The 230,686-nt window shown below is 39.9% G+C and carries 186 protein-coding genes, 2 tRNA genes and 1 pseudogene (2 of these 189 cut by a window edge); 78 read left to right on the plus strand and 111 right to left on the minus strand.

Annotated elements, in window-relative coordinates:
* Together IL355_RS01650 and IL355_RS01655 are read right to left on the minus strand one after the other, a co-directional pair.
* On the minus strand, window positions 1-184 hold the 5' portion of the coding sequence (locus tag IL355_RS01650) for an exodeoxyribonuclease III (protein ID WP_192460466.1). The gene continues 587 nt to the left of window position 1, outside the view; only the first 184 of its 771 coding nucleotides appear in the window; it begins with the start codon at window positions 182-184; the stop codon falls past the left edge of the window.
* A 23-nt stretch (window positions 185-207) separates the two neighbouring features.
* Entirely contained in the window at window positions 208-1,500 is a 1,293-nt protein-coding gene (locus IL355_RS01655) for an aminopeptidase P family protein (protein WP_192460467.1), read from the minus strand.
* Between the two features lie 374 nt (window positions 1,501-1,874).
* On the opposite strand from IL355_RS01655, the gene IL355_RS01660 reads away from it, so the two are divergent.
* Entirely contained in the window at window positions 1,875-4,721 is a 2,847-nt protein-coding gene (locus IL355_RS01660) for a VPS10 domain-containing protein (RefSeq protein ID WP_192460468.1), read from the plus strand.
* A 367-nt stretch (window positions 4,722-5,088) separates the two neighbouring features.
* Here the strand turns inward: IL355_RS01660 and IL355_RS01665 are convergent, their stop codons facing one another.
* The 5 genes from IL355_RS01665 to IL355_RS01685 form a co-directional block, all read right to left on the minus strand.
* A complete protein-coding gene (locus IL355_RS01665; protein WP_192460469.1) occupies window positions 5,089-5,634 on the minus strand; it encodes a type 1 glutamine amidotransferase domain-containing protein in 546 nt (181 codons plus the stop codon).
* Between the two features lie 94 nt (window positions 5,635-5,728).
* Window positions 5,729-6,199: a very short patch repair endonuclease gene (locus tag IL355_RS01670; RefSeq protein ID WP_192460470.1), complete on the minus strand. Its 471-nt coding sequence runs from the start codon at window positions 6,197-6,199 to the stop codon at window positions 5,729-5,731.
* A gap of 103 nt (window positions 6,200-6,302) precedes the next feature.
* Window positions 6,303-7,058, minus strand: coding sequence for a succinate dehydrogenase/fumarate reductase iron-sulfur subunit (locus IL355_RS01675; protein WP_187456410.1), 756 nt, complete (start codon window positions 7,056-7,058; stop codon window positions 6,303-6,305).
* A gap of 10 nt (window positions 7,059-7,068) precedes the next feature.
* Complete coding sequence (locus IL355_RS01680) at window positions 7,069-9,084, minus strand: fumarate reductase/succinate dehydrogenase flavoprotein subunit (protein ID WP_192460471.1); 2,016 nt, start codon at window positions 9,082-9,084, stop codon at window positions 7,069-7,071.
* 4 nt (window positions 9,085-9,088) lie between these two features.
* A complete protein-coding gene (locus tag IL355_RS01685; protein WP_187456412.1) occupies window positions 9,089-9,757 on the minus strand; it encodes a succinate dehydrogenase cytochrome b subunit in 669 nt (222 codons plus the stop codon).
* 319 nt (window positions 9,758-10,076) lie between these two features.
* Here IL355_RS01685 and IL355_RS01690 point away from each other — a divergent pair, with 319 nt between their 5' ends.
* Both IL355_RS01690 and IL355_RS01695 read left to right on the plus strand, forming a co-directional pair.
* Window positions 10,077-10,970, plus strand: a complete 894-nt coding sequence (locus IL355_RS01690) for an ATP-grasp domain-containing protein (RefSeq protein WP_192460472.1) — start codon at window positions 10,077-10,079, stop codon at window positions 10,968-10,970.
* Window positions 10,961-11,950 (plus strand): succinylglutamate desuccinylase/aspartoacylase family protein, encoded by a 990-nt coding sequence (locus IL355_RS01695; RefSeq protein ID WP_192460473.1) that lies wholly within the window; start codon window positions 10,961-10,963, stop codon window positions 11,948-11,950. The genes IL355_RS01690 and IL355_RS01695 overlap by 10 nt, the downstream gene beginning before the upstream one ends.
* A 146-nt stretch (window positions 11,951-12,096) precedes the next feature.
* Here the strand turns inward: IL355_RS01695 and IL355_RS01700 are convergent, their stop codons facing one another.
* A complete protein-coding gene (locus IL355_RS01700) occupies window positions 12,097-12,486 on the minus strand; it encodes a DUF2721 domain-containing protein (RefSeq protein WP_192460474.1) in 390 nt (129 codons plus the stop codon).
* The gene (locus IL355_RS01705) at window positions 12,487-13,461 is read right to left on the minus strand and encodes a ThuA domain-containing protein (RefSeq protein WP_192460475.1); all 975 of its coding nucleotides are present in this window, start codon (window positions 13,459-13,461) and stop codon (window positions 12,487-12,489) included.
* 105 nt (window positions 13,462-13,566) lie between these two features.
* On the opposite strand from IL355_RS01705, the gene IL355_RS01710 reads away from it, so the two are divergent.
* Entirely contained in the window at window positions 13,567-14,727 is a 1,161-nt protein-coding gene (locus IL355_RS01710; protein WP_192460476.1) for a methionine aminotransferase, read from the plus strand.
* Between the two features lies 1 nt (window position 14,728).
* On the opposite strand, the gene IL355_RS01715 is transcribed toward IL355_RS01710, so the two are convergent.
* The 7 genes from IL355_RS01715 to trhO all read right to left on the minus strand — a co-directional run bounded on the left by IL355_RS01715 (window position 14,729) and on the right by trhO (window position 22,546).
* Window positions 14,729-15,262, minus strand: a complete 534-nt coding sequence (locus IL355_RS01715) for a GNAT family N-acetyltransferase (RefSeq protein WP_192460477.1) — start codon at window positions 15,260-15,262, stop codon at window positions 14,729-14,731.
* Window positions 15,263-15,651: 389 nt separating this feature from the next.
* Window positions 15,652-16,305 (minus strand): CoA transferase subunit B, encoded by a 654-nt coding sequence (locus IL355_RS01720; protein WP_192460478.1) that lies wholly within the window; start codon window positions 16,303-16,305, stop codon window positions 15,652-15,654.
* A gap of 170 nt (window positions 16,306-16,475) precedes the next feature.
* A complete protein-coding gene (locus IL355_RS01725; protein WP_192460479.1) occupies window positions 16,476-17,177 on the minus strand; it encodes a CoA transferase subunit A in 702 nt (233 codons plus the stop codon).
* Window positions 17,178-17,275: 98 nt separating this feature from the next.
* On the minus strand, window positions 17,276-19,621 hold the full coding sequence (locus IL355_RS01730; RefSeq protein WP_192460480.1) for a penicillin-binding protein 1A: 2,346 nt from the start codon (window positions 19,619-19,621) through the stop codon (window positions 17,276-17,278).
* Window positions 19,622-19,624: 3 nt separating this feature from the next.
* Entirely contained in the window at window positions 19,625-20,110 is a 486-nt protein-coding gene (locus IL355_RS01735) for a gliding motility lipoprotein GldH (protein ID WP_192460481.1), read from the minus strand.
* Complete coding sequence (ricT, locus tag IL355_RS01740) at window positions 20,103-21,392, minus strand: PSP1 domain-containing protein (protein WP_192460482.1); 1,290 nt, start codon at window positions 21,390-21,392, stop codon at window positions 20,103-20,105. The genes IL355_RS01735 and ricT overlap by 8 nt, the downstream gene beginning before the upstream one ends.
* Window positions 21,393-21,514: 122 nt before the next feature.
* A complete protein-coding gene (gene trhO / locus IL355_RS01745) occupies window positions 21,515-22,546 on the minus strand; it encodes an oxygen-dependent tRNA uridine(34) hydroxylase TrhO (protein WP_192460483.1) in 1,032 nt (343 codons plus the stop codon).
* Window positions 22,547-23,020: 474 nt separating this feature from the next.
* Between trhO and recA the strand changes: the two genes are divergently transcribed.
* The 6 genes from recA (at window position 23,021) to IL355_RS01775 (ending at window position 28,777) form a co-directional block, all read left to right on the plus strand.
* The gene (gene recA, locus IL355_RS01750) at window positions 23,021-24,028 is read left to right on the plus strand and encodes a recombinase RecA (protein ID WP_187456425.1); all 1,008 of its coding nucleotides are present in this window, start codon (window positions 23,021-23,023) and stop codon (window positions 24,026-24,028) included.
* A gap of 145 nt (window positions 24,029-24,173) precedes the next feature.
* On the plus strand, window positions 24,174-24,599 hold the full coding sequence (locus IL355_RS01755; protein WP_192460484.1) for a hypothetical protein: 426 nt from the start codon (window positions 24,174-24,176) through the stop codon (window positions 24,597-24,599).
* A 33-nt stretch (window positions 24,600-24,632) separates the two neighbouring features.
* On the plus strand, window positions 24,633-25,202 hold the full coding sequence (locus IL355_RS01760) for an RNA polymerase sigma factor (protein WP_192460485.1): 570 nt from the start codon (window positions 24,633-24,635) through the stop codon (window positions 25,200-25,202).
* A gap of 52 nt (window positions 25,203-25,254) precedes the next feature.
* Entirely contained in the window at window positions 25,255-26,796 is a 1,542-nt protein-coding gene (locus IL355_RS01765; protein ID WP_192460486.1) for an outer membrane beta-barrel protein, read from the plus strand.
* Window positions 26,797-26,891: 95 nt separating this feature from the next.
* On the plus strand, window positions 26,892-27,776 hold the full coding sequence (locus IL355_RS01770) for a LysR substrate-binding domain-containing protein (RefSeq protein ID WP_192460487.1): 885 nt from the start codon (window positions 26,892-26,894) through the stop codon (window positions 27,774-27,776).
* Window positions 27,777-27,847: 71 nt separating this feature from the next.
* A complete protein-coding gene (locus IL355_RS01775) occupies window positions 27,848-28,777 on the plus strand; it encodes a YeiH family protein (RefSeq protein ID WP_192460488.1) in 930 nt (309 codons plus the stop codon).
* A 57-nt stretch (window positions 28,778-28,834) separates the two neighbouring features.
* Here IL355_RS01775 and katG read toward each other — a convergent pair whose 3' ends face one another.
* Together katG and IL355_RS01785 are read right to left on the minus strand one after the other, a co-directional pair.
* Entirely contained in the window at window positions 28,835-31,081 is a 2,247-nt protein-coding gene (gene katG, locus IL355_RS01780) for a catalase/peroxidase HPI (protein WP_192460489.1), read from the minus strand.
* A gap of 142 nt (window positions 31,082-31,223) precedes the next feature.
* Window positions 31,224-31,973 (minus strand): lysophospholipid acyltransferase family protein, encoded by a 750-nt coding sequence (locus tag IL355_RS01785; protein WP_192460490.1) that lies wholly within the window; start codon window positions 31,971-31,973, stop codon window positions 31,224-31,226.
* A 73-nt stretch (window positions 31,974-32,046) separates the two neighbouring features.
* On the opposite strand from IL355_RS01785, the gene trpS reads away from it, so the two are divergent.
* Window positions 32,047-33,015, plus strand: coding sequence for a tryptophan--tRNA ligase (trpS, locus tag IL355_RS01790; RefSeq protein WP_192460491.1), 969 nt, complete (start codon window positions 32,047-32,049; stop codon window positions 33,013-33,015).
* Window position 33,016: 1 nt separating this feature from the next.
* Complete coding sequence (locus IL355_RS01795) at window positions 33,017-33,973, plus strand: M28 family metallopeptidase (RefSeq protein ID WP_192460492.1); 957 nt, start codon at window positions 33,017-33,019, stop codon at window positions 33,971-33,973.
* Window positions 33,974-33,976: 3 nt separating this feature from the next.
* Here IL355_RS01795 and IL355_RS01800 read toward each other — a convergent pair whose 3' ends face one another.
* The 3 genes from IL355_RS01800 to dprA all read right to left on the minus strand — a co-directional run bounded on the left by IL355_RS01800 (window position 33,977) and on the right by dprA (window position 36,627).
* Entirely contained in the window at window positions 33,977-34,357 is a 381-nt protein-coding gene (locus IL355_RS01800) for a VOC family protein (RefSeq protein WP_192461320.1), read from the minus strand.
* Between the two features lie 155 nt (window positions 34,358-34,512).
* Window positions 34,513-35,328, minus strand: coding sequence for an AraC family transcriptional regulator (locus IL355_RS01805; RefSeq protein WP_192460493.1), 816 nt, complete (start codon window positions 35,326-35,328; stop codon window positions 34,513-34,515).
* A 198-nt stretch (window positions 35,329-35,526) separates the two neighbouring features.
* A complete protein-coding gene (gene dprA, locus IL355_RS01810; RefSeq protein WP_192460494.1) occupies window positions 35,527-36,627 on the minus strand; it encodes a DNA-processing protein DprA in 1,101 nt (366 codons plus the stop codon).
* 105 nt (window positions 36,628-36,732) lie between these two features.
* Between dprA and IL355_RS01815 the strand changes: the two genes are divergently transcribed.
* Complete coding sequence (locus IL355_RS01815; protein WP_192460495.1) at window positions 36,733-37,704, plus strand: HU domain-containing protein; 972 nt, start codon at window positions 36,733-36,735, stop codon at window positions 37,702-37,704.
* 74 nt (window positions 37,705-37,778) lie between these two features.
* Window positions 37,779-38,294, plus strand: coding sequence for an acyl-CoA thioesterase (locus IL355_RS01820; RefSeq protein ID WP_187456438.1), 516 nt, complete (start codon window positions 37,779-37,781; stop codon window positions 38,292-38,294).
* Window positions 38,295-38,299: 5 nt separating this feature from the next.
* On the opposite strand, the gene IL355_RS01825 is transcribed toward IL355_RS01820, so the two are convergent.
* The 20 genes from IL355_RS01825 to IL355_RS01915 form a co-directional block, all read right to left on the minus strand.
* Complete coding sequence (locus IL355_RS01825; RefSeq protein ID WP_192460496.1) at window positions 38,300-39,136, minus strand: aldo/keto reductase; 837 nt, start codon at window positions 39,134-39,136, stop codon at window positions 38,300-38,302.
* Window positions 39,137-39,156: 20 nt separating this feature from the next.
* Window positions 39,157-40,353 (minus strand): murein hydrolase activator EnvC family protein, encoded by a 1,197-nt coding sequence (locus IL355_RS01830; RefSeq protein WP_225621084.1) that lies wholly within the window; start codon window positions 40,351-40,353, stop codon window positions 39,157-39,159.
* Between the two features lie 25 nt (window positions 40,354-40,378).
* On the minus strand, window positions 40,379-41,176 hold the full coding sequence (locus tag IL355_RS01835) for a DUF4292 domain-containing protein (RefSeq protein WP_225621085.1): 798 nt from the start codon (window positions 41,174-41,176) through the stop codon (window positions 40,379-40,381).
* A 42-nt stretch (window positions 41,177-41,218) separates the two neighbouring features.
* Window positions 41,219-42,172: a tetratricopeptide repeat protein gene (locus IL355_RS01840; RefSeq protein WP_192460498.1), complete on the minus strand. Its 954-nt coding sequence runs from the start codon at window positions 42,170-42,172 to the stop codon at window positions 41,219-41,221.
* A gap of 11 nt (window positions 42,173-42,183) precedes the next feature.
* Entirely contained in the window at window positions 42,184-42,618 is a 435-nt protein-coding gene (gene dut, locus IL355_RS01845) for a dUTP diphosphatase (RefSeq protein WP_192460499.1), read from the minus strand.
* Window positions 42,619-42,660: 42 nt separating this feature from the next.
* Window positions 42,661-44,127: a lipopolysaccharide biosynthesis protein gene (locus IL355_RS01850; protein ID WP_192460500.1), complete on the minus strand. Its 1,467-nt coding sequence runs from the start codon at window positions 44,125-44,127 to the stop codon at window positions 42,661-42,663.
* Window positions 44,128-44,208: 81 nt separating this feature from the next.
* Entirely contained in the window at window positions 44,209-44,667 is a 459-nt protein-coding gene (locus IL355_RS01855) for a hypothetical protein (RefSeq protein WP_192460501.1), read from the minus strand.
* Between the two features lie 70 nt (window positions 44,668-44,737).
* On the minus strand, window positions 44,738-45,964 hold the full coding sequence (locus IL355_RS01860; protein ID WP_192460502.1) for a TCR/Tet family MFS transporter: 1,227 nt from the start codon (window positions 45,962-45,964) through the stop codon (window positions 44,738-44,740).
* 86 nt (window positions 45,965-46,050) lie between these two features.
* On the minus strand, window positions 46,051-46,911 hold the full coding sequence (gene atpG / locus IL355_RS01865) for an ATP synthase F1 subunit gamma (protein WP_192460503.1): 861 nt from the start codon (window positions 46,909-46,911) through the stop codon (window positions 46,051-46,053).
* A gap of 29 nt (window positions 46,912-46,940) precedes the next feature.
* Window positions 46,941-47,279 (minus strand): four helix bundle protein, encoded by a 339-nt coding sequence (locus tag IL355_RS01870; RefSeq protein WP_192460504.1) that lies wholly within the window; start codon window positions 47,277-47,279, stop codon window positions 46,941-46,943.
* A 19-nt stretch (window positions 47,280-47,298) separates the two neighbouring features.
* Entirely contained in the window at window positions 47,299-48,879 is a 1,581-nt protein-coding gene (atpA, locus tag IL355_RS01875; RefSeq protein WP_192460505.1) for a F0F1 ATP synthase subunit alpha, read from the minus strand.
* Window positions 48,880-48,940: 61 nt separating this feature from the next.
* On the minus strand, window positions 48,941-49,480 hold the full coding sequence (atpH, locus tag IL355_RS01880) for an ATP synthase F1 subunit delta (protein ID WP_192460506.1): 540 nt from the start codon (window positions 49,478-49,480) through the stop codon (window positions 48,941-48,943).
* 37 nt (window positions 49,481-49,517) lie between these two features.
* Complete coding sequence (locus IL355_RS01885; RefSeq protein WP_192460507.1) at window positions 49,518-50,018, minus strand: F0F1 ATP synthase subunit B; 501 nt, start codon at window positions 50,016-50,018, stop codon at window positions 49,518-49,520.
* Between the two features lie 86 nt (window positions 50,019-50,104).
* Window positions 50,105-50,293 carry an ATP synthase F0 subunit C gene (gene atpE / locus IL355_RS01890; protein WP_013993139.1) on the minus strand — a complete coding sequence of 63 codons (189 nt, stop codon included), beginning with the start codon at window positions 50,291-50,293 and terminating at the stop codon, window positions 50,105-50,107.
* 37 nt (window positions 50,294-50,330) lie between these two features.
* Window positions 50,331-51,515 (minus strand): F0F1 ATP synthase subunit A, encoded by a 1,185-nt coding sequence (atpB, locus tag IL355_RS01895; RefSeq protein WP_192460508.1) that lies wholly within the window; start codon window positions 51,513-51,515, stop codon window positions 50,331-50,333.
* 96 nt (window positions 51,516-51,611) lie between these two features.
* On the minus strand, window positions 51,612-51,998 hold the full coding sequence (locus tag IL355_RS19420) for a DUF6168 family protein (RefSeq protein WP_380081194.1): 387 nt from the start codon (window positions 51,996-51,998) through the stop codon (window positions 51,612-51,614).
* 8 nt (window positions 51,999-52,006) lie between these two features.
* Window positions 52,007-52,231 (minus strand): AtpZ/AtpI family protein, encoded by a 225-nt coding sequence (locus IL355_RS01900; RefSeq protein ID WP_192460509.1) that lies wholly within the window; start codon window positions 52,229-52,231, stop codon window positions 52,007-52,009.
* Complete coding sequence (locus IL355_RS01905; protein WP_192460510.1) at window positions 52,209-52,646, minus strand: bactofilin family protein; 438 nt, start codon at window positions 52,644-52,646, stop codon at window positions 52,209-52,211. The genes IL355_RS01900 and IL355_RS01905 overlap by 23 nt, the downstream gene beginning before the upstream one ends.
* 3 nt (window positions 52,647-52,649) lie before the next feature.
* Window positions 52,650-55,202, minus strand: a complete 2,553-nt coding sequence (gene porW, locus IL355_RS01910) for a type IX secretion system periplasmic lipoprotein PorW/SprE (RefSeq protein WP_192460511.1) — start codon at window positions 55,200-55,202, stop codon at window positions 52,650-52,652.
* 686 nt (window positions 55,203-55,888) lie between these two features.
* Window positions 55,889-57,340 (minus strand): hypothetical protein, encoded by a 1,452-nt coding sequence (locus tag IL355_RS01915; RefSeq protein ID WP_192460512.1) that lies wholly within the window; start codon window positions 57,338-57,340, stop codon window positions 55,889-55,891.
* Between the two features lie 155 nt (window positions 57,341-57,495).
* Here IL355_RS01915 and yiaA point away from each other — a divergent pair, with 155 nt between their 5' ends.
* Window positions 57,496-57,978 carry an inner membrane protein YiaA gene (gene yiaA, locus IL355_RS01920; protein WP_192460513.1) on the plus strand — a complete coding sequence of 161 codons (483 nt, stop codon included), beginning with the start codon at window positions 57,496-57,498 and terminating at the stop codon, window positions 57,976-57,978.
* Between the two features lie 89 nt (window positions 57,979-58,067).
* Here yiaA and IL355_RS01925 read toward each other — a convergent pair whose 3' ends face one another.
* Together IL355_RS01925 and IL355_RS01930 are read right to left on the minus strand one after the other, a co-directional pair.
* Window positions 58,068-58,799, minus strand: a complete 732-nt coding sequence (locus tag IL355_RS01925) for an ABC transporter ATP-binding protein (protein WP_192460514.1) — start codon at window positions 58,797-58,799, stop codon at window positions 58,068-58,070.
* Between the two features lie 21 nt (window positions 58,800-58,820).
* Window positions 58,821-60,290 (minus strand): DUF5687 family protein, encoded by a 1,470-nt coding sequence (locus IL355_RS01930; protein WP_192460515.1) that lies wholly within the window; start codon window positions 60,288-60,290, stop codon window positions 58,821-58,823.
* A 392-nt stretch (window positions 60,291-60,682) separates the two neighbouring features.
* Here IL355_RS01930 and IL355_RS01935 point away from each other — a divergent pair, with 392 nt between their 5' ends.
* Window positions 60,683-61,732, plus strand: coding sequence for a ferredoxin--NADP reductase (locus IL355_RS01935; protein WP_192460516.1), 1,050 nt, complete (start codon window positions 60,683-60,685; stop codon window positions 61,730-61,732).
* Window positions 61,733-61,834: 102 nt separating this feature from the next.
* The gene (locus IL355_RS01940) at window positions 61,835-63,673 is read left to right on the plus strand and encodes an SLC13 family permease (RefSeq protein WP_192460517.1); all 1,839 of its coding nucleotides are present in this window, start codon (window positions 61,835-61,837) and stop codon (window positions 63,671-63,673) included.
* On the opposite strand, the gene IL355_RS01945 is transcribed toward IL355_RS01940, so the two are convergent.
* The 3 genes from IL355_RS01945 to IL355_RS01955 form a co-directional block, all read right to left on the minus strand.
* On the minus strand, window positions 63,668-64,450 hold the full coding sequence (locus tag IL355_RS01945) for a patatin-like phospholipase family protein (protein ID WP_192460518.1): 783 nt from the start codon (window positions 64,448-64,450) through the stop codon (window positions 63,668-63,670). The two genes, IL355_RS01940 and IL355_RS01945, sit on opposite strands and share 6 nt — an antisense overlap.
* A gap of 75 nt (window positions 64,451-64,525) precedes the next feature.
* The gene (locus IL355_RS01950) at window positions 64,526-66,043 is read right to left on the minus strand and encodes a Do family serine endopeptidase (RefSeq protein WP_192460519.1); all 1,518 of its coding nucleotides are present in this window, start codon (window positions 66,041-66,043) and stop codon (window positions 64,526-64,528) included.
* 93 nt (window positions 66,044-66,136) lie between these two features.
* Window positions 66,137-66,289 (minus strand): hypothetical protein, encoded by a 153-nt coding sequence (locus IL355_RS01955; protein ID WP_187456465.1) that lies wholly within the window; start codon window positions 66,287-66,289, stop codon window positions 66,137-66,139.
* A 508-nt stretch (window positions 66,290-66,797) separates the two neighbouring features.
* Here IL355_RS01955 and IL355_RS01960 point away from each other — a divergent pair.
* The 8 genes and pseudogenes from IL355_RS01960 (at window position 66,798) to IL355_RS01995 (ending at window position 76,722) form a co-directional block, all read left to right on the plus strand.
* Window positions 66,798-67,475 carry a TIGR04282 family arsenosugar biosynthesis glycosyltransferase gene (locus IL355_RS01960; RefSeq protein ID WP_192460520.1) on the plus strand — a complete coding sequence of 226 codons (678 nt, stop codon included), beginning with the start codon at window positions 66,798-66,800 and terminating at the stop codon, window positions 67,473-67,475.
* 46 nt (window positions 67,476-67,521) lie between these two features.
* Window positions 67,522-70,728, plus strand: coding sequence for a SusC/RagA family TonB-linked outer membrane protein (locus tag IL355_RS01965; RefSeq protein ID WP_192460521.1), 3,207 nt, complete (start codon window positions 67,522-67,524; stop codon window positions 70,726-70,728).
* Window positions 70,729-70,740: 12 nt separating this feature from the next.
* On the plus strand, window positions 70,741-72,195 hold the full coding sequence (locus IL355_RS01970) for a SusD/RagB family nutrient-binding outer membrane lipoprotein (protein WP_192460522.1): 1,455 nt from the start codon (window positions 70,741-70,743) through the stop codon (window positions 72,193-72,195).
* 1 nt (window position 72,196) lies between these two features.
* The gene (locus IL355_RS01975) at window positions 72,197-73,576 is read left to right on the plus strand and encodes a sodium:solute symporter family transporter (RefSeq protein ID WP_192460523.1); all 1,380 of its coding nucleotides are present in this window, start codon (window positions 72,197-72,199) and stop codon (window positions 73,574-73,576) included.
* Window positions 73,576-74,181, plus strand: a pseudogene (locus IL355_RS01980) (metallophosphoesterase family protein); the annotation flags it as partial. The gene IL355_RS01975 and the pseudogene IL355_RS01980, both read left to right, overlap by 1 nt.
* Before the next feature lie 246 nt (window positions 74,182-74,427).
* A complete protein-coding gene (locus IL355_RS01985) occupies window positions 74,428-74,763 on the plus strand; it encodes an arsenosugar biosynthesis-associated peroxidase-like protein (RefSeq protein ID WP_010516278.1) in 336 nt (111 codons plus the stop codon).
* Window positions 74,763-75,860: an arsenosugar biosynthesis radical SAM (seleno)protein ArsS gene (gene arsS / locus IL355_RS01990; RefSeq protein WP_192460524.1), complete on the plus strand. Its 1,098-nt coding sequence runs from the start codon at window positions 74,763-74,765 to the stop codon at window positions 75,858-75,860. The genes IL355_RS01985 and arsS overlap by 1 nt, the downstream gene beginning before the upstream one ends.
* Before the next feature lie 211 nt (window positions 75,861-76,071).
* Window positions 76,072-76,722, plus strand: a complete 651-nt coding sequence (locus IL355_RS01995) for a TetR/AcrR family transcriptional regulator (RefSeq protein ID WP_192460525.1) — start codon at window positions 76,072-76,074, stop codon at window positions 76,720-76,722.
* Here IL355_RS01995 and IL355_RS02000 read toward each other — a convergent pair.
* The 3 genes from IL355_RS02000 to IL355_RS02010 are packed head-to-tail and all read right to left on the minus strand — an operon-like array spanning window position 76,715 to window position 79,337.
* Window positions 76,715-77,755, minus strand: a complete 1,041-nt coding sequence (locus IL355_RS02000; RefSeq protein WP_317175464.1) for a glycosyltransferase family 9 protein — start codon at window positions 77,753-77,755, stop codon at window positions 76,715-76,717. The genes IL355_RS01995 and IL355_RS02000 overlap by 8 nt on opposite strands.
* Complete coding sequence (locus tag IL355_RS02005; RefSeq protein ID WP_192460526.1) at window positions 77,742-78,344, minus strand: DUF4254 domain-containing protein; 603 nt, start codon at window positions 78,342-78,344, stop codon at window positions 77,742-77,744. The genes IL355_RS02000 and IL355_RS02005 overlap by 14 nt, the downstream gene beginning before the upstream one ends.
* Before the next feature lie 54 nt (window positions 78,345-78,398).
* Entirely contained in the window at window positions 78,399-79,337 is a 939-nt protein-coding gene (locus IL355_RS02010; RefSeq protein ID WP_192460527.1) for a hypothetical protein, read from the minus strand.
* A gap of 41 nt (window positions 79,338-79,378) precedes the next feature.
* Between IL355_RS02010 and IL355_RS02015 the strand changes: the two genes are divergently transcribed.
* Window positions 79,379-79,600 carry a DUF6341 family protein gene (locus tag IL355_RS02015; RefSeq protein ID WP_187456473.1) on the plus strand — a complete coding sequence of 74 codons (222 nt, stop codon included), beginning with the start codon at window positions 79,379-79,381 and terminating at the stop codon, window positions 79,598-79,600.
* Window positions 79,601-79,651: 51 nt separating this feature from the next.
* On the opposite strand, the gene purD is transcribed toward IL355_RS02015, so the two are convergent.
* From purD to IL355_RS02110, 19 genes are all read right to left on the minus strand, one after another.
* Window positions 79,652-80,923 carry a phosphoribosylamine--glycine ligase gene (gene purD, locus IL355_RS02020; protein WP_192460528.1) on the minus strand — a complete coding sequence of 424 codons (1,272 nt, stop codon included), beginning with the start codon at window positions 80,921-80,923 and terminating at the stop codon, window positions 79,652-79,654.
* A gap of 162 nt (window positions 80,924-81,085) precedes the next feature.
* Entirely contained in the window at window positions 81,086-82,336 is a 1,251-nt protein-coding gene (locus IL355_RS02025) for a glycosyltransferase family 4 protein (RefSeq protein ID WP_192460529.1), read from the minus strand.
* A 96-nt stretch (window positions 82,337-82,432) separates the two neighbouring features.
* Window positions 82,433-83,680, minus strand: a complete 1,248-nt coding sequence (locus IL355_RS02030; RefSeq protein ID WP_192460530.1) for a glycosyltransferase family 4 protein — start codon at window positions 83,678-83,680, stop codon at window positions 82,433-82,435.
* A 40-nt stretch (window positions 83,681-83,720) separates the two neighbouring features.
* On the minus strand, window positions 83,721-84,272 hold the full coding sequence (locus IL355_RS02035; RefSeq protein ID WP_192460531.1) for a UDP-N-acetylglucosamine 2-epimerase: 552 nt from the start codon (window positions 84,270-84,272) through the stop codon (window positions 83,721-83,723).
* A gap of 134 nt (window positions 84,273-84,406) precedes the next feature.
* Window positions 84,407-85,654: an O-antigen ligase family protein gene (locus IL355_RS02040; protein ID WP_192460532.1), complete on the minus strand. Its 1,248-nt coding sequence runs from the start codon at window positions 85,652-85,654 to the stop codon at window positions 84,407-84,409.
* Window positions 85,635-86,762 (minus strand): glycosyltransferase family 4 protein, encoded by a 1,128-nt coding sequence (locus IL355_RS02045; protein ID WP_187456479.1) that lies wholly within the window; start codon window positions 86,760-86,762, stop codon window positions 85,635-85,637. The genes IL355_RS02040 and IL355_RS02045 overlap by 20 nt, the downstream gene beginning before the upstream one ends.
* The gene (locus IL355_RS02050; protein ID WP_192460533.1) at window positions 86,752-87,903 is read right to left on the minus strand and encodes a hypothetical protein; all 1,152 of its coding nucleotides are present in this window, start codon (window positions 87,901-87,903) and stop codon (window positions 86,752-86,754) included. Before IL355_RS02050 ends, IL355_RS02045 begins: the two co-directional genes overlap by 11 nt.
* A gap of 76 nt (window positions 87,904-87,979) precedes the next feature.
* Entirely contained in the window at window positions 87,980-89,254 is a 1,275-nt protein-coding gene (locus tag IL355_RS02055; RefSeq protein ID WP_192460534.1) for a lipopolysaccharide biosynthesis protein, read from the minus strand.
* Between the two features lie 113 nt (window positions 89,255-89,367).
* Window positions 89,368-90,306: a Gfo/Idh/MocA family protein gene (locus IL355_RS02060; protein WP_192460535.1), complete on the minus strand. Its 939-nt coding sequence runs from the start codon at window positions 90,304-90,306 to the stop codon at window positions 89,368-89,370.
* Entirely contained in the window at window positions 90,303-91,400 is a 1,098-nt protein-coding gene (locus IL355_RS02065; protein ID WP_192460536.1) for a DegT/DnrJ/EryC1/StrS family aminotransferase, read from the minus strand. Before IL355_RS02065 ends, IL355_RS02060 begins: the two co-directional genes overlap by 4 nt.
* The gene (locus tag IL355_RS02070; protein ID WP_192460537.1) at window positions 91,400-91,981 is read right to left on the minus strand and encodes an acyltransferase; all 582 of its coding nucleotides are present in this window, start codon (window positions 91,979-91,981) and stop codon (window positions 91,400-91,402) included. The genes IL355_RS02065 and IL355_RS02070 overlap by 1 nt, the downstream gene beginning before the upstream one ends.
* 9 nt (window positions 91,982-91,990) lie before the next feature.
* Complete coding sequence (gene rfbD / locus IL355_RS02075; RefSeq protein ID WP_192460538.1) at window positions 91,991-92,773, minus strand: dTDP-4-dehydrorhamnose reductase; 783 nt, start codon at window positions 92,771-92,773, stop codon at window positions 91,991-91,993.
* Window positions 92,745-93,314, minus strand: coding sequence for a dTDP-4-dehydrorhamnose 3,5-epimerase (rfbC, locus tag IL355_RS02080; protein WP_192460539.1), 570 nt, complete (start codon window positions 93,312-93,314; stop codon window positions 92,745-92,747). Before rfbC ends, rfbD begins: the two co-directional genes overlap by 29 nt.
* Window positions 93,315-93,321: 7 nt before the next feature.
* Complete coding sequence (gene rfbA, locus IL355_RS02085) at window positions 93,322-94,185, minus strand: glucose-1-phosphate thymidylyltransferase RfbA (RefSeq protein WP_192460540.1); 864 nt, start codon at window positions 94,183-94,185, stop codon at window positions 93,322-93,324.
* Between the two features lie 45 nt (window positions 94,186-94,230).
* Window positions 94,231-95,235 carry a dTDP-glucose 4,6-dehydratase gene (gene rfbB / locus IL355_RS02090; RefSeq protein WP_192460541.1) on the minus strand — a complete coding sequence of 335 codons (1,005 nt, stop codon included), beginning with the start codon at window positions 95,233-95,235 and terminating at the stop codon, window positions 94,231-94,233.
* Between the two features lie 7 nt (window positions 95,236-95,242).
* Window positions 95,243-96,247, minus strand: a complete 1,005-nt coding sequence (locus IL355_RS02095; RefSeq protein ID WP_192460542.1) for a hypothetical protein — start codon at window positions 96,245-96,247, stop codon at window positions 95,243-95,245.
* Window positions 96,248-96,251: 4 nt separating this feature from the next.
* Window positions 96,252-97,937, minus strand: a complete 1,686-nt coding sequence (locus tag IL355_RS02100) for a DUF6909 family protein (protein WP_192460543.1) — start codon at window positions 97,935-97,937, stop codon at window positions 96,252-96,254.
* Between the two features lie 137 nt (window positions 97,938-98,074).
* Entirely contained in the window at window positions 98,075-99,571 is a 1,497-nt protein-coding gene (locus IL355_RS02105) for a GH3 family domain-containing protein (protein WP_192460544.1), read from the minus strand.
* 48 nt (window positions 99,572-99,619) lie between these two features.
* Complete coding sequence (locus IL355_RS02110; protein WP_192460545.1) at window positions 99,620-100,486, minus strand: M23 family metallopeptidase; 867 nt, start codon at window positions 100,484-100,486, stop codon at window positions 99,620-99,622.
* A 170-nt stretch (window positions 100,487-100,656) separates the two neighbouring features.
* On the opposite strand from IL355_RS02110, the gene tatA reads away from it, so the two are divergent.
* The 5 genes from tatA to IL355_RS19350 all read left to right on the plus strand — a co-directional run bounded on the left by tatA (window position 100,657) and on the right by IL355_RS19350 (window position 113,422).
* Complete coding sequence (gene tatA, locus IL355_RS02115) at window positions 100,657-100,839, plus strand: twin-arginine translocase TatA/TatE family subunit (protein WP_187456494.1); 183 nt, start codon at window positions 100,657-100,659, stop codon at window positions 100,837-100,839.
* A 367-nt stretch (window positions 100,840-101,206) separates the two neighbouring features.
* Window positions 101,207-109,573, plus strand: coding sequence for an Ig-like domain-containing protein (locus IL355_RS02120; RefSeq protein ID WP_192460546.1), 8,367 nt, complete (start codon window positions 101,207-101,209; stop codon window positions 109,571-109,573).
* A gap of 13 nt (window positions 109,574-109,586) precedes the next feature.
* Window positions 109,587-110,510, plus strand: coding sequence for a PorP/SprF family type IX secretion system membrane protein (locus IL355_RS02125; protein WP_192460547.1), 924 nt, complete (start codon window positions 109,587-109,589; stop codon window positions 110,508-110,510).
* An 11-nt stretch (window positions 110,511-110,521) separates the two neighbouring features.
* Window positions 110,522-112,996, plus strand: a complete 2,475-nt coding sequence (locus tag IL355_RS02130) for an OmpA family protein (RefSeq protein WP_225621086.1) — start codon at window positions 110,522-110,524, stop codon at window positions 112,994-112,996.
* 264 nt (window positions 112,997-113,260) lie between these two features.
* On the plus strand, window positions 113,261-113,422 hold the full coding sequence (locus IL355_RS19350) for a DUF6747 family protein (protein ID WP_317175474.1): 162 nt from the start codon (window positions 113,261-113,263) through the stop codon (window positions 113,420-113,422).
* A gap of 74 nt (window positions 113,423-113,496) precedes the next feature.
* On the opposite strand, the gene IL355_RS02135 is transcribed toward IL355_RS19350, so the two are convergent.
* The 3 genes from IL355_RS02135 to IL355_RS02145 all read right to left on the minus strand — a co-directional run bounded on the left by IL355_RS02135 (window position 113,497) and on the right by IL355_RS02145 (window position 117,505).
* Entirely contained in the window at window positions 113,497-114,492 is a 996-nt protein-coding gene (locus tag IL355_RS02135; protein ID WP_192460549.1) for a DUF4837 family protein, read from the minus strand.
* A 13-nt stretch (window positions 114,493-114,505) separates the two neighbouring features.
* Window positions 114,506-116,155, minus strand: a complete 1,650-nt coding sequence (locus IL355_RS02140) for a LysM peptidoglycan-binding domain-containing protein (protein WP_192460550.1) — start codon at window positions 116,153-116,155, stop codon at window positions 114,506-114,508.
* A gap of 159 nt (window positions 116,156-116,314) precedes the next feature.
* On the minus strand, window positions 116,315-117,505 hold the full coding sequence (locus IL355_RS02145; RefSeq protein WP_192460552.1) for a phosphoglycerate kinase: 1,191 nt from the start codon (window positions 117,503-117,505) through the stop codon (window positions 116,315-116,317).
* A 188-nt stretch (window positions 117,506-117,693) separates the two neighbouring features.
* Here IL355_RS02145 and holB point away from each other — a divergent pair, with 188 nt between their 5' ends.
* Both holB and IL355_RS02155 read left to right on the plus strand, forming a co-directional pair.
* On the plus strand, window positions 117,694-118,845 hold the full coding sequence (gene holB / locus IL355_RS02150; RefSeq protein ID WP_192460553.1) for a DNA polymerase III subunit delta': 1,152 nt from the start codon (window positions 117,694-117,696) through the stop codon (window positions 118,843-118,845).
* A 56-nt stretch (window positions 118,846-118,901) separates the two neighbouring features.
* Window positions 118,902-119,300 (plus strand): DoxX family membrane protein, encoded by a 399-nt coding sequence (locus tag IL355_RS02155; protein ID WP_192460554.1) that lies wholly within the window; start codon window positions 118,902-118,904, stop codon window positions 119,298-119,300.
* A gap of 59 nt (window positions 119,301-119,359) precedes the next feature.
* Here IL355_RS02155 and IL355_RS02160 read toward each other — a convergent pair whose 3' ends face one another.
* From IL355_RS02160 to IL355_RS02190, 7 genes are all read right to left on the minus strand, one after another.
* Window positions 119,360-119,866: an OmpH family outer membrane protein gene (locus IL355_RS02160; protein WP_192460556.1), complete on the minus strand. Its 507-nt coding sequence runs from the start codon at window positions 119,864-119,866 to the stop codon at window positions 119,360-119,362.
* Window positions 119,867-120,169: 303 nt separating this feature from the next.
* Window positions 120,170-121,000 carry a class I SAM-dependent methyltransferase gene (locus IL355_RS02165; RefSeq protein WP_192460558.1) on the minus strand — a complete coding sequence of 277 codons (831 nt, stop codon included), beginning with the start codon at window positions 120,998-121,000 and terminating at the stop codon, window positions 120,170-120,172.
* Window positions 120,978-121,295 carry a hypothetical protein gene (locus tag IL355_RS02170; protein WP_192460562.1) on the minus strand — a complete coding sequence of 106 codons (318 nt, stop codon included), beginning with the start codon at window positions 121,293-121,295 and terminating at the stop codon, window positions 120,978-120,980. Before IL355_RS02170 ends, IL355_RS02165 begins: the two co-directional genes overlap by 23 nt.
* Window positions 121,296-121,646: 351 nt before the next feature.
* On the minus strand, window positions 121,647-122,120 hold the full coding sequence (locus IL355_RS02175) for a hypothetical protein (RefSeq protein ID WP_192460563.1): 474 nt from the start codon (window positions 122,118-122,120) through the stop codon (window positions 121,647-121,649).
* Window positions 122,120-123,988 carry a tRNA uridine-5-carboxymethylaminomethyl(34) synthesis enzyme MnmG gene (gene mnmG / locus IL355_RS02180; RefSeq protein WP_192460564.1) on the minus strand — a complete coding sequence of 623 codons (1,869 nt, stop codon included), beginning with the start codon at window positions 123,986-123,988 and terminating at the stop codon, window positions 122,120-122,122. The genes IL355_RS02175 and mnmG overlap by 1 nt, the downstream gene beginning before the upstream one ends.
* A gap of 11 nt (window positions 123,989-123,999) precedes the next feature.
* A complete protein-coding gene (gene ybeY / locus IL355_RS02185) occupies window positions 124,000-124,422 on the minus strand; it encodes an rRNA maturation RNase YbeY (RefSeq protein ID WP_192460565.1) in 423 nt (140 codons plus the stop codon).
* Window positions 124,415-127,867 (minus strand): hypothetical protein, encoded by a 3,453-nt coding sequence (locus IL355_RS02190; protein WP_192460566.1) that lies wholly within the window; start codon window positions 127,865-127,867, stop codon window positions 124,415-124,417. Before IL355_RS02190 ends, ybeY begins: the two co-directional genes overlap by 8 nt.
* A gap of 137 nt (window positions 127,868-128,004) precedes the next feature.
* Between IL355_RS02190 and gltX the strand changes: the two genes are divergently transcribed.
* Both gltX and IL355_RS02200 read left to right on the plus strand, forming a co-directional pair.
* Window positions 128,005-129,513 carry a glutamate--tRNA ligase gene (gene gltX / locus IL355_RS02195; protein WP_192460567.1) on the plus strand — a complete coding sequence of 503 codons (1,509 nt, stop codon included), beginning with the start codon at window positions 128,005-128,007 and terminating at the stop codon, window positions 129,511-129,513.
* A gap of 121 nt (window positions 129,514-129,634) precedes the next feature.
* The gene (locus tag IL355_RS02200) at window positions 129,635-130,567 is read left to right on the plus strand and encodes an SPFH domain-containing protein (protein WP_192460568.1); all 933 of its coding nucleotides are present in this window, start codon (window positions 129,635-129,637) and stop codon (window positions 130,565-130,567) included.
* Between the two features lie 69 nt (window positions 130,568-130,636).
* Here the strand turns inward: IL355_RS02200 and IL355_RS02205 are convergent, their stop codons facing one another.
* The 4 genes from IL355_RS02205 to IL355_RS02220 form a co-directional block, all read right to left on the minus strand.
* A complete protein-coding gene (locus IL355_RS02205; RefSeq protein WP_192460569.1) occupies window positions 130,637-130,852 on the minus strand; it encodes a DUF6327 family protein in 216 nt (71 codons plus the stop codon).
* Window positions 130,849-131,199 (minus strand): hypothetical protein, encoded by a 351-nt coding sequence (locus tag IL355_RS02210; RefSeq protein ID WP_192460570.1) that lies wholly within the window; start codon window positions 131,197-131,199, stop codon window positions 130,849-130,851. Before IL355_RS02210 ends, IL355_RS02205 begins: the two co-directional genes overlap by 4 nt.
* 3 nt (window positions 131,200-131,202) lie before the next feature.
* A complete protein-coding gene (locus IL355_RS02215; protein WP_192460571.1) occupies window positions 131,203-131,532 on the minus strand; it encodes a YtxH domain-containing protein in 330 nt (109 codons plus the stop codon).
* A gap of 352 nt (window positions 131,533-131,884) precedes the next feature.
* On the minus strand, window positions 131,885-133,567 hold the full coding sequence (locus IL355_RS02220; RefSeq protein WP_192460572.1) for a glutamine--tRNA ligase/YqeY domain fusion protein: 1,683 nt from the start codon (window positions 133,565-133,567) through the stop codon (window positions 131,885-131,887).
* A gap of 217 nt (window positions 133,568-133,784) precedes the next feature.
* On the opposite strand from IL355_RS02220, the gene IL355_RS02225 reads away from it, so the two are divergent.
* The 6 genes from IL355_RS02225 to IL355_RS02250 all read left to right on the plus strand — a co-directional run bounded on the left by IL355_RS02225 (window position 133,785) and on the right by IL355_RS02250 (window position 154,283).
* Complete coding sequence (locus IL355_RS02225; RefSeq protein WP_192460573.1) at window positions 133,785-136,043, plus strand: T9SS type B sorting domain-containing protein; 2,259 nt, start codon at window positions 133,785-133,787, stop codon at window positions 136,041-136,043.
* Between the two features lie 7 nt (window positions 136,044-136,050).
* On the plus strand, window positions 136,051-138,171 hold the full coding sequence (locus IL355_RS02230) for a PorP/SprF family type IX secretion system membrane protein (protein ID WP_192460574.1): 2,121 nt from the start codon (window positions 136,051-136,053) through the stop codon (window positions 138,169-138,171).
* Window positions 138,172-152,754 carry a T9SS type B sorting domain-containing protein gene (locus IL355_RS02235; RefSeq protein ID WP_192460575.1) on the plus strand — a complete coding sequence of 4,861 codons (14,583 nt, stop codon included), beginning with the start codon at window positions 138,172-138,174 and terminating at the stop codon, window positions 152,752-152,754.
* A 21-nt stretch (window positions 152,755-152,775) separates the two neighbouring features.
* Window positions 152,776-153,729, plus strand: coding sequence for a PorP/SprF family type IX secretion system membrane protein (locus IL355_RS02240; protein WP_192460576.1), 954 nt, complete (start codon window positions 152,776-152,778; stop codon window positions 153,727-153,729).
* Window positions 153,730-153,802: 73 nt separating this feature from the next.
* Entirely contained in the window at window positions 153,803-154,165 is a 363-nt protein-coding gene (gene folB, locus IL355_RS02245) for a dihydroneopterin aldolase (RefSeq protein ID WP_192460577.1), read from the plus strand.
* A 44-nt stretch (window positions 154,166-154,209) separates the two neighbouring features.
* Window positions 154,210-154,283: transfer RNA gene (locus tag IL355_RS02250), tRNA-Cys, on the plus strand.
* 65 nt (window positions 154,284-154,348) lie between these two features.
* Here IL355_RS02250 and IL355_RS02255 read toward each other — a convergent pair.
* From IL355_RS02255 to rnr, 3 genes are all read right to left on the minus strand, one after another.
* Window positions 154,349-155,026 (minus strand): LysE family translocator, encoded by a 678-nt coding sequence (locus IL355_RS02255; RefSeq protein ID WP_192460578.1) that lies wholly within the window; start codon window positions 155,024-155,026, stop codon window positions 154,349-154,351.
* 110 nt (window positions 155,027-155,136) lie between these two features.
* Complete coding sequence (locus IL355_RS02260) at window positions 155,137-155,817, minus strand: head GIN domain-containing protein (protein WP_192460579.1); 681 nt, start codon at window positions 155,815-155,817, stop codon at window positions 155,137-155,139.
* Window positions 155,818-155,872: 55 nt separating this feature from the next.
* Entirely contained in the window at window positions 155,873-158,068 is a 2,196-nt protein-coding gene (gene rnr / locus IL355_RS02265; protein ID WP_192460580.1) for a ribonuclease R, read from the minus strand.
* A gap of 642 nt (window positions 158,069-158,710) precedes the next feature.
* Here rnr and IL355_RS02270 point away from each other — a divergent pair.
* From IL355_RS02270 to IL355_RS02280, 3 genes are all read left to right on the plus strand, one after another.
* On the plus strand, window positions 158,711-159,142 hold the full coding sequence (locus IL355_RS02270) for an RpiB/LacA/LacB family sugar-phosphate isomerase (protein WP_187458085.1): 432 nt from the start codon (window positions 158,711-158,713) through the stop codon (window positions 159,140-159,142).
* Window positions 159,143-159,238: 96 nt separating this feature from the next.
* The gene (locus IL355_RS02275; protein WP_192460581.1) at window positions 159,239-160,153 is read left to right on the plus strand and encodes a cation diffusion facilitator family transporter; all 915 of its coding nucleotides are present in this window, start codon (window positions 159,239-159,241) and stop codon (window positions 160,151-160,153) included.
* On the plus strand, window positions 160,154-160,597 hold the full coding sequence (locus IL355_RS02280) for a GNAT family N-acetyltransferase (protein ID WP_192460582.1): 444 nt from the start codon (window positions 160,154-160,156) through the stop codon (window positions 160,595-160,597).
* Window positions 160,598-160,648: 51 nt separating this feature from the next.
* On the opposite strand, the gene IL355_RS02285 is transcribed toward IL355_RS02280, so the two are convergent.
* The 3 genes from IL355_RS02285 to dcm form a co-directional block, all read right to left on the minus strand.
* The gene (locus IL355_RS02285) at window positions 160,649-161,029 is read right to left on the minus strand and encodes a hypothetical protein (RefSeq protein ID WP_192460583.1); all 381 of its coding nucleotides are present in this window, start codon (window positions 161,027-161,029) and stop codon (window positions 160,649-160,651) included.
* A 258-nt stretch (window positions 161,030-161,287) separates the two neighbouring features.
* Window positions 161,288-161,890: a hypothetical protein gene (locus tag IL355_RS02290; protein WP_192460584.1), complete on the minus strand. Its 603-nt coding sequence runs from the start codon at window positions 161,888-161,890 to the stop codon at window positions 161,288-161,290.
* Window positions 161,891-161,893: 3 nt separating this feature from the next.
* Entirely contained in the window at window positions 161,894-163,120 is a 1,227-nt protein-coding gene (gene dcm, locus IL355_RS02295) for a DNA (cytosine-5-)-methyltransferase (RefSeq protein ID WP_192460585.1), read from the minus strand.
* A 37-nt stretch (window positions 163,121-163,157) separates the two neighbouring features.
* On the opposite strand from dcm, the gene IL355_RS02300 reads away from it, so the two are divergent.
* The gene (locus tag IL355_RS02300) at window positions 163,158-164,366 is read left to right on the plus strand and encodes a C40 family peptidase (RefSeq protein WP_192460586.1); all 1,209 of its coding nucleotides are present in this window, start codon (window positions 163,158-163,160) and stop codon (window positions 164,364-164,366) included.
* On the opposite strand, the gene IL355_RS02305 is transcribed toward IL355_RS02300, so the two are convergent.
* The 3 genes from IL355_RS02305 to mce form a co-directional block, all read right to left on the minus strand.
* Window positions 164,356-165,414 (minus strand): Gfo/Idh/MocA family protein, encoded by a 1,059-nt coding sequence (locus IL355_RS02305; protein WP_192460587.1) that lies wholly within the window; start codon window positions 165,412-165,414, stop codon window positions 164,356-164,358. The genes IL355_RS02300 and IL355_RS02305 overlap by 11 nt on opposite strands.
* 143 nt (window positions 165,415-165,557) lie before the next feature.
* Window positions 165,558-165,631 (minus strand) — tRNA-Ile (locus IL355_RS02310).
* 116 nt (window positions 165,632-165,747) lie between these two features.
* Window positions 165,748-166,158, minus strand: coding sequence for a methylmalonyl-CoA epimerase (mce, locus tag IL355_RS02315; protein ID WP_192461324.1), 411 nt, complete (start codon window positions 166,156-166,158; stop codon window positions 165,748-165,750).
* A gap of 72 nt (window positions 166,159-166,230) precedes the next feature.
* On the opposite strand from mce, the gene rbfA reads away from it, so the two are divergent.
* Together rbfA and IL355_RS02325 are read left to right on the plus strand one after the other, a co-directional pair.
* Window positions 166,231-166,623, plus strand: coding sequence for a 30S ribosome-binding factor RbfA (gene rbfA / locus IL355_RS02320; RefSeq protein WP_192460588.1), 393 nt, complete (start codon window positions 166,231-166,233; stop codon window positions 166,621-166,623).
* A 2-nt stretch (window positions 166,624-166,625) separates the two neighbouring features.
* Window positions 166,626-167,816, plus strand: coding sequence for an ABC transporter permease (locus tag IL355_RS02325; RefSeq protein ID WP_192460589.1), 1,191 nt, complete (start codon window positions 166,626-166,628; stop codon window positions 167,814-167,816).
* Here IL355_RS02325 and dusB read toward each other — a convergent pair.
* Both dusB and IL355_RS02335 read right to left on the minus strand, forming a co-directional pair.
* Window positions 167,813-168,808, minus strand: coding sequence for a tRNA dihydrouridine synthase DusB (gene dusB / locus IL355_RS02330; RefSeq protein WP_192460590.1), 996 nt, complete (start codon window positions 168,806-168,808; stop codon window positions 167,813-167,815). The two genes, IL355_RS02325 and dusB, sit on opposite strands and share 4 nt — an antisense overlap.
* A 99-nt stretch (window positions 168,809-168,907) precedes the next feature.
* A complete protein-coding gene (locus tag IL355_RS02335; RefSeq protein WP_192460591.1) occupies window positions 168,908-171,307 on the minus strand; it encodes an outer membrane beta-barrel protein in 2,400 nt (799 codons plus the stop codon).
* A gap of 274 nt (window positions 171,308-171,581) precedes the next feature.
* Between IL355_RS02335 and lepA the strand changes: the two genes are divergently transcribed.
* Both lepA and IL355_RS02345 read left to right on the plus strand, forming a co-directional pair.
* The gene (gene lepA / locus IL355_RS02340) at window positions 171,582-173,378 is read left to right on the plus strand and encodes a translation elongation factor 4 (protein WP_192460592.1); all 1,797 of its coding nucleotides are present in this window, start codon (window positions 171,582-171,584) and stop codon (window positions 173,376-173,378) included.
* 238 nt (window positions 173,379-173,616) lie between these two features.
* Window positions 173,617-173,850 (plus strand): GTP-binding protein LepA, encoded by a 234-nt coding sequence (locus tag IL355_RS02345; protein WP_192460593.1) that lies wholly within the window; start codon window positions 173,617-173,619, stop codon window positions 173,848-173,850.
* On the opposite strand, the gene IL355_RS02350 is transcribed toward IL355_RS02345, so the two are convergent.
* Window positions 173,847-175,700 carry a cation:proton antiporter gene (locus tag IL355_RS02350; RefSeq protein ID WP_192460594.1) on the minus strand — a complete coding sequence of 618 codons (1,854 nt, stop codon included), beginning with the start codon at window positions 175,698-175,700 and terminating at the stop codon, window positions 173,847-173,849. The two genes, IL355_RS02345 and IL355_RS02350, sit on opposite strands and share 4 nt — an antisense overlap.
* Before the next feature lie 206 nt (window positions 175,701-175,906).
* Here IL355_RS02350 and IL355_RS02355 point away from each other — a divergent pair, with 206 nt between their 5' ends.
* The 6 genes from IL355_RS02355 to IL355_RS02380 all read left to right on the plus strand — a co-directional run bounded on the left by IL355_RS02355 (window position 175,907) and on the right by IL355_RS02380 (window position 183,388).
* Window positions 175,907-176,770, plus strand: a complete 864-nt coding sequence (locus IL355_RS02355; protein ID WP_192460595.1) for an MBL fold metallo-hydrolase — start codon at window positions 175,907-175,909, stop codon at window positions 176,768-176,770.
* Window positions 176,751-177,653 carry an SMP-30/gluconolactonase/LRE family protein gene (locus tag IL355_RS02360; protein WP_192460596.1) on the plus strand — a complete coding sequence of 301 codons (903 nt, stop codon included), beginning with the start codon at window positions 176,751-176,753 and terminating at the stop codon, window positions 177,651-177,653. Before IL355_RS02355 ends, IL355_RS02360 begins: the two co-directional genes overlap by 20 nt.
* 15 nt (window positions 177,654-177,668) lie before the next feature.
* Window positions 177,669-179,300, plus strand: a complete 1,632-nt coding sequence (locus tag IL355_RS02365; protein ID WP_192460597.1) for a S8 family peptidase — start codon at window positions 177,669-177,671, stop codon at window positions 179,298-179,300.
* A gap of 45 nt (window positions 179,301-179,345) precedes the next feature.
* The gene (locus tag IL355_RS02370; RefSeq protein WP_192460598.1) at window positions 179,346-181,205 is read left to right on the plus strand and encodes a M1 family metallopeptidase; all 1,860 of its coding nucleotides are present in this window, start codon (window positions 179,346-179,348) and stop codon (window positions 181,203-181,205) included.
* Between the two features lie 83 nt (window positions 181,206-181,288).
* A complete protein-coding gene (gene rnpA, locus IL355_RS02375) occupies window positions 181,289-181,681 on the plus strand; it encodes a ribonuclease P protein component (RefSeq protein WP_192460599.1) in 393 nt (130 codons plus the stop codon).
* 75 nt (window positions 181,682-181,756) lie between these two features.
* A complete protein-coding gene (locus IL355_RS02380) occupies window positions 181,757-183,388 on the plus strand; it encodes a S41 family peptidase (RefSeq protein ID WP_192460600.1) in 1,632 nt (543 codons plus the stop codon).
* A 75-nt stretch (window positions 183,389-183,463) separates the two neighbouring features.
* Here IL355_RS02380 and IL355_RS02385 read toward each other — a convergent pair whose 3' ends face one another.
* Window positions 183,464-186,091, minus strand: a complete 2,628-nt coding sequence (locus tag IL355_RS02385) for an MGH1-like glycoside hydrolase domain-containing protein (protein ID WP_192460601.1) — start codon at window positions 186,089-186,091, stop codon at window positions 183,464-183,466.
* A 399-nt stretch (window positions 186,092-186,490) separates the two neighbouring features.
* Here IL355_RS02385 and IL355_RS02390 point away from each other — a divergent pair, with 399 nt between their 5' ends.
* Genes IL355_RS02390 through gloA2 form a run of 4 tightly spaced genes read left to right on the plus strand, consistent with a single transcriptional unit; the run spans window position 186,491 to window position 189,982 of the window.
* Window positions 186,491-187,873 (plus strand): purple acid phosphatase family protein, encoded by a 1,383-nt coding sequence (locus tag IL355_RS02390; protein ID WP_192460602.1) that lies wholly within the window; start codon window positions 186,491-186,493, stop codon window positions 187,871-187,873.
* A gap of 42 nt (window positions 187,874-187,915) precedes the next feature.
* Window positions 187,916-188,809 carry an SMP-30/gluconolactonase/LRE family protein gene (locus IL355_RS02395; protein ID WP_192460603.1) on the plus strand — a complete coding sequence of 298 codons (894 nt, stop codon included), beginning with the start codon at window positions 187,916-187,918 and terminating at the stop codon, window positions 188,807-188,809.
* Complete coding sequence (locus IL355_RS02400) at window positions 188,809-189,591, plus strand: SDR family NAD(P)-dependent oxidoreductase (RefSeq protein WP_192460604.1); 783 nt, start codon at window positions 188,809-188,811, stop codon at window positions 189,589-189,591. The genes IL355_RS02395 and IL355_RS02400 overlap by 1 nt, the downstream gene beginning before the upstream one ends.
* 4 nt (window positions 189,592-189,595) lie before the next feature.
* Entirely contained in the window at window positions 189,596-189,982 is a 387-nt protein-coding gene (gene gloA2, locus IL355_RS02405; protein WP_192460605.1) for an SMU1112c/YaeR family gloxylase I-like metalloprotein, read from the plus strand.
* A 42-nt stretch (window positions 189,983-190,024) separates the two neighbouring features.
* Here gloA2 and IL355_RS02410 read toward each other — a convergent pair whose 3' ends face one another.
* From IL355_RS02410 to IL355_RS02435, 6 genes are all read right to left on the minus strand, one after another.
* On the minus strand, window positions 190,025-190,294 hold the full coding sequence (locus IL355_RS02410; RefSeq protein WP_192460606.1) for a type II toxin-antitoxin system RelE family toxin: 270 nt from the start codon (window positions 190,292-190,294) through the stop codon (window positions 190,025-190,027).
* Complete coding sequence (locus IL355_RS02415) at window positions 190,294-190,542, minus strand: hypothetical protein (RefSeq protein ID WP_192460607.1); 249 nt, start codon at window positions 190,540-190,542, stop codon at window positions 190,294-190,296. The genes IL355_RS02410 and IL355_RS02415 overlap by 1 nt, the downstream gene beginning before the upstream one ends.
* A gap of 259 nt (window positions 190,543-190,801) precedes the next feature.
* Entirely contained in the window at window positions 190,802-191,263 is a 462-nt protein-coding gene (locus tag IL355_RS02420; RefSeq protein ID WP_192460608.1) for an RES family NAD+ phosphorylase, read from the minus strand.
* Complete coding sequence (parS, locus tag IL355_RS02425) at window positions 191,260-191,700, minus strand: type II RES/Xre toxin-antitoxin system antitoxin (RefSeq protein WP_192460609.1); 441 nt, start codon at window positions 191,698-191,700, stop codon at window positions 191,260-191,262. Before parS ends, IL355_RS02420 begins: the two co-directional genes overlap by 4 nt.
* Window positions 191,701-191,777: 77 nt before the next feature.
* On the minus strand, window positions 191,778-192,578 hold the full coding sequence (locus tag IL355_RS02430) for a 3-keto-disaccharide hydrolase (RefSeq protein ID WP_192460610.1): 801 nt from the start codon (window positions 192,576-192,578) through the stop codon (window positions 191,778-191,780).
* A gap of 27 nt (window positions 192,579-192,605) precedes the next feature.
* Window positions 192,606-193,712, minus strand: a complete 1,107-nt coding sequence (locus IL355_RS02435) for an acyltransferase family protein (protein ID WP_192460611.1) — start codon at window positions 193,710-193,712, stop codon at window positions 192,606-192,608.
* Between the two features lie 261 nt (window positions 193,713-193,973).
* On the opposite strand from IL355_RS02435, the gene IL355_RS02440 reads away from it, so the two are divergent.
* From IL355_RS02440 to IL355_RS02460, 5 genes are all read left to right on the plus strand, one after another.
* Window positions 193,974-196,994: an Eco57I restriction-modification methylase domain-containing protein gene (locus IL355_RS02440; protein ID WP_192460612.1), complete on the plus strand. Its 3,021-nt coding sequence runs from the start codon at window positions 193,974-193,976 to the stop codon at window positions 196,992-196,994.
* Window positions 196,984-197,649 (plus strand): hypothetical protein, encoded by a 666-nt coding sequence (locus IL355_RS02445; RefSeq protein WP_192460613.1) that lies wholly within the window; start codon window positions 196,984-196,986, stop codon window positions 197,647-197,649. Before IL355_RS02440 ends, IL355_RS02445 begins: the two co-directional genes overlap by 11 nt.
* A 96-nt stretch (window positions 197,650-197,745) precedes the next feature.
* Window positions 197,746-198,642 (plus strand): fructosamine kinase family protein, encoded by an 897-nt coding sequence (locus IL355_RS02450; RefSeq protein ID WP_225621087.1) that lies wholly within the window; start codon window positions 197,746-197,748, stop codon window positions 198,640-198,642.
* A gap of 83 nt (window positions 198,643-198,725) precedes the next feature.
* Window positions 198,726-199,070 (plus strand): pyruvate kinase, encoded by a 345-nt coding sequence (locus IL355_RS02455; RefSeq protein WP_192460614.1) that lies wholly within the window; start codon window positions 198,726-198,728, stop codon window positions 199,068-199,070.
* A 58-nt stretch (window positions 199,071-199,128) separates the two neighbouring features.
* On the plus strand, window positions 199,129-201,264 hold the full coding sequence (locus IL355_RS02460; RefSeq protein ID WP_192460615.1) for an outer membrane protein assembly factor BamB family protein: 2,136 nt from the start codon (window positions 199,129-199,131) through the stop codon (window positions 201,262-201,264).
* 6 nt (window positions 201,265-201,270) lie between these two features.
* Here IL355_RS02460 and IL355_RS02465 read toward each other — a convergent pair whose 3' ends face one another.
* Window positions 201,271-202,011: an SOS response-associated peptidase gene (locus IL355_RS02465; RefSeq protein WP_192460616.1), complete on the minus strand. Its 741-nt coding sequence runs from the start codon at window positions 202,009-202,011 to the stop codon at window positions 201,271-201,273.
* Between the two features lie 79 nt (window positions 202,012-202,090).
* Here IL355_RS02465 and IL355_RS02470 point away from each other — a divergent pair, with 79 nt between their 5' ends.
* Complete coding sequence (locus tag IL355_RS02470) at window positions 202,091-203,629, plus strand: carboxylesterase/lipase family protein (RefSeq protein WP_192460617.1); 1,539 nt, start codon at window positions 202,091-202,093, stop codon at window positions 203,627-203,629.
* 648 nt (window positions 203,630-204,277) lie between these two features.
* On the opposite strand, the gene IL355_RS02475 is transcribed toward IL355_RS02470, so the two are convergent.
* The 4 genes from IL355_RS02475 to IL355_RS02490 all read right to left on the minus strand — a co-directional run bounded on the left by IL355_RS02475 (window position 204,278) and on the right by IL355_RS02490 (window position 210,848).
* On the minus strand, window positions 204,278-206,509 hold the full coding sequence (locus IL355_RS02475) for a GH92 family glycosyl hydrolase (protein WP_192460618.1): 2,232 nt from the start codon (window positions 206,507-206,509) through the stop codon (window positions 204,278-204,280).
* 250 nt (window positions 206,510-206,759) lie between these two features.
* A complete protein-coding gene (locus tag IL355_RS02480; RefSeq protein WP_192460619.1) occupies window positions 206,760-209,150 on the minus strand; it encodes a TonB-dependent receptor domain-containing protein in 2,391 nt (796 codons plus the stop codon).
* A gap of 110 nt (window positions 209,151-209,260) precedes the next feature.
* On the minus strand, window positions 209,261-209,905 hold the full coding sequence (locus tag IL355_RS02485) for a bifunctional 4-hydroxy-2-oxoglutarate aldolase/2-dehydro-3-deoxy-phosphogluconate aldolase (protein WP_192460620.1): 645 nt from the start codon (window positions 209,903-209,905) through the stop codon (window positions 209,261-209,263).
* On the minus strand, window positions 209,898-210,848 hold the full coding sequence (locus IL355_RS02490; protein ID WP_192460621.1) for a 2-dehydro-3-deoxygalactonokinase: 951 nt from the start codon (window positions 210,846-210,848) through the stop codon (window positions 209,898-209,900). The genes IL355_RS02485 and IL355_RS02490 overlap by 8 nt, the downstream gene beginning before the upstream one ends.
* A 164-nt stretch (window positions 210,849-211,012) precedes the next feature.
* Here IL355_RS02490 and IL355_RS02495 point away from each other — a divergent pair, with 164 nt between their 5' ends.
* From IL355_RS02495 to IL355_RS02510, 4 genes are all read left to right on the plus strand, one after another.
* Window positions 211,013-212,038: a Kelch repeat-containing protein gene (locus tag IL355_RS02495; protein ID WP_192460622.1), complete on the plus strand. Its 1,026-nt coding sequence runs from the start codon at window positions 211,013-211,015 to the stop codon at window positions 212,036-212,038.
* 94 nt (window positions 212,039-212,132) lie between these two features.
* Window positions 212,133-213,194 carry a pyridoxal-phosphate dependent enzyme gene (locus IL355_RS02500; protein ID WP_192460623.1) on the plus strand — a complete coding sequence of 354 codons (1,062 nt, stop codon included), beginning with the start codon at window positions 212,133-212,135 and terminating at the stop codon, window positions 213,192-213,194.
* Window positions 213,195-213,204: 10 nt separating this feature from the next.
* Window positions 213,205-214,278, plus strand: a complete 1,074-nt coding sequence (locus IL355_RS02505) for a DUF1611 domain-containing protein (protein WP_192460624.1) — start codon at window positions 213,205-213,207, stop codon at window positions 214,276-214,278.
* On the plus strand, window positions 214,275-215,336 hold the full coding sequence (locus tag IL355_RS02510) for a mandelate racemase/muconate lactonizing enzyme family protein (RefSeq protein WP_192460625.1): 1,062 nt from the start codon (window positions 214,275-214,277) through the stop codon (window positions 215,334-215,336). The genes IL355_RS02505 and IL355_RS02510 overlap by 4 nt, the downstream gene beginning before the upstream one ends.
* Before the next feature lies 1 nt (window position 215,337).
* Here the strand turns inward: IL355_RS02510 and IL355_RS02515 are convergent, their stop codons facing one another.
* The 3 genes from IL355_RS02515 to IL355_RS02525 form a co-directional block, all read right to left on the minus strand.
* Window positions 215,338-217,902 (minus strand): zinc-dependent metalloprotease, encoded by a 2,565-nt coding sequence (locus IL355_RS02515; RefSeq protein ID WP_192460626.1) that lies wholly within the window; start codon window positions 217,900-217,902, stop codon window positions 215,338-215,340.
* A gap of 302 nt (window positions 217,903-218,204) precedes the next feature.
* Window positions 218,205-219,419 carry an AGE family epimerase/isomerase gene (locus IL355_RS02520; RefSeq protein WP_192461326.1) on the minus strand — a complete coding sequence of 405 codons (1,215 nt, stop codon included), beginning with the start codon at window positions 219,417-219,419 and terminating at the stop codon, window positions 218,205-218,207.
* A gap of 220 nt (window positions 219,420-219,639) precedes the next feature.
* Window positions 219,640-220,395, minus strand: a complete 756-nt coding sequence (locus tag IL355_RS02525) for a sulfite exporter TauE/SafE family protein (protein ID WP_187458037.1) — start codon at window positions 220,393-220,395, stop codon at window positions 219,640-219,642.
* Window positions 220,396-220,479: 84 nt separating this feature from the next.
* Between IL355_RS02525 and IL355_RS02530 the strand changes: the two genes are divergently transcribed.
* A complete protein-coding gene (locus IL355_RS02530; protein WP_192460627.1) occupies window positions 220,480-222,291 on the plus strand; it encodes a sodium:solute symporter family protein in 1,812 nt (603 codons plus the stop codon).
* Between the two features lie 3 nt (window positions 222,292-222,294).
* Here the strand turns inward: IL355_RS02530 and IL355_RS02535 are convergent, their stop codons facing one another.
* Window positions 222,295-222,708: a hypothetical protein gene (locus IL355_RS02535; RefSeq protein WP_192460628.1), complete on the minus strand. Its 414-nt coding sequence runs from the start codon at window positions 222,706-222,708 to the stop codon at window positions 222,295-222,297.
* A 185-nt stretch (window positions 222,709-222,893) separates the two neighbouring features.
* Here IL355_RS02535 and IL355_RS02540 point away from each other — a divergent pair, with 185 nt between their 5' ends.
* Complete coding sequence (locus IL355_RS02540; protein ID WP_192460629.1) at window positions 222,894-223,979, plus strand: acyltransferase family protein; 1,086 nt, start codon at window positions 222,894-222,896, stop codon at window positions 223,977-223,979.
* Window positions 223,980-223,981: 2 nt separating this feature from the next.
* Here the strand turns inward: IL355_RS02540 and IL355_RS02545 are convergent, their stop codons facing one another.
* Window positions 223,982-224,572 carry a riboflavin synthase gene (locus IL355_RS02545; RefSeq protein ID WP_192460630.1) on the minus strand — a complete coding sequence of 197 codons (591 nt, stop codon included), beginning with the start codon at window positions 224,570-224,572 and terminating at the stop codon, window positions 223,982-223,984.
* A 60-nt stretch (window positions 224,573-224,632) separates the two neighbouring features.
* Between IL355_RS02545 and pdxA the strand changes: the two genes are divergently transcribed.
* From pdxA to IL355_RS02580, 7 genes are all read left to right on the plus strand, one after another.
* Window positions 224,633-225,679: a 4-hydroxythreonine-4-phosphate dehydrogenase PdxA gene (gene pdxA / locus IL355_RS02550; RefSeq protein WP_192461327.1), complete on the plus strand. Its 1,047-nt coding sequence runs from the start codon at window positions 224,633-224,635 to the stop codon at window positions 225,677-225,679.
* A 130-nt stretch (window positions 225,680-225,809) separates the two neighbouring features.
* Window positions 225,810-226,343 carry a YceD family protein gene (locus tag IL355_RS02555; RefSeq protein ID WP_192460631.1) on the plus strand — a complete coding sequence of 178 codons (534 nt, stop codon included), beginning with the start codon at window positions 225,810-225,812 and terminating at the stop codon, window positions 226,341-226,343.
* Window positions 226,344-226,349: 6 nt separating this feature from the next.
* A complete protein-coding gene (gene rpmF / locus IL355_RS02560; RefSeq protein WP_100870255.1) occupies window positions 226,350-226,547 on the plus strand; it encodes a 50S ribosomal protein L32 in 198 nt (65 codons plus the stop codon).
* A gap of 285 nt (window positions 226,548-226,832) precedes the next feature.
* Window positions 226,833-227,828: a beta-ketoacyl-ACP synthase III gene (locus IL355_RS02565; protein WP_192460632.1), complete on the plus strand. Its 996-nt coding sequence runs from the start codon at window positions 226,833-226,835 to the stop codon at window positions 227,826-227,828.
* A gap of 30 nt (window positions 227,829-227,858) precedes the next feature.
* Window positions 227,859-228,356, plus strand: a complete 498-nt coding sequence (gene accB / locus IL355_RS02570) for an acetyl-CoA carboxylase biotin carboxyl carrier protein (RefSeq protein WP_192460633.1) — start codon at window positions 227,859-227,861, stop codon at window positions 228,354-228,356.
* Between the two features lie 85 nt (window positions 228,357-228,441).
* On the plus strand, window positions 228,442-229,794 hold the full coding sequence (gene accC / locus IL355_RS02575) for an acetyl-CoA carboxylase biotin carboxylase subunit (protein WP_192460634.1): 1,353 nt from the start codon (window positions 228,442-228,444) through the stop codon (window positions 229,792-229,794).
* Between the two features lie 75 nt (window positions 229,795-229,869).
* Window positions 229,870-230,686, plus strand: the 5' portion of a protein-coding gene (locus IL355_RS02580) for an NAD(P)/FAD-dependent oxidoreductase (RefSeq protein ID WP_192460635.1). The gene runs 296 nt beyond the window's last position; the window shows 817 of its 1,113 coding nt (coding positions 1-817); its start codon is at window positions 229,870-229,872; its stop codon lies off the right edge, out of view.

Here is a 230,686-nt window from a genome sequence, read left to right on the forward strand (position 1 = left end):
TCTCCGCGCTATTGCTGAAAAGCTCATACCCCGTTACTTCCTTTAAAGCTTCGGACACCTGATCGTCCTGTGCTTTAGTCTCCTGTATACAGAAAATATCCGCATCAAATTTGGAAACCACCTCCTCAAAACCTTTCTTTACCGAAGCCCTAATCCCATTTACGTTCCAAGAAACTATCTTCATTGTAGTTGCATTTTTTTCAAAAACTATTTATTCATTAACTCTTCAATCTCCGCTACCTCGATAGGAATATTGGCCATAAGATTAAAAGGTTCCCCGTTTTCTTGAATAACTACGTCATCTTCTAAACGAACACCCATCTTTTCTTCAGGAATATAAATTCCCGGTTCAACGGTAAATACCATATTGGCTGCCATTGGCGATTTCAGTTCCCCGTAATCATGGGTGTTAAGGCCTATATGATGACTCGTACCATGCATAAAATATTTTTTATAGGCAGGCCAGTTCTTATTCTCATTTTGAACATCGGCTTTGTCCAAAAGACCAAGTCCCAATAATTCCGAAGTCATTAATTTACCACATTCAACATGGTATTCTGCCCAAACGGTACCTGGCACCAACATTTTGGTTGCTTCGTTCTTTACCCTAAGTACAGCTTCATATACCTGTTTCTGCCTAGGGGTAAATTTACCGTTTACCGGAATGGTCCTTGTAAGGTCGCTGGAATAGTTGGCATATTCGGCCGCCGTGTCCATCAAAATCATTTGACCATCAAGACAACGTTTATTGTTTTCCAAGTAGTGCAAGACATTGGCATTATTCCCCGCCGCGATTATGGGTGGGTATGCAAATCCTTTGGAGCGGTTGCGCACGAACTGATGCAACAGCTCCGCTTCTATTTCATATTCCCAAACCCCGGGCTCTACAAATTCCAGTACCCTTCTAAACCCTTTTTCGGTAATATTACAGGCCGTCTGCATCAATTCTATTTCTTCAGGCTCCTTTATCCCTCGAATTTTTTGGAGAATAGGATTGCTTTTAGCTACCTGATGGGCCGGGAACTTCTGTTTGCAATCTAAAATAAAACGGTCTTCTCTAGTTTGGGTTTCTACAGCTTGCCTATAGTGTTCATTGGTATTGAAGTAAATAGTATCTGCCTCTGTCATCAAATCAAAGAAAATCTTTTCAAAATCCTGAAGCCAATAGACCGTTTCAATTCCTGAAACTTCGGTAGCCTTTTCCTTGGTTAGTTTTTCACCTTCCCAGACTGCTATATGCGGGTTGGTCTCTCTTACAAATAGTATTTCCCTGTGATTTTTATTCATCGCATCAGGAAAAAGTAACAAACGGGTTTCCTCCTGATCCGCTCCTGAGAGATAAAATAAATCCCTATGTTGCTCAAAGGGCATTACGCTGTCTGCCCCAATTGGATAAATATCATTGGAATTAAAAACCGCAATGCTTTTTGGCTTCATTTGGGCCATGAATTTGCTTCGGTTCTTGATGAACAAGGAATTACTTATTTGCTCGTATTTCATAGAGATTTTATTTTGATTTAAAACAGCTGAAATGGCTCTCTAAAAAGTGAACCTACAGCTAATAACTGCATATTCTTTTCAGCGTATTCACATTTTTCAAAAGTAGGGATTTAAGAAAAGAACAAAGAATATAGGTATCTTAATTTACATTGTGAGGGGGAACTTTGAACCACAAAAAAAGAGGCCTATTTCTAGGCCTCTCCCTCTCAATTAAAGTTGGTTATGTTATTCTTCTAGTTTGAGGTAGTTTTTCTTTGTTAGGCCTAAATTAACAAAATATTAAGTTGTTGTACAAAACCCTTCCGTTTATTTTTAAGCTTTAAATGAATAAAGCATATGTCTCTTATCCCTAAAATTCTGAAAGACTGAACCTTATGAGGACCTTACTTCCACTCCTATTTTTTGCTTCTATTCTGGCTGCTCAAGCACAGCCTTCTCCAACTAGTTCGGAGCAGCTGAAAAACTCGTTGCAAGCCAAATTAAAGATGGAAGAACAAAGCTTGCTCAAGAATATTCCTTTGAAGAGTATTGGCCCAAGTATTATGAGCGGGAGAGTAGTAGACTTAGATGTAAACCCCAAAGACCCAACTGAATTTCTGGTTGCCTACGCTTCTGGGGGGCTATGGTATACCCAAAACAATGGCACTTCCTTTACCCCTCTCATGGATGAGACCCCTACACAAAATATGGGTGATATAGCGGTACACTGGCCTAGCAAAACCATTTGGGTCGGGACAGGAGAAAACAATGCCTCTAGATCATCTTACGCAGGTATAGGAGTTTTAAAGTCCTCGGATTTTGGCCGTACCTGGCACCATGTAGGTTTGGAAGACTCCCACCATATTGGACATATTTTAATCAACCCAGAAAACGAGAACGAGGTAATTGTAGGTGTTACCGGCCATTTATATTCCAGCAATGAGCAACGTGGCATTTATAAGACCAGCGATGGTGGAAAAACGTGGAAACAGACCTTATTCATTAATAAGGATACCGGAATTATTGACTTGGCCTCCACTCCAAACAATTTTAATGTCATTTATGCCGCAGCTTGGGAAAAGGACAGAAAGGCATGGGATTTTTTGGGCAATGGGCCCAATTCAGGAATCTATAAAAGTACGGATGGAGGTCAAAATTGGAAAAAACTTTCCGTTGAAGGAAGTGGTTTTCCTACTGGCGGCCATGTTGGTAGAATTGGTCTAGCCGTTTATGACCAACATACCATATACGCGCTTTTGGACAATCAAGGGCATAGAGAAAAAGTAACAGATAAGAAATCCAAAAAAGGTTTGGCTCCTAGGGATTTTGAGCGAATGGATTTGGAAGAATTTTTGAAGATGGATGACAAAAAATTGAATTCATTTCTTAAAAAGAATGGCTTCCAAGAAAAATATAGAGCTGAAAATGTAAAGCAAATGATCCGCAGCGGTGTTTCCAAACCAGCGGATATTACCAAATACTTGGAAAATGCAAATTCCATGCTTTTTGACACTCCAGTAATTGGCGCCGAGGTATATAAAAGTACAGATGGCGGACTTACATGGAAAAAACAGAACCAAGACTATATTGACGACTTTTATTATAGCTATGGTTATTACTTTGGGGAAATAAGAGTAGATACCAACGACAGTGACAAGATTTACATTGGCGGCGTGCCACTCCTAAAATCTTCCGATGGTGGCGCTACATTTGAGTCTATAAGCAAGGAAAACGTTCACGCCGATCATCAGGCCCTATGGGTCAACCCAAATAAACCAGGACATTTGATTAATGGAAATGATGGTGGTGTAAACATTTCGTACGATGATGGTGAACACTGGATGAAGAACAACTCTGCCAAGGTGGGCCAATTTTACGCTATCAATGTGGATAACAAAGAACCCTATCACGTCTATGGAGGGTTACAGGACAACGGAGTATGGGCAGGTCCCTATAATTCCATGGAAGATGTAGAATGGCATCAAATGGGCGAATATCCATGGAAATCACTAATGGGTGGGGATGGAATGCAGATTGAAATTGACAAAAGAAATTCTAACATTGTTTATACCGGCTATCAATTTGGCAATTACTATCGGATCGATAGAGCGGATAACTCTAGAAAATATATACAGCCAAAACATGAATTGGGCGAAGTCCCATATCGTTTTAATTGGCAAACCCCTATTTTACTTTCGGAACACAATCAAGATATTCTTTACTTAGGCAGCAATAAACTGCATAGATCCATGAACCAAGGAGATGATTGGGAGGTCATATCAATAGATTTAACACAAGGAGGCAAAAGGGGCAATGTAGCCTATGGAACTTTGACCACCATTTCTGAATCTCCTTTACTATTTGGTTTGTTATATACTGGAAGTGATGATGGATTAGTGCATATTAGTAAAGATGGCGGACATCATTGGGAACTAATATCAAATACTTTTCCCAAGAATTTATGGGTCAGTAGGATTGTGGCGTCCAAACACAAAAAGGAAAGAGTTTACTTGGCCTTGAACGGCTATCGCTGGGATGATTTTACCACCTACCTTTTTAAAAGTGAGGATTATGGGCAAACTTGGACGGATATTTCGGGAACTATTCCAAGTTCACCCGTAAATGCTTTCGTGGAGGATTTAGAGAACGAACAGCTGCTTTTTGTAGGTACCGATAACGGACTGTATGCTTCTTTAGATCAAGGTTCATCTTGGGAAGCGCTAAAAAAGGGGATACCATCAGTGGCCATTCACGATTTGGTCATTCAAACTAAGGAAAAGCATCTTTTGGTGGGGAGCCATGGACGTAGCATCTATTTGGCCGATATAAAACATCTACAAAAACTATCCAAAGAAGTTTTTGAAAAGGAGCTATTTATTTTTGAATTGGACACCATAGAACACTCCAATAATTGGGGTAAAGCATCCGGAACATGGCAAAGGGCCAACACCCCGGGCCTTGACATCACGTTTTATTCAAAGCAAGACTCCAAAATTTCCGTTGCCGTAAAAAACGAACAGAACATTACCGTTAGTTTTACTGAAACGGATGCCGATAAAGGGATAAATATTCTCTCTTACGACCTGGCTTTTTCGGAAAGTGGAAAAGCCCACTATCAAAAGAAAACAAAAGATGCTCGATCAACGAGCGAAGATGGCAAAACCTACCTGCCCAAAGGGAGCTATACGGTTCACCTTTCGAATAAAAATTATAAGACTCATGGAACATTTGAGATCAAGTAACATTGACTTAAAATAAAAAAAGCCCTTTTGCAAGGGCCATTTTTTGTTAAGTAGGTACAAGGTTAATTTGGTTCCGATTTGGGTCGGATAATCTTTTGTAGGTTCTAGTTTTAAGTTTGGGTTTAAAACTAATTAGGTTAAGTTCAAAGTGCGATTTGGGATTGCTCTATCACTTAATTACAATGTAAAACTAAGGCATCCATTTGAGCTACCTAAATTTATGTTGTGAAGTATGCCATCTCTGTGGTGAAAAAGGGGTATGATTTTTTTCTTCGATGAACGGTATCTTTTTTTATCAAAGTTGAAAGTATGAAACAAAAAAAATCCCGGCGGGGGGCCGGGATTATTAAGATTTGGAATGTTTCAATTATGCATGTTGTTCTTCATGCTTACCTTCTTTGATTTCCTCAATCAACTTATCGTTAAAAGCAGGTAAATCGTTCGGATTTCTACTGGTTACAAAGCCTTGGTCTACTACAACCTCTTGGTCTACCCAATTGGCACCGGCATTTACCAAGTCGTCTTTGATGGAACTGAAAGATGTTAATTTTCTTCCTTTTACTACGTCGGCACTGATTAAGATTTGTGGTGCGTGGCAAATGGCCGCTACAGGCTTTTCTTGTTTGAAAAAGTCTCTCACGAATACCAGAGCGTCTTCGTTTCTCCTTAACATATCAGGATTGATTACACCGCCCGGTAACATCAGGGCATTATAATCGTTCGCACTAACTTGATCCAACGTTTTATCAACTTTATAGGAATTTGACCAGTTTCCATCGGCCCATCCTTTAATTTCTCCAGCTTCCGGACTTACGATTTCTACGTTAAATCCTTCTTTTTCCATCGCTTCTTTTGGCGACTTCAATTCACTTTCTTCAAATCCATTTGTAGCTAAAATTGCTATCCTCTTCATTTGTATATTGTTTTATATGATTAATAATTAATTACATTACAAATATACCCCGCTAAGGCCGCCCGGATCAACGGTAAACAAGAGGATATTTGCTCTATTGCTGAAGCTGTAGGTGCACCAATACTTCTTTTAGGCATCGATCTAGTTCTTTCTTTATTTCCGTTTCCCAAAACCTAAAAACTTTATAGCCTTGTCTGTCTAATTCTTCATTTACCTCAGCATCCCTTTGCATGTTCCTTTCAATTTTAGCAATCCAAAATTCCCGATTGGTCTTAATCTTGGGTTTACGCTCTTCCCAATTGAAACCATGCCAATACTCCCCATCAATAAAGATGACGGTTCTATATTTTTTCAGGACGATGTCCGGCTTCCCGATCAGCTTCTTATAATCAACCCGGTATCTGTATCCCGCTGCATAAAGTGCCTTTCTAAAAGCAAGTTCAGGTTTGGTATTCTTACCGCGGATCTTACTCATTATTTTGGAACGCTTGGGTGTCGTATAAAAACCAGACTCCTCATTAAAACGTGGAACCTTAATACGTTCTTCAGGATATTTCTTTGACATGCTTTAAAATAAAAAAATCCCGCATTCCTTTCATTGGAATACGGGATTGATTTTATCCTGTTAACTAAAGAAATTGATTCATGAGAATCAACCCTTGGGTTTGCTATCCTTTTATACTAGCAGTTAAATACTCTCGGTTCATGCGTGCAATGGTCTCCAAGGAAATGCCTTTTGGGCATTCTACCTCACAGGCACCAGTATTGGTACAGTTACCAAAACCTTCCAAATCCATTTGCTTTACCATATTCTGAACCCTTTCCGTGGCCTCTACTTGCCCTTGTGGCAATAAGGCGTATTGGGAAACCTTGGCTCCAACAAATAACATCGCCGAAGCATTTTTACAGGTAGCCACACACGCACCACATCCAATACAAGTAGCGGCATCCATTGCTTTATCCGCTGCTTCCTTTGCAATGGGCAATGCGTTCGCATCTTGTGTGTTTCCGGAAGTATTCACGGAAATGTAGCCTCCCGCATGTTGTATGCGATCAAAGGAGGACCTGTCTACCACCAAATCTTTCATTACAGGAAAAGCTTTGGCCCTAAACGGTTCTATGGTGATAGTGTCTCCATCCTTGAACATACGCATGTGCAATTGGCAAGTGGTCACTCCCCTATCAGGGCCGTGTGCCTCTCCGTTAATGAACATGGAACACATACCACAGATACCTTCGCGACAGTCGTGATCGAAAGCTACCGGGTCTTCTCCTTTGTTTATAAGCTGTTCATTTAAAACATCCATCATTTCCAAGAAAGACATGTGCTCAGAAATATCGGATACTTTATAATCAACCATTTTACCCTTACTTTTTGAGTCTTTTTGCCTCCAAATTTTAAGTGTAAGATTCATGTTGCTCATATCCTTAATTTTATTTGTACGAACGTTGTTTCAGTTCGATATCGTTAAATTCTAATTCTTCTTTGTGTAAAACCGCATCGGCAGGTTCTCCTGTATATTCCCAAGCGGAAACAAAAGCAAAGTCCTCGTCATTACGCTTGGCCTCTCCTTTTTGCTCACCATCAAGCTCTACGGATTCTTCCCTAAAATGACCTCCACAAGATTCCTCCCTAACAAGTGCATCCTTGGCAAACAGTTCACCTAACTCCAAGAAATCTGCTACTCTACCGGCTTTCTCCAATTCTGGATTTAGCTCATCCATTTTCCCGGGAACGGAGACATTTTTCCAGAAGTCTTCACGCAATTCCTTTATCTCTGCTATAGCCTCTTTAAGACCTTGAGCGTTTCTGGACATACCGCATTTCTCCCACATGATATTACCCAATTTCTTGTGGTAATAGTCAACAGAATGTTCGCCCTTGTTATTCACGAAAAAGCTCAAGCGTTCTCTTACTTCCTTCTCAGCTTCTTCAAACTCCGGGCCTTCGGTTGAAATTCTACCCGTTCTAATATCACCTGACAGGTAATCCCCAATCGTATATGGCAAAACAAAATACCCATCTGCAAGTCCTTGCATCAATGCCGAAGCTCCCAACCGGTTGGCACCATGATCGGAGAAATTCGCCTCCCCAATACAATATAGGCCGGGTACGGTAGTCATTAGGTTATAATCTACCCAAACGCCACCCATGGTATAGTGCACCGCAGGATAAATCATCATTGGGGTTTCATACGGATTTTCATCGACGATTTTCTCGTACATCTGAAACAAGTTTCCATATTTTGCCTCTACGATTGCTTTACCTAAATCATATATTTTAGAGGCCGATGGATTGCTGATATTCTGAATTTTTGCCTGTTCCTTACCATAACGGGTAATTGCCGAAGCAAAATCCAAATATACCGCCTCCCCTGTAGCATTTACTCCGTAGCCGGCATCACAACGCTCCTTTGCTGCCCTAGAAGCAACATCTCTAGGTACAAGGTTACCAAAGGCAGGATAACGTCTCTCCAAGTAGTAGTCTCTTTCTTCCTCAGAAAGATCTGTTGGTTTCTTACGCCCCTCCCTAATAGCTTTTACATCTTCCATATTTTTGGGAACCCAAATACGACCATCATTCCGAAGGGACTCCGACATTAGTGTCAATTTGGACTGGTAATCCCCAGAACGAGGTATACAGGTTGGGTGTATTTGAGTATAACAAGGATTGGCAAAGAAAGCCCCCTTTTTATGAATTTTCCAACCCGCGGAAACGTTAGACCCCATCGCGTTGGTAGAAAGGAAGAAAACATTTCCATAACCACCAGAAGCTATCACTACGGCGTGAGCCGAGTGGCGCTCAATTTCACCGGTCACTAGGTTACGGGCAATAATTCCTCGTGCCTTTCCGTCAATCTTTACAACATCAAGCATTTCATGACGGTTGAACATTTCAATCTTACCACGGGCTATTTGCCTGTTCATGGCCGAATAGGCCCCTAGTAGCAATTGCTGACCTGTTTGCCCCTTGGCGTAGAAAGTTCTTGAAACCAATACCCCTCCAAAAGAACGGTTATCCAGAAGACCACCGTAGTCACGGGCGAATGGAACCCCTTGGGCCACGCATTGGTCAATTATATTCGCTGAAACTTCCGCCAAACGGTAAACATTGGCTTCCCGTGAGCGGTAGTCACCCCCTTTTACAGTATCATAAAACAATCTGTAAGTGGAGTCGCCATCTCCCTGATAGTTCTTTGCAGCGTTAATTCCCCCTTGAGCAGCAATGGAATGTGCTCTCCTTGGGGAATCTTGATAACAAAACGCCTTCACGTTATAGCCCAATTCTGCCAAAGTAGCGGAGGCAGAACCGCCAGCAAGACCTGTACCCACCACAATTACGTCTATAAGACGCTTATTGGCAGGGTTAACAAGATTAATATGATTTTTATGGTTTGTCCACTTATCTTTCAATGGACCTTTAGGTACTTTAGAATCCAATACTGCCATATATTTAATGTGTTATTGGGTTAAGATGATGGTATAAAGCGATAAATATGAATCCCAAAGGAATAACAATCGCATATACTTTTGTAAAAGTTTGTATGGCCGATTTGTATTTATTGTTCACACCCATACTTTGAAATGAGGAAGCAAATCCATGCCAAAGGTGCAATGCCAATAGGACAAAGGAAATTACATAGATAACCGTACGCCAAAAAGGTTCAAACTTTTCAACCGTTTCCTCATAATACCTTGTAGGGTCTTCTGGGTTACCCGCAATGTATTTATAGCTCATTTCATGTACCCAAAAATCATAAAAATGAAGACCCAGGAACGCCAACACTACAAGACCTGTAATGATCATGTTTCTTGACATCCAAGAGGCATTGGCACTTCCGTTGTACTTGTTGTATTTGATGGCCCTTGCATTGTTGTTTTTAATTTCCAAGGCAATTCCCATAACAAAATGAACTATCACCCCTGCAATTAATATGGGCTGAAGTACAAATTGCACCAATCCGTTGTAGCCCATAAAATGGGACCACTCGTTAAAGGTATCGGGCGCAATGACCGATGTAATGTTTATGGTAAAGTGTTGGGCCAGAAAAAAGACCAAAAAAAGACCCGATAAGGCCATAACGACTTTTCGGGCTATCGAAGATTTTATCAATCCGCTCATTATTAAGTTTCAATTAGTTTTAGACCGTCTACAAAAATAGTTCATAGACGCCGCTTTAACAAACTTTGAACGCGGTATCCAAGGTTATTTAGACCCATTATAATCAAGACGTTTTAGCTGTTTAATCTCTCTATAAAAAACACCGCTTTTTGAGGTAAAAAATTAAACAATAACACATCTAACCAAATAAAATTATAGCCTCCTAAAACCTCTCAATTATCTTAATTTCATCTATTTAAGACCTATTTTACCATTCTACGAATAACAATCCGTAACAAATTGTATTTTTAGAACGTTCAAAATCAACTAGCACATAAGCATGGATATTGCCCTGCTCTCCGTGAGCAATAACGTTTATTCAACGCAAAGAATAGCCCAAGAAGCTCAAAACCTAGGCCATTATATTGAACAGGTTGACCATACCCAATGCTCAGTAAAACTTGGTGGCGAATCTCCCGCAATTTATTTAAGGGAAGAAAATATCACCAACGAATTTGATGCTATCATTCCTAGAATTGGCGCTAAAGTAACCAAGCACGGAGTAGCCATTGTTAAACAATTTGAAATTAATGGTACGTTTAGTTCCGCACGATCACTGAGCATTGCAAGGGCGAGAAATAAGATAAGGTCCCTGCAGCTTATGTCACAAAAGGGTATTCCCATTCCTGAAACCTTATTTTCCATTGACCCTGATACTATTGAGGAACAAATAAAAATACTTGGTGGCGCACCTGTTATCATAAAAATCCAAGAAGGGACCCACGGTTTGGGCGTTATTCTTGCCGAATCCCAAAAGTCTGCAAAATCCATTATTGATACGTTCTATAAAATGGATACCAGCATTTTACTCCAGAAATATATAGCGGAAAGCAATGGTGAGGACATTCGCATTTTTGTGGTGGGCGATAAAGTGGTAGCAAGTATGAAGCGCATAAGTTCCCAAGATGAATTTAGAAGCAATGTGCACAGGGGCGGTAAAACAGAAAAAATAAAACTCACCAAAAAAGAAGAGGAAATTGCCATTAACGCGGCCAAACATATAGGGCTGGGAGTTGCAGGAGTTGACCTTATAAGATCCAATAAAGGCCCTTTATTGATAGAAGTCAACGCCTCCCCAGGACTACGAGGTATTGAGGCTGCCACAGGAATAAATGTAGCAAGGGAAATTGTTCTTTACGTAGAAAAAAATTGCAAAAAGAAACGATGGAGATAAACCACAATAAGGAGATTACCATTGGGGGCACTACCGTAAAGCCAGGTCAAAATAAGCTTGTAAACATAAGTATTGACCGACTGCCAACCGGAACACTAATCGATATACCGGTATATGTGTTCAATGCAAAAAAACCCGGTCCCGTTGTCTTGGTTCAGGCGGGATTACATGGAGATGAGGTAAACGGTGTAGAAGTGGTAAGAAGAATGCTGGCCGAAAAGCAATTGCAGGTCTCAAAAGGAGCTGTTATTGCAGTGCCCATTCTTAATATTTTTGGTTTTATACATTTTTCTAGGGACGTACCAGATGGGAAGGATGTGAATAGAAGTTTTCCGGGGACTAAATCAGGTTCTATGGCCAGTAGAATAGCTTTTCATTATACCCGTGAAATACTTCCGCATATAGATTTTGGCATTGACCTACATACTGGTGGAGGACAAAGACATAACTTTCCTCAAATAAGATTTACCCAAGAAGACAAAAATAGTAGGGAGCTAGCTAAGTTATTCAATGCCCCGTTATGTTTTCCTTCCAGTCTAATTAAAGGCTCCTTTAGAAAAACGGCATTTAACCTTAACAAACCGATCATCGTGTACGAAGCAGGTGAAAGTATGCGATTTGATGATTTTTCCATTTCAGAAGGAATCCAAGGAGTTTTAAATATCCTTAAACATTTTGGAATGACGGAAACGGAAATTAAAATAAAACCACCGAGCTCACTTTATTTAGAGGATCGAAAATGGCTACGTGCTCCCACTGCCGGAATGTTTGTACCTAAAGTTAAAAATGGCGGCCCTATAAAAAGTGGTGAATTAATGGGATTGGTTTCGGACACTTTTGCCAAACGAACCAAAAAGATAAAAGCTCCTTATGATGGAGTGGTTATTTGTATAAATCATCAGGCCGTAGTGAACCAAGGCGATGCTCTTTTTCATATTGGAAAGAAAATGCAACAGACTGATCAGTATGTTCTTAACTGAGGAACTCAGCAATTTTTCATCGTTTGTGCCGTTTACCGATTTTAAGTCTAGCTTAGTCCCGTTTTACAGGACTTTGCATCCACTTTAAGAACTGCCTACACCGACTCGTTAGTCGGTTTGAATGATTGTAGCTCACTTAGATATTTTCAACCCTCCATATCTTCCAACTGAATGGAAAGGGCCTTCGTTGATAGCTGTACTTCGATAAATGATAATACTAAACTGACCATTAAAGCCAACAGACTGATACCAAAAACCAGATTGGCCCAAAATCGCTGTTCGATATAAATTAACGACATGGTGATAACCGCCAATAAAAAACTAAAGATAGCGGTGGCCTGCATGTTTTTGATGATGGTCAGCCGTTTTCGGAGTTTTCTAACTTGTAATGCTATGGTGCCCGATTCTGTTTCTTGGTATTTTTGGTGCAATTGCCTGATCAAGGCCGCAATGGCCAAATACCTCGCATTGTAGGCCAACATAGTCAAGGAGATGGCCGGGAATAAAAGTGCCGGAATGCTAAGGGTCAATTCCATCTACTCTAGGAATTTTACAGAACTTGACTTTTCTGCCGTTGGAAAGTTATCCGGAATTTCTTGGGTCACCTTTCCTGTGGCGGCCCATTCGCTGCCCCGTAACATACTCACCATAAAACCAACGCTCTCAACAGAATAATCGGCATGGCCCATGATATTGTGGAAAATTCGGCCTTTGCCATAATTCAATACCATTAAAGCTGGTTCGTGCCTAGCCGTACCTTTATACTCTTCCGAAGAATAAGCGGTTGCCAAAACTTCCATATTTTCGGCAGGGCCTCTTAAACAATCATAGAGTTCATCTTTGGCATGCAACCATTTTTTGGGCATACCTTTTGTAATGGGGTGGTCAAAATTGCGAACCTGAATCTGGTATTCATGTTGTGGACCATGGGAACCGGCATGACCGGGAGAATTATCCCTTATCAATTTTCCTTCATCGTTGTAATATACGTACGGACCGTCTTTTTCGTTTCTGTCTCCCCATCCACCTAGTCCAATCATTTGGTTGTAGGCTTCCCATTCAGGAAAGGAGTTATCAGCGGCATGAAAAACGACAAGTCCGCCCCCTTTTTTGATAAACTTTTCAAACTCTTTTTTGGTTTCCTCTGGCCATGGTGCGGCATTCCATCCAAAATTACAGACAATCAAATCGTATTTTGAGAATTTTGGTGCGTAAGCAGGATCCGCCTTGGGTTTCTCAAAAGCTTCAGTTCCTTCCGTTCCTGCAATACTATAATCTTCTAAAAATTGTTCTCCCTGCCAGGTGTAGGCAGAACGGGCGACATCCACAGAAAACAACCCTGTTTTCTCCATTTCCGCCTTTAACATATATGTAATCTTAGGCCAATGTTCGTGATTGTTTTGCCCATCTACAATAAGCGTTTTAATTGATTTTTCTGAGGATTGGGAAATACCGAGGCTACAAATCATAGTGGCCAAAACTGTGAGAATAATACGTGGTTGAGTCTTCATATTTCATTTTTGCCCTATAAATATAATAGATTACCTAGAAGAATTTATAGTAAGAGGGAACAATCTAGGTGATTCGTTGTAAATTCACTTTCTCTTTGCCGAATTATGAACGTGAGAATTAAACCACCAAAAAGCAAACTTCCGGAAGTAAAGACAACCATTTTTTCTACTATTGGAGTATTGGCCCGAAAGTATAATGCGACCGACCTATCACAAGGTTTTCCGAATTTTGAAATAGATCCTGAACTTATTAGGCTAGTTAATGAATCGATGCACTTTGGATACAATCAATATGCGCCCATGCAGGGTCATTTGGGTTTACGGGAAGCCATATCGGAAAAAATTGAAAAGCTACATAAAACCCGCTACCATGTGGATGATGAAATTACCATCACCGTAGGTGCTACCCAAGCTATTTACACCTCCATTGCTGCCTTTGTACACCCCGGAGACGAAGTGATTATTCTTAAACCTTCTTACGATAGTTACGAACCTTCCATTTTGGCCAATGGAGGTACTCCTGTTCCTGTTCAAATGAGCAAAGGCGATTACCAAGTGGATTGGACTGAACTTAAGGAAAAAATTTCAGGGAAGACTAGAATGATGATTATCAACACGCCCCACAACCCAAGTGGCAGAGTCTTCAGTAAAGAGGAAATGCTTCAACTGCAAGAAATTTTGAGACCCACCAACATTATACTTATTAGTGACGAGGTATACGAACATATTGTTTTTAACAATTATGAGCATCAAAGTGCGTCCAGATTTGAAGATTTGGCCCAACGCAGTTTTGTTTGTGCCTCCTTTGGCAAAACCTTTCATGTTACAGGGTGGAAAGTTGGTTACTGTGTGGCCCCAAAGGACTTAATGGCGGAGTTCAGAAAAGTGCATCAATTTGCAGTTTATTCCATACATCACCCCATTCAAAATGCTTTGGCAACCTATCTAAAACAAGAAACGAACTATTTAAATCTACGAAAATTCTATCAGGATAAAAGGGATTTGTTCTTAAGTGCTTTGGCCGGTTCCAAATTTAAGTTCACACCAACCCAAGGAACTTATTTTCAGTTATTGGATTATACAAATATTACTTCTGAAGACGATGACCTTTTAGCGGAACGGCTTATAAAAGAACATCAATTGGCCAGTATACCCATTTCATCGTTTAATATAGACCGCCGGCAAGATGGCGTTCTACGATTCTGTTTTGCCAAAAAGAAAGAGACCTTGTTAAAAGCAGCGGAGATTCTATGTAGTCTAAAGTGATTTAAACTGCAAGGTCGTACCTCATCAACCAATCAGTTTGCTTATCATCTCCCACTATATATGGATGAGTGCCAAATTTATAGAAGCCGTTTTTCTCATAGAACTTGATGGCACTGTGATTTTCTTCCCAGACCCCTAACCAAATAAAATTTTTATCTCTGTTCTTGGCAATGGTCTTCACTTCTTCTATCAGGTGCGCTCCAATTCCCTTTCCTTGATAATTTTGCAGCACATATATTCTCTCCAACTCCAAGGCCTCATCAATTTTCAAATCTGATTGTGCCCCAAATTCATTGACTTTAATATAACCTGCAAGTGCATCTCCATCCCATAAAAAGTAGAAAGAAGCGTGTTTTTGATTCAGTTCCTTTTTTAACCGATCTGCCGAAAAAGCTTCGGACATATACTTTTCAAAATCGACAGGGTCATTCTGCTTTTCAAAAGCAGCACGAAAGGTCTCACTTGAAATTTTCACCAAGTTATCCAAATCACTTGATTGACATTTTATTAGACGGTACCGATGCTGTTCATCCATGGTCCAATTTAAATAAAAGGCATAAAAAAAGAGCAACCTTTGGGGAAATTGCTCTTACATTTTATTCTTTCAAAAAGTATTATAGCATAAATAACTTTTTGGTCAATAACACAATACCGCTTAGAAATTCATAGCGATATACTTGGATGTCTTCTTTAGTTTGGTTCATTTGGGCTTCCATAGGCTGTAGGTTTAGTTCAATTTTACAATTGGATTTGGGTTTATAAAGTAGTTCTTGCAATTAATTATATCCTAAAACTACAATAGAATTCAACAGTAGTAAAATACTTGTTGTGAACAGCCTAAAATTTGTTGTGAAAATGAACAAGCCCTTAGATTTTCAAAATATTCAAGATTCTACTTACAATCGTACTATAGGAATGTAGGAATTAGATGGTCATTTCGGTGATGTCACCTTCGATAATCAATGTACCCTCTGTTGCTGCTTTTATCTCCTCAACAGAGACTCCGGGAGCTCTTTCTTTCAATTCAAAACCTCTTGAGGTTACTTCAATCACGGCCAAGTTGGTCACAATTTTGGTCACACAGCCCACTCCTGTTAAGGGCAGCGAACATTTCTTCAGCAACTTGGACTCTCCAGCTCTATTGGTATGCATCATAGCAACGATGATATTTTCTGCGGAAGCTACCAAATCCATGGCACCCCCCATACCTTTCACCATTTTCCCAGGTATTTTCCAGTTGGCTATATCGCCATTTTCTGCCACCTCCATGGCACCAAGAATAGTTAAGTCTACATGTTGCCCCCTTATCATTCCAAAACTCGTGGCCGAATCAAAAAAAGAGGCTCCCGGAAGCGTGGTAATGGTTTGCTTACCGGCGTTGATTATGTCTGCATCTTCTTCCCCCTCAAAAGGAAACGGCCCCATGCCCAAGACGCCGTTCTCACTTTGAAACTCCACACTAATATCGTCCCTCACAAAATTGGCCACCAAAGTGGGAATACCTATTCCGAGGTTTACATAATAACCATCTTTTACTTCTTTAGCTATTCTTTTTGCTATTCCGTTTTTATCCAACATGATACTCTTAATTTTCTACTTTGTTAATTTGAAAATTGGGACAATTACCATTTCTCGCTCGTTGAAAAAATTTTCGAGACAAACAAAATCGTTTAGTGTAGATTTTTCAATAGGTTTTCATTTGTCTGCATCAGCCAATTATCACCTTAGAACATTTTCAAATCTATATTTTAACTACGTTTACGAACCGTTTTCTGCTCAATTCGCTTTTCGTAATCCTTCCCTTGAAATATGCGTTGCACAAATATACCGGGCACATGAATTTGATTGGGGTCCAATTCCCCTGCAGGCACTAATTCCTCAACTTCGGCAACCGTAATTTTAGCAGCTCCACACATACAGGGATTGAAGTTTCTGGCCGTACCTTTGAAAATTAGGTTCCCTGCTTCATCTCCCTTCCAAGCTTTTACAAATGAAAAGTCAGCCTTAAAGGCTTCTTCCAGTACGTACATTTTTCCATTGAATTCCCTCGTTTCCTTGCCCATAGAAACTTCTGTTCCATAACCTGCGGGAGTGTAAAATGCCGGAAAACCGGCTTGGGCGGCCCTACATTTTTCTGCCAAAGTACCTTGGGGGGTCAGCTCTACTTCCAATTCACCACTAAGCATCTGTCGCTCAAACTCATCGTTTTCACCCACATAGGAAGAAATCATTTTCTTTATCTGATGTTTTTGTAACAACAAGCCTAGACCAAAATCATCCACCCCGGCATTGTTTGAAATGCACGTAATATTCTCAATGCCTAGTTCAACCAATTGGGCAATGGCATTTTCTGGAATGCCACAGAGACCAAAACCTCCCAGCATAAAGGTCATTCCGCTCTCGACTCCTTGCAAGGCTTCTTCTACACCAGCTACTTTTTTAAGAATCATACAATTAAAATTGAGTTTGTTGAATTTACAATTTTATCCATAAAAAAACCCTTAACGCTTTATAAAGGTTAAGGGTTTTTATGAATTATTTAAAACTTTTAGAAGTCTAAATCGTCAAGGTCGTCTTCTAATTCAATGTCATCCTGTTCTTCTTCTGCAGGTTGCGTACAATCTACGCGAATGGACAGGTCTTCTGGTTTCTCAAAAGCTCCGTCCGATATACCCAAATCTTTATTTTCATAATTCTTTTTCATGTACATACCCCAGATAGGTAAAGCCATGGATGCTCCTTGACCATAAGTAATGCTTTTAAAGTGTACGGACCTTTCTTCGCCACCTACCCAAACACCTGTCACCAGATTTGGGACCATTCCCATAAACCAACCATCACTTTGGTTTTGGGTAGTTCCTGTCTTACCGGCGATCGGATTGGTAAATCCGTAGGGGTAGCCTGTAATAATCTCTTTGTATTCCGTAGCATTCTTTTTATAACTATGTCGCAATCTAGTTCCTGAACCACCTTGTGTAACCCCTTCCATAAGGTTGACCATAGCGTATGCCACATCTTTGCTAAGTACATCTTTAGTCTCAGGAACATACTCGTAAAGAACCGTACCGTTCTTATCCTCAATACGTGTGACCATCACCGGCTTTACATACACCCCTTGGTTGGCAAATGCCCCATAGGCACCTACCATTTCATACACATTAAAGTCCGGGGTTCCCAAGGCAATTGAGGGAACTTCGAGAATTTCACGGTCCAAACCTAAATTTTTTACAATGGATACCACCGATCGTGGCCCCACTCTATCTATTAATTGCGCCGTTACAGTATTAACGGAATTGGCCAACGCGTCTTTTAAGGTGTAATCCTTTCCAGAGTACCTGCCGTCTGCGTTTTTAGGGCACCAAGGCTCTAAATTCCCATGCTTATTGGCTTCAATGCAATATTGAGTGTCGGGCAATACATCACAAGGAGATAACCGCAATTGGTCAATTGCTGCCGCATATACAAAAGGTTTAAAGGTAGAGCCTGCCTGTCTAGCACCTTGAATTACATTGTCATATTGAAAATGCCTGTAATCAATACCTCCAACCCAAGCTTTTACATGCCCCGTTTGTGGTTCCATGGACATCATGGCCGCCCTTAAAAAGGTTTTATAATACCTAATGGAGTCCATAGGGGTCATAATGGTGTCTTTTTCACGTCCATCACTTCTCCAATCAAATACGGTCATTTCGGCCTTCTTGGTAAAAGATTCCCTAATCTGCTTTTCAGATTTTCCTTGATCTTTCATTTTTCTCCATCTCTCCGAGGTCCTCATAGCCCTTTCCATAATGGAATTAATTTCAGATTTGTCCAAATCCAGAAATGGGGCTGTAGGATTTCTGTCCGGAGTGTTTTGGTGAAAGAACTCAGCTTGCAGTTTGGTCATGTGCTTGCGCACGGCATCTTCGGCGTTCGCCTGCATCCTAGAATCTATAGTGGTATATATCCTTAAACCATCTAACCAAAGGCTCCATTTATCCCGGGCACCATCTATGGCTGGTTTTGGATTATTCTCGATCCATTTGTTCATGAATCCCTGTAAGTACATTCTAAAGTACGTGGCAAGACCTTCCCTGTGCGATTCCGGATTATAGTTAATATCCATTTTAAGAGCCTGCAACGAGTCCTTTTCCTTTTCTGAAATATATCCGTATTTGGCCATCTGGCCCAAAACGGTATTCCTACGGTTGGTAACCAACTCTTCCCTTCTAATGGGGTTAAAATACGAGGAGTTTTTAAGCATCCCCACCAGAACGGCAGATTCTTCCGTCTTCAATTCTTGCGGTTCCTTACCAAAGTAAATTTTGGAGGCAGAACGGATTCCATCGGCATTATTAAGAAAATCATACTGATTTAAATACATGGCGATGATTTCCTCCTTTGTATACTGTCTCTCCAACCTCGTTGCCAAGACCCACTCCATTATTTTTTGCCTAATGGCCTCTACCTTATTTTTAGAACGTACCCCAACAAATAACTGCCTGGCCAACTGTTGGGTTATGGTACTTGCACCGCCTTTACTTCCCAGATAGGCAACCGCCCTCATTACGCCATAGGCATCAATACCGGAGTGGTCATAAAAACGTGCATCTTCCGTGGCTACCAGCGCATTTACCAGGTTTTCCGGCAAACTATCATAAGGCACGGGAGTACGGTTATCATCCAAGTAGAATTTTCCCAATGTCTTTCCATCAGAGGAAATAATTTCTGTTGCTAGATTTGTTTGTGGATTCTCCAGGTATTCATATTCTGGCATATCAATACCCAACATGCCCCATGAAGCCAATAAGAAGATTAGCGTGGCCACCAAAATTCCGGAGGCAAATAAAATCCAAAACCATTTAACAAATTTGAAAAAACCGGTTGGCTTTTCCTTTTTAGCAACCTTGGCCATATTCTATTGATTACTTTTTTCTATTTCAAAACCTACATCGGTGACACCTTGAAGGCTTTCAACCCCGTTTACACTACCATTTCTGCGCATGGCATGAGACAAGCTCAAGTTATATACGCCAGAAGTAGGAAAAACGATGTTCTCCTTGTACCATAATTTGTTTTCCTTGATGCTGCCGTAGCCTTTTCCTAACCAAGTCCCGTCTGGTAAAGCCATTTCATACTCTAAAGTATCCTTCACCGTTTCCCCAGATGGAAATTCCAATTCTGCAATAAGGAACAAGTTGTTATAAGGAAAGGAAGCATCATTGCGCACCGTTATGAACATATGGTGTTTTTGTATCGTATCTATTTCTGAAAAGGAAAATTGATAGATACTGTCCTTGTTCCAAGCCCCATTTTTAGTGGCTTGAAATTCTGATTTCACCAAATTTTCATTGCAAGAAAAAAGTAAGGCTATACTAAAAAGTGCGCCCCAATATTTACCCATTTTTCTGTTGCCTTTTGTTATTGTTCCTGCGTTTCTTTTGGTTTGGCCTACCGCTATTTTGCCGGTTGTTTTTTGGCTGATTATCCTTTGATTGGTTTTTAGCATTCCCACGGGACCTTGTTTTGGAATCGCCATTTTTGCTTTTGGACTTATTGCGGTTGCGCTTCCTGTTTCTTGACTTTTTGGGCCTATCAAAACGGGTTAAGCTATCTTGCCCCACTACATTTTCAAAAACGGTCTCCTTTTCTTCATTAACGAAGTTTTCCGTGGTATATTCCTCTAAACTTGCAACTTTTTCCTTTTTCTTATTCTTCTCCAATATTTCCTGTACTTGCCCTTTGTTAAGAACATACCAATTGGAAGGGTCGTCCTTGTAGGAGAACCACAAAAGTTCTTTGAAAATATCTGTCTTTTGGCAGAATGCAAGCCCTTTTTCAGTAAACAATTTTGTATCGGAAGCGGGAAAATCCTTAAGTGCTTCCAAATACATATCAAGCTCGTAATTTAGACAGCATTTTAGCTTACCGCATTGACCGGCCAGTTTTTGGGGATTTAAGGATAATTGCTGGTAACGGGCCGCGGATGTAGAAACGGATCTAAAATCCGTTAGCCAAGTGGAGCAACAAAGCTCCCGGCCACAAGAACCAATTCCTCCTAGTCTCTGGGCTTCTTGGCGGTAACCTATTTGCCGCATCTCTATGCGAATACCAAAGGCCTTGGCCATGTCCTTGATCAACTGCCTAAAATCTACTCTTTCCTCAGCGGTGTAATAAAAGGTGGCTTTAGAACCATCGCCTTGAAATTCCACATCGGAAATTTTCATTTGCAGTTTAAGAATGATGGCTATTTCCCTGGCGCGTTTTTTAATCTCCTCTTCGCGGTCCCGGCATTTTTGCCATTTATCTATGTCATTTTGAGTCGCCTTCCGGTAGATTTTAGGAATGGCCTTATCCTTGAAATCCACTTTTTTGCGCTTCATCTGCACCTTGACCAGTTCTCCCACCAAGGTAACCATGCCAATATCATGACCAGATTGGGCCTGAGTGGCAATTACATCACCAATGGAGAGGGTTAAGTTCTCCGTATTCCTAAAAAATTCTTTTCTGCTATTCTTAAAGCGTACTTCCACACAATCAAAAGGTTTTTCACCCCCAGGAAGCGACATATTGGAAAGCCAATCAAAGACCGTTAATTTATTACAACCATCGGTACCACAAGTTCCGTTGTTCTTGCATCCACGAGGTTGTCCGTCCTTTGCGGTCGAACAACTGCTACAGCCCATATTTTATATCTTGATCCCTAAACTAGGTGATACTCACCTTATGGGATTGGGTTCATATTAATCTTAAACGTAAAGGTAATGAAATTTTGATGCGATGTAAAGCGAACAATTTTACCTGCCGCTTATTGCTTGAACTTCAATACTTCCGATCGTCCTTTTTTGAATATCTTATTACTCGCACCTTTACCCTTTCTAAGCTTTTTCTGTTCTTCATAGGGTAATGCATTTACTTTTTTGCAATCATCGCTACAGCAATTATCCATTTGGGCAGCGCATTCATCGCATTGTATAAAAAGAAGATGACAAGCTTCATTGGCACAGTTTACATGCGTATCACAAGGTTTACCACATTGATGGCAATTGGAAATTATATCTTCCGATATACGTTCGCTGCGCCTATGGTCAAACACAAAATTTTTACCCAAGAACTTGTTTTCCAACTTATTGTTCTGTACTTGGCGGGTGTAATCAATAATACCGCCCTCTAATTGATATACTTGTTTAAAGCCTTTGTGCTTGTAGTAGGCACTGGCTTTTTCACAACGAATACCTCCCGTACAGTACATAACCAGTTTTTTATCCTCCTTATGTTCCTTAAGGTCGTTTTCTATAATATCCAACGAATCTCGAAACGTATCTACATCTGGCGTAATGGCATTCTTAAAATGACCTATCTCACTTTCGTAATGATTGCGCATGTCTACCAAGATGGTATCCGGGTCTTCAATAAGTTCGTTGAATTTTTCTGCACCTACATGAATACCTTTATTGGTAACATCAAAAGTAGCGTCGTTAAGACCATCTGCCACTATTTTGTTCCTAACTTTTACCTTCAGCTTTAAAAAAGACATATTATCCTGTTCAATGGCAATGTTAAGCCTAACATTTTCCAAGAATGAAATGCTGTCCAGATGTTCTTTAAAAGCTTCAAAATTTTCTGCCGGAACGGAAAGTTGGGCGTTGATACCCTCATTGGCCACGTAAATTCTACCTAAAACATCCAATTCATTCCAAGTGATGAAAAGATGGTTCCTAAAAATCTTGGGATTACCAATATGTGCATATTTGTAGAAAGAGATGGTAAGGCGTTCTTGCCCCGCCTCTTCAATAAGGGCGGCTCTCTCTTTTGCACTTAAAGTGTTGTACAGTTGCATGCTATACCTACGTTTTAAGTTAAAAAAAGAATACTAATTTTTTTGCAAAACTACGTAAAATAGAGGGTATACCAATAAAAAAAGAGCCCTGATGGACTATCAAGGCTCTTCAATGGCCATTCCATTGACTCTTTTTCATAGCAGTCTTTAAAAAACACTAAATAGGAATGGGCCTGTGTTGCCCTCCATATATAGCTATCTGGAGGATGATGTTTGAGTTAGTTCCCGATAAATCGGATGTCGTGTTTCTAACAAGATACCGTTTCCCATAAAAGGTTGCGTCTCTAGTATAAAAAAGTCGATTCTTCTTAAACAAGATGTTTGGCGTCATTAAAGAAAGTCTATAAACAGTGACCCTTCTAAAAACTTATAAACATTTGAAGTTCAAACATCCCAAGTTAGGTCAAAATCCAATTTTAGCAACTGGTTTTGTGCAAAAGAAATGGTAATTTAGCAATCCTAATTTTGAAAAATATGAGCTCGGAAAAAGACGCCAAACTTAAGGCATTAAAATTAACGTTAGACAAACTGGATAAAACATACGGAAAAGGCGCGGTCATGAAAATGGGTGATAGCGTAGTAGAAGATGTAGATGTAATCCCTTCCGGTTCCCTAGGTCTAGACATTGCCTTAGGGGTAGGTGGTTATCCCCGTGGCCGGATCATTGAGATTTACGGTCCAGAATCCTCCGGTAAAACTACTCTTACCTTGCACGCCATGGCAGAAGCACAAAAAAAGGGAGGTATTGCCGCTTTTATTGATGCAGAACATGCTTTTGACCGTTTTTACGCGCAGAAATTAGGGGTTGATATAGATAATCTTATCATCTCCCAACCTGATAATGGGGAGCAAGCTTTGGAAATTGCGGATAACCTCATTCGTTCAGGAGCCATTGATATTGTGATTATTGACTCCGTTGCTGCCCTTACCCCAAAAAGTGAAATAGAAGGTGAAATGGGTGATTCCAAGATGGGGCTTCACGCAAGATTAATGTCCCAGGCTTTGCGTAAACTAACGGCCTCTATAAGCAAAACCCATTGTACCGTAATTTTCATTAACCAATTGAGGGAAAAAATTGGGGTGATGTTCGGAAATCCGGAGACCACCACTGGTGGTAACGCCTTGAAGTTTTACGCATCGGTTAGATTGGACATTAGAAGATCTACCCAAATAAAAAATACCGATGGGGATGTACAAGGTAACAAAACCCGTGTGAAGGTGGTTAAAAACAAGGTGGCACCACCCTTCCGTACCACAGAATTTGATATCATGTATGGAGAAGGAATATCAAAAGTAGGTGAAATCATAGACCTTGGAGTACAATATGAGATTGTAAAGAAAAGTGGTTCATGGTTTAGCTACGGAGACACCAAACTAGGCCAAGGCCGTGATGCCGTTAAATCCCTTCTATTGGATAACCCTGAATTATTTGAAGAACTGGATGGTAAAATTAGAGATGCCATTAACGTACTTTCTGAGTAAAGCGAATAAATAACCTTTGTATATCGCTTGTTTTGGTGCAAATAGTTAAATATTGCCCAAAACAAGCGATTTTCATTTCAACTCTTCCCAAAGAACGCAACCCTTACGTCTCTTTTTCATCTTATGAAAAAAAATTGACGTAGTTATGAAGCGATTGTTTTATCTAGTATCTTCGGTAGCTGTCGCATTTGCAATTGGATCATGTAGTTTGGACGATGATGGAGCCAATTTTCATTACACCCCCTTGCAAATTGTGAACGCACAAGTTCCGGATACCTTTGAATTTGGCAGAGTCTATACGATAAATGTAGACCTTTTAAGACTCAATGACTGTATGTTGGCAGATAGGTTTGAAGTTAAGCCCTCTACCACAGACTCTACCAATGTAAGAACGGTATCCCACATAGGTATTGAACTCGAAAAGGATGCATGTGCCGAAATTGCACAAGAAATAAGGGATTCTTTTCAGTTTGAAGTAATCTATACAGACCCGTATGTGTTTAAATTTTATTCAGGGGACGATACAAACGGCAATCCTGAATTCATAGAATTAATTGTGCCGGTAAAATAAATTAGCTTAAACCTTTCTTAATCTAACCAAAATTTGAGTCTGGACGAACTCATAAAAAACTGTAAAAAGGGAAATAGACAGGCACAAGAACAATTATACCGAAAATACTCCCCGGTATTATATGCCATATGCCTTAAATATTCCCGAAACAAAACCGAGGCAGAAGACAATCTGCACGACAGTTTTATGGTCATTTTTGACAAAATAGACCAGTTCAAGTCCAAAGGCTCTTTTGAAGGTTGGTTGAAGAGAATAACGGTAAATACAGTATTGCAAAAATACCGAAAGGAAGAATACATGACAGTGGTTACGGACAGTACCGAGTCCGAAACCGAAATTGATAGTGGTTATGCAGATATTAGTTTGAACACCCTTTTGGGCTACATACAAGATTTGCCCCATAAATATAGGCTAACCTTTAACCTGTACGTGCTTGACGGCCATACACATAAAGAGATTGCAGAAATGCTGGGAACATCAGCAGGCACCTCCAAATCCAACTTGGCCCGGGCAAGACAGATATTAAAAGACCGAATAGAAACAACACAGAATAAAGCCATAATTGGGCTATTGCTTTTTTTCATTTTGGAAATATGGCCTTAACCCAATTAGAAAACATCAAAAGACTAAGAACACCGTACCTAAGACATTAAAAATGAGTAAAAAAAACCTTGACAGCCTCTACCAAGAGAAGTTCAAGGGCTTTAAGGAAGTACCAGACGAAGCGGTCTGGCAAAAAATTGAAGCATCTTTGGACAAAAGAACTAAAAAGCATGTAATTCCCTTATGGTGGAAACTTGGTGGTATTGCCGCTGCCTTAATTTTAGGCTTTTTGGTATTTAGACCCTCTTCCATCCCTTCAGATACTATACCTACAGTATCCAACACAAAAGGTGAGCCCAATAATTATGATAATTCAGAAAATGAAAATCAGCTTAACACAGACAACGAAATAAATACTGCGGTAGTTGAAGCAAATACTGATAAAGAAGACGAAAGCAAAAATGCAAATGTTATTGATAGGGAGGTTACTACATCCTCTGGAACGACCAATCGCGATAAAATTCAGAAAAGCATAGTCCCTAAAAAAGAGGAAGGTATTACTGCTAGATCAAAATTTGGCAAAAGTAACAATACCAAAGAATCTGGGAATACTCTTTTTCAACCACAAGAAAAGAAAGAATCCGACGCTACTATTTCCAAGCTCGCCACTAATTTTGAGCCTGAAAATGCAAACCTAGAAAACAACGTGATTTCTAAAAATGAGAAGTCTTTAGAAAATCAAAATTCAGACAACTCGGAGTTTAGTAGGTCTAACATGGAGAACAATGCGCTTGCGGCAGAGGATACGGAGGAACTAAAACCAAGTGCGCAGGACAAAGAATCTAAAAAATCCATTCTGGACGCCATCGCGGAACAAAACAAAGAGGATGTAGAGGTTGTTGAATCTACCGAAGGACGTTGGAGTGTAGGGCCCAGTGTGGCTCCCGTTTATTTTGATGCGGTTGGTGAAGGATCACCCATACATTCCGCATTTAATCAAAATACGAAATCAGGAAATACCAACTTGAGCTACGGCGTTTCCGTAGCGTACCAAGTGAACAAAAAGTTCAAGGTGCGCTCCGGTATCCATAAAGTTAATTTTGGGTACGACACGGATAATGTTGCCTTTGCCTCTTCCTTAGATGCTTCAAGTTCCAAAAAGATATCAAACATAAATTATAGTCAATCTGCAAAGAACATCATCGTAAATAGTGAAACGGCTACTTTTTCCAGTCTTTCTTCCCCATTGGAAGAATTGGCAATGGAGGTTAGGGATGCCAATGACTTTTCCAGAACGGGCGCCATGGCTCAACAATTGGGCTATCTTGAAGTTCCTTTGGAATTGGATTATTCCCTTATTGACAAAAAGATTGGCCTTAATCTAGTAGGAGGTTTTAGTTCCTTGTTTTTACTTGACAATTCTGTTACGCTTACCTCCGGGGATTTAACTACGGAAGTGGGGGAAGCTAACAATATCAACGAGGTTAACTTTAGCACCAACGTTGGTTTTGGGGTTAACTACAAGTTTACACCCATGATTCAATTGAACGTTGAACCTGTTTTCAAATACCAATTGAACACTTTTTCTGAAGTTTCAGGTGATTTTAGGCCTTTTAGTGTTGGTGTCTATAGTGGACTCAACTTTAAGTTTTAAGTCTAGCTACTAAATGGATTTGTCTATGGTAACATAAATAAATTGGTGTATTTTGCTTCATGCAGATCATTGGCCAACCAACGTACTAATCGTTCATGAAGCATAAATACCAAATTTTTAAGGCCGTTGCACATCATGCAAGTTTTACCAAAGCCGCAGAACAACTTTTTATTTCGCAACCTGCCGTGTCCAAAGCCATCCGAAGCATTGAAGAGGAATACAAAACCACTTTTTTCCTTCGGAAACGAAACTCCATAGAACTTACCGAAAATGGCCAAGCTTTCTTAGTTTACGTTAATCGTATCCTTGAACTCCTTTCCGAAGTTGAAAATCAGTTTTTACATCAACAGGAGAGCGTTCCGAGTCTTATCAATTTTGGCGCCAGTACTACTATCGCCAATCACGTGGTTCCTGAAATAATCGCCAAGTTTAGGAAGCAACATCCGCAAACGACATTTGAAATAAAAAGTGAAAACTCAGAAGAAATTGAGCAACTCATTTTAAATCAGCAAATCGACTTTGGTATCACTGAAGGAACAAATACCCACAAGAAATTGCAGTATCATAAATTTATTAAAGACGAAATTGTATTGGTTACCGGGACAAGTAACACCCGGTATAAACAAAATTCCGTTTCCCTTGATAGGCTAGCCAAACTTCCATTGGTAGAGAGGGAAATCGGTTCGGGCACCCGTGACATTATATACGACAAACTAAAAGAAACTTCCATCAAAAGACTAAATACTCTTGTGACCCTCAGCAGCACGGAAGCTATTAAAAACTACCTCTACCATTCCAATACCTTTGCCCTCCTTTCCATTCATGCCGTTTCCAACGATTTGCTTTTAAACAAACTTAAAGTAGTAGAAATAAAGAATTTCTCTATTGACAGGTGGTTTTACTTTGTTTCCAGAACCGGTTATCAATCTGCCGTGATGGATTATTTTGAGAAATTCGCCAGAAACAACTATAACTTTTAGTTATTTCAGATATCAAAATAGATTCCGTATAAGCAATACAAATCAGCTAATTTTACCAACAAATTCAAGTTATGAAGTTGGTATTCAAAAGGTTTGCATTTATTCTGTTGGCCATTCTTATTTTAACAGGATGGGTTGGCAGTCCCATTGCCCTATTAGCAGGGTTCGGCTTCAGCCTTCTTTTTGACAACCCCTTTAAAAGATTTTGTCATAAATCCATTCAATTATTGCTAAAGGTATCGGTGGTAGGTCTTGGTTTCGGGATGTTCATTAATGAAACCATAGAAGCAGGAAAAGAAGGATTCTTATTGACATTTTTATCCATTCTACTTACGGTCAGTTTAGGTTTTTTATTGACTAAATTGCTTGGTTTAGACAAAAAACTTGGGCACCTGATTACCTCGGGCACCTCCATTTGTGGTGGCAGTGCCATTGCTGCTATTTCTCCCGTAATCAATGCCAGAAGCAAAGCCATAAGCATAGCCTTGGCCGTGGTTTTTTTACTTAACTCCATAGCCTTGTTCGTCTTTCCGGCTGTAGGTCATTTTTTTGGGTTGAATCAACATCAATTCGGTCTTTGGTGTGCAGTGGCCATTCATGATACCAGCTCGGTAGTGGGCGCAGCCTTGGAATATGGTGACGAAGCCCTGCAGGTGGCCACCACCGTAAAACTTTCAAGAATGTTATGGATTTTGCCCTTATCCGTTCTATCAATGTTTGTGTTTAAAGCGAAGGGCGAAAAGATAAAAGCGCCGTACTTTATTCTTTTTTTTATCGGTGCCATCATCATCAACAGTTACCATTTATTGCCCGAAACACTTACGAAAACCTTGGTTATCACCTCAAAACATTTGTTGTTGTTGACGCTGTTTTTAGTAGGCTCTACCATATCTATTTCAGAATTGAAGCAGACCGGCATTAGACCTTTGGTTATGGCATCAAGCCTTTGGATTTTCATCTCGGTGCTCTCCTTGGGTTTAATTATATACCAACTTGTATAAAAAAGAAAGAGTGGTGCACTGCACCACTCTTGTACCATTAGAAATCACTCTAAATGGCTATTTTAAATCGTATCGATCTAAATTCATCACTTTATGCCAAGCTGCAACAAAGTCATTCACAAACTTCTCTTGTCCGTCTTCACAGGCATACACCTCAGCAATGGCCCTCAGTTCAGAGTTGGAACCGAAAATCAAATCTACTCTGGTCCCCGTATATAGTACGTCACTAGAACCTCTTTTGGTAGCTTCAAAAACAGTCTCGTTGCCTGACGTATCCTTCCATTCCAAATCAAGGTCTAAAAGGTTTGCAAAGAAATCATTACTTAGAACGCCTGGCTTATCTGTTAATACACCATGGTTGGAACCATCGTAATTAGTTCCCAAAACACGCATTCCTCCAAGTAAAACGGTCATTTCAGGGGCTGTTAAGGTCATCAATTGTGCCTTATCAACTAACAGTTCTTCGGTAGAGACATTGAATTTGTTCCTAACATAATTTCTAAATCCATCTGCTCTAGGCTCCAAGGCCTCAAAAGCTTCCGCGTCTGTCTGTTCTTCCGTAGCATCAGTGCGACCTGCACTAAAAGGAACGGTCACTGCGTTTCCGGCTGCACCGGCCGCTTTCTCGACTGCAGCACATCCACCTAAAACAATCAAATCTGCCAAGGAAACCTTTTTATTTCCGGACTGTGCATCATTGAATTCCTTTTGAATTCTTCCCAAAGTATCCAGTACTTTTTCTAACTGCTCCGGATTATTGACTTCCCATTTATTTTGAGGTGCCAATCTTACTCTCGCTCCATTGGCGCCACCACGTTTATCCGATCCTCTAAAGGTTGAAGCGGAGGCCCAAGCGGTTGAAACAAGTTCTGATACCGATAATCCGGAGGCCAAGATATTCGCTTTCAAATTAGAGATATCGTTATCATTTATTAGGTCATGATCCACCGCAGGTACGGGATCTTGCCAAATGAGCTCTTCTTGAGGCACTTCTGGACCTAAGTAACGGTCTACAGGCCCCATATCACGGTGCGTTAATTTGAACCAAGCCCTGGAATAAGCATCAGCAAACTCATCAGGATTCTCTAAAAAGTGTCGCGATATCTTTTCATAAGCGGGATCCATTCTCAAAGACATATCGGTCACCAGCATAAATGGAGCATGTTTTTTCTCTGGATTGTGGGCATCAGGAACAGTTCCAGCTCCTGCATCGCCCTTGGGCTTGTATTGCCAAGCACCTGCAGGGCTTTTCGTCAATTCCCACTCATAACCAAACAAGTTTTCAAAGTATTTATGGCTCCATTTCGTAGGGGTATCTGTCCATGCTCCTTCCAAACCACTGGTTATGGTATGTTCTCCTTTGCCACTTTCAAAATTATTTTTCCACCCCATGCTCTGTTCCAAAATACCGGCACCGGCTGGTTCTGCTTCAACATAATCGTCTGGATTGGCTGCACCATGGGTTTTTCCAAAGGTATGGCCTCCGGCGATTAAAGCTACCGTTTCATAATCGTTCATGGCCATACGGCCGAAAGTTTCGCGAATATAATGAGCAGCTTCTACGGGATCCGGATTGGCATTATGTCCTTCAGGATTCACATAAATGAGTCCCATATGGGCGGCACCTAACGGATTTTCCAACTGATTTTCATTGGCATAACGTTCTTTGTTGCCCAACCATTCACCTTCTGAACCCCAATAAATATCCTCTTCTGGCTGCCAAATATCTTCACGTCCGCCTCCAAAGCCGAACATCTTCAAGCCCATGGACTCGTGGGCGCAGTTACCGGCCAAAATCAACAAATCTGCCCAGGAGAGTTTCTTTCCATATTTTTTCTTGATAGGCCAAAGTAACAAACGGGCCTTATCAAGATTAGCATTGTCTGGCCAACTGTTCAAAGGTGCAAAACGTTGAGATCCGGAACCTCCACCTCCTCTACCATCTGCAATACGGTAGGTTCCTGCACTATGCCAAGCCATACGAATGAAAAAGGGACCATAGTGACCGTAATCTGCAGGCCACCATTCTTTACTATCCGTCATTAAATCATATAAATCTTGCTTAACGGCGGCTAGATCTAATTTTTTAAATTCTTCAGCATAGTCAAAATCCTTATCCATAGGATCGGAAAGGGAAGAATGCTGTCTTAAAATATTTAGGTTAAGTTGATTGGGCCACCAATCTTTATTGGTGGTACCGCCTCCCGCAGCTTGATTGAAGCTTCCGTTCAAAAACGGGCATTGTGCTGCGTTCGATTCGTTTACGTCCCAAGCTTCGCCTTGAGAATTGTTGTTGCTCTCCATGCTAATCGTTTTAAGTTTCCTATAAAATTACCAAAAAACGAATTGGAAAAGACACGCAAAAATTTGAATTAAATTATTCCTGTATTGATTTTTCTTATACCAACTGTCAGCCAGAAAAGATATTTCTAATAGTTAGGCATGTTCATGAGCTTTCTGCCCTTTGTAACTCATGATAAATTATACCACGCACTTTTTCCCGCAATTCTGCTTTGTTTTCTTCCTTAAATTTTTTGGTCTTAAAAAACGAATGTACCGTAGCTCTAGTAACACCCGGTCCGCCGCTAAAAAAGGTAAACGAAAAACGTTTTTTATTATCGATAAAAGTCATGGGAACCACGGGTATTTTATGGGCAATGGCCATTTTAAATGCTCCATCTTTAAAGTGATCTAAAATGATAGATTCATCATCTGGCACGCCACCCTCCGGAAAAATACAAATACTCAACCCCTGGTTCAAGCGTCGCTGGGCACGTCTGTAGACCCCCGTTCTGCTTTTGGTATCTTCCCTATCTACCATAATGCACACCCTTTTATAAAAAAAACCGAAAATGGGAATTTTCACCAATTCCTTCTTACCGACAAACACAAAAGGATTTTTGCTAATATGAAGCATCAACATGATATCCAACATACTGGTATGATTGGCCACCAGCATATAACTCTTCCCTTTTTTTAGACGTTCTTCCCATTTTACTCGTGGTGGGCAGCCCATACCATATAAAATGGGCCTGGCCCAAAGATTCCTTGCCAACCAAAAGAATTGGGGATACCACTTTTCCGAAAGGGTGGTCACCAGCAAAAAAGGAAAAAATAGAATGATGGGAAAAGCTACCAGAATGTAAAACCAAATTCTATAAAGTGTCTGGCCTACTTTTTTGATGAGTGCAAACATGAAATCAAAAATAACAATTTACCCTAGCTTTTTTAGTACTTTCTTTATCTTTGGCCTCTTTGAAACCATTGTCATGCCAAGAATACTAACAGGAATACAAAGTACCGGAACACCACATTTAGGAAATATTTTAGGGGCGATTATGCCAGCCATAAAAATGGCCGAAAAGCCAGAGAATGATTCTTTCCTTTTTATTGCGGATATGCATTCGCTTACGCAAATTAAAGATGCTGAATTACTTAAACGAAATACGTATGCCATTGCAGCTACGTGGTTGGCATTTGGTTTGGACATAGACAAAACGGTTTTCTATAGACAAAGTGATGTTCCTCAAGTCACCGAACTATCGTGGTACCTTAGTTGTTTTTTTCCTTACCAACGGTTAACCCTAGCGCATTCTTTTAAGGATAAGGCAGACAGGTTGGAGGATGTTAATGCCGGACTCTTTACCTACCCCATGTTGATGGCCGCGGATATTTTGGCTTATGATGCCGATGTAGTCCCTGTGGGTAAGGACCAGCTGCAGCATATAGAAATGACAAGGGATGTGGCTTCCCGTTTTCACGCTAAAATGGGCGAAACTTTTGTGATGCCCGAAGGAAAAGTCCAAGAGCAGACCATGTATGTTCCAGGTACGGACGGTGAAAAAATGAGCAAAAGCCGCGGAAATCTGATTAGCCTATTTCAGCCGGACAAAAAGCTAAGGAAGCAAATCATGGGTATACAAACAGACAGTACCCCCATGGAAGAACCAAAGGACCCTACCAACGACAATGTCTTTGCGCTTTACAAGATTTTGGCCTCCCAAGAGCAAATTGAAGAAATGAGTGCCAATTACTTGGCAGGAAATTACGGTTACGGACATGCAAAGCAAGCGCTTTATGAACTTATTGTGGACAAATTTGCCGATGCCCGCGAAAAATACGAGTACTATACCCACCATTTGGAAGAGGTAGACGCTGCACTTGAAACAGGGGCTGCAAAGGCGAGAAAAGTAGCAAATGATGTTATTTCCCGGGTAAGGGCAAAAGTTGGATATTAAAATGAAGCATTTTTTTACGGGATTACTTTTAATCTTGGGCGCTTTTTATGGTTTCTCCCAAGTCGAGATTACCAAGGATGAACTATACCAGCACATTGATTTTCTCACTTCCCAAGAAAAAGAGGGGCGCTATCCCGGAGGGAAAATCAACAAAAAGGTTGTAGACTACATCACAAAAGATTTTGAGAACGCTGGAATAATGCCATTATCAAAATCTTATTTACAAAAATTTAAGGCTTCCCTAAGAATTGCCAAAGGAGAAAAAAAGAAGTCCAAGGCCAAAACTTGGAATGTAGTGGGTTTTATTGAAGGCAACCATCCGGATTTAAAAAAAGAATATATCGTACTTGGAGCGCATTATGACCATTTAGGGCACGGTGGGCCCAGTTCCAAATCGAACAAAAAAAATACGGTACATCCCGGCGCCGATGACAATGCCAGTGGAACTTCGGCCCTATTAGAAATTGCAGAACGGTTAGCGGCGTCTCAGGATAAATTGAAAAGAAGTGTCATTTTTATTGCCTTTGGAGCTGAAGAACAAGGTCTTTTGGGCAGCAAGTTCTTTGTTGAAAATTCGCCAGTGCCATTGAAGAATATCCAACTTATGATCAATATGGATATGGTTGGCCGCCTCAATAATGAAAAACAGGTATATATGGGCGGTGCGGGCACGTTCCCTAACGGACAAGAACTTATGGCCCAATTGGGCAAAGATGCCGGTCTTAATCCTGTGGTTCATGCCGGTTCCGTTGGAGGAAGCGATCATGTTTCCTTTTACAAAAAGAACATATCCGTTTTAGGAATGCACACCGGTGGACATCCGCAATACCACACCCCTGAAGATACCATCGACCTCATAAACTTTGAAGGACAAAAAATGGTATGCGATTACATCTACGCCACCATTTTCAAAATTGCCTCTACCGATTACCCTATGGAATTTATTCCACAAGATTAGAAATTAATCCTCAGGCGCTGTATACGTCACCAAATCAATGGCAATACCGTTGGGGTCTTGAATGGCAAAGTGCCGATCGCCCCAAGGTTCATCCCTCATAGGTATTTTTATTTCGACCCCTGTAGCCTTAATTTTCTCATAAAGAGCATCCACATCTTCTACCTCAATGGTGAGATACATTCCCTTTCCCTCAAACTTTTGATGAAACAAGGGTTGTTGTGACGGGTGATTGGGTAGTAGAAATCCCAATTCTGCCTCTTTATTTGGGGTGTGCATTAATATATAGAATTCATTTTCAAAGGTGACCTCAAAACCCAATATCGAGGTGTAGAATTCTTTGGTCTCCGCTAATTTTTCCGTAATAACTCCTGCATTTAATTTCATGGATAAAACGTTTTTAACCGTGTTTACTTCCTGTGCCTTTAGTTGAAAAGCAAAGAACGCTAAACACAAAAATGGAACAATGGTTCTCATATCATTAATTTATGAAACCAAATTTGCGGCATTAAATGAACTAAAGATTGTAAAAAACGGACATTCTAACGGCCAAAGGCTTTTGAGGGTGTCACTCCGTAGTGATTTTTAAACTCCTTAATAAAGTGCGGTTGGTCGTAATAGCCACTATCAAAAAACAGTTTGTTGCGCTTTAGGCTCTGTACAGAAGGTTTTGCCCTTAAAATGTTCTGAAAGCGAACCACCTTACTAAAGGTTTTTACCGAATCGCCAATGTAGTAGTTAAAAAGCCTTCGAAGTTGACGCTCACTGAGGCCCACATCCAAATCATTTTGAACACTTAGAACACCCTGTGTTTTCAAAACTTGATTGACGGCAGCGTAAAGTCTCGAATCTAAATTCCATTTCACCGTAGATAGATAGTTTAAAAAATAGTTATCAAGCCTTTCTTTAATTTCTTCAAAGGACAATTCCTGATTCATGTTCCGACTCAAGAACTGCTGTGTTCTTTTATGTACAAGCATTAAATCCTCATAACGATTGCTCAATTCAGAAGCATCGACCCTGAACAGCTGCGGAAACATGGTAGGAAGAAAACGTATTCCTACATAATGAAATTCGGGGTCCAAGGGGAACTCCGTATACTTTTTACAAAAACCCATTACCAAACTTTCCTGAGGTCTTTCCAATTCAAGAAAGATATCGATACAGCCATCTGCCACCACCCGGTAGGTAAAACTTTCATCTAATCTTGTCAAGGTTTTCAGCTGCCAATAGCAATAGATAAATGGGCAAAGTTGTTCCCTAGGCACCATCTCTCTATAGACTACCTTCTCACCGGTCTGCTTTAAGGTAGGTTGCACTGGCAAGTATAAATCTCTAATCGATTTTAGAACTTCCATAGTGATTTGACCCAAATTTTAAGAACCGACCGGCAGGTCGGTTTAGTTCCTTTTACAAAAGAAAGATACATAATCCTACACCGTTTTACGGATGTTATTCATCCATAAGCTACTTAAAACAGCCATCAAATCGACAAAAGGCTATGAGCACCAACCGGGTAGTCGGTAACAATTCCTAAAATTTAAGAGAGAAATGTATCAAATAGCCTCGAACAACTTGCCGGGCAGCGGTCTAATTACCCCTTTCATCTCCATATTAAGTAAAGTGGACGATGTTTTAAAAATAGGTAGTTTACATTCCAATGCTATGCTATCCAACAACTGTTTTCCCTCTTTTTGAAGATAATCGTATATGGTTTTTTCAATGTAGTCCAGTTCAACAAAAAGCTGTTTTTGAATCATTGGCTGCTTTTTTTCCATTTCCCAATTGAGCATGTACACCAAATCTGCCGCAGAGGTAAGCATATGCGCTTTTTGCTGTTTGATCAAATTGTTACAACCCATGGAGTACTTGTCATTGGACCTACCGGGTACGGCAAAAACATCCCTGTTATAGCTATGCGCAATATCCGCGGTTACCAAACTACCGCCCTTATCCGCAGATTCAATCACTATTGTAGCTTCGCTCATACCTGCAATTATCCGATTTCGTTTTAAGAAATTTTCCCGATCCGGATTACTGGTGCTCCAAAATTCAGTTAGGAAACCACCATTTTTTTCAACCTCGGTTTTAAACTTGGCATGTGCTTTTGGATAAAGCTGATTGAGTCCGTGGGCCAAACAACCGATAGTCTGCAAATTGTGACGTAAAGCTGCTTTTTGAATGGCTATATCAATTCCATAGGCAAAACCGCTAACAATAATAGGGTCTAAAGGCGCGATTTCTTCAATAAACTGGTCGCAAAAAGCCTGTCCGTAACTGGTGATTTTTCTCGTACCCACTACGCTAATGATTTTACGGCCATCCAACTCCATATTCCCTCGTTTAAAGAGAAGAACGGGGCTGTCTATACAGTGTTTTAAGTAAGACGGGTAGCTATCATCCATAAAATAGGACCATTCCCAATTATTGTTTTGAATGACCTGCAACTCCTCTTCAGCGGCCTCTATATGCTCACCATCATACAAACCCTGCAATGCATATGTTCCTACACCATCTATTTTTAATAAATGCTCCTTCTTGGATTTGAATATTTCGGATGGGCTTCCACAATTAGAAATCAATTTTTTGGCAGTAACATCTCCAATGAATGGTGTATGTTGAAGTCTTAAAACTGCAAGTAATTCATCCGTAGTCATTTAAAGCAAGTCTAGAGTTATCCACAAAATACACAAAAAATAATGTTAATAAAAAGTTACCCGAAGCCTGTTTTGGCGAATAAATTTTTCTAAAATTTGTGCTGTATGGGCTTAGAACACTATATTAAAGATTTACTTTACCGATATAATTGTGTAGTAATACCGGGGTTTGGCGCATTTCTTACCCAAGAAAAATCTGCCGTAATCCAAGAAACTACCAATACTTTTTATCCTCCCACCAAGACCGTATTATTCAACCAACAATTGGTCACCAATGATGGCCTTTTGGTTTCCCATGCTGCGGAAGCGCAGAAGGTAAGCTTTGAAGAGATGCTAACCCAAGTAAAGGAGGAAGTAAACCAATGGGAAGGTAGGTTGAAAAATGGTGAACACCTTAGATTGCCCGAAATTGGGAACCTTTGGCTAGGTACGGAGGGCAAAATACAATTCCTATCCGTTAGCAGCGTAAATTATCTTACCAGCTCCTTTGGAATGAGTTCCTTTGTTAACGCCCCCGTTACTAGAGAGACGCTTAAGACCGCGGTAACGGAAATGGAACAGCGAATGCCTATTGCCTTTACTCCAGAAAAAAGAGCGCAAAAATCTTCCCGCCCTTACTTAAAATATGCAGCTGCGGTACTATTGGCCCTAACGGCAGGCTTTGGAGGTTACAAGTACTATCAAACCAATCAGGCCAACGAACAATTGGCCTGGGATGATGCTCAAGTTCAGGTATCCAAACGTATTCAACAGGCTACTTTTTTTGACACTACACCTTTGGAACTTCCGGCTATTACCTTAAAAACAAGCAAAAAGGAAGAGGCGGCTGAAATTGAAAAAGTTTCCGGAGAAAAAGTTCACCATATCATTGCCGGTGCTTTTAGATATAAGACCAATGCAGATAGAAAAATAGACCAATTGAAAGAAAAGGGCTATAACCCTTCTTATATTGGCACCAATCCGTTTGGCCTGTACATGGTGGCCTATGACAGTTTTACCGATGCCAACGAGGCTTTAACAGCCCTTAGGGAAATTAAGCAGACCCAGAAAGATGCCTGGTTAAAGACCATCAAATAAAATCACTTTTTTGTCCCCTAAACATACTTCTACATATCCGTTAGAAGGATGTATCTTTGCCCAAAAAGTAAGATATGCAGGGCAAAAACCCGAAAGACTCCAGAACCACAATGACGGACATGGTTCTCCCTAGTGAGACCAACCCTCTAAATAATCTTTTTGGCGGTGAACTATTGGCTCGTATGGACCGCGCTGCCAGTATTGCGGCAAGAAGACATAGTAGAAGGATAACGGTCACGGCCTCGGTAAACCATGTAGCCTTTAACCAATCCGTGCCTGTAGGAAGTGTCTTAACGGTAGAAGCAGCCGTTTCAAGGGCTTTTAAGACCTCCATGGAGGTCTACCTTGATGTTTGGATGGAAGACCGTTTTAGTGGAGAGCGCACCAAAGCCAACGAAGCAATCTACACTTTTGTTGCCGTGGACGATACCGGTAGGCCCACAGAAGTTCCGCCCTTAGTTCCAGAGACAGACCTGGAAAAACAGAGGTTTGATGCGGCCTTAAGAAGAAAGCAGTTAAGCTTGGTTCTTGCGGGAAAAATGCAACCGAATGAAGCTACGGAACTAAAGGCTTTATTTCTGCAGGACTAACCTTATTAAAAGTCGAAATTATCCGGATCTGGACCTATTCGTTCCCCTTTATCAAAACTGTCTAGATAGTTGATTTCATCTTTAGACAGCTCAAAATCAAAAAGGTCGGAATTAGACGCCAATCGGTCTTTATGGACAGATTTTGGAATGGTCACCACGCCCTTTTGTAAGTTCCAGCGAAGTACTATCTGGGCGGCACTTTTATCATATTTGGCTTCCAATTCCTTGGTAATATCCAACTTAAATATCTTGCCTTGCATAAAAGGAGACCACGCCTCGTATTGAATTTTATGCGTTTTACAGAAATCCAACAACTCCTGCTGAACCAAATAAGGATGAAATTCCATTTGATTAACCATGGGGACAATCTCCGCAGACGTTAGTAAATCCTCTAAGTGGTGCTTTAAAAAATTACTGACTCCAATAGCTTTTACACGTCCTTGTTTGTAAAGTTGTTCCAAGGCCCTCCAGGTTTCTTTATATTTTCCGGCAACTGGCCAATGAACCAAATATAAGTCAACATAATCTACCCCTAGGCGTTGGCAACTTTCATCAAAAGCCTTAAGTGTAGTATCAAAACCTTGGTCACTGTTCCATACCTTGGTAGTCAGAAAAATATCTTTCCTGTCCACATCAGACTCTTTAATTGCCTTACCAACACCCACTTCATTTTTATAAACGGCTGCGGTATCTATATGGCGGTAGCCATGTTCCAAAGCAAATTTGACCGCTTCCACTACCTCCTCATCGTTATCTGCCAAGTAGGTGCCCAAACCAAAATAGGGCATTTTAACTCCATTATGCAATGTGAAGGTTCCTTGTATATCTGTAATCTTTCTCATCTTCTTATTTTTGTAAAGTTTTATAGTTGATACACCCACTCCTCTGGATTTAACTTTGAGGTGTTTTGATGTAAATAGAATTTTAATCGCGTCTGACCATTGGACCGATTGGTATAGATTTTACCTAATTCGGTTTTGGCTTCCACCAAATCTCCCTTTTTCACATAGAGATCGGATAAATTATAGTAAGTGCTAATATAGTTACCATGCTTGAGTTGAACGGCCTTGTTTCCACCAGGAATGGACAGTATTGCAATGACCTCTCCCCTAAATATAGCCCGTGCTTTGGCCCCCTTGTCCGTGGTTATGATTACGCCATTACTCTGATGTTTGATCCCTGGATATATGGCATCACTATACACACCAAAGCCCTGACTTTTAAACCCTTTTTCAACCGGCCAGATCAATCGGCCTTTATTTGCCGAGAAACTGTTCGCAATAATTGCCGCTTCTGGGGTCAACAGAAATTTACTTGGGTCATCATCTGCTTTCCCGGCCTCTTTATTAGCATTTGCAACCGCCTCACGTACCAAACGCTCTATTTCCCTATCTATTTGCCTCGCTTGATTTTGTTTATCCCGTATTTCAGCAGCGAATTTAGTTTCGTCCTTTCGAATGGACCTTAGGAGCTCTTGCTGGCTTTTCTTCTCCGTATCCAATTCGTTCTTAGCCTTGCGGTTGGCAGCTATTAGCCTATCTTTTTCCTTTCGCTGTGACGTAAGTTCCTTGTTCAACGCTGTAAGCTTGTTGGTCTTTATCACTATTTTCTCTCCCTGTTGCCTTCTAAAATCTGTGTATTGCTTTATATACTGAACCCGTTTGAATGCCTGAAAAAAGTTTTCGGAAGACAATAAAAACATCAACTTACTTTGCTGTATTTTACTTTGATACCCTTTCTGGATCATAGTGGCATAATCGTCCTTTAAGTCATTAAGTTCTTTCTTTAATGCCGAAATAGAATTTATATTGGTATTGATTTTTCTATTGAGAAGATTGGACTGTTCATTTGTAACCCTTATGAGCCGCTCCCTTACCTTTATCTTTTGATTCAGGGCTTCCATCCGATCCAGTACGGTACCTTTCTTCTCCTTTTGTGCAAAGAGCAGGTGGTTTATTTGCTCAATTTCTTGTTGCAAACGTTCCCTTTTCGCTTCCAGTTCTTCTTGTGTGGGACCTTGGGCCAAGGCAAATTCTGGCGCAAAAGCAATAGCGCTCAAAAAAAGAAATAAAATGAAGGAGGTATTACTTGGCCTCATTATCAATTACAATCTCTTTAAAACCACTTGGTATTTTATACGGAAAGCTCAAAGTTTTATCAAACTCGATGTTCCTGTATTCAATGTCCACCGTGTTTCTTTCATCGCCCTCTATCGCAGCCACCGCTATTTCCTTAGGCAATAACCATTTGTTTACTTGCTGATAATCCGTATAATTAATTTGCAGTAATCGTTTCTTTAAAGGTTGCGAAAGTTGTTGGGAAGCCATTTTAAAGTTTTCCGGATGAACGCTGAACAATACCTTAAAAAGCTCCATTGGCTTTCTTGGTTTAAGCTGATAATTTCCGCTTACCGTTGAAGCATCGTATTTGGAATCGTTCAAATTAAAAATAGCTTGACCCAATAATAAATTCTGTACTTGTTCAAAATCCAATTCTGTTCCCAAAAAATTACTCAAATAGGCAAAATCGCCATCAAAATACTCATTTTGAAGCTTGTTGTAGAACGAGACTCTTCCTGGAGTAATATAGGCCTTTACCATACCAAACGGCGCACTGATCCAAATGGCCTTATCCTTTTCCATTCGCAAGTTTACGGATACACCTTGTGATGATTGCCCATCAGAATAATCAATCCGCATTTTCCCGCTTAATGTTTTGAAATCGAGGGAATTTTGATAATGATTTTTGATGATGGATTTTGCAGACATTGCAGCATTGGCACTATCATCACCAACCACTTTTTTTGATTTACAGGAAAACACCAAAAATGCAAAGGAAAGTAGGCAAACAACCCGACTTGGCATAAGAGAAAATATCTTCATAACAACAGCGCTTTAAAACCCTATTGAAATCTAAACCTACTTCTAGAAACCGGGTTTTATCTTACGAAGATACATATTTGCCTTGACTGAATTGTTAATGGAATTATAAGCATTGGCCAGCTCTTGATAGAATTTATTGGCCAAAGAAATATCGCCTACCAAATAATCCAAACCTGTTTCCAGCATTTCAATGGCATCCCTGGGTTTGGATTTTCTATTCAACGCATAACCTTGGGCATAGTATAGCAAGGGCTGGGCCGGAAACATTTCCAAGGCCTCTTCGGACTTTTGATCCAGCATCAAAATATTGTCCGTTCGTAAGAACATTTCAATCTGAAATTTATAATGCTCATAGGAATTGGTATCTCTTGATCCAGCATTACCGGTAGATATAAACCCTGATGAAACGGTATGCTGTTTTCTTTCCTCTAAAGCATCGTTTATTTGTACGGACAGCGCCTTGGTGAACTCAGATGCCGTGGTTTCCTTTAGTATTGCCAATGCCGTATCAAAATCGCGCTTTTTAAAGTACGCCAGCGCCAAATTTTCGTTTAACTGAATAATTTCAGGAAGTTTATCTTTCACTATCGCAAATGACTTGCCCTGCTGTCTTAGGGTTTCTACATAGGTATTTGCAAACCAAAGATTCTCCGGGTCGTCACTTAGAGCTGCGAACGCATAATCTTCGGCTAAAGGGTATTGTTTTTCTTTTAGATATACCCTTGCCAATTCATGATCGACCACCAAATTGGCAGGATCAATTTTCTTACATTCCAACAGAAGATTAATGGCCTTGTCATAGTTCTCTATCCCTTTTTGCTTAAGGGCTTCAAAGAAATGCTCTTGAAAGTCATCAGAATAGTTTTCCAGAAAAAGTTCCGCACTTTTTTGCGCATCTATTTCTTCCTCCCCTCCTTCTTGTGCAAAAGAAATGGAAGTGACCGCCAGGACCACTATAGCCAGCATTTGCGTCTTCCAAATCCTATTCTTTTGCATACTTTCTTTATCTATTTTACCCCGGTACTGCCAAAACCTCCCTTACCGCGTACGGTATCCGAAAGGGAATCAACTTCCTTCCATTCTGCCCTTTCGTGTTTGGCAATTACCAGCTGGGCAACTCTCTCCCCATTTTCAATAGTAAAGGCTTCATTGGAAAGGTTTACCAAAATCACACCAATTTCTCCTCGATAATCCGCATCTACCGTACCGGGTGCGTTGAGTACCGTAATGCCCTTTTTGGCCGCCAGACCGCTTCTTGGCCTAACCTGTGCCTCAAAACCTATGGGCAACTCAATAAAAAGCCCGGTTTTAATTATGGTACGCTCTAAAGGTTGTAACGTTATGGCTTCTGAAATATTGGCTCTTAAATCCATACCTGCGGAGGCTATGGTCTCATAGTGAGGCAATGAATGGGCCGACTTATTAATGACTTTTATTTGCATTCGACTTAATGTTATCTATTAATTTACGATTCTCCACTACACTTAGGCAGCCTTCTTTAAAAAAATCTGTCTTAGCTTATCGTTTTCCATCTTGTATACCAACCCTAGAAATAAGACCAGTAGAAGGATACCAATAATCAAATTTCTATCAAAAACATAGAAGGAAAGCACAGAAAACAAAATGGAAACACCTAAATAAAAAGTAATTTTTCTAAAATTATAAGGCACAGGGTATCTAGACTTTCCTAAATAATAGGACAAAGCCATCATGGTCCCATAAGCCAATAAGGTGGCAATAGCTGATGCCATATAGCCTATTGATGGAATAAACAATATGTTCACCCCAATTGTTACCAATGCCCCAGCTAAAGATATAAAGGCTCCGTATCGGGTTCTATCCGTAACTTTATACCATACGGAGAGGTTATGGTAAATACCCAGAAAAAAGCTAGCCAAAATAATAGGTGGAACAATGGCCATTGCATCCCAATATTCTTCGTTCTGTACAAAAAGTTCTTTTAAAATATCTGCAAAAACTATTACCGCTAACAAAATGATGCTGCCCAAGACTACAAAATAATTGGTGATCTGTGCATAGGCCCTTTGCGGGTTTTCAGTTCCCGCATGGCTGAAGAAGAAGGGCTCAATACCCATTCTAAAGGCTGTGGCAAAAAGTGTCATAAAAAGGCCCAGCTTATAACAGGCCGAGTATTTACCTACTTCACTTTTTGCAATATCTTCAGGTAAAAGATTTTCCAATAAAATCCTATCAAATACCTCATTGATGGTAAAGGCTATCCCGGCTACCAAAACAGGCCACGCATATTTCATCATTCGTTTCCATAAATCCGTATCAAAAACATAATCCTTTCGGATATACAAATTGGCCATTAACAATAAGGTGAGACCGCTTGCAATTAAGTTGGATATAAAGATGTAGGAAACCTCAAAATTCTCCTTATACAGAGCCGCAAATGAAGAATCTGGATTGTTTTCTACCATTGATGGCAATACTAACAGGAAGAAAATGTTCAACCCCAAATTGACACCCACGTTTAATATTTTGATAATGGCATATCTCATGGGGCGTTCGTTGGCCCGCAACCATGCAAAGGGAATGATGACCAAGGCATCTAAAGCAATAATAAAAATGGTGTACCTAATATATTCCGCATCAATTCCAGTGGCGGAAGCCATAAAAACTTGTAGAGTAAGGGCCAAAACAACAAAAAGAAGGGTGCTCCCAACAATGGACAAAAGGGAAGTGGTCACTACTTTGGCTTTAGCATCCTTTCCATTATAAAATCTAAAAAAGGCGGTTTCCATCCCGTAAGCCAAGAGCACATTAAAAATAGCGAACCACGCAAAAATAATGGAGACCTCCCCATAACCAGAAGTATTCAAAACCCCGGTGTACAAGGGCAACAACAGAAATGACATCATCCGCGGAAGAACCGTAGCGAGTCCATAAATAGCTGTCTGCTTAAATAATTTTTTAAGTGGGTTCAAGCACGTAGTTTAATGCTCAAAAGTACCCATTTATAGGGATGTGGCAAAGTAAGTATAATTACCTATATGATAGTTTTAACGCTATCTGTTGTTCTTGGCTTCTAGATTACTATACGTAATCGGTAATTTTTGACCAACACCGTTCACTTTATAATACTTTACTTTTTCATTGCTCACATAGCTTATTACGGCTTGCGTATCCAATAATTCAAAAGGAAAAGGCTCAGAAGGATTTAAAGGTCCAGTCTTTGCGCTCTTTTCGCCAAACTCGGCAATGACCACATTACCCAATTCCGTCAATGTAATTTCCACCGGGGCCATCTTACCCTGAAAATATAAGTTCTTGAGTTCTGCCTCTTTGAGCTCCAAACTGGTAATAGGAATGATTAGTTCATAGCCCTCCTGACTTTCATCAGCGGTTTTCCATTCTTGGGCAAACGGTTCACCAAGGTCAAAGGGAGCAATGCCCTCCAATTTTTTAGAACTGGAGCAAGAAACTACCATTAAAGTGATAAGGAAGAAATATATATTTATTTTCATAGTGTCCTTTTAGTGGTTTGCAAGTAAATACGCAAAAACCTCGGTTGTAGACTATCAATATATATAGCAATTAGTCTTCCGCTTCTTCCAAAGACAGGCCTTTCATGGCCAATAAAGCAAAAACGAGCGCTGTAAAGAGAAATAAAGCCGCTAGTGTATATGGTGCCCCAGGAAAATAGATGGCGCCCTCAGGGCGTATAAAATAGTAGAATACCGGAGAAAAAATTAGTTGACCCAGAATAGAAGTTACACTCAACAATCCTGTAATGGCCCCTTGCAAATTCCCCTGTTCTTTTTCCGATACTTGATTGGATATAACCCCTTGAACCGTGGGCCCGGCAATTCCACCCAAGGCATAAGGAATTAAAAAGGCATAGAGCATCCAAGGTTCGGTGGCCAAGGAAAAAAGAAACATGCCAAAGGTCCAAAGAACAAAACCTACCACAATTACTCTTTTTCTTCCAAATTTTTTGACCAAAATCCCTACCAAAACCCCTTGAACCAAAGCCACCAATAAACCAACGACCATGAGCGAAACCCCAATTTCCTTTGGACTCCAATCATAGCGTTCAATACCGTAATAAGACCATGTGGCGGGTAAGGCTTGGCCTGCCAGATTAGCAAGAAAAAAAGCAAGAATTAAGGTAAGTACACCTTTGTAATGCTTCAGGTTTACCAATGAAACACCTGGTATCATTTTTACCCATTGGGCAGGTCTTCTGTTTTCTTTCTGAAGGGATTCAGGTACAAAAAGCCATCCGAAAAGGAAGTTGGCAAAGGTGAGTCCGGCTGCAATATAAAACGGCAGTCTGATGTCTATTTCACCAAAAAATCCACCAACACCCGGACCAATAATGAACCCAAGGCCAAAAGCGGCACCTATCAATCCAAAATTTTTGGCCTTTTCCTCCTTGGTACTTACATCGGCGATATAGGCCGAAGCCACCGTAAAACTAGCTCCAGTTATACCCGCTAAAAAGCGACCTAAAAACAACCATGCTATGGAAGGTACCCATGCATGTATTAAATAATCTACACTTAGCCCTAATAAGGCAATTAAAAGAATGGGGCGCCTACCGTACTGATCAGATATTTCGCCCAATACAGGAGAAAACAAAAATTGCATCCCAGCGAATGCAGTAGTAAGCCACATACCATAAATTACCGCCTGGGCAGTACCTTCACCTGTAAGTTCCATAATCAAATCTGGTATAATAGGAATGATGATTCCGATACCGATGACATCGACCAGGATGGTGATGAAAATAAATAGGAGGGCCGTTTTCTTTGATTTCATAATCGATGGTAAAAATCGACTAAAAAATAAAACCCCACATTTCTGTGAGGTTTTAATTTATCTAAATTATTATTTTAGAACTTGGACTAATTATTCAAGGCCTCGGCACCACCAACAATCTCTAGGATTTCATTGGTAATAGCCGCTTGTCTGGCCTTATTGTACGTCAATTTCAATTGATCTCTTAATTCTTTAGCATTATCGGTAGCCTTATGCATGGCCGTCATCCTTGCTCCATGCTCACTGGCAAAGGAATCTCTTATAGCCTTGTACAATTGAGTTTTTAAGGATTTTGGAATCAACTGTTCCACAATTTCCGCTTTTGATGGCTCAAATTTATAATCTGTACTTATAACCTCGCCACCTTCCGCAGGTACAATAGGTAAAAACTGCTCCGTCATTACCAGTTGGGTAGCGGCATTTTTAAATTTATTGTAGACTAACTCGATACGGTCGTACTTACCGGACACAAATAATTCCATCAATGACTCTGCGATTTCGGCAACGTTATCAAACGTAAGGTCGTCAAAAACCGGACTGTGATTCGCGATCACAGCATTTTTCTTTGTCAAGAAATCATTGGCCTTTTTTCCGATAGCTACAAAATCCACCTGCTTACCAGCATACGTTTCGTTTGAAAGCGCAGTGGTTTGCTTTAGGATATTGGAGTTAAAAGCACCTGCCAAACCTCTGTTGGAAGTAATAGCAACTACCAAAACCTTTTTAACCTCTCGGTTGTCGGCGTACCTACTACCACTATCGGCATCTAAACTGGCGCTTAAACTTTGCAAAAGCTCCGTTAGCTTATCAGAATAAGGACGCATAGCGGTAATTGCATCCTGTGCCTTCTTCAATTTTGCAGCGGATACCATTTTCATGGCACTCGTTATCTGCATGGTAGAGGACACCGATGAAATTCTATTTCGTATTTCCTTTAAATTGGCCATTTTTCAAATTATGAGTTTAAAGTTAAGAGTTAAGAGTTTTTGACTATTGAAACCAACATTCGAATCACCTCCTCACACTTCAACTTCATATCTTTAGGAATTTCTCTTCCGGTAGCCTCTAATATTTCTAACCAATACATGGTTTCATCAGCTTCCTTTAGAGCAATACCAAATTTATTTTTAAAATCCTTTTTACTAACTCCTCTCTGTGCCTCACGTGTATTCGCGCCGATACTCGTTCCGCTTCTTAACAACTGAGAAGCCAACTCAAAATCCTTTTTATCTTTTAACCTATCACAAAAGTGAACAACGTCACAAGCAAACTGAAAACTTTTTATCCTAACAGGACTTTCTCCAAGTTTACTCATAACTCATAACTCTAGACTATTAACTTGTATACTTCCTAGAAAGCTCTTTTGCAACTGTTGTAAGTGTGTCGATTACTTCATCGGTCAACTTACCGGCTTTCAGGGTATCTAAAGTACCTCTATGTTTCGCATTCAAGAACTCTAAATAGTCTCTTTCAAACTCCTTCACCTTTTCTACAGGAACATCTCTCAACAAGTTTTTAGAACCTGCATAGATAATAGCTACCTGATCTTCTACCGTGTAGGGATCATTTTGTGCCTGCTTCAAGATTTCCACGTTACGGCGACCTTTCTCGATCACGTTCAAAGTAGCAGCATCCAAATCGGAACCAAATTTGGCAAACGCTTCCAATTCACGGAACTGGGCTTGATCCAGTTTCAATGTACCGGCAACCTTTTTCATTGACTTTATCTGAGCACTACCACCCACACGAGATACGGAGATACCTACGTTAATCGCAGGACGTACCCCTTGGTTGAATAAATCCTGCTCCAAGAAAATCTGACCATCGGTAATCGAAATTACGTTGGTAGGAATATAAGCGGAAACGTCACCTGCCTGTGTTTCAATGATAGGAAGCGCCGTTAAAGAACCACCACCTTTTACCATTGGCTTCAACACCTCAGGTAAATCATTCATGTTTTGGGCGATTTTATCATCGTTGATCACTTTTGCAGCACGCTCCAATAATCTGGAGTGAAGGTAGAAAACGTCACCTGGATATGCCTCACGTCCTGGTGGTCTTCTTAAAAGAAGAGATACCTCACGGTAGGCTACCGCTTGCTTTGATAAATCATCATAGATAATCAATGCAGGACGACCTGTATCACGGAAATATTCCCCAATGGAAGCCCCGGCAAAGGGAGCATACACCTGCATTGGTGCAGGATCGGATGCATTAGCCGCTACGATAGTCGTATAGGCCAAAGCTCCTTTTTCTTCCAAAGTTTTGGCAATAGCGGCAACGGTAGAGGCTTTTTGACCTATAGCAACGTAGATACAGTAAACAGGCTCACCCGCATCAAAAAATTCTTTTTGGTTCAAGATGGTATCGATACAAACCGTAGTCTTACCCGTTTGACGGTCACCGATAACCAACTCTCTTTGTCCCCTTCCCACTGGAATCATCGCATCAACCGCCTTGATACCTGATTGCATTGGCTCGGTTACTGGTTCTCTATAAATAACTCCAGGGGCTTTACGCTCCAATGGCATTTCATAGGTATCACCGGCGATAGGACCTTTACCATCGATTGGGTTACCCAAGGTATCCACCACACGACCAACGATGCCTTCACCTACTTTAATGGAAGCAATTCTTTGGGTACGCTTTACAGTAGCACCTTCAAGAACTTCTTTTGATGGGCCTAAAAGTACCACACCTACGTTGTCTTCTTCAAGGTTAAGAACGATACCTTCCAAACCGCCTTCAAATTCTACCAACTCCCCATACTGGGCATTTGATAGACCGTAAACGCGGGCGATACCATCACCGACCTGTAATACAGTTCCCACCTCATCCAATGTGGCGGTGGCTTCAATTCCTGATAATTGCTCCTTTAAAATTGCTGATACCTCAGCGGCTTTTACTCCTGCCATTTGTTTAGACATTATTCCTAAGAAAAAAGAATCGAGACATTCTTTCTCCCGAGGTTGTTATTTATAGACTATTCGTAAATTCTCTTTTAATATTATTCAGTTTATTGGCAATACTAGCATCGTATTGTAAATCGCCAACCCTCAATACAAAACCTCCAATGATGCTCTCATCCACTTTATTTTGAATGGTTACCTCATTACCGGTTAATTGTGCTACTTGCCTTAAAACTTTCTTTTCCAGTTCTGCCGTTAATGGTACAGCAGTGGTCACATGAGCTACTCCTTCGCCTTTTAAATCTTCATTAAGGATGATATATTTTAAGGCCACCTCATTTAAAAGCGCAGTTCTTTTATTGCTTGCCAAAGTACCCAAAAGACCTAAAGTAATTTCACTGCTTCCTTTGAAAATGGCAGCCAAAGATTCCTTTTTGGTTTCTTCTTTGATAATTGGACTTTGCAGCATATTTCTAAGCTCTTTGCTTTCGGAAATGGTCGCTACAATGGAACGCATATCGGTTTCAACCGCATTGGCCGCTTTTTTCTCCACTGCAAATGCCAAAACTGCTTTTGCATATCGTAAGGCTGCTCTAGAATCGCTCATTATCGTATTGTTTCGTAGTTAAACTTAAAGAGGTTTCTTAGTTCAATTTAACATCGCCCAACATATCCTCCACAAGCTTTAATTGCTTGTCTTTGTTGGATAATTGCTCTTTAAGTACTTTCTCCGCTATCTCTACCGAAAGGGCGGCCACTTGATTTTTAATATCGGCAACAGCTGCTTTCTTTTCGCTTTCGATGGCAGCTTGTGCCTGCTTCAACAACTTATCACCTTCTATTTGCGCTTGCTCCTTAGAGTCGGCAATCATTTTTTCCTTGATTTCACGAGCTTCTTTCAACATAGCTTCACGCTCCGCACGAGCCTCTTTCAAAAGCTTGTCATTATCCGCTTGGAGATTCTGCATTTCCTTTCGTGCTTTGTCCGCAGCTTCCAACGCTCCTTGAATTCCCTCTTCCCTTTCATTAAGAGAAGTCAAGATGGGTTTCCAAGCAAACTTCACCAACAAGAAAATAAGACCCAACAAAAGAATGGTCTGAACAACAAAAAGGCCTGGTGAAAAATCGTTTATTAAAGTTTCCATATATAATATCTTAAAATGCTAGTTTTTAATGAAAGCATTTCCTGCAACCAACCGTTACAGGAAATTGCTTTTAGGTTCTTCTATTCTTATTTTCCTAAGAACAAGGCACCAAATGCCAAACCTTCTAAAAGTGCAGCGATGATAATCATCGCAGTTTGAATCTTTCCGGTCGCTTCTGGTTGACGGGCAATACCTTCCATTGCCTTACCACCAATTTGACCAAGTCCGATACCTGCTCCGATCACGATTAAACCTGCTCCAATTAAGTTGTACATAGTAAACGATTTATATATTAAATAAAAAACTCAATTCTTAAATAAAATTCTCACGAACGTCTTCTGCATCTGGCACATCGTGCCCAAGGGAATCATGCTCGTGGTCATGGTCATGCTCCGCAACGGCCATTCCGATAAACAATGCTGAAAGCATGGTGAAAATATACGCCTGCAAAAAGGCAACCAACACCTCGATCAAGGTGATGAAAAATGATAATACCAAAGACAAACCTGTCGCTCCCGCAACGCCTAAACTATCTTTTAAAGTAAACATGATGGCAATAAGGCTCATTACTACAATGTGACCCGCAGAAATGTTAGCAAACAAACGAACCAATAAAGAGAATGGCTTGATCAAAAATGCCCCTGCCAATTCGATAATGGCAAGTACCGGACGAATCAACACAGGTACTCCGGGCATCCAAAGCATGTGCATCCAATAATCTTTGTTTCCACTAAATGTATAGATAACCAAAGTAAAAATGGCCAAGGCCGCAGTAACCGCCAACTGACCTGTTACATTGAAACCAAAAGGAGTCAAACCTAAAAGGTTCAAAATCCAAATGAAAAAGAATACGGTCAATAAGTAACCCGTAAACTGTCTGTATTTTTTCTCGCCGATGTTCGGTTTGGCGATTTCATCACGCACGTAAATTACCAACGGCTCCAATACGCGGCCAAAACCGGTCGGTACTTTTTTAGACTTGTATTGTTTTGCCAAGCTAGAGAAAGCCCACAACATAAAAAGGCCTACCAACAAAATACCCATTACACTTTTAGTAATGGAGAAATCCAAAACTTTATGGGCGTTGGTCGCATGATGGGTTTCATCGAATTTTACTTCACTTGCCCCTGCTTCCAGCTCATAAATCTTACTGTGAATTTTAGTGAACTTAGCACCCCCTTTTTCAACGATTACATGACCAGCATCATCATGGTGGAACTCAGAGGACATAAAAGTCACCAAACCATTACTCGACCAAATAATAACCGGTAACGGAAAACCAACATGCTTGCGCTCCCCTTCACTATTGGTGTAAGAAAACAAATGAAAATCATGTGAATCTTTTATGTGATGCTGAATGTAGGCATCCACCTCTTCTTTAGAGCTAACCGCTCCTTCAACCTCTCCTTCAGGATCTGAAGAGGCGAAACCTTGTATTGAGAAACAAAGCGTAAATAACAGTAAAAAGGTTCTGAACGATCTTGATACTTCCTTCATGGGTTCTTTATCAAAAAATTAAGCTCCTAAAATTTGGCGCAAAAGTAGTCAAACTTACTTTAATAAACGGTATAAAATGAGCATAAAATTCTACCTTTATTTACGACGGAGGATTTTTGTAACAAAAAGAACTTCCATTATTAAAAAAATAGCTACTGGAATTAAAATAGAACCTCTGTAAAACCTCGATACCATCTGATCTCCCACGAGTTGCGGATAAAACATCATGGTGAAGACCATAATCTTAAAAACGAGCAGCCCCATGTAAATATATCCCAGCTGAGGAAAAACTGAATCAAAATTTGATGCCAGTTGAAACGCTATTATAATCGATAAAGAGAAAATGGCATGAAACAAATAAGCTTTTTTTAAAAGTGCTTTTAGCTCATGGTGCTCGGTGCCCAAAAGTTGATCATGTATAAAAAAAGAAGTCGTGCCCACAATGGTGAACACGACTATATATAGTATGATTGTTTTAACCACTACGCCATCTATTTGTTTAGGTTGATTACCTTTTTAATTACTAAATACATGGACAAAAATACGGCAATTAAAGTAACCGTATCCTCTAAGTAGTCTTTTTCAAACTTTACATCTAACCACGCCCCTAAAAGATTCCCCAAATAGATGGTTGCCCCCATTTGAATGGCAATACCGGAAAGGCTTGCCGCATTGCGAATCAGGCGTGAATTATCACGAGGCTTTTGCTGGCTCATTGGCAGTACTGCCTACGGTAGACTTAAAGCTGCTGGAACTGGATGCTGCCCCTCCTTTTCCCTTCATGGTACAAGAAGCGTTAAACGTTGCTCCAGGCTCTACCGCTAATTTAGAAACGGAAACGGTACCTTCTATGACAGCTGAAGATTTTAAGGACAACAAATCAGAAACCAATAGTTCTCCATTAAAACTCCCTTCAATATCCGCATTTACACACTCTACCTTACCGTGAATGTAACCATCTTTTCCAATAACCACCTTACCGGTAGTCTTTACGTTACCATCCAATTTACCATCAATTCTGAAGTCTGCTTCTGAAATGATATCACCTTTAATTTTAGTGTGCTTTGAAATTCTGTTGGGTTGTGCGCCTATTTCGTTCATAGTTCTAGGTTTTTTGTTATCGGAAAACATTTGTTAAGGTTTTGGGGTTAAAATCTGATTCTTATAATCTTGTAGGTTCTTGTGCACTTGCACAATTTTATAGTTACTTGATAAAATTACAAAATTCTCATTGTCAATAAGGTAATCCTTGTTAAATTTAATAAGCTCAGCGAAGCCTAATGCGTAGTCCTTGGATTTAAACCCATGAACCACTACAAATTGCTCTTCTAGCGTATAAATATCCTTGGAGACCACATTTTTGTACCTAAGGTCTACAATGGCCTCTTCCAATTCCTTCATCACCCTTAAAGCGATTTGGTTATTGCTTCTTCTAAATGGAAAGACCACTTTCCAATTATCCGTTCCCGTTGAGCCCTCTTCAGCGGAAAATTGGGTTACCGCCAATTTTGGCAGTTGTTCAGAAACGATGGCTTCCGCCTTTTTACCTTCGGGACTATTGGGGTACGTTAAGGCCACATAGTTCAATGCTTCTTCAAAAGGTTCAAAACCATTAAGTCTGCCAATGGCATTCGCCTTTAACATTTCAAACTTGGGAACAATGGCCTCCCCTGTAAACTTCTCTATATTTTCTTCTGCACCGGTAATGGTCTTTAGAAATTCTTGATTTTGGTACAATCTATACAAGGCGGCGTACCGCGCTTCTGGGCTGTCTGCATCCCCTTCCAATACAGCTCTAGGATTTAAAATAATTTCTGCATAACGGGATGCACCATGGTTTTTAAGAATATCGGCCCTCATAGAAGCTAATAACGGACTACCTTCTTCTTCGTAAATTTTGTACAAATTGTATTTGGACGGAAGCACCAAGCGTTCCTCTGGATTGGACGCCAGTACTTTTTCCAATTTACCGGCAGCCAATAGGTTTTCCCTAAACTTTTCCTTGTAAATGAGGCCTAACTGATAATTGGCAAAATTTCTTTCCGTTCTTAAACTATCGATTACCTCAACATCTTTGGGAAGTTGGGCCATATAAAAATCCGTTGACAATTCATCGTTCACCTCTTCCGCTGTACCTTCGCTCTCATTTGAGGCTACAGTATTGGAATTATCAACCGGTAGCGACCTGGATTTATCACTCCACCGCCAGTTATCTGCCAGTTCCCTTTTGCCCCATCTTTGGGAAAATTCATTTTTACCATACCCTAGGCTTGTCACATTATAAAAATAGAACTTACCCTTATTTTCTTTTCCGCCCTTGCTATTTCCAAATTGTGCAAAACCTGCATTACGCCTTTTTTCCTCCTTCTTAGCCTGTGCTTCTTGCTCGGCTTTAAGTTTTGCGATATGCTTTTCAAAATAGGCCAGTTGCTTTTCCTTCGGCATTTCGTAGAGGGTAATGACACTATCTGTATATTGAACAATGTCTTCATATTTGATAACATCTTCCAGATTGTCCAATTTCTTTTTAGTGAACCTATACTTTTTAGTATTTTCCTCTAAGTTGGTCAATACGCTATCATAATAGGCCCCTGCCAATTTGTATTCGTTTTCATCGAAATTATAAATGGCCAAATTTTCATAATTGAGCGCATTAAGCTTGGGTTCGTTTTCTGTAGCGCGCAAAGATTTATTGAAATAGGCCAAAGCGATACTGTCATTTTCTTGCGCTAAATGATATTCGGCCACCTGACGGTAAATAATGTTTAAAAAAGGCCTGTTTTCTCGGTTTTCCTCCAATTCGGTCAAATGCTCCAGCACTAGTTCCTTATTTTCTGAGGTGACCTCCGTATTTTTTATTTTCTCAATTTCGGCATTGATCATATAGACACGCGGCGATTTTCTGTTGAGATCAATTACCTTGTCAAAGGCATAATTGGCACTGTCTTTATGACCCAATTGATTGTACAACTGCCCAATTATGTAGTAGTACCTACCTTTTTCCGGGTTCTTTTTTGTGAGGTACGAAGCTATTTTCAATTGCTGAACGGCCGTATCCAAAACTCCAAGGTATATGTATGCCTGACCCATCATGGCACGTGCATCTGCGTACTCTTGTTCTTTTAGGTCTTCATACTTCATCAACCATTTTAAATTCTTAATGGCCAATTCTTCGTTTTCCAATCGAATATTTACCTTCTCACGCCAAATACGAGCTTCGGCCAACTTATCACTATAATCATATTTATTGATGATATAGTTGAAGGCCTCCAAAGCGGGAATATATCGTTCATCAAAATAACGGGCTTTCCCCAAAAGAAGGAAGGCTTCATCTGTCTGCGGATTTCGCTCCTCGTCCTTAATATCCATACTATGCTTTTGTATGGCTTTGGTAGCTTTTTCCTCCGCAATGATGAAATTGGGATTATTGTCTTCTGAATCTAATTTAATTTCTCCTGATACTTCCAATCTTTCCACCGGTAGTACTTCCCAATAATCATCATGGTAGGTATTATTGAGTTCTTCCCTGCCCTCTTCAAAAGCAATGTTACCGTTATAAAGCGTATTGTACTTGGTATTCATCGCGTGCCAATTTCGGTTGACAAACGTATCTTTCTTGGTAGAACATGCGCTTAGTACGATGCCCCCAAGTACCAAATTCAAGACCAGTTTAGAATGTAGTTTCAAAATTGTATATCTGTGTACGTAACTCTAACTTAAAAACGGCGGGAATATTATGTATTTCATCGATAAAATATTGACTCCAAATGATTCTTGGCAAAAAAGTAAAGCACATTTATTGCTTATGCCTCTAAAAAATACCGACCTACCGGTTTGCATGGTAAAAAAACCTTATAAAACTTCCTGTTTAGAGGTAAATGGACCTATTAAAAAGTAACTCCCCGAACTTTTGAATGCGAGAACTCGTTTTCTTAACCTTCCCAACCGACCGAATAGTCTGTTTTGCTTAAAAGGAGGTTTTTAGCTTCCAAATTAAAGCTTCTCCTAATTTGGGCCTAAATTTTTGAATATTAAAATATGAGTAGGTAAAGCTAAATAACGATTTAGGGAAATATATTTAAAGGGCCATTCCTCAAAATACCCGATTTTAAAACTCTATAGCGTTCTTTTTCGGGCTTCAATGATTTCAGAAGGCCATGGAATCAAGAACAATTGTATGGCATCCTATAAAGTGGGGACATGATAATAGAAATTTTAAAGTAGCTCTCATGAAAGGCAGCCACTTTCCTTATTTGCATTCAATTTGCAAGACTTGGTTGACTTTCGCACTAATCTAACCATGTTGGGCACAATGTTCCCTTTTTGGCTATAGTAATTCTATTCCCTTTTTGAGAAAATGCCATGACCCAATATTAGGCATTTGCCAATTCCAAGGTTACCTCATACACATCTCTTCTTTCCATTTTTGCCTTAAGCCATGCGTAAAAACTCATTACATAAATATCCTCTTCTTCATGAGCTTTCCAGTTGAACATATGCTCCATTTCCGCTTTAAAGGCATTCGTTGTTACCTGTTTAGGATTTTCATAGTACCTGGTTATAAGCGAGATGAAAATTAGAACCCTATCCTCTTTCAAATCCTTTAGTACGCTGCCGTAATTTCTTTTAAACCGGTTTAACTTCAAAATAAAAATATCCAATTTATCGAGGTCTATTAACAGCAAAAGCTCCATTAAGTTCTTTTTCAATACCCACATAATGCCCGCCTTTTTTATATACCACCCATCTGTATGGTGCATCTTTTTTATAATGGTATAGGCCTGTTCCTTTTTCTGTTGTTGAAAAAGACACATGGCCAGGGCCAACATGGCCTCAAGCGAGTTCTCTTTTTGAGGGTCAAGGATGCTTATGGCCTCATTGGGGCAACCCGTAAAATTGGCCACCAACCCTTTTAAAAGAAATACTTTTTCGGAAAATTGATCGGCATATCCCTTTTGCAGCTCTTCCTCCAAGGTTGTTATTAATAAGCGGGTTCTTTTAAAATCCCTGTTCCTAAAGCTGGAATAGGCCAAAAGGTTGAGTAATTGAATTTTATAGTATAAGTTTTTATCGGCCGTATTTTTTTTCTCCTCCAAAATTTGCTGCACCCTGTCCAGAAAGTGTTTTAGTTTGTGATAATCGCTTTGAAGGGTGGCGGCAGTTGTAGCAATGATGGTTATTTGGTATAAGGATTTGTAGCTGAGCTGTCCATCGATCTCTATATTAAATTCTTGAAAAACATTTTCTATAATACTTCCTATAAAGGTGCCCTTTTGGTTCAGCTGTTGGTCTTTTATGCGGGCATAGGCCATGTTCAGTCGTTGCTCCTTTTGAAAATGGACCAAATTACTGTTGGCTTGGTCTATAATTTCCGTTAGGTTGTTTTTGGGGTTGAGATGGGAAAACTGGATCTTGGTATAATAGATTTCTGCTAAGATGGCATAGGCATCTAGGGTCATTGCCTTTTTTTGGGCCTTTTCAATAACCTTAAAAGCTATTTTATTTTTTTCATGTTCAAAGAAAATTCTGCCTGCCAGCAACAATTTTAAAATTTCCAATTCTTCCGAAGTTTCCCCGGCAAAACTTTTGGTTGCGGTAAAATCTACCATCGCATCATAAAGTCTTTTACTTAATGCGTGCAATGCATTTTTTGCGCTTTTGCCGTATAGTTTCTGATCTATTTCCGAAGTGTTCCCTTTAAGCAACATTTTAAAAAGCGTCATGTTCTTTACGTCTCCCCGTTGGTTTTTTTCCTTTAGGTAGGATATGAACCTAGACTCGTCATCCTTGGAAAAAGTATCCATTATTTCCAAAATTCCTTTCATTGAATCATAAGTATTAAAATATATAATTACTTATTATTTAGTTATTTAAGTATAATAAAATATAATTTAAATCATAACTAAATATAAAAAATTGGTTTTAAAATCAATGGTCCGTGGGGGATATTTGCTTCATCAAACTTTTAAATTCTTAAAAAATGGAAAAGGATAAATTAAAAGAAGTTAAGTGGACCAACAGTCCTACACAGGAAAAAGAAAATGATAAAAGTGGTTTTGCCGGAAAACCGTCTTCCGCCTTTATATCCGCCTCTTGGTGTGGTTTATTTATAGGTGTGATCTCCTATTGTATCGGTTTATGGAATGCCAGTATGCTCCTTAATGAAAAAGGGTACTATTTTACCGTTCTTCTGTTTGCGTTATTCTCGGCCATATCCGTACAAAAAACCGTACGGGATAAGCTGGAAGGTATACCGGTAACCGATATTTATTATGGATTGTCCTGGTTTACCACCTTGGTTTCTATCTTACTGCTCGTTGTTGGTTTATGGAACGCCACCTTAACATTAAGTGAAAAGGGATTTTACGGCATGTCTTTTATACTTAGTCTTTTTGCAGCTATTGCGGTGCAAAAGAACATTAGGGACGTAAAACTATTTGAGGATAAAGAAGATCTAGCCTAAACACGGAGGCCGTATTAAACTTTTAATACGGCCTCTATTTTTTTCAGGAGATAGCTATTTAAGGGTCTTTAACGAGATAGGCCCCTCCTTTAAATATTTTCCACGGAAGCGGCTGCCACTGCAATATTCTCGGAAAAATAAGCTTCCAGTTCCCTTAAGGTTTCGGTAGAGGTTTCTATGTCCTTTACCACTTCGCCCTTATTGAGTACTACAATGCGCTCGCACACCTCGGTTACATGTATAAGATCGTGACTGGAAACCAACACCGTTACCCCTTGCCGGGCGGCCAGGTCTTTTATGATGCCCTTGAGCCTAATTTGGGTGGAGGGGTCCAAGTTGGCAAAAGGCTCGTCTAAAATCACCACTTCGGGATCACCGATAAAACTGGCAACAATACCCGCTTTTTTCTGGTTTCCTTTGGAAAGGTCCCTCAAGTACTTTTTCTGCCCTAGGATCTCTCCATGGAAAAAGTCCTTATACTGGGCCAATAAAGCGTTTACATCGGCCTTGTTCCTGTTCCTTAATTCCCCAATAAAATAAAAATACTCTTCCGGGGTAAGGTAGCCGATCAGAAATGATTCGTCTATAAAGGAGGATGTAAAGGTTTTCCACTCCTCACTTTGGTCTACCCTTACCTCATTATTGCTAATATGTCCGGTACTCGGCTGAATCAAATCCAACAACAAGCTGAACAAGGTGGTTTTGCCGGCACCATTATTACCTACCAAACCAAAACTTTGTCCCTTAGGGATGTTCAATTCTTGAATGTTCAACACTAATTTGGAACCGTATTTTTTGGTGAGATTTTCAATATGAACCATCGATCAATTATTTAAGTCTTCTTAACTATTCTTTTCTTTAAATCCGGCAATCATACCGTACTTCTTCTTTGCATATATTTTGGTGATGCTGTCTAAAATGGGCTTTCTAATGGCGAAACCCAAGATACCCAACAGGGCCAAAAAGGTAATCGCCATCTGAAAAGAGCCTAACCATGAAATCAACACAAACAAAATCATGGGCAGCCCGAACAAGGGAATACCCACCAAAAATTGGGCGGCACTGGCCCCTTGCATATTTCCCATGGCACTCTTGGCCAAATCAATGCGTTTCTTGTTCATGGAGCCAAAAAAGAGAATGACCGGCACATTCACACCCAAATTATAAAGGGCACAGGCGAAATTGATGGCCAAAGCTTCCCAACCAAAATAGACGTAGGGAATGGATAAAAGAAACATCACTACCACGCTTACATAAATAAGTCCGGCTTTGGACTCCAAATAATCCCGTAGGGGAATGTTCTGCGACATCATCATTCCGTAATACTCACTGTCCCACGCGGGAATGAACTGCCCAAAGTTCATTAAAAAAATACCTGTCATAAAAATTCCCACAAACACCAACATGGCCGAAGTGGGACCAAAGTCTTTCATGGTGTAAAAAATGAGTCCGTACAAAATCATGGCCAAGGAAATGAACACTTGGGTCTTGGTGCGCTTATTGCGCCATATCAATTTTAAATCCAATTGCAAAAAGGGTGCAATTTTTCCAAATCTGCGTGTCCAAGCCATTTCTGAGGTTTGCGCCTCCTTTGTTTTATTTTCCAAAGTGGCATCCAAAAACAACTTGGTGCGCAAAAATTCGTAGTTGAGCCAATAGACGAATATCGCCAGACCAATTGGTATAATGACGAGATATGGCTGTTCATATAATCTATAAAATAATGCGCCCAAGTACTCCGTAATTGGGACTAAATCAAAATACTCCAAGGCATAAAACACGCCTATAATGGTTGCGACCACTATCAAGATTTTATCGCTCTTATTGACCAAAAAATTAATGTAGTTAATGGTCAAGACTATGGCGATGATTCCCAAAAGCCATCCTAGAATGTTCAGCACCGGAAAACCCTTGTAAAGTAGCACCCCACAAAAAGGCAGGAAAAAGAAAAGGGACAAAAAATTATAAAAAGAGACGGCAGACCTACTTAAAATATAATGGGTGATGCTGCTCTTTTTAATGGGCAGTATCAAAAAAGGTTTGATATCCATCACCGGAAGCTTCTGCATAAAGTACCTGATAAATAGCTCAAGGCAGAAATAGTAAATCAAAAACCGATTGATGATTTGAAAGGGACCGCTTTCAGGAAAAATCTTCTTCAGGGCAAAATAGGCGCCTATACCGGACATAATTAAGGAGACAGCCAAGTAGACCGCCATAAAACCCATAAAGATTTTAATGCCCAAACTTTTACCAAAGGAAGATGACCTAAAGAACGATTTCCATTGTAAGCCCGTAAAGTTTTTGAACATCCGCATTTACTTTGCTTGTTTTCAATGAGTGTAGGAAATGTACGAAATGTTACAAAAATCCTCTAACTTCCTGAGAAAATGTAAATGTTGTTTAAGAAAAAAACTTATTGACAAATTGAATGAGTTTAGAAACCATTTATGAGTCATTTAATTTTAAAAGCTACTAAACAAACTAATTTAATTGGTGTATAAATACCTTCGTATACGATTCTAAAGTTCAATTTATCATTAAAATTCTTTTAAATCTATTATCCAAACAAGCATCCTTCCAACGTAATGTATATTGATAACCATAGTAACCAATCGCCTATTGCTGGATTTTTTATGTTTTCTCCTTAAAATAGCGGTCCCATTGCTTAATTTTGCAGTCTATTTTGCGATAAAAACATCTCATGAGTAAATTTCATTCCCTTACGGTCAAGCATATAAAGCCATTGACACCTAGTTCAGTGGCCATAACTTTTTCGGTTCCCAAAGATTTGATCCAGACTTTCGACTTTATTCCAGGTCAGTACATCACCATCAAAAAAGAAATAAAGGGCAAGGAATTACGCAGGGCTTACTCCATTTGCTCCTCGCCTAAGAGCGACTCCTTCACAATTGGAGTTAAAAAAGTGGAGCGAGGTGGTTTTTCGGACTATGCCCATAATAAATTAGCGGCAGGGGATGTTTTGGAAGTAATGCCCCCTGAAGGCAGGTTTACCTTTGCCCCTACCGAAAACCCCAAAACAGTGGCCGCTTTTGCCGCAGGAAGCGGAATTACACCCATAATGAGCATTGTTAAGGCCGTTTTGGCCAGCAACCCCGTAAGCAAGTTTGTTTTGGTCTACGGGAACAAATCTCAGAACGAGACCATGTTCTATACGGATTTGGCCAAGTTGGAACTCGATTATCCGGATCGCTTTTTTGCCTATTTTATCAATAGCCAGACCCAAGAAGACAATTCCCTTTTTGGTCGTATAGACAGTTCTACGGTCAATTACATTCTAAAAAACAAGCATAAGGATACCAATTTTGATGCCTTTTACCTTTGCGGTCCCGAAGCCATGATCAATCAGGTTTCCGATACCCTACAGGATAATGACATCCCCAAGGACAAAATTCACTTTGAACTTTTTACCACTACCGAGATTTTAGATGAAATGCCGGTAAATGCCGAAGGGCAAACCAATGTAAAGGTCATTTTGGAAGATGAGGAGTTCAACCTTACTATGGATAGAAAAGAACTTGTTCTAGACGCGGTGCTCAAACAAAATATCGATGCGCCGTATTCTTGTCAAGGGGGCGTATGCAGTAGCTGTATTGCACGGGTTACCGAAGGAAAAGCAGAAATGGTGAAAAATCAAATTCTCACGGATGGAGAAATTGAGGAAGGCTTTATACTTACTTGCCAAGCATTGCCCATTACTCCCAATTTAACCGTTGATTTTGATGACGTCTAGGCAATTTGACTAACACTTTGTTTTAAGTCCGTAAAAAAACGGATTGGGCTACCACGGTACCGCCTGCCGCCTACCTTTGTTAGAACTGCTAACCATTAAGGTATGACGTGGGAAATCATTTTAGTGTTCCTGATTATTCTGGGAGTCATTGTACTGTTTGCCTTTGAGGTTTTTCCCATTGACAAGATTTCCTTTTGCATCATTGCCGTGCTATTGCTTACGGGGCTTGTTTCTCCGGAAGAAGCGGTGAGCGGATTCTCCAATAAGGCGGTCATTACCATTTTATGTCTTATGATACTAGCCATTGGCCTAGAAGAGAACGGCGCTATTTCTTGGTTGGCAAAAGGACTGAAAGTGCTCAAAAATTGGCCTGTTGTATTGGCTATGCTTGCTGTCATGCTTATTGCAGGAAGCATATCTGCCTTCGTAAGTTCTACCGCCGTGGTCATTGTCTTCATTAAAATTGTGGCAGAGCTTAAGGAAAAATACCAGCTACCCCCCGGAAAATTACTTTTACCCATTTCATTTGCCAGTATTTTAGGGGGAAGTTGTACTCTTATGGGAACCTCGACCAATCTCTTGGTGAACAACATTTCTTCTCGATACACGGGAGAAAAGCTGGGCTTTTTTGAATTTAGTTTAATGGGAATTATCTTCTTGGGAATATCCGTGGGTATCATTGCTCTTTTCTACCGCTTCTTGCCTAAGGATGCCAAGGGACTTTCGGATAAGTATGATCTAGACCGTTATTTGATGACCCTAAAGGTAGACCAAGACTCCTCACTGGTTGGCAAAGAGTTGGGAAATTCCTTTATGTTCAAAGAATCAGGAATTACCATTTTGCGTTTGACCCGAAATCGCATGGACCAGCAAATTCATAAGAACCTACAAATAAAATCTGGAGATGTGCTCCTGTTACATTGTAGTCTGGAAAATTTACAATGGATGCGGGGCGAAGGCTATTTTGAAGAAGATGTAGACCATTTGGATGACCTAGAAAACAAAAGCGACTATCCGATTAAAAAAGTCGGTTCTAAAAAGAAGGATAAAGCAGAAGAAGAGGAAAAATCCGATGTGCTTTTGGAGCTAATTCTTTTACCAGGTTCCCGATTTATAGGGAGGACTTTGGAACAGCTACGCAGAATGATCGTCCCCAGAGCTATACCCTTGGCGGTGAACAAGCGAAAAAAACTCACCAACCTTAAAAACAGGTTGTACCAGAGTAATAAGGATTTTACCAGACTTAGGGTGGGAGACCGACTCCTTATTCAAACTGATGCCAGTTATGTGCCCAATTTTGAGAACAGCAATAATTTGGCCGTACTCAACCAATTTGAAGGCAGGCCTCCCTCTTCCAGCTACAAAAGAAATCTGTCGATTATCATCCTAATTGGTACTATCATCATGGCAGCTACCGGAATTTTCGAGGTAATGACCAGCGTTATTACCGGTACATTGGCCATGCTTTTATTCAAATGTGTGGAGCTGAATCACATCTATGAAAAAATCAATTGGCAAATCATTTTTCTATTGGCAGGGATGATTCCCTTGGGAATAGCGATGACCAATGCAGAGGCAGATGCTTGGATTACCAAAGAACTACTTCAGTTCATGGATGGCCAAAAACCCCTGATCAATATTGGCATTCTCTTTCTTACGACAATGCTCCTCAGTGGAGTGGTATCTAACAATGCTACGGCCATTATCATGGCACCAATCGGCATTTCCTTGGCAAAAGGGCTAGCCTTGGACCCTAAGCCCTTTATCTTGGCAGTAATGTTCGCGGCAAATTTTAGCTTTTTCACCCCTCTAGGCTACCAAACCAACGCCTTGATTTTTAGTATGGGTATTTATAAATTCAAGCATTTTGCCATTATAGGAGGTGTTATCTCCCTTGTTTTGTGGATTGTGGGAACCCTTCTTCTTAGTAGTATGTTATGATTTTTGGGAAAGCAAGGTGTCCAATGATGCCCTCGCTTGATCATATCCTATGGCATACGCCTTTTCAATTCCCTTACGATCTAGCACACCAATATGTTCCAGTCCCTTAAATTCAAGAAGCAAATCGCAAGATTCCAGTTTTTTTCGGTTGATGGCATATATCATTAATCCGGTTACGCGTCCGGTCAATTGCAAAGAATTCTTCAAAGCATTTTTTTCAAGATGGCTAACCACGGATACATTGCTCCCGAGCAAAAAATCAACCTTACCTTCTACGGGTTCCGAAGGAAAGTTGTTCATGATTCCGCCATCGGCATATAACTGTCCATTTAATTCTACAGGACTAAAAACGGGCGGTAATGCAGCTGATGCCAGTAAAGGACCGATTAGTTCTCCTTCGGAAAAATAAGCAAGCTCCCCATTTTGCAGATTGGTAGCCACAACGTGCAGTTTGCGCTTCAGTTTTTCAAAACTATCTTCCGGAAAGTACACCCTAAAAACATCAAAATACCTATCGGTATCAATAAATCCTGGTTTTACAATGGTAAGAAAGTTATACTTGAACAACGGTGTTTCCTTAAAGAAGGATAGCATTTCGGTTACCGAATTACCATTGGCGTACAAAGCCCCAACCAACGCTCCTACGCTACTGCCGCTTACGACGTTAGCAGAAATATCATATTCGTTCAGGGCTCGGATGACCCCAATATGGGCCATTCCACGAACGCCACCGCCTGATAGAATTAAGCCTAAGGATTTACTCGGAAATGCTTTCATTGCGGAAAAAATACAAAATGCCGCATTGAAATAAGCTCAATGCGGCATTAAAATTACTTAAAATAGAATTTAAGATTAGGAGTCCATTCCAAAGGCATAGTAATAGGTTTCCGAAGAACCTTCATAAATCCCTTGTATCATTACTCCGCCTGACTTCCCATCCAGCGCTTTAGCAACATCTTCTACATCCTTCACCTTTTTCCCGTCTATATGGGTAATGATGAAACCTTCACGCATCTGGGTCTGTTTTCTAATTTTTCCAGGGTACAACCTTGTAACTTGCACTCCCCCATCTAAATCTAGCTTTTCGGCCAACTCGGAATCCAAGGTTTCAAAATCGGCACCCAAAAGATTCAGCACTTCTTTCTTTTCGCGCTTAACGATGTCAGTTGTACCGTTGGCATTTTCAAGCACAACATCAAACTCTTTCTCTTTACCGTCTCTTTTTACCGTAATACGCACTTCGTCCCCAGGTCTTTTGCTAGCAATCAACTCTTGCAATCTTGGCGAAGTTCCTACCAAGACGTCATCAACTTTGGTGATAATATCTCCAGATTCAATTCCGGCCTTATCGGCGGCGCTGTTTTCACCTACCTGTTCAATCCAAACACCTTTGGAGAATTCAACATCTTTTTCTTTCGCCAAAGAACCGTCCATCGTTCGGATGCTAACGCCCAACATACCACGCTGCACATTTCCATACTTCAACAAATCTTCCACCACCTTGGTCACGATATTACTTGGCACGGCAAATCCGTATCCTGTATAGGTTCCGGTTCTACTGGCAATTGCTGTGTTGATACCTACCAAATTGCCTTCCAAGTTCACTAAGGCTCCTCCACTATTGCCAGGATTTATAGCCGCATCGGTCTGAATAAAACTCTCCACGGCGAATTTTTCCTTATTAATATGGATGCTTCTGGCTTTTGCACTTACGATACCGGCCGTAACGGTAGAATTTAACCCTAATGGATTACCGACCGCCAATACCCATTCACCAACCTCTACATCATCAGAATTAACCAAGGCCATAGTTTTTAGGTCGTCCGCATCAATCTGAATCAAGGCTAAATCAGTGGTCGGGTCCGTACCGATAACCTTTGCCTTATACGATTCATTGTTGTAAAGAGTAACTTCAACCTCATCGGCATTATCAATCACATGGTTATTGGTAACGATATAGCCTTTCTCATTAATAATTACTCCTGAACCTGTACCCACCATTGGCTGAGACTGCATGCCCCCTTCAGGTATCTGCCCTTTGAACATATCACCAAAAAACTCTTTAAAGGGATCCGGTAGTTCGCGAGCGCCACCCATATTCTGTGAGCGTGTTTGAATAGATTTGATATGCACCACAGCATCCAATACCTCCTTACTGGTATCGGTAAAGTCTAGCGGCTTGATATTTCCATCCGCATCTGCCGTGTATAACACTTGTTTGCCCTCCACTCCTTTTACTTGAGTGATAGTCACCTCATCTTTTTGGGTATACTCGTACCCCTTAATGACAGCAAAACTAACTGCCAATGCAATAATTGCTGAAAACAAATACACTTTCCAGCTGGAAGTGCTTCTTGAATTATTTGTCATTTTTCACCATGTATATGTATTAAACTTCCTTTTGATTGACTATCATTTCTGGAATTTTTGTCAGAGAAACGGACATTTTGTCCTGCTCTGCCATTAAAAATTCCTTACCCGGTTGTTCTTCTTTCGAACACGTACGGGAACCGGCTTGTTAAAAAGATAGTCTTTTAAAATGGTTCTCATAGTAAATACCAAAAAACCTAGATAGACCAAGCCGCTTATCATCATTAAAACTGTTAACTTTTCCATATTATCTAAAAAATTTAAGAAACTAACTAAACACCTCTTTGTTTTCAATTCTTGTGCCAACAGCAAACTGACAATTCATAAATTATTTTTAAAAAATTGACTCAAATAGGGTTCAACTGTGAAGTTTGTTAACAAATAGGCTATCTAACCTTCCCCCATTGGCCAAAAAAGCAGAAATAGTACGCCACAACCTTCAAAATACCAGCAAGATCAGTAGCAAATAATCGTATACGAATGTTCGAAGAAGCGCTTATTTTAAATACGGCACACCTGTTCCTATTAATTTTTTACAGCAAATTGAAGAGTACATCCATATGCGTAGGATTAGTGACTTGAATTTTAACCGCTACATTACTTAGTATCCAACATATTCTGATATCCTGAACTATAATTCATACATTTAATTAAAAACCTATTGTTTTATTTAGAACGAATCTTTTTTGAACCTATACTGTAATGTTCAATTTCCTTATCCGTACTAATGAAAAACTAGCGTAAAGCATTTTTGTTGAACGAGAACCAACTGCATACCGCCATTTTAGTATTTGCACAAAGTGCGAAGCTAGAAGCCATGCGAAAACCCATTCGTAATGCTGAGGCAGTATTTGATGCTTTAAACAAACACACGCTTTCCGTAGTGCAGGCCTCTGGTTTACCCTATTTAATCTGGGATGAAGAAAAACAAATTGGCGAAACCTTTGCCGAACGTTTTTCTAACGCATTACAGGCCGTTTTTGACCGGGGCTATAAAAATGTAATTTCTATTGGTAACGATAGCCCTAACTTAACGGTTTCCAAACTTAAACAGGCTTACCACCAAATCTGCAAGGGCAAAACCGTTTTAGGTCCTTCTACGGATGGGGGCTTATATCTAATTGGTATAAACCGAACCCATTTTAATTACAACGATTTTAAGCGCTTGCCTTGGGAACGGATTTCGCTTTTTAAACGTATTTCGGAATCTTTTGGCTTAACGGGTGAAATTCATCAGTTAGAAACCTTGACAGATATTGATTCTGAAGAAGATATACTAAAGGTACTCCAGAAACGCCTAGCACATGCTTTAAAAAAAGCCTTGATGCTTGGTCTATCCAGACAAGCATCGCCTAAAAACGACACACACCTTAGCTATACAACACACTACCCGTCTACCTTCTATAACAAAGGCTCTCCCCAGTATATCTAAGCTGTCGCCCCCCCCCACCTACATTTTAAAAATCTCAACATTACAAATGAAAAATATACTTTTGGGTATGTTATTGTGCGTTTGCGCAATTACCCAAGCACAAATCAATATCAGCGGTAAGGTTACCGATGCCAATCTAGAACCCCTACCCTTTGTCAATATTTTACTAGTACAATCTACTACTGGTGCTACTACAGATACCAATGGTAACTTTTTTATGGAACTACCTGCGGAAGGTGGTCAATTGCGCTTTTCGCTTTTGGGTTTTAAGACCAAAACCATTTCCATTACCAGTGCTACCAACAACCTCAACATCACTTTAGAAGAAAGCTCAGAATTGCTTAACGAAATAGTCTTGACCGCGCTTGGTTTGGAACGTGAAACCAAAGAATTGGGTTATGTGGTGCAAAGTTTAGATGCGCAAGGAGTAACCGAGGTAAAATCGGTGAACTTTTTAGATAACCTTACCGGTAAATTGGCAGGGGTAACCATTAACCAAGGTCCAACGGGCGTAGGGTCTTCTAGCCGCATCAGCATAAGGGGCGAAGCTTCTTTTAGTAATAACAATCCATTGTTTATTGTAGACGGCGTACCCATTAACAACAACACTGTTTTTAACTTTACCAATGAAGCGGCTGCTGGTTTTCAAGAAGTAGATTTTGGTAACGGTGCCATGGAAGTAAATCCAGATGACATTGAAGAGGTATCCGTTTTAAAAGGCCCAAGTGCCGCGGCATTGTATGGTACAAGAGCTGCCAATGGCGTGGTGGTAATAGCTACTAAAAATGGTAGTAAAACCAAAGGATTGGGTATTAGCTACAACACCAGTCTATTTTTGGAAAGTGCTTTTCAGTTGCCCGACTTTCAAAATAGCTACGGCCAAGGAAATTCTGGTCAATTTGAATATGTAGATGGTCTTGGCGGCGGAATAAACGACAATATTACCTATAGTTGGGGGCCTCGATTAGACCAAGGCACTTTGATTCCGCAGTTTGATAGTCCCGTGACCCTTGCGGACGGGACTGTGGTTCGTGGTGGTGATACCGCCCTTTACAACGGTTTGCCTATTACAGCAACACCTTTTGTTTCTAACCCGGACAACCTCAAGGATTTTTACGAAACCGGAACCACTTTCATCAATAATCTCGCAATTTCTTCGGGATTTGATAAAGGTAATTACCGTTTGTCTTTTACCGATTTGCGTAGCGAAAGCATTATTCCAGGAGTAAATTTGGACCGCCAAACAGTTGCAGCGCGACTCAATTTTAGACCTACGGATAAGCTTCAGATTAATTCGTCCATCAACTATGTAAATTCGCAAAGCGATAACCGCCCTTCTAATGGTTACGGTTCCGAGAATGTGAATTACTCTTTGGTAGCATGGGGTCCGCGCTCCCTTAATATTGATAATCTTAGGAATTATTGGCAACCCGGACTAGAGGGCAGACAGCAATATTCTTTTAACTATACTTTTTTTGACAATCCCTTCTTTATTCTACATGAGAATAGAAACTCATTTAACAGAGATCGGGTTTTCGGGAATGTTTCGGCAAAATATCAGTTTACCCCGCAACTTTCGGCTACGGTGCGCAGCGGCATGGATTATTCCGATGAAACCAGACAATTACGCCGCGCTTACAGTTCTAACCGCTTTCAAAACGGAGGCTATGCGGAACACGATGTGTTTTTTAGGGAAATTAACACCGACTTCCTTTTAAATTATACCAATCGTTTTAACGACTTTAAGGTGGCCATTTCTTTAGGTGGTAACCGGTTGGACCAAAAAGCCTTTACCAGTCAGTCCCAAACCACTAGTTTGGCACAACCAGGTATTTTTAGGTTAAGCAATGCAGCATCCCCAGTTGAGGTTTTTGAATTTGAATCCAACAAACGCATCAACAGCTTGTATGGTTTGGCCAAAATAGGTTATAAAGATTTTCTGTTTTTAGATATTACCGGCCGTAATGATTGGTCTAGTGCCTTGGCTACGCCATTTTCTGTGGATAATGTCTCCTTTTTCTACCCATCCGTGTCTACCAGTTTTATTCTTTCTGAGGTTGCAGCTTTGCCTTCGGCAATTTCGTTTTTAAAACTTAGAGCCAGTTGGGCACAAGTAGGTAACGATACCAATCCCTACCAAACTTCAGGTGCGTTCGTAGCACAGACCCCTTATTTAGGACAAGCTACTTTTAGCGAACAGAATTTTATCGCCAATCCAAATTTACGTCCGGAGCAAACTTCCTCAGTAGAATTTGGGGCGGATATTCGTTTTTTTGGCGACCGTTTAAATTTTGATGTTTCGTATTACGATGCATTGACAAAAGACCAGATTCTTTCGTTACCTATTGGTATCGCTTCCGGCTTTACTCAGCAGGTAGTAAATGGCGGTGAAGTACGCGCTAGAGGATTAGAAGTTATTCTGAACACTACCCCGGTGGTTACTGATAATTTTAAATGGAACAGTACCTTAAACTTTAGTCGCTCAAGAACTACGGTAGAAGATTTACCCCAAGAAGATGGGCGTTTAACCTTAGCGTATTCCCGTATTTATGATAGTCAAAACCAAACGGTATTTTTACAGGTAGAAGAAGGTGGCCGTATTGGCGATTTGTACGGCACGGGCTATTTAAGAAATGAAAATGGCGATTTTATCCTAACCGAAGAAGGACGATACATACCAGATAATAACTTACAAAAACTGGGTAATTACAATCCAGATTTTATGCTAGGGTTCAACAACCAATTCAGTTATAAAAATTGGGATTTAGGCTTTCTTTTAGATTGGAGACAAGGCGGTATTGTAGTATCTCGTACACGTGCTTTGGGTAATGTGGGCGGTCAATTATCAGAGACCGCTTTTAGGCCAGAAGAAGGTATTATACCGCAGGGTGTAATTAACACCGGTACGACAGAAAATCCGGTTTATGTAGAAAATACGGTTGCGGTAACCTCAGAAAGTTACTACCGCCAGTTTTATGACCGTAACTATGAGGAAAACAATGTGTATGATGCTTCCTTTTTAAAATTACGTCAAATAGCTCTTGGCTACACCTTTAAAAACTTAAGTTTTCTGCAACAGAATGCCAGTTTGCGCGTATCGTTAATTGGTCGTAATCTATTTGCGATTACTGAAAATCCGCATTTTGACCCTGAGCAATTTGCTGTTCAGGGGAATGGATTTATTGGGGGCGTAGAAGACATGTCTTACGCCACCACAAGAAGTATCGGTTTTAAAGCAGGTTTTAATTTTTAAGAAGGTATCCAAATGAAAAATAGAAATAAAACAATTAGTATATTATTTGCTTTGGTGCTTATTACTGCTTTGTTCCAAGCTTGTACCAAAGATTTTGAAGACATCAATACTAATCCCAATCAGCCCATTGCTGTAGAACCCAATTTGCTCCTGCGCCAAGTTATTTATGATTATGGTGAGCAAATGTCTTACGAGGGTTTTACCGCTGGTAATCTGTTGGGGCAGTATAGTACGGCCTTAGATTTTAATCTTTTTGACCGTCACGATTTAAAATCACCACAGTTGGGTGGTAATCCTTGGCCTATTATTTACAAAAACCTAAGGGATAATGAGTCCATTTTAGAACTTGCTTTGGAAAACCCTACCCATGAAGTTTATGAAGGTCCGTCTAGAATATTAAAAGCCTATATGGCGATGGCCCTGACGGATTTGTTTGGAGATGTTCCTTATTATGAGGCATTTCGAGGCGATGCAACTACGGTTACACCAGCCTATGACGCACAAGAAACCATTTACCTAGGCGAAGAAGGCATACTGGACAATCTGGATAAAGGCATTGCCGCCCTAGAAAATTATGAAGGTGCTATTGCTCTGGAGGGCGATATTTTATTTGAGGGAAATTTAGATGGATGGATTCGCTTTGCGAATTCTTTAATACTAAAAGCTTTGGTACGTATTGGCAGTCAACAAGATTCAAGTACGGAATTGCAGGCACTGTTCGATGCTGGAAATTTCATTACCCAAAATGAGGAAAACGCGGTGTTCGACTTTACCAACGGAGAACCCAATAACTTTAGACTGGCTCGCCTGCGTATTGGCGACTTCAACAATTTTGTGCTTTCCGAAACTATGGAAGATATTTTAAAGGATTTGGAAGACCCACGCATAGCCACTTTTTATAGACCTTTTGCCAATAGTGATTCCGCAGAATTTAACGGGTTACTCAACGGTATCGATGCTTCACAAACCTCTATTAACCTAGCGGATTATTCTTTGGCTGGGACTATTTTTAGGGAGGAAACTGGCAGATTAGACGCCAATTTTATGACGGCATGGGAAACCCATTTTTTATGGGCAGAAGCAGCCGAACGTGGGTGGATTACCGCCAATAGTACAGAATTGTATAACACTGCCGTTACCCAAGCTTTTGCCTATTGGGGCACCGATTTACCTGAAAATTATCTGTCAGGGCCTGCCGCTTTAGCCAATGGCGATGCCTTGCAGCAAATCATCACCCAAAAATGGATTGCCAATATTATTAATGGATATGAAGGTTGGATAGAATTTAGAAGAACTGGCTTTCCGCAATTGCGAACCATCTCGGCCAGTTTAAATAACGATTTAATTCCTGTTCGTATGCCTTACCCAGCAGAGGAGCAGGCACTAAACGCAGAAAATTACCAGACCGCCGCAGCCAATACGAATGATAACAGTATAAATGCCCCCGTTTGGTGGGATAATGAATAACATGCAGCCCTATTTAGACATATCGCTATTAAACCTTAACCCCAGCAGTATTGGTGTACTGCAATGGGGTCTGGTGCTTTTGTCTAGCTTGGCTTTCATCCTATTATCCCCATTAGCTAAAAATACTGAACAGTTTTTTAAGGCACAGGTCAATCATAAAGCGCCCAATGCCTTTATGCTCATGGGTAGCTTGGTTATCTCTTGGATTTTTGCCAAAAGTATTACCAATGCGGCTAATTTAGGTTTGGCCTATGGGTTAGTTGGTGGCGTAGCTTATGCAGCTTACTACCTTAGTTTTATAGTTGCCGGTTATGTTATTTATCACATGCGGACTAAAGGTGGATTTACCAGCATACATGAATTTTTGACTACTCGTTTTGGCAAAGGCGCCATGCTCTTGTTTTCGATACTTATCGCTATTCGGCTGTTTAATGAAGTCTGGAGCAACACCATGGTCATTGGCTCCTATTTTGGCGAAATGGGTAGTCTACCTTACTATAGTTCCATTCTTGTCTTTACAGTTTTAACCTTAGCTTACGCCCTAAAAGGCGGCTTGAGCAGTAGTATTTTTACCGATGTGATACAGATGGTACTGTTTGCTATTTTACTTTTTGTGGTACTAGGCACTATTTTTTCTTCGGAAAGTGATTTTACCCCGGCTACAGTAGTTGCTTCTGGCGAATGGAAATGGGAGATGGGAGTAAACCTTCTCCTAGCGGCCGTACTCCAATCATTTAGTTATCCTTTTCACGACCCGGTGTTAACAGACCGTGGCTTCATCAGCAAACCAAAAACAACCCTAAAGGCTTTTTTATGGGCAGGATTGGTTGGTGGTTTATGTATTATACTTTTCAGTATAATCGGAGTTTATGCACAACATCAACATATGGAAGGACAAGCAGCGGTTCAAGTGGCTAGAGCTTTTGGCGCCATTATCTTATTGATCATTAACTTTATTCTGATAACCTCTGCAGCTTCTACTCTTGATTCTACCTTTTCTTCCTTTTCTAAACTGGCTACCCTAGATTTAAATTTAGGTACAAGTTTAAGTTTTGGAAGATGGGCAATGGTGGTTATTGCCATTTTGGGTACGTTACCCATTTTTATGGATGCGGAAATTTTATCGGCCACTACCATTAGTGGTACCATGGTAATTGGCCTAACTCCCGTTTTTGTATTGTGGAAAAAAGAAGTCTCTTCTACTAATTATTACTTAAGTGTTATTGGCGGATTGGTCTTTGGTTTTTTATTGGTTTTTGAGGTATTCCCTAAAGCCCTCATTTTTACGGATGGCAAATATGCCGATTTACTTTGGGTTAATTTTTGGGGTATTCTCGTATGTTTCCTCTTATATTTAATACCGCTATGGAGAAGAAAATAATGCATTTGGAGGTCCAAACGGACCGTGTACTGGTATTTGGCGGGGTCTACAGCAACCTGCAGGCCCTACAAGAGCTTAAAAGCATTGCAGAAGCTGAGGGTATTGCGCCAGAACACTGTATTTGTACTGGCGATATTGTGGGCTATTGCGCACAACCAGAAGAAACCGTTCAGTTGTTTCGCGAATGGGGCGCGTTGAGCATTTCGGGCAATGTGGAACAGCAATTGGCAGAAGGTAGCGACGATTGTGGCTGTGACTTTACCGAAGGTAGCCGCTGCGATGTGTTTTCCAGAACATGGTTTCCTTTTTCAAAAGAACAATTGTCTCAAGATTCCATAGATTGGATGGCGACGCTCCCAGAACATCTAAAATTTACCTTTGGTGGAAAAAAAATAACTGTTGTACACGGATCGTACGAACATGTGTCCAACTTTATATTTGAGTCCACTTCCGTAGAAAAAAAACAAGCCAGCTTTAGTGCATCTCAAAGCGATGTTATTATAGGTGGTCATTGCGGATTACCCTTTCATCATGAATTTGACAATAAATTGTGGTTGAATCCTGGTGTTATTGGTATGCCGGCGAATGACGGTACCCCACGTGTTTGGTATATGCTGCTAGAAGAGGTAGAGGGCGAATTAAAATATACCCATCGTTCTTTTGAGTACGATTACCACACGGCTAAGCAACTAATGCACATCAACTTTTTACCCGAAGCCTACGCGGATACCCTCCAGACCGGACTTTGGGACAATATGGAAATCTTGCCCGAATTAGAAAAAATGGTGCAAGGCATTCCTATCGATTTTAATACAAATTCCAAAACAAATAAAAACACAAAACAAAATACCATGGCAAATAACTATTACGACCCAGCAGACTTAAGAAAATTTGGAAAAATAACCGAATGGAGTGAAGAGCTTGGTACCAAATTTTTTGACTATTACGGTAAGGTTTTTGAAGAAGGCGCACTAACTGCTAGAGAAAAGTCTTTAATTGCCTTGGCTGTTTCTCACGTGGTTAAATGTCCATATTGTATAGATGCTTACACAAAAGATGGCCTACAAAAGGGAATTACCAAAGAAGAAATGATGGAAGCCGTGCATGTTGGCGCTGCCATAGAAAGTGGAGCCACATTGGTACATGGTGTACAAATGATGAACAAATACAATAAACTATCGCACTAATGGAAAAGAGTATCATGAACGATCTGAAGAAGGCGAAAAAACCCAAATTAAAAACGCTACAAGCTAGGGAAAATGACCTTGCGCAACCCAATAAGCAGTTGGCGATATTAAACGGAGGTCTATTTGCCGATGGTGAATTACCTTATTTTAAGGATAAAATTAGTGAGATAGGACAATTTCCGCTTCGCCCTAATAAATTGGAAATTCTACAGATAAACGTAGGGTATATGTGCAACATTACCTGTGAACACTGCCATGTAGATGCGGGTCCTACCAGAAAGGAAATCATGACGGTAGAAACCATGGAGCAATGTCTAGAGGTAATTAGAAATACCGGGGCGCATACCTTGGATTTAACAGGTGGTGCACCGGAGATGAACCCAAATTTTAGATGGTTTGTAGAAGAGGCTTCCAAAGCTGGTATTAAAGATTTTATCGTACGGTCTAATTTGTCCATCATTTTGGCCAATCCAAAGTTTAACGACCTGCCAGAATTCTTTAAAAAACACAATGTACACGTGGTGTCTTCCCTACCGCATTATACTCGTGGTAAAACCGATAAACAGCGTGGGGATGGGGTTTTTGACAAATCGATAAAAGCGTTACAATTATTGAACGAGGTAGGTTATGGAATGCCCGATAGTGAATTACGATTAGATTTAGTGTACAACCCGTCTGGAGCCTATTTACCTGGTGACCAAATGGCTTTGGAGCGCGATTTTAAAAAGGCACTGGACGAAGATTTTGGTATTCAGTTTCATAACCTTTTCGCGATAACCAATTTGCCTATTTCCCGTTTCTTGGATTACTTAATAGCATCTGACAATTACGAGGATTATATGTATTCTTTGGTAGAAGCTTACAATCCGTCTGCGGTGAGCAGTGTTATGTGTACCAATACCATTTCCGTTAGCTGGGATGGCTGGCTGTACGACTGTGATTTTAATCAGATGTTGGGCTTAAAAGTGGCCAACAAAATAAAACACATTAAAGATTATAACGAGGATTTGATTAATGATAGAAACATCATCATTTCCCAACATTGTTATGGGTGTACTGCAGGTGCAGGAAGTAGTTGCCAAGGAACGGTGGCGTAATATCCCCTTCATTTACTTCAATTTCATCCTCAAAAACAGACACTTAAACCGACCGGCCAGTCTGTTCTCATCTATAAAAAAAGTGTAGTTCACCGGATTATTGACCTTTGGGCGAGAATTTTAATTCTTTTAACCAATTACAATCAACCAAAATAAGATATGAGGGTTCTTTGTATTAGACTTAACGGTCTGTAAACCCAAATCTTATTAAATGGACAAGACTTTAAAACGCATGGCTACCATGCAACGTATGCAAGTAACCGGATTGGAACTTTTCTATAAAAAAGGCTATTACAATACCAGTGTTGACGATATTCTAAAAGAACTTTCCCTTTCAAAAGGCGCCTTTTACTATCATTTCGATTCAAAAGAAGATTTCTTCATTCAAATTATTGAAAACCTTTTGGTTCGGAAGATGTACAGTATGCTCATAGAACCTATTGAAGGACATGAAAACACCTTAGACTCGATTACCAATTGTTTCGAGGATGCCCTGGAAACAGCAGTTCACAACGAACTTGATTTCGGATTTGTGCTAAGTAACTTCGTGAACGAATTCAACGGCAAGAACGAAAAAATTATGAAGCACCTGAATGATATCTTAAGAATTTGGGAGGCCAACCTTGTTTCTGCCGTACAGAGAGGTAAATTCAATGGTTTTATAGACAGACACGTAGATAGTGAAGGAATGGCCGTATTCTTGATGAGTTCGTATATGGGTATTAGAACCTTGATGGTAGAAACTGCTCCAAGTGCCAGAAAATATCGTTTCATGTCTCAGCTAAGACAATATTTTAAATCAATTGAGCCAAAAGGAGAAAACAGCTTGAACCCAAATGCTGTCTTCGGGAACGTCAATTAGTTTTTTGTAGGATAGCGTTGATTTTAGCAACAACGATTTCCGGCCGGATGGTTTCCATAGCTTTTTCATATCCTTCTGGCATTTTATTACCATAAATAGAGGTTGGAATCATAGGAAACTGGCTTCTATCCGAAGTAATGGCGTAATCGGCAGGTTGCCCAAAAGGTGCAAAACCCGCAAAAGGATGGGTTACGCCCCATAAGGTAACTACGGGAATTCCATACATCGCAGCCAAGTGACCGTTACCGCTATCCATGGAGAGCATCAATTTTAAATTGCTGATAAGGGATAATTCCTCGACAAAGGTCTGCTTGCCCACGATATTGTAACAATTGGGGAATAGGTCAGCTAAGGATTGTAGCTTCTGCTTTTCATCTTCTCCTCCACCAAAGAGTAAAATTTTATATCTGCCTGATTCGGAAAGTTGTTTCACCACCTTTTCCATCAGATGAAAAGGATACATTTTACCCTTAAAAGCTGCAAATGGAGCTATGCCAATGAGTATATCAGCACCTTCGATTGACAAGTCAACAGAAGGCATTTTCTCCTTTTTTAAAGGCATGGCTTCCCTTAATTCAATAGGATAACCAAGTTGGCCGAACACATCTGCATATCGTTGATGGGTGGTTTTCAATTGCCGAAATGCTTTCTTCTTAGTTAGCGCTTTTTTATCCTTTCTGCCTTTATCTATTTGAGCAAAAGGAATTCTTCCAAACCGAAAGTACTTCTTTAAAATATTACTTCGTAGTACATTATGTAAATCCGCCACCACATCAATTTGCTGCTTTTTCAGCTCTTGAAAAAGCTTCCAGAGTCCGAAAACGCCCTTATGCCTACCTTTTACATCCGCCTCATAAACCGATACATTCTGTAATTGTGAAAAAAGGGGAGTGAAAAATGCTCGTGTAAGCACGGTTATTTTTACATCAGGATACTTCTGAACAAATGCGTTCAAGACTGGCACTGTCATTGCCACGTCGCCCATGGCAGACAAACGGATGACCAGAATATGTGTCCGTTTATTTTTGGCCACGTAGAACGGGATTCATTTCATCATCGTTGTACATCTTCATCTGTTTATAGACTTTCATGTACTTTTTGCCTACTTCAATATCGTACAGCAGTTGGTCTATGGCAGAAGAAAGGTCCTTTCGTTGCTCTAGCAAAACATTCAGCTTTTCCGTACATTTTTCGATATGTTCAGGTGAGGCATCTTTGCGATCAACTTCTTCCTGCATGTGATATATCTTCAATGCCAAAATGGAAAGACGGTCAATAGCCCAGGCGGGGCTTTCCGTATTGATAGTGGCATCATTTAAAACATCAACCGAACGGTATTTTTCTAAAAAATAGCTATCGATATACTCTACCAAATCAGTTCGGTCTTGATTACTCGCATCAATTTTACGCTTCAATATAAGAGCGGCATCAGGATCAATTTCAGGGTCACGAATTAAATCTTCATAATGCCATTGAACTGTATCAATCCAATTTTTTCGGTACAACAAATGTGAGATATCATTCTTCTCATACGGATTCACAAACTCTTGATCCACAGAATCTTTAATATGATAGTTCTGAATACTTTCTTCGAAAATTTTAAAAGCGAATTCGCTGAACATAATTACATTTTTTGCAAAGTTACCAATAACCTACCTTATAGCTAATTGGGTAAGCTATTTTAGCGCCATACTACTAAAGAAAATGATAAAGGGTACTACAAGACTGGCCATTAAAATCATTTCTTTGATATTGGCTCGCCGTATGGATTCGATGTACTTTGTACAAAATACGGTAGCCGGAAAGAAAGTGACCATGATGGGATACACGTGATCGGAGAGCTTCAAAACGTTTAGAATAACCCCTATGACAAATGCCATGGCTATTAAGCGCATGTTTACAACCTGACCAATATTACCTTTTCCCAATTTGACAAATGAAATAAGACCCACGGCAAATGCACCCAATACATAGCAAATTAATTTGGTGGAATGCCCCCAGTACGAGAAGTACACCATATTTGGCGAAAACTTAAACTCGTAATGGTTCAATAGAAAATCTTGATTATTTGAAAGTACCAACACACATTGGGTAATCATCAAAAAAACGAAAATGGCCGAAAAGGGAACCAACCAGTTCTTTTTGATCTTGGGCTGGTAAAAGTAAACGGCTATGAAAACTAGTAAGAGAAAAAGAATTGCCCAATCGTAAAAAAGGGTAGCAACCAAAATCCACAAGGTGGCATCAAAAACCTTGAATTTGATATTTTTTAGTGAGCGCATGCTCAATAGGCGCCGGGAAGCCAAGAGTAAAAAAAAGCTTGAGAAAATGGCATTTGAATCGGCCAAAGTTTCAGGAAAAATGACCATCAAGAGCGCATAGAACAAAATGGCAAAGGAATTGGTGCCGGTAATTTTATTTCGTTTGACTATAAAATTGACCAAAAAAAAGCTGAAAAAGAGTATACTTACCACAAGTAGCTGCCCGATAACTTCTTCAGGGCCATAAATTTTACCGAATAGCATGAAATGCACTATCCAATAGAAAATAAACAGGAAGGTGAGTACAATGATGTAATTAATTGGCTTTGTTTTACCAAAAATGATTGAAATCATCCGGACTTTTTATACTTTTGTAGGTAAATATAGGTAATAAGATGACTTCATTTTTTAAAGGAATAGAGGAATTATTTGTAGACTATCTGTTTTGGCCCTTAGACCAATTGCGTTTTATGGAAAGTTGGTGGGGTGCTAATTTCCTTAATTGGATCTTTATGCTCATTGGCTTTGTGGCCTTTGTATATTGGATGCTACAATTGAAACAATTCAACGAAAACAACGAAGAGGACAAATCAATCAGTTCTCACTCGTATTTATAAAAAAATGGCTTCCAAATTGGAAGCCATTTTTCTTTCTACCTATTCTATTTTTTAAAGGTCAAAACCAATATCTTTTCGGTAGTTCATTCCTTCAAAGGATATTTTATCAATATTCTCGTATGATTTTTTCAAGGCCTCTTGAAAGTTGTTCCCAAAAGAAGTAATGGCCATTACTCTGCCTCCATTTGTTACTACCTTATCGTCTCTATTGGTAGTTCCTGCATGGAACACCAAAGAATCACTTATGGTATCAAAGCCAGTCATTACCTTTCCCTTTTCATAAGCCTCTGGATAACCTCCGGAAACCAACATCACCGTTGCGGCAGATCTTTCATCCAGCTCTAATTCCATATCGTTTAGTTTTTGTTCGGCTACGGCTTGAAAGACCTCTACTAAATCGGTTTTGATCCGTGGAATTACCACCTCTGTTTCTGGGTCGCCCATTCGTACATTGTATTCAATTACCTTCGGGTCGTCTCCCACTTTTATCAAACCAATAAAAATAAAGCCCTTATAAGGCAATTTATCTTTTTTAAGGCCTTCTACGGTCGGTTTAACAATTCGGTCGTGTATCTTGCCCATAAATTCGTCATCGGCGAAAGGAACAGGGGAAATGGCCCCCATACCGCCTGTATTCAATCCTGTGTCACCTTCTCCAATTCTCTTGTAGTCCTTTGCAGTAGGAAGCACTTTGTAGCCCTCGCCATCTGTCAGCACAAAAACACTAAGTTCTATACCCGCCAAAAACTCCTCGATAACAACTGTGGTACTCGCAGAACCAAACTTGGCGTCCACCATCATGTTCTTAAGCTCTTGCTTGGCCTCATCAAGGTCATTTAGGATAAGAACGCCCTTGCCTGCGGCTAGTCCGTCTGCCTTGAGCACATAAGGGGCTTGTTGGCTTTCTAAAAAAGCAAAACCCTCTTCCAGGCTATCTTTGGTAAAACCTTTATAGGCAGCAGTAGGGATATTATGGCGCATCATGAATTCCTTGGCAAATTCTTTACTGCCCTCCAATTCGGCTGCAGCCTTTTGTGGGCCAATTACCGGAATATTCTTGAGCTCAGCATCATTCAGGAAAAAATCGTGAACACCATTTACCAAGGGGTCTTCGGGACCCACGACCACCAAATCAATTCTATTATCCAAACAGCTGGCTTTGATACCCTCGAAATCGTTTACACTTACCGGTATATTAGTTGCGATTTCTTTTGTTCCAGCGTTTCCAGGAGCTACAAATAGATTGACGCCATGAGAAGACTCACTTAGTTTCCAAGTAATGGTATGCTCCCTACCTCCGGAGCCAAGTATTAGAATATTCATTTAGTTGGGATTTGCGCAAAAATAAGGTATGGAAATAAAATAGCCGGAATGTTTATGTGATATATTTTACCTAAACCTTTACTAAGAATTATCGAGAAGACCTATTCGATGAAATACTTGAGAAATCATTTAAAGGAAGTACACAAATCTTTCGTATACGATTTACTCACTGTCAATAGAGTGTTTTTCTTTTCTATCCTCCATTCTATTTTCACCATTTACGGGACGAATACCTGAACTATTGGTTTTTTGACTTTCACTTTTAAGTGATTTTTTCTTCTTTCCACTCTTATCTTCAACTCGTGATTTAAGCTTTTCAACCTTTCTCCTTAATAAAATCTTTTGCTTTAAAGTCGCAAAATTGTAATTGTATTTAAAGAAAATATATCCGAGAATAATTACGACGGAGACCAACATAATTACCATTCCTAAATTTTTGGCCGTACTTCCCAATACGATAAATAACATAACGAAAAGAAGATTAAAACAACCGATTATAAAACTCGCCTGTTTATGGGAAAGCCCCCAATAATCAATTAAAACATGATGGGTATGATTACGGTCGGGAGAAAATGGGCCTTTCTTGTTGGCTATTCTAATAGCAAATACCCTTGCCGTATCAAATAAAGGAACAATTAGGATACTAATAGCAATCAAGGGTGCATTTTCCAATAAGAACGGAAGGTCTGTATATGCCACTGGTCTTAATGCCAAAAATTTTAGGGTTAGTACACTAATAATAAAACCGACTATCAAAGAGCCGGTATCACCCATAAAAATCTTTTTATCCGAGGATAGGTTAAACCCTAAAAAAGCCATTAAACTTGCATTCATGGTAATACTAACCAAAGCAAAAAAATACTCCTCTGTCATGTAAAAAATGGTAGTATAAATCACCATAATCACCATACCTACTACAGAGGCTAATCCATCAATTCCATCAATTAAATTGTAGGAGTTGATAATGGTCAACATCATAAAACCTCCAATAATTAGATAGAGATAATAAGGTATTTCATTGATGTTAAGGAAGCCATTTAGGGAATGTATGGTGAAACTGGGATTGGTCAAAACGAAAATTATGGCAAATACTTGAGCCAAAAGTTTCGTTCCTGGAGAAATAACTACCAAGTCATCCTTCAGCCCCATAATAAAGAGAATGGTTAGACCAGGTATTATATGCATCACCTCATCATAAATGTCGCGCCCCCTAATAAAAAATAGTGCCAGGACCAAAGTGTAGAAAAATGCCACACCACCCAAGGTAGGGGTTCTTGTGGAGTGGGAACTCCTTTGGTTGGGATCGTCCATCAACCGTTTATATTCCACAACCTTAATAATCTTAGGTATGGTCAAATAGGTTAAAAGAAATACCCCTATAAATATTAATATGGCGGTCTCTAAGAAAAACAAGAGTCTATATTTTAATCAAAAATAGTAAAACTAAACACTCTTTTAACATTAATTCCCCTAGTATCTAGACAAGGGCTTAGGGCAAGATAAGTCTAGCTATGGAAGAAGTTCTTTAAAAACCTCCATATAATCCTGTGCCAACTTGGCATAAGTAAGGTTTTCCACAACATACTCCCGACCATTGATTCCCAACTGTTTTCGGTCTAAAATCAAAAGCTCTTTAAAAAGTTCTATTTTATTTTTTATGTCTTTTGGGTCTTCCGCATTAGAAATCAAACCACACTTAGCCTCCTCTATTATATTTCCAGGTATGTTACATGACATTAAAATAGGGGTTTGCGAATACATATACTCAAACAATTTATTGGCCGAAACCCCATACTTATAAAGTTCCAAATCTCTCCAGCTGAGATAAAGCATATCGCATTTTTGGTAAAAAGACATTAAAAACTCCCGTTTTACGGGGTCTAAAAACAGAATGTTCCCATTTTCCTTTGCCTGCTGGACCAAGGCTTGCTTTTCACCTCCCTCACCTACCATTACCAAATAACAATTAGACCCCTTAAACCATTTATTAAAAGTTTCTATTATGTATTCCATGGCATTGGCCTTGCCTAAAGTTCCCGCGTAACCAATCACCAAAGCACCTTCTTGTAACCTAGTTCCATTAAAATCCCACTCATTGTTTTTTTGATTGTTGGCAAAACCCTTTAGGTCAATTCCGTTGGAAATCCATTTAAACCTAAAACTTTTGTTACCCAAAATGGACCTGATGTGTTGGTCAGAATTTTTTAAGACCGATACTACGTAATCCGCATTTGAATAACATTTATGCTCTAGATGGGAAAGTAGTTGAATAAACAGGCTGTTTTCGGAATAATTACCGATACTCTTTGGAGTTAGCGGCCATAAGTCCCTAGTTTCAAATACAAATTGGGTCTTTCTAAAAAGTAATTTAAAGAAAAGCACATTATACACAGGCAACATGGGAGTTGAGGAGAGAATAATGATATGGGGTTTAGGTAACTTCATTAAAGGGGCAAAGAAAAGCAGTACAAAAAAAAGTCCCCAGTTAATAATCCTTACTATACTGCTAGAGGACTCATGTGAAAAACCCTTTATAACCAACGTTCTAATCTTACCTTGAACAATTCTCATTAAACCCTTTAACGGCACTTTCCTTTTGGGGTTATGTGAAAAGGAAGAGGTAATCATGGTAACATCATAACCATTTTTAATAAATTCTTGACCAAGGGTAAAATGCCTGCTATGACCATTTTCACTTAGATCTGGCGAAGTTAAGTGTTCATTGATAATCCAAATGTTATTTTTAATTTTTCCCATAAATCAAAGCAAAAGCAAGCTTGAAAAGCGTTGAACTACGTTATTTATAGTCTACAAGCGTATTTATTATTTTTTTCGCCGTATCTCCCATACCATATAAGTTTTCCTTAAAATCAAATACAATATTCCTTAAATCAGTATATGTGTTCACAATGGTTTTTTTATTTGGCCCTACAAAAAAGTTTACCCCATTCTTCACCAGCTCTACCCATTCCGTTTCCTCACGAACCGTAATACAGGGCTTTTTAAAGAAAAAAGCTTCCTTTTGCAAGCCTCCGCTATCGGTAATGACACAAGTGCAGTTCATCAACAGCCAGATCATCTCAAAATAGCCCAGAGGCTCCAATATTTGGATATTTTTATTGACAACAATATTAAAATCCTGAAGCTTGTTAACGGTTCTTGGATGTAATGGCAAAACCACCTTTTGTTTTTGGGCTATTTTCGCCAAGGCTTCAAAGACAGCAGTTAGTTTAACCTTATGGTCCGTATTCTCTTGCCGATGAATGGTAGACAATACAAAACTTTCCGTTTCCACCACATCATTAGGTCGTACAGCCTTATCTGTATAATAAAGGGAAGCATCGTACATTACGTCGCCTCATTTAGCGCATTATATTCTTCTATTGCCCTGCTTACTACGGCCGCTTTTACAAATTGGGGCCTAGCACCTAAAATTGTAAGTATCTTCATTATAATTTAGTCTCGGTTAAGTAACAATAGAACTCATTTAAATAAATGGCGTTCTCTTCTTAAAATAAATGGCATTAAGATAGCATAAAACATGATGCCATTGTACCTAACAAGTAGGGACTCAAAGGCCATAATAATCACAAAAGTCAACAACATAGCAAGGACAAAAGGCTCCCCTACAGCCTTAAACAATAAATACCCCAAAGGAAAAATTAAAATAAAAAAAGTCAAAATTCCAGCCTGAAGCCATGTTTGAAAATATTGGCTGTGGGCATTGTACTTATTTTTAACCAAAACGAGATAAGAATTTTTCCTGTATTCCTCGAACAACTCATTATTAGCATCTCCGATCCCATACCCAACTAAGGGACTATGTTTAATTAACTCTAAACAGCTTTTATAAATTAAAATTCTAGATTGCTCCGAAGTAGTATAGTTAAAGTTCTCTTTTTTCCCAAAGTCAACAATTCTTTCATAAAAAGTTTTAACTCTAGGATTTAAAAGTACCATAAGAATTCCGGAAAAAACAATAAGGGCGGTCATTGTATTCTTCCATCTTCCATTACCTGAATGAATAATATACAAGAAAATGTAAACCGCAAGAATCATTAGTGCAGCCCTAGAAGAAAGGAGGAACAAACTAAAAAGTAAAAATATCATTATGACATAAAAAAAACTAATGCGGGAATAAGAAAAATAAAGCAAACTAGTTAAGATATATAAAGACAAATAAGTGGGGTGTATAGTTTTGGCAAATCTTGTCCCGAAAAAGTGGTTGCCTCCATGGTTAAAAGACTCATAAAAAGAATAACCTCCTTCAAAAGAAGAATCAAAAACAAGAGATCCATCCACAATACTGAGAGAATTAGAAAAGGCATAAAATAAATTGATAGCCATGGAAATTAATATGCCAAACAGGAGCATAATAAATAGTCTACGTACAATTCCTTTCTCTTCTTCAATAAACAAAAAAATAATTGGAAAAATAATTAAAGGAAGCATTCTAACAATTAAATCACTTCCAGTTTTTAAGTTTTCCGTATAGACCAAACTTACCCCCGTTAATAAAAACAGTAAGGGTAAACACAAAAAAACTAAGTCTTTTTTCTTTAACCTATTTTTTTTTAAAATTATCTGAACAATTCCTAAAAAAGCAGAAGCAACAAAAAAGGGAGTAGAAATGTTCACCCCTATGGGGAGCAATAAAAAGCCTAAGGAAAGTAGATTCCAAAAAAAATCCGGAAGAGAACCGTTACCTGTTCTAACCAATAATTTTCTCATATATTTCATGATGTTTTCCTGCAACATTTTCCCACCTAAAAGAACTTGACAGTTTCACGGCAGACTTACTCATCTCATTATAGTTTTCTATAATATACTCAATTGCTCTACTAGTTTCGTTTACATCATTAGGAGGCACGGCAACTCCAGTACTTAAATTAGGAAAAAAGCCATCTACCGCTTCGTCTTTACAGAACACAATTGGTAAGCCTTGACTAAGAGCCTCAATATATACCAAACCGAAGGTTTCTTTTATAGAAGGCATGAGAAAAATATGGCAATCATTGAATATTTGAAAAAGTGAATTAAAATCATTTATTCGGCCCCAATATTTCACATTTTCATTGAAAAGGATCTCTACTTTCTTTAGAAAAGGTCCGGACCCCACAATATCCAAAGTTGCCAACGTTTTCGATTTAGAATTAAATAGGTTCATTGCCTTAATAACAATATCCAATTTCTTTCTCTCGATAATTTGGCCAACGTACAATAGTTTAATAGGTTGAGACAATTCTTTGGTCCTGGATTCAGTACTGAACCATTTATCATCAATGGCATTGGGAATGACGGCCACTTTACTCTCAAAATTTTTAAAAAAGGAACTTAAATATTTCTCCTTAAGAAGGTTTACATAAGTTGGGTTGATAAAAATAACTCTCTCCGCGGATTCCATTATTTTATTTCCAAACCTTCTTTCGTAGACCATAAGTCTAAAGAAGTAAAAAAGGTCCGTTGCGCGAACATTAACAACATATGGGATGCCAAACTCTTTGTTAAGCAAGTACGCAACCCCTCCATCGCTAAACAAAAAATGGGCATGAACCAAACCAACAGATTCTATGTCTACCTTCGATAATAAATCTTTATAAATGATTTGTATTTTTCTTCTGAACCTAAGCTTAAACAGAAGGTTATTTTTTAGTATGTGCGAGTAATGATATTCACTATTCTCTATACTTTCATCCCTATTTCCATTGATTTGATCTGCATTTCTAACTGGCACATATATAATTTGTCTATATCCCCGCTCCGACAGCTTACTGACCAAGTTTACGTATATCTTCTGTATTGAAAAAGCACTGGAAATTTGTAATAGTTTATCTCGCATAACTTCTATTCAGAAAAAGATAAGCAAAAATAACAAAGAACACCAACCCATGAGTTAACAATAGTGTAGTAAAAAATGACGTGTTCATGTAGTATATGTAAACAAACACTAGCCCAAAAAATATAGGGTTCATTTTTATTTGTTTCAAAAGAAGAAAAACAAACCCAATAAACAGCGAATGCAACAAAACCCCTATGTAACCCATTGAAAAATAACCCTCGGTTATCAACCCCACATTGGCGTTCAATCCTTCCTTCTGCAAAAGAACCTCTCCCACATAATAGTTAGGAGTCTGCTCTAAAGGATATTTGAAAAACAAACCGCCTATTGAATTATGGCTCCAAAACGTAGGGTTACTGCCAAAATACGAATAAAAGGTATTATCCATCCTTGCTGGCGTAAATAAAACTCTTCTAAGAAAAGAGTTGACTAAGAATGTATTATCCGAAACTAAGAAAACTATCAAACCTAAAAAACACAATCCGAAAAAGAGATAAAGCAAATTATGGAGTTTATCTAGGTAGTTTCTTCCTTTAAAGAAAAATATGGCAGCAATCATACCGATAAATATACTTTTTAATGCACCCACCAAGAAGATAAAACTAATCATAAACACCCCCAATAAAACTAGCCACCAGTTTTTGTTCAAAAGACCGATAATCAATAAAGACGGCAGTATAACTCTAGAAAGAGGAGCGCTCAAATAACCGAAATAGCTATCTTGAATCCCTCTAAAATACAATCTTGTTTCATAAACATCCGATAACATTAAATTTCTATAATTTACATGCGGTAAATACTTTATGAAGATTGGCACAAACAAAATAACCGAGATTAATAATACTATTGTCAGCATTTCTCCCTTAAGGCGTATTATCTTAAATTCCATTCGAAAGAAAGAACACGAAAAAAGTACTAGCAACAGAATTGCATTGGAGGCCATCGGTTGTATTAAACCGTCATTAAACTGATAGTAAATTACCTGTCCAAAAAAATAGAGAATGAATATAACATGCCAAATAGTATAAAAAAAATCTCCTTTGACCTTGGTTCCTATTATAACCATAGGGATAAAAAAGAACCAACCTATTATTACTTTACCGATAAGTATATCATGGTCATGCCCCATATAACCATACATGTCCTTAATTATAAAAACATAAACGCTGGTTATAATTATGAAGGTTATTGATTCTAATAATAAAACACTCCTTTTGTTATGTTTGAGCGGTATTTTCAACTTGATATCTATAGGATTGATGTATTATTAGTACTCCGTAAACGACGTAAAAGAAAATTAGAATTATAGTGTATATCCACAAATATTGCTGAATTGAAAAACCCTTTAAAAAGAAAAGGTAAAGAATAGCCGCGAATTTTGCTAACTCCCAGAGCGAATTTACCTTAAATTTCTTTAAGGCAATTAAAACCTTTCCCAAAGGAGAAAATACTAATATTACAGCCGACGCATAAACCAATGTTTTAGCATATTGGCCCGATTTTTCCCAGCCTTCACCACCAATTAAAGTAAATACCCTCTCCCCAAAAAACTCTATGAATAGTATAAACAAACTTGAAACAAAAAATAATAACCCCATTACGGAAAGAATTAGAGGCATAATTTTTTTTCTCCTATTCACTAGATTGCTTACCCTTTGAAATACCACTTGTGAAATTGCTACAGAAACAAAGACGGAAGGCACGGACAGAATTCGCTGTGTAAATTCTAGATACCCCACCTCAACAATATCAAAGTTGTCTAATATCAAAAAGGTTAACGCCCCTGTAACAAACGTATTTAGAACATTTGGTATAAGTGTATATATGGGCAGTTCCCTATATTCTACAAAAACCTTTCTCAACTTTTTTTGGTTGAGTATTTTAAATCTGCTAAGCTTGTTCGCCTTCCAAAAGGCGAATAATCCTTGAACAAAATTTCCTACAGCATCTCCTATCACAAGTCCATCAGTGCTCCTTAATTCCCCTAGCGCTACTTGAGTGCCTCCTTCCGTAAGTCTTCTTGATAATTTACTGGTAGATGAAAGCATGAATTTGCGCCTACGGACCAGATATAAATTAAAAACATTAAATACTGCGTAGAAGAAAGAACTTAATGGAAGAAGGTATAAAGCGGCTAGTGTAAGGCCTTCAAGACCAGCTAAAAACTCATCCGCAAAAAATAAGATTAAAAGACCCAATACGAAAGCTACCAGTAAACTTAAAAAAAGACAGAGATAAACAATGTGTTTTGCATCGGTGTCTTTTTTTGGAAGTAAAATAGCATTCTCATATTTAAAACAAGATAGGGCAACCAAAATGGAAAAACATTTTAAAAACACATCATAAGCACCAAACTCTTCAGGAGTAAAAGTGCGTTTTAAATACGGTTGCAAAGCAAGTGGTATGGCACTTGCCGCAATAATTCCCAATGATAGTATAACAACATCCTTAGAGATAGATAAAAACGAGTTCAGCTTCTTACTTTTTTCCATCAAGGAATAATTGCATATTAAGTACTACACTGTAAAATATGATAGCCATGATAAGATTTTTGACTAAGCTAAAACCTTTAATCCATCAAAAACCCGGAAACAAAGAATTTTTCCTATTCCAGAAACCTATGATACTCCCCTTTTAAACCAACTGGTTTGGCGGCCCTAATATCATGTACAATTTCAATGGCGGTTCTAGCAGCATCCACCCCATACCCTTTTCCGGCCAAAATATCTTTGTAAACCATGGTATGCAGATCGGTAAAACCACCACTGAATTCCAACTCTTCACCGTTAATGGTAATGGACCGGAAGGTAGTTTGCCCCTTTTCCTTTACCTCCTTCGGTAAATAGGCAGCATTGATGGAAAGGAACCATTTTACTCGAGCATTTTCAAATTCTAAATAACCTGCCGCTCGATCATCTTCATGAACATGTACAATGTTCTCTTGGACATCTCCAAAAATCCATGATAGCATATCGTAAAAATGTACTCCGATGTTGGTGGCTATTCCACCAGATTTTGCTTTATCGCCCTTCCAGGAGGTGTGGTACCAATGGCCTCTTGAGGTCAAATAGGTCAAATCGACTTCGAACTTGGTGTCTTTAGGGGCATTTTTGACCTTTTCCCTTAAAGCAATAATACTGGGGTGTACCCTTAATTGCAAAATGCAAAAAATATTCTTCCCGGTTTTTTCTTCAACGTGTTTTAGTTTATCTACATTCCAAGGATTCAGAACCAATGGCTTTTCACATATGGCGTCTGCGCCACTTCTAAGGGCAAAGCGAATATGTGCGTCATGTAGGTAGTTGGGGGAGCAAATACTCACATAATCTAAATATGTATCCTTTTCGTATTTCAACTTCTCAATATGACGGTCAAAACGCTCAAATTCCACAAAGAAATCCGCATTCGGAAAGTATGAATCTATGATTCCGACACTGTCGCCCTTATCAAAAGCGGTCAATAGATTATTTCCGGTGTCCTTAATAGCTTTCATGTGTCTGGGTGCAATATATCCTGCAGCCCCAATCAGTGCGAAATTCTTCATTCAACTAATTCTTTTAGGTTGGTAGTTATATATTCTATTTCTTCTTTTGTCACGTACGGATTCATGGGTAAACTCATCACTTCAGCCGCACACTGTTCGCTAACGGGAAAATCTCCCTTTTTGTATCCTAGATAGTCAAAACATTCTTGCAAATGCATCGGTATAGGGTAGTGTACCGCAGTGGGAATGCCCTTTTCCCTTAATGCTCCTTGAATTTTCTCTCTCTCGGACACCCTAATGGTGTATTGTGCCCATACTGAAGTTCTATCTTGCAATACTTCCGGGGTTTTGACCACTTTCGCCAATTTTTCGGAGTATTGTTCCGCTATCTGCTGCCTTCTTGCAATGTCTTGCTCATAGTAGCGCATTTTAACATTCAAAATAGCCGATTGTAAGTTGTCTAGTCTACCGCCCATGCCTATATATTTATGGGTGTATCTCTTTACCTGACCATGTACGCGCATGGCCTTCATTTTTTCATAGAGTTCGTGATCATCGGTAAAAATTGCACCACCATCTCCAAAACAGCCTAATGGTTTTGCGGGGAAAAAACTCGTACACCCAATAGTTGATGCAGCACAGCTTCTTTTTCCTTTATAGGTTGCACCAAAACTTTGGGCAGCATCCTCGATTACCGCAAGGTTATGCTTGGTCCCTATGGCGTTAATTTCATCCATATCGGCCATTTGACCATAGAGAGAAACCGGCATGATAGCCTTGGTTCTTTCCGTTATCGCACTTTCTATTTGCGAGGCATCTATGTTAAAGGTCGTTTCATTAATATCGACAAACACAGGTTTCGCGCCCAGACAGGCAATGGTTTCCGCTGTTGCAATAAAAGTAAATGGCGTGGTTATAATTTCATCACCACCTCTAATTCCCAAAGCCATCATTGCAAGTAAAAGCGCGTCTGTACCGGAAGATACTCCTAGAGCGTGTTTTGTACCAGTAAATTGCGCCAAGCTACTTTCAAGTTCCTCGGTTTCCTTGCCCAAAATATAACGGGCAGAGGACATCACTTCCTGGGTTACCGAAAGGTATTCTTCCTCCCTTTCCTTGTAGGCTTTGGTTAAATTAGCAAAATCTATGTTCATTATTTTGTACGTGTTACCTTATTATCTACCAATTGGTATTCTTGCTTGCTTTCAGGGCAAACAGCCATACCCTCTTCGTTAAATTGCAAACGATGACCATACTCACCAACCCATCCTATTTGTTTGGCCGGATTACCGACTAAGAGTGCGAAGGCCGGTACATCTTTGGTTACTACGGCACCTGCCCCTATAAAGGCATATTCCCCTATATCGTTACCACAAACTATTGTAGCGTTCGCTCCTATGGAAGCCCCTTTTTTTACGATTGTAGATGCATACTCCCCTCTTCTATTAATGGCGCTTCGCGGATTGATTACGTTCGTGAATACCATGGAAGGACCCAGAAAAACATCATCTTCACAGGTAACTCCGGTGTAAATGGATACATTATTTTGAACCTTTACGTTGGAACCCAATTTAACATCTGGAGAAACCACTACATTTTGACCGATATTACACCTTTCACCTAATTCGCAGTTGGGCATTATATGGGAAAAGTGCCAAATTTTTGTTCCTTTTCCAATAATACAACCATCATCAACAACTGCTGTTTCGTGTACGAAGTAATCTTGCTCTGACATCGATACTATTTAATGTTCTGATTCTAAAACGCTGTAAACTGGCCTACGAGCAAAAGTACGATAATTCTTTACTTTTTGAACCTCGGTCTTTTCTAACAGTGAATTCTTCTTTAATATGTCAATCGCAAAAGAATACCAGGTGTGTTCTACGCCGTCTGTAAAATGTTTGAGTCCATAATCGGTACTGCCTAATATTATCAGGCTTAAAATATACTTCGCCAAATTATCGGCATGGGTGGGGCAGCCGGTTTGCGCATCGGTTATGGATAAAGGCTCTCCTTTTTGGGCCTTTGCCAATATAGTTTTATAAAAATTATTTCCAAATTCGGAGTAAAGCCAAGAAGTGCGAACTATAAAAAACCTTTTCATTAGAGCCCTTACTTTAACTTCGCCTTCTAACTTAGAAGCTCCGTAAACATTAATAGGGTTGGTCTTATCTAAAATCGTATACGGTTCTCCTTTCGCCCCGTCGAACACGTAATCCGTGGAAATATGGATTAAAATAGTGCCATTAGCTTCGCATTCTCGGGCAATATTAGCTGTACCTTGAGAATTTACAAGAAAAGCCTTTTGAGGCTCTCTTTCTGCTATTTCAACGTTCGTATAGGCCGCACAATTAATACAATAATCAAATTTGTTATTAGCGAAAACTTCGGCAATACTATTTTCATTAGAAATATCCAGCTCGCCCGAATTTTTAAAATGAAATTCAATTTCGGGATAATCACCCTGGAGCTCTTGAATACTCTTGCCTAATTGCCCATTAGCCCCTGTCACCAATACTGATAGCATCAAAATAAGATTTTAAAGTGGGTAGTTCTTGGTCCTTTGATGAAACTATGGCATCATTCATATCAATCTGCCAATCTATTTCTAATTGTTCGTCCGCATAAAAAATACCCGCTTCTGAAGAGGGGTGATAATAGGCATCGCACTTATAACTGAACACAGCCTCGTCACTTAGAACAACAAAACCATGAGCTATACCTTTTGGCATAAAAACCTGCTTTCTGTTTTCTTCTGTAAGGGTAAACTTAAGATGTTTACCAAAGGTGGGGCTTTCCTTTCTAATATCTACCACTACATCCAAAACCTTTCCTTTAATCGTCTGCACAAGTTTAGCCTGTGCAAATTCACCCTTCTGAAAGTGTAGACCCCTAATGACATTTTTTGTAGATACGGATATATTGTCTTGCACAAAAGAAACATTTAATCCGGTAGCATTTTTAAATTTCTCGTGATGAAAAGACTCGAAAAATTGTCCGCGTTCATCTGCAAATACTTTTGGCGTAACTACAAAACAACCTTCTATTTCTGTTTTTTCAATTTCCATCAAACCTTTATTCTCTAAGTAGGTTAATCAAATATTCCCCATAACCGCTTTTCATTAAGGGTTCGGCCAGTTCTTTGAGTTGAGTTTCATCTATAAAGCCCATTTGATAGGCCACCTCTTCTATTGCACCGATTTTAAGTCCTTGCCTTTCCTCAATTACTTGAACATACTGCGACGCTTGCATAAGGGAGGTAAAGGTTCCCGTATCTAACCAAGCGGTTCCCCTATCCAAAACAGACACCTGTAATTTCTCTTGTAATAAGTAATGTTTATTGACATCGGTAATTTCTAGCTCACCTCTATTGCTTGGCTGAATTTGCTTCGCAATATGGACCACCTCATTATCATAAAAATAAATGCCAGGTACAGCATAGTTTGATTTTGGCTTGCTCGGTTTTTCTTCAATACTAATGGCCTTTCCATTCTTATCAAACTCCACTACCCCATAGCGCTGGGGATTCTGCACGTGGTAGGCGTAAATGATGCCCCCTTCGGGGTTATTGTTCTGTTGTAATAGGGAAGCCAATCCCGACCCATAAAAGATATTGTCTCCGAGAATTAAGGCCACTTTATCATTCCCAATAAACTTCTCCCCGATAATAAAGGCCTCTGCAAGCCCATTGGGCTGCTCTTGCGCAAGGTATTCGAATGCACAGCCATAATTGCTACCATCGCCTAAAAGTTCTTTAAATAAATCTAAGTCTTTTGGAGTGGTGATGATTAAGATTTCCCTTATACCCGCAGAAAGAAGAGTTGCCAAAGGATAATAAATCATTGGCTTATCGTACACAGGCATCAATTGCTTGCTTACTGCCATTGTAAGAGGGTATAATCTTGTTCCGGAGCCTCCTGCCAGAATGATTCCTTTCATAAATTCGCCCTTTGAATTTCTAATTTATTTTCTACAAATAGATTCTCAATTCTCTAGATACCAGGTGACCGTTTGTTTTATTCCGGCGTCAAAACTCGCTTCGGGTGTCCAACCTAGTTCGTTCTTCAGTTTCTTTGCATCAATGGCATACCTAAAATCGTGACCCGGTCTGTCACTCACAAAGGTAATGAGTTCTTCGTAAGTCCCTTTTTGTCTAGGCTTTATGTGGTCTAATAGGGTACAAATAGTCTCAGAAATCTGAATATTATTCCTTTCATTATCGCCCCCAATGACATAGGTTTCACCGCTTTTACCTTTGTAAAAAATCGTATTCAAGGCAGTACAATGGTCGCGAACAAAAAGCCAATCCCTAACATTTTTTCCATCGCCATATATTGGGATGGGTTCTTCCTTTAGCGCTTTGCGGATAATGGTCGGAATCAGTTTTTCTTTATGCTGTTTCGGCCCATAATTGTTACTACAATTGCTGATGACCACGTTGAGTCCGTAGGTGTGAAAATAACTTCTAACCAAAAAATCGGAAGCTGCCTTCGAAGCACTGTAAGGGCTGTTGGGACGGTACGGACTTTCTTCAGTGAAGTACCCCGTTTCTCCTAAACTACCATAAACCTCATCGGTTGAAATATGCAAAAACCTGTTTTGTGATTGACCACCGGTATCATGATGGGTTAACCAATGTTTTCTGGCGGCTTCTAAAAGTGTAAAGGTGCCATTTACATTGGTTTTGATAAAGGCATTCGGATTTGAAATAGAGTTATCGACATGTGATTCGGCCGCAAAATGAATAACACCTTTAAACCGATACTTATTGAAAAGATTATCAACCAACTCTTCATCACAAATATCACCCTCTACAAAAAAATACCGTTCATTATTTTCAACTTCTTGCAGGTTATCCAAATTACCTGCATAGGTAAGTTTATCGAGGTTTACCACATTTAATTCGGGATGTTCACCAAGAAAATACGGAATAAAATTGCTCCCTATAAATCCTGCCCCTCCTGTAATTAGATAGTAACTATTAGCCATGCACCCTTTATTGAAGTTCGGCTGCTTTTTTATTAAGGAACTTAATGAACGATAGAATAAAGAACAAGCCTATCAATACAAGGGGAATAATTACATAAGTATTATTAAAAAGCGGTTTTCTCACTTTTTGGGTCTTCCCCATATTCAAAACGCTCAAAAGATTTTTTTGTTCGGATAGTTCCATTCGCTTCTCTTCGATTTCCTTTACGAACCTATTTTTTAAAGTAAGCAAAGAACTTATATTCAATGCACTTTCATTTTCTAATATTACAGATCCTGGCGCCTTCTCAAGTTGCTTATTATTTAATGTCTTTGAGTAATTGTTTACAAGATTATCGATTTGCCCAATTAACATGGTGTTCTGATCAATTCTAAGCTGAGCATTTTCCCGAAAGGCCGTTATGACTTCTTTGAAATAGTTGTTTTTATTGATATAATCCAACATTTTCTGGGCTATTACACCACCATTTTGGGCATCAATGTAAGTAAAGGTTATTCTATGGGCCACAATACTTTTTTGCGTAAGAACGCTTCTCATAATATCCACGGCAAAACTTTCTTCTTTAAAGCCCTGAAGCAATTCTAAGTACATCAAATCTTGTTCCGCATCTTCTTTTGCTTCTTCGGGATCGGTAATGGGTGCTATCTCAATTTTAAATCCGTCAAGATCATTAATATCAATCCCCATTTGGCTAAAAAAGACGGTGTCTTTTGCATAAATATTAGCCTGAATTTCGTCGATTACATCGTATACATAATCTTTACTTTCAAAATTAGGTCTGACGATGGTCTCTGTCTTCAGCTTTTTATCTACGATTTTAGTAAGCAAAAAACCAACAAGAACACCTACTACTACCAAGCCTATTAATATCAGCATATTTTTCTTCAGATATAGGAATGCGTAAAGAAACACATTACCGACTTTTTTGAAGCCATTACCGATCAGCTTTAGCAGTTGCCCTAAATCAATTTCATCTGATGATGTGTTCTTAACAGGTTGGTTATCCGCCATTTGTTTATGAATTAAATATTTGCCCTAAAATTTTGTCCGTAATTAAATAGGTGGGTTTTACCCCGGTAGTTCCCAGCCCTCCGGAAGCCAAAGTACTTCCTGTCACCAAGGGATTGTCAGAGGCATAATAAGCATATCTCACCTTCACATCCTCGCTTATGCTTTTTCTTATTTTGGAGGCGGATTGTATGGCTTTTTGATAGTGTACGCCCTCCATTTCCAGACCGATTACATTCCAGGTTGAATCATGGAAAAATGATAAAATATCCTTGTTCTGAAGTGAAGTTCCTAATACGGTAACCATGGTTCCTTCAAAAACTTTGAGTCCGTGGCCCTTAAAATCCTCTGCACAAAGTTCATTCTTAAATGGATAGTTGTCTGCTGTTCCTTCAAACATATGGGCAGACGGTATCATTAGATCACCTTTTCCTCCATCCAAAATCCCTGCTTTCCCCATTATGGATATGGACGCTATGTTCATAAAAACAGCATCTTTACCATCAATCGTATACGGTTTTAAAAGTTCGTCTATGGTTTCAAAAGCCTGCTCTCCAAAAGCATAATCCATGACAAAAATTACAGGTTTTTCGCTTTCAGGAATGTCTGTATCAAGTTTATAACAACAGGCATCATTCGTCATTTTCGCCGTATCAAAAATTTGAACATCAATACTGGTTCCAGAATAGTCATCAATAGCAATCATACCATTCTTTTTCGCCAGAGCACTAACCTTTTTCCTAAGCGAACCGTTGGATGCCGAGCTTAAAGCCTCGTAAATCTCAAGACTACCCTTTTTTGGAAATTCCTTACCAAGTGCCTTTTTGGCAAAAAGAGAATTCATAACACTGTGCATATTGGCACTTATAATATGAATGGGTCTTGAAAGAATATTGTTTTTATACAACGTTTCTTTGATGGTATTGGCCCACCTTTCTCCGTGAATATGGTGACCAAGTCTCTCGCGCAGTAAAAGGCTAAAAGTAATTGCTCTCTTTTCTCCGGTGATTTCCTCTTCAATGGCCAATTTCCCCAACCAATAGACAATTTCCAAAAAGCGCTCCGGCTTTTCATCGGTGGAAAAATGGTTATGCACGGCCATTACCTCTACAAATGATCTTCCCAAGATATTTGCCGTATGTATAAGGGCTACCTCCCTCTCCGCTTGGATAAGCTCATCTTTGTTAACGGCCTCCTCCAACTTGGTCCAATCCCTAATAGTTTTATGGGTGTCCTCGATTAAAACCTTTTTACAGATTTTATCGGATTCTATGAACAAAAAAGTAAGATGGGTAAGAATATCATAAATATCTGAACGCCCCCGGGTAATTTCAATGTTCATCTGCTCATCGTCTATACGATAGCAATTACGCCTTCTTTTGGGAGGTACAATAGGCTCAAAATGCGAATGACCATATCCCTCATCCGAAGTTAAATTGATAAACCTACATTGTTCTATCCCTTCGGGAAGTCTTTCAAGAACATAGGTTAGACCACTAAGTTCTGCCTTGTCTTCTGCAACGGAGCCATAAATTTCAGGGCGTAATTGTAGAAGAGCATCCTTTAAAGATTCTCCAGAAACCCCATTTGGTTTGTAAAAACCACGGTTAAACAAATGGCGCATGGTGATGTACAAACGCTCAATGGCATTGGTAGATTCTTGAGCTCTGGTGGTTGTATTGTTATTGCCCATAAAAGAATTTCGCACAAAATTACAATTATTGGTTTACATATGTGCGGTTGTCATAAAGCTTTCAGAATATTCGTTCGCCCGAAATAAGGAAGCTGATTTCCATAACGAAAAATAAATATAAATATTCTATATGGTATTTATTCTTTGAATTCCGTAAGCTTATCAGCCACGCTACGATCATTTGACAATCTCTGCACTTTGTTCTGTCCCCCTAGTTTTCCCTTTGATTTCATGAACTCATGGAAGCCACCAACTTTAATGGCGGTAATCTTTAACAACTGCAAAATATTACCTTCCATCAAATCATAATAATAGCTGTTCTGTTTTTGAAGGGATGCATCTAACGTTGCAATAAATTTCTGCATATCCGTAGGCTTTTTTTCAAATTCAATAAGCCATTCGTGATAGGGAAGCTCGTCTCCTTCAGGGGTGATTTGTGGCGCCACCGTAAATTCATTTATTTGTGCATCGGTAGCGGCAATTGCTTGGTTCATGGCCTCCTCTACTTCTTTTGCTATTACATGCTCGCCAAAGGCGGAAATAAAATGTTTGATACGCCCGGAGACAATAATTTTATAGGGATTCAACGAAATAAACTGAACGGTATCTCCTAAGTTGTATGCCCAAAGTCCGGCATCGGTAGAAATAATCATGACATAGTTAACACCCATTTCAACCTCTTTTAAGGTTATTCTCTTGGGGTGCTCTTCAAAAAATTCATCCGCTTTTACAAACTCGTAAAAAATTCCGGAATTTAATAACAACAGCATGCCTTTTTCCTTTTGGGAGTCTTGATAGGCAAAGAAGCCTTCGCTTGCCGGAAACAGCTCTATACTATCTACTTTTCTACCAATGAGCGATTCAAACTTGGCCCTGTAGGGCTCATAATTAACACCGCCGTAAATGAACAGTTGAAAGTTTTTAAATAACTCCCCCACCTTTTTACCTGATGTATCCTGCAGCTTTTCAAAATACATTTGCACCCAAGACGGAATGCCCGCAATTACGGTCATGTCTTCCTTTATGGTTTCTTGCACTATGGTATCTACCTTGGCCTCCCAATCTTCAATACAATTGGTTTCCCAACTGGGCAACCTGTTTTTTTGAAGGTAATTGGGCACGTAATGTGCAGAAATACCGGATAACCTTCCTAGTTTAATTCCATTTTTCTCTTGCATCTCCGGGCTCCCTTGAAGAAATATCATTTTTCCATCAACAAAATCGCTATTGCCGGTTTCATTGATATAAGTAAGAATAGCATTCCTACTGGCCTCAACCTGGTTTTTTATGGAAGATTTGTTAAGCGGAACATACTTAGCACCAGAAGTCGTTCCAGATGTTTTGGCAAAATAAATAGGCTTACCCGGCCATAGAATATCTCTCTGCCCCGCAACCACCTTCTCTACGTAAGGCCTCAATTCTTCGTAATCCCTAATAGGGACCTTAGCAATGAAATCTTCATGCGAGGTAATTTCAGAAAAACCATGGTCCTTCCCAAATTTTGTGTTTGATGCCGTTTGAATCAGCTGTTTAAAAACGGCGTTTTGTGTCTCAATTGGCCGAGATTTCCATTGCTCGGTTTTAGCAACCACATACTTTGCAAACAATTTGGCAGCAAATGATTTTAAGGACATTTAAATCTGAATTTTAATTGGGGATTAAAATATATCGAATGGTATAAATTAGAAGTCGATATAATCAAGGGGGTTAACGGTATTACCATTGCTCCAGAGCTCAAAATGCAAGTGTGGCCCCGTAGTGAGTTCTCCTGTATTTCCTACGGAAGCTATCACTTCCCCGGCCCTGACCACGTCTCCTTGAGCTTTACTTAATGAACCATTATGTTTGTATACACTTAGCAAACCATCTTTGTGTTCAAGAATAATAACATAACCGGTATCTGCCGTCCACTCAGAAAAAATAACAGTACCGTTTGCCACGGCTTTTATTGGGGTATCTGTTGGAGCGGTTACATCTACTGCAAAATGTTTTTGTTCAACGTTGTACGTATTGGATATTTCTCCATTTAAAGGAGGAAACAATACTATTTCCGCGCCCCCGGTGTTTCTTTCAAAAAGATTGTATTTATCTTCAAGAGCCACCTCGGCCCTAAGTACCGAATCTTCCCTTATTGGGGTCAAATCAATGCTGTTGGGGTCCAGTTTAAACTGTTCCCTTAGAGAATCCATATCAATTTCACCGCTCTCAATTTCACCTTTTAAAACTTGTCTAATACTCTCTAAATACCTATTGGTATTATTTAGGTTGGCTACTAGAGAATCCGTCTTGTAAGTTAAATCCGTGGCCTGCTTTTTAAGCTTTGTAGAAGAATAGCCCGGAATATATTCTCGCAAGGAGGTAAATGCAATGAGCAGGGTGGTTAGTGCAATTAAGCCAATGATACACAGAGAGCCCGTTACAAAAACATTTAAACGACTAAGTTTAAAGGAGATTTTTTCTTCAAACGTACTCTCGTTTAAAATGACCAAGCGATACTTGTGCAGTAGCTTTCTTTTAATTTCCTTTCTTTTCTTGACTTTCTTGGCCATAATACACAAATATACGGATGGAATACAATTCTTGGTCTTATGTATCCCTTTTTTCTATCATAGCAATTTTGATATTGGTTTCTCCTTATGAGTCTAAAGATGAAAGATATTTAATTAACATCTCCATTGATAGATTTTTATTACATTTGTGATTCAATTAAAATGCGATTATGACAGCTTTACAGATATTTTTGGCTATAGGCCCATGGCAAATTGCCATTGTTGTGTTGGTGGTTCTTTTGTTGTTCGGAGGAAAGAAGATACCTGAGCTCATGCGCGGACTTGGTAGCGGAATAAAAGAATTTAAAGATGCCTCAAAGGAAGATGAACCTGTCGAGGACAAAAAGGAATAAATCTTCTACAAAAAATAGTTGCGAACCCTTGGCTAACACCAAGGGTTTTTTGTTGCCTACCTTTAAGCTACCGGGAAACCTTTCGGTACAATTTTGTCGGACTTTCTTACATTTTAGGAGCCCCACGGCTATTTTACCCACTTCATAATAGCTAGTTTGTCAACAGTTTGGCCTTTAGGACACTACAAATAAGTCGACTTTCACAACATTATACCCTACCCGCTACATGCTATTGGCGTCCTTTGCGTTAGAATAGATACTAATATACGGTATAACAAAACGTTTTTAACCAACCCGTTTTTACCATTTACCAAGTTCTACGTTACTTATGCGAAGCTTACTAAAATTGTTCATTATATTGTCAATCATGGCAGGCTTTACCAGTTTTTCCCCTGGAAAAAAATCTGTTCTTAGTACCTCTATTTCTTTAGCCGAGGAGACCCCCCCCCTGTTTGCACTAGACAATTTACCTCCTACTTTCAGCAACTGCCCACCTTCTGATGTAAACACATCATACACCCCTGGCGTTTGTGGTGCAACGGTAACATGGACGCCGCCAACAGCCTCCGCCGATGCGGTAAGTGTCACCAGTAATTATAGCCCTGGGGATTCATTCTTACCAGGAACTACAGCCGTAGTTTATCGTGCGGAAGACGCTTCTGGCAACGTGACAACTTGCTCGTTCAATGTTACGGTGGTAGATAGTGAAGACCCTATTTTTGTGACATTTCCAACGGATGTTACACTAACGGCAGACCCAAATACCTGTACAGCACCTCATACATGGGCCGAACCTACGGCTTCGGATAATTGCCCCCCAGGTGAAGGAGTAGCACCGGTTCTTCAAGATTTTGAATCTGCAATCAATCAATGTTATACGTTTACAAGGGCATCTATTACTAATGGAGGACAAATCAACGGCACCAGAAACATGGAGGCCACCACCATATCTAGTAGCAACTTTTTTACAAGCTCATTGGTGACACCGGTTTTTTATTTCAATGGTTTTGGAGAAATCTCTTTTTCTCATAGGATATCCGCGGTTTCCAACTCACCGTCTATTCATTTGGATGTTCTCGATGAGAATGGTAATGTAGTTACAACAAGTTTTTTTAGCTCAACTTATACCGATACGAATGTTCATCAAGAAATTGTCCCCTTTAACTTAATAGGAAATTACCAATTAAGAATTAGATATTCTTCATCCAATCTTTTTAACTCGGGTATGCGGGCCTACCTAGATGATTTGTTGATTCCAGGTACCATTGTTACCAATATTAACAACACGGATTGTGATTTAGCGGATTATGTTATTTTACGAACAGATGGAACAGGATTAAACAGTGGGGATCAGTTTGATATCGGCACCACCACCATCAGATATACAGTAAGGGATGCTTCTGGAAACTTTGCCGAAAGATCATTTAATATTACGGTAGAAAATGATGTGAACCCACCTTCCGGATCTACCGAATATATTTATTGTGAAGGCGAAACGCCGTCAACTATGACAGTAAGTGTTGATATTTCCAGTGGCGAAACGGCAAATTGGTATGATGGAGGTGGTAATTTGGTAGCAACCAATACCACTAGCTATACACCACCTGCCTCGCCTGATTTTTATAGAAATTTTGTGGTATATAGTCAAAATGCAAATGGTTGTTCCAGTGAAGACTTTTTATCAATAGATTTATATCAAATACCACGCCCTGCACCCCCAAGTGTTACAAGTCCGGTAGAATATTGTGTGGGAGAAACTGCTAATCAGTTAGCGGCAACGGCACAACCTAACCATACCCTGCAATGGTACACAGTAGTTACAGGTGGTACGGCCAGTGGTACTGCCCCTACACCAAGTACTGCTAGTGCAGGTACAACCTCATATTATGTTAGTCAAATAGATGACAGCACAGGTTGTGAAAGTATCAGAGAAGAAATAGAGGTTGTTGTATACGCCTTACCTGCCGCGCCTACATTGGTTCAAAATACCGTAAATTATTGTATTGGTGACACCGCACAACAACTAGATGATTATGTGCAATCTGGAAGCAACCCCACTTGGTACGATGCGGCCACAGGCGGCTCTGTTATACCCGGTACTACCGTTCCTAGTACTGCAACAGCTGGTACAACTTCTTATTGGGTAAGCCAGACAACCTCGTCTGCCAATTGTGAAGGATCGCGTAGAAGATTGAACATTGTTGTTCATGATCCTCCTGCCATAAGTTCACAGCCCACAAATCAAACCGTTTGTGAAGGCGAAAGCACCAGTTTTACTGCAAGTGCCAATAACGCAGCCACTTTCCAATGGCAATTTTTTGATGGTTCCACTTGGGTGGATCTTAGCGATGATACTACTTATTCCAATACGACCACCTCTACGTTGAATATTTCTAATATGGCTGTTGGCTTGGATAATTCACAATATAGAATGGTAGCTTCCAGTACTTCGCCCACTTGCACCAATGCTATTTCGAATGCAGCCACCCTAAACGTAAATACGGCCCCAACAGTTCCAATTAGCAGTGGAGATATTACCGAATGTGCACAAGACCCTGTACAAACCATATCGGCCTCTGCCACGCCTCCTGCAGGTTCATCCCTAGTTTGGTATGATGCCCCAACTGGTGGAAATACAGTGCCCAGCCCAACTTTGAGTTCCATAGGAAGTGTTACATATTATGCCGAGAGTGTTGACAATACAACTAGCTGCACAAGCGCGTCAAGAACTGCCGTAACATTGACCATAGAACCTATTCCTGCTGCTCCAATGAGTAGTGGTGACGTAATAGAGTGTGAGCAGAACCCCATACAGACCTTAACTGCTAACGCAACGGCACCAGCAGGCACCACCATTGTTTGGTATGATGCAGCAACCGGTGGAAATACCGTTGCCAGTCCCACGTTAAGTTCGGTAGGCACTGTCACCTATTACGCAGAAAGTGTTAGCTCTGGTAACGGATGTTCGAGTGCCACTAGGACTGCAGTAAGCCTAACAATTGAGCCTGCACCAAATGCACCTGTAAGTGGAGGGGATATTACCGAATGTGAACAAAACCCAATTCAGACCTTAACAGCAAGTGCAACTGCTCCGGCAGGAACTACCCTGGTGTGGTATGATGCTGCCTTTAAAGGTAACACCGTAGCCAGTCCTACTCTTAATTCAGTGGGTACTATTACTTATTATGCAGAAAGTCAGGATAATTCCACCGCTTGTCCTAGTCATACAAGAACAGCAGTGACCCTGACCATTGAATCTATTCCAGTTGCGCCAACCAGCGGTGGAGACCAAACGGAATGTGAGCAGAACCCTACCCAAACAATGACCGCCACTGCCACGGCACCGGCAGGTTCTACGGTAGTCTGGTACGATGCTCCATCAGGAGGAAGTATGGTCGCTAATCCAGATTTAAATACGGTAGGTACCATAACCTATTATGCGGAAAGTAGAACCAATAGTAGTGGATGTGTTAGTGATACCAGAACAGCAGTGTCCCTAACCATGAATGCTAGGCCTACCATTGCGATAACCCCAAATTCCCAAACTTGTTCCGCAGACCTTACCACATACTCGGTTTCGGTTGATGTAATTAGCGGTACCGTAACCTCATCAGAAGGAACAGTAGCTGATAATGGGGGTAATAACTGGACCATTTCCGGAATAACCTCGGGCAACAATATTACCGTAACGGTAACAGACGTGAACGCATGCTCAGAGAGTATTGCTATTAATGCTCCTAATTGTGCATGTCCCACGGTAAACGCTCCTACAAGCGGAGGGGATCAGGTGCAGTGTGAACAAAATCCTATCCAAACGCTTACTGCAACGGCAATAGCTCCAGCAGGCGCAAGTGTCCTATGGTATGATGCCCCAACCGGAGGTAATACAGTTGCTAGTCCAACACTAAATTCCGTAGGAACAATTACCTATTACGCAGAGAGCGAAGACAATGTGAATGGGTGTACCAGTGCCACACGCACCCCGGTAAGCCTTACTATCAACGGTGCCCCCAACGCTCCGGTAAGTGGAGGTGACATTACAGAATGTGAGCAGAACCCGGTTCAAACATTGACCGCCACGGCTACCGCTCCGGCAGGCTCTTCCATTATTTGGTATGATGCGCCAACAGGGGGAAATATAGTAGCCAGCCCTACCCTCAATACAGTGGGGAGCATTACGTATTATGCGGAAAGCGAAAATAACGCTTCAAACTGTACAAGTCTCAACAGAACACCGGTTACGCTAACTATTGAGGCAACACCATCAGCACCCATAAGTGGTGGTGACGTTACCGAGTGTGAGCAGAACCCAATACAAACCTTAACTGCAAGTGCTACAGCACCAGCCGGTTCCAACATTGTTTGGTATGATGCGGCAACCGGAGGAAATGTGGTGGCCAGCCCCACTTTGAACTCAGTTGGTACGATTATCTATTATGCGGAAAGTGAAGATAGTGCTTCCGGGTGTGTAAGTGACAGCAGAACTCCCGTCACTTTAACAATTCAAGATACTCCAGATATATCTGTTGCATCAGGTCCAGTATGCTCTGCAGACCTCACCACGTACGATGTAACTGTAAACGTAAGCGAAGGAAACGTCACTTCTTCCGAGGACACCGTGGTGGACAACGGAGGTAATAATTGGACCGTCTCTGGCGTAACTTCTGGAAACGACATCACCGTAACAGTTACCGGGCCCAACAGCTGTACCCAGACTTTAAATATAACCGCTCCGGATTGTAGTTGCCCTGTAGTGGCCGCTCCTACAAGCGGTGGAGACCAAACGGAATGTGAACAAGATCCAATTCAAACATTAACGGCAACCGCAACCCCTCCCGCAAATGCAACAGTAGTATGGTATGACTCAGCTATAGGTGGAAACGTAGTGGCAAGCCCAACCTTAAATTCCGTTGGAAATATCACTTATTACGCTGAAAGTAGACAAAATGTGACCAATTGTGTAAGTAGCACCAGAACAGCAGTGACCTTGACCATTGAAGCTGCTCCAACTGCCCCGATCAGTGGTGGTGATATTACGGAATGTGAGCAAGACCCTATTCAAATTTTAACCGCTACTGCTACGGCGCCACCTGGTTCCACCGTTGTTTGGTACGATGCCGCGTCCGGAGGCAATGTGGTTGCCAGCCCTACCCTAAATTCAGTTGGAAATGTAACATATTACGCCGAAAGCAATAATAATAGCACCTCTTGTTCCAGCTTAACAAGAACGGCTGTAAGCTTAACAATTGAACCCGCTCCAGCAGCTCCGATCAGCGGAGGTGATATCGTGGAATGCGAACAAAGTCCAGTTCAGACTTTGACCGCATCAGCCACCGCTCCTGCCGGTTCTACAGTGGTTTGGTACGATGCGGCTTCAGGCGGAAATATTGTTGCAAGTCCTACCTTAAATAATGTTGGCACTATTACCTACTTTGCACAAAGCAATGACAATACATCTTCTTGCTCGAGCCATCTAAGAACTCCGGTCTCATTGACCATTCAAGACACTCCGGATATCTCGATAGCCTCGGCAGCTACTTGTGCACCCGATCTGTTGACTTATGAAGTATCCGTTAATGTAAGTGAAGGCATTGTTACTTCAACTGAGGGAACCGTGGTAGATAATGGAGGAAATAACTGGACTATATCTGGGGTTACCACTGGAAACAATATTACTTTGACCGTAACCGCTCCAAATTCTTGTACGCAAACTTTGGATGTTACAGCGCCGGATTGTAGTTGCCCTGTTATACCGGCTCCTACGAGTGGTGGTGATCAAACAGAATGTGAACAAAACCCGATTCAAACATTAACGGCAACCGCAACACCTCCGGCAGATGCAACCATCATTTGGTATGATGCTGCAACAGGTGGAAATACAGTCGCTAGTCCAACCTTAAATACTTTAGGCTTCATTACCTATTATGCGGAAAGCCGGCAAAATGTCACTAATTGTGTAAGTAGCACAAGAACTCCAGTGACCCTTACCATTGAGGCAACACCTGCTGACCCAGTTAGTGGAGGAGACCAAACGGAATGTGACGCCAACCCAACACAAACACTTACAGCAATAGCCACAGCTCCTCCTGGATCAAGTATTGTTTGGTATGATGCCGTAACAGCGGGCAATGGAGTTACAAACCCAAATCTAAGTACCGTGGGTACGGTGACCTATTATGCAGAAAGCAGAGATAACACCTCTGGATGTACAAGTTATAATAGAGTTCCCGTAACCCTAACTATACATCCGTTACCCAATGTGGTTGCAAATGCTACCACCACCTCCATAAACGCAGGGGAACCTGTGACATTGACAGGTTCCGGTGCAGATTCCTATGTATGGGACAATGGAGTGACAGATGGCGATACCGTATATCCTTTAGTAACCACTACCTATACCGTGATTGGTAGCGATTCAAATTCATGTGAAAATACAGACAGTGTAACGATTGTGGTTCAAGCTACTTCCGATTTACGATTGGAAAAGAACGTGGATAATACTACCCCAAATGTTGGTGATACCGTGGTTTTCACATTAACAGCATTCAATGATGGGCCAAGTGACGATACCGGAGGTAGTATTATTACTGATATTCTACCTATAGGCTATTCATATATCTCGGATACCGGAAGTGCTGCTAATGGATTCTACGACCCCGTTTCCGGTCAATGGACCCTGCCGGCCCTTGCCAATGGTAATTCAATTTCAATTACTATCTCGGCAACAGTAAATGCCCCTACCAGCGCAGTCAATGAGTATTTAAATAGAGCAGAAGTAACTACAGTGACCCATTACGACTCAGACTCAAGCCCGGCAAATGATGATGGGGACCAAAGTGAAGATGACGAGGCTTCTATAGCTATCGTTCCTCAAATGGCAGATTTAGAGCTAAACTCTACGCTTTCCCAACCAAGTGGTAACCCAGGTGATACAATTATGTTGACAATTGATGTTAGCAACAATGGTCCGGATACGGCAACCAATGTTTCAGTAGAAAACTTGATCCCGGTAGGTTTCACACTTGTAAATATCAATAACGGTGGTTCCAATTCAGGAAATAATATAATCTGGAGCGGACTTAATATACCAAGTGGTTCTACTGAATCCTTGAGTTTTGAAGTTACCGTTAACAATCCTACGAATACATCAAATGAATATTTAAATATAGTTGAGGTGATTCAGGTGGATCAATTTGATCCTGATTCTATACCAAATAACGATGATGGTGACCAAAGCGAGGATGACGAAGCCAATGCCAATTTTATTTTACAGTCTTCCGATATAGAATTGATAAATACAGTAACGCCTGATTCCGGCAACCCTGGCGACCCATTAACATTCTCCATTGAAGTAATCAACAACGGGATAGATACCGCTACAGGCATTGATATTGAAAATATGGTTCCTTCTGGATTTACCGTAACCTCCATCAATAACGGTGGACTTCAAACGGGGAACCAAATTCTTTGGACAGGAATTTCTGTGCCTAGTGGTTCAAGTCAAGTTTTGACCTTTGAGGTCACAATCAATGTTCCAACAAATACCAATGGTGAATATTTCAACACGGTTCAAGTTGTTGCTGTAGACCAATTAGACCCAGATTCCAGCCCAAATAATGATGATGGCGACCAAAGTGAAGATGATGAAGATAATGCAGAGATTGTACTTATTCCAGCAGATTTAAGTCTTTCAAAAAGATTGAGCGCATCTTCCAATCAAAATCCAAATGCCGGAGACAGGGTGATGTTCGAAATATTGCTTACCAATGAAGGACCAGGCTTGGCAACAAACGTTACCGTAGAAGATGTGATTCCATTAGGATATCAGCTTATCAACATTAGTAATTCAGGAATTGCAACGGGTAATAGAATTAATTGGAATCTAACTTCGGTATCAGTAGGGACCCAAGTATTGAGTTATGAGGTGCAATTAAATGCGCCCACCAATACTTTGGACGAATACACCAATATAGCCCAAGTTACAACATCTGACCAGTTTGATCCGGACTCAAGTCCGAATAATGACGATGGCGACCAAAGCGAAGATGATGAGGCCAACTATACTATTAATGCACCTACTGTTGACTTGGAAGTTTACAAAACAGTAAATAAAAACCAAACATTCTTTGGCGATACAATTGTATTTACCGTAAGTGTTACCAACAACAGTAGTTATGACGCTACCAACGTGGGCATTGAAGATATTTTGCCTAGCGGATATACCTATTTGAGCAGTACGGCTACCGCAGGAGCCTATGATGTTTCCATTTCATTATGGGAAATTCCGGTAATCACTATTAGGCAAACGGTGTCCATGGAAATGACGGTGACCGTTAATGAAGATGGTCCATATACAAATATTGCTGAATTGATTTACGTTGATCAGATCGATCCCAATACAGCCAACGACAGAGCAGAATCAACTCCGGAAATAACGCAATCTGTGTGTTTAACAGTCTATAATGAATTTTCTCCTAACGGAGATGGGACCAATGAAGTGTTTTTCATTGAATGTATTGAACAATACCCCAATAACACACTTACAGTCTATAACAGATGGGGAGCAATGGTGTTCACCGCCCAAGGATACGACAACACATGGGACGGACAAACCAATAACCAAAACACCATTAGTTCCGACAACCAATTACCGGTAGGAACCTATTACTATACTTTGGATTTAGGTGATGGAACCACCACTCCAAAATCAGGTTGGTTGTATATCAGCAGGTAATTAAAAAATTGTGATGAAATTATTAAACCCATATAAAATACTGGCCTTACTTCTACTGGGAACTTTCTATGCAAATGGACAGCAAGACCCACAGTATACCCAGTATCAATACAATCCTTTGACGGTAAATCCGGGTTATGCGGGGTCAAGAGGACATCTTACACTGATTTCTCTCTATAGGAGTCAGTGGCAAGGAATAGAAGGTTCTCCGCAAACTATAACGTTCGGTATGGACACCCCGGTTGGCAAATTTGACGGGGTAGGCCTTTCCATCATTCAAGATGAGTTAGGTCCCGCCACAGAAACCTACATTGATGGTAATTATGCACATCAGTTGGTCATTAACAACAAGGGTCACCGTATTGGTCTTGGGTTAAAGGCAGGAATTCGGTTGTTCAGCTTGGATTTTACAAAAGGAATCAGAAGAGACCAAGATGATATTGCCTTCAACGAAAATGTAAATGGGAAGGTACTGCCCTCAATTGGTGCCGGAGCATTTTATTATTCAGAGAAGGCATATATAGGACTATCTGTACCCAATTTATTTCCATCAGAACATTATGACCGGGAGATTGAGATAAAAGCGGACGAAAGTCTTCATATCAATTTAATCGCAGGATATGTATTTGATTTGAACGAATCCTTAAAGTTCAAGCCTTCCCTATTTGCCAAACAAGTGTTTGGGGCTCCAATATCCGTTGATGTTTCAGGCAATTTCTTGCTATACGAAAAACTAAACCTTGGCGTTAATTATAGATGGGATGATTCTGTGGCAGCCATTTTTGGGCTGCAAATTTCACCCCAATTTAACCTTGGTTATGCCTATGATTATACCACCAGTGGACTAAATAATTATAATTCGGGTACCCATGAAATATTCTTGAGGTACCAATGGATATCGAGACTTAACAGACTAAAATCCCCTAGATTTTTCTAACATCCCAAATCATGAAAAAACTATTTACCTCATTTATTCTAATTTACTGCTTGAGTCTTGGAGCACAAGACCTTCAAGATATCGGTTTTCAGGCTTCCCCACCTTATGAAACCGAATCATCTATGGTAACTTCATTTGACACGGCCCTATCCATAGGAGAATCCTTTGAAGAAGCGGCCGAAAAAAATGGAATTGCCTACAGAACCTTTAGCGAATTGGCAGGGGTTGAAAACGGCTATTACATTGTCTCAGGTGTTTTCAGTGATGATAAAAATCTAGCAAAGTCAATTAAAAAATTGAAGAAGAAAGGTTTTGAAAATGCCGGCTCTATAAGCAATGAAAGCAATGGTCTACATTACCTTTATTTGGCATATTATCCTTTTGGTCTTGAAGCGGTAGATGCTTGCTCCTCTCAGCTAGATGGTAACTATAAGCAGGATGTATGGATACTGGAAGTTGAAAACAGCAATGAAATTGGGGGAGATAATTTAGAGGAAGTACCTCAAATTACATCAACAGACAACAATTTTAGCCTTGAGGAAGAAGCAGGATCTGTTTCTACAGGTATGAAAATTCATGAAAACGTAAACAAGACTAAGTTGATTCAAAGGGCCGACCATTATTTTGATAAAATGTGGTATGCCGAAGCTGCAGAACTCTACGAAGAGGCTTTGTCCAAAGGGGATAAATACCGTTCAAAAGACATTGTCCAAAAGGCCGCCGACGCCTACTATTTTAATACAAATATGGAAAAAGCATATGAGTGGTACCATGTTCTGTACGAGAATTATGGAAAAGAGCTCTCTGCCGATAATATTTTTAAGTATTCTCACTCTCTTAAAGGAACCGGAAAATATGCCCGCTCAAAAAGATTGATGAAGCTTTATGATAAAAAGGTGAAGGAAGAAGGGTTGGACAAGCCCAAAATTGAGCGTAGTGAAATGGTATTGGATAATATTTTAGGCAACGAAAGGGAGTTGGAACTAAAAAATTTGGCCATCAACACTAAATACTCAGACTTCTCCCCTATGTTTTTGGATTCAAGTCAAGTTGTCTTTGCTTCTGCTAAGGATTCTTCCATCTTTAGTACCAGAACGTACAAGTGGAACAATCAGCCGTATCTTGATCTTTACGTTGCCAAAATAAATGAAGAGAATGAGGATTTAAAAGACGCTATTAAGTTTTCAAAAAAGATAAATACCAAGTACCATGAAGCCTCGGTTACGTTTAGCCCAGATAATACTACCATGTATTTCACCAGAAATAACTATGGTAAAAAACTAAAAAGGGATAACAAAGGGGTAAATCACCTAAAAATTTACCGTTCTACAAAGGTAAATGGGGAGTGGACAGAGGCCCAAGAGGTTTCTTTTAACAGTGATGACTATTCTACTGGGCACCCTGCATTAAGCCCTGACGGCAAAAAACTCTACTTTGTTTCAGACATGCCTGGAAGCATGGGCAAAACAGACATCTTTGTAGTGGACGTACTGGAAGATGGAAGCTTTACGGAACCAAGAAACCTTGGAAAAGAGATTAATACAGAGCAGCGTGAAATGTTCCCGTTCTTTAACGGTGACAAGCTTTACTTTTCGTCAGATGGGCACGTTGGCTTAGGCGGATTGGATGTTTATGAGTCCGTTTATGATGAAGAGGAAGGATTTCAAGAAGTTAAGAACTTGGGCAAACCTATCAACAGTAATAAAGACGATTTTTCCTATATAGTCAACGATGAGAACCAACAGGGTTTCTTCGCCTCCAACAGAGAAGGAGGAAAAGGAGATGATGATATTTATTCCTTTAAAAGGCTTACCATTGAAGAGGTTCCAACGAACCAAAATGCAATTGCCGGTGTAGTAACCGAGCTAACAACCGGAGATGTTATGCCAAAAGCCTTGGTAGAGCTTCTTGATGAAAATGGTATAAAACTGATGGAAATGGAAACGGAAGAAGATGGTAGTTTTGTTTTTGAGGATTTGGACAGTGATACCAAATACACCATTAATACGGTTAAAGACCAATATGTAAATAATGAAATGGAAGTTTCTACTTTAACCAACGAAACAGTTGAAGTTGATGTTGCCCTTAAGCGTTTAGAAGACATGATTGCCCTTGAAGATGGAATCAAGAAAATTAAAACGGATATGATCCACTTCGATTTTGATAAATCATACATAAGGACCGATGCCGCCAAGGAGTTGGATAAATTGGTAAGCGTGATGAAGGAATATCCTGGAATGGTTATAAAAATTGAGTCCCACACAGATAGCAGAGGTAGTAGGGCTTACAATGAATATCTCTCGGACCGAAGGGCGAAATCTACCAGAGACTATATCATTTCACAAGGTATAGACCCTGAAAGAATTGAAAGCGCCACCGGATATGGAGAAAGTAGATTGATCAACCAATGTGATGGGACGGTTAGATGTACGGAAGAAGAACATTATTTGAACAGACGTTCTGAATTCATTATCACAAAAATGTAGAAATCAATAAACCAAACTTAATAAATAGACCGCTACCCAAAAGGTAGCGGTTTTTTTATTTCATTTGTTTTGTAACCATTTACTTGATTCCAAAACCTTTAGGCTGCTTTATCCATACAACGGGTAATTGAAACAGTTTGCCGAAATTGAACAATATGCCGTTCACCCAGTCTGATTCATTGACCGTTCATCCAATTTTTAAGGAATTAGGTAGATAACTAACCACCTTTGTATCAGAACTTAAAATTTGAAGGTATGAGAAAAATGTTACTTGTCAAAGAAATCTACTTAGAAGCTTTTAAAGATTGGACTTACAGATTACTAAAAAAATATTTCAAGGCGTACACTTGGTTTTGCTTTGCTTTATTACTCATTGTAATCTATGCATTCATATATAGGCTTTCTACGGGCTTTGCATTCGTTTAAGTAGAATTCTAAAAAAAGAAACGCCCCGCACAATTGTGCGGGGCGTTTTGTTTGCTCTGTATTCATCAATCAGATCAATTGGCTACTTGCCCAAAACGTAGGGTTTTAAGTATAGCCTCCAACTCAAATACATCATTACGTTTTTCCGTGGCAGGGGCAAAAACAAAGCCTTCCAATACCAATTTCCTATCATTTTCCTTATCGTTTAGAATATAGGTCAAAAATGGTCCCGCCATAGGATAATTTTTAATATCCCAAAGCCCGCGAACTTCTACTCCTTTTAACCCACCGATCTCCGTTGGATAGATAAAAGGAGCGTATGCAGGCTCAGTACGCATATAAGTGACTTTTCCTGCCACATCTGGCCCTGGAATATACTTTTCCCCTATAGAGTCTCTCATGGCCACTATATCCCTTACAAGCGTTTCCTGATTATTGAAACTGTCTCCTGGCATGGCGTATACCAAAATATTGGCAGTGCCTTTATGAATTTCCCTGTCTATCCAAACAAAGTTATTTTCGTGCTTGCCTACTTTATAAATGGAAGGTATTTTTAAGGAGATACCAAATTCATCTTCCAATACGGTACCTTTATTTAAGGAGCGCTCAAATCTTTTCTGGGCAGCAGCAACTTCAACACTCCTAAAGGATTCAATGATTTCCGGCGCCTTGATGTTCAGGTTCTCCAATATTTCAGAATTGGTAGTGCCCTTTATCACTCCTACCCTTTGGGGAGATGCATACATATCCTTTTTAATGTGGGCCAGATCTAAGGAGTCTTTGGTTACATAAAGTATGGACCTTGTGTTTCTGATCGATCCGGTAAAAAAACGTGGGTCTATTTGGTCTATGCTAAAAAGAGGTTCGTCCATAGGCATGCCCACGATTGGGGCAGCAAAGTGTTTTCGAATACTGTCTCCCACGTGGCCTCTCCACAATTCATTGTCTACCACCGCAACCATTGAATTTATGGCTCCTGTGGATTCGGGTAAATAGCTGGTGTTCTTGTTTTCCTTACAAGAAAATAATAGGGTCGTAAGGAGTAAAAATAGTGTTCCGCTGTGTTTCATTTGTTCTGTTGATTTACGATGGACATGCGCACAATTTCAATTTTGTGCCTGGTTTTAGGTTTTTACCACTAATACCGTTCCATTTTCGTAAATTTTCGACAGTAATTCCAGGATATTTTTTTGAAATGGTCCATAAGGAATCCCCACTTTGTACCGTATGTGTTTTTGTTCCCGGAGGAAAAGACTTGGGTTGAGTGGATTTGTTTACCGAACTCACCGCAGCAGCACCGGGCGTTCTCCTAGGAAAAATAGTCAAACGCTGACCAACTCTCAAATCATTGCTTCTAAGACCGTTCCATCTTTTAAGTTGGCTAACACCTACACCATACCTTTCGGCAATCTTTCCAAGATAATCACCACTTCTAACCTTGTAGCGGATCCTATTTTCTTCGGCTTGCTTAACAAGTTGAGGTAAAGGGCTTTCCTTGCTTTCCAACTCTTTTTTAATATGATTATAGATGGCCTCCTCGTTCGCTACAAATTTTCCAATGGCACTTTTAGGCAATCTTAATGCATACTTTTTACCCTCTACAAAGGGTACTACATTTAATTTATAGGAGGGATTCAGAAGTCTAAGTTCCTCCTTGCTAACATCTACCAATTCTGATATTTGGTCAAATGTAATTAGGCTTTTTACATGAACGGTGTCCGTTTCAAAATAGGGTCGCTCCACCTTCTTGCCCCTTAATCCATGTTCTTCTGCGTATTCAAAGATGTACATGGTTGCCAAAAATGCCGGTACGTAACCTGCCGTTTCCCTCGGAAGAAAGCTACGCAGGTTCCAATAATTTTTGTGTCCTCCAGACCTTCTAATGGCTTTGTTAACATTTCCTGGGCCCGAATTATACGCTGCCAGGGCCAAATCCCAGTCCCCGTATATTTCATAGAGTTTCCCTAGAAATTCGCAGGCCGCCCTCGTGGATTTTATAGGGTCGCTACGCTCGTCTACATAACTGGATACATTAAGTTTATACTGCCTTCCCGTTCCGTACATGAACTGCCATAAACCGGTAGCCCCAACCCTACTTCTAGCCCTTGGGTTAAGGGCAGACTCCACTATGGAAAGATATTTCATTTCCAAAGGGATATCATGATTGTCCAATTCCTGCTCAAAGAGTGGAAAGTAAAACTGGCTTGCCGTAAGCATTCGCTCCATTAAATCCCTCTTTCTAAAGAGAAATGATTTTATTACATTTTCGAGGGATGGGTTGTACTCTACGTTAAATGGAGTTTTTTGGTTCAACTTGGCCAAGCGAGCCTTTAGAGTATCCGTATCCAATGCGGTAGGATATTCCTTTTCGTAATCAAGATTGACAATTTCTCGATGCATTTCATCGGAAAGCGACACATTTTGATATAATTCCTTCATCCAAAGGCTATCATATCTTGCTGCTTCTTCATGGTCTTGAAGATTGTACTTCTTCATTACCTTGTCAATAACCAAGGAAAGTCCGTCATTCATCTCACTGGAATCAACGGCCATCTCTTCCATCTGCTCCACGCCATTTAAATCCATGGCAATCGTATCCGCTCCCACTTCTTGCTTCATGGCCAAAAGAGAGTCTCTCTGAGCCTCTTTTCCGGAATCTTTCTGTTGGGCAAAAACAGGCAACGTAAAAACGGACGCAGCCAAACAAACCAAAAATTTAGTACCTGTAATCATAGTCTATAGTCTAATCCTAAGTGAGGGCTATGGTTCTAAAACCTACGGATTCAATAATATGCAAACAACATAAAGTTGCATATTTTTTGGCAAATAGAAAATAGCCAAAGAATTTTGCCGGAATTTTGCCGTTGCCCTCACTTATCGATAACGAGCTATCTACTCTATTATTGCAGCAATGCCGGGAAGGGTTTTGCCTTCTAAACTTTCTAGCATTGCACCACCACCGGTAGATACATAGCTAACTTTGTCCTCAAACCCAAACTGTTTTACCGCAGCAACAGAATCACCGCCTCCAACGAGGGAAAATGCGCCGTTTTGGGTAGCTTCATCAATATAATTTCCAACCGCTATAGTGCCCTTTGCAAAATTTTCCATTTCAAACACTCCCACAGGACCGTTCCATAAAATGGTTTTTGCCTCAAGGATAACCTCTTTAAAATTGGCCAACGTTTTTGGTCCCGCATCCAATCCTTGCCATCCGTCAGGAATTTTATCTACGTCTACCACTTGGGTTTCCGCATCATTGGCAAAATCATTGGCTGCCAAAACATCTACAGGAATATGAACTTTTACGCCTTTGGTTTCTGCCTGTTTTAAAATCTCAAGGGCCAATTCCATTTTATCATCTTCACAAATGGAATCTCCTACAGAACCTCCTTGCGCTTTGATAAAGGTATAGGTCATTCCTCCACCAACTATCAAGTGATCAACTTTATCAAGAATATTTTCTATAATGGTTATTTTAGAAGAAACCTTGGCGCCTCCTAAAATGGCAAGTACAGGTTTTTCCCCGGTGCGCATAACCTTTTCGATTGCGTCAATTTCCTTGGCCAAAAGATATCCAAAGCATTTATGTTCAGGAAAAAACTCTGCCACAATAGTGGTAGATGCATGGGCACGGTGTGCTGTGCCAAAGGCATCGTTCACGTAAATGTCTCCCAATTTACTTAGTTTTTCGGCAAAATCTTTGTCCCCTTTTTCTTCTTCGGCATAAAACCTTAGGTTTTCCAACAGCAAAACTTCTCCCGGTTTAAGGGCGGCAACGGCCTCTTCTGGGGTAGAACCCACACAGTCATCCACAAATTTTACGCTCACACCAATTACTTCAGAAACTTTATTGGCAATATGCTGTAAAGAAAGTTCCGATTTCTTTTCTCCTTTTGGTCTACCCAAATGGCTCATTAAAACCGCACTTCCGCCATCTTCCAAAACCTTTATTATGGTTGGTTTGGCAGCTTCAATTCGGTTGGCATCCGTAACTTCAAATGTTTCATTTAAAGGAACATTGAAATCAACTCGGATCAAGGCCTTTTTATTCTTAAAATTAAAATTGTCTATCGTTTTCATGAATAAGGTTTTAGAGAATGGCAAATGTAAATAAAAACGAGAAAGACTGGTAATGGATAAGCGTAAGTATTTGGATGCCGTACATAAGACATTACCAAACAAGACAGCCACTTCGCATTATTGCTAAAGTTGATTGCGCCTATTTTTACGCAGCAAAATAGCTCTACTAAAAAAACTATCTTTGGCAAATGTTGTTCAAAGATATTTTAGGTCTTACCCATATTAAAAACCATCTGGCCACCAGTGCAGATGCTGGTAGAATTCCACATGCGCAACTATTTGTAGGGCCTGAAGGTTCTGGTACTTTGGCCATGGCCATTGCCTATGCCCAATATATTATTTGTTCCAATTCTCAGGGTGAAAATGAGGGTGGTAACGAAGCTTGCAATTTAAAATTCAATTCCATTTCCCATCCAGATATGCATTTTGCCTTTCCGGTATCCAATTCCGATAAGGTGAAATCACATGCGGTAAGTGATCATTATATGGAAGAATGGAGGCAATTTATCCTTGAGCAACCCTACGGCAATCTTTTTGATTGGTACCGCTTAATCGGTATAGAAAAAAAGCAAGGTCAGATTGGTGTGGACGAAGCACAGGATATTGTAAAAAAACTGAGCTTAAAGTCCTATGAGGGCGGATATAAGGTCATGATTATTTGGATGGCCGAAAAAATGAACACAGCTGCCGCCAACAAACTGTTAAAACTAATTGAAGAGCCACCAAACAAAACAGTCTTTATACTAATTGCCCAAGATGAGGAGCAAATTATACAGACCATTCTTTCCCGTTGCCAAATTTTACATTTTCCTCCTTTGGCGGAAGACGCTATCGCCAATGCCCTGATCGAAAAAGGAGTTGCAGAGGAAGAAGCCATGAGAATTGCACACGAAGCCGACGGAAATTTTAATAAGGCCTTGGATTTTGTGAACAACGATTCAGAAGACCTGGTCTTTGAAAAATGGTTTGTTCAATGGGTACGAAGTGCATTTAAGGCCAAGGGCAATAAGGGTGCGATACACGAACTTCTATTGTGGAGCGATGAAGTTGCCAAAAACGGCCGGGAAACCCAAAAGAATTTTTTACAGTATTGTATAGCGGTCATGAGGCAGGCCATGCTTATAAATTTTAATGCCAAGGAGCTTGCCTTTATGCGAATACATGTAGACGGTTTTCATCTGGAGAAATTTGCGCCCTTCGTTCATGAAAATAATATTCTGAGTATAGTGAAGGAATTGGAAGACGCCATTTATCACATAGAAAGAAATGGCAATTCTAAAATTATTCTCACCGATCTTTCCATTAGACTTACGAGATTACTGCACAGAAAAGCTGCCTAGAATTTGCATTGGTCTCATGGTATTTCTTAACTTTAAGTACAACCAAAAGACCGGCCATGGTACATTTAGAGAATTTTTCCGCTGAAATACTTCTTCTTTTATTTTTGATAATCGTCTTTTTACAGAGTGGAATTGATAAGATTTTTGATTGGAAGGGAAATGTTACTTGGTTAAAAGACCATTTCTCCCAAACCCCCTTACAAAAATGGGTGCCATTTCTTTTATTCACCATTTTGATATTTGAGACTGTTTCCGGTATACTTTGCGGGGTGGGTCTTTTGGAAATTATAGTATACGGTAAGGCAGAATATGCTTTTTATGGAAGTGTTCTTTCCTGTATTAGTCTTTTAATGCTGCTATTCGGTCAACGTCTGGCAAAGGATTATGAAGGCGCCAAAAATATTGCGGTCTACTTTATTCCGGCGATCATACTTGTGTATATTTTAAGGACATAAAAAAAACCTTCTCCATTTAAATTTGAAGAAGGTTTCCTAGAAATAAAAATCGTGTTGATTTACTTCTTGTATTTATCGTTTAGAATCTTGACGATTTCATCCGTTAGATCATCTGCCTCGTTACCGTACAAAACGCTTCCGCCATCTCCACCACCTAAGATATACTGGTAGTTATTGGCTTTTCCGTAGGCTTCGATCTCCTTTTTCACTTTGCTAACTACGCTATCCATTTGCGTTTGCCCGGCAGCCTGAAGCTGTTGGTCTTCCATTTGAAGCTGTTGCCCAATCTGCTGCCCTTTCTGCTGCATTAAACCATACTCCTCTTGTGCCTTTTGTTGAGAAAGGTTTTGAGCCTTTTGCTGAAATGCTTGTGCCTCCATCTGAAAAGCTTGGGAAATACTGTCCCTTTTTTTTGTAAGTGCTTCGGCCTTTGTCTTAAACTCTGCCTCTACATCTATTTTTTCTTGATACTCGTCCATTAGTTTTATGTTATCTACATAACCAATTTTTTGTTGTTGACAAGAAACTACTGCTAGAGCAAATACTGCCCAAACTAAATTTTTCATTTGATCTGAATGTCTATTAAGAATAATCTTCTTTTAATTGTTGCGCAAAAATAGGAAAGGTTTTTTAATAGCAACCTGATTAAATAAAATAGTACGCTACCTTATGAATGACCAGAAGATGAACAAACAAGAAATATAAGAAGAATTTATAGAAGTTCTCACTCGCAATTGTCAAACACTATACAAAATTGCTTGTTTTAAGGGTCTTTCCTGGGTTTTATCAGACGGCCTTAACGATTTAAGCTTGTGAAATAAAAACACCGTTAAACAGCAGATGAGAGCCAAATCCAACAGAAATAGGATTTATGACTTGCGTAGAATATATATAGCCGAAGAAAACTCTCCAGTAAGCAACCCCATAAAATTAGAACGTGCACCTATGTAAAGTGCCTTGAAAAAATTTTGTTTGCCCGTTTTGTACTTTTCAGATAAAAGAGAAACATAAAAAGCATCAAACCACATGGGCTTTCTTTTTATTAGACTGAATCCATGCTTTGCAAAAATCTCCTTAATAGCATTAGAGGAAAAATGCCAAAGATGTCTTGGCACATCGTAGGCTGCCCAATATTCTTGATAGTGGTCTGCGTCAAAAGATTTAAAATTGGGTACAGCTATAACTAAAGTACCGTCTTCTTCTAAAAGCAAGTTGAGTTTTTTAATATCCGATTCCAGATGGGGTAAATGTTCCAAAACATGCCAAAGGGTAATAATCTGAAACTTCTGTCCTTTTACATCATCCAAGGAAGAAACCAACTCTACCTTTTTTTCCCTTGATTTTAACCTAGCATCTAAACTTGGTTCCATCCCATTTACAAACCAACCGGTATTTTTAGCTTGAACCAAAAAATCCCCAGTTCCAGCCCCTACGTCCAATAAAGACTTATTCTTATTGTGCACGAATCTAGCAATCATCCGCACCTTCATCCTTAGGCTAAACTTCTTGACTGCTTGATATAATTTTTCGGTAAAAGTACGGTCGGCATCGGAATGAGAAATGTAGGAAGCACTTTGATAATATGAATCTAATTTCTCCGGTTTTGGTTCGGTCTTCAACATATCCAATTCTTGATCATGGACTAATTGAAATTTCTCCCCGCTAACTGAAAAATCTTCAGTCTCTAAATAAAGTTTCATTGTAGTTGTGGATGGTCAGGTATTCCTCTTTTAAAGCTCGAAGATATGCTAAAACAGATTCTTTTGAAAATGAATCTTTCACTAAACAATCTGTTTGCTCATCACTATAGACCTCTATGGCTATATACCATCTGTCCCTTCTAGTAATTTCTTCCGCAGGCACAAATTCTTCGTTATCCTCTAAAGCCAATGCCCTACTAACGGCTACATTAAAAATTATAGGGGCCAAGTTCAACGTTTTATTTGGTATGGACACCTCATAAAATGCAAAATAGTACTGATCCTGATCTATCATGAAAGGAACATCGTCTTGCACATTGAACCCTTGTAATTGAAATTTTGTGTTGACGTAGTCATAAAACTCATTTGCTTTTTTAGAATCTTCAAAAATGAAAAAGTTTCTTTTTGATAGACCTTTCTAAAATCGCTTCCCCTTAGTAACCTTAAAATCTTTAATTGAAGGAGCTACACGAACAGGAATACAAGATGAAATCACGAAAAGCAACAATACAACAAATAGGGATTTCATTATGAACACTTAAATGGTTTCTCTATTTGTATGCAAAATTAGACCAAAATAATATCCTAAGACAAGAAAATTTTTCCAGAAATTTATCAAATAGAACCACTTGTTCCACGTGGAACACTAAAGCGTTTTATCTATCAAATCAACTTCAAGCAACTGAGAAACTGCTGTTCCTTGAGACCTTGCGAAGGACAAATTAGATGTTCTTACAAAAGTAAAATGTCCTTTTCCACTAAATGCCCTAACTACATAACCATCATTTTTAGTCTTGTTACCTACCGCCGCTACAGGTCCCCAATCTGAGTTCTTCCACGACCTAACTGGAAAAACTACGATATAATCGGGCGCAGTTAAATCTAATGTAGCACCCCAAATTGGAGTGCCAAAAAATCGTAGCAATCGTCTAGATTCAGCCTTTTTTACTAAAAAAGCATTGGAATAACCCACCAAAAAAAGCCCCAATACAGACATAAAAACAAGTTGAGCCCATGGCGCATTATGGTTAAAAAGATAGTATACCGTTACAAGCAACAGAAAATAACCCAATATGGTAGCCACCAAGGGCTTCTTCTGAACAAATAACACCTCTTCCATTACCTCCCTAAATGAACAAGCAAAACACTTATATCCGACGGATTTACCCCACTAACCCTAGAAGCCTGGGCTATGGTCACCGGCTGAATTGCATTTAATTTTTCCCGGGCTTCAAAGGAAAGCGATTTAAGCTGGGAATAATCAAAGTTAGAGGGAATTCTAACGTTCTCCAGTCGCTGCAATTTATCTGCATTGGCTTTTTCCTTTTCAATATAGCCTGAATACTTAACCTGAATTTCTGTTTGCTCCAATACTTCCTTATCCAGTTCATTTGACTGAACAAATGAAGAAACCTTATCAAGTTGAAGCATATGGGCCATTGTTACCTGAGGCCTAGAAAAAACCTTGAACATTTTATCAGGTTGTTTGACCAATGACGAATTAACGTTTTCCAATATTGGATTTATTTCCTCCGGAAGAAAACTCGTTTCTTTAAAAAACTGTAGAAATAAGCCTGACTTCGATTGCTTTTCCTCCATTCTTTTTAACCTATTCTCACCAGCCAGACCCAATTCAAAACTTCTAGGTGTTAATCGTAAATCAGCATTATCCTGTCTTAAAAGTGTTCTGTATTCCGCACGGGAGGTGAACATCCGGTACGGTTCTTCCGTACCTTTTGTGATTAAATCGTCTATCAAAACACCAATATACGCCTCATCTCTCTGTAAAACGAAAGGGTCTTTTTCGTTAACTTTTAAGTGAGCATTGATACCAGCCATCATTCCTTGTGAAGCGGCCTCCTCATAGCCAGTAGTACCATTGATTTGACCTGCGAAATAGAGATTTTCGACCAATTTCGTTTCCAAGGTGTGCTTGAGTTGCGTTGGAGGAAAATAATCGTACTCTATAGCATACCCAGGTCTAAAAAACTTAACGTTTTCGAAGCCCTTTACAGACCTCAGAGCCTTAAATTGTATGTCTTCCGGCAGAGAGGTAGAGAATCCATTTACATAAACTTCAACCGTATCCCAACCCTCGGGCTCGACAAAAATTTGATGGCTATCTTTATCAGCAAACCTGTTAATTTTATCTTCAATACTTGGACAATACCTAGGACCTAAACTTTTGATCCGACCATTGAACATTGGTGACCGATCAAATCCTTCACGTAGCAAACTGTGTACCTCCAGACTCGTATGAGTCATGTAGCAATCCCTTTGAATATCTAGAACAGGGGTGTTTAAATAGGAAAATTTTTCTGGCCTTTTATCACCAGGTTGAGGAATCATAACGGAATAATCCAGACTTCTACCATCCACCCTAGGAGGCGTACCTGTCTTCATTCTTCCAGACTCAAAGCCTAATTCCATTAACTCCTCTGTAATACCAGTTGCAGCTCTTTCTCCTGCCCTACCGCCACCAAATTGTTTCTCTCCAATATGAATAAGTCCATTTAAAAAAGTACCATTGGTTAGCACAACGGATTTGGACTTAATTTCAACACCTAAGGAAGTTCTAACTCCAACAATCCTCTCCCCTTCAATTACAAGTCCGCTCACCATTTCTTGATAGAAATCCAAATTAGGAATTCCCTCAAGAGCCAAACGCCACTCCTCTGCAAAACGCATACGGTCATTTTGAGCACGCGGACTCCACATTGCTGGACCTTTGGATTTGTTCAACATTTTGAACTGAATGGCAGACTTGTCGCTCACAATACCACTATAACCCCCAAGAGCATCAATTTCACGAACAATTTGACCCTTGGCTATACCACCCATGGCAGGATTACAGGACATTTGCCCAATAGTTTGTAGGTTCATGGTGACCAAAAGGGTTTTAGAACCCAGATTGGCTGCAGCCGCTGCAGCCTCCGCTCCAGCATGTCCACCACCAACGACTATAACATCATACATTTCTTGAAACATATCAACCTCATTTATTTAGAATGTTCCACGTGGAACATTCCAATTTTTTCATTCTCTTTCTGTCGCATTACCAAAGCATCCTTATCCGATTTATCTTTATATCCTGATAAATGTAAAACACCATGGGCCATTACTCTTTTCAATTCCGAGTAAAACTCAACTTCAAAATCATGTGCGTTCTCTTTGACCCTTTCTATAGAAATAAAAATATCACCACTAATACTATTTCCCTCGCAATAATCGAATGTAATGATGTCAGTTAAAGTGTCATGATTTAAATACTTCATGTTGATGTCCCACAGGTAATCGTCATTACAAAAGATAAACGTAACGGGACCCACGACCTTGGTTTCCGAACTGATTATCCTACTTACCCAATCGGAATACTTGGTTGTGTCCAACTCGAAAATAGATTCAAAATGAAACTCAATCATCACCTTTAAAATACTCTTTAACCCTGTTTTGGTAATTTTGCCGCAAAGGTAAAGCTTGTCTATTTAAAATCTCAATTTCGTTGTTATAGTTGTCTAAAAAGGAAGGTTTTGAAATAATAGGATTCACAAACTCTTCTCTTCCAGTATAACTTTCCCGTTCTGATTTCTTTCCTTGTTTTAAAGCAGCATTCTCAAGCTTTAACAACTGATGTTGTATCTGATTGATACGTTCAAGGTTTCTTGCAGTAATACCGTTTTCCAATAAATCATTTTCAAAGTTTTCCATTTGACGGGCTAGCTTTTCCCCTAAGCGTCTATCATCTTCATTAATCATGTTACGCAACTGTTCCTCCAACTGTTGCCTAATCATCTGTTGTTCCTTATAAATCTCGTAAATTTCATTCATCTCAGATTCGCTTGTTCCCTGTTGACCATTTCCTTTTCCATTACCATTTGAGGAGGCTCCCCTACTCCCATTATTTTCCTTTCCGTTACTACCCCCTGCATCTCCTTTCCCCTTTTGCCCATTTTGACCCTTTTCAGAACCTTGCCCATCAGCGCCCTTACCCTTTTCTCCTTTTTGACCACTAGAGCCAGAAGAATTTCCATCTCCTTTTTTGCCTTTCCCGGACATCTTCTCTTGTAAAGCACTTTGGCTTTGAATAATATCCGGTAATTGAAAACCATCTCCTTCTCCTTGGCCCTTTCCTTGTCCGGACATCATACTTTGATTCATATTATCGAGAATTCTTGCTAGAAAATCCGCTAAACTATTACTTGCCGTTAAAACGTACTTTTGATAGGAAGCCCCTTGATATATTTGGTTCTCAGCAATACTTTCTAAAGACTTATCAATGTTATAATATACTTCAGTAATTTGCTCATTTACAAATTCTGAAATTTCCGCCCTTCGAAGAGACAAAGAAAAAATACTATCGTCTACATGTTCAAACAACTCTCTAAGCCCTTGTTGGTCTTTTATGGTATTAGAAAATTGTGGATTATCACTGTCTACATCCTCAAGCCTATCATACAGACTTTCTTGCTTAAATGAAAACGTGACTAAGTTATCTAGAATTTGTCGCAACATCTCCGCATCTTCAGCATCCGTAGACTCACCACTACTAGAAGAAGATTGTTTCAAACTACTGGCCATTTCTTCCATCTTATCGGCAGCCGACTCCTGCTTCTTGCTTGCCTTCTTTAAGCCATCTTCCTGGTCGCCTCCCTCGTTACTTTGTTCAATTCCATTATGATTTTGAAGATCTTCCAATGCACTTTTCTGGTCCTCTTTAATACCCTCTATATCCTTTTCATTAACCTTAATATTCAGCGGCTTCTTCAAGTTATTGTTATCCTCCTTCAACTCATTTAACTCCTTTTCAATATCTTCAAAATCCTCGTTAAGCCTTTGTTGATCCTTAATATCAAAATTATCTCCTAACCTCATTTTAGACAAATCATCTTGGCGTTCTGAAAGCTTCTGAAGTTCATCACTTAACTGCTGTGCTTTCTCCTCGGTATAGTATCTTTTCATCAACTCCACCAACTGCTCAAGGTTTCTATCACTACTTTGCTGTTTCTTGGCGATTTCCTCTAACCTTTTGGTTAACTCCTCTTTTTGTATCTTATTAGCAATCTTATCCAATTCTTCTAACAATCGCTGATTCATCTTCGCTTCCAATTCCTGTCTCTCCAAGCGTTCTTCCAGCATATGTTTCATTAGATCATCCCTATCGCTTTTTTCAAGATTCTCTTTTAACTGTTTACTAAACTTTTCCATCTGCGCCTCTTGCCGCTGCTGTCGCTTGAGGAAATCCTTCACTTCAGATTGATCATTGAAACTCAATTCCTTCTTTTCCTTTTGTCCCTCGCTTAATTCCTTTAAATTTTCAGTTTGTTCCTTAGATTCCTTACGTGAACCGTCTAAACTTTTAATAAGATTTTCCTGTGCCTGTAATTCTTGTTTATTCAACTCTGAATCATCAAGTAACCCTATATTGAAAACCTGACTCTTTACCATCTTACCACCTTTGAGGCCATCATTATCTTTTACGGTAAAATAAAGTCCGTAACCCTTCCCCTCTTCCAAATCCAAACCAGACGGAAACGTGTAATAAAACTGTTCAAAATTTGTATTGGGCGTACTTATCTTTACTGTTTTTTCAAGGTCAGGATTACTGCTGGGAAAATAAACCAATGCAACTTCCTTTACCTTGTAATCATCACCTACCTCCCCGGCATAATATGCAACGTTGGGATTAAGCGAATCTAACATTTGATTAACCTTTATCGTAGGAGGAGCATCCTTAATAACCTTCAGATTATATGCTAGTTTTTCAAAATTATGGACCTCTAAATTAGACGTGCTTAATTCATAGTACAGACTGGAATAAATACTTTCCTCGAGTTTAAACCTATCTCTTGACTTTGTAAAACTTTGCACGGTGTCTCTGGTAATCAGTGAAACTTTATCTGTATTGATTGCATCCACATTCCATATAACCGATGTTCCCTCTGGAATGGTAGCATTGCCTGTGGCGCTTATTTTTTCGTTCTGTTTGTCCAAATACTTGGGATAAATAAGTTCGAGATAAAAATTATTGATTGATGGCGTGTTGATCACCGAAAGTTGATATTCCTTGGAAATCACATTAGAGGTAACAAATTGAAAAACATTTGAAATTAATGGGGGCTGAAAAGTATATTCATACCTACCGTTATTTTTTTTCATTAAATACTCTTCCCCATCTACCTTAATCCAAATCTGTTCTGGTTGCATTTCGCCCATAGTGCCAACAACCACCGTAAAAGGCTCATTATCGTATGTTTGCAGGCTTTCGTTCATTAAAAGAAAACTAAATGGGGCAGGCGGTTCATAAGCTAATTTATAGTTGACCACTCTATTGACAGACCCAAAAAAAGTAGAATAATTACCAGATATAAACACTACTAGAAGTACAAGAATAGGTACTATTAAATACTTCAAATAAGAAAAACTTTCCTTTAAATTTATAGCATTGGAGAAAGGTACAGGATTCAATTTATGCGCTCGTTGTTCAATACTCGCAACCACAAGTTCTGCTTGACTACCGTTACCTGCCAGATCTAACAGATTGGAAAGCTTGTCCCCTACTTCCGGAAAATGTTTTCCTATCAAAACCGAAGCATCTTTATTCGAGATACCCTTTTTTAGCTTAAAAAGGTAAAATAGCGGCACTAGAACAAAACGATATAGCAAGATAGCTTGAGCCAACCCAAACAATACTAATAGTATAAGACGCCCTGTAGAACCAAGCCAAAGAAAATATTCCACAGAAGTAACCAGTAAAAAAATAGCCAAGCCGATAGCACAAAATAGAATTATACCAGTGAGTAGCATTTTGGTATAATACTTTTTACTGAACTCGTTAAGCTTTTCTACTATCCTATTATAACCATCCATACACTAACAAAGATAGGCAAAAACCAAGCCACCCTTTTGAAGATCAACACGTTGAAATATCAAGGGATAATTATAATCGACCCTGCCTTTCAAAAGTGTATAAATCAATGATTATCTTTGCCGCTCAAAACAGAGTTATGGCCCAAAAAATAAGAGTACGCTTTGCCCCTAGCCCAACGGGACCTTTGCATATTGGTGGATTAAGAACTGCATTGTTCAACTATCTCTTCGCAAAGAAAAATGGAGGTGATTTTATTCTGCGAATTGAAGATACCGACCAAAACCGATTTGTTGAAGGCGCCGAAGATTATATTATAGCTTCCTTGAACTGGTGCAATATTCCGTTTGATGAGGGTCCGGGTAAGGATGGTGGATTTGGTCCATACCGCCAAAGTGAACGAAAGCACCTTTATAAGAAATATGCGGAAGAACTAATTGCCAAAGGCAAAGCCTATTATGCCTTTGATACCCCCAATAGCCTAGACGTCCATAGAAAAGCACATGAAATAGAGGGAAAAACATTTATTTATAACTGGCATAATCGCTTGAAATTAGATAATTCCCTCACTTTATCCGATGATGAGTTAAAAGATAAACTAGATTCTGGGCAAGATTATGTTATTCGATTCCTAACCCCCGAAAGCAAGAAATTAAAACTTCAAGATAGTATTCGCGGATCTATTGAAATTGACACCAATACGCTGGATGACAAGGTTCTTTTTAAGAGCGATGGAATGCCCACCTATCACTTGGCCAATATAGTTGATGACCATTTAATGGAAATAAGCCATGTTATTCGTGGTGAAGAATGGCTTCCTTCCTTGGCATTACACCAACAATTGTACGATGCCTTTGGATGGCAAGCCCCACAATTTGCGCACCTTCCCCTGATAATGAAGCCAGTAGGTAAAGGAAAATTAAGCAAGCGTGATGGCGAAAAAATGGGCTTTCCTGTATTTCCATTGACCTGGAAAGAATCTACAGGTTACCGAGAAGAAGGGTTCTTCCCAGAGGCCGTGGTCAACTTTTTGGCTCTCTTGGGGTGGAATCCGGGAACGGAACAAGAAATTTTTAGTTTGGATGAATTGGTTCAAGCTTTTTCCTTAGAGCGCGTAAATAAGTCAGGGGCTCGCTTTGACCCGGACAAGAACAAATGGTACAATCAATATTACTTGCAGGAGGCATCCAACGCCAGTTTGGCAAGCTCTTTCCAAGAACAATTTTTGGCCAAAGAAAATTTGAATACCCAGTTTTCTTTGGAATATGTGGAACAAGTAGTTTCGCTCATTAAAGAAAGAGCCACCTTTGTGAGCGATTTTTGGGAGCTTTCAGACTATTTCTTTGTTTCTCCTAGTGTGTATGCCGAAAAGGCGGTAAAAAAGCAATGGAAAGAAGATACACCTGAAATTTTAAACGAAGTAAAGTCCTTGCTGGAAGTTCAAGACAACTTTAGCTCTTCACACATAGAAACCGTAGTTAAAGACTGGATCAAAGAAAAAGAGCTTTCATTCGGGAAAGTTATGCCTCCATTAAGACTAGTAATAGTGGGAGATATGAAAGGCCCTCACCTATTTGATATTATGGCCATGATTGGCAAGAAGGAAAGTATAGACCGAATTGAAAATGCCATGGTAACCCTTTCCTAATAAGGGTTGCGAGGTTTTTTATTAGTAGACCCTATTCTTTGGTTGTAACAAAAAGAAGACTTTACATACACATTAGGTAAAGTCTTACTATCTTCATTTGTACAACTAAAAACTTTATATCATGGGTTCATTCCTTTTAATTCCTATTCTATTTTTCGGGCTCGTCATTCTGTTTTCCTCATTCTTTATTGTAAAACAGCAGACTGCGGTAGCCATTGAACGCTTTGGAAAATTTCAAAGTATACGAAGCTCCGGTCTTCAAATGAAAATTCCGTTAGTAGACCGAATTGCCGGTAGGCTAAGTTTAAAAATTCAGCAATTAGATGTAATTGTAGAGACCAAAACGCTGGATGATGTTTTTGTTAAATTAAAAATTTCGGTTCAGTACGTAGTATTAAAAGACAAGGTCTACGAGGCGTTCTATAAATTGGAATACCCCCATGAGCAGATAACTTCCTACGTCTTTGATGTGGTTAGAGCCGAAGTTCCAAAAATGAAATTGGATGATGTTTTCGTAAAAAAAGATGACATCGCCATAGCGGTGAAAACGGAACTCCAAGAGGCTATGTTTGAATATGGTTTTGACATCATCAAGACTCTGGTGACGGATATTGATCCCGATCCCCAAGTAAAAAACGCCATGAACCGAATTAATGCTTCCGAAAGGGAAAAGATTGCAGCACAATTTGAAGGTGACGCCGCACGTATTCTAATTGTTGAAAAAGCAAAGGCCGAAGCAGAAAGCAAGAGACTACAAGGACAAGGTATTGCCGACCAAAGAAGGGAAATTGCCCGCGGTCTGGAAGAATCAGTTGAAGTGTTGAACAAAGTAGGTATCAATTCCCAAGAAGCTTCTGCCCTAATCGTAGTTACTCAGCACTATGATACCCTGCAAGCCATTGGCGAAGAAACCAATACCAATTTGATTCTATTACCTAATTCGCCTCAAGCGGGTAGTGATATGCTGAACAATATGGTGGCCTCCTTCACTGCGAGTAATATGATCGGCGAAAAAATGAAGGAAACCAATAAGAAAAAGAGTCTAGACGAATAAAGCATTGCCTAGTAACTATAGAGAAGCCCGGACATATCCGGGCTTTCTCTTTATAAACGTAACTGTTTATTAGCTAAATTTTTTCATAACCTTTCCGGCAACAAAAGAGATGATAAATTTTTGTATCACCCCTCCTATTCCACCCAGCAAATTGGTAGGATAAAAGCTTGCCTTGGTATTATTGAAGTTCAGCTTTAGATTTTCCCTCTCAATATCTTGCTGTAGTTTTAAAATTTTTAGGTCTTGGTCTATTTCTTTAAAGGAGGTGTATTTTTTTGGAATCATATCTCGTCAAAATAAAATTCAGAAAACTTTTTGAGCAATGGTTTTTGAAGTTTATCTCTAAGCAAATACAGGATAACTCCAATTAAAATATAGCAACAACCTACCACTAAGAATCCTAGCGCTTCACTATGAAGGGCTTCACCAACCCAGAATGCGGCGCTAGCGGATAGGAATAGCAGGGCTAAAACCAACATAGTCGAAACAGAAGCGATTTTGGCAAAAACCACAATTGCCTTCATCATCACCTTAAATCCTTTTAGCTTATAGTATTTATGACTATTCTCTAAATAGGATTTTGCACTTGCTTCCGCTTCGACTAGATTTTCCTTTATTTCTTCAAAAGCCATAGATTACTTTTGGAGTTGGGCATTCTTTTTTCTTAAGTCTTCCAACTTTTTCTCCAAGGTCATAATAATATCGTCTGCCTTGTAGCTCATATTAGAAATGGTATCCTCTAACTTTTGTTCAAAATCAACCTTTTTTTCTTCAGCCGTTTTAGTTAGTTCATCGGCAGCCTGACTAATTCGTTTGGTTAAATCTTCTTTAGTCTTATTGGCATTTTTTTTAATCTTTTTCCTAGTTTTTTCTCCTTTATCCGGAGCATATAATATTCCAGCTCCAGCACCTATGATAGCTCCTGTTAAAATGGCCAATAATACATTTCCACTATTGTTTGACATAATTGTTATTTTTTAGATGAATACTGATTTGACTTTCAGGTATCAGTTGTTTTAACCTTAAAGCACTAAATTATGACCGATGAACGGCAAGACTTGCCCCAATCGGAGTAAAAATTGACTTTAGCCAATAATTAAGAGGAATTTAACCGTTATAAGCGCCTACAAAAGAAAAAAGAGAACTACTGATAAACTCGTATGGATGAATTTTAAAACACGCTTAAAACGCCTTAAAACAATTCATTTTTAATAGAAAAAAACTATTTGATTCTATGTTCTAAATTATCTTAATCAATAATCTACGAAACCTATTGTTGATACTTATAGAAATAACAAAAACCTTTATCGGTTGGTTTTACTTAGATTCTATTTTTGCCCACGTGTCTCGTAGCCCTACCGTTTTATTAAATACAATTTTATCGGCTGTAGAATCAGGATCTACACAAAAATACCCCATACGCTGAAATTGCATTCGATCACCACTATGGACATCCTTTAAACTTGGCTCCACAAAAGCGGTTATTGTCTCCAAGGAATCTGGATTGAGGTAATCCATGAAATCCTTGTCCTTCTGGCTATCGGGACTTTCATGGGTAAAAAGACGGTCATACAAACGAACCTCAGCTTCAAGTGCATGTTTACAGGATACCCAATGCAAGGTACCTTTCACTTTTCTTAAGCTTTCTTCAGTTCCGCTACCACTCTTACTTTTAGTATCATACGTACATTGAACCTCAATAATATTCCCATCGGTATCTTTTGTGCAGCTTTCGGCCTTAATAATATAACCGGATTTTAGACGTACCTCTCCCCCTATTTTTAGACGGAAGAACTTACGGTTGGCCTCTTCCCTAAAATCTTCTTGTTCAATATAAATCTCCCTAGATAAGGGTATTTGCCTAGTACCTGCCGATTCGTCCTCCGGATTGTTCTCTATCTCCAACCATTCCTCCTTATCTTCAGGGTAATTGGTAATAACCACTTTAAGAGGATTCAACACCCCCATTACCCTGGGTGCCGTTTTGTTAAGGTCTTCCCTAGCATGAAATTCCAACAAAGAAACATCAATAAGGTTCTCTCTTTTGGCAATACCAATGGTATCTGCAAAATTACGGATGGAATTAGGCGTGTAGCCTCTCCTTCGCAATCCGGATATGGTGGGCATACGGGGATCGTCCCAACCCTTAACGACTCCGGACTCGACCAATTGTAACAACTTTCTTTTGCTAACAACGGTGTGACTTAAATTTCGTCGTGCGAATTCGCGTTGTTTAGGCCTTAATTTATCGGACTCCACTACTTGATCCAAAAACCAATCATACAACTCCCTGTGCATTGCAAACTCCAATGTACATAAGGAATGTGAAACCTGCTCTATGTAATCACTTTCTCCATGAGTCCAATCGTACATGGGATAAATACACCAATCGGTATTCGTTCTGTGGTGCGCTTTATGTAACACTCGGTACATTATTGGGTCGCGCATCAACATGTTGGAGGACTCCATATCTATTTTGGCCCGCAGAACATGTGATCCTTCCTTATGTTTTCCCTCTTTCATCTCTAGGAAAAGAACAAGATTCTCCTCTACACTTCGATTTCTATAAGGGCTTTCCGTTCCTGGTTGGGTTGGAGTTCCTTTTTGCGCCGCCATCTCCTCTGAAGACTGGCTATCCACATAAGCTTTTCCCTGATTTATCAATACAACTGCCCAATCATAGAGTTGTTGGAAATAATCAGATGCATACCTTTCCGTATCCCAAGTGAATCCTAACCATTCCACATCGCGTTTAATGGCATCTACATACTCCTGCTCCTCCTTTGCGGGATTGGTATCATCGAACCTTAAATTAACGGGTGCATTGTACCGTAACCCCAAACCAAAATTAAGACATATGGAACTGGCGTGGCCGATATGCAAATATCCGTTGGGTTCCGGAGGAAATCTAAAGCGCAATTGTTCCTTAGAATAACCCTTTTTAAGGTCTTCTTCAATGATATGTTCTATAAAATTTAAGGACTCTACAGCCTCTCCCATAACAGAAATTTTAAAGACACAAAGGTAGTTAAAATGCCAAAAAATTGGATAAAAGTTCCAATCAATCCTACAAAATACAAGGTTTTCACAACACAATTAGGGCTTGATACAACATTAAATTCCCCACGCGTGTATTAAGTAGCATATTTGTTTATCGTCGTTGTTCAAATCCCAAATCTGACATCGAACGTGTAGTAACCCAAAACTACCACTACTTATGAAAAAAGCACTCTCTATCACAGGAACAACATTGGTCTTCGCATTTCTGCTTTTGGCCAACACATCACTGAACGCACAAACAATTGCACTACAGGCTCCAGAGCCTGCAGACAACCCTAACATCGGAGGTAACTCTCCATGGGACAGAGCTTGTGGATCCGCAAGTTTTAATGAATACTTTGTGACCATCAACTGGGTGGGAAGCACCAACACCAACAATGAATTCATTTTGGAATTATCCGACGCTTCTGGTTCATTTGCATCGGCCACAACGCTGTCCACAATTACGGACCAAAACAGCAATTCGGAATTTCTCACCAGTTTTTCCTTGGCAACCAATATACAAGGAGACGGATACAGGATGCGCGTACGAAGTACGAGTCCGGCATCCACGAGTCCGGCATCACCCGCCTATTCCATGTACTACTTAGGGCATACCACCAACTTACACATTAGCCCAGATGGTGACGGGTCAACTCCCGGAACCCTACAGGTTTGCGATGGCGGTAACGTAACATTGACAGTGGACAACATTCCGGCAAACGAAGTTGGTTCGTACCAATATACGTGGTATAGAAGCGGAACACCCATTGGCTCTGGCCCTAGTATAGAGACCAGTGGAAATGGGGAATATTTTGTCTTTATAGATTACGGTGATTGTACAGGCTCCGCCAATACGGAATCCAATCATATTATTATAAGTACAGGTACCAGTACAGGAATTGCCATTAATAATCCAGCCAACACTGCATTATGTGAGGGCGATGCTGCTCCGGCCCTAGAGGCAAATGTTCAGAATGGTTCCCATACCTACACATGGTACAGGGACGGAAATGTAGTAAGAACTGCCCAAGCAGGAGGATTTAGCTACGCTATTGATACCGATGATCCTTCGTTTGCGGGAGATTATACAGTTCAAATTCAAGGTGCCGGTATTTGTACAGAGACCTCTGCTCCTATTACCATTACCAATGCAGGTTCCTTTAGCGTAAACAGAATTAACAACCAAAATGTAGTTGTATTACCAAGTCAATCTGAAGCTTTGAGCGTTTCTACTGATGCCAATAGTCCAACTTACCAATGGTATAGAAATGGCATTGCCATTTCGGGAGCTACAAGTAGCTCTTATAATGTAACCCAACAAGGTACCTATTATACAGCGGTAACACAAACTGGCGGAACCTGTACTTCTACAACTATTAACTCTGAAGAAACAACAGTAGTTAGTCCGGCTGAATTCCGATTGGAAATTGATTATGCCACAGAATATACCAGTTGTACCAATTCCAGTATGGTTCTAGAAACAGCAACTATTTATGCAGTCCTTGCCGATGGTACAGAATTGGACGTAACCGACGATGTTGCATCGAGCTTTACCTATCAATGGCAAAAAGACGATACAGCTATTTCTGGCGAAACGGCAAGATCTATAAGTCTTACTACCAATAATGAAAATGGCAATTACACCGTTGATGGTTCTTTTGCCGGAATGGATACCACCTCCAACACCCTGCCTTTACAGTTGGGCGGAAGCGGCTCTTTAGTAATTTCCAGTTCTAGTACGGTTTATTGCAGTAGTGATGATACCATAAACATTTCAACCGAAACGGATTTAAGTGGAGAAACCTTTGGATGGCAAAGAAATGGTACAACCATAAATTCTACTGATACCGTGTTGAACGTTTCAGAACCCGGTACTTACAGACTAGTAGTTCAGAAAGGAGACTGCCCATCGATTTCCAATGAAATCTCAATAACGCCCTTGGACCCAGAACTCATTTCGCTTAGTGAGGATGGAGATGTAATATTCCCTGAAGGAAGTTCTAAAACTGTTACCGCATCAGGTGGTACCGCATACCGTTGGTATGACTCCAACAATAATGAAGTAAGTTCAACAGACTCCTACAGTTTTACTGCTGAGGGCACCTATACATTGATTGCTACAATAGATAATTGTGAGATAGTAAGAACGATCACCGCAGATTACCTTGACCTATTTAATATACCAAACGTTATTACACCTAATGGAGATGGGGCAAATGATCAATGGATCATACCCAACTCTTATTCCAATAAATCAGACGTTAACGTAATTATTTACAATGCAAAAGGAAAAGAAGTTCTCAACGCCACCAACTACCAAAACAATTGGCCAGAGAGCTCTACCAGCTTTTCCCAGCAGAACATGGTTTACTACTATGTAATAAAGAACGCTAATGAAACTTTAAAACAAGGAACCATAACCGTCATTAGATAACCAAATCATGAAACTTGCCAAAAAAATAGCACTCATACTTTTTGCTGTCCTAGGTCTCACTAATCTTCAGGCACAAGAAGACGATCCTATTCTCCTGTACAGTCCGGCATCACAAAACCTATTGAAATTCAATAGGTTTTTGATCAACCCTACCTTTTCCACTGTACAGGAAGATAAATCGTACATCAACCTATTACACCGAAACCAATCGGTACAGTTTAAGGATAATGACCAAACCTATTTTCTAAGTTACAGCGGTAGAATAGGGGATAGAAGTGGTTTAGGACTTAGCCTTTATACCCAATCCATTGGTCCGGTATCCAATATCGGTGTTTTGGCAAACTATGCCTATGGCATTAAACTAAGCGAAAAAAGCAACTTTACTTTTGGGGGCAATTTGGCATATTACAGTACAGGACTGGATAGAAACAATGTTGATGTTATTGATGCCGAAGATTTTAGACTCAACGGTACAGAAGATAGTAATGTTCTTTCATTTCAACCGGGCTTCAATATATCCTATGGGCAATTTGATTTTGGTGTTTTTGCCGAAAATCTCTTTGATTATAATTTAAAGACAAGCGAATCCTTAACCGACTTTGCGGACAAGACCTATTCTGCACATTTGCAATACACCCATCCTTTTACCAATGACTCAGGTATAATGGAAGGTAGTAGATTAATGCCTTTGGCCAGAGTAAGAATGAACGGCCAAAACAGATTTGCTGCGGATGACACTGAAGAAACGCAGGATATATCCTTTGGTGGAGGTCTCATTTTAGATCTACCCAAAATTGGTTGGTTACAAGGCGGATATGACAGTTTTTATGGAGCTTCTGCCGGTGCTGGTTTTAATATCAATAAAAGACTTTCCTTGGGATACACCATGGAAAAAGGATTTACTACCGACTTTGACAATCTAGGAATAACACACGAAATTTCTTTTGCCTATTCCTTTACTCCTAACCTTACAGAAGACAGGGTAATGCTAGAGGAAGACTATGAAGATGAACTTGCTGATAGCGAGGATATAGATAAAAATAATCTCGCATCCAACGAGGAAATTGCCGAATTAAGGAGAAAACTAGCAGAAAACGATGCCATTATTGAAGAGTTGATGTTCCGTCAAGATTCCATGGAAGCTAGTAGACAAAGGGATTTGGAAAGACGCTTTAACATGGTCATGAGTATGGTTAGGAATGAAACCAATGGAAGCAGACCTGACCTTGAAGACCGTGCCGAGGCCATGTTCCTAGGAAACAAAACAAGACCCGTAGTTGATACGGAGAATACAACAAACAACCAAATTATACCAAACAGTACAGAATTAACGAAGGCCGAAAAAGATGCGGTCATCAGGGCAACCAAAACCCAGGAACTGGCCAGCACCGATGCAAAGAAAAATGAACCGGTGGCAATTCAAAAATTAGCTGCAAACAACTCATCTAAACCCATTAAAAGTAGAAAATTTAAAAATTTAGATGGGGTACAAGATGGTTACTATGTAGTTGCCAACGTTTATAAGGGCGGCAAATACATGGACAATTTCCTGAACAAAATGAACGATGAGGGTTTTGACCAAACCAACTATATAGACAATCCATCCAATGGACTTAAATATGTGTACCTAAAAAGATTCGATACATGGGATGAAGCTGTCAATGCCCACAACACTCAAATGGACGGTAACTACAATGGAGACCTATGGATTATGAATGTTGACAATAAATACAGCAATGAGGCCTACGCCAGTAACGTTGATAAACTCAAGGAGAAATCTGCCAAGTATGAAAATGATGTGCTTCAACAAAATGTAATTGTTAAAGATCAAGTTGCCTCGAAGGAATTAACCAGCAAGACTTATAAAATTGATGGTATTGGAAGCGGTTATTATATCATAGCGAATGTATTCGCCAGTCCAAAAAATGCCAATCGGTTTGTAAAACTTTTAAACTCTTACGGGTTAAGCGCAAGCTACTTTATCAACCCAGAAAACAATTGGAGATATGTCTATTTAAAAAGACATGAATCTTGGAACAATGCCCTAATATCCTACTACACCAACCTAAACGATTCGTACAACGACAAGATGTGGATTATGCGAGTCAAACCAAACCTACTAGCCTAAATGATACCAAAATATATTAAAAACATTCTTACAGGTGTCCTATTCATGGTCACTTGCACCGTTTTTTCCCAAGAGTATACTTCTTTTACAAGAACATACCCATCTGGTGATAATTATAGGTATCAAACAAATATTAAGGGTGATCTTACATTTATTTCCAATAGTATCCTAAATAGGGATGGGGGTACGTCTACCACTGAAGCAAATGACCCCTACAACAATCTAAATACGAACAATAACGATTGGAACACGGAAACAGGAGGTAGACTCAATTACAATGACTATAAAAATATGCAGTATATAGATGTAGATTCTGATCCCTCTACATTTAGTTCGAGCACGGCAACCTTTAATTTTCCAAACCCAGATTGTAATCGCATTAGATATGCTGCTTTGTACTGGGCCGCAACCTACCCCAGTGCTACAGCTAATGGTTCTTATACCGCTCCCGGAAATTATACACAAAATAACATTCCCGTAGGACAGGGGAGGCAAAATGATTTTAACCAAGTAAGATTTAGGGTTCCAGGAGGAACCTATATAAATATTACGGCCGATGAGATTCTTTATGATGGTTTTACCAGTGCCGATGCTTCTGTACGAGAAAATAGCCCCTATGCTTGTTATGCAGATGTAACCAATTTAATTACCCCTTTGGCAAACCCCGCAGGGGACTATACCGTTGCAAATATAAGGGCCACTACCGGAGGGCTCACTCCTGGAGGGGGTTCAACAGGTGGTTGGACATTGGTTATCGTATATGAAAATCCAAACCTAACGGGTAAACTAATCACCACTTTTGACGGTTTTGCAAGAGTTAGAGATACTGACCAAGTAGATGTTAATTACTCAGGGTTTAATACCATTCCAGCTGGTCCGGTTAGGGCTAATGTAGGGGCGGCCACCTTAGAAGGTGACTTCAGGATTACAGGAGATCGGTTGAGAATTAGAGCTGCCAGCAATGGTGGTTTTACAACTCTAAGCAACGGAGCCAACCCTTCAACCAACTTTTTTAATAGTAACATTACTCTTAATGGCACCGTCACAACTAACAGAAACCCTGCAAGTATAAATACCCTAGGGTATGACACAGATATTTTTTTGGTAAATAACCCCTCCAATTCAGTCATTCCAAACAATGAAACCGCTGCTACTTTTAGGTTTCAGACCAACGGAGATCAATATTATCCATTCTTTAATTCCTTTAATGTTGAGATTATAGAACCGGATATTGTACTTGAAAAACGTGTTGAAGACATTAGTGGTAATGATATTACAGGACAGGGAGTAAACTTAGGTCAAATTTTAGACTATGTGCTCACCTTCGAAAACCTTGGAAACGATGATGCCGCAAATTATACCATTAGGGATATACTTCCCATAAATGTAACCTTGGATGAAAGCAATTTACAGATGCCCACTGGTACCTCTTATAATTTCAATCCGGCAACAAGGGAAGTCGTTTTTAATATTCCGTCTAATCTAGTTAGGGTAGGGCAACCGGCCTCTAGCATTCGGATGAGGGTACAAGTAGCAGAAAACTGCTTTGATTTTATAGATGCCTGTACGGATCTTATCCAAAACCTTGCTTTTTCAACCTACGAAGGTGTTATAAACGATAACCAAATCACCGATGACCCTAGTGTCTCAGACTTTGATACCTGTGGATTTGTTACTCCTGGTGCCACCAACTTTCTTTTAGACGACCTTTCCGACTGTAATTTTACAAGAACCGTTCAACTTTGTGGGCTAGATGTTACCCTTGATGCAGGAGATAATTTTGATGATTACATTTGGGTTCGGGATGACAACAATAACGGTCAAATAGACCCATCTGATCCGGTTCTTAACGATGGAAACCCAGATGGAGACCTCAGTACACTTGTTGTCAATGACATAGGAACTTATATTGTTGACAAAATTGTTGCAGACCCCTGTAAAGGCTTTAAAGAAATAATTATTGTTGAAAGGTTTGGTACTGTTCAAACCAATCCCATAGTTGATTACTTTAATGCCTTGAATTCCGATGCCGACCCTACCAACGACATTCAAGGAGAAATAGTACAATGTAGCGTTGATGGTGATCTTTTACCCAATATATTCCTATGTGGTTCAAACGATTCCCAACTATTACAAATTAATATTACGGACGCCAATCTTACATGGGAACGCTTAGATGAATCAAGTTGTTTACCGGCCCCGGATGATTGTGCCAATAAAAATCTTACCTGCCAATGGAGCTTTGAAGCATCAGGAAATAATTTCACAGCTAATTCAGCAGGAAAATACCGATTGGTAGTTAGTTATCAAAATGGATGTTTCAGTAGATTCTATTTTGATGTCTATCAAAACGAGCTTGACATAAATCACACTTCCAGGGATATCATTTGTAATACTGATGGAAACATTACCATTACCAATTTAGGAAGTAATTACGGTTTTCAACTAGTTGATGTAGCGAATGGGACCATTGTAGTGCCTTTTAGTGCTAATAACGGACCAAGTTTTGATATTGCAAACAATGGTGCATATCGAGTGGATATTACTCAACTGGATAGCTCTGGTAATCCCATACCCAATGCCTGTATATTTAGCACCCCCGACATCGGAATTCTTGATAGGGATTTTCAGGTAGATGTAGAAACTACTCCCGCCAATTGTAATGATCAGGGCACTATTAAAATTGACATCTTAAATGTTGAGCCCAACTATACCTACGTACTTAGAAGAGATGACGGTACGTTGATTGACGATGAAACGGCTAGTACAAATAATACCCATACCTTTCAGGTAAATGAAGGTGATTATATCATTGAAGCGTCAACTGAAGATGGTTGTACTTATACTGAAAACGTACGAGTAGATAGAACTCCTGATCCCACAATTTCAGCCTTGACCATTAGTGATATTGGCTGTACGGCAGGGGTTATTCAACTTACAGCCAACAATGGATACCCAAATCCAGATTACAACTATGCTATTTGGAGTAGAAATGGAGTAAACCTTTACCCAGATGTAGCTTCCATTCCAGGTGATGCATACGATACAGATCCCAATTTCGTATTTGGATGGAGAGATACCGATGCTGATGATGTGGAGGAATATTTTCCGGGAGAAGATGGTACCTATTCCTTCGTAGTGGTTGATGGTAACAACTGTTTTGCTTTCTCCAATGAGGTGACCATAAATGATAACGGTACCATGAGTATCGATTCCATTAGTGAAACCCAACCTTCCTGTAGTGGTGATGCCGATGGGGAAATTGTAATAAACATAACAGGTGGAATAGCCCCCTATCAATACAGTATTGATGGTGGTACCACCTACCAAACTACGCCAACTTTTGTAAATCTTTCCGCTGGAAGTTACTCCATAAGAGTATTGGATAGCTCTGGATGTGATCAATCTCAGACCCATGTTTTGAGCGAACCTTTTCCTTTAAGTGCTTCAACAGGTGTTTCAAGAGATGCTACTTGTGACCCCAATGGGGCAGAGGTAAGGGTAACCAATGTTACCGGGGGTTCAGGTACTTATCAATACAGTTTTGATGGGGGTGCCACCTATGGTGCATCAAGCGTTGCGGTGTTACCCCCAGGAGATTACACTGTAATTGTTGATGATGGTTCTTGTGAATTCCCAATGACGGTCTCGGTAGAAGATGTACCTGATGAGCCTGAAGTAACCTTAACTCCCGAAGTGAGTTATAATTGTGATGGCACAGGTACTATAACGGCCACACCAAATATTGCTACATACAACTATACCTATGCGCTTGACGGTGTTCTCAATTCACCTGACCCAACTAGCAATATTTTTAATAATGTTACAGCAGGCACCTATACCGTAACCACCTATTATACTTCGCAAACCCCTCCAACGCCAAGTATTTTATTAAGTGAAGATTTTGGTAGCGGAGAAACCATACCTAGCCCGAATACTAGTGGCTATACGTATGAAGATCAAACTTCCGATCCTCCGGGAGACGCAAATAGCAATATCAACGACTTTGAATATTCCGTAACCAGTGATATCGTTGCTCCATTTGGTTCTTGGCTTAGCCCAATTGACCATACCACCGGTACGCGTGCAAGTCAAGGTAGATATTTGGTAATGAATGTTGGGACACCAACTCCTTCTCAAATCATCTATTCCAAACAAATCAATGACGTAATCCCCAATCAAGATTTAAGTATTTCGCTTTACATTCTTAATTTAATGCGTCAGGGTAGGAGTGGTCTCGATCCTGATTTAACCATAGAAATAAGAGAGGCCGGAACAACCAACGTTATCCAATCAATTAGAACAGGTATCATACCAAAAAATACAGGACCAAGTGATTGGGTAGAGTTTACCGCAACCTTAAATCCAGGTGCGAATACCACGTTAGATTTTGTAATTAGATCGGAAATTACCGGTAACAATGGTAATGATTTTGTGCTTGATGATATTACTGTACACCAAGTACCAGAGGTTTGTGAGCAATTCGTAGAAACCCCGGTTACCGTAGTTGCAGGTAATGTGTTTACAGCCGCTATTACTAGTGCTACCAATGCCACTTGTAACGGCGATACAGACGCTACCCTTACTATAGAAGCAGAAAATTTTGATGCCGTTGCCGGATTTGAATATTCCATTAACGGAGGTGCATTTATTAATGCTACCACCTCACCGGTTACTACTACGACACCATTAGGTGCTGGTAACTATACCATAGTGGTGAGAAAATCGGATGAAATAACATGTTCCAGAACGCTTACGCATTCTATAACAGAACCAACAGCAGTAGTGGCCAGTGCTTCCGTTACAACCCAGCTTACTTGTACCAACGGTGGTGCAACTATTACGGCAAGTGCAACGGGTGGTACTCCAGGTTACGAATACCAATTAGAAGATAATTTGGGAGGTACCATAGCCGGTTTTGACTTCGCCTCCAACGGAAATAATACTGTTTTTGCAGGATTAGCAGCGGGAGATTATGTCGTTCGTGTAAGGGATGTCAACTTATGTGAAGATGTTATTGATACCTCCCTTACGGTTAGCCCTATTGACCCCATTGCCTTTACTGTTACACCCACGGCTTGTTATCCTGGCGGAAATACCGCAACTATTCAGGTTGATGTGACCAGTGGTAACGGAGATTATACCTTCAGCCTCAACGGAAATCCTTGGGTAACTCCTACACCAAGTACTGATACGACCTATACTTTTACCGGACTTTCCAACGGCACCTACACCATTAATGTTCAAGATGGTCTTGGCTGCACCGGAACATTAGAAACGATTACAATTGATCCACAATTGACGGTAGGCGCTTCCGCACCTAACATTACAGCCTGCGCCACCTCAACCGATATTAGTATTACTGCCACTGGCGGAGACAATAATTACGTATATGCTGTTGTGCTAAACGGAACTCCTGTGGTAGATGGTGATTTTAACAATACCAATCCAGTAAGCGTATCTGCAGCTGGGGATTATGATATTCATGTAAGGGACAATGGTGGTAATGCCGGTTATTGTTCAGCGGTTCACACTCTTACAGTAGTTCAAGATGCACCTATTGCTTTTACTCCAACACCCACCGATGTTAGCTGTTTTGGTGGCACTGATGGTTCTATAGCCATTGTGGTGGATTCGGGTGGTAATACTCCTTTTATGTACAGCATTGATAATGGAGTAACCTATGTTACCGGAGATTCCTTCCCCAATTTATCCGCTGGAACTTACCCCGTACGAGTTAGGGATTCCAACAATTGTGAATCCGTTGTACAAAATGTTACCATAAATGAACCTGCACAGATAGTTGCGGAAGCTACACTCACACAAAATTATACCTGTACCACTGATGGAGAGATTACTATTGGCAGTATAACTCCAACTTCCGGTGGTTCAGGAGATTATCAATACAGCATCAACGGAGGTGCTTGGACGGCCTCTACCACTGGCGGTCACACATTTACCTCTCTAACCGACGGTACTTATAGCATACGCGTTAGGGACGCCAATGCCACTACGTGTGGAATTACTTTGGCAGATATTATTATTGCTCCCCTACCAGTGGAACCTACACTTTCGACATCTGTTGTATATAGCTGTGATGGTACAGGAACGATTACGGTTTTACCCAATGACCCTTCTTATACCTATAGTTTGAATGGAAGCGCGGCACAGCCGTCCAATGTATTTGCCAATGTGGCCGTAGGTCTACATACCATCACTGTTAATTACGGAAGCAACTGTACAGTAGACACCAATGCCAACGTAGAAAACGGGCATGCTTTTGAAGCGAACATTGTTTCGTTTGAAAATTTGGACTGTAACGGAGATGGTTCGGGTACGATTACCATTGATGCGGATAATTATGGTGCAGGTGGTTTTGAATATAGCCTTAATGGCAACCCCTTCGTAGGTCCATTTAGTGCCGCCGAGCAAATCACAGGTTTAGCAGCCCAAGCTTATACCATTGTAGTGCGCGATGTTGATAATCCAATAGGCGGTTGTAGCGTTACATTGAATCAAACTTTAACCGAGCCAACTCCCGTAGTTACTACCGCATCCATTACGGAACAATTTACATGTGACAATACGGGAGCTACCATAACTGCTTCAGTTTCCGGAGGAACGCCGGCTTATGAATACCAACTAGAGGATAATTTAGGAAATCCAATAGCAAGTTTTGATTTTGCTACCAACGGAAATAATGCTGTATTTACAGGATTAGCAGCAGGAGATTACATCGTAAGAGCGAGGGATACCAATGGTTGTAGTGATCCTATTGATGGCCCTATTTCAGTAACGGCCCCAGCAGTTCCCACTTTTACAACATCCGAAACCGCATGTTATGCAGGTGCCAACGATGCCACCATACAAGTAGATGTTACCGCAGGAAACGGTAATTATACTTTTAGTTTGGATGGTGGTCCGTTCATTACACCCAATCCAAGTACAGCAGTAACATACACCTTTGAAAATTTATCGAACGGCACTTATACTATTGATGTAAGGGATGGTTATGGTTGTATGGCCGTACAACAAACGGTAACTATTGAACCTCAGTTAGTAGTATCTATAGATATTGACGAAATTAGTTCTTGTAATGACGGAACCATTACGGTTAATGCTACCGGTGGCGATGGAAGTTATGTATATGCCTTTGTGCCAGCCAACACAAGCCCAACTGGGTTTTACGGCGGATCCAACACCTTTACGGTTACCAATGCCATGGCAACGGCAAATCCGGCAGGGTTTGATTTGTATGTACAAGATAATGGTGGAACCGCCCCTGTTTGCTCCTTTTTGCAGGAAGATATCATCCTTACACCCTCCACACCTTTGACCGTATCTGGTACTCCAACGGATCCAGAATGTTATGATGGCTTAGGTTTTATTGATGTAACCGTAGGTGGTGGAAACGGACCTTTTACCTATCAATTGGTGGATTTAAGTCCGGCAGACGGTATCGACTATGGCAATACCAATACGAATGTATTCACCAGCACCCTGACCTTTAATGGTATTGGAGTAGGGGATTATGAAATTACCATTACTGATGAAGATAGCTGTACCGTAACCTCATCTACCGTTACCATTAACAATGCCGTAGAAATTACAGCGGACATCAACCCTATTTTACCGGCTGCGTGTAATGATCCAGACCCAAACGAATATGGATTTGAATTCGATAACATAGTTACACCTACCGGTGGAACCGTTGAATACAGTCATGATGGCGGTACATCATGGCAATTATCCAATGAATTAAGAGGGCACGTATCAGGTACAGAGGTATTCCCCTCTATACGGGTGACCCTACCTAGCGGCACTGTTTGTCAGCGAGATTTTGACAGGTATATTATTCCATATCCATTGGATAACCTAGATATAAGTATAAGTGCCATCGTAGTAAATTGTAACGACCTTCAAGTTCGTGTACAAGGTACTGCTGGTGTTGCACCATACGAATATGCCTATTCTGAAGATCCAGCAAATTTTGATCCTTTAACAACAACTTGGCAAACCGGAACTTCTACAGATTCTGGTGGAAATGCAGTACCTGCTGGTCATGGTGCTTATACGTGGATGGGCCTAACGCCTGGTAGAACCTATGTATTCTATGTAAGAGATGCTACAGGTTGTGTGCGTCAGAGCCTTATCAACGTTAACGATCTTATCACCAGACCCATTGAAATAACCGAAGTAGTAACCCCAACCTGTTTTGGAGGTTCTACGGGTGAAATAGAATATACCCTCAACCCGGGAACACCAAGTAGCCACATGAGATGGGAGTTCTTTGAAGTAGGCAATCCAATTGCCTTACAGACTAGTGGAGGTAATATTTTATTCAACAATACCATCAATATAACCGGATTGACGGAAGGGGAATACTACATAGAAATTGTACAGTCTGATGGAACTATAGACTCCTGTACTGGCGGTAGTGAAAATAGTTACTTAAATGAATTAAACGCTTTAAACGGAACGCCAAACGCTACGAGAGACATTTCTTGTAACCTTCCTGGATTAATTACCGTTGACAACATTACCGGAGGAGGTGGTGCCCCTTACACATTTGATGTTACAGGTCCAGCAGGTTTTACCGCTATGACGGGTATAACCACCAATCCTATTGAAATTCCAGTGAATTCACCGGCAGGTAATTATACGGTTACCATGTACGATCAATACAATTGTTCGGTTACGATGGCTCCTATCAATCTTGACCTGTCACCAAATCCGACCATTGATTCGGTTACTCAAGATAATTGCGCTGCCCCTATAAGTCTAACCGCTGTAGGTAATTCAGCAGCTGGTAACCTTCGATATGCCATCGTTACGGCCGGAAACCCAGCACCTAGTACGTATGTCGATAATGGAGGTGTTTTCAATAATGTAACTCCAGGTGATTACGATGTATATGTTATGGATGGTAACGGATGTATAGCTACACAACCTTCTTATACCGTTCACCCTGTACTTTCAGCCGATGTACAGCTGACCAAATTATTGGATTGTACCGCTACCCCAGATGCTGTTATCAGCATTGAAGCTTTAGCAGGTTCTGGCAGCTATGAATATTCAATTACCAATACAGCAGGGGCTCCGGCAGTTGCACAGACCGCCTTCCCAAGTAATCCTTTTGATTACAATGCTCCCTTGGCAGGCGATTATACCATTACCATTTACGATACGAATACGCCCAATAGCGCCACTTGTAATAGAGAATTTACCATTTCGGTACCAGCTAGAATAGAACCTATTGTAGATACGATTGCAACCACTGATGTTACCTGTAATGGCGATTCTGATGGTACCATTACCATTGGTGCCACTAATACCCCAATCGGTCCGTTTACCTTTGAAATAACCTCATTTGACGGGGCGGCTACAAGTATTTTGCCAACCAGTACCACAGCAAATACGGCGACCTTTACCGGTCTTGCCCCTACAACAACACCCGCAGGTTATATTATTACTATTACGGCCGCTGCTTCCAATAACTGTACGGTCGATAGTAGCTCAATTACCATTGCAGAACCGGCTCCTATTGCGGTAACCATGGCACCAACGGTAGAATTTGCATGTGTGGTTGGTAACAATGAAAATAATGCCAGCATAACGGTTCAAAATACAACCGGAGGTTCCAATAATTTTGTGAGGTATGAATTCATTAATGACCTTGCTCCCGGAACACCAGTTCAAGATGGTCCGGATGCCACCTACGTAGAAACGAATTTTGCAGGTGGAAACTACACCATCAATGTTTATGATGACAATGGTTGTGTGGGTACCACTACAGCAAGTATCGCACCTTTTGATGAATTACAATCGGCCACGATAACCGTAAATCAAACCATAACTTGTTTAACAGGGGAGGAAATTACCATCAATGCTTTCGGTTCTATAACAGATTCAAGTACACCTGCAGGTCTTGCCAATTACGAGTTTAGACAATTGCCAAGTGGAACTTTCCAGGCATCCAATATCTTCAGCAATTTACCTACGGGAAGCCATTCATTTGAAGTGAGAAATGTCAACACCAATTGTATCATTTCTGTTTCCCATACGGTTGGAGAACCTAATAATTTCGAAATTTCAGTGACCACTACAGATGTGGAATGTCATGGAACGGATGGAACCGTAAGCTTTACCATTTCAGATGCCATAAATCCATATGCAGGCGGATTTACATGGCAAATTTACAATTCCCAAGGAACAACCACTACGGCTGACGATACCCTTATCGCCGCTGCCAATGGAGTTTCTGCAGGGGTAGGGCCCACAACACCATTCGCTATTGGGGCAGGGGAGTACCGCGTTGAAATTACCCAAGATTCCAATCCGTTCTGTGTATCTTCGGAATTGTTCAATATTGCAGGGCCATCAGACCCATTATCAGCCAACACCGATGTTACCCAAGTTACTTGTGATGGAAATAACGGTATTATTGAAATCATCGATTCGCAAGGCGGATGGGGAGGATACACCTATTTTGTGGCTCCGACCACTGATCCTGGACCTACCTTTCCGGGTAGTTATTTCGCCAACCCAAGATTTACTGGTCTCGCGGGTGCCCCAGGTGCTGGAATCGACTATCAAGTATGGATTGCCGATCAAAACGGATGTGAATTCCGTTTACCAGATGTCAACTTAACAGATCCTACACCTATTACCGCTGATCTAAGAATCAATCAACCTAACTGTACCAACTTGGAAGGTGAAATTGAGGTAATCAATGTTTCTGGAGGTCAAGGAAGCAATTACAGCTATCAATTACAGATTTTCAATTCAGGTACTTCTACTTATGATGATTTTCGGACAATACAGACCAATCCTATTTTTAGTGGTTTGGGTGCCGGTCAATATCAAGTAATCGTAAGCGACCAATGGAATTGTTCTGCCTCAACATCGGCAAGTATCGAACTTTATGAGCCAATCGTTCCTTTGGCCACGGTGGTAAAAACGATTGACTGTTCTACAACAGATCCAGGAGGTCAAATAACTATCACACAAACTGGTGGTTCGGGTAACTTCAATTATTCGGTCCTATATCCCGATGGTGTAACTACCGACGCCAACACAACAGGTATATTTACTGGTTTGACCCAGGATGACACGATTGGAGAATATGTTTTCACCATTACCGACCAAGATGTTAACCACGCTTGTAGTACGACTATTAGACAAAGCCTTTCCCCGGAAGTAATACCGGTTATTAATGTAGATAACTCCACCAATGTTACTTGTAACGGTGCCAATGATGGTACTATTACCGTAAGTACTACGGATAGTGGGGTAGGACCTTATACCTTCAGGATTATTGCTGGGAATGGTAGTACACCAGGTTCACCTATTCTTCCAACAGCTTCAAGTAATACTGCTGCGACATTTACCGGTTTAACCGGAAGCACGGCAGGAATTACTTATACGGTTGAAGTAAGAGGCGCCAATAATTGCGCCATTACGACCGATGTTACCATTACGGAGGAAGACCCTATTACAGTAAACGCTATTTCTATTGTACAATACGGTTGTACTGCTGGCAATAATACGAACAACGCCACTGTTTCTTTTACGGGTGCAACAGGCGGAACAGGTACTTATGTGCGATATGTATTCTTACGAGATGGCATTGTGGTGCAAGACGGTGCTAATACGACCTACAACGAAACCGATGGTCTTGGTGGCACCTACGAACTTAGGGTTTATGATGATGCAGGATGTTCCGCAATTTCTGCTTCCGATGTGGTAATTCCTTTTGTAGAAATAACCGATCCCGTGGTGACTACCACCCAAGATGCCGCTTGTAATCCTACAAATGATGCAGAAATTCAAGTAGGTATTACCATAAATCCGGCGACGGCTACACCAAATTTGGAGTTCGTGGTCGAAGGACTTAATGTAACCTATTTACAGACTATCAACTCTAGTAATGATACTGAAACATTTATTGGTTTAGAATTTGGAAACTATAGAGTTACCATTACCAATTTGGATACGGGTTGTGTCTTGGAAACAGTGCATTCTGTTGAAGATCCAGACATGATAGAAGTAGTCGCTACCAAACTTACCGATGAAGAATGTTTAAATGATGGAGTAGATGATGGTAGTTTCAGTATCGTCATCAACAACTATACTGGTGCCTATACCTACCAAGTATTTGATGTAAATGATAATCCTGTGGCTGGCTATGCAGGAACAGGAAATACCTCAACAGCCTTGGCTCCATTCACCAATTTACCAGGTGGCATCTACTATGTAAGGGTAACCGCTACAGATGCTCCGCGATGTGATGACGATTCTAACACCATAACCATTCTTTCTCCTAGTGCGCCTATTACGGCCACTATTCGAGAGGAAGCCAATGTAACTTGTTCCAACGATCAAGGAAGTATTTTGGTTGATCCAACAGGTGGAGTGGGACCATATACCATTCGTCTTGAAAATAATACTACCTCACAGGTTTATACTGAAACTAATGTGGAGGCCTTTATTTTCACAGGATTGTCCGCGGGAGATTTTCATGTGACCATAACAGATGCTTACAGTTGTGTGCTTTCCGATAACATCACGTTAGTAAGACCAGATGATATTGTTGCTAGTATTTCAGCAACTACCTTAAGTTGTTTCAACGACAATACAGCCAGTGTGACCGCTACAGTTGATCCTAGAAATATTACTCCTGTTTATCAGTATCAATTAAATGTTTATGATGATGCTGTTGGTTCAAACCTATTAAGAACTTCGGCACCTCAATCTAACGCTACCTTTAATGGTTTGGCGGCAGGATTCTATAGCATTACCGTAACTGATGATGTAAGTTGTTCCGATGAGACTTTCATTGTAGAAATTGTAAATCCCACAGAAGTAACGGCTCAACTGATCAGAACAAGTCCGTTGACCTGTACTACGGGAGTTGAATTTGAATTGAGTGCTTCTGGCGGAAGCGGTACTTACGAATATAGCGATGACAATGTTACGTGGTCGCCAATGATCGGTAATAGTGTAAACCTCCCGCTTTCAGGTATGTTATCTGCAGGTATATACAGATATTATGTTAGGGATGCGGTAAATATGTGTACAGCGGTACTTTCCAATTCCATTGAGGAAGATATGATTGATCCATTGACATTAACGGTGGACACTTCGGCGGCAGTGATTAACTGTAACGGCGACAATACCGCCACTATCTATGCAGATGCCGAAGGCGGATTAGGTAACTATCAATACGAATTGTATACGGATGCTACCTTAAATCCCGCATCAAGAATTGCAGGTCCACAACCTCTGGGTGAGTTCAGAAATCTTATTGCTGGTACTTATTATGTGAATGTATACAGTGAAGATTGTACTACTCCTGCTCAAAGAGTGGATATTACAGAACCTACCCCATTGGAATACACAGATGAGGTAATCAATGTTACTTGTAATGGAGAGGAAGACGGTCAAATAACCGTTAACCTATCGGGTGGTACAGGAAATTATCAATACTCCATTTCACCAAACCTAGATAGATTTGATGATGAAAACGTCTTTGAAGATTTAGCTCCTGGGGACTATACAGTTATTGCCCAAGATGGTAACGGATGTTTTATAGAATTACAATATACCATTACAGAACCTAGCATTATTGAGGTTGAAGCAATAGCATTACCAGAAGTTTGTGTAGGAGAAGAAAACGGTTCAATTGAATTAACTATTACTGGGGGGACAGCTCCTTACAGTACACGTTTGGTAAATGAAACCACTTTTGTTCAAGATCGGACCCAAATTTCAGGCTTAGCCGCAGGTGATTATATACTCTTTATTCAAGATGCCAATGGTTGTGAGGAGAATGTATTTGTAACAATTGATCCCGGTGTAAATCTTGATGCTTCCATTGAGCCGGTATACGGATGTAACGGAGATACGGCAAACAATTATGTAAACATATTACTGGAAGATGAAAGTATTTCCGATGAGGTATTGTACGGTCTTGATACTACTGATCCGGCTCAAATGCAATTAAATCCTTTCTTTAGGGATTTAAGTTCCGGAACACATTACGTTGCTATTTCGCACCAAAACGGATGTATCGTTACCCACGAGTTCGAAATAGAGCATTTTGACCCATTGGAACTGACCCTTTCACAAGGTAACATCAATGAGATTGTGGCCACTGTTACTGGTGGAAGAGAAGAGTATACTATTTACTTTGGAGATACCAACTACGGTACCGATAACACGTACTATATCAACAGGACCGATACTTATATAGTTACCGTTGTCGATGCCAATGGTTGTGAGGTATCTGCCAGTATAGAAATGGAGTTTATAGACATTGATATTCCTAATTTCTTTACCCCAAATGGAGATTCGGAAAATCAATTCTGGAAGCCTAAAAACGATGAAGGCTTCCCTGAGATACTAACCATAATTTTTGATCGTTATGGTAGAGAGGTGTACCGATTAGGTGCCGGCGATCGTGGCTGGGACGGAACGTATCAGCAGAAGGAATTACCAACCGGAGATTACTGGTACGTAATAAAACTCAGAGGTGAAAATGACGACCGAGAGTTTGTTGGACACTTTACCCTATATCGATAAAAATCTTAACCTAACTAAACCATGCGCAAAATACTATGGCCCTTGTTGCTCTTTATGGGCATCATAACCACAAAAGCCCAAGAGCTCAACTCTCCACAGCTCTCCCAATATTTGGCGGACAATCCCTTTGTCCTGTCCCCTGTATATGCAGGTATTGGAGATCACGTTAAAATTAGACTTAACGGACTTACGCAGTGGGTAGGTATTAAAGATGCTCCGCAGACCCAGTCATTGGCAGCTGATATGCGTTTGGGAGAAAAATCAGGTATCGGTGTGTTTTTGTACAATGATAAAAATGGATATACCAAACAACAAGGTGCACGTGTTTCTTTTGCCCACCACTTAACCTTGGATCGTTATGACGATGAATTCTTATCCTTTGGTATTTCATATAATTTTAACCAATTTAGGATTGATATCGATGAATTTATCGATGCTAATTTAGACCCAGGGGTCATCAACAATAGACAGACCAGCAACCATAACTTTGACGTGGGTGCCATGTACCGCTATGGTAAATTTTACCTTAGTGCCAATGCCTCCAACCTATTAGGTAAAGACCCCAGTAATTTTACATTTGACGCAGATGAGCCCAACGAGCTTAGAAATTACTATGTGTATACAGGGTACAGATATAGAAAGAACAAAAATTCCGATCTAGAAATCGAACCCTCTTTACTTTTCAAAGTTTTTGAGAGTGATGGTCGTTCAGAAACCGATTTAAACCTAAAATTTAGATGGTATGATTTTGAAGACTACTATTATGCAGGTGTTAACTATCGTTTCTTAAATGACCAAATAGGTAGTCCATTATACATTGCACCTTTTGCGGGTTTAAAGAAGAACAACTTCTACTTTGGTTATTCGTATCAAATAATACTTAATGAAATTATTACGTATAGTACAGGTACCCATGTTGTTACTATAGGAGTAGATCTTTTTCAAGGTTTGAGTAACTGTCGTTGTACATACTAAGCAACTTTCTTACAGGCTATTTTATACCCAACCTTTTAGGAGTTTAATGTAATTTTGCAAAAAATTATCCATCTTGGGAAAAGTTAAAGTAGAGAACATTCGGGTATATGCCCATCACGGATGTTTAAAGGAAGAAACTGCTATTGGTAGCGAATACAGGGTAGACATTTCCGTTGATGCCGATCTTACCAAGGCATCGGTATCAGACCAATTGTCAGATACTGTAGATTATGTGCATATCAATCACATCGTTAAAGAAGAAATGAAAATACCTTCCAAACTGTTGGAACATGTAGGGCATAGGATTATCACCCGAATTTTTAACGAAATTTCCGTTGTAGAGGCCGCACAGGTGTGGGTATCAAAAATTAATCCGCCCATTGGTGGGGATGTAGAAAAAGTTACCATTGTTCTAGAAGAAAAAAGAATCGCTTAGGTTTTACATTATCCAAGAAACAACTTACCTTTGCGCTTGCAAAAGGCATCGTGGCCGAGTGGCTAGGCACAGCTCTGCAAAAGCTTGTACAGCGGTTCGAATCCGCTCGATGCCTCCAAAAAAACCCTGATTTCTAGTAGAAATCAGGGTTTTTCTTTATACAAGTTCTTTATTTTTTAGGAATTAATCAAAATGGCCAAGTTCAATCCTTTCTATGCCATCTTCAATATTGAATTGATCTTTAGGTAAAAAGCCTTTTACGATTAGTACTATTCCACAAATAATTAGAATAACTCCAAGACCTCTTTTTACCCAAGAAATTCGTTCAAAAGTTAGTTTCTTTTTCAATTGCTTGGCTAGCAATATCTTTACAATATCCATGGCAAAATAGGCACCTAACATGCTACCAAAAAAAACGAACAGCCTTTTGGGTTGGTTATCTAAACTAGGGCCAACAACTATCAATAGACCCAACCAAAAAATAAGAACACCAATATTGATGAAATTCAATAAAAAGCCTTTTACCAAAAGTCCCAGATAACTACGTTTACTGGCTTTAATTTTATCCTTGATCTCTTTTTTAGGCTTTTTAAAAAAGGTAATTATTCCATAGACCAAAAGAATGACGCCTCCAAAAACGTATAACCCTGGTTGGTTGCTTAAATTTTCCAATAACTGAAAACTACTAAAATAGGCGATGGCCAGAAAAAGGATATCTGCTATAATAACCCCAAGGTCAAATACCAGCGCCGCACGGAAGCCTCTAATAGCACTGGTCTCCAACAGAACAAAGAAGACAGGACCAATCATAAAGCTTAATAATAAGCCTAATGGAATTGCTGCCTGTACGTCTTCTATCATACTCAAAAAAATTATTATAAATAGACCTTACGGTAATGGACTACTACCGGAGATTTATCATACATAAGATAGGTTGATTATATCCAATTACAGGATAAGATGGTATAAAATTACATACGAGTGACCGTACCACCAAAAACTGTTTTCTCGTCCATTTTAGCCGGATCACCATAAACTAAAACCTCACCGCCTGCTTTAACGGTAGCTTTCACATAATCTGAAGCATATATTTCTGCCCTAGATCCTGCATTTACGTTTACGGTAGAAAATTTGGTCTTTAATTCCTTTCCCTCGTAAATACCACCAGTATTAATGGCAACATCCTGTAGATCTGAAGTTCCTTTGGTAGCTATGACTCCACCGGTAACTGTTTTGATTAAAAGTTGTTCTACCTGGGCATCAATTTCCAGTTCCCCACCTTCCTGCGCCTTTAATTCAAGAACATCCTGTTGAAGTGTTTGTTCACTCGTTATTCTTGCGTCTTCATTAACATCTATGATGACCAATTTATCAGTATAATAAAGATCTACAAAGGTTTTATAGCCACTGAAAATCTTATCCAATTGCATTCGGATTTTTAACACCCCATCATTATTAACAATGGAAACCTTCTGAATATTCTCACCGGTAATTACAGCTTTGTTCGTATCGGATTTAATCAACTTTACGGAAATTCCGTCAAAAGCTTTTACCTCCGTGAACCGGGTAAGTTCCTGTGTTAATTTAGAATCTTGAGCCTGTAGCCGAAGACCGCCAAAAAAAACAAGCGTACATAAAAAGAACTGCTTCATGAGGTTTTTAGGTTGATTTGTTACTGTTAAAACAAAATCTATTCCAAAAAAAGTCCTATTGCCCGTGCTTTCCCAATAGGGAAAAATCCAAATGCCTTTTGATGAGATCGGTATCTTTTACCATGACTACAACTTCATCTCCCAGCTGATAGGTTTTCTTGGTGCGTTCACCAACAATTGCGTATTCTCGTTCATCAAAGATATAATAATCCCCTTTTATATCACTGATGCGAACCATTCCTTCGCATTTATTCTCAATAATTTCTACATAAATTCCCCATTCCGTTACACCACTAATGACCCCAACAAACTCTTGGTCTTTATGGTCTTCCATAAATTTGATCTGCATATATTTAATGGAGTCCCTTTCCGCACTGGCCGCTAAATACTCCATATCCGAAGAATGCTTACATTTTTGTTCGTACACTTCAACTTTGGCAGCATCCCCACCATCCAGGTAATGCTGCAGCAACCTGTGGACCATAACATCCGGATATCTTCTAATGGGAGAAGTAAAATGCGTATAATAGTCAAAAGCCAAACCATAGTGACCAATATTGTCCGTAGTATAAATGGCCTTGCTCATACTGCGAATGGCCAAGGTATCTACTAAATTTTGTTCTTTTTTACCCTTCACATCTTCCAGAAGCTGATTTAAAGAGTTGCTAATGGACTTTTTATCCTTAAAGTTAAGCTTATGACCAAACCTAGAAATTATACCGTTTAAGGCCATTAATTTGTCTTCATCCGGATCATCATGCACCCTGTACACAAATGTTTTCTCCGGTTTTTGCTTTCCTATAAACTCTGCAACTTTTCTATTGGCCAACAGCATAAACTCTTCAATAAGCTTATTGGCATCCTTGGATTCCTTAAAATAAACCCCTACAGGTTCACTTTCCTCGTTTAGATTAAAACGAACCTCCACTTTATCAAAGGATATGGCACCTTTTTGCATACGTTGGTTACGCATGATTTTTGCCAGTCTGTCCATTTCTAGGGTTGCCTCTACAACGTCCTCCGATACAGAATAAGGCTTGTTGGCACGTATGGATACCTCTTCTGGAATATCTCCATTTTTTGTTTCTATGATATGCTGCGCTTCCTCATACGCAAATCGTTCATTGGAATTGATCACCGTTCTACCAAACCATTGGTTCTTAATACCCGCATTTTTATCCAATTCAAAAATGGCAGAAAAAGTATATTTCTCCTCGTGCGGTCTTAAGGAGCATGCGTTATTGGAAAGTACTTCTGGAAGCATAGGAACTACTCTATCCACTAAATAAACCGAAGTGGCACGTTCGTAAGCTTCATCTTCTAAAATAGTATCCGGTTGTAAATAGTGGGAAACATCAGCAATATGAATACCAATTTCATAATTTCCGTTTTCCAAAACCTGAAAGGACAATGCATCATCAAAATCCTTTGCATCCTTGGGATCTATTGTAAAAGTAAGCACCTCACGCATATCCCTTCTTTTGGCTATTTCTACTTCCTTAATGGAAGTATCCAACGTATCTGCAAAACGTTGAACTTCCGTTGGAAATTCATAAGGTAACCCATATTCGGCCAAAATGGCGTGAATTTCAGTATTGTGTTCACCTGGTTTTCCAAGTACTTCGATTACTTTTCCATAGGGAGAATCTACATCATCTGGCCAATTATCAAACTGTACCACTACTTTGTCCCCATCTTTAGCATCTCCGCTTTTTTCTTTGGGAATAAAGAAATCCGTGTACATTCTAAAGTCTGTAGGTCGCACAAACGAAAAGGCTTTTTGCTCTTCCAAAATACCCACGAATTCCGTTTTTTTTCGCTCGAGCACTTTGGTAATCTCCCCTTCCAATTTTTTTCCTTTCCTTCTGGGGTAGACATAAATTTCAACCGTATCTCCGTGAAACGCTTTTTTAATTTTATTGAATGGCACAAAGACATCATCCTCAAACCCTTCTACTATAATATAGGCATTACCGCGTCCTGTTAAATCTACAGTACCTGTATGGTACTTTTTAGTACTCTCAACAGCTCTATATTTTCCCCTTTCTTCTTCTACAATACGGTTAGATTGTTTGAGTTCACCCAATCGCTTGATCAACTGATTGCGATCTTGAGTATTATCTAAACCAAGGTGAGAAGCGATCTGCTTGTAATTATACGTTTTATTAGGGTTCTTCTCTAAAATTGTAAAGATACCTTTGGTAATCTCGTTCTTTCTATGATTTCTAGCTTTCTTCTTTTTCTTGGACATTAAATATTTCTTATATAATGGAAAATTACAAATTATAATCCATTAGCTTCATTTTATCAGTAATCCTATCTTAAGTAATTGTTATCAACATATATATTCATATCATTCTTTTTCTTTTTTAAAATTTAAAATAAAATGATGGTTATAATGGGTTGTTAATAATGGTTAAAAAAAAATGGTAGGAAACTTGCTGTAAACAGATTCAAGAAGTTATTGACAATCTTTAAACGATTAAGAATACAGTAAATCAGCTAATTAAATTTCTTATGAAAAGAGGTTGATAACAACTTTAAACATGAATTTTTTGAAAACTAAAGGTAAAATTAGTGTTAATTAAGTGTGTTTATTGTTTGAAAGTTGAATGTAAAATTGAAATAAAATAATTTGTGGTCTTTAGCCGGAGTTTATAAGGGGATATTAGGACGAGAAAACAAAATTTAAGATCCAGAATTTTTTGGTAGGTTATTAACAATTAATAAACCTTGTGGATAGTACAAATAAACAATGAGGGTCTCAAGGATTCAAACTATTGTTGTGAACTGTAGCTATTGTGTGGTGAAGCTGTTCTATTTTGTACATTTGTAGAGGTTTTATTAGAAATATTAAAAACCTTTTATCTTATAACATAACACCTTAGAAAAGATGAAAATTTCCATTGGTAATGACCACGCAGGAACGGAGTATAAACTGGCCATAGTAGGAATGTTAAAGGCTATGGACATTGATGTTCAAAACTATGGTACGGACGGTACGGATAGTGTTGATTACCCAGATTTTGTCCATCCTGTGGCAGATGATGTTGAAAACGGAAAAGTGGATTTTGGCATTATCGTTTGTGGTAGTGGTAACGGTGCTTCCATGACCGCCAATAAACATCAAAAAGTAAGGTGTGCCCTTTGTTGGAACAAAGAAATTGTTGAATTGGGTAGGGAACATAATGACGCCAATATTCTAAGCCTACCAGCTAGATACATTTCCCTTCCGCAAGCATTGGATATGGTAAAGACTTTTCTAAATACAGAATTTGCAGGCGGGAGACACGAACGTAGAATTGAAAAGATACCTTGTGTATAGTTGACCATTATCCGCAATTTAGTCTACTAAAATTTGATGCCCTAGTTTTGGGGTTTATTTAACCGTTGTCTCGAAGGCAACAGGTTATCTTTGTTTATGGGGCATTCACATCATAACCATGTACATAGTCATACGGAGTTAAGTGGAAAAAATTTACTCATTTCCATTTTTCTAAATACACTAATTACGGTTTTTCAAGTAATTGGTGGTCTAATTTCCGGGAGTCTTTCACTGTTATCGGATGCCTTACACAATTTTAGTGATGTACTCTCCCTTATCGTCAGCTACATCGCCAATTTATTATCTAAAAGAAAGGCATCAGCCAATAAAACCTTTGGATATAAAAGGGCGGAAATTATAGCTGCTTTTGTAAATGCCGCCACCTTGTTGATTGTTTCGGTCATTTTGATAATTGAAGCGGTAGAGCGTTTTCTGAATCCACAGCAAATAGAATCCAATCTGGTTATTTGGTTGGCACTTTTGGGTATACTAGCCAATGGGTTTAGCGTATTCCTTCTTAAAAAGGATGCTGCAAGCAATATGAACATGAAATCTGCTTACCTACATTTACTTACGGATATGTTGGCATCCGTGGCTGTTTTGATAGGTGGTTTACTTATGAAGTTCTACAAAATCTATTGGATAGACCCTTTGCTTACTCTAGGTATAGCAATTTATCTTATTTATGTAGGATGGGATTTGTTAAAGGAATCTACGCGGGTTTTAATGCTATTTACACCAAACACCATTCAGGTACAGGATATTGTGGATAGCATAGGAAAAATGGACAGCATAAAAAATGTGCATCATGTGCATATTTGGCAATTGAATGAGAACGAGGTGCATTTAGAAGCACATTTAGATTTTAATGAAGACATTAGTTTATCTCAATTCGAATCTATCTTAGAGGAAATAGAAGAGGAGGTTTTTCATAAGTACGGCATTAACCATGTAACCATACAGCCGGAATATGGCAAACCTGATAGCAAACATATAATTGTGCAGGATTAAATGGTAATAGAAGCGAAATCTTTTGATGAATTATCGGTTGAAGAAATACACGATATTTTTAAACTTCGAAGTGAAATTTTTGTGGTTGAACAGGATTGTGTATACCAAGATATTGATGGTAAGGATGAAAAGGCGGTACATGTAATAGGTAAAAAACGAGGTGAAATAATTGCCTATACCAGGGTTTTTAAAGGAGGGGACTATTTTCAGGAAGCCTCCATTGGAAGGGTTGCCGTTAAAAAGTCGGAACGTAAATATGGTTACGGAAAGGATATTGTAAAAGCTTCCATTTTGGCTATTGAGAATCATTTTTTAGAAACAACTATTAGAATATCGGCGCAGCTTTATTTAGAGCGATTTTATCATGATTTTGGATTTCATCAAGTGGGAGAAGGGTATTTGGAAGATGGAATTCCCCATATAGCAATGCTATTAAACAAGTAAAGGCCGCAAATGCAGCCGGTAGAGGGAAAGAAAAATTAGAGAAATACCTATTTAAATTTTAATAGGTTCCTTGTTACTAAGGTTGATATCCTGTAGCATACTATCCGTAAACTTGTAATGACCACGAGTGGTAATTATACGGAAACGATTGGAATTCATTCGGCTTAAGGTATCCAAAAACAACCACTTGGTCTTCAATAACCGCGGTTTTTCAGATTTTAGGCTAATTTCAAAATAGTACTTACGGCCATTTTTAACCGCTACTATATCTGGGGTAATGGTAGTTTCTGCACCCCTGCCCTTTCTTACGTAGGATTTGGGGGTATCATACCCATCCATATCGGCTTTGATATTCTCAAAACCTGTGGCCTCCAAATGATTGATTGACTTCTCTAAAAATTCCTGATTTTCTGACTTTTCTACTTTTACCATACCTTCTAAAATAGTTTTTTTTAGCAAATACACAAAAACGAGGAGCTGATTAACAGTAGTTTAAGATTATTAAAAAGATTCAAATGAAGCTGCTTCATTTTTAATTAACCAACCAGACGGTCGGTTTTTGAAGTATTATTTTTCTGCGGTGTACCCGCCATCATAGGAGATTGGAGACTTTCATTAGATGAATTGCACAAGTACCCATGTGAACTTAATTGATATATATTTTCACCGACTAGCTAGTCGGTGAAATTTTTAGGTCAATCTTTTAGCGATACCCATTTCTACTAGAAAATCGAGCTTTAAAATTAGATTCAAAGGCTTTTCAGCCTTGTTATTTGAAGACAGGTAGAGATATCCTTGTTTTCTATGATGAAGTTGTGGTATAATTTTTTTACCGTGAACTAAATCTGAATGATAAAAGGTATTCTGGTCAATTCCTTTGTCAGATAAAAAATGCAGTAGTTTGTTACGATTTACAAACGTTATTTTACAGGAAGTGAATTTGTTGGGTTCGTCTTCATAAATGGCCGTAACCAAAGAATAAAAATGGGTTTCTTTTTTTGTATCAAACAACCAACCCATTCTTATTTTATCATTTTTAAAGTAGTTTATCTCAAAAGCGAACGTGGGTAGGTCATCATTAATATAATCCAGTTGCGCCTTTTCATCAACATTATAGGATATATTGGTGTTTCTTTGGGTCAATACCAAGTCAATACCCTTTAGCTGTTTTTTTAGATCACTCTCTCTTTGGAACGAATAGTTTTGTAAATAGGTCTTATAATAGCAATCTAGTAAGATTTGTAACCTTTGTTCCTTTTGCAAATCTTCCTTAAAATTACTTTTTAGATTCAAGACTTAAATTTTAATTTTTCGATAGAGCGTTTCGGCAATTTTTTCAACCACACCAACCACCAGGGCATTGCCCATAAAAAAGGCTCTTTTTGTATCGGTAATTCCTTCTAACTTGGTGTGATTATCAGGAAACATATTTAATCTTTCCAGTTCTACAGGAGTCAATCGCCTGAGTCCTTTTTTAGTCTGTACTACATGTTTGAACCTGGAAGGAGATTTACCGCCCTCCCCGGTAATAATGGTTCTTGAGGCATTATCCAGAGCATCTGGAAATATCATTCCCCCTTCACTATAGTTATAGGTATATCCGTTTTTAGCGGTTCTTGTTTCCTTTTTGGCACCTTTAAGGTATTCCCATTTGGGATAGTCTTCTTCGGGTATATAAAATACCTCCGGTATATCTCCATTTTGAAGAATCTTCCCTAAGCTCATATAATCGCCATGATAATCTGCTTCGGTTTTCATGGTATATGCCTTTCCGTTGATAAAGACTCCGGAATTTTGAAAGGGGGATAGTTTTTTTCCTTTGTTAAAATTATCTGATAGGCTCACCAAATCATCTTCAATAGGCACTTCCATAGGTCTCTTCATCGAGTTTTTCAAAGGAAAAGCTTTTGCCATGGTACCATTGCTTTGTACCCATTCCTTTTTATCACAAGTATTTATTTGCTTATAAACTTGGGTAGATTTGTGATAGCCCAGAAAAAAAACGCGCCTTCGGCGCTGTGGCATTCCATATTCCGCAGCGTTTATTACGCGCCATTCTACGGCATAGCCCAAGTCATCCAAACTTTTGAGCATGATGGCAAAATCCCGTCCCCTTTGTGAGGAAGGAGATTTTAAAAGGCGGTCTACATTTTCCAGAAACAGGTAGGGTACCGGTTTTTGTTGATCACTTAAAATACGATGGATGCTCCACCACAGCACCCCCTTTTTACCAATAAGACCTTTTGAATTCTGTAAGGTAGTGGCCACGGAATAATCCTGGCAGGGAAATCCGCCTACCAATAAATCGGCCTTGGGAACGTCCTCGATGGGCACTTCAGCAATATCTTGGTTGGAATGATTTTGTTCACCAAAACGCGCTTCATAGACCATAGAGGCATGTTGGGTTTTGGTGCTGGGTTCCCATTGATTGCTCCAAACAACCTCAAACTTCCCGTTTTTTTCAAGTCCTAGCCGGAAACCGCCCACACCAGCAAAAAGTTCTATAACTTTGAATTTCTCCATGGAGACCAAAGTTAACTAATTTGATTTCGGAAAAGGAATGATGGATAAAGCAAAGAGTGGAAGGGTTTTATTGAAAATGTTGATGTGTATTGGCTTTATAGCTGTGATAGCTTGCGAGGGCATCACTTCTCGAGAACAGGTTTTCCTAAATAAAATAAAGGAGGTACGAAAAGAATTTGCACCCGATAAAAGAACGGTTCTTTTTGACGTTCATGTTTATACTGACCGTAAAAAATACTTGATTACTGGCGAAAGCAACAGTGCCGAGGCCTTACATGCGCTAAGGAAAGAACTTAAGGAATCCGATTTTGATTTTACAGACGAGCTGCGATTGTTGCCTGCCAAAACTTTGGGAGATACCGTACAGGCAGTAGTTAACATATCTGTTGCAAATTTACGGAGCAACCCAAAACATTCCGCAGAACTTGCCACACAGGCTACCTTGGGAACACCGGTAAAGGTACTTAAAAAAGAGGGGGGATGGTTCTATATTCAGACTCCTGATAAATATTTATCCTGGGTAGATGACGGTGGAATTCAATTGATGAATTCAGATGATATGAAAGCCTGGCAAGCATCATCCAAAATAATTTATACCAAAACCTACGGTCATTCCTATGCCAATGAGGCCAAGGACGGTATTATTTCAGATTTGGTGGCAGGAAATGTGCTCGAGGTGGAGTCCGCTACCGATGAATTTTTTGAAGTGTCCTATCCCGATGGAAGAAAGGCTTTTGTAGTAAAGTCCGAGGCGGAAGACTATAACCAATGGATCGATCAAATGAATCCAACAGTTGAAGATTTGGTTAGCACTTCAAAGGAATTAATGGGTGTTCCCTACCTATGGGGAGGAACTTCAACAAAGGGAATGGATTGTAGCGGGTTTACCAAAACCATTTATTTTTTAAATGGAATGGTTATTCCTAGGGATGCCTCACAGCAAGTACATACGGGTAAATCTATTGATTCAATCCAGAATTTTGAAGATTTGGAAAAAGGAGATTTATTGTTTTTTGGTCGAAAAGCTACCGACTCTACTGCTGAAAAGGTGGTGCATGTTGGTATGTGGATCGGTAATAATGAATTTATTCATGCCTCCAATATGGTTCGCATCAGTAGTATAGATCCAGAGGCCTATAATTTTGATGAATGGAACCGAAACAGGTATTTGAGAACCAAACGAATCTTAAAGGAAAAGGACCCGGATTTAATAGATCTTACCCAAATACCGCTATTTAAAGAATAACGGTTTGTCCCGTCCTAAAGGATTTGTCCGCTGCCAATACAATGCGCAAACTATTGATGGCGTCCCTTAGGTGGTCGCTTAAATCAATATCATCGGTTATCGCTTTTAGAAAATATTCTTGTTCCAAACGGCATAGGGCATCATGGTCCGGTTCATCAGAGGTGTCCAATAGTTTATCGGGTTCCGTAAAATTTCCCTCCCTATCCGTAGCGCTGTAATGTAATCTTAGGGATCCGGTTTTGGAGTGGCTGTCTACATCGTCAGAATCGCCTTTTGCCTCGTCAATAATGGAAACACAACCTTTGGGCCCAATTATATCCTTTACAAAGAAGGCCGTTTCACTCATCATAGGACCCCATCCTGCTTCATACCAACCAACGGAACCATCTTTAAAACGAACCTGCAACTGTCCGTAGTTGTACATGCTCTTATCTATTTCTTCCGTAAGACGGGCCCCAATGGCGCTTACACTGACCGGAACGGATTGGGTCATCAAACACATCATATCCACATAATGAACCCCACAATCTACAATGGGAGACATAGATTTCATCAATTGTTTATGTGTATGCCAATGGCCACCTGAACTTTGTTGGTTAAGATTCATTCGCATGACCAAAGGTTTCCCAAGGTTACGGGCAATTTCTACGAATTTTTCCCAAGCTGGATGAACTCTTAGAATATAGCCAACCACCATCTTTTTTCCCCTTTCAGCCGCAAGTGCAACCAGTGACGTGGCATCTTCTACCGTTAATGCCAAAGGCTTTTCAACAAAAACATGGGCGTTGGCGATCAGTGCCATTTGTATATAAGCAGAATGTGTATCAGGATAAGTATTTATGGATACCGCATCTGGCCGGGTGGTATGTAAGGCTTCTTGATAGGAACTAAAAGTGGGGTAGCCACCTAATTCTTTAGATAGTCTTTCCCTACTTTCTGGAGTACGGCTTACTAACCCAACAATTTCAAAGCCATTTAATTGATGATAGGCCCTGGCATGTGAGGTTCCCATATTACCACAACCTACTACTAAAATTTTAATGGTCATTTTAAAAATAATTAGGCTTAAAATTAAGAATTGTAGGTAATTTTAATGAATATACTTCTAGTATAGGCTGGAAAAACAACTTTGGCGTACCCCTCAAAACAAGAAAGCCTCTCGATTTCTCGAAAGGCTTGTCGTTGCATCTGTGGTCCCACCTGGGCTCGAACCAGGGACCACCTGATTATGAGTCAGGTGCTCTAACCAACTGAGCTATAGGACCGGTCATTTTCAAAATGTCATCGCCAAAGATGGACTATGGCAGAAAATGAGCGCAAATTTAAGTATAAACGGCAACTACGCAAAATTTTGTTCTTCGTTTCTATAAAAAAGAAAGATTTAATCATCATTTTTAATTTCTTGACAAAGCTCTATAAGTACCCCGTTGCAGGATTTTGGGTGAACAAAGGCTACCAATTTATTATCTGCCCCTTTTTTGGGGGAGTCATCGATGATATCAAATCCTTCCTTTTTTAATCGGATAATTTCCTTGTAGATATCGGTAACCAAAAAAGCAATATGGTGAATTCCTTCACCCCTTTGTTCTACGAATTTGGCTATAGGGCCCTGTTTATGGGTAGCTTGCAACAGTTCAACTTTACTATCCGCAGTTTTAAAGAAGGAGGTAAGGACTCCCTCTGAGGCCACCTCCTCTATTTTATAATGGGAAACCCCCAGTATCTTACGGTAAACCTCATTGGCCTTCTCCAAGTCATTGACAGCAATACCTACATGCTCTATTTTTTTCAAATTTGCCATTATATTTTATGCTGTAAGCTCATATCTTCCTAATTTACATTTAATTCTGCGTATTTTTGCCCAATGGAAACACAAAGACAGAAAAAAATAGCGGGTGTTATACAAGAGGATATGGTAGATATTCTTCAACGTGCCGCAAAGGATGGAGGATTGCAGGGTACATTGATTTCCGTAACCAAAGTAAAAGTAACTACGGACTTATCAATTGCCAAGGTCTATATAAGTATATTTCCCAACAAACAGGCAACAGAGCTTATGGAAGGTATAAAATCCAACCAACCTCTAATAAAGCATGAGCTTGCCCAAAGAACCCGAAACCAATTACGCAGGGTACCCGAACTTCTTTTTTATTTGGATGATTCCATAGAGTATATGGACAATATTGAAAAATCCCTAAAAGGAAAGGATGATCCCATACAGAACAGGGAATTGTTGGAGAAAAGAAAAAAACTATAGGGTTGAACTTTCCGCTGTACATCGCTAAGCGCTACGTACGCTCCAAGAGTAGTCAGAATGCCATCAATATCATCAACCTAATTACTTTTTTGGTAATCGTAATAGGCTCTGCTGCTTTGTTTATAGTACTCTCGGGTTTTGCAGGATTAAAGGGTTTTAGCCTTCAGTTCAGTAATACTTTTGACCCGGATCTAAAGGCACAACCAGTTCAAGGAAAAGTTTTCACATTAAGTGAGGAGCAGGAGGCCAAATTAAAGCTATTGGATGGTGTGGCAAGTTACACCAAAGAGCTTGAGGAAAAGGTATATTTAAAATTTCAAGGAAAAAGTCATATTGCATTTATAAAGGGTGTAGATACCAATTATAACCGTGTAACGGAAATGGATAGTACCATTCTCTACGGTAATTGGCGAATAAACGAAGAGGAAGCGGTTGCGGGTATTGGGGTTATAAATATTCTAGGCCTGTCCGTTAACCAAAGTGCCTTGGTAGTAATGGCCCTTAAACCGGGTAAGGGGTCACTCTCCCTAAATGATTTAAAGACCAAACCCTATTTTATAAGCGGCGTATTTGGTGTTGAGGAAAACTTGGATAAAAAATACGTTTTTGCCGATTTGCCTTCAGTTCAAAACCTGTTGGAAAGAACGGACCGTGAGGTATCTGGGGTTGGGTTTAAATTACTTGAGGGTGCAGATGTAATTTCAGTAAAAAAGAACATTGCCGATATTTTAGGAAATGAAGTGAAGGTTTTGGACAGGCAGGAGCTAAATAGTACCTTGCACCGAATGTTAAATACCGAAAACTTAGCCACCTACCTCATTTTTACCCTGGTACTTATCATTGCCCTTTTTAATGTGGTGGGCGCTATTATAATGATGGTATTGGATAAGCAACAAAACCTGAAAACGCTATATAATTTAGGAACCACCGTTAAAAAATTGCGGTCCATCTTTTTTGTTCAAGGGCTGCTTGTCACCGGCATTGGTGGATTTATTGGAGTGGTTATAGGCTCTTTATTGATTTGGTCGCAATTGGCATTTGAGTGGCTAAAAATAACTCCCAGCTTGCCCTATCCCGTGGAGTATCAATGGATCAATGTAGTTATTGTATTGGCGACCATTTTAATATTAGGGATAATTGCCTCTAAAATTGCAAGCAGTAGAATCAATAAAAAATTGATTGCGTCTACTTAGTGGCTAAATTCATAATCGCCAAATTTTTCCAGCGCTTCGTCAAAAGCGGCAAAAACATCTGCTGCATCATCACTGGTAACCATTTTCATACGATATTCCTTAAAATTGGGAATCCCCTTAAAATAGTTGGTATAGTGCCTGCGGGTTTCAAAGACCCCTAGTTTTTCCCCTTTCCAATCAATAGACATTTGTAAATGCCTTCTAGCGGCTTCTACCCGCTCTTCCATGGTGGGAGGGGCCAAGTGTTCCCCAGTTTTAAAATAGTGCTTCACCTCATTAAAAAACCAAGGATAGCCAATACTTGCGCGACCGATCATGGCTCCGTCCAAACCAAATTCATCTCGCATCTTAACGGCGGCTTCGGGAGTGTCTACATCGCCATTGCCAAAAACGGGAATATGCATTCTGGGATTGTTTTTTACTGCGGCAATAGGTTCCCAATTTGCACTTCCCTTATACATTTGTGCACGGGTGCGGCCATGTATGGCAATCGCTTTACACCCCACATCCTGTAACTTTTCAGCTACCTCCACAATTTTTATGGAGTTTTCATCCCAACCCAAGCGGGTCTTAACGGTAATGGGTAGTTTGGTGCGTTCTACCATGGCCTTGGTCAAGGAAACCATTAAGTCAATATCCTTTAAAATTCCGGCCCCGGCACCTTTGCTCACTACCTTTTTAACAGGACAGCCAAAATTGATGTCAATAATATCTGGATTGGATTTTTCAACAATATCAACAGATTGGAGCATGGAATCTAAATTGGCCCCAAAAATCTGGATACCTACAGGGCGCTCCTTTTCGTATATATCCAGTTTCATGACACTTTTCGCCGCATCACGAATAAGCCCTTCAGAAGAAATGAATTCCGTATACACGACATCGGCACCATTTTCCTTGCACAATGCGCGAAACGGAGGGTCGCTCACATCTTCCATGGGCGCCAATAACAACGGAAAATCGGGTAATTGAATATCACCAATCTTGGGCATAGCTTTCTTCTTTTTTTGGGAGGGCAAAATTACATAATTTCCGCGGATAGCAGTTAATCAAGTAATTGTCTAAGCTTAATTAATAAAAGGAGAAGTAGTTTACAGCCTATTCCGTTCTTCTACCCGTTTGTATTTTTTATTGCTTCTGATCTTGGAATTACCAAATTTATATCTGAACCCCACGGTAAAGACCCTGTTTTCCGTACGCTGAAAAGAGCTGCCATTTTGGTCCAAATAGTTGCGGGAGCTAAAGATGTTTCCTTGGTTAAAAATATCATCTAAACCAAGACTAAGACTTGCCTTGTTATCAAAAAGGGACTTTCTAAGCGAAAAATCCAAGGCACCATACCCCTCATACGAAGAGTTTTTCCTTATTGCTGGCGCAAACCAACGATAGCTTAGGTTGGCCGTAAGCGACTTATCCGCTAGGAACGTAAAGTTATTGTTTGCCCTCATAAACCAGGTGAACTGATTATTTTTAACTAGTTGGTTAGACTCTAGATCCGTAAAATGAATTTTACGTTGGTAAAAACTGGAGAGCAGGTAAAAATCCCAAAACTTGGTGATATCCCTGTTGACTATAAAATCCAGTCCATAGGCAAAATCCCTATCTACATTGGTGTTCACAAATCGTAACCAATTAAAATCATTGTCTTGAAATATAAGTTGTCCTAGGCTATTGGTGGCGTTCTTGTAGAAAAGTTCAATGGTATATTTCTTTTTTAAAGTGTAACCCGCGGCAACATAACTGTTGGTAGAAGGTAACAAATTAGGATTTCCCTCAACGGTGGAGAAATTACTTTGAAATATTTGAAACGGATTTATAATGGCATATCTGGGCCGGGTGATGCGTCTTAAATAGTACAGGTTAAAACTGTGGTTGTTGTTGGGGGTGTATTTTAAGGAGGCGGAAGGAAATAGTTTAAAATAGTTGTTTTTTGTAGTACTGGAGCCCAAATTCCAGCTTCCCTTGGTTTCGGTATGTTCTGCCCTAAGTCCCATTTTTACGACCAGCGCATCCCACTTGCCATTGGCGGAAAGATAGCCGGCATAAATGGACTCATTATAAGAAAAGTTTCCCGCTTCCTGCGGGTCAATTCCGGGCGTTTCCAAGTCAAAACCTCTTTGTAAAACTAAATTCTTAGAGCCAATATTGGCATATTTTAAACCGGTTTCCCACTTCATTTTTTGTCCCAAAGGGGATGAATAATCTGTCTGTAAGCTGTAAATGTTGATATACTGCTCCGTGTTAATGGTAAAATCATTGGCTTGGGCAACATTATTATCCAAATCAAAAAAATTAGAAGTCAATGCTTGAGCAGCATTTTTGTCATAGAACGTATAGTGGCCATTTACCGATAATTGCGCTCCTTTTTTATTCAATTTCTGTTCATAGTCGATGTAATAGGAAGTATTGATCAAATCTGAACTTCCCAATATATCGGTATCAAATCCAGAGAATAGGCTGTCGCCCACAATTTCTGTTTGCGTATCATATATTCTCTTGACTTTGGGAATATAAAGAGAGACGGCAGACAAACTAATTTTACTATTTTCACTTAATTCATAATCCAAGAAGGCCGAAATATTGTGTTGTTTTTGCTTTTTGATGAATTCCTGATTGGCCGTCCATAATTCTGATTCTTGGGCAGTACCCAAGAAATTGGTGATGTCTTGATAGCGCGTTATATTTCGATCATGTCTAAAGCTGTAGTTGAAAGAAAAATCAATTTTTTTTCCTTTAAAGTAGTGCTCCATTCCCACCGTATGTTTGGGTAATACTGCCTGTGCATATCTATTGTAGATGGCTCCGTTATATCCTGCGATGAGGTTCTTTTTCATTTTTAGATTAATAAGTGCATGGTCTTCTGCACTGTATTTGGCCGGGGGCACCGTAATTACCTCAATAGATTCAACATTACTGGCTGAAGTACCGGATAAAAGATTTATGAGGTCCCTGGCTGGGATATGAACTTTTCTGCCGTTGATAAGGACACCAACTTGTTTACTTCCGTTTACGCTCAGTTGGTTGTTTATGACCATAACACCCGGAGTATTCTTTAAAACCTCCCAAATCTGCTGATCTTGAACTGCCGTGTTTTCAATGGAATATACCAGCCGGTCTACTTTTCTCTCAATTCTTGGTTTGCCCCCTATAACCACCACTTCATCAAGTTGGGACTCCAATGAAATTTGCAGCGCTCCAATATTGAGGTCAGCTGATACGGAAATCGATTTCGCAACCGACTCATTTTCAAGGTATGAAGCTTTTATAATATAATTTCCGGTGGAGATATCTTTGAGTACAAACGCACCATTGACATTTGTAAGTCCCCCGTCCACCAATGAAGAATCCTTCACGCTTAACAACATGATATTGGCATAGGAAATAGGCTCATGGTCTTCATTCTCTACAGTTCCCGAGATGGAAAAATCTTGGGAAAAAGCTGAAATAACAAAGAACAAGCAAAACAAAAAGGGGCAAAGCGTATGTCTCACTTAGTGGTATAGGTTCTTTCCCAAAGCTAGATAAATACGTAAAAACCTACAAAGAAAAATTCTTAATATTACACCTTAAACGGATAATGCATCGTAGACAGTGGGATTGAGCGGGGGATTCATTTGCTCGAATTTGTCAAAAAATTAGACCTAAGTGGTTTAAAACATTCTATTTGGAATGTATTCTATAAAAGATATATGCAAGTAATTGTTCTTTAGTCAAATCGATATAAAATAATGTATCTTTGCCCTCTTAAACGCCGTTCGTATTGCTATGAAGAACATTCGAAACTTTTGCATTATTGCCCATATAGACCATGGTAAAAGTACCTTGGCAGACCGCTTGTTGGATTTTACAGGATCGGTTACCGAAAGGGAAAAGCAAGACCAGCTATTAGACAGTATGGATTTGGAAAGGGAACGTGGAATCACAATCAAAAGCCACGCCATTCAAATGGAGTATGTGTACGAAGGTGAAACCTATGTGCTCAACTTAATTGACACTCCCGGACATGTTGACTTTTCCTATGAGGTTTCAAGGTCCATTGCCGCCTGTGAAGGGGCCCTGTTGGTAGTTGATGCGGCTCAAAGCATTCAGGCCCAGACCATCTCAAATTTATATTTGGCGTTGGAGAACGACTTGGAAATAATTCCGGTTTTAAACAAGGTAGACCTGCCTAGTGCCAACCCAGAGGAAGTAACGGATGATATTGTAGACCTTTTGGGTTGTGACCCAGAGGAAGTAATTCCCGCAAGTGCAAAAACAGGTATTGGAATTGGGGAAATATTGGAAGCGATCATTAAACGTATTCCCGCACCTAAAGGGGAACCGGAGGCTCCTTTGCAAGCCTTGGTTTTTGATTCGGTATATAACCCTTTTCGCGGTGTAGAAACGTATTTTAGAATTATAAACGGGGAATTGAAAAAAGGCCAGAAAATAAAGTTCATGGCCACGGGTAAGAGCTATTTTGCGGACGAAATAGGTACCCTTAAGCTAGTTCAGCATCCAAAACCTAAAATCTCAACCGGAGACGTTGGCTATTTGATTACCGGAATTAAGGATGCTAGAGAGGTAAAAGTAGGGGATACCATCACCTTGACCGAAAACCCGTCCGAAAAGGCCATTGCTGGTTTTGAAGATGTAAAACCCATGGTTTTTGCAGGTATTTATCCGGTAGATACAGAAGATTTTGAGGAGTTGCGCTCCTCCATGGAAAAATTACAATTGAATGATGCCTCCTTGGTATTTACGGCCGAAAGTAGTGCCGCCCTTGGTTTCGGTTTTCGTTGTGGTTTCTTGGGAATGCTCCATATGGAGATTATTCAAGAGCGTCTGGAGCGCGAATTTGATATGACGGTAATTACTACCGTTCCCAACGTAAGCTACCATGCTTATACCAATAAGAATCCGGATGATATCATTATAGTTAACAATCCTTCGGATTTGCCGGATCCATCTACCTTGAACAGGGTGGAGGAGCCTTATATTAAGGCAACGATAATTACAAAGTCCGATTTTGTGGGGAACGTTATGTCCCTTTGTATCGATAAGCGAGGTGAAATAACCAATCAGACCTATTTAACTACGGAAAGGGTAGAGCTTACCTTTGACATGCCCTTAGCCGAAATCGTATTTGATTTCTATGACCGGTTAAAAACTGTTTCCAAAGGCTATGCCTCCTTTGACTATGCACCAATTGGAATGCGCACTTCTAAATTGGTGAGGGTAGATATTCTATTAAACGCCCAAAACGTTGATGCGCTGAGCGCCTTGGTTCACTTTGACAATTCCTATCACATTGGAAAAAAGATGTGTGAAAAATTGAAGGAACTCATTCCAAGACAACAGTTTGATATTCCTATTCAGGCGGCCATTGGCGCTAAAATTATTTCTAGGGAAACGATCAAAGCCTTACGGAAGGATGTAACCGCCAAGTGTTATGGTGGCGATATTTCCAGAAAACGAAAGCTTTTGGAGAAGCAGAAAAAGGGTAAAAAGCGTATGCGCCAAGTTGGTAACGTAGAAATTCCGCAACAGGCGTTTATGGCCGTTCTTAAGCTGAACGACTAGAAATTCCGTTTATCGGTTATTAAGAAGAATTCCAAATTTTAAACAGTAGTAGTCCTTCGTATTTAAGGTCTTCTTCAGCTATCCCTGTATTTTTCACTGACTAAGAACAGATTAGAATTTTCGTAAGTTTTTTCTTTCCTTTTAAATATGGTTTGAAAAGATTGGAACTTATCAACAACGGGCAATTTTTTTAGCCAAGGGTAGTTTTAGCTTTGTTCAAATTTATTTTTGCTCGACCATGACAACTTATATTGCTCAGTTTATTGCAAAACATATAAAAATCCCCGTAAAACAGCATTCCATTTTTATATGGCAACAAGAAAGCGGGGAAATAGATGCAGAACTTCTAGAGAACAAAATTAAAAGGGAAGCGGCTATCCACTTTTATCGTTTGGAGTCTAAAGACACTGTGGAAATTGGCTTGGCCGATATTTCCGTGGAAGTGTTAAAGGCAATGCCCTTTGGAGGTTAATCCTCTTCTGGCTCATCATCCGTGTCATCGGCTTCCAATACTTTTCCCAAATATACCAATCGGCATCCTTCATTAATATCGTTGAAATCCGTACTAAAGGATGGTATTATTTTTAAATCCCCATCCGGAGTTTTTAGGAATATAGGAACAATATTCTCTTCGGCCTTTGTTATTTCAATGAGCCCCTCATATTGTTCTTTGTCCTTTAATTCAATTTCATGGATAACAGGAAATTTTCTGGCCGTTTCGGTAAGCTTTATAAAGTCGTCTGTATGGGAGAAAAGCCCTTCCTTAGGATTGTTTTCAGGGTCGTTCATCTCATCGGCATCAATAAGCCTAAACGAACCGTTTTCTCCAAATTGCTTCCCGAATTTATTCACGGCATATTTATTAATGTCCGAGTTTCCGGTAAGTGCCATAAGATATCCTACATCGTTCAGTTCAATATTATCCGTTAAATTATCGGAATAGATATTGGCGGTAATAGCTTCAATACCCAATTTTTTGGCCTTGTCTATATTCGTTTGGTTATTGTCAATAAGAACAACATGACGTTTGTTTTTCTTCAGATAATCGGCAATAATCCTGGAAACCTTGCTTGCCCCAATAATGACAATGCCTTCGGACTTTGTCAAAAATACCCCTATAGCTTTTGCGAACATACGGGCAGTGGTTGCATTCAATAAAACCGTACCCAAAACAATAACGAAAACGAGGGGAGTTATATATTCAGCTCCTTCTTCACCTTTGGCCAATAGTTTGGAACCAAATAGGGACGCAATACCGGCAGCAACAATACCTCGCGGTCCAACCCAACCAATGAACAACTTTTCATTAAACTTTAAATTAGAACCTGTTGAACTTAGAAAAACACCAATGGGCCTAATTACAAACACAATGATTAAGAAAAGTATAGCGGTATTCCAATTATAGATCAATTGTAGGTCGGCCATATTAATATTGGCTGCCAACAAAATAAAAAGAATGGAAATTAGGAGTACGCTTAAGGATTCTTTAAAATAAAGCAGTTCTTTTATATTGGGCAAATCTGTATTTCCCATGACCATCCCCATAATTACTACCGCCAATAAACCTGATTCATGGGCAAAAACATCGCTCATTACAAATACCAAAAGTACTACGGATAAGGAAACCACATTCAATAGATAGTGTGGAATAAAGTTTCTTTTAATTACAAAGGTAAGGGCGTGGGCAAAGGTGAAGCCAAACGTAAATCCGAAAAGTAGTATTTTACCGAATTCAATGAGGGCGGTCAAGGTGTATGCCTGTCCTTCTCCAACACTTATAAACTCAAAGACCAAAACCGCGGCCAATGCCCCAATCGGGTCAATAAGGATGCCTTCCCATTTCAATACGGCAGAAAGATCTTTTTTTAAGGGGATGTTTCTTAAGATCGGAGTAATAACGGTGGGGCCCGTTACAATGATCAAGGATGAAAATAGAAAACAAATTTGCCAGCTCAATCCAAAAATAAAGTGGGCCGTGATTGCGGCACCAAAGAAAGTAACCAAACTACCCAATGTTATTAGTTTGGTAATTACGGGGCCCACGTTTCTTATTTCAGCACGTTTTAGGGTAAGTCCGCCTTCAAAAAGAATGATACTAATGGCGAGGGAGACAAAATAGTAAAGTCCCTCCCCCGGAAAAAGTCCTTTTTGGCCGTTCCAGATAGGCTCAATTAATTTACTGCCGTCCTCCGTATAGAGCGTTGCAAAGGGCCCAACCAGTAACCCTATCAAAATTAAAGGTAAAATTGCAGGCAGTTTAAATCTCCATGCGACCCACTGCGCTATAATGCCCAAAATTATAATTCCTGCTAATTCAACCATGCCTTGCAATTTATCCAAAAATAGTAATTTTTGATTCAGAAGAGAGACGGTAGAATTATCTTATTAAATTTTTGTTCCGTACTTGTCTAATTGCATTTGTTGCTAGCTGCATCGGTATTTATTTGGACCCAATAACAGCTATGGTAGTAGTTGTTTGTTTGTGCTACGGCCTTTTCTTAATTTGCAATGCACCTTAATAATTAGAAATGACGATTTACCCTATAGAAACTGGAAATTTTAAGTTGGATGGAGGGGCCATGTTCGGTGTTGTGCCCAAGACTATTTGGCAAAGAACCAACCCAGCTGATGATAAAAACCTTATAGATATTGCGGCCAGAAGTTTATTGATCGAAGATGGTGATCGGTTAATCTTAATAGATACGGGTTTAGGTAATAAACAATCGGATAAATTTTTTGGCTATTACTACCGCTGGGGAGATCTCTCCTTGGATAGCTCTTTGGCCAGCCACGGCTTTCATAGAGATGATATTACTGATGTTTTTATGACACACCTTCATTTTGATCATTGCGGCGGTAGTATACAATGGAACAAGGATAGGACTGGTTATGAGCCAGCTTTTAAAAATGCAAAATTTTGGACCAATAAGGAGCACTGGAAATGGGCCACCGAACCCAATGCGCGCGAAAAGGCGTCCTTTCTTAAGGAAAATTTACTGCCAATGCAAGAAAGTGGCCAGTTACACTTTATTGACAGACAGGATGAAAAGTTTATAAAAAACAGTGAATTGGGTTTTGATATACTTTTTGTAGATGGCCATACAGATAAGCAAATGCTTCCTTTTATTAAATATCAAGGAAAGATTGTAGTGTTTATGGCAGACCTGATACCTACAGTAGGGCATATTCCACTTCCTTACGTAATAGGATATGATACAAGACCTTTGCTAACATTAGAAGAAAAGAAACTATTTTTGGACCAGGCCCTTGAAAATGAGTTTTACCTATTTTTTGAGCATGATGCACATAACGAAATTTGTACCTTGCAACAGACCGAAAAAGGGGCCAGATTAGACCAAATTTATTCATTTCATGAGCTTTTCAATTCATAGGATCCATTTAGTACCGTTTGGTATTTTATTTATTGCCTTATTTTCCTGTAAGACCCAACAACTGAAGAGCACGGACTATACAAAAGAATGGTCTTTTACCAAAGGAGTGGAAGGTCCTGCCGTTGATGCCGGTGGTGCAGTTTACGCAGTCAACTTTCAAAAAGAGGGAACTATTGGTGTTATAAATGACGTAGGCCAAGGGAAAATATTCTGCGAGCTTCCCGGAAACAGCGTAGGAAATGGCATTCGGTTTGATGTTCAAGGGAATATGTACGTGGCAGATTACGTAAACCATAATGTTCTAATCATAAAAAAAGGAAGCAGAACGCCTGAAGTACATGCGCACAATGCGAAAATGAACCAGCCCAATGATTTGGCTATTTCACCTAGTGGTACCATTTTTTTAAGTGACCCAAATTGGGCAGAAAGTACGGGTAGCATTTGGAAAGTAAATTCAAACTATGAAATTGAATTGTTGGAAGATGGGATGGGTACTACAAATGGTATAGAAGTGAGTCCTGATGGCGCTTACCTGTATGTAAACGAGTCTGTGCAGAGAACGGTATGGAGGTATAATCTGGACCATGAAGGTAATATCAGCAACAAGACCATGTTCGCATCTTTTGATGATTACGGAATGGATGGCATGCGTTGCGATGAGAAAGGCAACCTCTACATTACCAGATACGATAAAGGCACTGTCGTCATCCTAAATCCCGATAAAAAAATCATAAAAGAGGTGCAATTGAAGGGAAAAAAGCCCTCAAACATTACCTTTGGGGGCAAAAAAGGCAAAACCTGCTATGTAACTATGGCAGACCGTGGTAATTTAGAGACATTTCCGGCCTTGCATGCAGGTGCTTTTTATAAGCGAATACACTAATCTCAATTTATCTATATGACTAGAGTTTTATCAAAATCCGTACTAGGATTTACCATGGCATCCTTACTAGTAGGATGCGGAGCTACCAATTTAGTTTCCACCCCTATTGAAAATATAGACACTACTCCTCTTAAAATTTCGGATTTATCCGATGCTGAAAAAAAGAACTGGGGGCATCTGGATTTGGTTTCAGATACCATTCCCGGTATGAGTGTTGATAAGGCCTATGCCGAAATAATAAAAAACAAAAAAGGAGAAACTGTCATTGTTGCCGTGTTAGATTCAGGAATGGATTTGGAGCATGAGGACCTTGACGGTGTACTTTGGACCAATAAAGATGAAAAGCCAGGGGATGGTATTGACAACGATAAAAATGGTTATATAGATGACATTCACGGCTACAACTTCTTAGGAGATTCTTACAATGAACAACTGGAGGTAGCTAGAATTGTTCGATTAAAATTGGGAGATGCCGCTTTGCAGTCTAAGGCAAAGGCCGAAGTAGAAGGGGAATATAACAAGGCACTACAGCAAAAACAGCAGTATGAGCAAATATTCCAAGCTGTAAAAAATGCCGATGCAGCGGTGAAAAAAGAATTGGGCAAAGAATCGTACAATGCAAAGGATTTGGCAAGTATAAAATCCACGGATCCAAATATGCAGCAAAATGTTGGTATCCTTACCCAAATGCTGACCTATGAAGATTCCATTCCAGAGGTAATGGAGCAAATTGAGGAAGGCATCAACTATTTTTCAGATCAGGCCAATTACAACTATAATGTTGATTTTAACGGTAGAGAAATTGTTGGTGATGATCCATATAATATCAATGATACGGATTATGGTGATGGCAACCCTCAAAGTCGTTCCAAGGACGAAAGTCACGGTACCCATGTTGCAGGAATTATTGCTGCGGAAAGAAACAATGGACTTGGAGCCAATGGCGTAGCGAACAATGTACAGATTATGAGCATTCGTGCGGTACCTAACGGTGACGAATATGACAAGGATATTGCTTTGGGTATCAGATATGCGGTTGATAATGGAGCAAAGATTATCAATGGTAGTTTTGGTAAAAGCTACTCCCCAAACGCTCAATGGGTGTATGACGCCATTAAATACGCCGCAGACAAGGACGTGCTTTTCGTGCATGCAGCGGGTAACTCTGGCGAGGATTTGGATGACCCTGCCAACCCTAACTTTCCTAATGACCAGGTCAACAATGGCCCAGAAATGTCAGATAATGTGATCACAGTGGGAGCCTTGGCCCCAAAATACGGTTCCGAGATGCTGGCAACCTTTTCCAACTATGGAAAAGTTAATGTAGATGTCTTTGCCCCTGGTGACGAGATTTATTCTACCATGCCCGGTGATGAATACGACTTTCAAGGGGGAACCTCAATGGCTGCACCGGCAGTTGCCGGTGTTGCGGCTTTGATTCGTTCACAATATCCTAAACTAACGGCCCCTCAGGTAAAGAAAATTATCTTGGAATCTGGATTAACCCCCAGAGCAAAAGTTATTCTTGCGGGAGACAGTGCAAAGACGGGTAACTTGGAGGAAATCTCAAAGGCCGGTACCATGGTCAACGCCTATAATGCATTGATTATGGCAGATAAGGTGGCTTCCGGAAAATTAAAACTTTAATAACAAGGCCCCAAGATGTGCTGGGGCAATTTTATTCTTATTTATATGCATTCGATTTTAAAAATTCTTAGTGCCTTCTGCTTACTAGTTACTTCCATTGTTGCCGCGCAAAGTGCTTCCTATTGGCAACAACATGTAGACTATACCATGGAGGTCACCATGAATGTAGATAACTATCAATACACCGGTACACAAAAACTGGTTTACACCAATAACTCACCGGAGGAACTTTCTAGAGTATATTACCACCTTTATTTTAATGCGTTTCAGCCAGGAAGCGAGATGGATATTAGACTACAAAATATTCAAGATCCAGACGGCAGGATGATGACGCAAGAAAAGAAGAGTAGGATAGCATCGCTTTCCGATGAGGAAATGGGTTACTTGCACGCTACTTCCTTGCTTCAGGACGGCGAGAAAGTAGACTTTCAAGAAGAAGGTACGGTTTTGGTGGTTGAGTTGGCCAAGCCTATCCCTCCTGGAGAAAAAACCACTTTTGATATGGTTTTTAGGGGGCAGGTTCCCTTACAGGTACGCAGGTCCGGTAGAAATAGTGAAGAAGGAGTTGCACTCTCTATGAGCCAATGGTACCCAAAATTGGCGGAGTATGATTTCGAAGGCTGGCATGCAGACCCCTATATTGCTAGGGAGTTTCATGGAGTTTGGGGAGATTTTGATGTTAAATTGACCATAGACAAGAATTATACCGTAGGCGGTAGTGGTTATTTACAAAATCCGCAAGAAATAGGTCATGGGTATGAGGCCCCAGGCACTAAGGTGAAAAAGCAAAAAGGAAAGACCTTAACATGGCACTTTAAAGCTCCCAAGGTTCATGATTTTATGTGGGCGGCAGACCCTGATTATTTACATGATACCCTACAAGTGGAAAATGGACCTATGCTCCACTTTTTATACAAGGACAATAAGGATATTATTGAAAATTGGAAAAAGCTTCAGCCAAAAACGGCCGAGTTGATGAAATTTTTCAGTAAGAATATTGGAGAATATCCCTATAATCAATACTCCGTAATTCAAGGAGGAGACGGTGGTATGGAATATGCCATGTCTACATTGATTACCGGGGAGCGAAAATTTGGAAGTTTGGTAGGGGTAACCGCGCATGAGATGGCCCACTCCTGGTTTCAACATGTTTTGGCAACCAACGAATCCAAACATGAATGGATGGATGAAGGCTTTACGACCTTTATTTCAAGTTTGGCAATGAACGAGGTTATGAAGGAAAACAAGCAAAACCCGTTTGAAGGCACCTATAGGGGTTATTATAACTTAGTAGGCTCAGGAAAGGAGCAACCGCAAACAACCCATGCCGATCGTTACCATTTAAATTTCGCCTATGGAATAGCGGCATATAGTAAAGGTTCTATTTTCCTTTCCCAATTGGGTTATATCATTGGGCAGGATAAATTGATGGAGGCGGTTCGCCAGTACTATGAAGAATTTAAATTCAAGCATCCTACTCCTAACGATGTTAAGCGTATTGCAGAAAAGGTATCTGGTATGGAGTTGGATTGGTATTTGACAGATTGGACGCAAACGACCAATACCATCGATTATGCCATTACCGGTATTGAGGGCGTAAACGGCAAAACACAGATAAACTTGGAAAGAAAAGGTTTAATGCCTATGCCCTTGGATATTTTGGTCGTTTATGAAGACGGTTCCCAAGAAACTTTTTATGCGCCCCTTCGTATGATGAGGGGAGAAAAGGAAAACCCCTATCCTCAATTTACAAGAACGGTACTAGAAGATTGGCCTTGGGCGTATCCTACCTATAGTTTCACCATTGATAAACCTGTGGAAAACGTAAAAGCGGTTATGATAGACCCATCACAGTTAATGGCAGATATTGACCAAGAAAACAACGTTTGGCAAAAAGGGGAGTAACAAAAACTTTTTAATAAGCGAAGAATTAACAAAGGCCATTGTTTCCTAAATAGGTGAACAATGGCTTTATTTGAATACGACCATTGAGCCAAAAGGATTTTAAATATCCCAGAACCGAAAAGCTTAAAAGCAAAAAGTTGATTGAAGATCTTTTTGCCAATGGAAAATCTTTGACCAATTTTCCCATAAAACTTTTCTATTACAAAACATCTTTGCCAAGAGACGTTAAATTTCAGGCGACCGTGGCGGTTTCAAAAAGGAACATCAAATCTGCTGTAGAACGCAATAGGGTAAAAAGGTTAATGCGTGAAGGCTACCGTTTAAACAAACACCAAGTTTTTAACAATAGTGAAGGGTCTTTTGCGTTTCTATTTTTATACCTTGGAAAAAAGATGCCTAACTTTATGGAGACTGAGCATGCCATGAAAAAGACATTAGTCAAATTTCTGGATGCAGAAGGAAGAATCAAAGGTTGATTAATCGGTTTAAAAATCGGGGTTTCCGGGGCAGTAAGGAACCAAACATAATTTCTTCAAAATACCATTTTAAGAATGAAGGCTTCAGTAAAGAAAAGAATACTCATTCCCATATTCGCTTTATCCGTATTTGTGGTGGGAACAGGATTTGTTAAAAGCGATTTTTTTGAAATTGCTAAACAAATAGAGATTTTCACCACCTTGTTCAAGGAATTGAACATGAATTACGTAGATGAGACCAATCCTGCAGAATTAATGGATACCGCCATTAAGAACATGTTGGATGATTTGGATCCCTATACCAAGTTTTTAAACGAACAGGATGTGGAGTCCTATCGAATCAATAATGCCGGCGAGTACTCTGGTATTGGAGCATTGGTGCGTTCTTTTGACGATAAGTTGCTGATAGTTGAGCCTTATAAGGGGTACCCCGCAGATAAGGCCGGTTTAAAGGCCGGAGATGAGATTTTAAAAATTGGCGACATAGATGTGGCCAAATTTCACGATAACGCCAGTGAGTTGCTTAAAGGAGCCAATGATACGTCTGTTGAGGTAACGTTCAATAGACAGGGCGAAACAAAAACTGCGGTAATCACCCGTGGTGCCGTGGAGGTGGATGCTGTTCCCTATTATAAAATGATAGACGATAATACGGGTTACATAGTTTTGGCCAAGTTCAATGCAAAAGCTTCTAGCCAAACAGAATCCGCTTTGGAAGACTTAAAAGGGAAAGGGGCGGAAAAAATCATTTTAGATTTACGTAGCAATCCAGGCGGCTTGCTCTCTGAAGCTATCAATGTAACCAATCTATTTGTGGAAAAAGGGGAGTTGATCGTTACTACAAAATCGAAGGTTAAAAAATTCAATAGGGAATACCGCACAAAAAACCAGCCTGTAGATACAGAAATACCATTGGTCGTTCTTGTAAATGGCAGCAGTGCATCCGCCAGTGAAATTGTATCCGGGGGATTACAAGACTTGGACCGTGCGGTAATCATGGGAGCCAGAAGTTTTGGTAAGGGGTTGGTACAGAGGCCGTTAAAACTTACTTACGGCACACAGTTAAAGGTGACCATAAGCCGTTATTATACACCTTCGGGCAGGTGTATTCAATCCTTGGACTATTGGAACAGGGACGAAGACGGCAATGCCGTGAAGAAAACAAAATTCAACGATTTTACCACGCGCAACGGCCGTAAAGTACAAGATGGTGGTGGTATACTACCAGATGTGGAGATTACATCGGCGAAAGCAAATGAATTGACCACCGCCCTTTTGAACAATCACATTATTTTCGATTATGCTACGGATTATTATTACAATCATACAGTAGCCAAAATGGGGGATTTCACTTTCACTGAGTCGGACTATCAAGACTTTAAGAACTATGTGTCCAAAAGTGATTTTTCTTTTGAAACTAAAACGGAAAAAACACTAAAGGCAGCTATGACCGATCGTGAAGAGGTCATTTTTAACCCCACTATCGAAAGCGATTTTGAAGCCCTTCTTCAAGATATAGAGCAAAGCAAGATTGCTGCTTTGGAAGACTATAAAAAGGAAATAAAAAGTAAGTTGGAAGACGAAATCGTCAAGCGTTATTTCTATAGGGAGGGATTGTATGATTACTATCTAAACAATGATGAAGCCATTACCTCGGCCACAGAATTGTTGGCCAACGAAAATGAGTATTTCAATATTTTGAAATAAACTTCGGTATTTGGATTATTGGTAACAAACGCAATCGTAATTGTGGCTTCATTGTTTATCCAAATAATCGATACGCTACTCGCTTTCTTCCATTTCCATAATTAAATTGGCAATAAGGGCTGTCCATCCTGTTTGATGGGAAGCTCCTAAACCTTTGCCGGAATCGCCATCAAAAAATTCATAAAAGAGATGCTCATCCTTAAAATGGGGGTCTTTAGAATAAAGGTGAAGCGGGTCACTGGAGTGATATTGGTATTTTCCTTCTTCATTTCGTTCAAAAAGACGTACCAAGCGCTTGGTTATCTCATTGGCAATTTGGTTCAGGTTCAGTTTTTTACCGGAACCTGTTGGAAATTCATAAACATAGGTAGGACCATAGAAGGTGTAGTATTTTCTAAGGGACTGTACGATCATATAATTGAGGGGCATCCAAATAGGTCCTCTCCAGTTGCTATTGCCCCCAAACATATTGGAGCGACTTTCACCAGACTCATAGGAGATGGTATGATGGCCATGATGGTCAAAAACATAGGGGTTTTCTTTATGGTATTTGGATAGGGACCTAATACCGTAATCAGAGAGGAATTCATTCTCGTCCAAAAGGCGTTTAAGTAAATGCTCCAACCTAAAACCTCGCATAATGGCAAATAGGTAATTGCCGTTTTCGTTCATTTCTTCAATCCGTGATATGAGCGAAGCCAAATCAGGTCTGGTGAGCACAATTTTTGCCACTCTGGCGTTAAATTCCTTGAGGTTTTTAAAAAGGTCTTTATGTATTACCTCCACGGCGAACATAGGAATGATTCCTACTAGCGATCTAACTTTTAAACGGTGCGATGTTCCGCTGGACATTTCTACCACATCATAATAAAAATTATCCGTATCGTCCCAAAGGGAAATGTCCTTTTGCCCAATGTGGTGCATGGCCCAGGCAATATTTAGGAAATGCCTGAAAAATTTTGCTGCAGCTTCTTCATAGGCATCGTTTTCTTCTGCCAGTTCCAAAGACATGCGCAACATATTGATGGTAAACATGGCCATCCAGCTAGTGGCATCTGCCTGCTGCATTCTGGTAATCCCTGGAGGCATATGGTTTCGGTCAAAAACCCCAATGTTGTCCAAACCTAAAAAACCGCCCTCAAACAAATCGGTTCCATGCTTGTCCTTTTGGTTTACCCACCAAGTGAAATTCACCATTAATTTCTGAAAAGCCTTTTCCAAAAATTTAAAGTCGCCCTTACCGTTAAGTTGTTTTTCTTTTTCATAAACCGTCCAAACTGCCCAAGAGTGGACAGGAGGGTTTACATCACTAAAATTCCATTCATATGCAGGAATTTGTCCATTAGGGTGCATATAGCTTTCCCTAAGTACCAATAATAGCTGTTCCTTGGCAAAATAGGGGTCTATTTCCGCAAAGGCTGCGGTATGGAAAGCAAGGTCCCACGCGGCATACCAAGGATATTCCCATTTGTCTGGCATAGAGATAACGTGCCTGTTGGTCAAGTGCTGCCAGCTGAAATTTCTGGGATTTGAGCGAAAAGGTTTTAACTCGCCTGGTCCACCAAAAAGCCATTTAAAAACATCGTAGTAGTAAAACTGTTTGGTCCACAGAAGTCCGGAAAAAGCTCTTTGAGCAATATGCTTATGTGCCACCGGAAGGTGAGACTGCAAGGTTTGATTGTAGAATTCTTGACACTCCCGCTCTCTTTGATCAAAAACATCGTCAAAATCTTCCCAAGGTTTGAGCACCTTCTTTTTTGAAAGTCTCACCTTAATGGATTTTTCTTGACCCGGTCGCAGCCTTAGTTTATGCCAAATGGCAAATTTAGAACCGGTTTTATCCGGGTTCACCGTTTTTCTCTTTCTATTTACTACACGGTCATTAATACCGTCCTTTACAAAGGGCGTTTCGTTTTCTGATCCGTAAATCTTTTTATTGTTGGTTTCGTTTTCACAAAAAAGCTGTTTCCCTCCTTGATGATACAAATAATACCTTCCATTTCTGGTGCTTCTGGATTCAACGCTATTGGAACCAGAGGAGGTAATAGCTGGCCTAGAAAATCTATTGTTGTGCTTCCAAAAATTACGGAACCAAAGGTGTGGTAGGATATGAATATTTGCAGGTTTTTTTCCGCGATTTATCACGGTAATTTTCATGAGGATGTCGTTTACATCTGCCTTCGCATATTCTATATAGCAATCAAAATAAGCATTGTCCTTAAATATGGTTGAATCTAAAAGTTCATATTCAGGTTCTTCCCTACTTCGCTGGTTCTTTTTGATAAGTTCTTCATAGGGAAATTCATTTTGCGGATACTTATACAAAAACTTACAATAGGAATGGGTGGGAGTAGATTCTTGGTGATAATAGAGTTCCTTTACATCCTCTCCGTGGTTTCCCTGATTGTTGGTGAGGCCGTACAAACGTTCTTTTAAAATTGGGTCCTTGCCATTCCAAAAAGCGGGTGCCAAACACAGAATTTCCCGAGAATCACAAAAACCTGCTATTCCTTCCTCTCCCCAGCGGTATGCATTGCTTCGCGCTTTTTCATGGTTGATAAAATCCCAGGCATGCCCGTATTCACTATAATCTTCACGTACGGTGCCCCACTGCCTGTCCGCTAAATAAGGACCCCATTTTTTCCAATTTCTATAGCTGTCAGGTATGGCTAATCGTTGTGCCTCAATGCCCTTTTGAACCATGTAGTGTGCTTAATTTAATTAATATACCAAGGAGCGGTATGATAAATAGTGAATAAGTTACGGTAAAATTAGTTCATAAATTAAAGGACCTCAAAATAGGAGACCTTAAGTCTTTATTAATTATCAAATTCTAAAAACTCTAATTTAAAATTTAAATAATAAGAATTTATAAATAGAGATTTTTGTAAATTTTAAAATCAACAGTTTAATTAGCAAGCAGATACTTCTTAATTCATGAGGTTTTTAACGGTTTAAAGATTAGATATCACATTTGATAAATTTCTTTACAATAAAATCAATATTCCATAACCCCTTGCTTTGCGAACTTTGTAGTTTTACAAAATTTCGAGACCCTAAAACCAAATAACAACTGCTGTTTACCAAAACCTATAATTAGAAATGAAAAATTTTATTTTCCTCTTTTTCGCTTTATTGGCACAACTAACTGTAAATTCTCAAGAACACGACCACGGAATGGGTAATCATAGCCATTACGGACAGACAGATACCATTTTAGACCATAAATTACTTTTTCCCTCAAGAACACCAGATCGTATTATTACCAATTTATCTGTAGACCCTTCAAGTAGCTTTGGGGTCAATTGGAGAACCAATCAGGAAATATCAAAAGGACTGGTTCAAATTGCGAAAGCTACCGATGGCCCTGAGTTTCTTTTAGGCGACATCAAGATTATTACGGCTAAGACCCAAGTTTTTGAAAATCAGAACAGGAGGGAACCGCTTGTAAAAGCCAATTTTCACTCGGCTTTGGTGACAGGTCTGGAGCCCGAAACCGTTTATATATATCGAGTGGGGAGCGGGAATAAAGAAAACGGCTATTGGAGCGAATGGTTCCAGTTTTCCACCGCCAGCGTAAAAGGAGACAGGCCTTTTAGTTTTATCTATTTTGGGGATGCACAGAACAACGTGAAATCACTATGGTCAAGGGTAATCCGTAATTCATACAAACAATATCCAAATGTGGATTTTATGCTCCATGCCGGGGACCTCATTAATGACCGCGATGCGAACATGGAATGGGGGGAGTGGTTTTATGCGGGAGGATTTATTCATGCGACCGTACCTAGTATCATGACTCCCGGTAACCATGAATATAGGGATGGAGAGCTTTCTTCGCTGTGGAGACCACAATTTACACTGCCGGAAAACGGACCAACAGAAGCCTTGAAGGAAACATGTTATGCAGTAGAATATGAAAATATGAAACTTATTTCTATCGATGCCGAAGGTTTTGATGAACATGAAGAGGCTAGATTGTCTCAAGTAAAATGGTTGGACTCTGTTTTAAAGAACAACAAAAAGAAATGGACGGCCATTACCATGCACTATCCTATATTTTCCACTGCTAAGGGCCGAGACAACAAAGAGTTGAGAGAAGCTCTGAAACCCTTGATTGACAAATACGAAGTGGATTTGGTACTACAAGGTCATGACCACACTTATGCTAGGGGTTATGAAAAAAATGAGGGGCAGGGTCTAACGGTGGTTAAAGATGCCGGAACGGTATATGCCGTATCCGTAAGTGGCCCAAAAATGTACGAGTCTCAAGATCAAGATTGGATGGTTCGGCGTGGAGAATATACTCAGTTGTTTCAGATAATTTCCGTTTCCCAAGACACGATTACTTATGGGGCATATACTCCTATGGGCTCGTTATACGATGCCTTTGACCTTATTAAAAAAGATGGTAAAAAGACTTTAATCAATAAGGTGCCCGATAGCAATATCAGATTGCGAAAGGATTTCGTAAAGGAAAAGTAGTTTGGTCTAAATTTCCGTAACTTTCTCAAGGAATACATCGGAATGAAAACTACTAAAATCAACGAAGCCCAGCTATTATTGGACTCACAGTGTACCTTGGGAGAGGGCCCTATTTGGGATGCCAAAACCCAAACTCTTTATTGGGTGGATATTGAAGGAAAACAACTGCATAACTATAATCCTGAAAAGGAAGGTCATCGGTTTTGGGAACTACCTTCCATGGCCGGAGCTGCGGTTTTTAAGGAGGATGGAAATCTTTTATTGGCGTTGGAAGAAGGATTAACAACCTTTGATGTTCTTTCCGGAAACATCACTTCTCATGAGGTATTGAAGAATACCAACCAAAAAATGCGTTATAACGACGGTAAAGTGGGTCCCAACGGCCATTTTTATATCGGAAGTATGCACAAAGAGTTCGATCCGGGAAGTGGAAATTTGTATCGGGTATCTAGTAACTGGGAAACTGATATACAGGTGCCAAACACCACTATTTCCAACGGAATGGCATGGACAAAAGACCAGAAAACCTTTTATTTTAGTGATACGGAGGATTATCGTATGTACCGCTTCGATTTTGATAGGACATCCGGCCAATTGCATAATCGTAGTATTGCCTTTGAAGTTCCGAAGGAAATGGGCGGTGCCGACGGAATGTGCATAGACGAAGAAGACATGCTGTGGATTGCCCATTGGAGAGGAAATTGCATTAGACGATGGAATCCTAAAAATGGTGCCGTTTTGGAAAAAATTGAAGTGGATGCCCCTCAAGTGACTTCCTGCTGTTTTGGTGGAAAAAAATTGGACACCCTTTTTATCACCACGGCCCGAAGTGGCATGACGGAAGAGGAGCTCCATAAATACCCCAAAAGTGGTGGGCTGTTCAAATATCGACCTAAAGTAAAAGGAACACCTACCAACCTATTTAAACCGGAATAATGGCCTACACGGGAATTAAAGGTAAGACAGCAATTGTGACCGGTGCGGGAGAAGGAATTGGTTTTGCCATTTCTAAAGCTTTGGTAGAGCACGGAGCGAACGTAGTTCTCAATGATTTGGATGAGGAGGTCTCTAAAAAAGCCGCTGCGGAGATAAACAACATCGGTCCTGGAAAATGTAGCTCCTTTGCTGGGGATGCGGGAGATGTAAATTTTTTGGACCAACTCATCGACTTTGCCGTTTCCGAATTCGGCAGCATTCATTTTGTGGTGCCCAATGCTGGAATTACCCTTTTTGGCGATTTTTTAGAGTTCACCCCGGAATCTTTTAACAAAGTGGTTCAACTGAATTTACAGGGAGCTTTTTTCCTGGTCCAAAAGGCGGTCAAAAAAATGATTGCCCATAATCATACAGGAAAGGTAGTGCTTATTTCCTCTCAAGTAGGAATTAGGGCCTACCGAAATCTTACCACTTATGCCATGACCAAAGCGGCTCTACGAATGATGGCCGTTAACTTGGCTTATGAATTGGATGCGTATAGAGTGAATATAAACGTGGTAGCTCCCGGTGCTACCCTTACGGAGCGAACCCAACAGGAACAACCCGATTATGAAGGTATTTGGGGACAACTAAATCCTAACGGACGCGTGGGAAAACCTGAGGATATTGCCAACACCTGCCTCTTTCTACTTTCTGAAGAAGCGGATCACATCAACGGGCAAACCATACCTGTGGATGGTGGCTGGACTACGGCAGGAAAATATCCCGAAGATCTAAAATAAAAGGATGGGTCTAAAAAAAGTACACCATATCGCTATTATTTGTTCCGATTATGAGAAATCGAAGGCTTTCTATACGGAGGTACTAGGTTTAGAGATCATTCGGGAAGTGTACCGTAAAGAACGTGAATCTTACAAATTGGATTTAGCGCTCAACGGGGAATATATCCTAGAACTGTTTTCTTTTCCCAGCCCACCAAAAAGACCTTCAAGGCCCGAAGCTAGGGGGGTGCGGCATTTGGCTTTTGAAGTAGAGGATGTTGCACGTGAAAAATCCCGTCTGGAAATTTTGGCCGTGGAGGTGGAAGATATTCGTACGGATGAATTCACGGGCAAGCGATTTACTTTTTTTGCCGATCCCGATGATTTGCCTATTGAGTTGTATGAGGGCTAGTTGTATTCAGGCACTTAAAACATATTTAATATGTGTGCCTATCTATTTTGGAAACACTTTATAAATATCGTTTCGCTTTACGAATCGGGCCAATTCCACGGTTACGCCTTGATGATACATTCCCAACCTATAGTCCCCGATTCTGGCCCTATACGCAAAGGAATATCCTCTCAACTTGGATACGTTGTTTACATCTCCCAAATTCTCAGCTTTCTTAATATCGGATATCAAGGTCTTTATTTTATCCTTGGTATTCCTGTCCTTTATACTCTTGATATCTTTAAGAAAACTCCTTAAATATACAACCTCCATTACTCCAAGGCCTTCATTACCTCCTCTTCGGAAACGGTGTCATCCCTATTTGCCCTTTGCATAAGCAGTAAAAGCCCCAAATCCTCCTTTTCCTTCTCGGACAATGCATTGAACCTTTCCTTCTCCTTATATTCCACATAAAAGGAAACAGCCTTTTCCATCAATGCCTTTACACTAAGGTCTTCAAAAGCGGAAAGGAGCTTCAGTTTAGTTAGAACCGCTTCGTCTATATCAATATTTTTTCTCATGGGTTAAATATACAAAATATATACAATATGCATTTTGTCAATTAGATATAAGAACTTACATACATACAAAACTACAAGTTTTACCGTTACCTTTCTATACTCGCCAAAAAGACCTTCTAAGTCCGAAGCTATGGGTGTGCAAAATTTGGCTTTTGAAGTAGAGGATGTCGAGCAAACGAATTACTTTTTTTGCCGACCCCGATGATTTGCCTATTGAGTTGTATGAAGGGTAGTTCCCTTTTTTGTTACATTTTGACAACTATGGCCTAAATAACCGTTTATCAAAAGAAAACAGTTCAGAGGAAAGCACTTTAACCTTACCGATATCAGCATGTAAAGGGTTGATCAAAAAATTATGATCCCCTTGTACGATGGCCGAAGGTACCTTTAGCGCAAGCTTTTGGCCAGTCTTTATAAATTTATCGCCTTCCACTTGTGTAAATGAAGATGGTGGGTGGGTTTTCCAGTTTTTACCTTGAAGTTTTTTTTCGGGATAGTCAAGAATTAGCTCATCAGGAATTTCTATGGAAGTCAAATAATAATCCTTAGGAACCAGTTTTAAAGTTAAATGTACCGCAACCTCCAAATTGGCCAATGCCCTTGATTGCGAAGTATACACCATTCGTACCCCTTTGCTGTTCCACCGGCCGCCAAATTTTTCAGCACCAATACCCGAAAGATCATTTTTGTATTTCTCCTTTCCCAGCCTATAAACTATCATGCCAACACCCCATGTTCAAGACGGCCCAGCTCATCTTTCACCATGTGAATACCAATGCTGGTATCTAAAAGTTCTTTGGGTTTGATACCGCCGAGGGCAATACTCTCGGAGCCCAACCACTCAAAAAAGTTTTCTTCGCGACCAAAGACCGCTTTACCATAATTAAGCAATTGATAAATGGAAAGTATTCTTTCGCTTTGTTCCTGACGAAAAACCTTGTTTTCTTCTCGGTGCCTTTCCAAGGTCCTAACGGATATATTCAAGAAATCGGCCCACTCCTGCGAACCAAAAGGAGCCATATTTAAAACCTTATTAAAATCACTATAAGGAATGCCCTCCCTAACCATTTTGATGAGCAAATAAGACCGCTTATCATCATTCCAGTCATAAGAGAAATCCCCGTTTTTAGATTCAAATAATTTAAACGCCGTTGCCATAGTAAGCTTTTAAATAAAATTACAACATTTGTCGTAAATATAACGACAAAATTACGTTAAAATTATTTCTCTTTCTGCTACTTTTTAAGGTTCTTAATCTTAATATTCCTGAAGTCTATAGGCTGTCCTTCACTTTGTAAGGCAATCATTCCTTGTGTGAGAGGTGTACCGTCAATTTTATATTTTGGGTCGTACCGGTTGGCTACATCGCCACCTACCCTAGGTTTGGTGTATTCCAACACTTTTTTTCCATTGATGATATGTTGAACTAAAGAGTCTCCATAAACAATTAATTCTGCTTTCACCCATTGGTCCCCATACAAAGTCTCCGAAGTAGAATTTAAACAGTGACCCGGATAGTGTTCCCCTTGAAAATCTATGTCCGTTCCAGGGCTACACATATTTCCGGTAGGGCGTTCCACTCCTTCCTCTATACCGGCTAAAAATTGCATTTCTACAGATATTGGCCAGTCCTGTTCTTTCAGCATGGTTCGTGGGTCCTGTGAATGGTACATAACCCCGCTATTCAATAGGGTATAGGAGGGCGCTCCTGGATGTAATTCGCCCACAAATCGGTATTCCATGGAAAGATGAAAATGGGAGTAGGGCGTATCATAATATAAATGACCGAAACGGTCGTTAAAACCCCCTTCGTATTGATCATAACGTACTTTAATAATTCCGTCTTCCACTCGAAAAGTATCGCCATGATTGTCCCCGGTTTCATAATGGTGGATTTTAGTGGTCCATCCATCCAAATTTTTCCCATTAAAAATATTGACCCACCCATCTTCTGTGGTATTGGATTTTTGAACGCCGCAGGCAATCAAGATTAATGTAAAAAATGATAATAGAATAAGCCCGGATTTGATTTTCATGAATTTGATATTGATGGGTTGCAGGTGCTACACCTTAAAATAGATTTTGTGTTGGTCTAAAAAGTAGGTAATGTACCAAAAGATAAAGAGTACCGCAAGTGAACTCCAAACCATTATGGCAGGTTCGGGCACTCCCAAAGGAGCTAAAAGTCCGTTGACCCATATTTTGCCAAACCCCCTGAACCATTGTGCACCCACGGTTTCGGCAAATAAATAGATAAAAATGGAGTTGGTGCCTACTACAGAAAATATTTTAAGCCATTTGGGTTGATGGTCACGAACGTCAATGGCCCAGTAAAAAAAGGCCAACGTAAGAATGGCAAAACCGCCAGATGCCAAAGTGAAAGAAGTGGTAGCAATTCGTTTTACGATGGGAGTAATTCCTAATATATCCAATGCAAACCCAAACACTAGAATAATGCTGCCCCAAATAACGAACTGTTTTATTTTTTCTTTTTCAGGAAGGTGTTCCAACAACAATTTTCCACAGACCACTCCCCATATGGTATGCGCAGCGGTAGGAATAAAATTGACAAAAACCCAATAGCCATCATTTACTTGGCCCATTACCAATTGATCCACAAAAGACCCGAAACTGTCATGACCTTGGGCATAGGGCGCCCCAGGGTTATAAGCCCTGTAAAGCACTTCCGTAAGTAATAAAAGGCCCATAGAAATACCTATCTGGGTTTTATTGGGCAGTTGCATGATGGCGTAGGCAATTAATATGGTAAAGGCCAATTGTACCAGTACGTTCCAAAGCTCCCAAACCAGTTCGTGGCTGTACACACAATGGAGGAGCACCCCAAAGGCGAACAACAAAAAACAACGTCTAAAGATGTGTTTATTCACACTTTTACGGTCTCCTTTGGCCAATCGTTTTCTTAGGGAAAAAGGCATGGCAACACCCACTATGAACATGAAAAAGGGTTGAATCAGGTCCCAAAACCGGAGTCCGTTCCAAGGGTGATGGTGCAATTGATGGGCGATTCCTTCGAACAATCCGCCCTCTGCCCATTCCGAGAAATAATGGTGAAAACCGGCCGCTTCCGCGATGAGCAAAAACATGGTAAGTCCGCGAAATACATCCAAGGAAAATAAACGTTTGGAGACGTTATCTGCTAATTGAGACATGGTTGGTAGTTATGGGTTGATTCTTCTAAAGTAGCGAAAAAGCATGAGTTAGTTTTATTCAAAACCAGGACTCAAGTCATTTCAAGATATTGAATTTTAAAAAAATTGTTAATTCTTTGTTTCCGTAGGTTGAAAATCTTTATTTACTTAAATCTATATTTGTGAACGCTTAACGCTCAATTTGGCCCCGCTGCTAACGGTTTTAACTTTCATTGCAGCACCAGAAAAATAAACATGAATAGGTCAAAGTAATTTAGGATTTTGAGACACCTCAATCAAATATTTAATCAGCTCAAACTTTCAAAAGAAAATGGTCTTTTTATTACGACTGAAAACGACTGGAAAGGGTTGTTTTCAAATCGTGTAGAAAGACTATTAAATAATGTCATTAAACCAGATGCATTTTTCTCTATTGACAATAAGCCTTTCATTTTATTCTTTGATTCGCCCCAAAATAAAAAGGAAAAACTCAAAGAAATATGGAATTTCAATGAATCACCAATTGTCATTATCACAGAGGGAGATTCATTAGAAATCTATAATGGATTCGAATTCATTACAGAGAAAGATTCGCTGAGATTGTTCGGTAAAACAGAACAACTAAACGATTTTTCTTATTTTGAACTAGTAACAGGTAAGACCTGGGAAAAATATCAAAAAGACTTTAGCTATAGTAATCGAATTGATTACCACCTTTTAAACAATATCAAAGCAGCAAGAGATTTACTAATTGCTGAAGGCTTATCCATTGAACTCACAAATTCATTGCTGGGAAAGGTCATTTTTGTCCGTTATCTAATCGATCGTAAAGTAAAACTAGATTTCGAAAAAGAAGGAACATCTCGTAAATGGACTAATGCTGAATTTTGTGGCCTGTTATCTGACAAGCAAAATGTTAAGGCATTTTTTAAGTATTTAAAAAAGAAATTTAACGGAGACTTATTCCCAATATCTGAGGATGACATTGATTCTATCTCTGCGAGTAGTCTTTCTATAATTGTAAAATTGTTATCAGGAGATGAAGTCGCTTCTGGGCAAATATCATTATTCAACCTTTACGACTTCTCTATTATTCCAGTAGAATTTATCAGTAATGTTTACGAGTTATTCATTGGGCAAGATCAACAGGAAAATCAAGGCGCATATTATACTCCTTTATTCTTAGTTGATTACATCCTCTCCGAAACAGTAGAGAAAAAGTTTAGAGATCAACCAAAATCACATGATTGTAAAGTACTCGACCCCTCTTGTGGATCTGGTATTTTTTTGGTTGAAACATTGCGAAAAATAATAGAGCAATTTCAATTAAATAATCCAACATACTTAAGCAATCCAGATCTATACAAGAAACAACTAAAACAGTTAGCTTCTGACAATATCTTTGGAATTGACAAAGATCAAAGTGCGGTAAATGTTGCTATATTTTCAATTTACCTAATTCTCTTAGATTATCAGGAGCCATCAGATATTGAATCTTTCAAGTTTCCTCTATTGACCAATAGAAACTTTTTTTCCGAAGATTTTTTTAACATAGACGCTGAATTTAATACTCAACTTGAGAAAATTTCTTTTGAATTCATTTTGGGCAATCCTCCTTGGAAAAGAGGAAAAGGAGAAAAAAAACCTCTATTCGATCAGTATATAAACAAAAGAAAGAAACTAGAGAAAGGTAAATACACGAATGAAATAGAGATTAGCAATAGTGAAATAGCACAAGCTTTTATTCTTAGAGTAAGTGATTTTAGCAAAGAGAAAACTAAGGTTGGTTTTATTGCCACGAGCAAAGTCTTATACAATCTCAATGCACATGGCTTTAGAAAATATCTTCTTAATCGGTTTATCATTAACAAAGTCTTTGAACTTGCTCCTGTACGAAAAGAAGTCTTTGACAAATCGAATGATAAAGCTGTAGCTCCTGCTGCTGTATTGTTTTATCAATTCGCTTTTGATAAAACTACGGATGAAAATATTGTAGAACATATCACACTCAAACCAAGTCGATTCTTCTCTCTTTTCAAAGTTTTTACTATTCAACGAGGAGATTATAAAAGAGTAACTCAAAGCAAATTAAAGGAGTTTGACTATCTATGGAAAACACTCGTTTATGGTAATTACTTAGATTTCAATTTGATTAACCGTTTAAATAAATATTTTCCTTCTTTAAATCAAATTTTGTCTAATCAAGAGAAATTTTTAGTTGGTCAAGGTGCTATGATTGGCGGTGGAGATAAGAATGATTCCAGACACTTAATTGGTAAATCTTTCCTTAATACAAAAAAGGATATTAGGCCTTTTTGGATTAATAAAAATCCCGAACTCATTTGGAATTATGAAACCGTACATAGGCCTCGAAATGCCTCTTTGTATGAAGCTCCTTTTTTATTGATTACAGGTGGTACAAACAAATACTTTAAATCTGTATCTGCAATTTCAGAACAAGATGTTGTATTCCGTAGTTCACTTACAGCTATTAAGAGTATTGACAAAAACATTGACATATTAAACTCAATGTGTGCCATATTGAATTCGAGTTTCTATGCATATTTTGGGCTTCAGACTCATAGTTCTTTAGGAATTGAAAGAGAAGAATCTCACGATGAAGAAAAACTTAATATTCCATTTTGCAACACAAAGCGTTTAGCTTCAATTGTTAGTGTACTATCTGCATTAAACAATAGGCATTATTCCTTTCAAAGTCTATTGGAAAATGATTTAGCAGAAGAGATTAAGCTCAAAGAAGAAGTACTTGACAAAGAGGTTATTTCCTCTTTTAATTTCACAGACCAGGAAAAGGATTTACTTGACTACTCGAATCAAATTGTTATTCCAATGTTAATGAAGCATAAAGGATTTGAACAAATCTTCAACCCTCTACCTGAGAGTAGTCCAGAACTTCAAGGTTATATTAAGCTAATTTTGAATAGGTTCAATGATTCATTTAAAAAAAATGAGCAAAAACTAATAGTCGAAATTCATCATACAAATCAACTTATTGGATTGTTTTTTAAACTTATTTTAATTAATGAACAAACTGAGCAGATTAACTATGTTAATACTAACAATAATGAAGTCCTACAAAGACTATCAACTCTTGGAAATGAAAGAATAACAGACCGTTTATTTATACAAAAAGATATTCGAGGATTTGAAAAGGATGGATTTTACATTGTCAAGCCTAATGAGAAAGGACTATGGCATAAGGCAATTGCTCATCTTGATTTAAATGAATTTACTGATGCCATATTAACTGCTGGCAAAAAACATACATTCAATGTTCGGTAGTTTAGATGCATCAAATTTTAGTGGCTCAATTCCATTTTATGATAATGAATTTGAGAAAATCTTATCTAAGATTTCTATCTGTTATCAATTAATGAAAACCGACAAAATAGTTCTTGAAAATGATGAAAATAAAATTCGGGACATTCTTTTACTGAATTACCTAAAGAATGATGAAATCAGAGAAAAAGTTGATTTGCTTGAATGGCATTTTGAGAGAGAAGTACAAGAAGATCATTCTATAGGAAGAACAGATATTAAAGTCATTTCTCCAAATACATTTAAAAAGCAGGAAGCATATTATATCCTTGAATGCAAAAGATTGGATAATACCAATACTACAGGAAACAGTGGGTTGAACGCCAAGTATATTGAAAATGGTATTGATAGGTTTATCACTAAATTTTATTCGTCCTACTACCGAGTGAATGGAATGATTGGTTTCGTTGTGGAAGATATAGAAATTGATAAAAACGTTAAAAAAATAAATACACTTTTGACATCATCATTTTCTACTATTATTACAAAACAAGAAATTACTAAGGATTCTTTCATTGAGGATTTCGATTATCATTATACTTCAATTCATACGGATAGGGATAATGCCGAATTGAAAATACACCATTTGATGTTCGATTTCTGTGAAAATTGTATCTAGACAATTATTGGCGGAAAAAAAAATATGAAAATGGAATCATACTTTATGATTTGAGATAGTGTCGGTCACAAAAGAATTCACATGTAATTTTTTCCTATGATGACCGTTGCCTATCTTTCTTGTCATATGGATAAAGCCCTAAAAGACCAAATTGAATATCTCCTCTGTATTAAGATTTTAAATACTCGAGCTGTCTCGGGAGGAGATATTTCACAAGCTTATCTAATTGAAACCGAAAGTGAACGCTTTTTTTGCAAAACACACCGGTCTAAAAATGCTTTTGAAATGTTCCAGACAGAAAAAGAAGGATTGAAGGCCCTCAAAGCAAGCAATACTATTGGCGTGCCTCAAGTATTGACTTGCAACAGAACCGATAACGGAGCCCTTTTGATTCTGGAATATATTGAGCGAAAAACGCCCAATACCGTTGACTTTGAAAATTTAGGTTTTCAATTGGCGGCACTTCATAAAACGGGCGATGCCAAGACCTTTGGTTTTGAACAAGATAATTTTATTGGCAGTTTGCCGCAATTCAACAACAAGAATGAAGATTGGGTGGATTTTTATGTGCAGCAAAGGGTGCAACCACAATTAAAAATGGCACTGGATTCTGGTAGATTGAATATGGCTGAAATTCCTGCGGAATCGAAGCTTTTAGGCAGTTGTAATGGTTTATTTCCCAATATCAAACCTTCCTTATTGCATGGAGATTTGTGGAGCGGCAATTTTTTAATTGCCTCTAACGGGCAACCGTATTTAATTGACCCGGCGGTCTATGCGGGTCACAATGAGGTGGATTTGGCCATGACCCGATTGTTTGGTGGTTTTGAAGAACGGTTTTATGACGCGTATCATGAAATAATTCCGAAAGAAACAGGTGAAAGAGAGCGTTGCGAAATATATCAATTGTACTATTTATTGGTGCACCTTAATTTGTTCGGAACTTCCTATAAATCATCGGTCAACCATATACTTCAGAGGTATTTTCATTAGTTTTAAAATGTATTTGTTAATAAGAAAAGCAACAAATCTTAGCGAAAAAAAGTAGCCTTTTTAAATTTGTGGGTCTTTAGCCTATGAGACCTTTAGAAATTGGAGATAAAGTTTACAATGTAACCCAAGATGGGTTTGATGATTTTAAGCGTTACAGCTTTTCTGTCGTGGTAAAATTGACCAAAACCTTGGCCATTTTAAAGAATGATGTGCGCCTGGTAAACGACCCCAAACCATCCTATATAATGGAAGATGTAGGCTACTCGGTCTACAGGCAGCGTGGAATCCATTGGCACTTGGTTTCTCTGGATGCCATCCGGCAAGCGCAAATTGAGAACAAAAAGATAGAGGCTCACGATTGGTTTCAGCATAAGAAATTCACGCTTAAGGAAAAGCAATATATCTACGAGCTTTTTACTAAGAATTAATAAAGGCTAATTCAATTTTCGTTTTTTTAATTACTTTTAGGAATACTACAACTCAACCATGTATTCTAGAAAAATAAGTATTTCATTGGCTTTAGGCTCATGCTTATTGCTTATGGTCACCTCTTGCAAAGAAACAGCTCCAAAGGAAGTTTCAAAAGAACACTACAAAACCTGGTCTTCTTATCTTGGGGACTCCGGAAGGAACCATTTTACAACCCTATCCCAGATTACTCCAAAAAATGTTCAAGACTTAAAAGTAGCTTGGACCTACGAGGCACAGGATTGGGGGCAAATGCAAATGAATCCGCTGGTCTTGGATAGTATGGTCTATGGGGTAACGGCCGCATTGCGGGTTGTAGCCTTGCATGCGGGAACCGGAAAAGAAATTTGGCAATACGGAGATTCAGTAAAAGTCTGGCATTCTACCAGTAGGGGTCTTTCTTACTGGAAAAAGGACAAGGACCAACGCATTCTTTGTACAAGAGGGTCTGATCTCATCGCCCTGAATGCCTTGACAGGCGAACCGATTTCAACCTTTGGAATCAATGGCAAAGTTGATATGCGAAAGGGACTTCCCGAAAGAGAGCAAAGCAAATTTTTGATTTCCAACACCCCGGGAACTGTTTTCAATGACCTCATTATAATGCCTTTAAGGGTTTCTGAGGGAGCCGGTGCCGCCTTGGGAGACGTCATGGCCTTTAATGTAGTAACAGGAAAGCACGAATGGAGTTTTAAAACCATACCTGATGCCGGCAAAGAGGGTTCGGAAACATGGGGAAATACCCGAATAAGAGAAAGTGAAATTGTAGGTGCCGCCAACAATTGGTCTGGTATGGCGGTTGATGAAGAGTTGGAAATCATATACGTACCTACCGGTTCCGCTGCACCTGATTTTTACGGCGGCGTAAGGCCGGGGAGCAATCTTTTTGCAAATTCTCTAGTGGCGTTGAATGCGAACACTGGCGAGAAAGTATGGCACTTTCAATTCACACATCATGATATTTGGGATCGTGACCCACCAGCGCCACCCAATCTAATTACGGTAGAAAGGAATGGTGAAAAGATTCCAGCGGTGGCGCAAGTGACCAAACAGGGTTATGTGTTTGTTTTTGACCGAAGAACTGGCGAACCTCTTTTTGAGATTGAAGAGCGACCTGTTCCTACTTCTACCCTGAAAGGTGAAAAAACGTCACCCACCCAACCCTTTCCAGTAAATCCGAAACCTTTTGCACGACAATCAAATTCCCTCACGGAGGACGATATGAGTCCGTTTTCAGAAAACAAGGAAGAGTTGTTGGCGGTTTTCAAAAAAGCTGATAAGCGCATTTACGCACCGCCCAGTTTAGACCCCGTACTTTTATTGCCCGGTTATGACGGTGCTGCGGAGTGGGGCGGAGCGGGTGCCGATCCGGACAAGGGGATACTGTATGTGAACTCCAATGAAATGCCCTATCTGTTAAAAATGGGAGAGGCAAAAAATATGGCTTCCGGCTTGCCCAAAGGGCAGGCAATCTACCAGCAAAATTGTGCTACCTGTCATAATCCTGATCGTAGCGGCGCCCCAGCAAGTGGTTTTCCTTCCCTTATCGACCTACAGTTTAGAAAGGAAAAAGATGAGGTGACTTTTATTATTACCCAGGGAAAAGGAATGATGACAGGCTTTCCACAAATAAAAGGCGATGATATGGAGGCCCTTTTACGCTTTTTGTACGATCAGGAAATTCAGCACTCCGTGGAGGAGGAAATTGTTAAAAAGGATAGCCTCCCCCCAGTTCCCTATAAACATTTGGGGTATAATAAGTTTTTGGATTCAAAGGGGTTGCCGGCAATTGCTCCTCCATGGGGAACATTACATGCCATTGATTTAAATTCAGGCGACTTTCTCTGGAGCGTTCCTTTCGGGAATACCCCGGAGTTAGGGGAAGAGGGAATTGGTACAGGTACCGAAAGTTATGGGGGACCCATTGTTACCGAAAACGGACTCCTGCTCATTGCCGGTACCAGAGATGGGTTTTTTAGGGCTTTTGACCGCCATACCGGAAAGATACTTTGGGAATACCAGTTGCCCGCTCCTGCTTTTGCCACTCCGGCAACCTATGAATTTGAAGGAAAACAGTATATAGTTTTGGCCTGTGGTGGTGAAAAGCTGGGAACTCCAAAGGGAAATAAGATAATGGCATTTGCCTTGGAATAGCAGAAATTAATAGTCTATCTCCATTTCGGCATAGTCCACTCGATCAACGATATTTTCCCGATTGGAATCCACTTTTGGACTGTAAAGGTCCTTACTAATAGGGTAGGCATTAAAATGATAATCCTGTAGGTCGTTTTGAATAACATCCAAAATATCTTCTTGCTCCAAGTTGTTATCCAGCCAATACGCCACTTCCTCATCGGCTAAAATTACCGGTCTTCTGTTTTTGGTGTTATGAATTTCAGAAAACATTGGAGTTGCTTCTTGGGTCAATACCGTAAATGTTACAAAGCCGTCTTTGCTAATATTATATAGACCGGCCAAGTTCATGATTTCATGGTCTTTCAATTCAAAATAAAAGGGAATCTTGAATTTTTTAGGCGCTGTATGAGGTTCGTAAAATCCGTTTACGGGAATGATACAACGGCGGGTATACACCTGATGCTTGTAAATAAAATGGTCAAAAAGTTTCTCGTTCCGGGCATTCAATCCCGCGCCAAAACGAACCGACTCTTTGTAATATTCCTTATGGTCCGCACCTAATTTAGTACTAGGCATAATTCCCCACATGGCCGGGGTAAAAGTCTCGGGTTCTTCCTGGGGAATGATCCACATGAGCGGGTGAGCGAAACCATTGGCATGGTGGTGAATGAGTTCCCCAGGGTCTCTTGGCCCCACATTCTTGGTTTTTTGGTAATGTTCCTGAAGCTTGTCCGCTTTTTCCTTCATTCTAGCACTAAAACACATGGCAGTCACTTATTTAGGTGAATAAACACAAGGTACTAACAAATTTTTATACCTATTTTCATAGGAAATATAAAGAGCCATGAAATCAATGCTACCGGTATTAATTGTGTTGTTTATTGCTTGTACAAAGCCTGAAACTCCAAAAACAATAGTTACTACAGATAAGGGAATGGTTGAGGGATATAAAAATGCCGATGGAAGTATCCTTATTTTTAAGGGAATTCCTTTTGCAGCTCCTCCGGTAAGTAATTTACGATGGAAAGCTCCACAGCCTGCATCTTCATGGGAAGGAGTAAAAAAAACGGTGGAATTTGGCCCAAGCCCTATTCAGAACCCTCCGAAACCTTTTTACTGCTGGACGGAAGAATTTATAGCCCAACCCGAACCTCTAAGTGAAGATTGCCTTTATTTGAACGTATGGTCCGGTGTCCAAGAGGTGGTTGAAAAGCAACCGGTTTTTGTTTGGATCTATGGGGGCGGACTCTCAAGTGGTTCTGCTAATTGTGCCATTTATGATGGTGAGGAAATGGCCAAAAAAGGCGTGGTATTCGTTAGCCTCAATTATAGGGTGGGCGCACTTGGCTTTATGGCACACGAGGAATTAAGCTCTGAAGCTGATAGCGGTACTTCCGGTAATTACGGTTTCTTGGACCAGATTGCCGCTTTAGAGTGGGTACAAAAAAACATCGATCAGTTTGGGGGTGACCCAAACAACATAACCATTGCTGGTCAATCTGCAGGAGCCTATAGTGTGCACACCTTGATTTCATCGCCATTGGCAAAGGGGTTGTTCCATAAGGCTATATTACAAAGTGGCGGATTGTTCAACGGTTCTTTGCAAAAGGGGATGGAAGAGGCAGAGCAGCAAGGAAAGTCTTTTATGGATTTGGCCGGAGTGAATTCGATTGCTGAGCTTAGGGGGCTTCCAACGGAAAAAGTTCTGGAATTGAGTAACCAAGGAAGTATAGGAAGGTTTGGAGTGACTAGAGATGGATTTGTACTTCCCAGAGATATACATAAGGCCACTGCCAGCGGAAACTTTAACCAGGTGCCCATTATGGCCGGTTGGGTAACCGGAGATGGTTCCTTTATGGGAGAGTTTGACCAAACTGTGGAAGACTACAGGAAGGAAGCAGATTCTCTTTATGGAAAGGAGGCACCCGTATTTTTAGACCTTTTTCCTGTAGCAGCAGAGGAAGATGTAAAAAAACAAAAGGCCAAATTGACCATGTTACGATTTGCCGGAATGACACCCCACATATTAGCTGGGTACAATGCCAAGCCCACCTATGTTTACGAATTTGCCCATGTACCACCGGATAAACCTAATTTCCCTAACTACGGTGCTTTTCACACTTCGGAAGTTCCTTTTGCCCTGCATACGCTGCATACTTGGGAGCGCCCGTGGAGACCTGAGGATAGGGATATAGAAGACATGATGGCCACCTATTGGACCAATTTTGCAAAAACAGGAGACCCCAATGGTTTAGGCGTACCGGTTTGGCAATCCTATAAAAAGGCAGCAGGGAATGTACTGCGTATTTCAGACGCTACCCAAATGCAAAAGGAATACGTAAAGGCAGAATTGGATTTTTTGAAAAACCATATTACCTTTTAATAAGGCCAAAGAAAAAAATAGCCCAAGGCCAAAAGCACGGCAATAGTAACTCCAAAACAGCCCACAAAAAAACAACTTTTAAAAACGTCCTTGGAACGAACGACTTCTTCTTTCATAGGTGGAAGATAAAGCAACCGAATTAATAATAGATTGGGAGAATAAACAATTTTGGGCTGTTTTTTGGAAGCTTACGAAATTTTTCCAAAGAATTCTCCAGGAAGCAAACCTTCCCGGAAAACCTTTGGTGACTAAAAAGAAATACTAACAAATTATGGTAAGATCATTTATAAAGAAAGGATACCTAAATTTGGGGGAAAGGCTCCTCTTTATGAACTGTATGTTTCTTTTTTTAACTAAAAGATAATTGCGTAGTTGATTTCAACATCAACGTTTCAATTCCTTTTTGTAATATCCATTACGAACGTTGCAAATTTACCAATAGTAAATCTTAGGAAGTTAAGCGAAGGTTATACAAACTTTATCAAATCTAAAGCAGCGGACCCAAGGACAAATTAATACTAGTATCTGCCAATATAGTAGCGGTCATTTTTTATTTGACCGATAAAAAACAATAACCAATACATTTTGACTATTTGTAAAAGGAAGGTGTGTTCTAGTTGTGTTATTTACTTCTCAAAATTGGCATTTTTATTTTTTGATAGTTAAGCGCTTGCCGTTGATGAAGTCCTCATGTGAGATAAATGGTGTTTTCATCTTTTTTCCGTTTAGGAAAACCTCCTTTTCCAGATTCTCAGTTTCGGAAGATTCCTTTGTAATTACCAATTCTCCACCTCCATAATAGGTTTGGTCCAGTTTTATGGTAATGGTATCAAAGATTGGTGTGGTAACGGTGTAAATGGGTGTGGCCGGACTTACGGGATAAATCCCCATCATACTAAAAACCGCCCATGCACTCATGGTTCCCGTATCGTCATTTCCGGGCAGACCGGCTGGTTCGTTTTTAAAATACGTTGCTAAAAGTTTACTAACCAATTGGTCCGTTCGGTGGGTTTCTCCCTTTACATAATTGAATAAATAAGGGTAAGCTATGTCGGGTTCATTGGCCATATCAAACTGATTTTTATCAAAAACCTGCTGTAGTTTATTCGCGAACGTTTTTGAACCTCCCATCAAATTCATAAGACCTTTTACATCATGGGCAACCATAAAAGAGTATTGCCAGGCATTACCCTCTATAAACCCTAGGTTTTTTACAAAATTAGCTCCGGTATCTGGGTTGTAAGGGGTAAGCCAACTGCCATCATCGTTTTTAGGACGAAGCAGATTGAACTCCTTATCAAACAACTTTCTATAGGAAATGGAACGCTTGGAAAAACGTTTGTAATCTTCTTTTTTACCCAAGGCTTTGGCCAATTGTGCAATGGCATAATCAGAAATATTGTATTCCTGTGTTGTTGACACAGAACCACTTTTGGTAGTTTTAGTAGTGAGGTAACCTTTTTCAATATAATCCTTAAGCCCGGGACGCAATGGATTCTCCTCTAACTGGTCCGAACTTTTTAGCATGGCTTCGTAGGCAAGTTCTACATCAAAATCCTGAATTCCTTTTAGGTACGTATCCGCCAAAACAATACCTGCAGGATCGCCTACCATGGTGGTTGTTTCCGTAGCATTGAGTTCCCATTTGGGCAGCCAACCAGATTCATCGTACACCTGAAGCATACTTTTTACCATATCTGATTGCTGTTTTGGATACACCAAACTCATTAATTGATGATAATTCCGGTAAGTATCCCACAGTGAAAAGGCAGTATACCGCGTGTCTTCTGTTTTTAAGGTTTCCCGGGTTTGCATTTTAGGATATTCCCCATTGGCATCGTTCAATGTACTTGGATGTATCTGGGTATGGTACAATGCGGTGTAGAAAATGGATTTATCTTCTTCCGTCCCGCCTTCAACTTCTATCGTAGAAAGCTGTTTGTTCCATTTTTCTTGGGCTTCTGCCAATAGGGTTTCAAAATCTTTACCTTCCGTTTCTACTTTTAAATTTTCACGTGCATTTTCAATACTTACATAAGACACCCCCACTTTTACCGATACCGTTTTGGGTTGTTTAAAATGGTATCGCATATACGCCCCAATACTGTCTCCTACTACAGCCTGCCTAAAACCTTTTTTAATACGGGTTTCACCATTGGTTACCATCCATTGCGCCTCTAGACCGTCATATTTACGTGGTTTTTTCCAAATTCCAAATTCGTCAGCTGGTTCTGAGAATTGTGCCACAAAATAGATGGGGTAGCTCTCTTCGGATTTGTAATAACAAAAAGAACCAACCATGCGCATACCTTCTATTTCATTTGATGAAACAACCTTTACTTGAGCCCCTTCTTCATTAGTTAACCCAAGGCCTAAATTCAATAACACATTAGCTTCCCCTGCTGGGAAATGATATTTACTTACCCCCGTTCTGGTTGTTGCCGTAGCTTCTACCTTTACCCCGTACTTATCTAAGGTATTGGTATAATATCCTGGTTTTGCCGCCTCATTGCTATAGGTAGATCCGTATTGTTCGTGATTGGTAACCAAGGCCCCAGTTGTGGGCATGGTAATAATTACACCCAACTCCGGACAACCCACACCACTAAGGTTTACATGGCTAAAGCCCGTTAAATAAGGATTTTCATTTACGTAGGGCGTAGAAAACCATCGGCTATCCTTTTCCATAGGTAGATTTTGTGCCCCTGCCACATTAAAGGGTGATACGTTCGCCATTCCCCTTACAGCAATTGGTCCAGGATTAGTGGTGCCAAAATTTGAGGTACCAATAAACGGATTTACATAGTCTACCGGTTTTTTTTGTGCTATGGAAAGGGTTGGTATAAGACAGGCTATGACAAGAAAAATTCTAATCTTCATTAACTAAAATATATGGGCGTTCAACTATGCGTGAATTGGCAAATATAGTAGATTGAAGGAGAATTCATTTATTTCCAAAGTACATGGAACCCTTTAAAACCCTAATAACCTTTGTCGATCTATGGTTTACGTATAAATCAGCACCTCATAAAATAGCAATGGAAAAATAGTTAGCTAATAAATGCTAAATTTTTAATTGACCAGCTACTCAAAATTGTGTTTAAGAACTCTCTTGGGAAAGTAAAATTGATTAAAATCGCTTTTGCCCTGAAAACTCCATTGCCTCCCCTTTTCCAAACCCAAAACTGATTCCAAAAGTGATAAAACGCCCTTGCTGGCCAAAATCACGACGGTAAAAAGCATCGTTAAAGGTTTGTGTTTCCCTAATTCTCGAAGCAAAGACATCGCGCACGCTTAAATTTAAAATAGCCTTGCCCTTAAAAATCTTTTTTCGTGCACCGAAATCCATAAACAGGTTTTCGGTAACTTCTTGCTGTAGGGTTCTGTAGTCCGATTGATAATTGCCAACAAGTTCAATATCCACATCTGCAGGCAACTTTATCTTGGTCATTAATCTATTGGTCCATTGATTTCCCGAAAAGTCGAAGGAACTACCATCAAATTCACCTTCCCTAGAGAAGCGGCTGTAGTTAAAGTCGTTGGTAAAAGAAAGCCAGCGCACAGGAATATACTTGGCGTTGAACTCCACCCCTGTTGTGTTGTTGGTGCCTATGTTCTCCGGTCTTGAAAGGGTTGCATCCTTTCCATCTTCCAAGACTATGTTTTCTACAATGGTCTCTACAACATCTTCCGTTACCCTATAAAAAACGCCAACGTTCATATTTAAGTTGCCAATTTTATAGATACTGGTTACCTCAAAACTGTCTGTATATTCCGGTAAAAGATCAGGGTTACCAGACCGCCTATTAATATTGTTCCTAATATTGATAAATGGATTTAAATCCCACAATCTAGGTCTAAATATCCGTTTGGAATACCCTGCTTGCAAGGAGAGGTTGTCGCTGAATTTGTAAGATGTATGACCGCTTGGAAAAAAGTTGTTGTAATTCTGGTCATTGCGTTCATTGGTGTTCTCCAGCAAGGTATTTACTTGAGTGTCCTCAAAACGCATTCCCATTTTTATACCCCATTTTTCACCTTCATAGGCGGCGGTTCCATATAGGCCCAGAACTTTTTGGGTCCATTCAAAAACATTCGTAAGGTTAGGGTCTTCAATATAGGTGGCACCATTAAAATTACTGATGGCAAAATCATTCTCCACATCGTTGATTTGATATTGAGAACCTGTTTCAATGGTATACTTTTCTGCCCAAGGGTGCGTATAATCTATTTTAAAAATATAATCTGCCTGCCCAAAATCGGTTCTACTACGCTGTAATTCATCCGCTAGGCCATCGGTAACATAGAGATTTTCAAAATCAGAAGTTTGGTCCTTTGCAAAGAGGTTCCCTGTGGCGCTCACCAACAACATTTGATCTTCGTTACCTTCAAAATCTTTTTTGTACTGTAGCTCATAAGCATACTTAGGATTGGTAGCCTCCGTTTTCTCATTACGATCATAGGCCTGGGTAAGGCTGTTACTGGAGTCAAAAGTGCTAAAGAGAGCATCTGCGTTCTCCGTCTCCCATTCATAGGCGAAATTTCCGGAAAGTGTAAGTACGTTGTATTCGTTTATGTGGTAATCTGTACCCAATATTAGATTAAAAAAGGTTTCGTTCTTGTCGCTTTCCCCAAAACTGTTGGTGTAATTTCCGGTTTCCAAATTGCGGTTTTCACTTTCATTGTCGCTGGGAAAGGTTCGGTGGCCAAAACCAATCTGACTAAAAAGATTGAATTTTTCGGTACGGCTATTTAGGCTAAAACCTACACTGTGGTTATTTGGAGTTCCGGTGTTAAGGGTTACAGCGCCGTTCAATCCTTTCTTTTCCTCTTTTTTTAAAACGATGTTGATAATCCCCGACGTTCCCTCTGCATCATATTTGGCAGATGGATTGGTAATGACCTCTATTCGTTCGATCATATCCGCAGTTAAGGTTCCTAAGGCGTTTCCCTGCTCATTGGCAATGACCGAAGGTTTTCCATTCACTAACATTTGAACTCCTTGGCTCCCCCTCAGACTTACTTGTCCCTCAATATTTACGGTTACGGATGGTACATTGTTCAATACTTCCAAAGCACTGGCGCCTGTGCTGCTTAAATCTGCCCCCACATTAAATACCCTCTTATCGAGCTTAAATTGGGTTTGGGAAATTTCGCCTTCTACCACCACCTCACTCAGCTGTTGCGTATCTTCCTTTAAGGTAATGGTACCCAATTCTATTTGTTCTTGTTCAATGGGAATCTCATCTAAGCGTTTGGTAGTAAAACCCATAAAACTTATCTCCACATAGAACTTATTGGAGTTGACCTCTAGTTGAAAACTTCCATCTTCAACAGTGGTGGTGCCGGTAATGGGCTTATTATCCGATGGATTTCCCGCTAAAACTGTTGCAAACTCAATAGGTACTCCCGAAGCATCTACAATTTTCCCTGAAATTACTTTAGGGTTGGTTTGTGACAGTGCACGATGTGAAATCAATAAAAAAGCAAGAATTAGCGTGTAAGAAACGTACTTGGTCATGTTTTTAATAGAAAAGTTGAAGCCTCAAATATAATGACCCATAGATAGAACGCCATTTTATTTTATCTAAACGACCATCTAAGCCAAGTAAACGACCAAAATAATACCCTTTAGTTTTCTTTTAAATCGTCAATAACCGCTTTAAAATCCAATAAATGGTTTTCCAAAGCTTTCAAGTCATCTTGTTCTATTAATTCTTTAGGAAATAGATGTCCGCCCATTCCGGCGCCAATGGCGCCAGCCATAAAGAAGTCCTTTATATTTTCCTTGTTCACGCCTCCCGTTGGGAGTAATTTTACTTGGTCAAGTGGTGCAAGAACATCTTTTATATATTTTGGGCCCAAAGTTGCAGGAAAAACCTTAACTGCCGAAGCCCCTAAAACCCAGGCCTTATAAATTTCAGTAGGGGTATAGGCCCCCGGAAAAATTGGGATATTGTTCTTTTTGCAATAGGTAATGACCTCTTCATTGATAATAGGGGTTACAATAAATTGCGCCCCGGAAGAAATGGCTATGTTTAAATCGTCCATAGAGCATACCGTACCAACACCAACGTTTAATTCAGGAAATTCCCTAACGAGGGCTTGTATGGTCTCCGACACTTGGGGAGAATTCATGGTTACCTCTATAGTGGTAAACCCACATTTTAGATAGCTGCTCGCTAACCGTAGTACTTCTTTGGTGTTTAAACCGCGAAGAATGGCCACAATAGGGGTTTGGTAAAAACGCTCCCAAGAGAAAACGGAGTTATCCATGATTTTGTAAAAGTTTTAATTGACCTACCAAGAGGGCTTTCTCCATATCTTCCCCACTAATACAGGTCAGGTAATCCTTTGGTAAGATATAAGTTAGGGCTCGTTTGTAAAGTTCTGCGCTTATTCCTGAAGCTCCTAAATACACGGGCTCATACTTATCCGCTATTGATTTAAGTTCGCTTCCTATCAAAAGGCCGGAAAGAAAAAATGAATTTTCAATTGGGTTGGCTTCATTAAGAAGGGTGTTGGCCCTAATGGAAAAAAAATAGGACATGGCATCTGCGCTCAATGCTCTTTTTACACCGTCTAAAAAGATGTTCTCAAATTGTGGAGTCCATTCACTTTGCTGCAGGGAAGTGGATAGGATACTGTTTTGACTTATGATTTCAAAGAGCTCACCTGTCATATAGGTTTTAAAATGGCGGAATTCACTATTGAAAAAGGTAATGTGTTTAGAATGCGTTCCCGGCAATATTAAAAGTCCTTTTTCTGTCTTTGGAAGAAGGTCTGCAAGACCAAGGGCTTGTGTTTCCTCTCCTCTGATTACATCGTTATCTGTCTTTATCCCGGATATCAAAATCAAAGGCTGCCCCCCAGTGCATTCAAGATATTCACTGGACAAGGTGCTCCCGTTAAAGTTCATGGGCATATGAGCATAGGGTAGCTCTTTCATTCCAATGGAAGAGGATAGCATACCGGAAGCTACCACGGGAATGGTTTCAGTATTTTTCCCTTTTAGGGAGCTTATCTCATTGATCAAATAAGAACAATAAAAGTCCGTACGTGATTGGGAATGTTGATGGGTAAAGGCCTTAAAATGCTTTTTTATTCCTTGATTGCTGGTATGCTGGGAAAGTATCTTAAGCGTATCCGTAGCCACCAACCGAAGTCTAAAATTACTGGTTCCCCAATCGCAGCTAATAAATTGTTTTGGCAATCCCATTTTTTATTTGGTATGGGCTAAAGATAACAATTAGCCCTAAATACCCATGGGTGATTACCGTTCAAAAATGGGTAGGCAAGGGACTTGCTTATTTCTGCACTATTCTTGTTCGCCACATGAATTTATGTGTATTTTTAATTGACCAATTTTAAAATAAGACAATTATGTTCCACCATAGAATAATGCTTCTGTTACTGATTGTAGTGGCCAGTTGCAAAGAAGTTAAGAAAGACCAAAACGTAGAAGCCAAATCAAATGACACCCCTGTGGATTATGCTTGGAAAGAGGTGAAAACGGAAAACGGAAGTCTTCCCGTTGCCCGTCATGAGGCCGCCTTTGTTCAAGTAGGGGACAAATTCTACCTTTTAGGAGGGAGAGATATAAGGCCCGTTAGTATTTATGATACAAAAACTAAAATTTGGACGGAAGGCGAACAACCTCCCATTGAACTGCACCATTTTCAACCAGTAGTTTATAAGGATAAAATATATATAATTTCTGCCCTAACGGGAGGATGGCCAGACGAAACACCCACAGAGTTTGTATATATCTATGACCCTGCTACGGATAAATGGAGCCAAGGGCATGAAATTCCGGAAGAAAGACGAAGAGGTTCTACCGGAAATGTGCTTCACAAAGATAAAATTTATATAGCATGCGGAATTAAGAATGGGCATATTGGGGACCATAAAAATTGGTTGGATGTATACCATCCAGAAACCGGGGAATGGGAGGTTTTGGCAGATGCGCCACGACCAAGGGACCATTTTCAAGCGGTTTTGGCCCATGGAAAAATTTATGCTCCCGCAGGAAGAAATACAGGTATTGAACCAGAAAACCCCTTTGGAGGTACATTGCAAGAAGTAGACGTCTATGACATTGAGAGCAATACGTGGGAAACACTCAGTAACTCCTTGCCAACCCCGCGTGCCGGTAATGCGGCCCTATTGGTAAATGATGAGGTGTGGGTAGTGGGTGGAGAGTCTCCAACCCAAGAGAAGGCACATGAACATGTGGAGGCCCTTAATCTCAATTCCAATGAGTGGCATACGCTACCCCCTTTGAATCAAGGAAGACATGGCACCGGTCTTATCTTATTTAAAGATGAAGTTTATATAGCCTCCGGATGCGGAAATAGAGGAGGAAATCCCGAGTTGGACTCAATGGAAAAATATGGTCCAAAAAGCTAAATTTCAGCTCGTTAAATTTACTGTTAATTTGGATGTACCTATGTAAAAACAAATTACATTTGGTGCGTTTATTCTACAAAACAATCGCTATGAAATGGACCTAAGGGACGGGGTCAAAACAGCACAGAACAAGGTGTCTTCCGAAGCGCAAAAACTAAGTGTTTTTGTAAAGGATGGAAGCAAATCATTAGTAGACCGACTGGAATCCTACGAAGATATTATCAACTTGGAAGTAGGTGATACCGGCTTGCATAGGGCAAAGGGTTTTGAGCGCAAATTTGATATCCGCCAGCTTTACATTAAATATGAGGGCGATAACCCTACGGGAACCCAAAAGGACCGTATCGCATTTGCTCAGGTTTATGATGCCCTTCGTAGGGAGTTTGGTACCGTTTCCTTGGCAACTTGTGGTAATTTTGGCGTGGCCGTGGCCCTCGCCGCTAATTTAGCGGGTGTTGATTGCCACATATATATTCCCGAAAGCTACCATACAGATCGTGTTGAGGAAATGGCGCATTTGGGTGCCACCATTATAAGACTTCCTGGCAATTATGAGGATGTGGTAAAAGCTAGTAGTTTGTTGGCTGTGGAACACGGTTGGTATGATGCCAATCCCGGAGGGTCCAATACCCCTTTGCAGATTTCGGCCTATTCCCAAATTGCAACGGAGATTTTTGAAGATTTGGGAGACGCTCCAAAGTATTGCGCCGTTCCGGTATCCAACGGTACGCTTTTCGCTGGTATTTACAGAGGCTTTGTCAATTTGTATAAAAGAGGAAAAACGTCTCGCATTCCAAAAATGATCGCTGCTTCTTCGGCCAAAAAAAATCCAATAATCCAGTCCTTCATAAAGGGACTTGATCATTGCAAGGATTTAGATCCCAAAAGTATTAAAGAGACCAAATACAACGAACCATTGATCAACTGGCATAGCTTTGATGGGGAGGAGGCCCTATACGCGTTGAGGGAATCAGCCGGTGAAGCGTTTAATATAAGTGATAAAAAATTACGGGACATGACGGCCTTATTGGCCAAAAAGGAGGGTTTTCGTATACTTCCGGCATCTACAGCCGGCTTGATAGCCCTTTTGGAACTGGATGAAAAACTAAACTTTGAACCGGACAGGTTCGTGGCGGTGTTGACCGCTAAAAATTAAAAAGGAATCAATGAAAAATTCGATAGATGGAAAGGCCCTAGTGTATTGCGAGGGTGCATTTAATACTCCCAATGGAAAAACTGCCCATGGCTTAGTTCGCTTTACCGAGCGCTATGACATTGTGGGGGTATTGGATAAAAAATATGAAGGTAGGGATGCCGGTGAAGTCCTTGACGGAAAACCAAATGGAATACCTGTGTTTAAAAACTTTGAGGATGCAGTTGAAAAATTGACCGCTTGGGACAAACTACCCAAATCCCTGGTAATAGGCTTGGCTCCGGACGGAGGCAGATTACCGGTTGAGGCAAAGGATACTATTAAAAAGGCCTTGCAAATGGGATGGAATGTTGATAGCGGATTGCATGATTTTTTGACCAATGACGTTGTACTCACCCAAATTGCGGCAGAAAATAAGTGTCGTATAAGAGATGTGCGAAAAACGCCTGATAGAGATCAACTTCACTTTTTTACCGGTGAGATTGAACAGGTAGATTGTTTAAAGTTGGCTGTGCTGGGAACAGACTCCGCATTAGGAAAGCGTACAACGGCTTGGCTATTGGTACACGGGTTTAGAAAAGCTGGTCTTAAGGCAGAAATGATCGGAACAGGACAGACCGCATGGATGCAAGGTGCCAAATACAGTATGGTAATGGATAGTTGCATTAACGATTTTGTCTCCGGTGAAATTGAACATGCCGTAGTGAGCGCCTATAAAAACGAACAACCGGATGTCATCGTAATTGAAGGTCAGGGAAGTTTGATGAATCCGGCATATCCCGGTGGTTTTGAAATTTTGGCAGCAGGAAGACCGGATTTTGTGGTGCTGCAACACGCTCCCAAAAGATTGGATTATGATGGTTTTCCAGGGTATAAACTACATTCCTTGGGGGAACAAATAAACGCCATTGAGGTGATTTCCGGAAAGCAGGTAATCGCTATTACCGTGAACCATGAGGATATGGAAGAAGATGAAATTTTGGAGGTGTGCAAACAGATTACCTTGGAAACCAAATTACCGGCATTTGATGTATTAGAATATGGTGCCGAAGGTCTTGTTGAGGTGCTAAGGGAAAAACTGAAATGAAAATAGTTCATATAAGTTATGAGCGTTGGGACTTAAAATTGTCCCAACCTTACACCATAGCATATGAAACCATTGACAGTACTGTCAATTTTATCCTAAAACTTGAAACAGATGGTAAAATAGTGGGTTATGGCTGTTCCGCACCGGATGTTATCGTTACGGGGGAATCTTCACACGATGTGGAACAAGCAATTAATCAAACCATCATCCCATATCTCAAGGACAAAGACCCGTTTAATTATGCCTTTATCTTGGCGGAATTAAAAGTGCTTTTGGGTAAAAAATCCTCCTCCTTGACCATGGTGGATATGGCCTTGCATGATTTGATTTCCCGCAAGGCGGATGTTCCATTGTATAAGTTTCTTGGAGGATTTCAAAAGAGTATTGCCACAAGTATTACCATAGGCATACTACCTCTTCAGGAAACTTTGAAACAGGCCGATGAATTTGTAAAAATGGGTTTTTCCATCCTCAAGATAAAAGGAGGACATAGTTTGCAAGAGGATATTGAGAAGATGATGCGTTTACATGAACTACATCCTAATATCACCCTGCGTTTTGATGGTAATCAGGGTTATTCCGTAATGGATTCGGTCGCATTCGTTAAGGCTACAGGCCATATTGGTATTGAAATCTTTGAACAGCCTACCAAGGAAGAAAAAGAGGAGCGACTTGGAGAGGTGATGAACCAAGTAGAAATACCTGTCATGGCAGATGAAAGCCTCAAAACCTTAACGGACGCCTTTCGTTTGGCCCAGAACGAACGTGTGGATATGGTGAACATTAAACTCATGAAGGTGGGTGGGATTATAGAAGGTATGCACATAAATTCTGTTGCAAAATCTGCCGGAATTGAAAGTATGATCGGTTGTAATGATGAATGTTCCTTGGGTATCTCCGCAGGACTGCACTTTGCTCTTTCGAGACCCAATATCAGATACGCAGATCTAGATGGTCATCTAGATGTTATAGACGACCCATTTCAAGGATTATTTCAGCTTAAAGACGGTATTTTATATCCAACGGCAGCTTCAGGTTTGGGAGAAATAAAACTATAGCTTACTCCTCACCCTGTTGCTCCTTTATGGAAATATCCCTTCTAAACGGAATGAATAACGGATCTACTTCACGTGTTTGACCAATAACCGATTCAATTTCCCGCTTTAAGTAATTAAGGTGGGCAATGGTTAACCGATCTGTCATTACAGGAATGGTTCGTTTAATCTTGCCCTGTAAGGTGAGTAAATTATCCAAAGCCAAGGAGCGTACATCTGTATTGGACGTATATCCTTCGGATAGTTTTGCTAGAATTCCCTCGACCAATCCTTCGGCCTCGTCTGGTTTATATAACGTAATCAAGTTGTTCACATATGCCTTTTGTAACTTTCTACGATAGGCATCGGTTTGATAAAAAACGTTCATATCACCCCATACCAACTGACTAAGATCGTCCATATACTCTTCAGGGAGATAAGGGTCTTCGTTGGCGTATCGTTCCGAAATAAAGGTCATTCGGCTCAATCGGCTACCACCCAATAAGTTCATCATTACGCTCTCCATGGTCTTGGTAACCGATTCTTTGGATTGTGGTGATTGTATGGCGTTTAGAATATCATTTCGCAATAACCATTTGGGCTCCTTAAAAATATAGTTGTTCAAGAACAACAAAGCTTGCTTTTGTTTTTCCTTTTCTACGGGTCTGTACACTTCCCCTTCTTCGCCCATTGTTTTTGGAGTTACATAGATACCGCCAATATTTTTGGCCACGTGAAAAACGTAATCACTGTATTGGCCTACCATATCCTTATAGACTTGGTCTAGGTTGGCAAAATCATCACTGGTACTGGTCTGCGTCCATTTTTTCAAATAAGGGGCAATCCGTTGTAAGTTCAAAATACCATACATGCTGGCCTGCATGGCGTCATCACCTAAATCCTCCGTTTGAGAACGAGGGTCGAAATCGCGGCCCTCCCCACCAAACCAAAGTCTTGGATTGGCGCTAACACTATCCGTCACCATTTGGCTCAAGAGTTCTTTTTCATCTTTGATGGACATATCCTCTGGAAATCTAGAATAGCCCCATTGTATGGCCCATTTGTCGTAATCCCCAATTCTGGGCATCAAATCTTTGTGCGGAATACTATCTTGTGGTTGGGCCACATAGTTAAAACGGGCGTAGTCCATAATGGAACTGGTATGTCCATTTTTTTCCAACCATTTAGCATCCCTTAATTTTTCTACCGGAGTTGCATGGCTGGCGCCCATATTGTGACGTAAACCCAAGGTATGGCCCACCTCGTGACTTGCAACAAACCGAATGAGTTCCCCCATCAATTTGGTGTCATATTGCATTTTACGGGCCCTTTCATCAACAGCACCGGCCTGTACCATGTACCAACTATGCAATAAGCTCATAAGGTTGTGGTACCATCCAATATGGCTTTCTAAAATTTCACCGCTTCTAGGGTCTACCACATTGGGTCCGTAGGCATTTTTAAAAGGGGAGGCAAAATACCTAAGTACGGAAAATCTAGAGTCTTCCAAACTCATGTTGGGGTCGTTTTCAGGCCACTCCTTGCCTATAATGGCATTTTTAAAACCGGCCTGTTCAAAGGCCACTTGCCAATCATTAATTCCTTGGATTAAGTACGGCCGCCATTTTTTGGGAGTAGCTGGATCTATGTAATAAACAATAGGCTTTTTAGGTTCTACTAGTTCGCCGCGTTCCCATTTAAGGGAATCTTCTGGCTTAGGCTCCAAACGCCACCTGTGAATATAGGTATTGCGGTCAACCTTTTGTTGGTCATCACCGTATTCCAAATAGGAACTGGCAAAATAACCTACCCGTGCATCATAGAGCCTTTTTTGCATGGGCTTCTTTGGTAAAAGGATAAAGGAATTGTTGATTTCCAAAGTAACAACACCTGCAAGAATGGCGGCAGGTAATTCCTTACGTTTATCGGAAACAGATTTGGCTCTGTAGGTTTTTACCGATTTTATTTCAGTATTTACGGGAAAGGAATTGATTTCTTGAATATAGGATTTGTCCTTTTCCAAGGAGAGTAATTTATAATCGTCCTTGGCATCTGAACTCAAAGCCAGCAAAGGATTTTCGCTATTTACAAAACTGGTCACATCAAAAAGGTAGGAATGGTGGTCTTCATTTTCGGCCTTAATTTCAAAGGTTTCCAAAATGGGTGTGATGTTGGAGTTGTTGACCGCTTTTGAAATGGCATCATCCTCACTTGCGGAACTAACGAGGGTAGAAATCCTAAGAAATAGGTTGTTAGAAGGTCCTTTTTCAAAAATGATGGTGTTTTCAGAAATCTTTTCGCCTCCGTAATTACTGGCCCCTGATGGTGTTTTGATAAATCTGGTAACGACTAGGAATTCTCTGTTGAGCAGGCTATCCGGAAGTTCAAAATAGAATTTATCACCAACTTGGTGAACATCAAAAAGACCCTTTTTAGTAACAGCTTCACTGGTAATAATCCTGTCATAGGCCTTTGCCTTATTAACGGCAACATCCTTTGAAGCAGCTTTTTTTGATTTACCTCCCAATCCTACACTGGCACAGGAAGCGAACAGTAGCAATACAAAAATATATGATAGGCAATGTCTCATTGTCAATTTTTAAATTGTATTTGGTCTGTTGTTGATGGTCTGGCGAGGGTACTTAGCAAGGTACTGATGAGAACCTTCCATAAGTAGCCAACGTCTCAATCAAAACTTTAGTATGAAACTGGCTGGGTCGGGGGTTTCTTTTAACAGAAACAGTACTGTTCAAGCGGATTGGAACTTCGGTCTATTATATATACGAAGTATTACGCAAGAAAGACTAGATGACAATATACAACACAGGAGGTTGGGAATCAATCTTAAAAAGTGAAAAATAAGATAATCGATTATTAAAAATCTCCTAAAAATCAATGGGAGATAAGTTGAAAATCTCCCTTTATCATATGGATGACATTGATTAATGACCTGATATTGTGGTAGTTTACTTTCCAAATATGTGCTTTTGCCTTTGTTTTGGCATCAGGGTCCGTATCCAAACCCTCCACATACCAACCTCCATATTCCGTATCAATAAGATTATTGGAAATGTATTCCCATTGTTTTTTAAAAAGAGAAGCATATCTTTTTTCTTCAGGAAATAAAGCTGCCATGAGCAATAAGGAATTGAGGGCTTCTGCTTCTGCCCACCATACCTTGGCCTCATTTTCTATTTTTCTGGTACCATCCATATGGTAATACCCCCCATCATAAAAACCCCCTTTTTCATGGTCCCAACCCCAATCCAAAGCATGATCTACCATTTTTTTGGCCTTTCGCCGTGTAATAGAATCATTAATAATTTTCAATTGATGCGAAGCTTCCAACAATAGAAAAGCCGTTTCAACATCATGACCAAAAGAAATATGGTCCAAGTAAAAATTGTCTTTCCGATATGTTTCCGAAGAGTCCTTAAAGCTTACTGGCGTCCAGTCCCTTTCTTGATGCAAGTAAAGATAGCCTTTGTCCGATGTTATTGTATCGCGTACGAGTACCAATAATTCTTGCAATCGTTTCTTAAGTAGTTTGTTGGGCCAAACCTCATAAAGGGCCGTAAAACTTTCCAAAAGATGGATAGAAGAATTCTGGTCTTTCCAGTTTTTACGAATAAAATTGTCATAACCAAGGTCTTCTTCCTGTTCCAGAAGCCAGTCACCATTTTGGGCCATCACATCAAAATACCCTCCATATATGGAATCATGGGAGTGATTTTCTAGCCAGTGAAAGGTTTTCTTTGCCAATTCTAGGGCAGCAGTATTCTTGGAGGCCTTGTAAAAAGTAGCCAGGCCATATATCGCAAATGAATTGCCATAGGCGCTTTTTCCTTTGGAAACCAACTTTAAGCTGTCGTTATCAATTTCAAAAAGCGTGTGAAACCCACCATAGGCCTTATCCCACATAACATCCCTAAGAAACTCAAAACCATGCTGGGCCATTTGATCATAGGCGGGATCTTTATAGTACATACTTAGGGTAGCTGTCGTCCAAACATGCCGGGCTTGGCTTACCAACATTTTATGCTGTTTGCTTTCTTTTTTCCATTTGAAATTGAAATCGGACCAAAATCCGCCATGTACGCTGTCAATAGTTTTGGGATACTAGACTTGAACTAATTCCTCCAGCGATTTTTCAAGTTCAGGTAAAAGTGCTTTTGTGGAATCTTGAATTTGTGGTCGGTCTCGGTTTTTGCAAGAGAAAATCGTTAACATCAATACTAAAGCAACTGAAGACCCAATGTAAGTTTTCACAAATAGTAGTTTAAAGACCTGCTATAAAGCTACTTATAAAAACTATAGATTGATACGATTATTTGATTAGAATCATAAATGCGCCCAATGCGGTCAATACCAAAATCATTTTTCGGTAGAAGTCCTCTTTAATGATTTTTACCAAACGAATGCCCAAGAATACTCCTAAAAAGATACCGGGAACTAGCTTAAGGTCAAACATCAGTGTCTCCATGGTAACCGTTTCCCATACAAAGATGTGAAAGGGCAGTTTAATAACATTGATAATCAGAAAAAGCCATGCAGCGGTACCTATAAACTCATTTTTTTGAACTCGCATGGCCAAGAAGTAAATATTGCTGAAAGCTCCTCCTAGATTGCCGATCATGGTTGTAATACCCGCTATGGTCCCTACAAAGCCAGCAAAAGCCCAATGGGTGGGCACTCTTTTAGATTTACGTCTATCCCACCAATACATCATAATGACGCTCATTAAAATAATAATGGCCATGGCTATTTTAAAAAGTGTTTCGTTTAGATCATTTCCAATAAAAACCCCAATTAAAATACCGAACAGTATCCATGGTAAAAACTTGGCAATGTGTAACCAATTGGCATGTCTGTTATAGTAAATAACCGCAAAAATATCACCCACTACCAATAACGGAACTACAATGCCCGTAGAAGCTTTGGCGTCAAAAGCGAGTGCCATTAGTGTTACGTTGATGATTGCAATACCTTTTATTCCGGCTTTAGAGAGTCCTATTACGATGGCAGCAGTAAATGCTAGGGCCCAAGCGGTAAGGGAAATATCAAAAGAAGGTGCTAAGAGCATGTCTCGTGTTTCGTTGGCAAATGGCAAAAGTATCTCAAAAAAACAATATCTTTATCGGCTAACCAAAATACCAACTACCGTTCTATGCAGTTATCTACCCTCGACTACAGTTTTATTATCGTCTTTTTCTCCATTGTATTGGGGATTGGAATCTATGTTTCAAAAAAATCCGGCAAGAATTCTTCGGAGTTTTTTCTTTCCGGAAGAACCATGCCATGGTGGCTTTTAGGGCTATCTATGGTCGCAACCACTTTCTCGACCGATACCCCCAATTTAGTAACGGATATTGTTAGGACCAATGGGGTCTCTGGAAACTGGGTTTGGTGGGCGTTTTTAATTACCGGACTTTTGACCGTGTTCGTTTACGCAAAATTATGGCGTAGGTCTAATGTGAATACGGATTTGGAATTTTATGAGATGCGCTATGGAGGTAAGGCAGCTAGTTTTCTTAGAAAATTTAGGGCCATTTACTTAGGCGCATTGTTCAATATCATTACCATGGCATCCGTTACCTTGGCCGCTATTAAAATTGGCGGAATCATGTTAGGGCTGGAACCATGGGAAACCGTGGTAGGTGCGGGATTGATTACCGTTACATTTTCCGCTCTTGGCGGATTTAAAGGAGTGGTTTATACGGATTTCTTACTGTTTTTTGTAGCCATGGCAGGTGCGATCGGCGCAGCTTACTACTTGGTAAACATCCCTGAAGTGGGAGGGATAGATGCTTTGATGGCCAATGAGGTTGTAAAATCTAAATTGGACATTCTGCCTGATTTTAGTGATCAGAATGCATTGATTATGTTATTTATAATACCTCTAGCTGTACAGTGGTGGAGTTCTTGGTACCCTGGTGCAGAGCCTGGGGGTGGAGGCTATATCGCCCAGCGAATGTTAGCGGCTAAAGATGAAAACCATGCTATTGGCGCCACTTTCTTTTTTAATATCATGCATTACGCCTTAAGGCCTTGGCCGTGGATTTTAGTAGCCTTGTCCTCTTTAGTTGTTTTTCCTGATGTGGCCAGTATTCAGGAGGCGTTTCCAAATATTGCAGAGAGCAAGTTGGGTCATGATTTGGCCTATTCTGCCATGTTGACGAAATTGCCTAGCGGATTGTTGGGGGTGGTTCTAGCATCCTTGATAGCAGCATATATGAGTACCATTTCTACCCAATTGAACTGGGGTTCCTCCTACATTGTTTTTGACTTTTATAAACAACAAATAAATCCGGATGCAACAGAAAAGCAGATGGTTGCTATTGGAAGGATATCTACTGTAGTACTAATGGTATTTAGTGCTGTCTTGGCATTGGCATTGGAAAACGCATTGCAAATTTTTGATATACTACTAACTTTTGGAGCGGGAACAGGTCTAATCTTTATTCTGAGATGGTTCTGGTGGAGAATTAATGCGTGGAGCGAGATTGCTGCGATGTTCGCTTCTGGTATCATTTCAATTTTGTTAAAAACAACCGCTCTAGGAGCAATGCTATTCAATGCTGAAGACGGTGTATTCCCAAGTTGGTTTGAATATCCTTTTGTGGTTATTACTACGTCTGCTATTTGGTTGACCGCTACTTTTATGACCCAGCCAGAATCTAAAGAAACCTTACGTTCATTTTATAGGAGAATTCAGCCGGGAGGCCCTGGTTGGAGTAAAGTGGTTAACGAAGCTGCAGCGGAGGGAGAGGAAATTAAGAAGGACAATGAAAAGTGGAGTGTGCCACAAGGCATAACGGCCATGCTTTTAGGTTGTATCCTAATATATACCATTATGTTCTCAACTGGCTATTGGATTTATGGAAGAACCATGCCCGCATTGATTCTCACGGGTGTTGCATTGGTGTCTGCCTTCTTGCTTATAAAAGCCTGGGGCAGGATGAAAGATAATATCCTTTAAAAGTTATTGCTCGTCCAACAGAATCTTAAGGATTTCTTCGTTGGCAATTTCAATGATGGAGGTGGATGATACTTCGGTAGATTCACCTCCTTCGTCATTTATAAAGGCCTTAAACGGTATTTGTTCCCCATCCTTATATACTTCAATTTGGTACAGAGTTTTACTGCCTTCTTGCATTTCATTATAATTATAGCCCAGTAAACTTTGGCCGTACTCTTTTTCAATTCCGGTCCCTAGACGCAGCTTATAGGAAACATAATCCGCAGAAAAACCGGAAGAATTAATGAATGATAGTCCGGTATCATTGGCAATTTGAGCTTCGCCGCTTACAACAGTTAGTGTTTCCTCATCCTTGGAGCAACCAACCAAAAAGATAATGCCTACTGCTAACAGTAGATTTCGTAGGTTTTTTGTCATGATAGTTTTTTTAGGGAGTATCTATAATCTCCTGATTTGGGTACAGACCAAAAAAGTCTTATTTATAAACGATTTATTTAGAAGGGTATTGTGTGAAATTTAATGGCTTCAAATGTTGTTACTTGATTTTTTGGAGCATTAGCTTATCTTTAAACAGATTTTAACCAACCGCCAGATTAATTTTCATGAAGGACCGAATTCTCTCCGTTGACATTTTTAGGGGGATGACCATTGTTTTAATGATATTGGTAAATACCCCGGGAACTTGGAGGGCCGTATATGGGCCACTAAAACATGCGCAATGGCATGGTTACACTCCCACAGACCTCGTTTTCCCTTTTTTCTTATTTATCGTAGGCACTTCTATCGTGTTCGCCTATAAGAACAAAAAAGCCACGGCTGCGACGTATAAAAAAATTACCGTCAGGGCTTTGAAACTAATAGGGCTCGGCTTGTTTTTAGGGGCATTCACCCTTAATTTTCCTTTCATAAAGGATTTTGCCGATATTAGATTTCCTGGTGTACTTCAAAGGATTGGAGTGGTTTTCTTTTTTGCTTCCATTCTGTTTTTAAATCTTAACTGGAAATCATTGATTGGTGTTGCCATTGTTCTTTTGGTAGGCTATTGGTTGCTTATGGGTTATGTTCCGGTAAACGGGGTGGAATCTACTTTTGAAAGGGCGCCCAATAATTTGGCCAACTACATAGATGTACAGGTGTTTGGTACCCATAACTACAAAGAAGATTATGACCCTGAGGGGCTTTTGAGCACCTTACCTTCTATTGTAAGTTCCTTATTGGGAATTTTTACCGGACTTATTTTAACGTCCAAACAAGAAAAGAAAGCGATTATTCTCTTTGGACTTGGTGGCGCCTTCCTCATTATTGGGTATTTGTGGGATTTTGTCTTTCCTATCAACAAAGCCTTATGGACAAGCAGTTTTGTAATGGTTACCGCAGGTTGGGCCAATCTTATTCTTGCCTTGATCTATTATTTGACCGATGTAAAAAAAATTCAATTTGGTACTATTTTTAGATATGCCGGCGCTAATGCTATTGTACTTTATTTTCTTTCCAGTTTTATCAGTAAACTTTTGGGAATGATCAAGATGGGTGAAACATCGTTACATGGTTGGTTGTTTGAAACCATTTATGTGCACGATTTTATGTCATTACAGATGTCCTCTTTGTTGTATGGGCTTACGGTAGTAGCTTTTTATTGCCTTTTAGCCTATGTTTTGTATCAGAAAAAGATATTTATAAAGGTGTAATATTAAACCCTTAGTGACAAGAGCTTGGCAACATACTTGCCTATAACATCGAACTCAAGGTTGACCGTTGTGCCTACTTGATACGTATTAAAACGGGTATGATCATAGGTGTAGGGAATAATCGCCACACTAAAGGTATTTGAACCGGAATCAACTACCGTTAAGCTCGTACCGTCTATAGTAATGGAACCTTTCTCTATGGTTGTATTTCCAATGGCGGCATCGTATTCAAAGGTAAAAAACCAACTGCCGTCCTTTTCGTTTATTTGTGTGCAAGTTGCCGTTTGGTCTACATGACCCTGAACAATATGACCATCTAATCTAGACCCCATAATCATTGCACGTTCTAAATTTACCATATCTCCCTCCTTTAATTCATCCAAATTGGTTTTTTGGAGGGTTTCTTCAATGGCGGTAACGGTATATGAATCTTCTTCTAAGGAAACTACGGTAAGGCACACCCCATTATGCGCAACACTCTGGTCTATTTTCAATTCACTGGCAAGGTTGGTCTGTACGGTGATGTGAAGGTTTCCGCCCTCATTTTCAAGTTGCTTTACCTTCCCTAAGGTTTCAATAATACCGGTGAACATAATCCGTAGAAATTAAGTAGTTTTGTGCTTACAATTGATGCTGCAAAGGTAAAGAATAACATGGAGGAAGAGGAAAAAATTAAATTGGGAATCTCTATTGGGGATTTAAACGGAATTGGCTGTGAAGTGGTTCTTAAAACATTTGAAGATAACAGAATGTTGGATTTTTGCACGCCGGTTATTTTTGCTTCCAACAAGACTGTTTCTTTCCAAAAAAAGGAGCTGGGTATTGAAGTGAACTACCACGGAATTCAGGAAGCCTCTAAAGCTATTGATGGAAAAATTAATGTGGTAAACGTTTGGAAAGAGGTCCCCACCGTAACGTTCGGAGAATCAAACAATGAGGGTGGCAAATACGCTATTAAGTCCTTAAGAGCCGCTGTTAATGCTCTTAAAAATGATGAAATAGATGCTTTAGTGACGGCGCCTATCAATAAGACCAATATTCAGGCGGACGATTTTAAATTTCCTGGACATACTGATTTTCTCGCCCAACAGTTGGAAGGTGAAAGTTTGATGTTCATGGTTACAGATGAGCTCAAAGTAGGCTTGTTAACGGATCACGTGGCTGTAAAGGACGCGCCGGCCGCTATAAATGCCATACTAATAAGGAATAAGGTTCGCACTATTGAGAAGTCCCTTCGGATGGATTTTAAAATACGGGCTCCTAAAATTGCCTTGTTGGGTATTAATCCACATAGTGGGGATAATGGGGTAATTGGCAAAGAGGATGAAGAGATTCTGAAACCAGTAATCAAGGAGATGTCAGATGCCGGGCATTTGGTTTTTGGCCCTTATTCTGCAGATAGTTTTTTTGGATCTGATTCCTACAAAAACTTTGATGCCGTTCTTGCTGCATATCACGATCAGGGACTTATTCCCTTCAAGACGTTATCCTTTGGAAAAGGGGTGAATTTTACCGCTGGATTATCCAAGGTTAGAACCTCACCAGATCATGGTACGGCTTACGAAATTGCAGGAAAAGGAAAGGCGGATCACAGTTCTTTTAAAGAAGCTGTTTTTATGGCCTTGCAAATTTTTAGAAATAGAAAGGAATATCAAGAACTTACGGAAAATCCGCTGCAAAAACAGCGCGTAAGAAGGTGATGTTGTTGATATTTTCTTGAAAAGTTATACAGTCCCTTGAAATACAATTAAAAAGGGTTGTTGGTTTATTAAAAAAGAGTATCTTTGCACCCGCCTTTGAATGGGCGGGTATATTAATTATAGTGTTGAAATGATGAAGCAAAAGGAGTTTAGTATTCCTTTCTCAGGGTTGAAGCAAGGAAAACACGATTTTGAGTATACCATCAACAACCAGTTCTTTGAATCTTTTGGGTATGAGGAGTTCAATGGTGCCAATATTCATCTTAACGTAGAGCTAAGGAAATTGAGCAATATGCTCGAGTTCTTTTTAAATGCAGACGGTACGGTAAATGTAAATTGCGATTTGACCAATGAGCCCTACGAGCAACCAATTTCTTCAGAATTGAAATTGGTGGTAAAATTTGGTGAAGAATATAATGATGAGGATGACGAAATTTTGATTATCCCTCATGGTGAACACCAAGTGAATATTGCCCAATATGTATATGAAATGCTGGTGTTGGCTGTTCCGCAAAAAAGGGTTCACCCAGGTGTTTTAGATGGTAGCTTACAATCTGAAGCACTTAAGAAATTGCAGGAACTTCAACCTAAAGAGAAGAAAGAAGAAATTAAAGAAAACGATCCCCGTTGGGACGAATTAAAGAAACTGTTAACGGATAAATAAGTTAAAATGGCACATCCTAAGAGAAAAATTTCGAAAACCAGAAGGGATAAAAGACGTACGCACTACAAAGCGGTTGCTCCTACTTTAGCTACCGATCCTACTACTGGAGAAATGCACCTTTTCCACAGAGCCCACTGGCACGAAGGAAAACTATATTACAAAGGTCAAGTCTTAATTGACAAAACAGAAGAAGCAGAAGCATAATTGTGCATTCTTATACCATATATAACTCCCGTATGTTAAAATCAACGGGAGTTTTTTTATGGATTAAACCTGTGATCAGGTAATTTTGTTCCCTAGTATTAGGGTGCTTTCTTAAGTTCCTATGTTACGGGTTTTTAACCCTTCAAGGATTTTAAGAGGTAATCAGGCTCGGAATTAAATTTTCAAAAACGAGGGTGTTTCAGAAAATTTTTGCTGAAAAATGTTTAATTTTCACCAATTTTCAAGCATTTTTGATGGTTTTTTGGATATCAAAGCAACTTTATAATGACTAAAATAACAGCAGCAATTACCGCTGTAGGAGGTTACGTTCCCAAATTTGTACTTACCAACAAAATGCTGGAAGGTATGGTGGAAACCAATGATGAGTGGATCGTTTCTAGAACTGGGATTAAAGAGAGACGTATATTAAAACCGGAAGAAGGGGAAGGAACTTCCTATATGGCCATTAAGGCGGCGAACGAGCTTATTGAAAAAAGAGATCTTGACCCCACAGAAATTGATTTGGTTATAGTGGCAACGGCCACACCGGATAATATGGTAGCCTCTACTGCAGCTTTTGTTGCAGCTAAAATTGGGGCTAAAAATGCCTTCGCTTATGATTTGCTGGCCGCTTGTTCCAGTTTTCTTTTTGGCATGTCTACAGCAGCTAGTTACATTCAATCCGGAAGGTATAAAAAGGTATTGTTGATCGGAGCTGATAAAATGTCCTCGATTATTGATTATACGGATAGAACTACTTGTATAATATTTGGGGATGGTGCTGGTGCTGCTTTGTTTGAACCTAATGAAGAAGGCTTGGGCCTTCAAGATGAATATCTTCGTTCGGACGGTAACGGAAGACAGTTTTTAGGGATGGATGCAGGAGGATCAATAATGCCTGCAACTGAGGAAACGGTAAAGAACAGAAAACACTATATTTATCAAGATGGTAGAACGGTATTTAAATTTGCCGTTTCTAACATGGCAGATGTGGCCGAAAAAATTATGCAACGTAATAACTTACAAGAGTCCGATGTTGCATGGTTGGTTCCGCATCAAGCCAACAAGAGGATCATAGACGCCACGGCGAATAGAATGGGCTTGGATAGTTCTAAGGTTCTTATGAACATACACAGGTACGGAAATACAACTTCTGCCACCCTGCCATTGCTCTTGGCGGATTTTGAAGGGCAGCTTAAAAAGGGAGATAACTTAGTGTTTGCCGCATTTGGAGGCGGATTTACCTGGGGCTCCATTTACTTGAAGTGGGCCTATAATTAATTTATTAGATTTCAAAACAAACTTAAATTCATGGATATAAAAGAGATTCAAAGCCTTATTAGATTTGTAGCAAAATCTGGTGCTAGTGAGGTGAAGTTGGAGATGGAAGACATTAAAATTACCATCAAAACGGGTTCTTCAGATGCCGGTCCTGAGACCACCTTTGTTCAACAAATACCCATGGCCCAGGCACCAATGCAACAGGCGCCTGTGCAAGCTGCACAACCAGCTGCTGAAGCGGCCTCTTCCGGGGCTAGTTCAGATGCTAAGAAAGAGGACGATTCTAAGTACATTACCATCAAGTCTCCAATTATTGGTACGTTCTACAGAAAACCATCACCGGATAAGGACGCATTTGTTGAGGTAGGAAGTAGTATTGGTAAGGGCGATGTTCTTTGCGTTATTGAAGCAATGAAGCTTTTCAATGATATAGAATCTGAAGTCTCTGGAAAAATAGTAAAGATTTTGGTAGATGATTCTTCTCCGGTAGAATTTGATCAACCATTGTTTTTGGTAGACCCTTCCTAGTTAAGAATTTCCAAATAAATGTTTCGGTAGCTACTTGTTGATTTAGACTCCGAGACCTAAAATTTGGCTTTTAATTTTAAAAGTTATGTTCAAAAAAATACTCATTGCCAATAGGGGAGAGATTGCGCTTCGTGTTATTCGTACGTGCAAGGAAATGGGCATCAAAACGGTGGCCGTTTATTCCAAGGCAGATGAAGAAAGTTTACATGTTCGTTTTGCGGATGAGGCCGTATGTATAGGTCCGGCGCCCAGTAGCGAATCCTATTTAAAGATACCGAATATCATCGCTGCAGCTGAGATTACCAATGCAGATGCCATTCACCCTGGTTACGGTTTCCTTTCCGAAAATTCTAAGTTTTCCAAGATTTGTGCAGAGCATGATATTAAATTTATTGGAGCTTCTGGAGAGCAGATAGACCGTATGGGTGACAAGGCCACGGCCAAAGAAACTATGAAACAGGCGGGTGTTCCTGTTGTACCGGGCTCGGAAGGATTGCTTAAGGATGTTGCCCACGCCAAAAAGGAGGCAAAGAAGATGGGATATCCTGTTATGATAAAAGCTACTGCCGGTGGTGGTGGTAAAGGTATGCGTGCCATTTGGTCCGAAGATGAGATGCAAAGCAATTTTGAAAGTGCAGTACAGGAAGCCACGGCCGCTTTTGGTAATGGTGGTATGTACATGGAGAAATTGATTGAAGAGCCAAGACATATTGAAATTCAAGTTGTAGGTGATCAGTATGGAAAGGCTTGTCACTTATCGGAAAGGGATTGTTCCGTTCAGCGTAGGCATCAAAAGCTTACGGAGGAAACACCTTCTCCCTTCATGACGGATAAACTACGTGATGATATGGGTAAGGCTGCCATCAAGGCTGCGGAGTTTATTAAATATGAAGGAGCGGGAACTATTGAGTTTTTAGTGGATAAACACCGTAATTTCTACTTTATGGAGATGAACACCCGTATTCAAGTAGAGCATCCAATTACGGAGCAAGTAATAGACTATGACCTCATTAGGGAGCAGATTTTAGTTGCAGGCGGCGTTCCAATTTCCGGAAAAAATTACCTTCCAAAACTACATTCGATTGAGTGTCGTATCAATGCCGAAGACCCTTATAACAATTTTAGGCCATCCCCAGGTAGAATTACCACATTGCACACTCCGGGTGGGCACGGGGTTCGAATGGACACCCATGTCTATAGTGGATATAGTATTCCGCCAAACTATGACTCTATGATTGCCAAGTTGATTACCACTGCGCAAACACGCGAGGAGGCAATTAATAAAATGAAAAGAGCATTGGATGAGTTTGTAATTGAAGGAATAAAAACCACCATCCCTTTTCATAGGCAATTGATGGATCATCCAGATTATTTGGCTGGAAATTATACCACCAAGTTTATGGAAACCTTTAAAATGGCTCCGGAAAAAGAAGATTAAAAATACGGCCCCGATTTTTCGGGGCTTTTTTTTGCGCTGCATTTTTTACCTTCATGCAATCGCAATGTAAAGGTTATGAATCTCAGCTATTGGGAATATAAAACATGGTTGGACCGCATTGATTTTACCGTAGTTGGTAGCGGCATTACAGGTCTAAATTGCGCCCTTCAGTTACGGGAACGATTTTCCAATGCAAAAATTTTGGTGATTGATAAGGGTGTTCTGCCTCAAGGTGCGAGTACTAAAAATGCCGGTTTTGCCTGTTTTGGTAGTATTTCCGAAATACTGGATGATTTAAAAAACCATTCGGAAGATGAGGTGGTAAATCTGGTGAATAGAAGATGGGAGGGAATTCAATTTCTTCGGAAAACTTTGGGTGATACCGCCATGGATTTTCAACAATTTGGGGGATATGAAATATTTTCTAAAAAAGATGAAGAGCTTTTTGAAAGTTCCATGGCCCAGATAGGTTATATGAATGAACTGCTTTTATCCGTTTTTGGCCAGAAGGCTTTTGAACTTTATTCCAATAATTTTGGTTTTGGAAATTGTCTGAATCAATCCGTGGTAAACCCATTGGAAGGTCAATTAAACCCGGGTAAAATGATGATTGCGTTGCTCAAAAAAGCAAGGGCGGCCAATATTAGCATTTTAAATGGGGTTGAAGTACAGCACCTAGAAGAGGGAAGCAATTCGGTAGTAGTAACGACACCTGAATTTGAATTTTCCTCCAACTATGTTTGCATTGCTACCAATGGCTTTGCGGCTCAGCTCACGGGAGAAAAAATAAAGCCAGCAAGGTCCCAAGTGCTTTTGACCAAGCCCTTGAAGAATTTAAAAGTCCAGGGAACCTTTCATCTAGATAAAGGTTATAGTTATTTTAGAAATTTGG

Source organism: Euzebyella saccharophila (assembly GCF_014855495.1).
GTDB classification, from domain to species: Bacteria; Bacteroidota; Bacteroidia; order Flavobacteriales; family Flavobacteriaceae; genus Euzebyella; species Euzebyella saccharophila.

Excerpts from the sequence above, each read along its gene's own strand:
- atpB (WP_192460508.1), bottom strand. The coding sequence starts at position 51,515 with ATGAAGGAAGTATCAAGATCGTTCAGAACCTTTTTACTGTTATTTACG.
- IL355_RS02215 (WP_192460571.1), bottom strand. The coding sequence starts at position 131,532 with ATGTCAAACAATAGTGGAAATGTATTATTGGCCATTTTAACAGGAGCT.
- atpA (WP_192460505.1), bottom strand. The coding sequence starts at position 48,879 with ATGGCAGGAGTAAAAGCCGCTGAGGTATCAGCAATTTTAAAGGAGCAA.
- IL355_RS19350 (WP_317175474.1), top strand. The coding sequence starts at position 113,261 with ATGTTACTTGTCAAAGAAATCTACTTAGAAGCTTTTAAAGATTGGACT.
- IL355_RS02065 (WP_192460536.1), bottom strand. The coding sequence starts at position 91,400 with ATGAACATAGATTTTGCTAATTTAACCAAAGCCTACAAGGAAAGGGAG.
- IL355_RS02490 (WP_192460621.1), bottom strand. The coding sequence starts at position 210,848 with ATGGGATTGCCAAAACAATTTATTAGCTGCGATTGGGGAACCAGTAAT.
- IL355_RS02370 (WP_192460598.1), top strand. The coding sequence starts at position 179,346 with ATGCATTCGATTTTAAAAATTCTTAGTGCCTTCTGCTTACTAGTTACT.
- IL355_RS01965 (WP_192460521.1), top strand. The coding sequence starts at position 67,522 with ATGAAAAATATACTTTTGGGTATGTTATTGTGCGTTTGCGCAATTACC.
- IL355_RS02345 (WP_192460593.1), top strand. The coding sequence starts at position 173,617 with ATGACAACTTATATTGCTCAGTTTATTGCAAAACATATAAAAATCCCC.
- IL355_RS01995 (WP_192460525.1), top strand. The coding sequence starts at position 76,072 with ATGGACAAGACTTTAAAACGCATGGCTACCATGCAACGTATGCAAGTA.
- IL355_RS01840 (WP_192460498.1), bottom strand. The coding sequence starts at position 42,172 with ATGCAAAAGAATAGGATTTGGAAGACGCAAATGCTGGCTATAGTGGTC.
- IL355_RS02555 (WP_192460631.1), top strand. The coding sequence starts at position 225,810 with ATGATGAAGCAAAAGGAGTTTAGTATTCCTTTCTCAGGGTTGAAGCAA.
- IL355_RS02280 (WP_192460582.1), top strand. The coding sequence starts at position 160,154 with ATGGTAATAGAAGCGAAATCTTTTGATGAATTATCGGTTGAAGAAATA.
- IL355_RS01940 (WP_192460517.1), top strand. The coding sequence starts at position 61,835 with ATGACGTGGGAAATCATTTTAGTGTTCCTGATTATTCTGGGAGTCATT.
- IL355_RS02485 (WP_192460620.1), bottom strand. The coding sequence starts at position 209,905 with ATGGATAACTCCGTTTTCTCTTGGGAGCGTTTTTACCAAACCCCTATT.
- holB (WP_192460553.1), top strand. The coding sequence starts at position 117,694 with ATGTTGTTCAAAGATATTTTAGGTCTTACCCATATTAAAAACCATCTG.
- IL355_RS02235 (WP_192460575.1), top strand. The coding sequence starts at position 138,172 with ATGATACCAAAATATATTAAAAACATTCTTACAGGTGTCCTATTCATG.
- IL355_RS01900 (WP_192460509.1), bottom strand. The coding sequence starts at position 52,231 with ATGAGCCAGCAAAAGCCTCGTGATAATTCACGCCTGATTCGCAATGCG.
- IL355_RS02055 (WP_192460534.1), bottom strand. The coding sequence starts at position 89,254 with ATGGAAAAAAGTAAGAAGCTGAACTCGTTTTTATCTATCTCTAAGGAT.
- IL355_RS01800 (WP_192461320.1), bottom strand. The coding sequence starts at position 34,357 with ATGAAATTAAATGCAGGAGTTATTACGGAAAAATTAGCGGAGACCAAA.
- parS (WP_192460609.1), bottom strand. The coding sequence starts at position 191,700 with ATGGCAACGGCGTTTAAATTATTTGAATCTAAAAACGGGGATTTCTCT.
- IL355_RS01805 (WP_192460493.1), bottom strand. The coding sequence starts at position 35,328 with ATGGAAGTTCTAAAATCGATTAGAGATTTATACTTGCCAGTGCAACCT.
- IL355_RS01795 (WP_192460492.1), top strand. The coding sequence starts at position 33,017 with ATGAAGCATTTTTTTACGGGATTACTTTTAATCTTGGGCGCTTTTTAT.
- IL355_RS01905 (WP_192460510.1), bottom strand. The coding sequence starts at position 52,646 with ATGTTTTCCGATAACAAAAAACCTAGAACTATGAACGAAATAGGCGCA.
- IL355_RS01785 (WP_192460490.1), bottom strand. The coding sequence starts at position 31,973 with ATGTTTGCACTCATCAAAAAAGTAGGCCAGACACTTTATAGAATTTGG.
- IL355_RS02510 (WP_192460625.1), top strand. The coding sequence starts at position 214,275 with ATGAAAATAGTTCATATAAGTTATGAGCGTTGGGACTTAAAATTGTCC.
- IL355_RS01945 (WP_192460518.1), bottom strand. The coding sequence starts at position 64,450 with ATGAAAGCATTTCCGAGTAAATCCTTAGGCTTAATTCTATCAGGCGGT.
- rfbC (WP_192460539.1), bottom strand. The coding sequence starts at position 93,314 with ATGGAAATTGAAAAAACAGAAATAGAAGGTTGTTTTGTAGTTACGCCA.
- IL355_RS01950 (WP_192460519.1), bottom strand. The coding sequence starts at position 66,043 with ATGACAAATAATTCAAGAAGCACTTCCAGCTGGAAAGTGTATTTGTTT.
- pdxA (WP_192461327.1), top strand. The coding sequence starts at position 224,633 with ATGGAGGAAGAGGAAAAAATTAAATTGGGAATCTCTATTGGGGATTTA.
- IL355_RS02010 (WP_192460527.1), bottom strand. The coding sequence starts at position 79,337 with ATGATTTCAATCATTTTTGGTAAAACAAAGCCAATTAATTACATCATT.
- IL355_RS01665 (WP_192460469.1), bottom strand. The coding sequence starts at position 5,634 with ATGAAGAGGATAGCAATTTTAGCTACAAATGGATTTGAAGAAAGTGAA.
- IL355_RS02040 (WP_192460532.1), bottom strand. The coding sequence starts at position 85,654 with ATGAGAAAATTATTGGTTAGAACAGGTAACGGTTCTCTTCCGGATTTT.
- IL355_RS02385 (WP_192460601.1), bottom strand. The coding sequence starts at position 186,091 with ATGGTTCAAAAGGGCATTGAGGCACAACGATTAGCCATACCTGACAGC.
- IL355_RS02160 (WP_192460556.1), bottom strand. The coding sequence starts at position 119,866 with ATGAAAAATTTAGTTTGGGCAGTATTTGCTCTAGCAGTAGTTTCTTGT.
- IL355_RS02165 (WP_192460558.1), bottom strand. The coding sequence starts at position 121,000 with ATGAAACTTTATTTAGAGACTGAAGATTTTTCAGTTAGCGGGGAGAAA.
- IL355_RS02125 (WP_192460547.1), top strand. The coding sequence starts at position 109,587 with ATGAAATTATTAAACCCATATAAAATACTGGCCTTACTTCTACTGGGA.
- gloA2 (WP_192460605.1), top strand. The coding sequence starts at position 189,596 with ATGGGTCTAAAAAAAGTACACCATATCGCTATTATTTGTTCCGATTAT.
- IL355_RS02380 (WP_192460600.1), top strand. The coding sequence starts at position 181,757 with ATGAAGGCTTCAGTAAAGAAAAGAATACTCATTCCCATATTCGCTTTA.
- IL355_RS02170 (WP_192460562.1), bottom strand. The coding sequence starts at position 121,295 with ATGATAGATCAGGATCAGTACTATTTTGCATTTTATGAGGTGTCCATA.
- IL355_RS02210 (WP_192460570.1), bottom strand. The coding sequence starts at position 131,199 with ATGGCTTTTGAAGAAATAAAGGAAAATCTAGTCGAAGCGGAAGCAAGT.
- IL355_RS02155 (WP_192460554.1), top strand. The coding sequence starts at position 118,902 with ATGGTACATTTAGAGAATTTTTCCGCTGAAATACTTCTTCTTTTATTT.
- IL355_RS02495 (WP_192460622.1), top strand. The coding sequence starts at position 211,013 with ATGTTCCACCATAGAATAATGCTTCTGTTACTGATTGTAGTGGCCAGT.
- katG (WP_192460489.1), bottom strand. The coding sequence starts at position 31,081 with ATGGAGAGCAACAACAATTCTCAAGGCGAAGCTTGGGACGTAAACGAA.
- IL355_RS02535 (WP_192460628.1), bottom strand. The coding sequence starts at position 222,708 with ATGACAAAAAACCTACGAAATCTACTGTTAGCAGTAGGCATTATCTTT.
- IL355_RS02390 (WP_192460602.1), top strand. The coding sequence starts at position 186,491 with ATGAAAAATTTTATTTTCCTCTTTTTCGCTTTATTGGCACAACTAACT.
- IL355_RS02460 (WP_192460615.1), top strand. The coding sequence starts at position 199,129 with ATGTATTCTAGAAAAATAAGTATTTCATTGGCTTTAGGCTCATGCTTA.
- IL355_RS01730 (WP_192460480.1), bottom strand. The coding sequence starts at position 19,621 with ATGGCCAAGGTTGCTAAAAAGGAAAAGCCAACCGGTTTTTTCAAATTT.
- IL355_RS01735 (WP_192460481.1), bottom strand. The coding sequence starts at position 20,110 with ATGGGTAAATATTGGGGCGCACTTTTTAGTATAGCCTTACTTTTTTCT.
- IL355_RS02205 (WP_192460569.1), bottom strand. The coding sequence starts at position 130,852 with ATGATTCCAAAAAAATACACCTCCTTTAAAGAAATAGACCAAGACCTA.
- rbfA (WP_192460588.1), top strand. The coding sequence starts at position 166,231 with ATGGAAACACAAAGACAGAAAAAAATAGCGGGTGTTATACAAGAGGAT.
- IL355_RS01680 (WP_192460471.1), bottom strand. The coding sequence starts at position 9,084 with ATGGCAGTATTGGATTCTAAAGTACCTAAAGGTCCATTGAAAGATAAG.
- ybeY (WP_192460565.1), bottom strand. The coding sequence starts at position 124,422 with ATGATTGAGTTTCATTTTGAATCTATTTTCGAGTTGGACACAACCAAG.
- IL355_RS01835 (WP_225621085.1), bottom strand. The coding sequence starts at position 41,176 with ATGAAGATATTTTCTCTTATGCCAAGTCGGGTTGTTTGCCTACTTTCC.
- mnmG (WP_192460564.1), bottom strand. The coding sequence starts at position 123,988 with ATGTTTCAAGAAATGTATGATGTTATAGTCGTTGGTGGTGGACATGCT.
- IL355_RS01825 (WP_192460496.1), bottom strand. The coding sequence starts at position 39,136 with ATGAGAAAGATTACAGATATACAAGGAACCTTCACATTGCATAATGGA.
- IL355_RS01725 (WP_192460479.1), bottom strand. The coding sequence starts at position 17,177 with ATGATTCTTAAAAAAGTAGCTGGTGTAGAAGAAGCCTTGCAAGGAGTC.
- IL355_RS02540 (WP_192460629.1), top strand. The coding sequence starts at position 222,894 with ATGAAGGACCGAATTCTCTCCGTTGACATTTTTAGGGGGATGACCATT.
- IL355_RS02225 (WP_192460573.1), top strand. The coding sequence starts at position 133,785 with ATGAAAAAAGCACTCTCTATCACAGGAACAACATTGGTCTTCGCATTT.
- IL355_RS01755 (WP_192460484.1), top strand. The coding sequence starts at position 24,174 with ATGAAGCGATTGTTTTATCTAGTATCTTCGGTAGCTGTCGCATTTGCA.
- IL355_RS02060 (WP_192460535.1), bottom strand. The coding sequence starts at position 90,306 with ATGAAGAATTTCGCACTGATTGGGGCTGCAGGATATATTGCACCCAGA.
- IL355_RS02355 (WP_192460595.1), top strand. The coding sequence starts at position 175,907 with ATGACGATTTACCCTATAGAAACTGGAAATTTTAAGTTGGATGGAGGG.
- IL355_RS01675 (WP_187456410.1), bottom strand. The coding sequence starts at position 7,058 with ATGAGCAACATGAATCTTACACTTAAAATTTGGAGGCAAAAAGACTCA.
- IL355_RS01775 (WP_192460488.1), top strand. The coding sequence starts at position 27,848 with ATGAAGTTGGTATTCAAAAGGTTTGCATTTATTCTGTTGGCCATTCTT.
- IL355_RS02230 (WP_192460574.1), top strand. The coding sequence starts at position 136,051 with ATGAAACTTGCCAAAAAAATAGCACTCATACTTTTTGCTGTCCTAGGT.
- IL355_RS02300 (WP_192460586.1), top strand. The coding sequence starts at position 163,158 with ATGATGGATAAAGCAAAGAGTGGAAGGGTTTTATTGAAAATGTTGATG.
- IL355_RS02175 (WP_192460563.1), bottom strand. The coding sequence starts at position 122,120 with ATGGAAGAGGTGTTATTTGTTCAGAAGAAGCCCTTGGTGGCTACCATA.
- IL355_RS02275 (WP_192460581.1), top strand. The coding sequence starts at position 159,239 with ATGGGGCATTCACATCATAACCATGTACATAGTCATACGGAGTTAAGT.
- IL355_RS02415 (WP_192460607.1), bottom strand. The coding sequence starts at position 190,542 with ATGAGAAAAAATATTGATATAGACGAAGCGGTTCTAACTAAACTGAAG.
- rnr (WP_192460580.1), bottom strand. The coding sequence starts at position 158,068 with ATGTCCAAGAAAAAGAAGAAAGCTAGAAATCATAGAAAGAACGAGATT.
- IL355_RS02190 (WP_192460566.1), bottom strand. The coding sequence starts at position 127,867 with ATGGATGGTTATAATAGGATAGTAGAAAAGCTTAACGAGTTCAGTAAA.
- IL355_RS02480 (WP_192460619.1), bottom strand. The coding sequence starts at position 209,150 with ATGACCAAGTACGTTTCTTACACGCTAATTCTTGCTTTTTTATTGATT.
- IL355_RS02430 (WP_192460610.1), bottom strand. The coding sequence starts at position 192,578 with ATGAAAATCAAATCCGGGCTTATTCTATTATCATTTTTTACATTAATC.
- IL355_RS02240 (WP_192460576.1), top strand. The coding sequence starts at position 152,776 with ATGCGCAAAATACTATGGCCCTTGTTGCTCTTTATGGGCATCATAACC.
- tatA (WP_187456494.1), top strand. The coding sequence starts at position 100,657 with ATGACAGCTTTACAGATATTTTTGGCTATAGGCCCATGGCAAATTGCC.
- IL355_RS02505 (WP_192460624.1), top strand. The coding sequence starts at position 213,205 with ATGAAAAATTCGATAGATGGAAAGGCCCTAGTGTATTGCGAGGGTGCA.
- rpmF (WP_100870255.1), top strand. The coding sequence starts at position 226,350 with ATGGCACATCCTAAGAGAAAAATTTCGAAAACCAGAAGGGATAAAAGA.
- IL355_RS02050 (WP_192460533.1), bottom strand. The coding sequence starts at position 87,903 with ATGTATGGTTATATGGGGCATGACCATGATATACTTATCGGTAAAGTA.
- gltX (WP_192460567.1), top strand. The coding sequence starts at position 128,005 with ATGGCCCAAAAAATAAGAGTACGCTTTGCCCCTAGCCCAACGGGACCT.
- IL355_RS02365 (WP_192460597.1), top strand. The coding sequence starts at position 177,669 with ATGACTAGAGTTTTATCAAAATCCGTACTAGGATTTACCATGGCATCC.
- IL355_RS02260 (WP_192460579.1), bottom strand. The coding sequence starts at position 155,817 with ATGAAGCAGTTCTTTTTATGTACGCTTGTTTTTTTTGGCGGTCTTCGG.
- trhO (WP_192460483.1), bottom strand. The coding sequence starts at position 22,546 with ATGCAACTGTACAACACTTTAAGTGCAAAAGAGAGAGCCGCCCTTATT.
- IL355_RS02530 (WP_192460627.1), top strand. The coding sequence starts at position 220,480 with ATGCAGTTATCTACCCTCGACTACAGTTTTATTATCGTCTTTTTCTCC.
- IL355_RS01685 (WP_187456412.1), bottom strand. The coding sequence starts at position 9,757 with ATGAGCGGATTGATAAAATCTTCGATAGCCCGAAAAGTCGTTATGGCC.
- IL355_RS02200 (WP_192460568.1), top strand. The coding sequence starts at position 129,635 with ATGGGTTCATTCCTTTTAATTCCTATTCTATTTTTCGGGCTCGTCATT.
- IL355_RS02525 (WP_187458037.1), bottom strand. The coding sequence starts at position 220,395 with ATGCTCTTAGCACCTTCTTTTGATATTTCCCTTACCGCTTGGGCCCTA.
- IL355_RS02305 (WP_192460587.1), bottom strand. The coding sequence starts at position 165,414 with ATGACCATTAAAATTTTAGTAGTAGGTTGTGGTAATATGGGAACCTCA.
- atpH (WP_192460506.1), bottom strand. The coding sequence starts at position 49,480 with ATGAGCGATTCTAGAGCAGCCTTACGATATGCAAAAGCAGTTTTGGCA.
- rfbB (WP_192460541.1), bottom strand. The coding sequence starts at position 95,235 with ATGGCTAATAGTTACTATCTAATTACAGGAGGGGCAGGATTTATAGGG.
- IL355_RS02400 (WP_192460604.1), top strand. The coding sequence starts at position 188,809 with ATGGCCTACACGGGAATTAAAGGTAAGACAGCAATTGTGACCGGTGCG.
- IL355_RS02545 (WP_192460630.1), bottom strand. The coding sequence starts at position 224,572 with ATGTTCACCGGTATTATTGAAACCTTAGGGAAGGTAAAGCAACTTGAA.
- IL355_RS02045 (WP_187456479.1), bottom strand. The coding sequence starts at position 86,762 with ATGCGAGATAAACTATTACAAATTTCCAGTGCTTTTTCAATACAGAAG.
- IL355_RS01925 (WP_192460514.1), bottom strand. The coding sequence starts at position 58,799 with ATGGTTCATATTGAAAATCTCACCAAAAAATACGGTTCCAAATTAGTG.
- IL355_RS02410 (WP_192460606.1), bottom strand. The coding sequence starts at position 190,294 with ATGGAGGTTGTATATTTAAGGAGTTTTCTTAAAGATATCAAGAGTATA.
- recA (WP_187456425.1), top strand. The coding sequence starts at position 23,021 with ATGAGCTCGGAAAAAGACGCCAAACTTAAGGCATTAAAATTAACGTTA.
- IL355_RS02255 (WP_192460578.1), bottom strand. The coding sequence starts at position 155,026 with ATGATAGAAGACGTACAGGCAGCAATTCCATTAGGCTTATTATTAAGC.
- IL355_RS01655 (WP_192460467.1), bottom strand. The coding sequence starts at position 1,500 with ATGAAATACGAGCAAATAAGTAATTCCTTGTTCATCAAGAACCGAAGC.
- IL355_RS02465 (WP_192460616.1), bottom strand. The coding sequence starts at position 202,011 with ATGTGTTTTAGTGCTAGAATGAAGGAAAAAGCGGACAAGCTTCAGGAA.
- IL355_RS02420 (WP_192460608.1), bottom strand. The coding sequence starts at position 191,263 with ATGATAGTTTATAGGCTGGGAAAGGAGAAATACAAAAATGATCTTTCG.
- dprA (WP_192460494.1), bottom strand. The coding sequence starts at position 36,627 with ATGACTACGGATGAATTACTTGCAGTTTTAAGACTTCAACATACACCA.
- yiaA (WP_192460513.1), top strand. The coding sequence starts at position 57,496 with ATGGAAAAGGATAAATTAAAAGAAGTTAAGTGGACCAACAGTCCTACA.
- rfbA (WP_192460540.1), bottom strand. The coding sequence starts at position 94,185 with ATGAAAGGAATCATTCTGGCAGGAGGCTCCGGAACAAGATTATACCCT.
- IL355_RS02455 (WP_192460614.1), top strand. The coding sequence starts at position 198,726 with ATGAGACCTTTAGAAATTGGAGATAAAGTTTACAATGTAACCCAAGAT.
- IL355_RS02030 (WP_192460530.1), bottom strand. The coding sequence starts at position 83,680 with ATGGGAAAAATTAAAAATAACATTTGGATTATCAATGAACACTTAACT.
- dcm (WP_192460585.1), bottom strand. The coding sequence starts at position 163,120 with ATGGAGAAATTCAAAGTTATAGAACTTTTTGCTGGTGTGGGCGGTTTC.
- IL355_RS01885 (WP_192460507.1), bottom strand. The coding sequence starts at position 50,018 with ATGGAAACTTTAATAAACGATTTTTCACCAGGCCTTTTTGTTGTTCAG.
- IL355_RS01690 (WP_192460472.1), top strand. The coding sequence starts at position 10,077 with ATGGATATTGCCCTGCTCTCCGTGAGCAATAACGTTTATTCAACGCAA.
- IL355_RS01970 (WP_192460522.1), top strand. The coding sequence starts at position 70,741 with ATGAAAAATAGAAATAAAACAATTAGTATATTATTTGCTTTGGTGCTT.
- IL355_RS02140 (WP_192460550.1), bottom strand. The coding sequence starts at position 116,155 with ATGATTACAGGTACTAAATTTTTGGTTTGTTTGGCTGCGTCCGTTTTT.
- IL355_RS02070 (WP_192460537.1), bottom strand. The coding sequence starts at position 91,981 with ATGTCAGAGCAAGATTACTTCGTACACGAAACAGCAGTTGTTGATGAT.
- IL355_RS02500 (WP_192460623.1), top strand. The coding sequence starts at position 212,133 with ATGGACCTAAGGGACGGGGTCAAAACAGCACAGAACAAGGTGTCTTCC.
- accC (WP_192460634.1), top strand. The coding sequence starts at position 228,442 with ATGTTCAAAAAAATACTCATTGCCAATAGGGGAGAGATTGCGCTTCGT.
- IL355_RS01770 (WP_192460487.1), top strand. The coding sequence starts at position 26,892 with ATGAAGCATAAATACCAAATTTTTAAGGCCGTTGCACATCATGCAAGT.
- purD (WP_192460528.1), bottom strand. The coding sequence starts at position 80,923 with ATGAATATTCTAATACTTGGCTCCGGAGGTAGGGAGCATACCATTACT.
- IL355_RS02135 (WP_192460549.1), bottom strand. The coding sequence starts at position 114,492 with ATGAAACACAGCGGAACACTATTTTTACTCCTTACGACCCTATTATTT.
- ricT (WP_192460482.1), bottom strand. The coding sequence starts at position 21,392 with ATGGGCTGTAGCAGTTGTTCGACCGCAAAGGACGGACAACCTCGTGGA.
- IL355_RS02130 (WP_225621086.1), top strand. The coding sequence starts at position 110,522 with ATGAAAAAACTATTTACCTCATTTATTCTAATTTACTGCTTGAGTCTT.
- IL355_RS02015 (WP_187456473.1), top strand. The coding sequence starts at position 79,379 with ATGACTTCATTTTTTAAAGGAATAGAGGAATTATTTGTAGACTATCTG.
- IL355_RS02005 (WP_192460526.1), bottom strand. The coding sequence starts at position 78,344 with ATGTTCAGCGAATTCGCTTTTAAAATTTTCGAAGAAAGTATTCAGAAC.
- IL355_RS02350 (WP_192460594.1), bottom strand. The coding sequence starts at position 175,700 with ATGGTTGAATTAGCAGGAATTATAATTTTGGGCATTATAGCGCAGTGG.
- IL355_RS01765 (WP_192460486.1), top strand. The coding sequence starts at position 25,255 with ATGAGTAAAAAAAACCTTGACAGCCTCTACCAAGAGAAGTTCAAGGGC.
- IL355_RS02515 (WP_192460626.1), bottom strand. The coding sequence starts at position 217,902 with ATGAGACATTGCCTATCATATATTTTTGTATTGCTACTGTTCGCTTCC.
- IL355_RS01985 (WP_010516278.1), top strand. The coding sequence starts at position 74,428 with ATGGCAAATAACTATTACGACCCAGCAGACTTAAGAAAATTTGGAAAA.
- IL355_RS02435 (WP_192460611.1), bottom strand. The coding sequence starts at position 193,712 with ATGTCTCAATTAGCAGATAACGTCTCCAAACGTTTATTTTCCTTGGAT.
- IL355_RS01710 (WP_192460476.1), top strand. The coding sequence starts at position 13,567 with ATGAACGTGAGAATTAAACCACCAAAAAGCAAACTTCCGGAAGTAAAG.
- IL355_RS02095 (WP_192460542.1), bottom strand. The coding sequence starts at position 96,247 with ATGGCGGATAACCAACCTGTTAAGAACACATCATCAGATGAAATTGAT.
- IL355_RS01975 (WP_192460523.1), top strand. The coding sequence starts at position 72,197 with ATGCAGCCCTATTTAGACATATCGCTATTAAACCTTAACCCCAGCAGT.
- IL355_RS01670 (WP_192460470.1), bottom strand. The coding sequence starts at position 6,199 with ATGTCAAAGAAATATCCTGAAGAACGTATTAAGGTTCCACGTTTTAAT.
- IL355_RS02105 (WP_192460544.1), bottom strand. The coding sequence starts at position 99,571 with ATGTCCTTAAAATCATTTGCTGCCAAATTGTTTGCAAAGTATGTGGTT.
- accB (WP_192460633.1), top strand. The coding sequence starts at position 227,859 with ATGGATATAAAAGAGATTCAAAGCCTTATTAGATTTGTAGCAAAATCT.
- atpG (WP_192460503.1), bottom strand. The coding sequence starts at position 46,911 with ATGGCCAATTTAAAGGAAATACGAAATAGAATTTCATCGGTGTCCTCT.
- IL355_RS02470 (WP_192460617.1), top strand. The coding sequence starts at position 202,091 with ATGAAATCAATGCTACCGGTATTAATTGTGTTGTTTATTGCTTGTACA.
- IL355_RS02360 (WP_192460596.1), top strand. The coding sequence starts at position 176,751 with ATGAGCTTTTCAATTCATAGGATCCATTTAGTACCGTTTGGTATTTTA.
- IL355_RS01870 (WP_192460504.1), bottom strand. The coding sequence starts at position 47,279 with ATGAGTAAACTTGGAGAAAGTCCTGTTAGGATAAAAAGTTTTCAGTTT.
- IL355_RS02110 (WP_192460545.1), bottom strand. The coding sequence starts at position 100,486 with ATGGCCAAGAAAGTCAAGAAAAGAAAGGAAATTAAAAGAAAGCTACTG.
- IL355_RS01930 (WP_192460515.1), bottom strand. The coding sequence starts at position 60,290 with ATGTTCAAAAACTTTACGGGCTTACAATGGAAATCGTTCTTTAGGTCA.
- lepA (WP_192460592.1), top strand. The coding sequence starts at position 171,582 with ATGAAGAACATTCGAAACTTTTGCATTATTGCCCATATAGACCATGGT.
- IL355_RS02120 (WP_192460546.1), top strand. The coding sequence starts at position 101,207 with ATGGCAGGCTTTACCAGTTTTTCCCCTGGAAAAAAATCTGTTCTTAGT.
- IL355_RS01715 (WP_192460477.1), bottom strand. The coding sequence starts at position 15,262 with ATGGATGAACAGCATCGGTACCGTCTAATAAAATGTCAATCAAGTGAT.
- IL355_RS02270 (WP_187458085.1), top strand. The coding sequence starts at position 158,711 with ATGAAAATTTCCATTGGTAATGACCACGCAGGAACGGAGTATAAACTG.
- IL355_RS02035 (WP_192460531.1), bottom strand. The coding sequence starts at position 84,272 with ATGTACGATGCTTCCCTTTATTATACAGATAAGGCTGTACGACCTAAT.
- IL355_RS01700 (WP_192460474.1), bottom strand. The coding sequence starts at position 12,486 with ATGGAATTGACCCTTAGCATTCCGGCACTTTTATTCCCGGCCATCTCC.
- IL355_RS02445 (WP_192460613.1), top strand. The coding sequence starts at position 196,984 with ATGTTCGGTAGTTTAGATGCATCAAATTTTAGTGGCTCAATTCCATTT.
- atpE (WP_013993139.1), bottom strand. The coding sequence starts at position 50,293 with ATGTACAACTTAATTGGAGCAGGTTTAATCGTGATCGGAGCAGGTATC.
- dut (WP_192460499.1), bottom strand. The coding sequence starts at position 42,618 with ATGCAAATAAAAGTCATTAATAAGTCGGCCCATTCATTGCCTCACTAT.
- IL355_RS02145 (WP_192460552.1), bottom strand. The coding sequence starts at position 117,505 with ATGAAAACGATAGACAATTTTAATTTTAAGAATAAAAAGGCCTTGATC.
- dusB (WP_192460590.1), bottom strand. The coding sequence starts at position 168,808 with ATGCCCAAGATTGGTGATATTCAATTACCCGATTTTCCGTTGTTATTG.
- IL355_RS02285 (WP_192460583.1), bottom strand. The coding sequence starts at position 161,029 with ATGGTAAAAGTAGAAAAGTCAGAAAATCAGGAATTTTTAGAGAAGTCA.
- IL355_RS01815 (WP_192460495.1), top strand. The coding sequence starts at position 36,733 with ATGGGCTTAGAACACTATATTAAAGATTTACTTTACCGATATAATTGT.
- IL355_RS01855 (WP_192460501.1), bottom strand. The coding sequence starts at position 44,667 with ATGAAAATAAATATATATTTCTTCCTTATCACTTTAATGGTAGTTTCT.
- IL355_RS01820 (WP_187456438.1), top strand. The coding sequence starts at position 37,779 with ATGCAGGGCAAAAACCCGAAAGACTCCAGAACCACAATGACGGACATG.
- IL355_RS02450 (WP_225621087.1), top strand. The coding sequence starts at position 197,746 with ATGATGACCGTTGCCTATCTTTCTTGTCATATGGATAAAGCCCTAAAA.
- trpS (WP_192460491.1), top strand. The coding sequence starts at position 32,047 with ATGCCAAGAATACTAACAGGAATACAAAGTACCGGAACACCACATTTA.
- IL355_RS02395 (WP_192460603.1), top strand. The coding sequence starts at position 187,916 with ATGAAAACTACTAAAATCAACGAAGCCCAGCTATTATTGGACTCACAG.
- IL355_RS01720 (WP_192460478.1), bottom strand. The coding sequence starts at position 16,305 with ATGTTGGATAAAAACGGAATAGCAAAAAGAATAGCTAAAGAAGTAAAA.
- IL355_RS01660 (WP_192460468.1), top strand. The coding sequence starts at position 1,875 with ATGAGGACCTTACTTCCACTCCTATTTTTTGCTTCTATTCTGGCTGCT.
- IL355_RS01705 (WP_192460475.1), bottom strand. The coding sequence starts at position 13,461 with ATGAAGACTCAACCACGTATTATTCTCACAGTTTTGGCCACTATGATT.
- IL355_RS01935 (WP_192460516.1), top strand. The coding sequence starts at position 60,683 with ATGAGTAAATTTCATTCCCTTACGGTCAAGCATATAAAGCCATTGACA.
- IL355_RS01915 (WP_192460512.1), bottom strand. The coding sequence starts at position 57,340 with ATGAAAGGAATTTTGGAAATAATGGATACTTTTTCCAAGGATGACGAG.
- arsS (WP_192460524.1), top strand. The coding sequence starts at position 74,763 with ATGGAAAAGAGTATCATGAACGATCTGAAGAAGGCGAAAAAACCCAAA.
- IL355_RS02220 (WP_192460572.1), bottom strand. The coding sequence starts at position 133,567 with ATGGGAGAGGCTGTAGAGTCCTTAAATTTTATAGAACATATCATTGAA.
- rfbD (WP_192460538.1), bottom strand. The coding sequence starts at position 92,773 with ATGCTATCAGTATTGGTGACAGGGGCTAATGGGCAATTAGGCAAGAGT.
- IL355_RS01955 (WP_187456465.1), bottom strand. The coding sequence starts at position 66,289 with ATGGAAAAGTTAACAGTTTTAATGATGATAAGCGGCTTGGTCTATCTA.
- IL355_RS02475 (WP_192460618.1), bottom strand. The coding sequence starts at position 206,509 with ATGAAGATTAGAATTTTTCTTGTCATAGCCTGTCTTATACCAACCCTT.
- IL355_RS01695 (WP_192460473.1), top strand. The coding sequence starts at position 10,961 with ATGGAGATAAACCACAATAAGGAGATTACCATTGGGGGCACTACCGTA.
- IL355_RS01860 (WP_192460502.1), bottom strand. The coding sequence starts at position 45,964 with ATGAAATCAAAGAAAACGGCCCTCCTATTTATTTTCATCACCATCCTG.
- IL355_RS02565 (WP_192460632.1), top strand. The coding sequence starts at position 226,833 with ATGACTAAAATAACAGCAGCAATTACCGCTGTAGGAGGTTACGTTCCC.
- IL355_RS02100 (WP_192460543.1), bottom strand. The coding sequence starts at position 97,937 with ATGGGCAATAACAATACAACCACCAGAGCTCAAGAATCTACCAATGCC.